Annotated in this window: 208 protein-coding genes, 1 pseudogene and 1 riboswitch (1 of these 210 running past the window's edge); of the genes and pseudogenes, 104 read left to right on the top strand and 105 right to left on the bottom strand. The window is 64.9% G+C overall.

Annotated features, from left to right (window positions below; translation table 11 throughout):
* From QQL28_RS19165 to QQL28_RS19155, 3 genes and pseudogenes are all read right to left on the bottom strand, one after another.
* Positions 1–327: pseudogene (locus tag QQL28_RS19165) on the bottom strand (hypothetical protein); the annotation flags it as partial.
* Between the two features lie 37 nt (positions 328–364).
* Positions 365–1,657, bottom strand: coding sequence for an adenylosuccinate synthase (locus tag QQL28_RS19160; protein ID WP_284267693.1), 1,293 nt, complete (start codon positions 1,655–1,657; stop codon positions 365–367).
* 279 nt (positions 1,658–1,936) lie between these two features.
* On the bottom strand, positions 1,937–2,119 hold the full coding sequence (locus tag QQL28_RS19155) for a hypothetical protein (RefSeq protein ID WP_284267691.1): 183 nt from the start codon (positions 2,117–2,119) through the stop codon (positions 1,937–1,939).
* A gap of 280 nt (positions 2,120–2,399) precedes the next feature.
* On the opposite strand from QQL28_RS19155, the gene QQL28_RS19150 reads away from it, so the two are divergent.
* Complete coding sequence (locus QQL28_RS19150; RefSeq protein WP_284267689.1) at positions 2,400–3,332, top strand: DMT family transporter; 933 nt, start codon at positions 2,400–2,402, stop codon at positions 3,330–3,332.
* Here the strand turns inward: QQL28_RS19150 and QQL28_RS19145 are convergent.
* Positions 3,329–3,718: a DUF1330 domain-containing protein gene (locus QQL28_RS19145; RefSeq protein ID WP_284267687.1), complete on the bottom strand. Its 390-nt coding sequence runs from the start codon at positions 3,716–3,718 to the stop codon at positions 3,329–3,331. The two genes, QQL28_RS19150 and QQL28_RS19145, sit on opposite strands and share 4 nt — an antisense overlap.
* 105 nt (positions 3,719–3,823) lie before the next feature.
* Between QQL28_RS19145 and QQL28_RS19140 the strand changes: the two genes are divergently transcribed.
* Together QQL28_RS19140 and QQL28_RS19135 are read left to right on the top strand one after the other, a co-directional pair.
* Positions 3,824–4,756, top strand: a complete 933-nt coding sequence (locus QQL28_RS19140) for a DMT family transporter (RefSeq protein WP_284267685.1) — start codon at positions 3,824–3,826, stop codon at positions 4,754–4,756.
* 166 nt (positions 4,757–4,922) lie between these two features.
* Positions 4,923–5,897: a Bug family tripartite tricarboxylate transporter substrate binding protein gene (locus tag QQL28_RS19135; RefSeq protein WP_284267684.1), complete on the top strand. Its 975-nt coding sequence runs from the start codon at positions 4,923–4,925 to the stop codon at positions 5,895–5,897.
* Between the two features lie 140 nt (positions 5,898–6,037).
* On the opposite strand, the gene QQL28_RS19130 is transcribed toward QQL28_RS19135, so the two are convergent.
* Positions 6,038–7,723, bottom strand: coding sequence for a methyl-accepting chemotaxis protein (locus QQL28_RS19130; protein ID WP_284267683.1), 1,686 nt, complete (start codon positions 7,721–7,723; stop codon positions 6,038–6,040).
* 258 nt (positions 7,724–7,981) lie between these two features.
* Between QQL28_RS19130 and QQL28_RS19125 the strand changes: the two genes are divergently transcribed.
* From QQL28_RS19125 to QQL28_RS19100, 6 genes are all read left to right on the top strand, one after another.
* Complete coding sequence (locus tag QQL28_RS19125) at positions 7,982–9,025, top strand: C-terminal binding protein (protein WP_284267682.1); 1,044 nt, start codon at positions 7,982–7,984, stop codon at positions 9,023–9,025.
* Between the two features lie 119 nt (positions 9,026–9,144).
* On the top strand, positions 9,145–10,482 hold the full coding sequence (locus QQL28_RS19120) for an ABC transporter substrate-binding protein (protein ID WP_284267681.1): 1,338 nt from the start codon (positions 9,145–9,147) through the stop codon (positions 10,480–10,482).
* A gap of 131 nt (positions 10,483–10,613) precedes the next feature.
* Positions 10,614–11,570, top strand: a complete 957-nt coding sequence (locus tag QQL28_RS19115; RefSeq protein ID WP_284267680.1) for a carbohydrate ABC transporter permease — start codon at positions 10,614–10,616, stop codon at positions 11,568–11,570.
* Complete coding sequence (locus QQL28_RS19110; RefSeq protein ID WP_284267679.1) at positions 11,563–12,459, top strand: carbohydrate ABC transporter permease; 897 nt, start codon at positions 11,563–11,565, stop codon at positions 12,457–12,459. Before QQL28_RS19115 ends, QQL28_RS19110 begins: the two co-directional genes overlap by 8 nt.
* A 188-nt stretch (positions 12,460–12,647) precedes the next feature.
* Positions 12,648–13,574, top strand: a complete 927-nt coding sequence (locus tag QQL28_RS19105; protein ID WP_284267678.1) for an MBL fold metallo-hydrolase — start codon at positions 12,648–12,650, stop codon at positions 13,572–13,574.
* A 98-nt stretch (positions 13,575–13,672) separates the two neighbouring features.
* A complete protein-coding gene (locus QQL28_RS19100; RefSeq protein WP_284267677.1) occupies positions 13,673–15,028 on the top strand; it encodes an esterase-like activity of phytase family protein in 1,356 nt (451 codons plus the stop codon).
* A gap of 161 nt (positions 15,029–15,189) precedes the next feature.
* On the opposite strand, the gene QQL28_RS19095 is transcribed toward QQL28_RS19100, so the two are convergent.
* On the bottom strand, positions 15,190–16,881 hold the full coding sequence (locus QQL28_RS19095) for a mucoidy inhibitor MuiA family protein (RefSeq protein ID WP_284267676.1): 1,692 nt from the start codon (positions 16,879–16,881) through the stop codon (positions 15,190–15,192).
* Positions 16,882–17,084: 203 nt separating this feature from the next.
* Positions 17,085–17,693 carry a response regulator transcription factor gene (locus tag QQL28_RS19090; RefSeq protein WP_284267675.1) on the bottom strand — a complete coding sequence of 203 codons (609 nt, stop codon included), beginning with the start codon at positions 17,691–17,693 and terminating at the stop codon, positions 17,085–17,087.
* A gap of 204 nt (positions 17,694–17,897) precedes the next feature.
* Between QQL28_RS19090 and QQL28_RS19085 the strand changes: the two genes are divergently transcribed.
* Positions 17,898–18,965 carry an AraC family transcriptional regulator gene (locus QQL28_RS19085; protein WP_284267674.1) on the top strand — a complete coding sequence of 356 codons (1,068 nt, stop codon included), beginning with the start codon at positions 17,898–17,900 and terminating at the stop codon, positions 18,963–18,965.
* 58 nt (positions 18,966–19,023) lie between these two features.
* On the opposite strand, the gene QQL28_RS19080 is transcribed toward QQL28_RS19085, so the two are convergent.
* The 11 genes from QQL28_RS19080 to QQL28_RS19030 form a co-directional block, all read right to left on the bottom strand.
* Positions 19,024–20,196 (bottom strand): thiolase family protein, encoded by a 1,173-nt coding sequence (locus tag QQL28_RS19080; RefSeq protein WP_284267673.1) that lies wholly within the window; start codon positions 20,194–20,196, stop codon positions 19,024–19,026.
* Positions 20,197–20,363: 167 nt separating this feature from the next.
* The gene (gene serA, locus QQL28_RS19075) at positions 20,364–21,953 is read right to left on the bottom strand and encodes a phosphoglycerate dehydrogenase (RefSeq protein WP_284267672.1); all 1,590 of its coding nucleotides are present in this window, start codon (positions 21,951–21,953) and stop codon (positions 20,364–20,366) included.
* Positions 21,954–22,100: 147 nt separating this feature from the next.
* Positions 22,101–23,273 carry a phosphoserine transaminase gene (locus tag QQL28_RS19070; protein WP_284267671.1) on the bottom strand — a complete coding sequence of 391 codons (1,173 nt, stop codon included), beginning with the start codon at positions 23,271–23,273 and terminating at the stop codon, positions 22,101–22,103.
* Between the two features lie 79 nt (positions 23,274–23,352).
* Positions 23,353–23,628 carry a hypothetical protein gene (locus tag QQL28_RS19065; RefSeq protein WP_284267670.1) on the bottom strand — a complete coding sequence of 92 codons (276 nt, stop codon included), beginning with the start codon at positions 23,626–23,628 and terminating at the stop codon, positions 23,353–23,355.
* Positions 23,629–23,717: 89 nt separating this feature from the next.
* Positions 23,718–24,185, bottom strand: coding sequence for a GNAT family N-acetyltransferase (locus tag QQL28_RS19060; RefSeq protein ID WP_284267669.1), 468 nt, complete (start codon positions 24,183–24,185; stop codon positions 23,718–23,720).
* Positions 24,186–24,199: 14 nt separating this feature from the next.
* Positions 24,200–24,790: a glutathione S-transferase family protein gene (locus QQL28_RS19055; protein WP_284267668.1), complete on the bottom strand. Its 591-nt coding sequence runs from the start codon at positions 24,788–24,790 to the stop codon at positions 24,200–24,202.
* 74 nt (positions 24,791–24,864) lie between these two features.
* Entirely contained in the window at positions 24,865–25,752 is an 888-nt protein-coding gene (locus QQL28_RS19050) for an outer membrane protein (RefSeq protein WP_284267667.1), read from the bottom strand.
* A 170-nt stretch (positions 25,753–25,922) separates the two neighbouring features.
* Positions 25,923–26,777 (bottom strand): outer membrane protein, encoded by an 855-nt coding sequence (locus tag QQL28_RS19045; RefSeq protein WP_284267666.1) that lies wholly within the window; start codon positions 26,775–26,777, stop codon positions 25,923–25,925.
* Positions 26,778–26,999: 222 nt separating this feature from the next.
* On the bottom strand, positions 27,000–28,253 hold the full coding sequence (locus tag QQL28_RS19040; RefSeq protein ID WP_284267665.1) for an MFS transporter: 1,254 nt from the start codon (positions 28,251–28,253) through the stop codon (positions 27,000–27,002).
* Positions 28,254–28,421: 168 nt separating this feature from the next.
* A complete protein-coding gene (gene glmM, locus QQL28_RS19035) occupies positions 28,422–29,765 on the bottom strand; it encodes a phosphoglucosamine mutase (protein WP_284267664.1) in 1,344 nt (447 codons plus the stop codon).
* 227 nt (positions 29,766–29,992) lie between these two features.
* A complete protein-coding gene (locus tag QQL28_RS19030) occupies positions 29,993–30,160 on the bottom strand; it encodes a hypothetical protein (RefSeq protein ID WP_284267662.1) in 168 nt (55 codons plus the stop codon).
* A gap of 90 nt (positions 30,161–30,250) precedes the next feature.
* On the opposite strand from QQL28_RS19030, the gene QQL28_RS19025 reads away from it, so the two are divergent.
* Complete coding sequence (locus QQL28_RS19025; RefSeq protein WP_284267660.1) at positions 30,251–31,387, top strand: alpha-hydroxy acid oxidase; 1,137 nt, start codon at positions 30,251–30,253, stop codon at positions 31,385–31,387.
* A gap of 24 nt (positions 31,388–31,411) precedes the next feature.
* Here QQL28_RS19025 and QQL28_RS19020 read toward each other — a convergent pair whose 3' ends face one another.
* The 8 genes from QQL28_RS19020 to QQL28_RS18985 form a co-directional block, all read right to left on the bottom strand.
* Positions 31,412–32,956, bottom strand: coding sequence for a L,D-transpeptidase (locus QQL28_RS19020; RefSeq protein WP_284267658.1), 1,545 nt, complete (start codon positions 32,954–32,956; stop codon positions 31,412–31,414).
* A 326-nt stretch (positions 32,957–33,282) separates the two neighbouring features.
* Entirely contained in the window at positions 33,283–33,927 is a 645-nt protein-coding gene (locus QQL28_RS19015) for a single stranded DNA-binding domain-containing protein (RefSeq protein ID WP_284267656.1), read from the bottom strand.
* Between the two features lie 119 nt (positions 33,928–34,046).
* Complete coding sequence (locus QQL28_RS19010; protein ID WP_284267654.1) at positions 34,047–34,673, bottom strand: hypothetical protein; 627 nt, start codon at positions 34,671–34,673, stop codon at positions 34,047–34,049.
* A 64-nt stretch (positions 34,674–34,737) separates the two neighbouring features.
* On the bottom strand, positions 34,738–35,616 hold the full coding sequence (locus QQL28_RS19005) for a shikimate dehydrogenase (protein WP_431309620.1): 879 nt from the start codon (positions 35,614–35,616) through the stop codon (positions 34,738–34,740).
* 209 nt (positions 35,617–35,825) lie between these two features.
* Positions 35,826–37,868, bottom strand: a complete 2,043-nt coding sequence (locus QQL28_RS19000) for an elongation factor G (protein WP_284267652.1) — start codon at positions 37,866–37,868, stop codon at positions 35,826–35,828.
* Between the two features lie 127 nt (positions 37,869–37,995).
* On the bottom strand, positions 37,996–38,475 hold the full coding sequence (locus tag QQL28_RS18995; RefSeq protein WP_284267651.1) for a DUF992 domain-containing protein: 480 nt from the start codon (positions 38,473–38,475) through the stop codon (positions 37,996–37,998).
* 151 nt (positions 38,476–38,626) lie between these two features.
* The gene (locus tag QQL28_RS18990; RefSeq protein ID WP_284267650.1) at positions 38,627–39,829 is read right to left on the bottom strand and encodes a pyridoxal phosphate-dependent aminotransferase; all 1,203 of its coding nucleotides are present in this window, start codon (positions 39,827–39,829) and stop codon (positions 38,627–38,629) included.
* A gap of 162 nt (positions 39,830–39,991) precedes the next feature.
* A complete protein-coding gene (locus QQL28_RS18985; protein ID WP_284267649.1) occupies positions 39,992–40,306 on the bottom strand; it encodes a hypothetical protein in 315 nt (104 codons plus the stop codon).
* A 64-nt stretch (positions 40,307–40,370) separates the two neighbouring features.
* On the opposite strand from QQL28_RS18985, the gene QQL28_RS18980 reads away from it, so the two are divergent.
* From QQL28_RS18980 to QQL28_RS18955, 6 genes are all read left to right on the top strand, one after another.
* The gene (locus QQL28_RS18980; protein WP_284267648.1) at positions 40,371–41,021 is read left to right on the top strand and encodes a glutathione S-transferase family protein; all 651 of its coding nucleotides are present in this window, start codon (positions 40,371–40,373) and stop codon (positions 41,019–41,021) included.
* 143 nt (positions 41,022–41,164) lie between these two features.
* Complete coding sequence (locus QQL28_RS18975; RefSeq protein ID WP_284267647.1) at positions 41,165–41,341, top strand: hypothetical protein; 177 nt, start codon at positions 41,165–41,167, stop codon at positions 41,339–41,341.
* A 71-nt stretch (positions 41,342–41,412) separates the two neighbouring features.
* Entirely contained in the window at positions 41,413–41,574 is a 162-nt protein-coding gene (locus tag QQL28_RS18970; RefSeq protein ID WP_284267646.1) for a hypothetical protein, read from the top strand.
* Between the two features lie 126 nt (positions 41,575–41,700).
* Entirely contained in the window at positions 41,701–42,513 is an 813-nt protein-coding gene (locus QQL28_RS18965; RefSeq protein ID WP_284267645.1) for a PAS-domain containing protein, read from the top strand.
* A 93-nt stretch (positions 42,514–42,606) separates the two neighbouring features.
* Positions 42,607–43,062 (top strand): GNAT family N-acetyltransferase, encoded by a 456-nt coding sequence (locus QQL28_RS18960; protein ID WP_284267644.1) that lies wholly within the window; start codon positions 42,607–42,609, stop codon positions 43,060–43,062.
* A gap of 250 nt (positions 43,063–43,312) precedes the next feature.
* Positions 43,313–44,254 carry an aldo/keto reductase gene (locus tag QQL28_RS18955; protein WP_284267643.1) on the top strand — a complete coding sequence of 314 codons (942 nt, stop codon included), beginning with the start codon at positions 43,313–43,315 and terminating at the stop codon, positions 44,252–44,254.
* 18 nt (positions 44,255–44,272) lie between these two features.
* Here the strand turns inward: QQL28_RS18955 and hmuQ are convergent, their stop codons facing one another.
* The 3 genes from hmuQ to QQL28_RS18940 form a co-directional block, all read right to left on the bottom strand.
* A complete protein-coding gene (hmuQ, locus tag QQL28_RS18950; protein WP_284267642.1) occupies positions 44,273–44,596 on the bottom strand; it encodes a heme-degrading protein HmuQ in 324 nt (107 codons plus the stop codon).
* 85 nt (positions 44,597–44,681) lie between these two features.
* Positions 44,682–45,902: a DUF1501 domain-containing protein gene (locus QQL28_RS18945; RefSeq protein WP_284267641.1), complete on the bottom strand. Its 1,221-nt coding sequence runs from the start codon at positions 45,900–45,902 to the stop codon at positions 44,682–44,684.
* A complete protein-coding gene (locus QQL28_RS18940; RefSeq protein ID WP_284267640.1) occupies positions 45,899–47,506 on the bottom strand; it encodes a DUF1800 domain-containing protein in 1,608 nt (535 codons plus the stop codon). Before QQL28_RS18940 ends, QQL28_RS18945 begins: the two co-directional genes overlap by 4 nt.
* Before the next feature lie 101 nt (positions 47,507–47,607).
* On the opposite strand from QQL28_RS18940, the gene QQL28_RS18935 reads away from it, so the two are divergent.
* Positions 47,608–47,820, top strand: coding sequence for a hypothetical protein (locus QQL28_RS18935; protein WP_284267639.1), 213 nt, complete (start codon positions 47,608–47,610; stop codon positions 47,818–47,820).
* 316 nt (positions 47,821–48,136) lie between these two features.
* On the opposite strand, the gene QQL28_RS18930 is transcribed toward QQL28_RS18935, so the two are convergent.
* Entirely contained in the window at positions 48,137–48,367 is a 231-nt protein-coding gene (locus tag QQL28_RS18930) for a hypothetical protein (RefSeq protein ID WP_284267638.1), read from the bottom strand.
* Positions 48,364–49,143, bottom strand: a complete 780-nt coding sequence (locus tag QQL28_RS18925) for a sulfite exporter TauE/SafE family protein (RefSeq protein ID WP_284267637.1) — start codon at positions 49,141–49,143, stop codon at positions 48,364–48,366. Before QQL28_RS18925 ends, QQL28_RS18930 begins: the two co-directional genes overlap by 4 nt.
* Before the next feature lie 314 nt (positions 49,144–49,457).
* Here QQL28_RS18925 and QQL28_RS18920 point away from each other — a divergent pair, with 314 nt between their 5' ends.
* The 5 genes from QQL28_RS18920 (at position 49,458) to QQL28_RS18900 (ending at position 54,941) form a co-directional block, all read left to right on the top strand.
* Positions 49,458–50,372 carry a LysR substrate-binding domain-containing protein gene (locus QQL28_RS18920; protein WP_284267636.1) on the top strand — a complete coding sequence of 305 codons (915 nt, stop codon included), beginning with the start codon at positions 49,458–49,460 and terminating at the stop codon, positions 50,370–50,372.
* A gap of 91 nt (positions 50,373–50,463) precedes the next feature.
* On the top strand, positions 50,464–50,685 hold the full coding sequence (locus QQL28_RS18915; RefSeq protein WP_284267635.1) for a hypothetical protein: 222 nt from the start codon (positions 50,464–50,466) through the stop codon (positions 50,683–50,685).
* A 56-nt stretch (positions 50,686–50,741) separates the two neighbouring features.
* On the top strand, positions 50,742–50,972 hold the full coding sequence (locus QQL28_RS18910) for a hypothetical protein (protein ID WP_284267634.1): 231 nt from the start codon (positions 50,742–50,744) through the stop codon (positions 50,970–50,972).
* 86 nt (positions 50,973–51,058) lie between these two features.
* Complete coding sequence (uvrB, locus tag QQL28_RS18905) at positions 51,059–53,956, top strand: excinuclease ABC subunit UvrB (protein WP_284267633.1); 2,898 nt, start codon at positions 51,059–51,061, stop codon at positions 53,954–53,956.
* A gap of 283 nt (positions 53,957–54,239) precedes the next feature.
* Positions 54,240–54,941 carry a hypothetical protein gene (locus tag QQL28_RS18900; RefSeq protein ID WP_284267632.1) on the top strand — a complete coding sequence of 234 codons (702 nt, stop codon included), beginning with the start codon at positions 54,240–54,242 and terminating at the stop codon, positions 54,939–54,941.
* A gap of 70 nt (positions 54,942–55,011) precedes the next feature.
* Here QQL28_RS18900 and QQL28_RS18895 read toward each other — a convergent pair whose 3' ends face one another.
* A complete protein-coding gene (locus tag QQL28_RS18895; RefSeq protein WP_284267631.1) occupies positions 55,012–55,398 on the bottom strand; it encodes a hypothetical protein in 387 nt (128 codons plus the stop codon).
* 298 nt (positions 55,399–55,696) lie between these two features.
* On the opposite strand from QQL28_RS18895, the gene QQL28_RS18890 reads away from it, so the two are divergent.
* From QQL28_RS18890 to QQL28_RS18865, 6 genes are all read left to right on the top strand, one after another.
* Entirely contained in the window at positions 55,697–56,146 is a 450-nt protein-coding gene (locus tag QQL28_RS18890) for a nuclear transport factor 2 family protein (protein ID WP_284267630.1), read from the top strand.
* Positions 56,147–56,370: 224 nt separating this feature from the next.
* The gene (locus QQL28_RS18885; protein WP_284267629.1) at positions 56,371–56,637 is read left to right on the top strand and encodes a hypothetical protein; all 267 of its coding nucleotides are present in this window, start codon (positions 56,371–56,373) and stop codon (positions 56,635–56,637) included.
* Positions 56,638–56,819: 182 nt separating this feature from the next.
* A complete protein-coding gene (locus QQL28_RS18880) occupies positions 56,820–57,260 on the top strand; it encodes a nuclear transport factor 2 family protein (protein ID WP_284267628.1) in 441 nt (146 codons plus the stop codon).
* 275 nt (positions 57,261–57,535) lie between these two features.
* Positions 57,536–58,444 (top strand): hypothetical protein, encoded by a 909-nt coding sequence (locus QQL28_RS18875; protein ID WP_284267701.1) that lies wholly within the window; start codon positions 57,536–57,538, stop codon positions 58,442–58,444.
* Positions 58,445–58,649: 205 nt separating this feature from the next.
* Positions 58,650–59,066: a hypothetical protein gene (locus QQL28_RS18870; RefSeq protein WP_284267626.1), complete on the top strand. Its 417-nt coding sequence runs from the start codon at positions 58,650–58,652 to the stop codon at positions 59,064–59,066.
* 148 nt (positions 59,067–59,214) lie between these two features.
* A complete protein-coding gene (locus QQL28_RS18865; RefSeq protein WP_284267624.1) occupies positions 59,215–59,352 on the top strand; it encodes a hypothetical protein in 138 nt (45 codons plus the stop codon).
* 42 nt (positions 59,353–59,394) lie between these two features.
* Here QQL28_RS18865 and QQL28_RS18860 read toward each other — a convergent pair whose 3' ends face one another.
* The 3 genes from QQL28_RS18860 to QQL28_RS18850 all read right to left on the bottom strand — a co-directional run bounded on the left by QQL28_RS18860 (position 59,395) and on the right by QQL28_RS18850 (position 60,673).
* Complete coding sequence (locus QQL28_RS18860; protein WP_284267622.1) at positions 59,395–59,541, bottom strand: hypothetical protein; 147 nt, start codon at positions 59,539–59,541, stop codon at positions 59,395–59,397.
* A gap of 196 nt (positions 59,542–59,737) precedes the next feature.
* The gene (locus QQL28_RS18855; protein ID WP_284267620.1) at positions 59,738–60,220 is read right to left on the bottom strand and encodes a MaoC family dehydratase; all 483 of its coding nucleotides are present in this window, start codon (positions 60,218–60,220) and stop codon (positions 59,738–59,740) included.
* A 3-nt stretch (positions 60,221–60,223) separates the two neighbouring features.
* Positions 60,224–60,673 (bottom strand): MaoC family dehydratase, encoded by a 450-nt coding sequence (locus tag QQL28_RS18850; RefSeq protein WP_284267617.1) that lies wholly within the window; start codon positions 60,671–60,673, stop codon positions 60,224–60,226.
* Positions 60,674–60,809: 136 nt separating this feature from the next.
* Here QQL28_RS18850 and QQL28_RS18845 point away from each other — a divergent pair, with 136 nt between their 5' ends.
* Complete coding sequence (locus QQL28_RS18845) at positions 60,810–61,103, top strand: DUF4282 domain-containing protein (RefSeq protein ID WP_284267615.1); 294 nt, start codon at positions 60,810–60,812, stop codon at positions 61,101–61,103.
* A gap of 142 nt (positions 61,104–61,245) precedes the next feature.
* Here QQL28_RS18845 and ychF read toward each other — a convergent pair whose 3' ends face one another.
* The 4 genes from ychF to QQL28_RS18825 all read right to left on the bottom strand — a co-directional run bounded on the left by ychF (position 61,246) and on the right by QQL28_RS18825 (position 64,338).
* The gene (ychF, locus tag QQL28_RS18840) at positions 61,246–62,343 is read right to left on the bottom strand and encodes a redox-regulated ATPase YchF (protein ID WP_284267614.1); all 1,098 of its coding nucleotides are present in this window, start codon (positions 62,341–62,343) and stop codon (positions 61,246–61,248) included.
* A gap of 163 nt (positions 62,344–62,506) precedes the next feature.
* Entirely contained in the window at positions 62,507–63,112 is a 606-nt protein-coding gene (pth, locus tag QQL28_RS18835) for an aminoacyl-tRNA hydrolase (RefSeq protein ID WP_284267612.1), read from the bottom strand.
* Positions 63,113–63,172: 60 nt separating this feature from the next.
* Positions 63,173–63,901 carry a 50S ribosomal protein L25/general stress protein Ctc gene (locus QQL28_RS18830; protein ID WP_284267611.1) on the bottom strand — a complete coding sequence of 243 codons (729 nt, stop codon included), beginning with the start codon at positions 63,899–63,901 and terminating at the stop codon, positions 63,173–63,175.
* A 167-nt stretch (positions 63,902–64,068) separates the two neighbouring features.
* A complete protein-coding gene (locus QQL28_RS18825; RefSeq protein ID WP_284267610.1) occupies positions 64,069–64,338 on the bottom strand; it encodes an accessory factor UbiK family protein in 270 nt (89 codons plus the stop codon).
* Positions 64,339–64,511: 173 nt separating this feature from the next.
* On the opposite strand from QQL28_RS18825, the gene QQL28_RS18820 reads away from it, so the two are divergent.
* From QQL28_RS18820 to QQL28_RS18795, 6 genes are all read left to right on the top strand, one after another.
* A complete protein-coding gene (locus tag QQL28_RS18820; RefSeq protein ID WP_284267609.1) occupies positions 64,512–65,243 on the top strand; it encodes a dienelactone hydrolase family protein in 732 nt (243 codons plus the stop codon).
* A 12-nt stretch (positions 65,244–65,255) separates the two neighbouring features.
* Positions 65,256–66,098: a prolipoprotein diacylglyceryl transferase gene (gene lgt, locus QQL28_RS18815; protein ID WP_284267608.1), complete on the top strand. Its 843-nt coding sequence runs from the start codon at positions 65,256–65,258 to the stop codon at positions 66,096–66,098.
* A gap of 21 nt (positions 66,099–66,119) precedes the next feature.
* Positions 66,120–67,241, top strand: coding sequence for a class I SAM-dependent methyltransferase (locus QQL28_RS18810; RefSeq protein WP_284267607.1), 1,122 nt, complete (start codon positions 66,120–66,122; stop codon positions 67,239–67,241).
* Positions 67,238–68,005, top strand: a complete 768-nt coding sequence (pgeF, locus tag QQL28_RS18805) for a peptidoglycan editing factor PgeF (protein ID WP_284267605.1) — start codon at positions 67,238–67,240, stop codon at positions 68,003–68,005. Before QQL28_RS18810 ends, pgeF begins: the two co-directional genes overlap by 4 nt.
* A gap of 103 nt (positions 68,006–68,108) precedes the next feature.
* Positions 68,109–68,714 carry a hypothetical protein gene (locus tag QQL28_RS18800; protein WP_284267604.1) on the top strand — a complete coding sequence of 202 codons (606 nt, stop codon included), beginning with the start codon at positions 68,109–68,111 and terminating at the stop codon, positions 68,712–68,714.
* A gap of 217 nt (positions 68,715–68,931) precedes the next feature.
* A complete protein-coding gene (locus QQL28_RS18795) occupies positions 68,932–69,885 on the top strand; it encodes a ribose-phosphate pyrophosphokinase (RefSeq protein ID WP_284267602.1) in 954 nt (317 codons plus the stop codon).
* Positions 69,886–69,952: 67 nt separating this feature from the next.
* Here the strand turns inward: QQL28_RS18795 and QQL28_RS18790 are convergent, their stop codons facing one another.
* Both QQL28_RS18790 and QQL28_RS18785 read right to left on the bottom strand, forming a co-directional pair.
* The gene (locus QQL28_RS18790) at positions 69,953–70,951 is read right to left on the bottom strand and encodes a dienelactone hydrolase family protein (protein ID WP_284267600.1); all 999 of its coding nucleotides are present in this window, start codon (positions 70,949–70,951) and stop codon (positions 69,953–69,955) included.
* Between the two features lie 32 nt (positions 70,952–70,983).
* Positions 70,984–72,075 carry a serine hydrolase domain-containing protein gene (locus QQL28_RS18785; RefSeq protein WP_284267598.1) on the bottom strand — a complete coding sequence of 364 codons (1,092 nt, stop codon included), beginning with the start codon at positions 72,073–72,075 and terminating at the stop codon, positions 70,984–70,986.
* A 98-nt stretch (positions 72,076–72,173) separates the two neighbouring features.
* Between QQL28_RS18785 and QQL28_RS18780 the strand changes: the two genes are divergently transcribed.
* From QQL28_RS18780 to QQL28_RS18765, 4 genes are all read left to right on the top strand, one after another.
* The gene (locus tag QQL28_RS18780) at positions 72,174–72,503 is read left to right on the top strand and encodes a PadR family transcriptional regulator (protein WP_284267596.1); all 330 of its coding nucleotides are present in this window, start codon (positions 72,174–72,176) and stop codon (positions 72,501–72,503) included.
* Positions 72,500–73,072 (top strand): DUF1700 domain-containing protein, encoded by a 573-nt coding sequence (locus tag QQL28_RS18775; protein WP_284267594.1) that lies wholly within the window; start codon positions 72,500–72,502, stop codon positions 73,070–73,072. Before QQL28_RS18780 ends, QQL28_RS18775 begins: the two co-directional genes overlap by 4 nt.
* A 172-nt stretch (positions 73,073–73,244) precedes the next feature.
* Positions 73,245–74,273, top strand: a complete 1,029-nt coding sequence (locus QQL28_RS18770) for a putative zinc-binding metallopeptidase (RefSeq protein WP_284267592.1) — start codon at positions 73,245–73,247, stop codon at positions 74,271–74,273.
* Complete coding sequence (locus QQL28_RS18765; RefSeq protein WP_284267590.1) at positions 74,270–75,304, top strand: D-alanine--D-alanine ligase family protein; 1,035 nt, start codon at positions 74,270–74,272, stop codon at positions 75,302–75,304. Before QQL28_RS18770 ends, QQL28_RS18765 begins: the two co-directional genes overlap by 4 nt.
* Before the next feature lie 20 nt (positions 75,305–75,324).
* Here QQL28_RS18765 and QQL28_RS18760 read toward each other — a convergent pair whose 3' ends face one another.
* From QQL28_RS18760 to QQL28_RS18720, 9 genes are all read right to left on the bottom strand, one after another.
* Positions 75,325–75,783 carry an SRPBCC family protein gene (locus QQL28_RS18760; protein WP_284267588.1) on the bottom strand — a complete coding sequence of 153 codons (459 nt, stop codon included), beginning with the start codon at positions 75,781–75,783 and terminating at the stop codon, positions 75,325–75,327.
* A complete protein-coding gene (locus QQL28_RS18755; protein WP_284267585.1) occupies positions 75,743–76,630 on the bottom strand; it encodes an XdhC family protein in 888 nt (295 codons plus the stop codon). Before QQL28_RS18755 ends, QQL28_RS18760 begins: the two co-directional genes overlap by 41 nt.
* A gap of 11 nt (positions 76,631–76,641) precedes the next feature.
* Positions 76,642–77,850, bottom strand: coding sequence for a vWA domain-containing protein (locus tag QQL28_RS18750; RefSeq protein ID WP_284267583.1), 1,209 nt, complete (start codon positions 77,848–77,850; stop codon positions 76,642–76,644).
* Complete coding sequence (locus tag QQL28_RS18745) at positions 77,847–78,713, bottom strand: AAA family ATPase (RefSeq protein WP_284267581.1); 867 nt, start codon at positions 78,711–78,713, stop codon at positions 77,847–77,849. The genes QQL28_RS18750 and QQL28_RS18745 overlap by 4 nt, the downstream gene beginning before the upstream one ends.
* 2 nt (positions 78,714–78,715) lie before the next feature.
* Positions 78,716–81,136 (bottom strand): aerobic carbon-monoxide dehydrogenase large subunit, encoded by a 2,421-nt coding sequence (locus QQL28_RS18740; RefSeq protein ID WP_284267579.1) that lies wholly within the window; start codon positions 81,134–81,136, stop codon positions 78,716–78,718.
* Entirely contained in the window at positions 81,133–81,633 is a 501-nt protein-coding gene (locus QQL28_RS18735) for a (2Fe-2S)-binding protein (RefSeq protein WP_284267578.1), read from the bottom strand. The genes QQL28_RS18740 and QQL28_RS18735 overlap by 4 nt, the downstream gene beginning before the upstream one ends.
* Before the next feature lie 11 nt (positions 81,634–81,644).
* Complete coding sequence (locus QQL28_RS18730) at positions 81,645–82,508, bottom strand: FAD binding domain-containing protein (protein ID WP_284267700.1); 864 nt, start codon at positions 82,506–82,508, stop codon at positions 81,645–81,647.
* A gap of 223 nt (positions 82,509–82,731) precedes the next feature.
* Positions 82,732–83,934: an MHYT domain-containing protein gene (locus QQL28_RS18725; RefSeq protein ID WP_284267577.1), complete on the bottom strand. Its 1,203-nt coding sequence runs from the start codon at positions 83,932–83,934 to the stop codon at positions 82,732–82,734.
* A 102-nt stretch (positions 83,935–84,036) separates the two neighbouring features.
* On the bottom strand, positions 84,037–84,615 hold the full coding sequence (locus QQL28_RS18720) for a 6,7-dimethyl-8-ribityllumazine synthase (RefSeq protein ID WP_284267576.1): 579 nt from the start codon (positions 84,613–84,615) through the stop codon (positions 84,037–84,039).
* Positions 84,616–84,692: 77 nt separating this feature from the next.
* Positions 84,693–84,843: riboswitch (FMN riboswitch) on the bottom strand.
* Between the two features lie 404 nt (positions 84,844–85,247).
* On the opposite strand from QQL28_RS18720, the gene QQL28_RS18715 reads away from it, so the two are divergent.
* Positions 85,248–85,748: a type III secretion system chaperone family protein gene (locus QQL28_RS18715; protein ID WP_284267574.1), complete on the top strand. Its 501-nt coding sequence runs from the start codon at positions 85,248–85,250 to the stop codon at positions 85,746–85,748.
* A gap of 193 nt (positions 85,749–85,941) precedes the next feature.
* A complete protein-coding gene (gene proC / locus QQL28_RS18710; protein WP_284267572.1) occupies positions 85,942–86,769 on the top strand; it encodes a pyrroline-5-carboxylate reductase in 828 nt (275 codons plus the stop codon).
* A 141-nt stretch (positions 86,770–86,910) separates the two neighbouring features.
* Here proC and QQL28_RS18705 read toward each other — a convergent pair whose 3' ends face one another.
* From QQL28_RS18705 to QQL28_RS18680, 6 genes are all read right to left on the bottom strand, one after another.
* Entirely contained in the window at positions 86,911–87,318 is a 408-nt protein-coding gene (locus tag QQL28_RS18705; RefSeq protein ID WP_284267570.1) for a thioesterase family protein, read from the bottom strand.
* Between the two features lie 162 nt (positions 87,319–87,480).
* Complete coding sequence (locus QQL28_RS18700) at positions 87,481–87,717, bottom strand: tautomerase family protein (RefSeq protein ID WP_431309619.1); 237 nt, start codon at positions 87,715–87,717, stop codon at positions 87,481–87,483.
* Positions 87,718–87,786: 69 nt separating this feature from the next.
* Positions 87,787–89,265, bottom strand: coding sequence for a histidine--tRNA ligase (gene hisS / locus QQL28_RS18695; RefSeq protein ID WP_431309618.1), 1,479 nt, complete (start codon positions 89,263–89,265; stop codon positions 87,787–87,789).
* A 148-nt stretch (positions 89,266–89,413) separates the two neighbouring features.
* Positions 89,414–89,941 (bottom strand): YegJ family protein, encoded by a 528-nt coding sequence (locus QQL28_RS18690; RefSeq protein WP_284267699.1) that lies wholly within the window; start codon positions 89,939–89,941, stop codon positions 89,414–89,416.
* 235 nt (positions 89,942–90,176) lie between these two features.
* Positions 90,177–91,067: a branched-chain amino acid aminotransferase gene (locus QQL28_RS18685; RefSeq protein ID WP_284267561.1), complete on the bottom strand. Its 891-nt coding sequence runs from the start codon at positions 91,065–91,067 to the stop codon at positions 90,177–90,179.
* Between the two features lie 125 nt (positions 91,068–91,192).
* Positions 91,193–92,275 (bottom strand): branched-chain amino acid aminotransferase, encoded by a 1,083-nt coding sequence (locus QQL28_RS18680; RefSeq protein WP_284267559.1) that lies wholly within the window; start codon positions 92,273–92,275, stop codon positions 91,193–91,195.
* Between the two features lie 344 nt (positions 92,276–92,619).
* Here QQL28_RS18680 and QQL28_RS18675 point away from each other — a divergent pair, with 344 nt between their 5' ends.
* The 3 genes from QQL28_RS18675 to QQL28_RS18665 are packed head-to-tail and all read left to right on the top strand — an operon-like array spanning position 92,620 to position 95,297.
* Positions 92,620–93,162, top strand: coding sequence for a MarR family winged helix-turn-helix transcriptional regulator (locus tag QQL28_RS18675; RefSeq protein WP_284267556.1), 543 nt, complete (start codon positions 92,620–92,622; stop codon positions 93,160–93,162).
* On the top strand, positions 93,159–93,887 hold the full coding sequence (locus QQL28_RS18670; protein ID WP_284267555.1) for a response regulator: 729 nt from the start codon (positions 93,159–93,161) through the stop codon (positions 93,885–93,887). The genes QQL28_RS18675 and QQL28_RS18670 overlap by 4 nt, the downstream gene beginning before the upstream one ends.
* A 21-nt stretch (positions 93,888–93,908) precedes the next feature.
* Positions 93,909–95,297: an ATP-binding protein gene (locus tag QQL28_RS18665; RefSeq protein ID WP_284267554.1), complete on the top strand. Its 1,389-nt coding sequence runs from the start codon at positions 93,909–93,911 to the stop codon at positions 95,295–95,297.
* A 102-nt stretch (positions 95,298–95,399) separates the two neighbouring features.
* Here QQL28_RS18665 and QQL28_RS18660 read toward each other — a convergent pair whose 3' ends face one another.
* Together QQL28_RS18660 and QQL28_RS18655 are read right to left on the bottom strand one after the other, a co-directional pair.
* The gene (locus QQL28_RS18660) at positions 95,400–95,936 is read right to left on the bottom strand and encodes a DUF3617 domain-containing protein (protein ID WP_284267553.1); all 537 of its coding nucleotides are present in this window, start codon (positions 95,934–95,936) and stop codon (positions 95,400–95,402) included.
* A 37-nt stretch (positions 95,937–95,973) separates the two neighbouring features.
* A complete protein-coding gene (locus tag QQL28_RS18655) occupies positions 95,974–96,279 on the bottom strand; it encodes a hypothetical protein (RefSeq protein WP_284267552.1) in 306 nt (101 codons plus the stop codon).
* 182 nt (positions 96,280–96,461) lie between these two features.
* Here QQL28_RS18655 and QQL28_RS18650 point away from each other — a divergent pair, with 182 nt between their 5' ends.
* From QQL28_RS18650 to QQL28_RS18635, 4 genes are all read left to right on the top strand, one after another.
* Positions 96,462–96,929, top strand: a complete 468-nt coding sequence (locus tag QQL28_RS18650; RefSeq protein WP_284267551.1) for a hypothetical protein — start codon at positions 96,462–96,464, stop codon at positions 96,927–96,929.
* A gap of 104 nt (positions 96,930–97,033) precedes the next feature.
* Positions 97,034–97,726, top strand: a complete 693-nt coding sequence (locus tag QQL28_RS18645; RefSeq protein ID WP_284267549.1) for a ribonuclease T2 family protein — start codon at positions 97,034–97,036, stop codon at positions 97,724–97,726.
* Positions 97,727–97,892: 166 nt separating this feature from the next.
* Entirely contained in the window at positions 97,893–98,753 is an 861-nt protein-coding gene (locus QQL28_RS18640) for a 23S rRNA (adenine(2030)-N(6))-methyltransferase RlmJ (protein WP_284267545.1), read from the top strand.
* 250 nt (positions 98,754–99,003) lie between these two features.
* Positions 99,004–99,219: a cold-shock protein gene (locus QQL28_RS18635; RefSeq protein ID WP_027523068.1), complete on the top strand. Its 216-nt coding sequence runs from the start codon at positions 99,004–99,006 to the stop codon at positions 99,217–99,219.
* Positions 99,220–99,289: 70 nt separating this feature from the next.
* On the opposite strand, the gene QQL28_RS18630 is transcribed toward QQL28_RS18635, so the two are convergent.
* Positions 99,290–99,913 (bottom strand): outer membrane protein, encoded by a 624-nt coding sequence (locus QQL28_RS18630; RefSeq protein ID WP_284267544.1) that lies wholly within the window; start codon positions 99,911–99,913, stop codon positions 99,290–99,292.
* A 254-nt stretch (positions 99,914–100,167) separates the two neighbouring features.
* Between QQL28_RS18630 and uvrC the strand changes: the two genes are divergently transcribed.
* From uvrC to QQL28_RS18595, 7 genes are all read left to right on the top strand, one after another.
* Positions 100,168–102,228, top strand: coding sequence for an excinuclease ABC subunit UvrC (gene uvrC, locus QQL28_RS18625; RefSeq protein WP_284267543.1), 2,061 nt, complete (start codon positions 100,168–100,170; stop codon positions 102,226–102,228).
* Positions 102,229–102,324: 96 nt separating this feature from the next.
* Positions 102,325–102,942, top strand: coding sequence for a CDP-diacylglycerol--glycerol-3-phosphate 3-phosphatidyltransferase (pgsA, locus tag QQL28_RS18620; RefSeq protein ID WP_284267540.1), 618 nt, complete (start codon positions 102,325–102,327; stop codon positions 102,940–102,942).
* Complete coding sequence (gene moaD, locus QQL28_RS18615; RefSeq protein WP_284267538.1) at positions 102,939–103,190, top strand: molybdopterin converting factor subunit 1; 252 nt, start codon at positions 102,939–102,941, stop codon at positions 103,188–103,190. The genes pgsA and moaD overlap by 4 nt, the downstream gene beginning before the upstream one ends.
* 10 nt (positions 103,191–103,200) lie before the next feature.
* Positions 103,201–103,668 (top strand): molybdenum cofactor biosynthesis protein MoaE, encoded by a 468-nt coding sequence (locus tag QQL28_RS18610; protein WP_284267536.1) that lies wholly within the window; start codon positions 103,201–103,203, stop codon positions 103,666–103,668.
* Positions 103,668–104,627, top strand: coding sequence for a 50S ribosomal protein L3 N(5)-glutamine methyltransferase (prmB, locus tag QQL28_RS18605; RefSeq protein WP_284267535.1), 960 nt, complete (start codon positions 103,668–103,670; stop codon positions 104,625–104,627). The genes QQL28_RS18610 and prmB overlap by 1 nt, the downstream gene beginning before the upstream one ends.
* Before the next feature lie 85 nt (positions 104,628–104,712).
* Positions 104,713–105,300 carry a phage holin family protein gene (locus QQL28_RS18600; RefSeq protein WP_284267533.1) on the top strand — a complete coding sequence of 196 codons (588 nt, stop codon included), beginning with the start codon at positions 104,713–104,715 and terminating at the stop codon, positions 105,298–105,300.
* Complete coding sequence (locus tag QQL28_RS18595; protein WP_284267532.1) at positions 105,297–106,427, top strand: YihY/virulence factor BrkB family protein; 1,131 nt, start codon at positions 105,297–105,299, stop codon at positions 106,425–106,427. Before QQL28_RS18600 ends, QQL28_RS18595 begins: the two co-directional genes overlap by 4 nt.
* A 78-nt stretch (positions 106,428–106,505) precedes the next feature.
* Here the strand turns inward: QQL28_RS18595 and QQL28_RS18590 are convergent, their stop codons facing one another.
* Positions 106,506–107,345 (bottom strand): class I SAM-dependent methyltransferase, encoded by an 840-nt coding sequence (locus QQL28_RS18590; protein WP_284267531.1) that lies wholly within the window; start codon positions 107,343–107,345, stop codon positions 106,506–106,508.
* 114 nt (positions 107,346–107,459) lie between these two features.
* Here QQL28_RS18590 and QQL28_RS18585 point away from each other — a divergent pair, with 114 nt between their 5' ends.
* The 3 genes from QQL28_RS18585 to QQL28_RS18575 all read left to right on the top strand — a co-directional run bounded on the left by QQL28_RS18585 (position 107,460) and on the right by QQL28_RS18575 (position 111,417).
* Positions 107,460–108,986, top strand: a complete 1,527-nt coding sequence (locus tag QQL28_RS18585; protein WP_284267529.1) for a winged helix-turn-helix domain-containing tetratricopeptide repeat protein — start codon at positions 107,460–107,462, stop codon at positions 108,984–108,986.
* Positions 108,987–109,122: 136 nt separating this feature from the next.
* A complete protein-coding gene (locus QQL28_RS18580) occupies positions 109,123–110,547 on the top strand; it encodes an EAL domain-containing protein (RefSeq protein ID WP_284267527.1) in 1,425 nt (474 codons plus the stop codon).
* Between the two features lie 15 nt (positions 110,548–110,562).
* Positions 110,563–111,417, top strand: coding sequence for a TIGR01459 family HAD-type hydrolase (locus QQL28_RS18575; protein ID WP_284267525.1), 855 nt, complete (start codon positions 110,563–110,565; stop codon positions 111,415–111,417).
* 67 nt (positions 111,418–111,484) lie between these two features.
* Here QQL28_RS18575 and QQL28_RS18570 read toward each other — a convergent pair whose 3' ends face one another.
* On the bottom strand, positions 111,485–111,880 hold the full coding sequence (locus tag QQL28_RS18570; protein ID WP_008567674.1) for a response regulator: 396 nt from the start codon (positions 111,878–111,880) through the stop codon (positions 111,485–111,487).
* A gap of 230 nt (positions 111,881–112,110) precedes the next feature.
* On the opposite strand from QQL28_RS18570, the gene QQL28_RS18565 reads away from it, so the two are divergent.
* The 7 genes from QQL28_RS18565 to arfB all read left to right on the top strand — a co-directional run bounded on the left by QQL28_RS18565 (position 112,111) and on the right by arfB (position 121,255).
* Positions 112,111–113,082, top strand: coding sequence for a bifunctional riboflavin kinase/FAD synthetase (locus QQL28_RS18565; RefSeq protein ID WP_284267509.1), 972 nt, complete (start codon positions 112,111–112,113; stop codon positions 113,080–113,082).
* A 200-nt stretch (positions 113,083–113,282) separates the two neighbouring features.
* On the top strand, positions 113,283–116,282 hold the full coding sequence (gene ileS, locus QQL28_RS18560; protein ID WP_284267507.1) for an isoleucine--tRNA ligase: 3,000 nt from the start codon (positions 113,283–113,285) through the stop codon (positions 116,280–116,282).
* Positions 116,283–116,434: 152 nt separating this feature from the next.
* Positions 116,435–116,929 (top strand): signal peptidase II, encoded by a 495-nt coding sequence (lspA, locus tag QQL28_RS18555; protein ID WP_284267506.1) that lies wholly within the window; start codon positions 116,435–116,437, stop codon positions 116,927–116,929.
* 94 nt (positions 116,930–117,023) lie between these two features.
* A complete protein-coding gene (locus QQL28_RS18550; protein ID WP_431309617.1) occupies positions 117,024–117,761 on the top strand; it encodes a hypothetical protein in 738 nt (245 codons plus the stop codon).
* 194 nt (positions 117,762–117,955) lie between these two features.
* Positions 117,956–119,347, top strand: coding sequence for a M16 family metallopeptidase (locus tag QQL28_RS18545; protein ID WP_284267504.1), 1,392 nt, complete (start codon positions 117,956–117,958; stop codon positions 119,345–119,347).
* On the top strand, positions 119,344–120,717 hold the full coding sequence (locus tag QQL28_RS18540; RefSeq protein ID WP_284267503.1) for a M16 family metallopeptidase: 1,374 nt from the start codon (positions 119,344–119,346) through the stop codon (positions 120,715–120,717). The genes QQL28_RS18545 and QQL28_RS18540 overlap by 4 nt, the downstream gene beginning before the upstream one ends.
* Positions 120,718–120,835: 118 nt before the next feature.
* Positions 120,836–121,255 carry an alternative ribosome rescue aminoacyl-tRNA hydrolase ArfB gene (gene arfB, locus QQL28_RS18535; protein ID WP_284267502.1) on the top strand — a complete coding sequence of 140 codons (420 nt, stop codon included), beginning with the start codon at positions 120,836–120,838 and terminating at the stop codon, positions 121,253–121,255.
* 57 nt (positions 121,256–121,312) lie between these two features.
* Here arfB and QQL28_RS18530 read toward each other — a convergent pair whose 3' ends face one another.
* Positions 121,313–121,621, bottom strand: a complete 309-nt coding sequence (locus QQL28_RS18530) for a hypothetical protein (RefSeq protein ID WP_284267501.1) — start codon at positions 121,619–121,621, stop codon at positions 121,313–121,315.
* Positions 121,622–121,898: 277 nt separating this feature from the next.
* Here QQL28_RS18530 and mutL point away from each other — a divergent pair, with 277 nt between their 5' ends.
* Positions 121,899–123,710 (top strand): DNA mismatch repair endonuclease MutL, encoded by a 1,812-nt coding sequence (gene mutL / locus QQL28_RS18525; protein ID WP_284267500.1) that lies wholly within the window; start codon positions 121,899–121,901, stop codon positions 123,708–123,710.
* Between the two features lie 100 nt (positions 123,711–123,810).
* Here the strand turns inward: mutL and rsmD are convergent, their stop codons facing one another.
* On the bottom strand, positions 123,811–124,365 hold the full coding sequence (gene rsmD / locus QQL28_RS18520; protein ID WP_284267499.1) for a 16S rRNA (guanine(966)-N(2))-methyltransferase RsmD: 555 nt from the start codon (positions 124,363–124,365) through the stop codon (positions 123,811–123,813).
* Positions 124,366–126,378 (bottom strand): pseudouridine synthase, encoded by a 2,013-nt coding sequence (locus QQL28_RS18515; protein WP_284267498.1) that lies wholly within the window; start codon positions 126,376–126,378, stop codon positions 124,366–124,368. It abuts the gene before it with no gap.
* Between the two features lie 118 nt (positions 126,379–126,496).
* Between QQL28_RS18515 and QQL28_RS18510 the strand changes: the two genes are divergently transcribed.
* The gene (locus QQL28_RS18510; protein WP_284267497.1) at positions 126,497–126,955 is read left to right on the top strand and encodes a nucleoside deaminase; all 459 of its coding nucleotides are present in this window, start codon (positions 126,497–126,499) and stop codon (positions 126,953–126,955) included.
* Here the strand turns inward: QQL28_RS18510 and QQL28_RS18505 are convergent.
* The 8 genes from QQL28_RS18505 to QQL28_RS18470 all read right to left on the bottom strand — a co-directional run bounded on the left by QQL28_RS18505 (position 126,952) and on the right by QQL28_RS18470 (position 133,079).
* On the bottom strand, positions 126,952–127,857 hold the full coding sequence (locus QQL28_RS18505) for an alpha/beta fold hydrolase (protein WP_284267496.1): 906 nt from the start codon (positions 127,855–127,857) through the stop codon (positions 126,952–126,954). The genes QQL28_RS18510 and QQL28_RS18505 overlap by 4 nt on opposite strands.
* 155 nt (positions 127,858–128,012) lie before the next feature.
* Positions 128,013–129,296, bottom strand: coding sequence for a phosphoribosylamine--glycine ligase (gene purD / locus QQL28_RS18500; protein WP_284267495.1), 1,284 nt, complete (start codon positions 129,294–129,296; stop codon positions 128,013–128,015).
* Positions 129,297–129,432: 136 nt separating this feature from the next.
* On the bottom strand, positions 129,433–129,732 hold the full coding sequence (locus tag QQL28_RS18495) for a winged helix-turn-helix domain-containing protein (protein ID WP_284267494.1): 300 nt from the start codon (positions 129,730–129,732) through the stop codon (positions 129,433–129,435).
* Positions 129,733–129,735: 3 nt separating this feature from the next.
* Positions 129,736–130,293 (bottom strand): hypothetical protein, encoded by a 558-nt coding sequence (locus QQL28_RS18490; protein ID WP_284267493.1) that lies wholly within the window; start codon positions 130,291–130,293, stop codon positions 129,736–129,738.
* A complete protein-coding gene (locus QQL28_RS18485) occupies positions 130,290–131,285 on the bottom strand; it encodes an alpha/beta hydrolase (protein ID WP_284267492.1) in 996 nt (331 codons plus the stop codon). Before QQL28_RS18485 ends, QQL28_RS18490 begins: the two co-directional genes overlap by 4 nt.
* Entirely contained in the window at positions 131,282–131,893 is a 612-nt protein-coding gene (locus QQL28_RS18480) for an inner membrane-spanning protein YciB (RefSeq protein WP_284267491.1), read from the bottom strand. Before QQL28_RS18480 ends, QQL28_RS18485 begins: the two co-directional genes overlap by 4 nt.
* A complete protein-coding gene (locus QQL28_RS18475) occupies positions 131,890–132,072 on the bottom strand; it encodes a hypothetical protein (protein WP_284267490.1) in 183 nt (60 codons plus the stop codon). Before QQL28_RS18475 ends, QQL28_RS18480 begins: the two co-directional genes overlap by 4 nt.
* Positions 132,069–133,079, bottom strand: coding sequence for an alpha/beta hydrolase (locus QQL28_RS18470; RefSeq protein WP_284267489.1), 1,011 nt, complete (start codon positions 133,077–133,079; stop codon positions 132,069–132,071). The genes QQL28_RS18475 and QQL28_RS18470 overlap by 4 nt, the downstream gene beginning before the upstream one ends.
* A 139-nt stretch (positions 133,080–133,218) precedes the next feature.
* On the opposite strand from QQL28_RS18470, the gene xseA reads away from it, so the two are divergent.
* Positions 133,219–134,832 carry an exodeoxyribonuclease VII large subunit gene (xseA, locus tag QQL28_RS18465; protein ID WP_284267697.1) on the top strand — a complete coding sequence of 538 codons (1,614 nt, stop codon included), beginning with the start codon at positions 133,219–133,221 and terminating at the stop codon, positions 134,830–134,832.
* Between the two features lie 179 nt (positions 134,833–135,011).
* On the opposite strand, the gene QQL28_RS18460 is transcribed toward xseA, so the two are convergent.
* Together QQL28_RS18460 and QQL28_RS18455 are read right to left on the bottom strand one after the other, a co-directional pair.
* Entirely contained in the window at positions 135,012–135,161 is a 150-nt protein-coding gene (locus QQL28_RS18460) for a hypothetical protein (protein WP_284267488.1), read from the bottom strand.
* Positions 135,162–135,456: 295 nt separating this feature from the next.
* Positions 135,457–136,287: a dienelactone hydrolase family protein gene (locus tag QQL28_RS18455; RefSeq protein WP_284267487.1), complete on the bottom strand. Its 831-nt coding sequence runs from the start codon at positions 136,285–136,287 to the stop codon at positions 135,457–135,459.
* Between the two features lie 185 nt (positions 136,288–136,472).
* Here QQL28_RS18455 and QQL28_RS18450 point away from each other — a divergent pair, with 185 nt between their 5' ends.
* Entirely contained in the window at positions 136,473–136,700 is a 228-nt protein-coding gene (locus QQL28_RS18450) for a DUF2093 domain-containing protein (RefSeq protein ID WP_284267486.1), read from the top strand.
* A 16-nt stretch (positions 136,701–136,716) separates the two neighbouring features.
* On the opposite strand, the gene QQL28_RS18445 is transcribed toward QQL28_RS18450, so the two are convergent.
* The 7 genes from QQL28_RS18445 to QQL28_RS18415 all read right to left on the bottom strand — a co-directional run bounded on the left by QQL28_RS18445 (position 136,717) and on the right by QQL28_RS18415 (position 142,759).
* Positions 136,717–137,028: a hypothetical protein gene (locus QQL28_RS18445; protein WP_284267485.1), complete on the bottom strand. Its 312-nt coding sequence runs from the start codon at positions 137,026–137,028 to the stop codon at positions 136,717–136,719.
* Positions 137,029–137,232: 204 nt separating this feature from the next.
* Positions 137,233–138,249, bottom strand: coding sequence for a tetraacyldisaccharide 4'-kinase (lpxK, locus tag QQL28_RS18440; protein ID WP_284267484.1), 1,017 nt, complete (start codon positions 138,247–138,249; stop codon positions 137,233–137,235).
* Positions 138,242–139,576, bottom strand: coding sequence for a 3-deoxy-D-manno-octulosonic acid transferase (locus QQL28_RS18435; RefSeq protein ID WP_284267483.1), 1,335 nt, complete (start codon positions 139,574–139,576; stop codon positions 138,242–138,244). The genes lpxK and QQL28_RS18435 overlap by 8 nt, the downstream gene beginning before the upstream one ends.
* Positions 139,539–140,252, bottom strand: a complete 714-nt coding sequence (locus tag QQL28_RS18430) for a lysophospholipid acyltransferase family protein (protein ID WP_284267482.1) — start codon at positions 140,250–140,252, stop codon at positions 139,539–139,541. The genes QQL28_RS18435 and QQL28_RS18430 overlap by 38 nt, the downstream gene beginning before the upstream one ends.
* The gene (locus QQL28_RS18425; RefSeq protein WP_284267481.1) at positions 140,249–140,497 is read right to left on the bottom strand and encodes a DUF4170 domain-containing protein; all 249 of its coding nucleotides are present in this window, start codon (positions 140,495–140,497) and stop codon (positions 140,249–140,251) included. The genes QQL28_RS18430 and QQL28_RS18425 overlap by 4 nt, the downstream gene beginning before the upstream one ends.
* 59 nt (positions 140,498–140,556) lie before the next feature.
* Complete coding sequence (locus QQL28_RS18420) at positions 140,557–141,375, bottom strand: 3'(2'),5'-bisphosphate nucleotidase CysQ (RefSeq protein WP_284267480.1); 819 nt, start codon at positions 141,373–141,375, stop codon at positions 140,557–140,559.
* Positions 141,362–142,759: a TldD/PmbA family protein gene (locus QQL28_RS18415; protein WP_284267479.1), complete on the bottom strand. Its 1,398-nt coding sequence runs from the start codon at positions 142,757–142,759 to the stop codon at positions 141,362–141,364. Before QQL28_RS18415 ends, QQL28_RS18420 begins: the two co-directional genes overlap by 14 nt.
* A gap of 278 nt (positions 142,760–143,037) precedes the next feature.
* Between QQL28_RS18415 and QQL28_RS18410 the strand changes: the two genes are divergently transcribed.
* Positions 143,038–143,556 carry a DUF6101 family protein gene (locus QQL28_RS18410; RefSeq protein WP_284267478.1) on the top strand — a complete coding sequence of 173 codons (519 nt, stop codon included), beginning with the start codon at positions 143,038–143,040 and terminating at the stop codon, positions 143,554–143,556.
* Positions 143,557–143,574: 18 nt separating this feature from the next.
* On the opposite strand, the gene ubiA is transcribed toward QQL28_RS18410, so the two are convergent.
* On the bottom strand, positions 143,575–144,507 hold the full coding sequence (ubiA, locus tag QQL28_RS18405; RefSeq protein WP_284267477.1) for a 4-hydroxybenzoate octaprenyltransferase: 933 nt from the start codon (positions 144,505–144,507) through the stop codon (positions 143,575–143,577).
* The gene (locus QQL28_RS18400; protein ID WP_284267476.1) at positions 144,504–145,172 is read right to left on the bottom strand and encodes a hypothetical protein; all 669 of its coding nucleotides are present in this window, start codon (positions 145,170–145,172) and stop codon (positions 144,504–144,506) included. Before QQL28_RS18400 ends, ubiA begins: the two co-directional genes overlap by 4 nt.
* A 210-nt stretch (positions 145,173–145,382) precedes the next feature.
* Between QQL28_RS18400 and QQL28_RS18395 the strand changes: the two genes are divergently transcribed.
* The 6 genes from QQL28_RS18395 to QQL28_RS18370 all read left to right on the top strand — a co-directional run bounded on the left by QQL28_RS18395 (position 145,383) and on the right by QQL28_RS18370 (position 151,353).
* Positions 145,383–146,138 (top strand): 16S rRNA (uracil(1498)-N(3))-methyltransferase, encoded by a 756-nt coding sequence (locus QQL28_RS18395; protein ID WP_284267475.1) that lies wholly within the window; start codon positions 145,383–145,385, stop codon positions 146,136–146,138.
* Between the two features lie 116 nt (positions 146,139–146,254).
* The gene (locus QQL28_RS18390; protein ID WP_284267474.1) at positions 146,255–147,403 is read left to right on the top strand and encodes an ATP phosphoribosyltransferase regulatory subunit; all 1,149 of its coding nucleotides are present in this window, start codon (positions 146,255–146,257) and stop codon (positions 147,401–147,403) included.
* 3 nt (positions 147,404–147,406) lie between these two features.
* Positions 147,407–148,384 (top strand): ATP phosphoribosyltransferase, encoded by a 978-nt coding sequence (gene hisG, locus QQL28_RS18385; RefSeq protein WP_284267473.1) that lies wholly within the window; start codon positions 147,407–147,409, stop codon positions 148,382–148,384.
* Positions 148,385–148,506: 122 nt separating this feature from the next.
* Positions 148,507–149,553 (top strand): glycosyltransferase family 2 protein, encoded by a 1,047-nt coding sequence (locus QQL28_RS18380; protein WP_284267472.1) that lies wholly within the window; start codon positions 148,507–148,509, stop codon positions 149,551–149,553.
* Positions 149,550–150,398, top strand: a complete 849-nt coding sequence (locus tag QQL28_RS18375) for a ChbG/HpnK family deacetylase (protein ID WP_284267471.1) — start codon at positions 149,550–149,552, stop codon at positions 150,396–150,398. Before QQL28_RS18380 ends, QQL28_RS18375 begins: the two co-directional genes overlap by 4 nt.
* A 124-nt stretch (positions 150,399–150,522) precedes the next feature.
* Positions 150,523–151,353: a DUF2076 domain-containing protein gene (locus QQL28_RS18370; protein ID WP_284267470.1), complete on the top strand. Its 831-nt coding sequence runs from the start codon at positions 150,523–150,525 to the stop codon at positions 151,351–151,353.
* 107 nt (positions 151,354–151,460) lie between these two features.
* Here QQL28_RS18370 and QQL28_RS18365 read toward each other — a convergent pair whose 3' ends face one another.
* Positions 151,461–152,258: a L,D-transpeptidase gene (locus tag QQL28_RS18365; RefSeq protein WP_284267469.1), complete on the bottom strand. Its 798-nt coding sequence runs from the start codon at positions 152,256–152,258 to the stop codon at positions 151,461–151,463.
* Between the two features lie 310 nt (positions 152,259–152,568).
* On the opposite strand from QQL28_RS18365, the gene QQL28_RS18360 reads away from it, so the two are divergent.
* Entirely contained in the window at positions 152,569–153,342 is a 774-nt protein-coding gene (locus QQL28_RS18360; RefSeq protein ID WP_284267468.1) for a protein phosphatase CheZ, read from the top strand.
* Between the two features lie 167 nt (positions 153,343–153,509).
* On the opposite strand, the gene QQL28_RS18355 is transcribed toward QQL28_RS18360, so the two are convergent.
* Positions 153,510–154,031 (bottom strand): hypothetical protein, encoded by a 522-nt coding sequence (locus tag QQL28_RS18355; protein ID WP_284267467.1) that lies wholly within the window; start codon positions 154,029–154,031, stop codon positions 153,510–153,512.
* Positions 154,032–154,376: 345 nt separating this feature from the next.
* On the opposite strand from QQL28_RS18355, the gene QQL28_RS18350 reads away from it, so the two are divergent.
* From QQL28_RS18350 to QQL28_RS18335, 4 genes are all read left to right on the top strand, one after another.
* Positions 154,377–154,673, top strand: a complete 297-nt coding sequence (locus tag QQL28_RS18350; RefSeq protein WP_027525027.1) for a co-chaperone GroES — start codon at positions 154,377–154,379, stop codon at positions 154,671–154,673.
* 199 nt (positions 154,674–154,872) lie between these two features.
* The gene (groL, locus tag QQL28_RS18345) at positions 154,873–156,504 is read left to right on the top strand and encodes a chaperonin GroEL (protein WP_284267466.1); all 1,632 of its coding nucleotides are present in this window, start codon (positions 154,873–154,875) and stop codon (positions 156,502–156,504) included.
* 131 nt (positions 156,505–156,635) lie between these two features.
* A complete protein-coding gene (locus QQL28_RS18340) occupies positions 156,636–157,847 on the top strand; it encodes a hypothetical protein (RefSeq protein WP_284267465.1) in 1,212 nt (403 codons plus the stop codon).
* An 88-nt stretch (positions 157,848–157,935) separates the two neighbouring features.
* Positions 157,936–158,634 (top strand): hypothetical protein, encoded by a 699-nt coding sequence (locus tag QQL28_RS18335; protein ID WP_284267464.1) that lies wholly within the window; start codon positions 157,936–157,938, stop codon positions 158,632–158,634.
* 19 nt (positions 158,635–158,653) lie between these two features.
* On the opposite strand, the gene QQL28_RS18330 is transcribed toward QQL28_RS18335, so the two are convergent.
* Positions 158,654–159,052, bottom strand: a complete 399-nt coding sequence (locus QQL28_RS18330) for an META domain-containing protein (RefSeq protein ID WP_284267463.1) — start codon at positions 159,050–159,052, stop codon at positions 158,654–158,656.
* Positions 159,053–159,281: 229 nt separating this feature from the next.
* Positions 159,282–160,946: an L-lactate permease gene (locus QQL28_RS18325; protein WP_284267462.1), complete on the bottom strand. Its 1,665-nt coding sequence runs from the start codon at positions 160,944–160,946 to the stop codon at positions 159,282–159,284.
* Between the two features lie 295 nt (positions 160,947–161,241).
* Here QQL28_RS18325 and QQL28_RS18320 point away from each other — a divergent pair, with 295 nt between their 5' ends.
* A complete protein-coding gene (locus tag QQL28_RS18320) occupies positions 161,242–163,002 on the top strand; it encodes an ABC transporter ATP-binding protein/permease (RefSeq protein WP_284267461.1) in 1,761 nt (586 codons plus the stop codon).
* Between the two features lie 341 nt (positions 163,003–163,343).
* Here the strand turns inward: QQL28_RS18320 and QQL28_RS18315 are convergent, their stop codons facing one another.
* The 4 genes from QQL28_RS18315 to QQL28_RS18300 all read right to left on the bottom strand — a co-directional run bounded on the left by QQL28_RS18315 (position 163,344) and on the right by QQL28_RS18300 (position 167,755).
* Positions 163,344–164,354, bottom strand: a complete 1,011-nt coding sequence (locus tag QQL28_RS18315; RefSeq protein WP_284267460.1) for a TorF family putative porin — start codon at positions 164,352–164,354, stop codon at positions 163,344–163,346.
* 407 nt (positions 164,355–164,761) lie between these two features.
* Positions 164,762–165,118: a hypothetical protein gene (locus QQL28_RS18310; RefSeq protein WP_284267459.1), complete on the bottom strand. Its 357-nt coding sequence runs from the start codon at positions 165,116–165,118 to the stop codon at positions 164,762–164,764.
* A gap of 91 nt (positions 165,119–165,209) precedes the next feature.
* Entirely contained in the window at positions 165,210–166,523 is a 1,314-nt protein-coding gene (gene glcF / locus QQL28_RS18305; protein WP_284267458.1) for a glycolate oxidase subunit GlcF, read from the bottom strand.
* Positions 166,520–167,755: an FAD-binding protein gene (locus QQL28_RS18300; protein ID WP_284267457.1), complete on the bottom strand. Its 1,236-nt coding sequence runs from the start codon at positions 167,753–167,755 to the stop codon at positions 166,520–166,522. Before QQL28_RS18300 ends, glcF begins: the two co-directional genes overlap by 4 nt.
* Before the next feature lie 221 nt (positions 167,756–167,976).
* Between QQL28_RS18300 and QQL28_RS18295 the strand changes: the two genes are divergently transcribed.
* A complete protein-coding gene (locus QQL28_RS18295) occupies positions 167,977–168,315 on the top strand; it encodes a putative quinol monooxygenase (protein ID WP_284267456.1) in 339 nt (112 codons plus the stop codon).
* Between the two features lie 25 nt (positions 168,316–168,340).
* Here the strand turns inward: QQL28_RS18295 and QQL28_RS18290 are convergent, their stop codons facing one another.
* Both QQL28_RS18290 and QQL28_RS18285 read right to left on the bottom strand, forming a co-directional pair.
* Positions 168,341–169,504, bottom strand: a complete 1,164-nt coding sequence (locus tag QQL28_RS18290; RefSeq protein ID WP_284267455.1) for an acyltransferase family protein — start codon at positions 169,502–169,504, stop codon at positions 168,341–168,343.
* Positions 169,505–169,526: 22 nt separating this feature from the next.
* A complete protein-coding gene (locus tag QQL28_RS18285; RefSeq protein WP_284267454.1) occupies positions 169,527–171,020 on the bottom strand; it encodes an FAD-linked oxidase C-terminal domain-containing protein in 1,494 nt (497 codons plus the stop codon).
* Between the two features lie 229 nt (positions 171,021–171,249).
* Between QQL28_RS18285 and cycA the strand changes: the two genes are divergently transcribed.
* Positions 171,250–171,660 carry a cytochrome c-550 CycA gene (gene cycA / locus QQL28_RS18280; protein WP_284267453.1) on the top strand — a complete coding sequence of 137 codons (411 nt, stop codon included), beginning with the start codon at positions 171,250–171,252 and terminating at the stop codon, positions 171,658–171,660.
* Positions 171,661–171,696: 36 nt separating this feature from the next.
* On the opposite strand, the gene QQL28_RS18275 is transcribed toward cycA, so the two are convergent.
* On the bottom strand, positions 171,697–172,653 hold the full coding sequence (locus QQL28_RS18275) for an alpha/beta fold hydrolase (RefSeq protein WP_284267452.1): 957 nt from the start codon (positions 172,651–172,653) through the stop codon (positions 171,697–171,699).
* 330 nt (positions 172,654–172,983) lie between these two features.
* On the opposite strand from QQL28_RS18275, the gene QQL28_RS18270 reads away from it, so the two are divergent.
* Positions 172,984–173,166, top strand: a complete 183-nt coding sequence (locus QQL28_RS18270) for a hypothetical protein (protein WP_284267451.1) — start codon at positions 172,984–172,986, stop codon at positions 173,164–173,166.
* 6 nt (positions 173,167–173,172) lie between these two features.
* Here the strand turns inward: QQL28_RS18270 and QQL28_RS18265 are convergent, their stop codons facing one another.
* From QQL28_RS18265 to ykgO, 3 genes are all read right to left on the bottom strand, one after another.
* A complete protein-coding gene (locus QQL28_RS18265) occupies positions 173,173–173,433 on the bottom strand; it encodes a hypothetical protein (RefSeq protein ID WP_284267450.1) in 261 nt (86 codons plus the stop codon).
* Positions 173,434–173,567: 134 nt separating this feature from the next.
* Entirely contained in the window at positions 173,568–174,209 is a 642-nt protein-coding gene (locus tag QQL28_RS18260; protein ID WP_284267449.1) for a tetratricopeptide repeat protein, read from the bottom strand.
* A gap of 120 nt (positions 174,210–174,329) precedes the next feature.
* Complete coding sequence (ykgO, locus tag QQL28_RS18255) at positions 174,330–174,455, bottom strand: type B 50S ribosomal protein L36 (protein WP_006611362.1); 126 nt, start codon at positions 174,453–174,455, stop codon at positions 174,330–174,332.
* 309 nt (positions 174,456–174,764) lie between these two features.
* On the opposite strand from ykgO, the gene QQL28_RS18250 reads away from it, so the two are divergent.
* The 7 genes from QQL28_RS18250 to QQL28_RS18220 all read left to right on the top strand — a co-directional run bounded on the left by QQL28_RS18250 (position 174,765) and on the right by QQL28_RS18220 (position 181,489).
* Entirely contained in the window at positions 174,765–175,649 is an 885-nt protein-coding gene (locus tag QQL28_RS18250; RefSeq protein WP_254098590.1) for an amidohydrolase family protein, read from the top strand.
* Between the two features lie 26 nt (positions 175,650–175,675).
* Positions 175,676–176,416, top strand: a complete 741-nt coding sequence (locus QQL28_RS18245) for a haloacid dehalogenase type II (RefSeq protein WP_284267448.1) — start codon at positions 175,676–175,678, stop codon at positions 176,414–176,416.
* Positions 176,417–176,437: 21 nt separating this feature from the next.
* On the top strand, positions 176,438–176,905 hold the full coding sequence (locus QQL28_RS18240; protein WP_284267447.1) for a YbaK/EbsC family protein: 468 nt from the start codon (positions 176,438–176,440) through the stop codon (positions 176,903–176,905).
* A 549-nt stretch (positions 176,906–177,454) separates the two neighbouring features.
* Positions 177,455–177,670 carry a hypothetical protein gene (locus QQL28_RS18235; RefSeq protein ID WP_284267446.1) on the top strand — a complete coding sequence of 72 codons (216 nt, stop codon included), beginning with the start codon at positions 177,455–177,457 and terminating at the stop codon, positions 177,668–177,670.
* A gap of 695 nt (positions 177,671–178,365) precedes the next feature.
* The gene (locus QQL28_RS18230; protein ID WP_284267445.1) at positions 178,366–178,716 is read left to right on the top strand and encodes a hypothetical protein; all 351 of its coding nucleotides are present in this window, start codon (positions 178,366–178,368) and stop codon (positions 178,714–178,716) included.
* A gap of 176 nt (positions 178,717–178,892) precedes the next feature.
* On the top strand, positions 178,893–180,269 hold the full coding sequence (locus QQL28_RS18225; RefSeq protein ID WP_284267444.1) for an FAD-dependent oxidoreductase: 1,377 nt from the start codon (positions 178,893–178,895) through the stop codon (positions 180,267–180,269).
* A 5-nt stretch (positions 180,270–180,274) separates the two neighbouring features.
* Positions 180,275–181,489 (top strand): NAD(P)/FAD-dependent oxidoreductase, encoded by a 1,215-nt coding sequence (locus QQL28_RS18220; RefSeq protein WP_284267443.1) that lies wholly within the window; start codon positions 180,275–180,277, stop codon positions 181,487–181,489.
* 92 nt (positions 181,490–181,581) lie between these two features.
* On the opposite strand, the gene QQL28_RS18215 is transcribed toward QQL28_RS18220, so the two are convergent.
* The gene (locus tag QQL28_RS18215) at positions 181,582–181,797 is read right to left on the bottom strand and encodes a hypothetical protein (RefSeq protein WP_284267442.1); all 216 of its coding nucleotides are present in this window, start codon (positions 181,795–181,797) and stop codon (positions 181,582–181,584) included.
* A 158-nt stretch (positions 181,798–181,955) separates the two neighbouring features.
* On the opposite strand from QQL28_RS18215, the gene QQL28_RS18210 reads away from it, so the two are divergent.
* The gene (locus QQL28_RS18210) at positions 181,956–182,810 is read left to right on the top strand and encodes an adenylate/guanylate cyclase domain-containing protein (RefSeq protein ID WP_284267441.1); all 855 of its coding nucleotides are present in this window, start codon (positions 181,956–181,958) and stop codon (positions 182,808–182,810) included.
* A gap of 68 nt (positions 182,811–182,878) precedes the next feature.
* On the opposite strand, the gene QQL28_RS18205 is transcribed toward QQL28_RS18210, so the two are convergent.
* Together QQL28_RS18205 and QQL28_RS18200 are read right to left on the bottom strand one after the other, a co-directional pair.
* Positions 182,879–183,217, bottom strand: coding sequence for a hypothetical protein (locus tag QQL28_RS18205; RefSeq protein WP_284267440.1), 339 nt, complete (start codon positions 183,215–183,217; stop codon positions 182,879–182,881).
* 96 nt (positions 183,218–183,313) lie between these two features.
* A complete protein-coding gene (locus QQL28_RS18200) occupies positions 183,314–184,300 on the bottom strand; it encodes a tripartite tricarboxylate transporter substrate binding protein (protein ID WP_284267439.1) in 987 nt (328 codons plus the stop codon).
* Positions 184,301–184,492: 192 nt separating this feature from the next.
* On the opposite strand from QQL28_RS18200, the gene QQL28_RS18195 reads away from it, so the two are divergent.
* Entirely contained in the window at positions 184,493–184,750 is a 258-nt protein-coding gene (locus tag QQL28_RS18195) for a hypothetical protein (RefSeq protein ID WP_284267438.1), read from the top strand.
* Positions 184,751–184,839: 89 nt separating this feature from the next.
* Here QQL28_RS18195 and QQL28_RS18190 read toward each other — a convergent pair whose 3' ends face one another.
* Entirely contained in the window at positions 184,840–185,775 is a 936-nt protein-coding gene (locus QQL28_RS18190; RefSeq protein WP_284267437.1) for a LysR family transcriptional regulator, read from the bottom strand.
* Positions 185,776–185,892: 117 nt separating this feature from the next.
* Between QQL28_RS18190 and QQL28_RS18185 the strand changes: the two genes are divergently transcribed.
* From QQL28_RS18185 to QQL28_RS18170, 4 genes are all read left to right on the top strand, one after another.
* A complete protein-coding gene (locus QQL28_RS18185) occupies positions 185,893–186,645 on the top strand; it encodes an SDR family NAD(P)-dependent oxidoreductase (RefSeq protein WP_284267436.1) in 753 nt (250 codons plus the stop codon).
* Between the two features lie 35 nt (positions 186,646–186,680).
* On the top strand, positions 186,681–187,379 hold the full coding sequence (locus QQL28_RS18180) for a pirin family protein (RefSeq protein ID WP_284267435.1): 699 nt from the start codon (positions 186,681–186,683) through the stop codon (positions 187,377–187,379).
* 138 nt (positions 187,380–187,517) lie between these two features.
* Positions 187,518–188,117, top strand: coding sequence for an NAD(P)H:quinone oxidoreductase (gene wrbA / locus QQL28_RS18175; RefSeq protein WP_284267434.1), 600 nt, complete (start codon positions 187,518–187,520; stop codon positions 188,115–188,117).
* A gap of 63 nt (positions 188,118–188,180) precedes the next feature.
* Entirely contained in the window at positions 188,181–188,315 is a 135-nt protein-coding gene (locus tag QQL28_RS18170; RefSeq protein ID WP_284267433.1) for a hypothetical protein, read from the top strand.
* Positions 188,316–188,391: 76 nt separating this feature from the next.
* On the opposite strand, the gene QQL28_RS18165 is transcribed toward QQL28_RS18170, so the two are convergent.
* Positions 188,392–189,537, bottom strand: coding sequence for a GNAT family N-acetyltransferase (locus tag QQL28_RS18165; protein ID WP_284267432.1), 1,146 nt, complete (start codon positions 189,535–189,537; stop codon positions 188,392–188,394).
* A 175-nt stretch (positions 189,538–189,712) separates the two neighbouring features.
* Positions 189,713–191,059, bottom strand: a complete 1,347-nt coding sequence (locus QQL28_RS18160; protein WP_284267431.1) for an O-antigen ligase family protein — start codon at positions 191,057–191,059, stop codon at positions 189,713–189,715.
* Between the two features lie 311 nt (positions 191,060–191,370).
* Here QQL28_RS18160 and QQL28_RS18155 point away from each other — a divergent pair, with 311 nt between their 5' ends.
* A complete protein-coding gene (locus QQL28_RS18155) occupies positions 191,371–192,288 on the top strand; it encodes a glycosyltransferase (protein WP_284267695.1) in 918 nt (305 codons plus the stop codon).
* Positions 192,289–192,291: 3 nt separating this feature from the next.
* Here the strand turns inward: QQL28_RS18155 and QQL28_RS18150 are convergent, their stop codons facing one another.
* Positions 192,292–193,320 carry a glycosyltransferase family 2 protein gene (locus tag QQL28_RS18150; RefSeq protein WP_284267430.1) on the bottom strand — a complete coding sequence of 343 codons (1,029 nt, stop codon included), beginning with the start codon at positions 193,318–193,320 and terminating at the stop codon, positions 192,292–192,294.
* A gap of 424 nt (positions 193,321–193,744) precedes the next feature.
* Between QQL28_RS18150 and QQL28_RS18145 the strand changes: the two genes are divergently transcribed.
* The 4 genes from QQL28_RS18145 to QQL28_RS18130 all read left to right on the top strand — a co-directional run bounded on the left by QQL28_RS18145 (position 193,745) and on the right by QQL28_RS18130 (position 198,569).
* Complete coding sequence (locus QQL28_RS18145) at positions 193,745–194,551, top strand: class I SAM-dependent methyltransferase (protein ID WP_284267429.1); 807 nt, start codon at positions 193,745–193,747, stop codon at positions 194,549–194,551.
* Between the two features lie 321 nt (positions 194,552–194,872).
* Positions 194,873–197,158, top strand: a complete 2,286-nt coding sequence (locus tag QQL28_RS18140) for a GumC family protein (protein ID WP_284267428.1) — start codon at positions 194,873–194,875, stop codon at positions 197,156–197,158.
* Positions 197,151–197,957, top strand: a complete 807-nt coding sequence (locus tag QQL28_RS18135) for a WecB/TagA/CpsF family glycosyltransferase (protein WP_284267427.1) — start codon at positions 197,151–197,153, stop codon at positions 197,955–197,957. Before QQL28_RS18140 ends, QQL28_RS18135 begins: the two co-directional genes overlap by 8 nt.
* Positions 197,958–198,227: 270 nt before the next feature.
* Positions 198,228–198,569: a hypothetical protein gene (locus tag QQL28_RS18130; protein WP_284267426.1), complete on the top strand. Its 342-nt coding sequence runs from the start codon at positions 198,228–198,230 to the stop codon at positions 198,567–198,569.
* Here QQL28_RS18130 and QQL28_RS18125 read toward each other — a convergent pair.
* On the bottom strand, positions 198,543–199,891 hold the 3' portion of the coding sequence (locus QQL28_RS18125; RefSeq protein ID WP_284267425.1) for a bifunctional diguanylate cyclase/phosphodiesterase. It continues 2,755 nt past the right edge of the window; only the last 1,349 of its 4,104 coding nucleotides appear in the window; its start codon lies off the right edge, out of view; the stop codon is at positions 198,543–198,545. The two genes, QQL28_RS18130 and QQL28_RS18125, sit on opposite strands and share 27 nt — an antisense overlap.

Below are 199,891 nucleotides of genomic sequence, written 5' to 3'. Positions count from 1 at the left end.
GGGCGGAGTGCCCTCGGCGGCACGCGCGCTGGCCCGCCGGAAGGCGTCGCCGCTGCCAGTGCCAGTGCCGCTGCCACCGCGGGGGCCGCCGGGACGCGATGCGTCGCGGGCGCGCTGGGCAGCTTCCGATTCGACCTTGCGGACGGCCTCTTCGAGCGACAGCCGCTCGCGGGTGATCTCGGATTCGGAGAGCGGCGGCTGCACGCTGCGGAGCTGCGCGATCAGCGCCGTGCGCGCCCGTTCATAGAGCGCGCGGCGGCTTTCGCCGGGAGCGTTGGGGTCCAGGGCGGCAATAGCACGGGCGATCAGCGGATAGTAATCAGCCATTTCAACTCAACTATGCGCCTGTCCCGGTAAGATATCGTTAAGCCTCAAACGGGTTTTGTACCAGAATAGTATCTTCACGTTCGGGGCTCGTGGAAAGAAGAGCGACCGGGCAGCCCACCAGTTCCTCGATCCGGCGCACATATTTGATGGCCTGGGCCGGCAAATCCGCCCAGGAGCGGGCGTTCGCGGTCGGCTCCTTCCAGCCTTCGATGGTCTCGTAGATCGGCTCGACCCGGGCCTGAGCGCCCTCGCCGGCCGGGAAATGGTCGATCTCCTTGCCGTCGAGCTTGTAGCCGGTGCAGACCTCGATCGAATCGAAACCGTCGAGGATGTCGAGCTTGGTCAGCGCCAGCCCGTTGATGCCGCAGGTCCGGACCGCCTGGCGGACCAGCACGGCGTCGAACCAGCCGCAGCGGCGCGGACGGCCGGTGTTGGTGCCGAACTCGCGGCCACGCTCGCCGATCTTGCGGCCGATCGCGTTGTCCTGCTCGGTCGGAAACGGTCCTTGGCCGACGCGCGTCGTGTAGGCCTTGCACAGACCCAGCACATAGCCGACCGCGCCGGGCCCGAGGCCGGCACCGGTCGCGGCCTGCGCCGCCACGGTGTTGGACGAGGTGACGTAAGGATAGGTGCCGTGGTCGACGTCGAGCAGCGCGCCCTGCGCACCCTCGAACAGCATGCGCTTGCCTTCGCGGCGCTTGATGTCGAGCAGCCGCCACACCGTCTCGGCATAGGGCAGAAGCTGCGGTGCCAGCGCGCTGAGCTCGGCCAGGATGGTCTTGCCGTCGAACTCCGGCAGATTGAGGCCGCGGCGTAATGCATTGTGGTGAGCAAGGAGCCGGTCGATCTTGTGCGGCAGCGTGTCGAGGTCCGCGAGATCCATCAGGCGGATGGCGCGGCGGCCAACCTTGTCCTCATAGGCAGGGCCGATGCCGCGGCGGGTGGTGCCGATCGCGGTCGCCGCGTTGGAGGATTCGCGAAGCGCGTCGAGCTCACGATGCAGCGGCAGGATCAGGGTGACGTTCTCGGCGACGCGCAGATTGTCCGGGCTGACAGCGACGCCCTGGGCCCTGAGCTTGGTGACCTCGTCGAGGAAAGCCTGCGGGTCGAACACCACGCCATTGCCGATCACCGACAGCTTCTGGTCACGCAGCACGCCCGATGGCAACAGCGCCAGCTTGTAGGTCTCGCCATTGATGACCAGCGTATGGCCGGCATTATGCCCGCCCTGGAAGCGGACGACGATGTCGGCCTGCTCCGACAACCAGTCGACGATCTTGCCCTTTCCCTCGTCGCCCCACTGGGCGCCGACGACGACAACATTGGCCATTCGCGGGTATTCCCTATGCAGATGTCTTTAAGTGCCATGATCCTAGCGGAAAACCGGTACCCGCTTTTCCGGGATCATGCCGGCGCCCAGCCCAATCCACGGCCGGGGGCCGCTCGCATGCGAGGCAGTCAACCGGATAACGGAAGCAGCCCCTCTAGGCAAGCAAGAACGGGGCTTTTTCGCGGCCTAAGGCGCGATCCAAGCCTTTGATATCCCCTTAAAATCCGGAAAGCTTCGGGGCGGCGCCGGCAAGGTCTGGAACCACGGAACTGAGACCCATCAACCACCCTGTTCGTCGCTTGCCGAAGGGATGCTGTTACCTCCGCCCTTTACCTTCGGGTTGTCGGCATCATCGCGATACTGACGGGGGACAACATCGGCGGGCTGATCCTGATGCTGTCGCGCGTTGCGCTGCGCATGGACCGTCGCAAACTGATCATCAAACGTCTCGCCACGATCCACGATCTCGGTGCCATGACGTCCTGTGCACGGACAAGACGGGCAGGCTGACGTCGCGCCGAGATCGCGCTTGGCCGAAACTGTTGAAGCCGCTTGCGATCCGCACGGGCGGAAGACTTGAAGCTGGGGTTCCCGCTACATTGAAGGCGCGCATGGACGCGATGCGTCGCGCCCCATTGATATGGGCCCGCTTTCCGTGTCTGTGGACTGGCCGGGTATGAGCCGGCCCGGGGTACCACCGGGCCGGAGCCTTGGCGCATGAACCGGGGCCATAACAATCACAATGTCCGCCGCCGACCAGACCACGCGCCTTGCCGCACCCGACCGAAACTGGATCGCCAACCAGCCTTATCTCCTGCTCAGCATCACCGCGCTGTGCTGGGCCGGCAATGCCATTGTCGGGCGACTCGCCGCCGGCCACATCCCGCCGGTGACGCTGTCCTTCCTGCGCTGGTTCTTCGCCTTCCTGCTGGTGCTGCCGTTCGCCTGGACGCATCTGGTGAAGGACTGGCCGGCGATCCGCAGCAAGCTCGGCCTGATGATCGTGCTCTCGATCACCGGCATCGGCGCCTTCAACACGCTGCAATATTGGGCGCTGGAGCATACCCAGGCACTGAACACGCTGCTGCTGCAATCGGCCGCGCCGCTGGTTGTTGTACTCTGGTCGCTGATCATTTTGGGCGTCCGGCTCACGGCGATGCAGGCCCTCGGCGTTTTCCTCTCGTTGTGCGGCGTGCTGACGATCCTCTTGCATGGCGACCTCACCGCCCTCTCCAACATCGAGTTCAACAAGGGCGACCTAATCTTCATGGTCGCGCTAGTGATCTTCGCGCTCTATTCCGTGCTGACACTGAAGCGGCCGGCGATCCACGGCCTGTCGTTTCTTGCCTTCACCTTCGGCTGCGGCGCGGCGTGCCTCATTCCGCTGGAGATCTGGGAGTTGTCGGCCCGTCCCGTGATGAAGCTCGATCTGCCGAACGTTCTGACACTGGTCTATGTTGCGGTGTTTCCCTCGACGCTCGCCTATCTCTGCTTCAACCGCGGCGTCGCGCTGATCGGCGCCAACCGCGCCGCCCCGTTCTTCCACGTGGTGCCCGTGTTCGGCTCGATCATGGCGATGATCTTCTTGGGTGAACTGCCGCAGGCTTTCCACTTCATCGGTTTTGCGCTGGTACTGTCGGGCGTGTTCGTCGCCTCGCGCAAGCAGGCAAGCTAACTTGCCCTGAACTTGCTGTACGCTTCGCTGGTCGCGATGATCACGTGCTCGGCGCAGGCGTTGCGGCGATGGGGATCGGCTTCGTTTTCGTAGCGCTCCGACGTCATCATGTCGAGGAAGGCTGCGACCGACGGATAATGGACCAGCGCGACGAAATCCCAATCGTTGCCCGCTGGCGGCCCGAGCGCGACGGCTTTGGCGTCGCCGGTCCACAGCAGCGTGCCACCGCGCGCCTTGATCATCGGCACGGTCACGGCGCTGTAGCGCAGGTAAGCGTCCCAGCCGGAACCGTCGCCATCCAGCGAGCGCTCGTGGAAGCGCATCAGGTTCAGCATCACGACGGGCGCCTGCCGATCGAGCCGCGCGAGGCCTTCGATGTTCAACATATTAACCGCCAAAGCCACCTCCCTGATCTCAGTTGCATTGTAGCATTGCGGCAGCAGGACTTGTGGTGCAGCCGCTATCCGGCGCAAGCTTGCTCACGAAAACCAATGACGATCGCTTCGCCCGCGCCACCGGCCTCGAATCCGGCCGACTGGCTCAACAACCAGCCCTATCTGCTGCTGAGCCTGAGCTCGCTGTTCTGGGCCGGCAACATCGTGCTCGCGCGCCATGTCGGCGCGCATGTGCCGCCGCTCACGCTGACAACGATCCGCTGGTTCGGCGTCTTCCTCATCCTGCTGCCGTTTGCAGGACCGCATCTGAGGCGCGACTGGAAGGCGCTTCGCGCGCATCTGCCGCTGATGCTGTTCCTGTCGCTGGTCGGCTTCGCCTTCAACAATGCGATCTCGTTCTGGGCCCTGCAATATACGGAAGCACTGAACGCGCTGCTCATTCAGTCGGCTGGACCTCTGTTCGTGGCGCTGTGGTCGCTGGTGCTGTTCGGCGTCCGCCTGACGGCTGCACAGCTCGCCGGCATCGCGATCTCGCTGCTCGGCGTCCTCATCATCATCCTGCGAGGCGATCTCGCGGCGCTTGCCGGCATCAGCTTCAACCGGGGCGACATCATGTTCGCTTCCTCGCTGATCGCATTCGGGCTCTATTCCGCCTTCATCCCGCGCCGGCCGAAAATCCATCAGCTCTCCTTCCTGTCCTTCACCACCTGCTGCGGGGCGATGATGCTGCTGCCGGCCGCGGTGTGGGAATTTTCCGCGGGCAACGTCCTGAAGCCCGATGCGACGACGCTCGCGACATTCGCCTACATCCTGATCTTCCCATCGACCCTCGCCTATCTCTTCTTCAATCGCGGCGTGGCGCTGATCGGACCGAACCGCGCCGCACCGTTCTTTCATCTGGTGCCCGTGTTCGGCTCGGCGATGGCGATCCTCTTGCTCGGCGAACGGCTGCAGCTCTTCCACCTCGTCGGCTACGCGCTGGTGCTCGCCGGCGTCGTGATCGCATCGCGGCAGGGCTCGGCGAAATAATTCCGCGCTGCGGACGATGCAACGGCCTCGTGCCCCGGTTCAGCAGCGCATCACTCGCGCGCTGCGCTGCGCCCGAGGGACGAGACCAGCTACAAGCCGCGCCTTCCTCTTTGGTCTGCGAGCAGCTAGGCTTCCTCAACAACGATAAAAGAGGGAACGTCCGAAAATGCCTTCGCTCCTCCGTGCCTTGCGCGCTGCCGGCGCGCTCATGCTGTGCCTCGCCGCCGCATCACCGGCACTGGCCCAGACCTATCCCAACCGCAACATCACGCTGGTGCTGCCGTTTGCGGCCGGCAGTGGCACCGACACCACGACGCGGCTGATCTCGCAGCATCTGTCGCAGGCCCTCGGCGTCGGCATCGTCATCGAGAACAAGGCCGGCGCCAACGGCATGCTGGCCGCGACCTATGTCGCGCGCGCCACGCCCGACGGCTACACGCTGCTCGTCACCACCAACACCACGCATTCGGCCAATCCCTACCTCCTGAAGAGTCTCACCTACGATCCCGTCAAGGACTTCACGCCGATCGCGCGGACCGGCGACCTGCCCTTCATGCTGGTGGTCCATCCCGAGCTGCCGGCGAAGACGGTCGGCGAGCTCGTCGCCTATGCCAAGGCCAATCCGGGCAAGCTCAGCTACGCCTCGGGCTCGTCATCGGCGATCGTGTCGGGTGCGACCTTTGCCCACAATGCCGGCCTCGATCTCCTGCACGTGCCGTACAAGAGCTCGCCGCCGGCGCTCAACGACGTGATGGGCGGCCGAGTCTCGATGATGTTCGTGGATATCCTGACCGGGCTTCCGCTGGTCAATGGCGGCGCGCTGCGCGCGCTCGCGGTGACCACGAAGGACCGCTCGCCGCTGGTGCCGCAACTGCCCTCGATGCAGGAGGCCGGCGTGCCCGATTTCGACATCACCTCTTGGCAGGGCTATTTCGGCCCCGCCGGCATGCCGAAGGAGATCGTGGCGCGGCTGAACGCCGAGATCCGAAAGATCATCGAGAAGCCGGAGATCAAGGCGCAGCTCGCAACGCTCGGCATGGACGCCTTCTCCGGCACGCCGGAAGAGCTCGGCGCCTTCGTGGGCGATCAGCTCGTGCTGTGGGAGAAGCTGATCAGGGAGGCCGGCATCGAGAAGCAATAGGGCGACACGGCGAAGGCTCGTGTCCCGGACGCGGCGCAGCGCGAAGCGGTGCGGCGCAGAGCCGGGACCCAGCATGGGCCCCGGTTCAGCAGCGCATCACTTCGTGCTGCGCTGGGCCCGGGGCACGAGTATCTCTCTAGTTACGCCGCCCTTACCTTCGCGAGGAAGCCGTCGACGGCGCTGCGCAGCGCGCCGGACTGGTTGTCGAGCTCGCGCGCGTTCGACAGCACGTCGGAGGCTGCCGTACCCGTCGCCTTGGCCGCCGAGGTCACGCTGCCGATATGGGCATTAATCTCGCTGGAGCCGGCAGCGACCGACTGGATGTTGCGGGCGATTTCGCGCGTCGCTTCGCCCTGCTGCTCGATCGACGCGGAAATGCCGGCCGTGATCTCGCTCATCTCGGCGATCGTCTGGGTGATGCCGGCAATCGCGGCGACGGCGTCGCTGGTCGAGGTCTGCATCGCCGCGACCTGAGCCGAGATTTCCTCGGTGGCCTTCGCGGTCTGGTTGGCGAGCGCCTTGACCTCGGAGGCGACGACCGCGAAGCCGCGGCCGGATTCGCCGGCGCGCGCCGCTTCGATGGTCGCGTTGAGCGCGAGCAGGTTGGTCTGAGCCGCGATCGAATGGATCAGCTTGACGACCTCGCCGATCTTCTCGGCGCCGGAGGACAGCACCTGCACGGTGGTGTTGGTGCGCTCGGCGTCGCTGACCGCCTTGCTCGCGACCTCGGTGGAGCGCGTCACCTGACGCGAGATCTCGGAGACCGAGCTCGACAGCTCTTCGGCGGCGGCCGCAACCGTGCCGACATTGCCGGATGCCTTTTGCGAGGCGGCGCCGACGGTGGCCGCACGCGCGCTGGCATCGCTCGCGGTGGCGGTCATCGATTGCGCCGTGGTCTGCATGCCGGCGGCGGCCGCAGACACCGAACGCACGATGCCGTTGACGCTGCGCTCGAAATCGCTGGCGATGCCTTCCATTGCGCTGCGACGTTCCGCAGCGGCGCGTTCCTTGGCAACCGCTTCGGTCTTCTCGAGATCGCGGATGCGGACCGCATTGTCCTTGAAGATCTGCACCGTCGAGGCCATCCCGCCGACCTCGTCGCCACGGCCGACGCCGGGGATGTCGCCCTCGAGCTTGCCGTCGGCGAGCTCCTTCATGCGCGTGCCGAGAAGGTTGAGCGGCAGGCTGATGCTGCGGCCGAGCAGCCAGGCCACGCTGCCGGCGACGACGACGATGCCGAGCAGGGACAGGCCGAGCAGCCAGTAGACCGGCGCCATCTTCTCGTCGATATCCTCGAGATAGGCACCCGTGCCGAGATACATGTCGAAGCCGGGGACAGCGACCGCGTAGCCGAGCTTGCGGATCGGCTTCTCCTGGCCCGGCTTCACATATTCATAGAACAGCAGGATCTCGCCATTGGCCTTGACGCCGTCCATCAGCTCCCTGGACAGCTTGCGGCCGTTGGTTTCCACGTCCATGCGGTTGGTGCCGATCTGCTTCGGATCGGGCGCGAGCTGCGTGATGCCGTCAGAGGTGGTGGCGAACAAATAGCCGGAGCCCTTGTCGTACGTCATCGCGTTGCCGTAGCGGCGGAATTCGGCCAGCGCGGCCTCTTTGGTCAACTCGCCGGCATTCACCCGCTTCGCCAGGGTGGCCGCGAAGTTGCGGGCCATGTCGACGATCGCCTTGGTCTGATCGATGCGCGCACTCACCATCTCGCGCTTCATCAGATAGCCGGCGAGAACCCCGGAGATGCAGAGACCGAACAAGGTGACGCCGACAAGGATGCCAAGCTTGGGGGCGATTTTCAGATTGCTCAACTTCACAAGGTGGCTCCGGCAATAAGGGGGGTACGGACACGCGGGTGGGTCGATCGAATTTGAGTCAATTTTTAGTGTGGGACTGATTAGCAACGCGTTACGATGGCGCCGTAGAACCCGAAGAGGAGACAAAAACCCGCAAACACCGCAGTCCGCGACAACCGACGATTGTACGCCTCAAGGTCGATTTCGCGTAAAAGAAGCAAAGGCCAACCGCAAGGAGCGGGCCCCAACAAGAACCGACAAACCAAATCGGAGCAGGAAATGCCGAAATACAGGGTGGTAACGCCGAAGGGCGCGAGCTTCACGGTGGCGGGAAGCGACTATTCCTTCGAGCGGGAGGCGCTCGACCCGATCGACGCGGAGATCGTCGAGGCGCCGGCCAACGAGGCCGAGTTCATCGCCGCAGCCCGGACGGCTGACGCGATCTACGCCAAGGGCATGCCGATCACCAAAGCTGTCATCGACGCATTGGAAAACTGCAAGGCGATCACGCTCGGCTCCGTCGGCGTCGACAGCGTCGATGTCAAGGCGGCAACCGCCCGCGGCATTCCCGTGACCAACATCCCCGACACCTTCATCGAGGAGGTCGCCGACCACGCCATGATGCTGCTGCTCGCAGGCTTCCGCCGCCTGGTCGAGCAGGACCGGATGGTGCGCAGCGGGCGCTGGGCCGAAGGCCGGCCGGCACTTCTGAAAATTCCGCGGCTGATGGGACAGACGCTCGGCTTCATTTCGTTCGGCCGCGTCGCGCGCGCGGTCGCCAAGCGCGCCGCACCCTTCGGCCTGCGGATGATGGCCTATGACCCCTTCATCCAGGAAACGCTGATGTACGATCACGGCGTAATGCCGGCGACGCTGAACGAGGTGCTCTCGCAATCCGACTTCGTCTCGATGCACGCACCGGCGCGGCCGGAGGTCCACCACATGCTGACCGAGAAGCATTTCCGCCAGATGAAGAAGGGCTCGATCTTCATCAACACCGGGCGCGGCGCCACCGTGGACGAGGAGAGCCTGATCAAGGCCTTGCAAGAAGGCTGGATCGCGCATGCCGCGCTCGACGTGCTGGAGAAGGAACCGCCGTCGCACAACAATCCCCTGCTCGGCATGGAGAACGTCACCCTCACCGCCCACGTCGCCTCGGCCTCGGCACGGTTCGACGAAGCGCGCAAGCGGCGCGTGGGCTACGAATTGTCACTGGTGCTTCAGGGGATGTGGCCGGTAAGCTGCGTCAACCCGTCGGTGCTGCAGAACACGGCGCTGCGGCGCTGGCAGCCCGTCAGCATGGATCGCGGTCCGAACAGCTGAGCGTGCGATGCGCCTTCGGATGAAATGGAGACCGGTTCGCGTGAAAGAATAAACCAGTTCGAAGACCCTTCACCGGCGATCAACGCCGGGAAGGCGTACAAAAAAACAGGGAGGAACTGATGAGGAACGACATCACCCGTCGTGATGCAATCGGGCTTGGGTTGTCCGTTGCGGCGTTTGCGGCCACCGGTGCAGCAGCGCAAGCGCCATCCAACATCAGGGTTGCCGACGTCGCGGCACCGTCGCTGCCGATCGAGAAGGGCGCAAGCTTGCGCATGCTGCGACCGGTGCGCTTCGTCCAGCCGGACGAGGACGTGTTCCGCGCCAACGCAAAGCGTTTCACCGACACGACCGGGGTCGAGGTGAAAGTGGATTTCGTCGGCTGGGAGGACATCAACCAGCAGACCGCGGTGACGGCGAATTCCGGCGCCGGCCCCGACATCATCATCGGCTTCCAGGATGCGCCGCACATCTATGTCGACAAGCTGATCGAGCTGTCCGACGTCGCCGAATATCTCGGCAAGCGCTACGGCGGCTGGCTGTTCCTGGCGGACAAATACGGCAAGCGGGCCAAGAGCAACAACTGGATCGGGCTTCCCTTCGGCGCCAGCGGCGGACCGCTGGTCTACCGCAAGTCAGTGCTGAAACAGATCGGCTATGACAGGGTTCCCGACGACCACGCTGGCGTGCTCGATGTTTGCCGCAAGCTGCAGAAGGTCGGCAAGCCCGCAGGCTTTGCACTTGGCAACGCGGTTGGCGACGGCAACGGCTTCGCGCAATGGCTGCTGTGGTCGCACAATGCGGCACTGCTCGATGCCGACGGAAACCTCATCATCAACAGCAAGGAGACGGTGGCGGCACTGAAATATCTGAAGGAGCTCTACCCGACCTTCATCGCCGGCACGCCATCGTGGAATGACGTGTCCAACAACCGCGCCTATTCCTCCGAGGAGATCGCGCTCACGTCCAATGGCATATCGCTTTACTTCGCGCTGAAGAAGGATCCGGCGACAGCCGCGATTGCTGAAGACAGCGAACATCAGTTCTCGCCAAAGGGGCTCGCCGCGACCTATCCGATGGGCGGCCTGACGCTGAATGCCATGGTATTCAACCACAGTCCGTATCCGAACGCCGCCAAGGCGTTCCTCCAGTTCATGCTCGAGAAGGAACAATACGAGCCATGGCTCAACGCCAACAGCGGCTACTGGGCGCAGCCGCTCGCAGCCTATGCTGATGCGGCAGTGTGGTCGGGCGACCCGAAGGTGGCGATCTTCAAGGACACCATGAAGAACGAGTACTGGGATGGCTACAAAGGCCCGATCTCGACGGCGACCGGTGCCATCCGTGCCGACTACGTGCTGGTGCAGATGTGTGCCTCGGTTGCGACTGATGCCGCAACGCCGGAGCAGGCTGCCGCGGAAGCCGAGCGTCGGGCGAAGCGGTATTTCAGGAGATAGCGAAAGGCACCGTCATTGCGAGCCTAGCGAAGCAATCCGGGAATCCAACCGCGGAAACAGTCTGGATTGCTTCGTCGCTTCGCTCCTCGCAATGACGGCGTGGTGACAGCGTCAGACCAGGACAGTTGCCGATGTCCGTAACCACACTTCCCTCGTCAGCCCTCACGCAGCGGCAGCAATCATGGCTCGTGCGCCTGTTCGACTACAAGCCGTTCCTGATCGTAATGTGCCTCGCACCGGCGATAGGGCTGCTCACGGTGTTCCTCACCTATCCACTTGGCCTCGGCATCTGGCTCGCCTTCACCGACACCACGATCGGCCGGCGCGGCGTCTTCGTCGGCCTTGAGAATTTCCAGTACCTGCTGAGCGATCCCCTGTGGTGGAATGCGGTGTTCTACAGCGTGTTCTACACGGCTGTCGCGACGTTCGGAAAATTCGCGCTGGGCTTCTGGCTGGCGCTGCTGCTCAACAACCACTTCCCGTTCAAGAGCCTGCTGCGCGCGATCGTGCTGCTGCCCTGGATCGTGCCGACGGTGCTCTCCGCGCTGGCGTTCTGGTGGATCTACGATCCGCAATTCTCGATCATCTCTTATCTGCTGGTCGACGTGCTGCACTGGCGCACCAGCAATATCGACTTCCTCGGTACGCCCTGGCCGGCGCGCTTCTCGCTGATCGCCGCCAACATCTGGCGCGGCATTCCCTTTGTCGCGATCTCGCTGCTTGCGGGCCTCCAGACCATCTCGCCCTCGCTCTATGAAGCCGCGATGCTCGACGGCGCCAGCGCCTCGCAGCGCTTCCGCTACATCACCTTCCCGATGATGATGCCGATCCTGGCCATCGTCATGACCTTCTCGATCATCTTCACCTTCACCGACTTCCAGCTCGTCTACGCCATCACCCGCGGTGGCCCCGTGAACTCGACCCATCTGCTGGCGACATTGGCCTTCCAGCGCGGCATCGCCGGCGGCGAGCTTGGCGAAGGTGCCGCGATCGCGGTCTCGATGATCCCGTTCCTGGTGTTCGCGACGCTGTTTTCCTATTTTGGCCTCGCGCGGCGCAAATGGCAGCAGGGAGAAGCCAATGACTGACGCCGTCGCTCAACCGTCCGCTGTTGCGAATGCAGCACCCGACACCATGGCCTGGGATTCCCGCGCGCGGCGGGTGATGATGATCTACCTGCCACTCAGCTGCTTCGTGCTGATCCTGCTGTTTCCGTTCTACTGGATGGCGGTCACCGCGTTCAAGCCGAACGCCGAGCTGTTGAACTACAAGGCGCACAATCCGTTCTGGATCACCTCGCCGACGCTGGCGCATATCAAGCACCTCTTGTTCGACACGGCCTATCCGCGCTGGCTGAAGACGACGATGTTCGTCGCGATCGGCTCGACCACGCTGTCCCTGTTTGCGAGCACGCTGGCGGCCTATGCGATCGAGCGCCTGCGCTTCCGCGGCAGCCCCTATGTCGGCCTCGGGATCTATCTCGCCTATCTGGTGCCGCCATCGATCCTGTTCATTCCGCTCGCGACCGTGGTGGTGCAGTTCGGCCTATTCGACTCACCGTTGGCGCTGATCCTGGTCTATCCGACTTTCCTGGTGCCGTTCTGCACCTGGCTGCTGATCGGCTATTTCAAGTCGATTCCCTATGAGCTCGAGGAATGCGCGCTGGTTGACGGCGCGACGCGGCTTCAGATCCTGCGGCGGATCACGCTGCCGCTCGCGGTGCCCGGCCTGATCTCGGCCGGCATCTTCTCCTTCACGCTGTCCTGGAACGAGTTCATCTACGCGCTCGCCTTCATCCAGAGCGGCGCCAACAAGACCGTTCCCGTGGCGATCCTGACCGAGCTCGTCACCGGCGACGTCTATCAATGGGGAGCGCTGATGGCGGGTTCGCTGCTCGGCTCGCTGCCGGTCGCGATCTTCTATTCGCTGTTCGTGGATTACTACGTGTCGTCGCTGACCGGCGCCGTCAAGGAATAGGGCTCGCGGCGCCCGCACGCAATCGCCGCCGCTCGTGCGGCGGGCCCGCTTGGCCGCTTACGTCCGTCTTCCAATCTTGCTATGCTGCCAGCCAGGTCGGCCGCCGGGGCCATCGATAATCGCTCAGAGAAAGCGAGCATTGCATCGGATCGCCAAAGCTCCACTCGTTGTCGCGCCGAGGTTTTTGCATGTGTTGCGTCGGCGGCGCGGCGTTCGCCGCCACGGCGGGATGGCTCACCCCCAGACAGGCATTCGCGGAAGCCCGCGGCCTCGTCAGCCTGATCAAGGACAGCGCGGCAACGTCTCCGATCATGACCTACAGGCTGCGCAACAATATCAGCGTGCTCGAAGGGTCCGGCGGCAACATCGCCGTCCTCACCGGATCGGACGGCAAGCTTCTGGTAGATGGCGGAATCAGCGTCTCGCGCCCCCAGCTTGGCAAGGCGCTCGCCGAACTCGGCAGCGAACCGATCGCGCATCTGATCAACACGCACTGGCACTTCGACCATGCCGACGGCAACGAATGGCTGCACGCAGCAGGCGCCAAGATTATTGCCCACGAGAACACCGGCAAGCATCTCTCGGGAATCCAGCGGGTCGAAGACTGGGACTACAATTTCCTGCCCTCTCCAGCAGGCGCTATCCCGGCGGAAATCTTCGCTAAGGACCATAGCCTGAAGCTCAACGGCGCATCGATCTCGCTGAAGTACTTCGGGCCCGCGCATACAGATGGCGATATCTCGGTCATGTTCGCCGAGGCCAACATCCTTCATGTGGGCGACACCTATTGGAACGGCATCTATCCCTTTATCGACTATTCGACCGGCGGCAGCATCGACGGCATGATTTCGGCGTCCGACGCCAACCTCGCCGCGGCCAAGAGCGACACCATCATCATCCCCGGTCACGGCAAGCCCGTCAGCAACAGGGCCGAGCTCCAGGAATTCCGCGACATGCTGGTCGCGATCCGGGACAATGTCGGCAACCTCAAGAAGCAGGGAAAGACGCGGGACGAGACGGTTGCCGCCAAGCCGACGGCCGCGTTCGACGCGAAATGGGGGCAGTTCGTCATCGATCCCGGCTTTTTCACCAGATTGGTCTATGAAGGCGTATGAGACGGGACATAGCAAGCTGCCTGCGGCGTTTGGCCCGGTTTCACAAAACTGCAATATGCTGACAGCATAAGGCGTGCGTCCTTCAACAGGAGACGCACATGCGCGCGACCTTCCTCACCTCCGTCGCAACGATCATTCTCACCGCGGGCGCCGCGCTTGCCCAAGGCGAAGGCGAATTCCCGGCAACGCTGACCGCGCACGCTGCGATGCCGGCCGAGTCCTTCATCGACGCGCCGGCTGACGCGCCCGCCGACCTCAAGACGTCAGGCAAATACACCACGGGCAAGCGCGTCGATGCACTCGGCACCGTGATGGGCAAGTCCGCCGAGCGATCGACCGGCGTATCGCTGCCGTTCAAGGGGCAGCCGCTCCAGGGCCATTCCGGCATCAAGTCGATGGGCGACGGCACCTTCTGGGTCATTACCGACAACGGCATGGGCTCGCGCTACAATTCGCCGGACTCGATGCTGTACCTCAACCACTACAAGATCGACTGGACCAGCGGCAAGATCGAGCGGCAGGAGACCGTGTTCCTGCACGATCCCGACAAAAAGGTGCCGTTCCGTATCGTGCTTGAGGACACCGAGAAGCGCTATCTCACCGGCTCAGACTTCGACACCGAGGGTTTCCAGATCATCGGCGACACCTTCTGGATCGGCGACGAGTTCGGCCCCTACATCCTCAAGGCCGACAAGACCGGCAAGATCCTCGGCGTGTTCGAGACGATCGCCGACGGCAAGCCGGTGCGCTCGCCGGATCACTGGGCGGTGCAGTCACCAGGTGCGCCGGGCGCGAGCTACACCAACGTCAATCTGCGCCGCTCGAAGGGCTTTGAGGGCTTTGCTTCCTCCAAGGACGGTAAATTCCTTTACGGCCTGCTGGAAGGCCCGTTGTGGGACGCCGACAAGAAGGACTGGGAGAAAGTCGACGGCAAGGAAGCCTCCCGCATCCTCGAATTCGACGTCGCCGCGGAAAAGTTCACCGGCCGCTATTGGCAATATGTGTTCGAGCAGAACGGCAACGCCATCGGCGACTTCAACATGATCGATCCGACCAACGGCCTCGTCATCGAACGCGACAATGGCGAGGGCACCCCCGACAAGGCGTGCCCGCAAGGGCAGCGTGGCGACAACTGCTTTCCCGACGTCGCAAAATTCAAACGTGTCTACAAGATCGAGCTCTCGGATGCCAATGTCGGCAAACCGGTCCGCAAGATCGGCTACATCGACTTGATGAAGATCCGCGATCCCGATCATAAGGCGAAGAAGCCGCTCAATGACGGCGTCCTGACCTTTCCGTTCTTCACCATCGAGAACGTCGATCGCGTCGACGAGACGCACATCATCGTCGGCAACGACAACAACCTGCCGTTCTCCTCGAGCCGCGAGCCGAACAAGGCCGATGATGACGAGTTCGTGCTGCTCGATGTCGGCGATTTCCTGAAGGCGAAGTAGGAAACCGCTCTCTCCATACGGTCATCGCCCGGCTCGACCGGGCGATCCAGTACGCCGTGACTCCAACGGGATACGGCGAAGCCACGGCGTACTGGATGCCCCGCCTGCGCGGGGCATGACAAGGAGGGGAATGCGGGGGCGAGGTGAACGGCGGCAGCGGCTCAACCCGCCGGCGTCATGACGATGCCCTTGTCCTTGGGCCAGCGCACGCGCCAGCCGAACTTGATCTCCTTCACCTCGCCGGCCTTGGCGTCGAACGCCCATTCCATCACGCCGCGCTTGTCGCGCAGATTGGTCGACGTGGGCGGCGTGGTCGCGGGAAGCATCTCGACCGCGATGTCCTCGTTCTCGCTGACCGGGAGCTGGTCCTCGATCGAGATCCGGATCGGGAAATCATGACCGTTGCGCACGACGGTCCGGAACGAACGCACATCGGTCTTTGACGAAGAGATCACGCCCGTCGTGCCCTCGTTCTGCCGGACCACCGATCGCTCGATCTTGACCTTGTCGTCGGCGCCGAAGCCGAGGCGGATCGCGTCGGTCCGCGCGGCGGTCGAGAACTTGCTGCGACCGACGAACACGCCATCGCGAAAGATTGCGACCTTGCCGGGCAAAAGGTTGGTGTCGTCGGAGAGCTTGAACGAGGCCTCGAGATAGGCGGTCGGATCCACCACCGGTGCGGCGCGGATGGCGAGGTCCGGGGTGACCGTCATGGTGGAGATGAGCAAGCTCTTGGCGCCTTCATTGGCACCGAGGCTGACGCGGCCGGCGATCTGATAGACCGCCTGGAAATCGCCGATCTCGGCATTGGCCTGCTGCTCATCCACACGCGCGCGCGGCTCGGGGGACGACTCCGCGTCCTTCTTCGCCAAAGTCTCCGGCACCGCCTGCCTCGTCATGGGCGGTGCCGCCGAGGGCATCGCGAAGTCCGACGCCGTACCCAGCGCGAACGGCTTCGGCAGTTGCGGATAGCGGACGACCAGCGAATTCAACTCCGGCGCACTGCCACCGCGACTGACGCGAACGGTGGAGACGCCGAGGCTGACATTCGACCAGTCCTCGCCGGTCGACTGCGTGATTTCCGCGCGGCGCACCAGTTCGAGCTGCGGCTTGTGGTCCCTGGCACCGGTGTCGAGGCGGGCGTCGTAGAGTGGCGCCCAGCGCGCATTGCGCACATTGTAGGTCACCCGCAGCGTCGCTTTGGTCGCGGCCGCGGAGGCGATTTCGACCCGCACCTCCAGCTTGCTCGGCGGCTTGGCCGCGCGATCGGCTTCGAGCTGGGCGATCTGGCGATCGACCTCGCGCTGCTTTCGCATGGCATCGCGGATCGCGGTGTCGGCGGTGGCGATCTCCTCGGCAACCGCAGAGAAGGCCGCGCGCCACTCGGTCATCGGCCGGGCTTCGCCCTTCTCGCCGATGCCGGCGGGAGAGGCCTCGGCAAAGCGTTCGGCAAACTTGCGCCGGGCACTGGCCGCATCGGCCGCGCCCTGCAAATCCGCGCGCTGATCCTTCAAGGCCTCGATGCGCTTGTCGAGCTCCGGCAGATTGACCGGAGGAGCTGCGCGCGGGGGCCGCGCGTCGATGGTGCCGATGGTGAGCTTTGCACCCGCCTCGCCCTCGACCCGCAAGGATGACGTGTCGAGGCCGAGCGGAAAATCCTTCGCGACCAGCGTCGAGTCGCCCGGTGGCAGATCCAGCGTGATGACGCGGGTGACGCTTGCGCCATCCGGATAGACCGTGACGGCGTCGATGGTCGACGGCGCATCCAGATCGGCCGCCCATGACGGCAGCGCGATCGCCGCCGTAACAAGGACCAGGCTCGTCGTCGCCAGACTCTTCGCGATGGTTCGCATGAATTTCCCTCCTGCCAATGTCGCCGCATCGCCAGCCGGATGCGGCGAAAAACGCCTCGCCATCGTGGTGAGACGCAGCAGGTAAGGAACCGGTTCGATTGGGGTTTCCGTGCGGCGGCACCGCGGCGCGCCCGTGGCCGCGGAACGCGTCATCTGGCCGCGCGCCGGCGCTTGGCTTGCTTCAGCCCTGGTTCAGGCTTGATTCACCCTTGGCCGTAGATGCGGCGAAGCATATCCGTGACGTTCTTCGCTCCGGCCTTTTTCAGGATGCTGGCGCGGTAACCCTCAACCGTCCGCGCGCTGAGGCGCATCACCCGGGCGATCTCCTTGTTGGTGTAGCCGGCCGCGAGGTGCTCCAGCACCTCGCTCTCGCGCCCTGTGAGTGGCTCGCAACCGGCGAGCCAGCGCTGCCGGCTCGAATCCGGCTGAACGAATTCGTCGATGGCGGCGTCGATCCGGCCGGCAATCTCTTGGGTGCGGAACGGCTTCTCGATGAAGTCGGACGCACCGCTCTTGATCGCATCGACCGCCATGGCGATGCTGCCATTGGCCGACGTCATCAGGATCGGCGCCATGCAATTTTCCTCGCGCAGCCGCTTCAGCACGTCGAGGCCGGATTGATCTCGCGCCTGCATCTCGAGCAGGACACAGGCCGGCATGCGCACCTTCGCCTCCGACAAGAGAGACGCACCATCGGCGAAGCAGACGACCTCATAGGCCTCCTGCTCGAGCGCCACAGAAAGTTGTTCACGGGAGGACGCGTCAGTATCAATGACGAATACCTCACGCTTGGAAATCGTGTTTCCCGGCATGATCCTGCTCAACAATGTCTTGGTCAAATGGGCCGAGACGGCGCACGGGCGTCATCGCCCCTGCCGCGCCGTCATGAACCGGCATCCGCGCCGGTGCTTCGGTTTTCGATATGTATGTTCAGCCCAGTTCCCGGATTTGACGGATCGGGACAGAAATTTTACATTTCGGGACATCTGCGGGAATGGCTGGCAGGAACGGTTCGCATGACCGATCTCATTCGCAGCGCAGGCCTTGCCTACTATCCGGAGGTCGCCCGATCGGTCGGGCTCGATCCGAAGCAGATGATGCGCAAGGTCAGGCTTCCGCTGGCCTGCCTTGAGAAGCCCGACGTTCGCATCGCCGTCGCCGGTCTCCGCCGCCTGCTCGAAATGTCGGCAGAAGCTTCCGGTGCCGAAGATTTCGGCTTGCGCCTCGCCGAGCTCGGCGGCCTGACCAATCTCGGCCCGGTCGGACTCATCGTTCGCGAGCAGGCCACCATCGGCGATGCGATCGAGGCACTGTCGCGTTTCATCCATATTCATCACGACGGCATGCGGCTCGACGTCACGCGCGACAAGAAGATCGTGACGATCACGATGCATCTGCGGGGACGGCGTCCGCGTGCGCCGCGCCAGTCCATCGACATGGCGCTCGGCAGCGTCCACCGCATCATCCAATCGTTGTTCGGCAGCGACTGGCGGCCGCTGGAGGTCCACCTTCATTATCCTCCGCCCCGCGATCGCAAGCGCTATCGCGAGTTCTTCGGCTGCCCGGTGACCTTCAACGCCGAGACCGACGCGATCGTACTATCAGCCCACGACATGGAGCGCCGAATCCCGAGCGCGCATCCCCTGGTCGCGAGCTACTTGCGCAAGCGTATCGAGGCTCTCGACACACGGCCTGCGAGCTGGGACGAGAAGGTCGACGAAGTCGTTCGCTCGCTGCTCCCAGGCGGCCAATGCACGGTCGAGCGTGTGGCCGAGCATCTGGCCTGCACCCGCCGCACCATCCATCGCCACCTTGCCGAGTGCGGCACCAGCTTCTCGGCGATCGTCGACGCGCAACGCGCCGACCTCGTGATCCAGTTGATCGAGGAACCCGGTCGGCAACTTTCAGCAATCGCCGAACAGCTCGGCTTCTCCGCCCAAAGCGCCATGGCGCGCTGGTTCCGTCACCGCTTCGGCTGCAGCATCACCGACTGGCGCAAGGGCGTGCGGCCGGAGATGCCGCGGGCTGTTGCGGGGAATGGTGCACAGGCGACCAACGCGCGTTCTGCTCCTCAAGCCGCATGAAAAAGGCAGGGCGCTTGGGAGCGCCATGCCTTAGTCGTTCGCGCGCCGTCTTCTTGGCTCAGCTATAGATCTCGAACAGGCCGGCGCCGCCTTGGCCGCCACCGATACACATCGTCACCACGCCCCACTTCGCCTTGCGACGCTCGCCTTCTTGAAGGAGATGGCCGGTGAGACGCGCGCCAGTCATGCCGAAGGGATGGCCGATCGCGATCGAGCCGCCGTTGACGTTGTACTTGGCGGGGTCGATGCCGAGCTTGTCGCGGCAATACAGGCACTGGCTGGCGAAGGCCTCGTTGAGCTCCCAGAGATCGATGTCGTCGATCTTCAGGCCGGTGCGCTTCAACAGCTTCGGGATCGCGAAGACCGGCCCGATGCCCATCTCGTCCGGCTCGCAGCCGGCGGTCGCCCAGGCGACGAAGCGACCGAGCGGCTGAAGGCCACGCTTCTCCGCGTCCTTGGCTTCCATCAGCACGACGGCCGCAGCACCATCCGAGAGCTGGCTGGCGTTGCCGGCGGTGACGAACTTGCCGGGGCCCTTGACCGGCTCGAGCTTGGCGAGACCTTCCATCGTGGTCTCCGGCCGGTTGCACTCGTCGCGATCGACGACATAGTCGACGATCGACTCGGCCTTGGTCTGCTTGTCGACCACCTTCATCCTGGTCTTCATCGGGACGATCTCGTCCTTGAACTTGTTCGCCTGCTGGGCGGCCGCCATGCGGCGCTGCGATTCCAGCGAGAACTCGTCCTGATATTCGCGACTGAGCTTGTAGCGCTCGGCGACGATATCGGCGGTGTCGATCATCGCCATGAAGATGTCGGGCGCGACCTTCAGCAATTCCGGATCGATCGATTCCTTCGGCGAGCCGCCGCCGGGAATCGAGATGCTCTCGACGCCGCCGGCGACGATGCAGTCGGCGCCGTCGGAGCGGATCGAGTTGGCCGCCATCGCGATGGTCTGGAGCCCCGAGGAGCAGAACCGGTTCACCGACACGCCGGCGGTCGTCTTCGGCAAGCCCGCGAGCAGCGCGGACTGACGGCCGATATTCGGCGCGCCGTGCGCGCAATTGCCGAGATAGCAGTCCTCGACATAGTCCTTCTCGACGCCGGCGCGATCGACCGCGTGATGGATGGCGTGGGCCGCGAGAGACATCGGCGGGGTGATATTGAATCCGCCGCGGGTGGACTTCGCCAGCCCCGTGCGCGCATAGGAAACGATGACGGCTTCACGCATTGCTTTCTCCCTGTTCGGACGATTTGGAATGCTCGTTATTGCGCCATTGGTACACAAACTTGGCCGTCGCAGGGAAGATAAAGGGCGGCGCGGAGCAAAGAAAAACGCCGCCTCCGGAGACGGAGGCGGCGCTTGTTCCGCGGGTCGGAATATCTACGCTGCGATCGTCAGAACGTCAGAACCTTGGCCTGCTTGACCTGCGGCAGCGCCTGCACCTTGGCGAGCACGTCGGCCGGCACCACGCCGTCGACCTCGACGAGCGCGATGGCGTCGCCGCCCTGCGAGACGCGGCCGAGATGGAAGGTCGCGATGTTGATCTTGGCATCGCCCAACAGGCTTGCGAACTTGCCGATGAAGCCCGGCTTGTCCTCGTTGGTGACGTAGATCATCGACTTGCCGAACTCGGCATCGACACGGATGCCCTTGATGTCGACCAGCCGCGGCTTGCCGTCGTGATAGACGGTGCCGGAGACCGAGCGCTCCTGGCGCTCCGTCGCGACCGTCACGGTGATCAGGCTTTCATAGTCGCTCTGCGCGGCGCGGGTTACCTCGTCGACCACCATGCCGCGCTCCTTGGCGACGACAGGCGCGGACACCACGTTGACCTCGCCCAGCATCGGCCGCAGCAGGCCGGACAGCACGGCGGAGGTCAGCGCTTTGATCTTCATCTCGGCGACATGGCCCTCATAGGTGATCGTGACCTTCGAGATGCCGGTCTCGGTGAGCTGGCCGGCGAAGGAGCCGAGCTTCTCGGCGAGCGCGATAAAGGGCTTCAGCTTCGGCGCCTCTTCGGCGGTGATCGAGGGGAAGTTGATGGCGTTGGAGATCGCGCCGGAGAGCAGATAGTCCGACATCTGCTCGGCGACCTGGAGCGCGACGTTCTCCTGCGCCTCGGTGGTGGAGGCGCCGAGATGCGGCGTGCAGATCACGTTGGGATGCCCGAACAGCACGTTCGAGGTCGCGGGCTCCTCGACGAAGACGTCGAAGGCCGCGCCGGCAATGTGCTTGGCGTTCAACGCATCCACCACCGCCTGCTCGTCGACCAGACCACCGCGGGCGCAGTTGATCAGGCGCACGCCCTTCTTCATCTTGGCGATCGCGGCCGCGTCGATGATGTTCTTGGTCTTCTCGGTGAGCGGGGTGTGCAGGGTGATGAAGTCGGCGCGCTTGAGCAACTCATCGAGATCGACCTTCTCGACGCCGATGTCCTTGGCGCGCTCCGGCGACAGGAAGGGATCGAAGGCGACGACCTTCATGCGCAGGCCAAGCGCGCGGTCGCAGACGATCGAGCCGATGTTGCCGCAGCCGATCACGCCGAGCACCTTGCCGGTGATCTCGACGCCCATGAAGCGGTTCTTCTCCCACTTGCCGGACTGGGTGGAGGCGTCGGCCTGCGGAATTTCGCGCGCCAGCGCCAGCATCAGGGTGACGGCGTGCTCGGCGGTCGTGATGGAATTGCCGAACGGCGTGTTCATCACGATGATGCCCTTGGCGGTGGCCGCCGGGATCTCGACGTTGTCGACGCCGATGCCGGCGCGGCCGATCACCTTCAGGTTGGTCGCCTTCTCGATGATCTTGGCGGTCGCCTTCGTCGCCGAACGGATCGCCAGGCCGTCATAATTGCCGATGATCTCGGCCAGCTTGTCCTTGTCCTTGCCGAGGTTGGGCTGGAAGTCGACCTCGACGCCGCGGTCCTTGAAGATCTGCACGGCGGCGGGCGAGAGCGCGTCGGAAATGAGAACTTTCGGTTTGGTCATGGGAGTGATCCACTGATGAGGATGTATTCAGTTCGTCACCCGCGGGCCTGACCTGTGGGTCCATCTCCTTTTGATGGATGGCCGGGTCATTTTGCGAAGACGCGCTTCGCGCTTATGCCCGGCCATGACGATCATGAGTAGAGGTACTTACGCCGCCTTCGGCAGCGCGGCCTTGGTCTCGGCAAAGGCCCAGTCGATCCACTGGGTCAGAAGCTCGACGTCCTTTGCCTCGACGGTGGCACCGCACCAAATGCGCAGGCCTACCGGCGCATCGCGGTAGTAGGCGAAGTCGAAGCCCGCACCTTCCTTCTCGACCAGCGCGACGAGCTTCTTGCAGAACTCGGCCTGCGCGTCGGACGAGAGCGAGGTGATCGCGGGATCGGTGAACTTCAGGCACACCGAGGTGTTGGAGCGGATCGCCGCATCCTTCGCCAGGAAGTCGATCCACGGCGTCTTCGCCTTCCAGTCGGCGAGCACCTTGGTGTTGGCGTCGGCGCGCGCGATCAGCGCCTTCAGGCCGCCGATCGACTTCGCCCAGTTCAGCGCGTCGAGATAGTCCTCGACGCAGAGCATCGACGGCGTGTTGATGGTCTCGCCGACGAAAATACCTTCGTTGATCTTGCCGCCCTTGGTCATGCGGAAAATCTTCGGCAGCGGCCAGGCCGGCTTGTAGGTCTCGAGACGTTCCACCGCGCGGGGCGAGAGGATCAGCATGCCGTGCGCGGCCTCGCCGCCGAGCGCTTTCTGCCAGGAGAAGGTGACGACGTCGAGCTTGGGCCAATCGAGCGGCTGCGCGAACGCGGCCGAGGTGGCGTCGCAAATGGTCAGGCCTTCGCGGGTCGCGCTGATCCAGTCGGCGTTCGGCACGCGCACACCGGAGGTGGTGCCGTTCCAGGTGAAGACGACGTCGCTGCTCTGATCGACCTTGGAAAGATCCGGGATCTCACCGTAAGCCGCGTTGAGCTTGGTGACGTCCTTGAGCTTCAATTCCTTGACGATGTCGCTGACCCAGCCTTCGCCGAAGGATTCCCAGGCGAGCGTGGTGACGGGGCGTGCGCCCAGCAGCGACCACAGCGCCATCTCGACCGCGCCCGTATCGGAGGCCGGAACGATGCCGATGCGATAATCGGCCGGCACTTCAAGCACTTCGCGCGTCAGGTCGATCGCGAGCTTGAGCTTGGTCTTGCCGATCTTCGCACGATGCGAACGGCCGAGAGCTGCGTCTTTGAGATTTTGGGCGGTCCAGCCGGGGCGCTTGGCACAGGGGCCGGAGGAGAAATGCGGCACGAGGGGCCGCGAAGCGGGCTTCGCTACAGTCATGATCTACCCTTCCAGATAGTAAGCCTCCCGTTGGGGGGAGGTGTCCCGCCGCGGCTAATACGGGAAACGGGCAGAATCGTCAAGGAAGTTTAGGCGTCTCACGGTGGAGTGATGCGGTTTCCGCCGTCTTCTCAGGAGCTTCGACGGCGGCCGCGGCATTCAGCAAGCCCGTCGCTTCGCTGATCAATTGCGCAGCTCTGCGGCGGCTCGCGACCTTCAAAATGCATTTGTCGTCGGCCTGCACAACGTAATCGTTGCCGACCTTGATCAACGAATAGCTTGTCATCGAAATCCCCGAACCGACCGAGCCCGGTGTCCAGACGCAACCTAGCACCGAACGTTCCCCGACGAACATGAACGAACGCCCGGTAGTTTATCAGCCCTTAACCGGAACGGATGCGCAGGCGGATTTTGCAGACGATGCAACGGCTGAACAGAGGTGCATCAAAAGCGGACAGTCATGCCGACGTGGCTCGCGGTGAATCCGAGCCGCTTGTAGAAGCGTTGCGCATCGATGCGGCTCTGATGCGTCAGCAACTCGACCAGATTGCAGCCCTTCGCCCGCGCTTCCGCGACGGCCCATTGCACGAGCTGCTCGCCGATGCCGCGGCTGCGGCAGTCGGAGGCGACGCGCACGTCCTCCAGGAGACCACGCGAACCGCCTTGCGAGCTCAGGCCCGGCAGGATGGCAAGTTGCAGACAGCCGACCACCCTGCCCGTGCCGTCGACCGCGACCACAAGCGTCAGACCGGGATTTTTGTCGACCGCATCGAACGCCGCAAGATAGGACTCCGGCAGCGGCTCCTCCAGGCGCTCGCGCGTGCGGCCGAGATGATCGTCGGCGAGCATCGCGACGATCGCGGCAACGTCCTCGCGGCGGGCGCGGCGGATCGAGATGATATCGGCGGTCATGACGGGCTCCGGGCTCAGCGCGCCGGCGGAAGAGCAAGATAGCTCTCGGTCTCCGCAATCCACCGGCGGATCGCAACATAGCGGCCCAGATCAAAACCGCCTTGATGGGCGAGGCGGGTATAGGCCAGCAGCGAGACGTCGGCCAGCGAGGTCGCCTCGCCGGCGAAGCAGCGGCTGGTGGCGAGATGCTGCTCCATGCGGTCAAGCGCCGCATAGCCGCGCTTGACCTTCTCCGGGTCGAGCTCGGAGACGTCCTTGCCGAGATAGACCATCTGGAAACGGCACACCGCGACATAGGGCTCGTGACTGTACTGCTCCCAGAACAGCCATTCGTCCATCTTGGCCGCGGCAAACGCATCGCGCGGAATGAGGTCGCTGTCGCGGGCGAGATAGCGGATGATCGCGTTGGACTGCGCCAGCGTGCGGCCGTCGTCGAACGCGATGGTCGGCACCTGGCCGGCGCCGTTCATCGCGAGGAATTGCGGCGTGCGCGTTTCGCCCTTCTGCGTATCGATCTCGACCCACTGATACGGCAGCTTGAGCCTGTCGCAGACCCACTTCACCTTCAGGCAGTTGCCGGAGTTCGTATCGCCGTAGATCTTCATCGCCGCTGCTCCCATCGCAGCGACAGAGCATCAGGACGGAGGAAACCTGTCAACCGCGGCGCCGCGAAGGAACGTCAGAACTTGTAACCAAGCCCGGCGCGCACGTTGTTCAACGTCACGTTCGTATTCATCACGGGAGAGAACTTCACGTACTCCCACTCCGCGCGCGCGAACAAGCCTTCCCACAGGCAATATTCGAAACCGACGCCGGCGACCCAACCGGGTACGAAGTTGTTGGTTCTATGTTGGGACTGCGTCTGCGACTGCGCCGGAACAGCGTACGTTGTCCCGATGATGGTGATCGTGTTGCCGAATACGTCGGTCACCGTCGAATCCTGACGCAACGTCACATTGCTCGTCACGGTGCGGGAAACGTCCATCCGGCCGACGGCAAGTCCGCTGAAGAAATAAGGCATGAAGTCGCCGCCATCCCACCCCATGCGACCCCGGAACGTGACCATGTCCTTGACCTGCGCCGCCGCGGTGCCGGTCAGCGTCACGCCGTAATTGTTGGTAATGCCGGCGGGACGAGTTTCACCGGCAGGGTTGACGATCATGAGCGAGTTGGAGCCCGTCGTCGACGTGGAGATGGTGTTGAAGTAGCTGTAGTTGACCTCGAGGCCGAGAATGGCGTCGTACCATTGCCAGTTGCGGCCAACGAAGGCGCCGAAATTCGCTCCTTGCGTCGTGGTCTTCTTCATGAGCGACCAGTTCGCGGTCGGCTGCTGAAGTACGCTGTCGCGGAAGATGAAATTCGTCAGGCCGACGACGCTTTGGCTGAAATCGACCGATGCGGAGGAGTAGCCGGCGTCGCCGCCGACATACCAGCCGTCCCAGTTGTGCGTCGTCCTGCTCAAGCCGTCGGTGAGCGCGCCGCGCAGGACGGGGAGATCCGGCATGTCGGCCGCGTGTGCGGCAGAGACCGATCCCAATATCGCCGCCACAAACCAAAGCCTACGCATCGCAACGCTCCATCGGACTCGAACTTGTCGCGGATGATCATGGCCCGTTAACCTTAACCAATGGTTGCGTTGCGCGATTTCGGCACGATCCGGCCATGAATTTTACGCAAAGCAAAACGGCGCGGGATGATCCCGCGCCGTTAAGACCTCTTAACCGATTGGGGCTGCGATCAGCCCTTGGTGACCAGCGGCGGCGGCGCGTAGACCGGCGGGCTGTCGAGATTCCAGCGCACGCCGAGCTTCACGTCGTGCGAGGTGATGTCCTTGAACTGGAACGCCGCGTGCGTGGTGTTGGTCACGCCGTCGAACGAGTAGCTGGCACCAGTGATGCCGCTGCCCATGTCGACGTAGCTGTAGGCCAGTTCGAGCGTGAGACTCGGATTGACCTTGTAGGCAAGACCGGCATGCGCAGCCCAGGCGAAGTTCCACTTGGAGGCAGAGCCGGCATAGTTCAGGCTGCGGCTCTGGACCACTCCATTCGTGCTGTCACCGGAGTCGATGAAGTCGCCGACGGTAACGCGGGCCGTACCGACACCGGCACCGATGAACGGCGTGACGCACCACCAGGTGCCGAGGTCGACATAGGCGTTGGCGAGGAAGAGCAGCTCCGACTTGGTCGCAGTGTAGCTGTTGGTGCCGGCAAAACCGGCGGCCGGACCGACGCCGGTCACGACATCGAGGCCGGTGAAAGTCGTCTTGCCACGATACTGGCCGGTGATGTCGGCGCGGAACCAGTTATTGAAGCGATAGCCGGCGCCGAGGTCGAAGATGCCGCCACTGCTGAAGCTGCCGGTCTGCGCAACGTTCACGTTGTTGTAGGCGGCAGCGTTGGTGTCGAGCACGCGGTCAACACGCTGGTTGCTGAAGCCGACGTCGCCGCGCAGATACCAGCCGCCGAAGTCGGCGGGCGGAGCCGGCGGCGCGTACATCGGGGGCGGCGCCGCAATCGGCATATCGGCGGCAAACGCCATCGAGGAAATCAAAGTTGCCGCACCCGCGGCAAGGAGAGACTTAACGCTACGCATTGCTTCGTCCTTTTGGCCGGTGAGGCAAATCCGGACGCCCCACTTTCTGAAACTCACGGGCGGACGATGGCACTAAATGCTTAAGCGCCACTTAACCCTAATTTTTAAGGTTGATTTTTTGTCACTCCACACGCGCGCGCGGCCGAAGCGTTGCAAAAATGCGGCACGCCGCGTCACAATCGCTAACGATGTATGAAGGCGCCGCGGCTTGCGGATGTCGAATTAGCGCGCGTGCTGCGGCAGTTTTGGCAGGAACACCGCCAGCAGGCCGATCGCCGGCAGATAGGCGCAGACCTGATAGACGAACTCGATCGAGGTGTGGTCGGCGAGCTTGCCGAGCACGGCCGCGCCAAGGCCACCGATGCCGAAGGCCACGCCGAAGAACACGCCCGAGATCATGCCGAAGCGGTGCGGCACCAGCTCCTGCGCGAACACGATGATCGATGACGTCGTCGAGGAGATGATCAGTCCGATGAACACGGTGAGCACCGCGCTCGCGTAAAGCCCGGCATAGGGCAGCGCCAGCGTGAACGGCAGCGCGCCGAGGATCGAGATCCAGATCACGATCTTGCGGCCGAAGCGATCCCCGAGCGGGCCGCCGAGAAACGCCCCGACCGCATTCGCGGCGAGGAAGATGAAGAGGTAGATTTGCGCTGCCTGCGTCGACACGCCGAAGCGATCGATCAGGTAGAAGATGTAATAGCTCGAGAGGCTCGAGACGTAGAGCTGCTTGGAGAACAGCAGCGCCACCAGCACGAGAAGCGCGACCGCGACGCGCCGCGAGCTTGGCCCGTCGGGATGCGCATGAATCGGCTTCTCCTTCTTCGTCGTGATCTGCGGCGCGTACCAGCGGCCGATGCGCCAGAGGATGAGAATCGCGAGAAACGCGATCGAGGAGAACCAGGCGATGCTGCCCTGCCCGAACGGCACCACGATCAGCGCCGCCAGCAGCGGGCCCATCGACGTGCCGAAGCTGCCGCCGAGCTGAAACACCGATTGCGCAAAGCCGTAGCGACCGCCGGAGGCGAGCCGCGCGATGCGCGCCGACTCCGGGTGAAACACCGCCGAGCCAAGGCCGACCAGCGCGGCCGCAACCAGGATGACGAGATATTGATGGGCGGCGCTGAGCAGCAGCAGGCCGAAAAAGGTCGAGGCCATGCCGATCGCGAGCGAGTAAGGCTGCGCCTTCTTGTCGGTGTAGTGCCCGACCACCGGCTGGAGCAGCGAGGCCGTGAACTGGAAGGCCAGCGTGATCATGCCGATCTGCGCGAAGTCGAGCGCGTAGGTGTCTTTCAGGATCGGATAGACCGACGCGATCAACGACTGCATGGTGTCGTTGAGGAAATGCGAGAAGCTGATGCCGGCGAGCACGACATAGGCCGGCCCTGCGCCCGGCTTGCGTGCCGCAGCCGCCACGTCGGTCACGACGACGGGCTCGGTCAGCGTTTGCTCGGAGACGACGACAGGCTTGTTCAAGGGATTGATTCCCGGCAGGCGCGGCGAACTGCCACACCCGCTCATTACGATGCAGGCGGTGGCCGAACCACCGCCAATCGCCCATGGCTGGGATGCGCTTGACCGGTTTCAGTGTGAGGCGACACGGCCTCGGCCGGGCTACGATCGTGCTTCGCGTATCGATGCGCCTTAAGCCGCAGCCTGTCCGAGTGCGGAGACGATGGTATCGACGACTTCCTCGACCAGGATGCGGTCCTCGCCCTCGCCCATCACGCGGATCACGGGCTCGGTGCCGGAGGAGCGGATCAGGAGCCGGCCGTGGCCGTTGAGCCGTTTCTCGCCGTCGGAGATCGCCGACTTCACGTCGCTGTCGTCGAGCGGCTTGCCGCTCTTGTAGCGGACGTTCTTCAGGATCTGGGGCAGCGGATCGAAGCGATGGCAGACTTCGGAGACCGGACGGCGCAGCTTCTGCACCACCGCCAGCACCTGCAAGGCGGCAACGAAGCCGTCGCCGGTGGTGGCATAGTCGGACAGGATGATGTGGCCGGACTGCTCGCCGCCGAGATTGTAGCCGCCGCTCAGCATCTGCTCGAGCACGTAGCGGTCGCCGACCGGCGTGCGCACGAGGTCGAGCCCCTGCCCCTTCAGGAAACGTTCGAGCCCGAGATTGGACATCACGGTCGCGACGATGCCGGGTCGCGCCAGCCGTCCGTCTTCCTTCCAGCTCTGCGCGATCACCGCGAGCAGCTGGTCGCCATCGACGATGTGGCCGCGCTCGTCGACCAGGATGACGCGATCGGCATCACCGTCGAGCGCGATGCCGATGTCGGCGCGCATCTCGCGCACCTTCTTCGACAGCGCTTCCGGCGAGGTCGAGCCGCATTCCTTGTTGATGTTGAAGCCGTCGGGCTCGACGCCGATCGGCACGACGTCGGCGCCCAATTCCCACAGCGCTTCCGGCACCACCTTGTAGGCGGCGCCATTGGCGCAATCGACCACGACGCGCAGCCCGTCGAGCGACAGATCGCGCGGCAGCGTGCGCTTGGCGAATTCGATGTAGCGGTCATGCACGCCGTCGATGCGGCGGGCGCGGCCCAGGCTCGCACTTTGTGCGAGCTTCTTGTCGAGCGACTCGTCGAGCAGCTGCTCGATCTGCCTCTCGACGTCGTCGGACAGCTTGAAGCCCTGCGGGCCGAACAGCTTGATGCCGTTGTCCTCGAACAGATTGTGCGAGGCCGAGATCATGACTCCGAGATCGGCGCGCATCGACTTGGTCAGCATCGCGACCGCCGGCGTCGGCATCGGGCCGACCAGCAGCACGTCCATGCCGACGGACGTGAAGCCCGCGACCATTGCATATTCGATCATGTAGCCGGACAGGCGCGTGTCCTTGCCGATCACGACCCGGTGGCGATGGTCACCGCGCTGAAACGCAAGGCCGGCAGCCTGTCCGACCTTGAGCGCGAGCTCCGGCGTGATCAGTCCGTTGGCGCGGCCTCGAATCCCGTCGGTCCCGAAATATTTGCGGCTCATATGAGTCCCCCACGCGGCAACCAGGATTCCCCAATACAACTACCGGATGCCTTGCACGGCTCCGCCATTCCTGATTTCGCTCGGCGTTCTTATAATGCCATCACAGCTAACCTGGCTTCAAAAAATATGATGAATCATTACGGAACCCGGCTGAGCGAACGCTCCGGTAACCCTTTGTTAACATTGGAACTCTCGCCAAACAAGCCCGAAGCAATGGAACTCACGGGTTAATCCGAACGCTTCACGTGCCGATCGCCGCGACTCGGCGGAGGCTGCGTGACGTTGACGGGATCGGAGGCGGGAAAGGTCTCTTCGAGGCCTTCCTCAAGCGCCTCATCGAGGCGATGCTTCTCCTCGGCATCAGTGGATTTCGGCACGGGTCGCGGTCTGGTCATGGCGGCCTCTTCGCAAACGATTTGGCTGTGCACCCATCCATGCTAGATGACCCCTCAATCCGTCGACGCAAGGACGGGCCGGGGAACGTCATGAAGCATATCACCTGCATTGAAGACCTCCGTGCGCTGCACAAGCGGCGCGTGCCGAAAGCGTTCTTCGACTATTGCGACCGCGGCTCCTATGCGGAGGAAACGCTGCGCGCCAATCGCGACGATCTCCAGCAGATCAAGTTTCGTCAGCGCATCCTGGTCGACGTCTCCAAGCGCGACACCGCGACCACGATCCTCGGCGAGCCATCGACCATGCCGCTGGTTCTCGCGCCGGTCGGGCTGCTCGGCATGCAGCATGGCGACGGCGAGATCCACGCCTGCCGCGCAGCGCAAGCCGCAGGCATCCCGTTCACGCAGTCGACGATGTCGATCTGCTCGATCGAGGACATCGCCGCCAATGTCGAGAAGCCGTTCTGGTTCCAGCTCTACGTGATGAAGGATCGCGGCTTCATCAAGGACCTTATCCAGCGTGCGATTGCCGCCAAGTGCAGCGCGCTGGTGCTCACCGTCGATCTCCAGGTGATCGGACAGCGCCATGCCGACATCAAGAACGGCATGACGGTGCCGCCCGAATGGTCGCTGTCGAAGCTGATCGATTTCGCCACCAAGCCGACCTGGGTCTCCGGCGTGCTGCGCGGCAAGCGCCGCACCTTCGGCAACATCGCCGGTCACGTGAAGAATACCGAGGATCTCAATCGCCTCGCGGAATGGACCGCCTCACAGTTCGACACCTCGCTGAACTGGAAGGATGTCGAGTGGGTCCGCAGCATCTGGCCGGGCAAGCTCATCATCAAGGGTATCCTCGACGTCGAGGATGCCGAGGAGGCCGCGAAGACCGGCGCGCAGGCCCTCGTCGTATCCAACCACGGCGGCCGGCAGCTCGACGGCGCGCCGTCGTCGATCGAGGTGCTGCCCGAGATCGCGGATACGGTCGGCGACAAGATGGAGATCATGTTCGACGGCGGCATCCGCTCCGGCCAGGACGTGATGCGCGCGCTCGCGCTCGGCGCAAAATCCTGCATGATCGGCCGCGCTTATGCGTATGGGCTGGGCGCCGGCGGCCAGGCCGGCGTCGCCAAGGCGATCGACATCATCCAGAAGGAGCTGCTGACCACCATGGGTCTGTGCGGCGTCAACAGGGTGGACGAGATCGACGATCACATCATCGCGGTCTAAACGACCCGCGCGACGTAGCGCGTCTTACCACCAGCCCTGTTGCGGCTGCCAATACTGACCGCTGCCACGCCGGCGCGCATAACCGGGCTGCGGCTGCGGATTGGGATTGCGCTGGAAGAAGAAGCCGAAGCCATTATCGTCCCAGCCGTCCTGGCTCGCAACAACCTCGGGGGCCGTGGGCCTGCGCGTGATGAAGCCGCCCTGGGGCTGGTTGCTCAGCACCGCGACGAACTCGGTACGATAGTTGGTCTCGCTGCTCAGCGGCTCGTCCGAGATGATGATCGAGGATCGCGGCATCGCGGTCGGCGCGATGCGGTCGAGCACGTCCTGCGGGATGGTGACGCGGTCGAGCGCATCCTTGGCTTCGTTTACGTTGTCGATGGTCACCACGGTCCAGCGCAGGCCCGTATCGCTCTTGGCCATGGCCGTGAAAATATGCGTCCCGATCGGCCTGTCGGGATTGCGGATCGTGACGGGAACCTCGATGCTCGTATCAAAGACCTCGCCGCCGCCGTCCGGTGCCGGCTTGTGCGTATTGCGCCGCACGTAAAGCTTCTGCGTCGCGCGGCTGATGTAGACCGAGACCGGCTCGAGCGCGAGTTTCGCCTCGGTCGCCGCCTTGGTCGCTTCGGCCTTCCGGGTCGCCGCCGCCTTGGCCGCATCTTTGGCGGCAGCCGCGGCATCGCGCTTCGGCTGCGCGTTGGCCTTGGCGGTGTCGAGCTGCGTCGCCGCGTCAGCGGCCTTGGTCGCGGCTTTTTGCTTCAGCTCCTCGGCCTTCGTCCTGGCCTGATCCGTCTTCGCAGCAGTGAGCACCTTGTCGGCGTAAGCGAGCTCGGCGTCGGCGCTCTTCTTGAGCCGTTCCAGATTGCGCAGCGTCGCAGGGAGCGATGCGGCCTCGCGCGCCGTCGTCGCGGCGGCTTTCTTCGTCTCGTCGGCTGCCCTGACGGCCTCATCCGCCTCGCGGGAAAGCGCATCGGCCCGGGCCGGGGCCGCCGCAATCGCGTCCTTCTTCGGCACGAACAGCGCCGGATGGGAGAAATCGACCGGTGCGGCGTCGTTCGGCGAGATGATCACCCGCATCCCGATGTTCGTCTTGTCGAACAGATCCTCCGCAAAGCCGAAGGGCATCCGCACGCAGCCGTGCGAGGCCGCATAGCCGGGCAGCGGACCGCCATGCAGCGCGATCCCGTTCCAGGTGATGCGCTGCATGTTCGGCATCCAGGCATCGTCATACATGGTCGAGTGGTGGTCCTTGTCCTTCTCGATGACGGCGAAGACGCCCGCCGGCGTCTCGCGTCCCGTGGTGCCGGTCGACACCGGCGCGCGCAGGATCCAGCCGTCGGCATCGTAGAAAGTGACCTGCTGGCCCTTGATCGACACGATCGCCATGATCGGCTCGCCTGCCGTGCGCGGCGCTACCGCCTCGGCGGCTTGGCGCGCCTGCTTCGCCGCGGCGGCTCCGGTGGTCAGCGCCGCCAGCGCGGCCATCGCCGCGATCGTGACAAGGCCGGCAGGCCGCCAACGCCGCATCGCCAGACTGGATTGCGCCGTCGTCAATCGATTTGCCATGCCGTACCCCGGTTGAAATAGTCGTCTGCGCTCAGCGTCGACCTAAGGCCAGATTGCGATCTCTGGATTAAATAACCGTCGCCATCGCAATTGGCTCCCGAGGACTATCGGCAGGTTCGATGGCAAATCTCTGATATACGACGGCCCGCGCCGGAGGAAGGGCGGCTTTCGGTCAAAAAATGGGCCGGGAGCCCGGCAGCGCGCAAGGCTGCCGGCGCGTCCACAGCCCGGGGGCGACCTGGCGTGGATCGGTCCAGTGCTTTGACGGCTCCCCGAAGCCAAAACCGGACGGCAGAGCCGCGCCGCCCCGGAAATGACGCCGGCAGTCACATCGGTGGCGTCACTCCGTCGCGGCCCACATTGACGCGGCCCGCTTCGAGCGAACCGTCCTCCTTCTTGGCCGCGCCGAAGATGATGAGCTTGGCGCCCGGCTTCACCTCGGATTTGTCGCTGGCGACGAAGGTGACGATCGGCGTGTCCGGCGGCACCACGATCTTCTTCTCGCCGTCCTTGTATTTGAGCAGGATGTTCTGGCCGTCGGTGCCCTTGACCGTCTCGGCCACGGTCGCATTCGTCATGGTCGAGTTGGCGCGTGCGTCCCAGGGACGGAAACCTTCGGCAGCGCCGCGCTGGTTCTCCGGGAAGATGTGCACGGCAATCGCCCGCTGCGACCCGTCGGGCTCGGGCATGCCGGTGACGCCGATATAGGAGCCCTCCTTGATCTCCGACAGCGCGGTCTTCACGACGGCGAACACGGCGACGTTGTCGGTCATGCGCACCTTCACGTCGCTGCCTTCGCGGGTCTTGATGCCGAGCATGTTGCCGTCGACGGTCTCGATGGTCCCGCGGATACGGACCGTCGCTGCCTGCTGCGCCGACGCGATCGAACACAGAATGGCAGACGACAGAATGGCAATGGTAGCGAGCGAGGCCACGAGCGTGCGTGGCCTCCGGGCGTTCAGTTCCTGCATGGCCTGTCCCTCCAGGGCGGTTGCGCCGGTCAATCATCGCAACCCCGGACCTGGATGCCTATTCCGCTTTCCCGCACTTTGTTGCGATCACGAAAATCGACTCGCGCGAGGGGAGCGCCTCACATCGGCGGCGTGAGGCCGTCGCGGCCGACGCTGACGCGGCTGGTCTCGAAGGACCCGTCCGGCAGCGCCTTGACGAAGGCGATGATCTTGGCGCCCTCCTTCAGATCCGATTTCTCCCCGGGCACGTAGGTGACGACCGGCGTCTCGGACGAGACGAACACCTTCTTCTCGCCGTCCTTGTATTTGACGAGCAGCGTGTGACCGTCATTGCCGACCACGCTCTCGGCCACCGTCGCATTGGTCATGCTGGAATTCGGCCGCAAATCGTAGGGACGCGAGCCTTCGCCGGTGCCGCGCATGCTTTCGGGGAAGACATGAACCTCGACGGCGTTCTGGCCGCCATCCGGTCCCGGCACCGTGGTCGCTCCGATGAAGGAGCCGACCTTGATATCGGAAAGGGCGATCCTGGTGATCCCCGCGACGCGGAGGTCAGAGGCGATATGCAGCCTGACGTCCTCGCCGCTGCGTGATTTCACCGACAGCAGATCGCCGTCGACTTTTTCGATCGTTCCACGCACCCGCGTCGGCACAGGCGCCTGCTGCGCGACGGCATAGAGCGTGGATAGGCCCACCATCGCGACAGCGACGAGCGGACGTGTGAAAGTTGCACGTTGTACAGACATGACAGTCTCCGATTGTCCCACGAGGACAAAACCCCGGAGGTCGCGCCCTATTCTCTCAAGATTTTCAAGATTTTGTGAGATCGGCTTCGACCAGCGCGCGCAGCTCTGCCGTCACCTGCGGCCGCTTGCCGAACCACAGCTCGAACCCGCGCACCGCCTGGTGTAGGAGCATGCCGAGCCCGTCGGCGGTCTTCAGCCCGCGCGCCTGCGCTGCCGCAAGCAGTGGCGTGATCAGCGGAACATAGACGAGGTCGGCAACGACCGCCTGTTGCGGCAGTCGCGCGATGTCGAGTTCGAGCGCCGGCTGGCCGCGCATGCCGAGCGAGGTCGTGTTGACGAGCAGCCTCGCCCGCGGCAGCACGTCGTTGATCGCGTCCCATGCCATCGGCTGCACGCGCGAACCGAACGTCGTCGCAAGCGCCTCGGCGCGCGCAATGGTGCGGTTGGCGAGATGGACGCGGCTGACGCCGCGTTCGAGCAGGCCGAACACGACCGCGCGCGACGAGCCGCCGGCACCCAGCACCAAAGCTTCCTCGGCCGCATCCCACCCCGGTGCGCTGGCGTCGAGATTGTTGATGAAGCCTTCAACGTCGGTGTTGGTCGAACGCAGCTCGCCGTCAACAAGCCACAGCGTGTTGGCGGCACCGATCGCCTTGGCGCGCGCATCCGGCGTCGAGAGTGCGAGCACGTCTTCCTTGTGCGGGATCGTGACGTTTGCGCCGACGAAACCGTGCAACGACAGCCGCAGTACGAAGTCGCGCAAGTCCTCCGGCGGTACCGCCTCGATTACATAGCCGCCCTCAATGCCGAGCGTGCGCAGCCAGTAGCGATGGATCAACGGCGAGCGCGAATGAGCCGCCGGCCATCCGATCAGGCAGGCTACGGGCGTCCTAGACACGGTCAAATCCGAAATTCCGATGCAGCACGGCGACCTCCCCGTCATGCCCACGCGTGTCGCGGGCAACCACGTCGTCTCGTGCATTCCAGAGACGTGGATGGCCGGGACATCCAGCGGAATGCCCGGCCATCACGATCAATATGTTCGGTGAAGGCCTGTCAAGCACAAGGGCCTGCACGGAGCCTGCACGTCCGGCAAGGCGCGATGTGCCAGACCCGGGAGCACCGCCTGGCGGTGCTCCCGGGGATGAGCGATCAGGCCGCGTGCGCAGCGATGATCTGATCGGCGGCGCGTCCCGTCACCTCGGCCATGTGATCGAACTGGCGGGTGAAGCTGCCGGAGCCGGCGGTCGCCGAGCGCAGCTCCACGATGAGCTCGCCGATCTCGGCCTCCGGCATCATGGCGCGGACGCAGTCCCAGCCGCTCCAGCCGTCGCGGGTGTCGAAGCCGAGGATCTGGCCGCGCCGCGCCGACAGGATCGCGTTGATCTTGGCGGTCGCGTCCGTCGGGCAGACGATCTCGACGACATGGATCGGCTCCAGCAGCACCGGCTGGCATTGCGGCAGGCCTTCGTTGAGCCCGACCCGCGCCGCCGTGCGGAACGCGAGATCGGACGAGTCGACGCTGTGATAGGAGCCGTCGGTCAGCGTCACCTGCACGTCGGTGACGGGGAAGCCGAGCGGGCCGCGGGTCAAGCCGTCGACGACGCCTTCTTCCACCGCCGGAATGTAGTTGCGGGGCACTGCACCGCCGACCACCTTCTCGGCGAACTTGAACCCCTCCCCGCGCGCCAGCGGCTTGATGTCGAGCACGACGTCGCCGAACTGGCCGTGGCCGCCGGACTGCTTCTTGTGCCGGCCGCGCTGGGTGATCGGCTTGCGGATGGTCTCCTGGTACCCGATCGCGGGCGGGTGAGACTTGACGTTGACGCCGAAGCGGTCACGCAGCCGCTCACTGGCGACGCGCAGGTGCATCTCGCCCTGCCCCCACAGCACGGTGTCATGGGTCTGGGCGTTCTGCACGACCATCAGCGAGGGATCTTCCTCGTGCAACCGGGCGAGCGCCTGGCCGAGCTTGACGTCATCCTTGCGGTCGGTGGCGGCGACCGAGATCGCAAGCACCGGCGGCGTCGGCTCGACCGCAATCAGCTGAGACGGCGGGGTCTTGCCGGTCGAGATCGTGTCGCCGGTCTTGATCGGATCGAGCTTGCCGAGCGCGATCGTGTCGCCGACCTCCGCCGACGGGCGCTTGGTATCATAGGCGCCGTTGACGGCGAGAATGCCGGAGATGCGTCCCGCGCCGCCCGAGGCGGATTGCAGCGTGGCGCCGTCGTCGAGATGGCCGGCAAGCAACCGCGTCAGCGACAGCTTTCCGCCATGCTGCGAATGCAGCGTCTTGAAGACATAGCCGAGCGCATCCTTGGTGTCAGGCGCGCCAAGCCGCTTGGCGGTCTCGGCAATCCCGGGCGCCTCATGGCGCAGCGCCTTCATCAGGCGCAGCACGCCGTTTTCGCGCCCCGCCGCTCCCAGCAGCACCGGGCAGATCAGGCCCTCGCGCAGTTCGCGCGAGAGATCGTCGAACACGGCATCGCGCGGCGGCTGGATGTCTTCGAGCAATTGCTCCATCAGCGCATCATCGTGATCGGCGAGCTTCTCCAGCATCGAGAAGCGGGCTTCCTTCTCACGGTCGAGATTGCCGCCTTCGAGCTCGATCACCTCGGAGGCCTTGTGCTCGCGATAGATGAAGGCGCGCTCGAGCGCGAGATCGACGAAGCCCTCGATCAGCTCGCCGTTCCAGATCGGGATCTGGCGCAGCACCAGCGGCACGCGGGACGCCGGCTGCAACGTCGCAAGCGTCTCGCGAACGCGTTGGTTGGCGCGATCGATCTTGTTGAGAAACAGAAAGCGCGGGATCTTCATCTCCTCCAGCTCGCGCAGGATGATCTGAAGCTGCGGCAGCTTCTTCTCGTCGGCCTCGCAGACCACGACCGCAGCGTCGACCGCGGGCAGCGCCGCGCGCATGTCGTGGGCGAACTCAACGGAACCCGGACAATCGAGGAAGGTGTAGCTGTCGCCCATGAAACTCGTGGTGGCAGCCGTCAGGCCCACGGTCATCTTGTGATGGCGGGCCTCTGGCGTGGCGTCGCCCACCGAAGTACCGGCGTCGACGCTGCCGGCACGCGGGACTGCGCCCGTTCGTGCCAATATCGCTTCGAGAAGAGTGGTTTTACCGCTTTGGAAAGGGCCCACGAGCGCAATGCACCGTGGACCTCGGGGACTTCTGACGTCTTGTCCCATTCGCCGCCTCCTTCATGTGGAGCTCGGCCCGTGATTGGGTCGGCAAAGATCGATGCTCTGCCCGTCCCTTGGTTTTGGCAAGCGCCAAACGTCGCTGCGGTGCGTCGTCGCCGAAACGTGTCAGACGTTAACGGCCCGGCCGCAGTTCCAGGCTTTCGAGGCCAGCGGCGATGTTGAGTCCGACTTGGCCCTGCACGCTGAGCGGCTGGAGCGCGATCGAATTGTTGGAGCCGCCGACCAGCACGTTGCCCCCCAAGCCCACGCCAACCGACGCGCTGCCTTGCGCGCCGGCATAGTTGCCCGAGAGGTCGCCGGGCCCGAGGCGATCGACCGGCGCGAACACGCCCCACGCCAGCGCCGTCTCCTGGGTGATGCCGATGTCGAGACCGACTTTGCGGATGGTCGCGACGTAGCGATCCTCCGGCACGCCTTCGGCCCGCAGCACGCAGCCGAGATTGGTCACCGATCCCACCACGAAGCCGACGCTGGCGCCGCCACGGCATTCGAGCACGCCAACCCGCACCATCCGCTGCTGCGCGCTCGCACCCGCGACGGACGCAACGAGGCCAAACGCGGCGAGCCCGGCGAGGAGGAGTGAACGGCGCATGGAAAGTCTCCGGCTATGATGTGATGCGAGCAGAGAGGGCACCGCACACGCGGCGCGCGATGTCTATGCCACAATTATCTTGGTGGTGCCAGATCGCGGAGGGTTCAAAAAAAGGCCCGCCTGGAAGCGGGCCTTTTCGTTCATCTTGCGCTTAGCGCAAATTGCCGCAGAAGCGCTGAATGCGTTTGCAGGCGTCTTCGAGATCGGAAGTCTTGGTCGCGTAGGAGATGCGGAAGGCCGGACCGAGGCCGAAGGCCGAGCCCTGCACGACCGCGACGCCTTCGCTCTCCAGGAGCTCGGTGACGAACGCCTCGTCGTTTCCGATCACCTTGCCCGACGGCGCGGTCTTGCCGATCGTGCCGGCGCAGGACGGATAGACGTAGAACGCACCCTCGGGGCGCGGGCATTCGATGCCGTTCGCCTGGTTGAGCATGGAGACGACGAGGTCGCGGCGCTCCTTGAACACTTTGTTGTTCGCGGCGATGAAATCCTGCGGACCGTTCAACGCTTCCACCGAGGCCCACTGCGCGATCGAGCAGGGGTTCGAGGTCGACTGCGACTGGATGGTCGACATCGCCTTGATGAGCTGCGCCGGACCGCCGGCATAGCCGATGCGCCAGCCGGTCATGCAATAGGCTTTCGAGACGCCGTTCACGGTCAGCGTGCGGTCGTAGAGTTTCGGCTCGACCTGCGCGACGGTGGTGAACTGGAAGTCGTCATAGACGAGGTGCTCGTACATGTCGTCGGTCATCACAAAGACATGCGGATGCTTGACCAGCACGTCGGTCAGCGCCTTCAGCTCGGCCTTGGTGTAGGCCGCACCCGTCGGGTTCGACGGCGAGCACAGGATCACCCATTTGGTCTTCGGCGTGATCGCACGCTCGAGCGCCTCGGCCTGGAGCTTGAAGCCGGCCGCGGCGGTGCAGACCACCGGCACCGGCTCGCCGCCGGCGAGCGCCACCATCTCGGGATAGCTGACCCAGTAGGGCGCCGGGATGATCACCTCGTCGCCCGGGTTGATGGTCGCCATCAGCGCGTTGTAGAGCACCTGCTTGCCGCCGGTGCCGACGATCACCTGGTTCGGCTTGTAGACGATGCCGTTCTCGCGCTGAAACTTCGCGATGATCGCTTCCTTCAGCTCGGGGATCCCGTCGACCGCGGTGTACTTGGTCTTGCCGGCCTCGATGGCGCGGATCGCGGCCAGCTTGATGTTGGCGGGCGTATCGAAGTCGGGCTCGCCAGAGCCGAGGCCGATGACGTCGCGGCCCGCCGCTTTCAGCGCGCGTGCTTTATCCGTGACCGCGATGGTCGCGGACGGCTTCACACGGTCGAGCGCAGCGGCAAGGAAGGACATCATCATCTCCTGGCGAGCGTCGTGAGCCCTCGGGCGTCACGACTCTGATTGTGGGAATAATGCACCCTAGGACGGGTGCCGCTGCACCGCAAGAAACTTCGGCCCAATCCAGCAAAAGTTTACGGATCCGCACCGAAGAGGCCCCGGATTTGCGCAATATTCCTAAACTTTGCAGCCGGAATGGCTCATATCTGGCAAGGATTGTCCTCCGAGCAATTTTGCTCTTCGCCGAGCCGCAAGCTGGCGTTCCAACGAGGTCGTGCAACCTGACGGTGCGAGCGACGCCGGATCGATTCCGCACTTGATATCGCAACCATTGAACTCGGATGCGATCGCAGCAAAGCGATCGCATCCTGACGCAAGCGTGATGCGAATTGTTCTGTCGTGTTGAAAAGATTTTTTTCGGCGTTGCAGTGCAGTAGCGATTTCAAGTTTTTCTAGCGGGCGGCCCTTGCGGCGGATTCGCAACGGCATCATTGTTTAGCCGCGTTGCGGGGCAACAAGCGGCGCGCCTTCCCGTCACCGGATCAGAACCTCTCGAATGTACAAGCTCTATTCGATGCAACGCTCCGGCAACAGCTACAAGGTCCGCCTTGCGCTGGCGCTGTTGAACGTGCCCTACCAGGCAATCGAGATCGACATTCTGCGCGGGGAGAGCCGCACGCCGGATTTTCTTGCGAAGAATCCTTCCGGCCAGGTGCCGCTGCTCGAGGTCGGCGACGACCGCTACCTCGCCGAATCCAACGCGATCCTCTGGTACGTGGCAGGCGGCACGCCGCTCGCCCCGGAGCAACGCATCGACCGCGCCGAAGCGCTGCAATGGATGTTCTTCGAGCAGCACGCGCTCGAGCCCAATATCGGCGCCGCCTATTTCTGGTTGTCGCTGGTCAAGGGCGGCCGCGACCTCCAGACGCACGCGCTGGAGGACTGGATGGAGCGCGGCTATGGCGCGCTCCAGGTGATGGAAAATCACCTCAGGACCGCCGAGTATTTCGCCGCCCGCCAGCTCACCGTCGCCGACATCGCGCTGTACGGCTACACCCACCTTGCCGACCGCTGCGACTTCGACCTCTCGACCTTCCCGGCGATCCGGGCCTGGCTGAAGCGGGTGGAGCAGGCGCCCGGCTTCGTGTCGATGGACTGGCGGCCGGCCGATATCGACGATCCCGCGAGCATCGCCGCGAGCGCTTGACGGTCCGAGAATACCGGGCACGGCGTTAACCTTTGCCACGATCTCGCCATATTCAGCGCGAGTGCGCCCCAATATTGCCGGGCGATATTGTGACAGTTGTTGGCGTCGCGGGTGATTCGCTCGCGCGTTGAAGGATTTAGACCATGGCTCGGGCGTCCGGCATGGTGGGCTTTCAGGGCCGACCTGCCCCCGTCGTCTCTTCCCGGCTGACAGGCGCCGTCGCGGCCTCGCTCGCGATCGCGGCAGTGTCGCTGTGCCTGATCGTCGCCCTGACGGTATTGACGACCCGGGCCTCCATGGCGTTGGGACTTGCGGGCTGACCCACATCCTCAGCCACCACCCGGCGCGGTCAGTGCGGACCCGCGCTGATCGGCATCGCAGCAGGACATCGATGAAGTCACCGGTGATCATCGTTGCAGCGACCCTGACCGCGGCCATCCTGGTCGCGGCATCGCTGCTGATTTTCGCCGGCACGCGCAAGAGCACGGGCACCTCGACGCTGAACGTCCCGGCCATGCAGATGCTCGCTCAAACGCGCAGCAGTTTGGCCTAAAATCCGCGAAAAGTTCTGCGCGCCGCCGCAGGCACGCCTTAAGCATCTCACGCGAAATCGTACCGCAACGGTGCAACGATCGGCCACTCTCCTGGCGTTAGCTCGTTCAGGGAGCGAGACACAGCCATGCGGCTGGGATGGCGTACGATATCCGGTCCGGCGCTGACGGCAGCGACCGCGCTGCTGGCGCTCCTGCTCGATCGCCATCTTCCCGTTCCCTCGCCCGCTCCGCTGTTCGTCTGCATCGTTGCCTTTGCCGGCTCGCTCTCGGGCTTCGCCTCCGGCCTGACCAGCGCGGCCATCGCCGTGATCGGCTCGGCTCTGTTCTTCCTCAACCACCGTGCAGTCCCCGGCTACGCGACGTCCGACCTCGTCCGCCTCGGCATGCTGGCGATAACGGCGGCCGGCACCGCCGCCATCACCGGTTTGATGCGCCAGCGCCTGCTCGACGCCTTTGCGCTGGAGCGTCGGCACTACGCCACGGCGGCGCGCCTCTCGGCCGCGCTCGACCAGGTCGACATCGGGATCGTGCTGCTCGATGCCGAGACGCGCGCCGAGTTCATCAACCGCGCCTTCCGTGACTATTTCTCGCTGCCCGACGAGAAGGCCGAGAGCCGACCGCCCTTTATCGCGCTGATGTATCACGGCCGCGACACCGGCGCGTTCGAACTGCCTCAGGATGAATTGAGCGCCTTCATCGCCGAGCGCATGGAGATGGTCAGGATCGGCGACGCCACGCCGATCAACATCAAGCTCAGCAATGGCGAGGTGCTGCGCTTCGTCTGCGCCGCGCTGCCCGATGGCGGACGCATGCTGAGCTACACGCCGGTAACCGACCTCGTCCGCCACAGCGACGCGCCCTCGCGCGCCGATTACTATCGCTCGCTGCGCGATCCCACCGGCCGCAACCTGATCCGCTATTTGCGCGTCGCCGAATAGCGCGACGCGATTGATCAGCGCCGCCGTCATCCCGTATGAATGACGCACGCTTGGCTTCTCGCCTCACATCGTCCCTGATCGCGGAATGTCGACATGTCCCTCACCATTCGCGCCGTCACCCGGCAGGATTACGATCAATGGCTGCCGCTGTGGGACGGCTACAACGCGTTCTACGGCCGCTCGGGCCCGACCGCGCTCGCGCCCGAGATCACGCGCATGACGTGGGCACGCTTCTTCGATGCCTATGAGCCGGTGCATGCGCTTGTCGCCGACAAGGACGGCCAACTGCTCGGCCTGACGCACTATCTGTTTCATCGCTCCACGACAGCGATCGAGCCGTCCTGCTATCTCCAGGACCTGTTCACGACGGAAGCCGCGCGCGGCCAGGGCGTCGCCTCGGCCCTGATCTACGCCGTGTACGAGCGGGCGAAGGCCGCGGGCTCGCCCCGGGTCTATTGGCAGACGCATGAGACCAACCTCACCGCACAGCGCCTCTACGACAAGGTGGCGGATCGCTCCGGCTTCATCGTCTATCGCAAGCTGTTTTGACGCCGGGCTTGCAACCTGTGGATAATTCCCCCTGTCACCTGCACGTAACAATACGGGATTAGCCTTTGCTTGCGTCTGATCAGGCCCCCCGTCACCGATCAAACGCCCAAGCGGTCCCCGTCAGTCGCCGCGTCTGACCGGGGCCGCATTTTTTTGTGCGCATGGCAGCACCGCTGCGGACGCCTAGCTGACGCCGAGCGCTGTCAGCACAATGCGGCGCTGCCCGCATTCCTCTCTGACAGGACCTCCCATGGAAATCCGTAATCTCGGCGCCTCCGGCCTGCGCGTCTCCGCCGTCGGCATCGGCTGCAATAATTTCGGCCAGCGCACCGATCTCGAGACCTCGCGCAAGGTCATCCACCGCGCGCTCGATCTCGGCATCACGCTGTTCGACACCGCCGACATCTATGCCGGCATGGGCGGCTCGGAGACCGTCTTGGGCACCGTGCTCGGCGACCGCCGCAAGGACATCGTGCTCGCGACCAAATTCTCCAAGCCCATGGCCAGCGACGGCACCAAGCAGGGCGCCTCGCGCCGCTACATCATGAGTGCGGTCGAGGCGAGCCTGAAGCGGCTCAAGACCGACTATATCGACCTCTACCAGCAGCACGACTACGACCCGCTGACGCCGCTGGAGGAGACGCTGCGCGCGCTCGACGATCTCATGCGCCAGGGCAAGGTGCGCTACATCGGCAACTCGAATTTCCCGGCCTGGCGCATTGCGGAGGCCGAGTTCGCCGCGCGCGCGATGAACGTCAGCCGCTTCGTCTCCTGCCAGGACGAATACAGCCTCGTGGTGCGCGACATCGAGAAGGATCTGCTGCCCGCCGCGCAAGAGTACAAGCTCGGGCTCCTGCCATTCTTCCCGCTGGCGAGCGGTCTTCTGACCGGCAAGTACCAGCGCGGCGCGGCGGCGCCCGCCGACACGCGCTTTGCCAAGGCGCCGGCGCTGCGCGACCGCTACGTCACGCCGCGTAACGAGGATATCGTCGAGAAGCTCGAGGCCTTTGCCAAGACGCGCGGCCACACCATGGTCGAGCTCGCCTTCTCCTGGCTCGCGGCGCGCCCGCAGGTGGCGAGCGTGATCGCAGGCGCCACCCGCGTCGAGCAGATCGAGGAGAACGTGAAGGCGATCGCCTGGAAACTCAGTGCGGACGAACTCGCCGAGATCGACGGGATCACCAGGGGCTGACGCGTTCAGCGCGGCGCGCTATTTCGCGCCGCGTCCCACCGTCTGCATCACCTCGAAACCTTCGAACTGGGGATGGCCGAGATAGAGCGGCTTGTTGTCGCCGGCCCGGTGATGCGCCGCGCGAAACGCCTCCGACTTGGTCCAGGCCTCGAACGCCGCGTAGTTCGCCCACACGGTATGCGAGGCATAGAGCGTGTGGTCCTCGGCTTCCGGCCCCCTGAGCAGATGAAACTCGATGAAGCCCGGCACCTTGTCCAGATGCGTGTCGCGCGACAGCCACACCTGCTCGAAGGCCGTTTCCGACCCCTTGGCGACGCGGAAGCGGTTCATGGCAATGTACATGTCGGGGATTCTCCTAACGCTCCACTACGTAGTTCGTCATTCCGGGCTCGCGCTTCGCGCGCCCCGGAATGACAGCGAGTGTATCTCAACCAATCAGCCCCTTCATCGGCTTTGCGCTGGCGCTGTCGGGGAACACCGCTTCGGCCAGCACGCGATCTGACAGGGCGAACTGGTCTTGCAGCACGCCTTTGATCACCGCGCGCAGGTCCGTCGTCGGCTTGAGGTCGCGGCCCTCGTAGAGGTTCGCGAGCTTCAATCCGGGCCAGTCGGAGATGACGCGGCCGCCTTTCACGGCGCCGCCGGCGAGCAGCGCGATGGTGCCGGTGCCGTGGTCGGTGCCGTCGGTGCCGTTGATGCGGGCGGTGCGGCCGAACTCGGTTGCGACGACGACGACGGTGTCGCGCCAGCGATCACCAAGACCGCTTTCGAACTCGGCGAGCGCGCCGTCGAGGCCGCCGAGCAGGAATGCGAGCCGTCCGACCGGACCGCCTTCATTGGCATGCGTATCCCAGCCGTCGAAAGCGAGCGCGGCGATGCGCGGGCCGTCGTCAGCCGCCATCAGTTTTGCGGCGCCCTTCGCGACCAGGCGCATCTGCGCGACCGCATTGCCGGGCTTCGCTTTCATGTCGTCGCCGCTTGCCGCCTTCTCGAACTGCAAGCCTTGCGACAGCGCAGAGGCGAGCGCGGGGTCGCGGTGACGATAGAGGTCGACGAGCCGCATCGCGGTGTCGTCATCGGCCTGCGGCAGTGCGACCGGCGCCCAGCCGACGGTCGGCGCTGCGCCGCGCAGCACCAGCGGCGTGGTCGGACCGACCGCGAGCCCGCTGGAGACACGCTCACCGCGCGGCAGCACTTCCAGCGCGCGATTGAGCCAGCCCGATTGCACGCGGCCGGGACCCGCATAGCCGCTTTCGAGCACGTCCTGGCCGTCGAAATGCGAGCGGTCGCGGTAGGGCGTCGACACCGCATGGATCACCGCGGCATGCTTGTCGCGATACATGCGCGCAAATTCCGGCATCGACGGATGCAGCGCGAAGAACGAGTCCAGCATCAGCGCTGGGTGCTCGCCGTCGCGCGCCAGCGCGATCGAGCCGTGCAGGCCGGCATAATCGGGATCACCGAGAGGCGCGACGGTCGCAAGGCCATCGAGCGCGCCGCGCAGGATCACCACGATCAGGCGCGGATCGCGACCGTCAGCCGCGCGCGCGAATTTGGGCAAGTACGCCCAGGCAGCGAACGAGGCGCCGCCAAGCAATAGCGCACGTCGCGACGTGAGGAGCCGGTTCTCGGCGCAATCCATCGTCATCTCCTCTGGAATTCCGGCGACATCAGGAGCAGCGCCAGTGCCTGCTGGCGCGATTCCGCGCGCTCGATAGTCCGTCGCGTCTCGGTCGAGGCTGCATCCGCCGCGGCGAATTCCAGGAGATCGCGCGGGTCGATGTTGTTGCCGAGCCGCGAGCCGATCTGGACGGCGATGTCGAGCCTGAGCTTCATGCCCTCGGGCGCGGCCCAGGCGGCGTTGGTGTCGGGGAATCCGTTCGGCCCGGCCGGCGACCACAACGGCTGCCCGAGCAGATTGAGGTTGCCCAGATATTGTCCGGGATCTTCGGGCACGCGCGCGAGCAGCCTGCCGCTCGCGACCAGGAATTCATAAGGTGAGCGCATCTTGGTCAGCGGCGCGGTCCAGGCTTCGTTGGAATCGACGAGCGCGGTCGCAAGCGCCTTGAGGTCGCCGTCGGTCTTCGTGAACACGTCGCGCAGGCGCGCGACCAGCGCAGGCGGCGGATCATCGGCGACGAAATGACGAGCGAACTTCGTCGCGATGAAGTTCGCGGTAGCGGGATGGCGCGCGATATCGGCGAGCGCCGCCTCGCCCTGCGCGAGCCCCTCCGCGTCATAGGTCTTGCCGAGCAGCACCTGCGGTCCCGGCTGATGGGCATTGGCGTTGAAGACGAAATTGCCGGGCTCGCCGAGCCGGCCCTGCCGGCCGGCGAAGGTCCAGCCCGTGATGATGCGCGCGAGCGAGGTGACGTCCTCCTGCGTGTAGCCGCCATTCACGCCGAGCGTATGCAGCTCCATGATCTCGCGCGCGAGATTCTCGTTGAGCCCGCGCTTGCGGTTCTGGCCTGCGCGCGAATCCGGTCCCAGCGATTGCTGGTTGTCGAGGAAGAACAGCATCGCCGGATGCTGTTCGACCGCCTTCAGCATGTCGGCGAAACGACCGAGCACATGGGGCCGGATCGCCTCGCGCTCGAACGCGCCGGCCCAGATCCGCGCCAGCTCGCCCTTGGCTGCCGAGATGCAGAAATGGTTGGACCAGAACGCGACGAGGCGCTCGGTGAAGCCGCAATCGGCGAGCGTGGCGCGTTGCAGCCGCGCCAGCGCCTCGGCGCGGAAGGTCTTCTCGATCACGTTGAGCGGCTGCGGTGCGGGCTTTGCAGCAGGCGGCGGCGCCTTGGGCTGCATGGCATCGGTGGGCTTTGCCGCCGCATCAGACGCCTTCATCTCAGGCGACTTGCCGGCGATATCCATCGCGACCGCATTCAGCGACAGGTTGCGGCGCGTTGCGGGCTTTTGATCGCCTGGCGTCGGCGCGCTCTGGGCTTGCGGCGGCTGCCCCTCACCTGGTTTCGCTTCAGTTGGTTTCGCTTCAGTTGGCGTGCCGGCCTTGGCGGCCGCCTCGCGCGCCGCTTTCACCTCCGCCTGATATTCGAACACGGCCTGGCCGAGCTGCGGCGTCGATTGCAGGCCCGGTGCTTCCAGCAGCACGCCGTTCGGCCGGCTCAGCTCCGCCTTCACGAAACCGCGCGGATCGGAGGCCGCATTGATGAAATCGCCGGATGCGCCGCCCCGCGCGCCAAAGCCGAACCGGTTGAGGGCAACGAGCGCGGCTTGCGAATCGCGGGCCATTGGTCTGTCCTTGCACTTCCTTGCGGCATGCGCCCCGATTACTATACCGCCGTCAATGATGAACCCGGCATGAAAATGACGGCAAAGCTTCGGCGCAAATGATGACAAATCGGAAAGAAATCCTCACCGCGCCCGCCGCACCTTTGCGTCAAATCGTCTGTTCCGGCTGCGGCACGGCGTTTTCATGCGGATTGTCCGGCACCTGCTGGTGCGCCGAGGAGACCGCGCGGCTGCCGATGCCGGTCGAGGGCGAGGATTGCCTGTGCCGCGATTGCCTGCGCAAGGCGGCGACGGAAGCGAGCGCAACGAAATAAGCTGCACCACAGCCCGTGAGGCGCGCCGCCGCCGCATCCTCCGTGGACATGGTTTGGCGGAAACTCGTCGTTCGGTACTACGACCATCCACAAGCGAGGGATCACGCGGTATGGGTCCTGGCTTTCGCGGCGTCGGTGCCGACGAGCTCGAAGAGTTTGAGTGACATGGAAAGGCCCCCATCCGCTCCGTCATTGCGAGGAGCCGCGACAAAATTGCGAGGCAATTTTGCGCTGAAGCGACGAAGCAATCCAGACTGCCCCCGCCGAAGCATTCTGGATTGCTTCGCTGACGCTCGCAATGACGATGTGGAAGACGTCACCTGCCGTTCGCGCGCAGCAGCTTCTCGCCGTCCTCCGTCACCGCGATGATCAGGCCCATGCCGGGCAGCGTCTCCCGCGCGACATAGCCGCGATCGGCGGCGTCTTCCCAGATGGTCAGGCGCGGGCACGAGGTCTTCCAGGTCGAAATCACCTCGGCATAGGCGCGCGGCTCGCGCGCGATCCATTCGACGAAATCAAGCACCAGCGGGTCTGCACTTTCCGTCATTGCACACCTCCGTTGTCAAACGCCGCCATCACGGGCGTGCGGACCAAGAGCCAGCTTCCATAGGCGATATAGTAGCAGGCAATCGTGGTGATCAGCCGCATCGACCAGGCGATGAATTGCTGATCGCTCATCGCCTCCAGGATGCGCCGCGCCAGCGTGGTACCAAGCATCGAGGCGGCGATCGCGACGCCGGCCAGAACGTGATCGAGCGAAGCCGCCTGGTCGATGACGCCGCCGAAATAGATCAGCTTGGTGAAATGGCTCACCACCTGGCAGACCGCCTTGGTCGCCACCTTCTCGCGCCGTCCGAATTCGCCGCCCAGAAAAAACGTGTCGAGCAGCGGCCCCGACACGCCGGTCATCAGCATCAATCCCATGCAGATCGATCCGTAGACGGTGCCCTGCCAGACGCTGTCGGGGTTGGGCTTGATGCCTGACGGCATCATCCGCGCCATGAACGGTGTGACGCCGAGCAGGAGCAGCGCGACCGGCTTGTCCGGCACGTAACGGGTGAGCGACCACACCGCGAGGGCAACCGCGCAGCCGATCAGATAGACGAACACCGGTCGCCAGCGGATATGCGCGCGCCAGAGCAGGGCACGCCAGCCGTTCGAGGCCATCTGCGTGATCGCATGCAGCACCATCGCGGTCGGCAGCGGCATCAGCGCCAGCAGCACGCCGATCAGGATCAGCCCGCCCGCCATGCCGAACAGCCCCGACAGGAACGCGGTGGCGACCATCAGCAATCCGAGGGCAGCGATCATGATGGGCGTCACGAGAGGTTCTCCTGTGGTCGCTCAAGTCAGGGACGCGAGCTGCTTCACTCCCTCGCCCCGCTCTTACGGGGAGAGGGTGGGGTGAGGGGCTGCATCCTCAATCACGGTGAAAGTCGGACTCGTGGAGAGTCCCCCTCACCCGGAATCCAAGCTTTGCTTGGATTCCGGCCTCTCCCCGCGAGCGCGGAGAGGCGAAGAAACGGCAGGCAGTTCGAAATCAGCTTGGAATTACACTCATTCTTCTGCCGCGCTTGTCGCGCCCGCGCAAACTGAGTTATCTTGGCCTGGCATCAGCTTTCCTGAGGGTACGGCACGTGCGGCGACTGCTCTTTCTCAACGGCATCAAGGCATTCGAGGCGGCGGCGCGGAGCGGCAGCTTTGCCGCCGCCGGCGTCGAGCTGAACGTCTCGGCCGCCGCGGTCAGCCGCATGGTGCACCTGCTCGAGGAGCGCCTCGGCGTCGCGCTGTTCGAGCGCAAGGCCAACAAGCTCGTGCCGACGCAGGCCGGCCGCGCCTACCAGGGCGGACTGACGCCGATCTTCGACGCGCTGGCGAGCCTCACCGCGCAGGTGACGGCGCCCTCCAGCGTGCGCGTGCTCACCATCGGCGTCGGCCATACCTTCGCAATGCGCTGGCTGATCCCGCGCCTCTCCGAATTCCGCAGCGATGAACCGGATATCGAGGTACGCTTCACCACCGGCGGCGTCGCCGTGCCGTTCGGCGAGGACTGGAGCTGCGGCATCAAGCTCGGCACCGGCGACTGGCCGGGCCTCGTCGCCGAGCCGCTGTTTGCCGGCGACCTCACGCCGGTCTGCGTACCCCGTCTCGCGACATCCCTGAAGCGGCCGGCCGACCTCAGGGGTCCGAGCCTGATCCGCGTCGCGCATTCGCCCGAGGATTGGCCGCTCTGGCTGAAGGCGGCCAATGTCAGCCGCGTCAGCGCGCGCGGGCCCGAGTTCGAGTTCTACGGCCAGGCCTTGCAGGCAGCCAGCGACGGGCTCGGCATCGCCATGGGCATCCGCCCCTATATCGACGACGATCTCGCCGCCGGCCGGCTGGTGGCGCCCTTCGATCTCTCGGTGCCCAAGGGCATGCGCTGGTATCTGGTGTATCGCAGCTTCCAGACCGAGCAGCGCGACTTTGCCGCGTTCCGCCGCTGGATCATGCGCGCTGCCGCGGAACCCGCGGCGCGCCCGCGCAAGGCCGGACGCCTCGCCGCGCGCACCTGAAGCAAAAATCCGTCCCCCTTGTGAACGGCTTCACACGCGCTTTCGCGCCGACGTGGTCTCCTAACCCTCCAACAAGAACACGGGGACGACAATGACGACGCTTTACGACGGGTTTGACATCGAATCGTTCGAGGCTGGCAAGGGACTGTGGCACGCCCGCATCCGGCGCGCGGACTTGAGCCTGCTCGCCATCGACGGCGTGCTGTTTCCGGCGATGGAGGTCGGCTTCGCCTGGCCCGATCCGGAAGCCGCGATTGCGGATGCCAAGCACCATATCGACCGCTTCCGTCGGCGGACCGAGCTGGACGAATAGGGGTTTCTGACCGGGATCTTTTGACACAGCGCGGTGGCAGAACGAGGACTGAAGTCATGTCGCAGATCGAGTTCGAAGAGACGCAACCGCTGGCGCAATCCTGTCAACGCTCGGTGCTATCGAACTGCCCGGAATGCGCCGGCGAGCTCGCCATACTCCGCGTGATCGGCGGCCGCGCCGGCTGCGAGTACTGGACCATGCGCTGCACTCATTGCGGCGGGATCCATCTCGACATCGTCCGGCCGCAGGCGACCGTCGAAGACGACGGGTCGCTGCCGGCGGCATGAGCCTGCTGCCAGCCTGCTGTCAGCAGGCTGATTGAGCAGGGGCATTCGCCCTTTCCTGTGCGGCGGACTCGTCCCATATTCGGGGGATGGCGAAGAAACCTGCTGCACCCGAAAAATCCGTCAAAACCCCGAAATCCAAAGCACATCGGCCCGACGTACAGCCGATTGCGCCGGCGCTGGCCGAGCTGCTCAATCCCGCGATCAATCGCGGCGACGCCGGGCTTGGATCAGGCACCGGCTTGCAGCCGCCGCCGGACAATTCGCGCGACCGCCGCGCCGGCGGCGAGGCCGCCGCGCATCGCGCGCGAGCCTCGACTCCCAAGGATTTCCCGGCCGATCGCCCCGCGGGTCTCGAGGAGGCTCCGCAGGCCAATTACGGAACCGCCGCCACGATACCGACGCTCGATCCGGAACTGGCGCGGCAGCTCGGGCTGCCGACGGAAGAGGACGATGCCGAGGCGCTGGCCCGTCCGCCGCGCAGCAAGATGGAGGCACTCGGCGTCAAGGCGACCGCGGACGCGCTGGAGGCGCTGATCCGCGAGGGCCGGCCGGAGTTCCGCAAGGACGACGGCTCCATGAAGGTGTGGACGCCGCACCGGCCACCGCGCCCGGAAAAGTCCGAAGGCGGCGTGCGCTTCGAGATCAAGTCGGAATACGAGCCCAAGGGCGACCAGCCGACCGCGATCGCCGAGCTCGTCGAAGGCATCGAGCGCAACGACCGCAGCCAGGTGCTGCTGGGCGTCACCGGCTCAGGCAAGACGTACACGATGGCAAAAGTGATCGAGGCGACGCAGCGCCCTGCCCTGATCCTCGCGCCGAACAAGACGCTCGCCGCCCAGCTCTATGGGGAGTTCAAGAATTTCTTCCCCGACAACGCGGTCGAATATTTCGTCTCGTACTACGACTATTACCAGCCGGAAGCCTACGTCCCGCGCACCGACACCTATATCGAGAAGGATTCGTCGATCAACGAGCAGATCGACCGCATGCGCCATTCGGCGACGCGCGCGCTGCTCGAACGCGACGACGTCATCATCGTCGCCTCGGTCTCCTGCATCTACGGTATCGGCTCGGTCGAGACCTATACCGCGATGACCTTCGCGCTGAAGAAGGGCGAGCGCATCGATCAGCGCCAGCTCATCGCCGACCTCGTCGCTCTGCAATACAAGCGCACGCAGGCCGATTTCACCCGCGGCACCTTCCGGGTGCGCGGCGACGTGATCGACATCTTCCCGGCGCACTATGAGGACCGCGCCTGGCGCGTGAATCTGTTCGGCGACACCGTGGAGAACATTGAGGAGTTCGATCCGCTCACCGGCCACAAGCAGGACGAGCTCGAATTCATCAAGATCTACGCCAACTCGCACTATGTGACGCCGCGCCCGACGCTGGTGCAGGCGATCAAGTCGATCAAGTTCGAGCTCAAGCAGCGGCTCGACCAGCTCCACGACCAGGGGCGCCTTTTGGAAGCGCAGCGGCTGGAGCAGCGCACCACCTTCGATCTCGAGATGATGGAGGCGACGGGAAGCTGCGCCGGCATCGAGAACTATTCGCGCTACCTCACCGGGCGCCGGCCCGGCGAGCCGCCGCCGACGCTGTTCGAATACGTGCCCGACAACGCGCTGATCTTCGCCGACGAGAGTCACGTCACCATTCCGCAGATCGGCGCCATGTTCCGCGGCGACTTCCGCCGCAAGGCGACGCTCGCCGAATACGGCTTCCGCCTGCCCTCCTGCATGGACAACCGCCCACTGCGCTTCGAGGAATGGGACATGATGCGGCCGCAGACGGTCGCGGTCTCCGCGACGCCGAGCGGCTGGGAGCTCAACGAGAGCGGCGGCGTGTTCGTCGAGCAGGTGATCCGCCCCACCGGCTTGATCGATCCGCCCGTCGATATACGCCCCGCCCGCACCCAGGTCGACGATCTCGTCGGCGAGGTGCGCGCCACCGCCGCCAAGGGCTATCGCTCGCTGATCACGGTGCTGACCAAGCGCATGGCGGAGGACCTCACCGAATATCTGCACGAGCAGGGCATTCGCGTGCGCTACATGCACTCGGATATCGACACCATCGAGCGCATCGAGATCATCCGCGACCTGCGCCTCGGCGCGTTCGACGCGCTGGTCGGCATCAACCTCTTGCGCGAGGGGCTCGACATTCCCGAATGCGCGCTGGTCGCGATCCTCGACGCCGACAAGGAAGGTTTTCTGCGCAGTGAAACGTCCTTGATTCAGACCATCGGCCGCGCCGCGCGCAACGTCGACGGCAAGGTGATCCTCTACGCCGACAGCATGACCGGCTCGATGGAGCGCGCGATCGCCGAGACCAACCGCCGCCGCGAAAAGCAGGTCGAGTACAACAACGCCAATGGCATCACGCCGGAGAGCGTGAAGAAGCAGATCGGCGACATCCTCAACTCCGTCTACGAGCGCGACCACGTGCTGGTCGAGGTCGGCGGCCACGACATGACCGACGACGTCATCTCCATCGGCCACAATTTCGAGGCCGTGCTCGCCGATCTCGAGACGAGGATGCGCGAAGCCGCCGCCGATTTGAACTTCGAGGAGGCCGCCCGCCTGCGCGACGAGGTCAAGCGCCTGCGCGCCACCGAGCTCGCCGTGGTCGACGACCCCACCGCCAAACAGCGTACCGTGCAGGGCAAGGCCGGCGCCTATGCCGGCACGAAGAAATACGGCGAGGCCGCCAACCTCCCCGTCAGCGCGATGAAGAAGAAGACGGTGGGCTCCGCGCTGAAAGCCAGCGGCAGCAGCGGCTCAAAGGTTCACAAGCCGCATCTCGACGAGATGCACGGCCCGGAGTCGCTGCCCTACCGCGCGAACCCGGCGCTGCCGTCCAAACCGTTCGGCAGCACAAGCCGCATCATCCAGCCGACGGACTCACGGCAGTCGGGACCGGAGTTCGGGCCTGCGCCGAAATCGACTGGTGGCGCACCGGGACGGCGCGGGGGATGGAAGAAGAGATAGAGTTGCGGCTCTCGCATTCCACAGCGGAGCAACAGGCACCATGGATTCCGGGCTCGCCGCTTTGCGGCGCCCCGGAATGACGACGGGAGACTTCCGCCTCCCCGCATGCGTTGCAGCGGCAAGCCGATAGCGATACATCGCCCCCTTTACACGCCCCGATTGCACACACGCTTGTGAAGCGAGATTGCAACCTGCCGGCTCGCCGGTGTGAGCTACTTCACCAAACGATTTCCGCGTTTCAATTACGAGTTGCCGGGGTGGACATTTTACAGGAGCGATAGACATGGCAATGGCAGTGAAACGTGGTGCAACTCCCAGCCCGCGACACGAACTGGCAGCGGCGATGCCGCATGTGGCGCTGGCTCACGTCCCGGCCCATCATCTGTTCTTCCCCAAGAAGCTTTCGATCTGGCACAACGACCTCCACGGCGATTGCGTGACCGCGGAAGAGGCCTTCGCCAAGGCCTGCCACAAGCCGGAGATCTTCATCAGCGACGCCGAGGTGGAGAAATGGGCGAAGGCCCATGGCGTCTACGAGGGCGCGACCCTCATCAGCGTGCTGAAGTGGATGCAGAAGGAAGGCTTCACCCAGAGCGACCACACCTATGACGACGGCTCGCACACCACGGTCGACTGGACCAACCCGGCAGTGCTGAAGAGCGCGCTCTATCACGGCCCGGTCAAGATCGGCGTCGCCGCCGACCAGCTCGAGACCACCTGCCGCGCGCACAATTTCAAGACCGGCTGGTTCGCCACCGGCTACACGGAGGACAACAACGAGGATCACTGCGTCAGCCTGTGCGGCTACGGCACCATCACCTGGCTCGCACATCAGCTCGACACGTCCGTGCCGTCGGGCATCGACGGCTCCAAGCCCGGCTATGCGATGTTCACCTGGGGCAGCATCGGCATCATCGACGTGCCGTCGATGGTGGCGATCACCCACGAAGCCTGGCTGCGGACGCCGACCACCGTCATCGTCTGACGCTTTCCTCCGAGACTTGGTGGCCTGCCGGTTCGGCGGGCCACCGATCGATGCGGGGCGGCGTCGGCGCCTACCCCACGCTCGCCACCGCCACGGCCAGCACCGACAGCATCAGCATGATCGTCAGCAGTTGCAGCGAGGCGGCCGGCTGCGTGCGCCACTCCGTGATCTTGTCGGACAGTGACAAATGGCCATCGAAGAATTTCGGCTCGTAGATCGTCCTGAACTGGTCCGGCAGCTTCGGCCCGAGCAACACCGCGAGCAGCGCATGGACCAGCGACGCACCGATGACGAACACGGCAACACCGGCGTCACCGACGAGGTCCTGGTTGCCGGCGAGCTTGAGCATCAGCGCGGCGGTCGCAAAGGTCGGGAAACTCTGGAAGATCGCGGTCAGCGCAAAACCTTCGAGCAGGTTTTGCAGGCGGGATTTTCGGGCAGCGGCGGTCACAGCCATACGCGTCTTCCTGATGACACATGTATGACACTAGCCTCGGGAGGGCTTTCGGGATGTGAGCTGGCTCACGTGCCGGCGGCTCGCGCCATCGACAGGCCTGCTGCGCCATCGGCTGATCTGTGTTCCGCGCACGAATCCGCGCAGGAAAATAGTCACACAATCAACAATTGCATGCCATGAACCTGGTATTGCGCCGTCGCGTCGAAAGTCCTGCAATCCTCGGTGTTTTTGCGGATTGCTGAGATCAGGCAGGCCGCGATAACGTTTGCAATGCGCGGGCCAATGGGGGCGGCGGAGCATGACGGTTGAGAGTCTGAACAGGCAGCGGGTGCTGCATCTTCTCGACACTTTTGCGCGCGGCGATCTCGATGCGGCGCTGGCGTGCTGCACCGACGACGTCGACTTCCTCACTCATGCGCCGATCGACGTGCTGCCGCACCTGGTGCCGCGGCACGGCAAGGCCGAGCTGCGAAAACTCTGGCAGACCGTGTTGTCGCGCTACTCGGAGATCCGCCACGAGCCGGCGCATATCGTCGTCGAGGGCGATCGGGTCGCGACCTATTTGCGCACCTTCTTCAGGAAACGAACCAACGCGCGCATCGTACAGGTCGACATGGCCGTGTTCTATACGCTGCGCGACGGGCTGGTGTCGGAGATCCGCGAGATCATCGATTCCTACGACCTCGTGCAGCAGGTGCTCGAGCGCGAGATCGGCCCGCTGATCGTAGGTGCGCCCGTGGAGGGATAGCGGGGCTACGCCTTCCTCGCCGTGCCGCAATACGCTGGCAGCTTGCAACGGCGGCGGTTGTCCGGCCGGCTATCTCCTCAGAGTCGTCCTGGCTTTCGCCAGGACGACTTCGGAATGTGTGGACGCGCCGCAAGCGGCGAGAGGTGAACAGGATTGAACCTCCCTCCCTCGTCCCCAGACCCATCTCGGGGCGTTGTGGACGCCGACTAACTGAATGCGAGCCGATGAAAATCGCGTTGCTTGCCGTTTTAGGGCTGTTTCTGGGGTCGCTGGCCGGGGCTGCGCTCGGCATCGGGGCCGGGCTCGCCTGGGTCGAAATCTTCAAGACCACGAATTTCGAGGGCTATAGCGGCATGCTGGTGTTCTTCACCTTCATGCCCCTGGGGGCCGGGGTCGGCGGGATCGCCGGGGCGGTGCTGTTCGGCCTGCTGGCGACGCGCGACGACGCGATCGCCGTCGAACGGGAACCCGTCGCTCGGCCCGACCGGTAAATTACGGGGTTCTATTGTAAATTTCACAAAGCGCGCTCACTTGCGTATTGCAAAATTGTGAATTGCATTCGGACGAAAAGCACCTATTTGTTTGCGTACTAATGAATTCCGCAACCCCGCGGCGCTGAGTGTGCATGGGGTTGTTTTTCGTTTTTTGCAATCCAGTCTCGGGAACGACCCAAATGACAGAGCACAGCCTCTGGCGTTTCTCGCGCGCGTTGCACAGCGCGATCAACGACCGGCAGTTTGAGGATCTCAAGACCCTGATCGACGACGACGTCGACTGGGCGATCTATGGCCCCATCGACATGTTTCCGTTCCTCGGCGCCCGCCAGGGCAAGGACGCCGTGCTCGACGTCATCCGCCAGATCGCGGACAATTTCCGCGTCCGCCGCTTCGACCGCGAGACCATCTTGCTGGGCGTGGATTCCGCCTCGTCCATGCTGCGCTATTCGCTGACGGCGCTCGATTCCGACAAGCCGATTTCACTGCGGGTGGCGCAATTCGCCCAATTCAAGGCCGGCCGGCTGCTCAACATGCGCGTGCTGGTCGACACTTTCGACCTCGTCGAGCAGGCGCTCGGCCGTCCCATTCATCTGCCGAAGATGAGCCGGGTGGGGTGAGGGCACCAACGGGTCCCGTCTCTCCCGGGCCCGGCGACGCGCGCGCACATCCGGCCACCAGCCCCGCCGGGTCGCTTTGCGCGGACATTGTCGCCGGGCGCGCCATTCGCGCGGCCCGTTGGTTCGCACGTTGATGTGACCTTTCATCCAGGACTTGCCGCCACAATTTTGCGACGTTATCTCCGCATCGTGGACGTGGAATGATTTGACGCATGATCGTGCCGGAAAACCCCGCACAGTTTTCCAGATCATGCGCCGGGCTTGCGGGCAGGACGATGGAATTCTCGACAGGGTTTGGCTGGACCAGGCTGCCGATGCTGGCGGCCGCGGTGATGTTGACGTCCGTGACGGTAACGCCGGCGCAGATCGTGCCGATGCAGCCCGCTCCTGCCGCGGCCGCGCCGGAAGAGGCCGAGGAAGCGGCGGATGTCAACGATCCCGACGTGCTCAAGGGGATCGACGTCGACAAGCTCGACTGGACCCAGCTCAACGTCGACGCCACCACGCTCAACGAGCTGATGGCAGCGAAGAAGCGCGCGCAGGCGGCGGCCGATGGCGGACTTAACTGGTCGAACGACCGGCGCGCCAATGGCACATCGGCGGTGACGGTGAAGCAATCGGTCACCCCGTTCTGGGACACCCAGGTCGGCGCCGACATGACGGTGGCGCGCGAGCCCACCACGATGTCCGAGCTCCTGGCCGAGAAGGCCGCCAATGGCGGCAGCGTGCCGCAATCCTCCGGCAGCGCCTGGGCGACGGCGACCGCGCCGGGCGCGGGCTCGATCTGGGACAAGACCGCGGTGGAAGCCCGCGTCGATCCCGGCGCCGAGAACAGCAAGCTCGGCGCCTCGCTCAGCAAATCGGTGCCGCTGTCGGACGATCGTTCGCTGACGCTCCAGAACGGCTACAGCGTCAACCAGCAGGGCACGACGCCGATCCCCGGCATCGCCGGCCGCACCACCCGCAATTACGAGACCGACCAGTCCGCCAAGGTCACCTTCGGCGAGACCGGCACGAGCATCGTCGCCGGCCAAACCATGTCGACCACTGACGAAAAATGGCTGCGCAAGTTCGGCGCCGAGCAGAAGCTGTTCGACAACGTCACCGTCTCCGGCTCCGTCGGCGAGACCGCGCAGGGCACCACGAACAAGAGCCTGACGGCAGGGTTCAAGAAGAGCTGGTGAGTCATCCGGCGACTCGCTCCTTCCCCCGCTGAGCCGATAGAGCAAAATTGTAGTTACCCGGCCACGGCAAAGCCGCCGAATGGTCGATCCTTGCCGCATCTTGGCCCCTATGCGGTCAAAATCTGGCGCCCTGATGCACGGGCCTTACAGACGTCGTCGTGCGGGGGACACTCGCGCTGCGCTCAACGCGAACAGGGGAATAACGATGAACGCAGGTCGTTCGGAAAAGATTGAATCAACTGAGACCGAGGTCGCCGACAGCAGCCTCGCCGCGGTCACGGAGGTCGAGGCCGGCATCCGCGACTTCGTGCGTAACGACATCGCCTATCTGCGCCGTCCGGCCGCGGGCAACGAGCCGGCACTCGATTCGAACGCGGAGGCCACCGTCACCAACGTCAACTCGCTGATCCAGCGCGTCGCCGGCACTTCGCTTGCCGAGATCGAGAACCTGATCTCCGAGCTCGAGAGCCTGCGTGATCTGCTGCATGCCGAGGGCCAGCGCGTCCAGCGCGAGATCTCCGGCTACGCCCAGCTCAGCCAGGCCGCGATGAAGTCGACCCGAATGATCGCCGACAACGTCGCGCAGTGGAAGCGCGCCGCCGACGGCCTGCGCAACAGCTGATCGCACTCTGCAACGTCTTGACCGCCGCGTTCCCTGGGGGAGCGCGGCGGTTTTGATTCTGGCAATCGATTTGAACTTTCCACCGCCTTCCCGCGACTAAAGCCTAGCGCCGGCCGCATTCGCGGGCCTTGGCAGGGGACAGTTTCAGATGGAAAGCATTCGGCCCGAGAACACGGACCCCATTCCGCTGCGCCCCGCACCGACGCAGTTCGTCACGATCATGATCCGCTTTGTCGGACTGCTGGTGGTCGCGATCGCGATCCTCGCGCTGGTCTACAGCCGCTGAGCGGCTCGCCTCGCGCCGGCGATGTGATAGGTTAATGAACGGTTAGCGATCTGCCGCGACGGTCGAGGCTTCCTGCGTATAGCCGCCGTCGGCATAGCCCCGCACCACCATGGCAGCAATCAGCATCACCGCGAGCGTTGCGGTGGCGAAGATGAATCCGACCAGCTTGAGTGCGCCGCGGTCTGCCATGGTCCTCGTCCCCTGTCCTCTATCCCGTTGGTTCAAATAGACAGCGACAGGTTCACAATTGGTTAGCAAATCAATGGTTCCGCGAAATGCTTCGCGACGAACCGCATGGCGAGGCTTATGGCAGCGGGCGCCAGTCCCGTCCATAGCGCGCGGGCAACACTTGCCGTGCATTTTGGCCGTTCAGATTGGAACCGGTCTAACCACCCTGCCCGCGCATCGGCACGAAGGCGGTCGAGGTGATCGAATACACTTGCTCGCCGCGCTGGTTGGTGCCGGTGGTCCGGCCCTGCAAGATGCCCCAGCCGGGGCGTGACGAGGACACACGCTTGTCGGTGACTTCGCTGACGAAGCTCACGGTATCACCCGCGAGCACCGGCTTGATCCAGCGCAGGTCGCGAAAGCCTGGTGACGGACCCCACACCGCAATTGTCTCGCCGCGTGCAGCAGCTTCCTTCGCAAGGCGCTGGCCGTCGGCGACGAGCAGGCTCATGCAGGCGGAGCCGACATGCCAGCCGGACGCAGCGAGTCCGCCGAACAGCGAGTTCTTGCCCTCCTCCTCGTCGAGATGGAAGCGCTGCGGATCGAACTTCGCGGCGAACGTCTTGATGGCTTCTGCGGTGAACGTGTAGGAGCCGATCTCGCGGCGCAGGCCGATCGATATGTCCTCGAAGAAGCGCATCACTTAAGTCCCTTCGCGCCGCTTGATCAGGATCGGCGAGGTCATCTCGCAGAGCGCCTCGCCTCGCGCGTTGCGCGCGGTGCATTTGAACTTGACGATGCCGAGCTCGGGCCGGCTCTTCGAGGCGCGCGCCTCCACCACGTCGACGTCGAGGGTCAGTTCATCGCCGGGCCTCAAAGGAGAGAGCCAGCGCACCTCGTCAACGCCGGGCGAGCCGAGCGAGGCGGCGCGGGTGATGAAGCCGTCCGCCATCATCCGCATCATCAGCGAGCAGAGATGCCAGCCCGAGCCGGACAGGCCCTTGAGCATGCTCTTGCTCGCAGCCTCCTCGTCGAGGTGCATCGGCTGCGGATCGAACTCGGCGGCAAAGGCCAAGATCTCGTCGCGGCTGACATGGCGAGGGCCGAACGTGCCGAGACGGCCGGGGGGAAAGTCTTCGAAGGTCAGGGTCATCTTGGTGATACAAACGGGAATGACAGATTGTGGCCGCACTTTGCGGCAATCTCAACCCGCCCACCCGCATGGCTCGTGCTACATTCGGTTGAGTCGGATTGACGCGGGTCAGGTTCGATTTGCCGGGGGAGAGAGAATGTTCACATTCAGCGACCTATTTCAGTGGGACCGCTTCATCACGCCGACCATCATCAAGACCTTCTACTGGCTGGTGATCGCGCTGATCTGCCTGTTCGGCATCTCCGGCATCTTCTCAGGGCTCGCAGCGATGGCGATCAGCCCGTTCGCCGGATTTTTGGTTGTGCTCTATTCGATCGCAAGTGTCGTTGTCGGCATCGTGTTCTCGCGCATCGTCGCGGAGTTCATCCTGATCGTGTTCCGCATCAACGAGCATCTCGGCGCCATCCGCGACCAGGGCGGGATGCGGTGAAACCCTCGTGTCCCGGATGCGGCGCGGCATGAAATGACGCGACGCAGAGCCGGGACCCATGCATCCACAATAGAGGAGTTTGGGCCCCGGCTCTGCAGCGCACCGCAAGAGCGCTGCGCTGCGTCCGGGGCACGAAAGCTCGTTACGTATTAAACCTGAAATGCATCACGTCGCCGTCGGCGACGGTGTACTCCTTGCCTTCGAGGCGCAGCTTGCCGGCATCGCGGGCGCCGGCTTCGCCGTTGAGGGCGACATAGTCCTCATAGGCGATGGTCTCGGCGCGGATGAAACCCTTTTCGAAATCGGTGTGGATGACGCCGGCCGCCGCGGGTGCCTTGGTGCCGCGATGGATGGTCCAGGCACGCGCCTCCTTCGGCCCCACCGTGAAATAGGTGATGAGGTCGAGCAGTGTGTAGCCGGCCCGGATCAGGCGATCGAGGCCGGCTTCTTCGAGGCCCAGGGTCTCCAGGAAGTCGACGCGCTCTTCGCGCGACAGCGTCGCGATCTCGGATTCGATCTTGGCGGAGATCACGACGGCGACGGCGCCCTCCTTCGCGGCCTGCTCCTCGACCGCCTTGGAGAAGGAGTTGCCGGTGGCGGCCGAACCTTCCTCGACGTTGCAGACATAGAGCACCGGCTTCGACGACAACAGGCCGAGCATCGAAAAGGCGCGCTCCTCCTCCGCCTTGCGCTCGACGAGGCGCGCGGGCTTACCGTCGCGCAGCAGCACGAGCGTGCGGTTGACAAGGTCGAGCTGCTCCTTGGCGTCCTTGTCGTTGCCCTTGGCCTTCTTGGAGAGGTTGTCGACGCGCTTCTCGAGGCTGTCGAGATCGGCGAGCATCAGCTCGGTCTCGATGGTCTCGATGTCGGCGAGCGGCGCGATCTTGCCCTCGACATGGGTAATGTCGGAGTCTTCAAAGCAGCGCACGACATGCGCGATCGCATCGACTTCGCGGATGTTGGCCAAGAACTGGTTGCCGAGACCCTCGCCCTTGGACGCGCCGCGCACGAGGCCTGCGATATCGACGAAGGTCAGACGCGTCGGGATGATCTGCGCCGATTTCGCGATCGCCGACAGCTTGTCGAGCCGCGGATCCGGCACCGCGACCTCGCCGACATTCGGCTCGATGGTGCAGAACGGATAGTTCGCCGCTTGCGCAGCCGCCGTCTCCGTCAGCGCATTGAACAAGGTCGACTTGCCGACATTGGGCAACCCGACAATCCCGCATTTGAATCCCATCGTGTCCTCTGACGCAGTGCGTAGGGTGGGTTAGCGAAGCGTAACCCACCATTCTTTGTCGCAACGTGGTGGGTTACGCCGAGCGGACTGCGCTTCGCGCAACCGCAGGGCTAACCCACCCTACACATCCCTGCCCGTCATCCGCAGGCTGCGATGACGAGCATTACTCTTTGCCGTTGTCGTCCTTGGTCAAAAATCCCTTTGCCTGCATGGCGAGATGCACCCTGTTGGCGAAGGTCGCGTCCGTGCCCTTGGCGAGCAATGCGGCGTGCTCGGCGACCGCGTCGCAGAGCGTCCTCACCCATTCGTCGTCGGCCTTGGCGAAGTCCGACAGCACGTGGCCGTGCACCAGTTCCTTGACGCCGGGATGACCGATGCCGAGCCGCACCCGGCGATACTCGTTGCCGATATGCGCGGAGATCGAACGCAGGCCGTTATGCCCGGCGATCCCGCCGCCGATCTTCACCCGCACCTTGCCCGGCGGCAGCTCGAGCTCGTCCTGGAACACGGTGACGTCGCCGGGCGCGATCTTGAAGAAGCTGGAGGCTTCCTGAACGCTCCGGCCCGACTCGTTCATGTAGGTCGTTGGCTTGAGCAGGATGACGCGCTCAGTCCCCAGCGTGCCTTCGGAGGTCTCGCCCTGAAAGCGACGGCGCCATGGCGCGAAACCATGACGCCGCGCGATCTCGTCGACGGCCATGAAGCCGACATTGTGCCGGTTGCGTGCGTATCTCGCGCCGGGATTGCCGAGCCCAACAAAGAGTCGCATGACGCGGCGCGCCCCTCGCTTGGCGCGCGGTCAGAAGCCGCGCGCCAGCGCCTTGAGAGATTACTTCTTCTTGTCGCCGCCGGCCGGAGCCTTGGCAGCCGCTGCCGGAGCAGCACCCGCTGCGGGAGCCGCCGCACCAGCCGCCGGAGCCGCCGCCGCGGGCGCAGCGCCCGGAGCAGCCGCACCTGCTGCAGCCGCAGCCGCCGCCTTCTGCTCTTCCGCGTAGCCCGAGGGCGGCACGATGGTGACGAGCGTTGCGTCCTCGCGCGTCAGCGCCTTGACGCCGGTCGGCAACTTCACGTCAGACAGATGCAGCGAGTAACCGATTTCGAGCTGGCCGACATCCGCCTCGATGAATTGCGGGATGTTCTCGACCGAGCACTCGAGCTCGATCGCGTGCGCGACGATGTTGACGGTGCCGCCGCGCTTCACGCCCGGGGAGGTTTCCGCCTTCACGATGTGCAGGGGCACGCTGATGCGGATGGTGGCGCCTTGGCCGAGCCGCATGAAGTCGACATGGATCGGGAAGTCCTTGACCGGATCGAGGTGGAAGTCGCGCGGAATCACGCGGTGCTTCTTGCCTTCGAGGTCGATGTCGACAAGGGTGGTCAGGAACCGGCCGGCGAGGATGCGCTGGCGCAGTTCGCGATCGTCAACCGAGATCGGGAGCGGGGGCTGGTTGTTACCATAGATCACTCCGGGCACTCTCCCGGCGCGACGCTCAGCCCGGGCGGCCCCCTTGCCGCTCTTCGGACGTGCGGTCGCCTTCAATTCCTTGACGGTCGCCATAACGTTAAGTCCTTGTTTTTGCAAAAGTTAATGGGCCGCAAGGCGGCCCATGGTTTCGCCGCAGCAAGCCTCCAGGGGTGCGGGGGCCGCGGACGTGGCGGGCTTTTAGCCGGAAGCTGCGGAAATGACAAGGAGAATGGATGCCCGCCGGGCTACGGGCGTTCCCGTCAGCTGGTCGGATTGGGCGCACTGCCGAGCTTGGCCTCCAGCGCCGCGATCCGGGTTTTCAGGGCCTCGTTCTCCTCGCGGGCGAGGCGCGCCATGTCCTTGACCGCCTCGAACTCCTCGCGCTTCACGAGGTCCATGTCGCGCAGGAATTTCTCGGCCTGGGTGCGCATGACGGTGTCGAACTCGCGCTTGACGCCCTGGGCGGCGCCGGCAGCGTCATTCATGAGGCGTCCGATCTCGTCGAAAAACCGGTTGGTGGTCTGTGTCATGGCGATCTCCGGATGCCTTTGCGCAAACGTATGCTCGGGAAGACAATGGCGATCCTGACACCGCCGATCAAGGCCCGTGCGCGCGCCTGAGCCGTCCTTGTCATGCTCTGGTTTCCTTGCCATCGTATTGATCGGCTGGGCATAATAAGAATCAGAAAGCAAAGCGCGAGACCATGATCGACCAGCAGATCGAGATCCCGACCAAGGACGGCTCGACCACCACCTTCATCACCCATCCCGAGCGCGGCGGCCCGTTTCCCGTCATCATCTTCTATATGGATGCCCCGGCGATCCGCGAGGAGCTGCGCGACATGGCGCGCCGGCTGGCAACGTCCGGCTACTACGTGATGCTGCCGAACCTCTATTACCGCTCCGGCGTGATGGAGATCGGGCCGGTGCCGCCCGACCCGAATGCGCCGGAACGCAAGCGGATGTACGAGCTGATGGGCTCGATCAACATTCCCCTGATCATGGACGATACGCGCGCGCTGCTCGGCTATGCCGAGGGCCAGGCGGCCGCCAACACCAAGCTGGTCGGCACCGTCGGCTATTGCATGAGCGGCCGCTACGCCGTCAACGCTGCCACGCATTTTGCCGATCGTGTGAAGGCCGCCGCCTCGATCTACGGCACGCATCTCGTCACCGACCAAGCCGACAGCCCGCATCTCGCGGCGAGCAAGACCAAGGCCGAGCTCTATTTCGCCTGTGCCGAGACCGACATCTACGCGCCGGCCGAGATCATCGACAAATTGACTGAGAGCGTGAAAGGCGCCAAGGCCGAGGTCGAGATCTATCCCGGCACCCATCACGGCTTCGCCTTCCCCAAGCGCCCGGTCTATCACCGCGACGCCGCCGAGCGGCACTGGGAGCGCCTGCTGGCGCTCTATCGCCGCAATCTTGTCTAGAACCAAGGCGCGATGCCGTTTCTTCTGATCAACTTCCCTTCCTTCGACCCGATCGCGATTGCGATCGGGCCGTTCGCCATCCGCTGGTATGCGCTCGCCTATATCGGCGGGATCGTGCTCGGCTGGATCTACGCCCGCTCGCTGGTCAAGACCGACAGGCTGTGGAGCGGACCGGCGCCGATCTCGCTGGTCCAGCTCGACGATTTCATTCTCTGGGTCACGCTCGGCATCATCCTGGGCGGCCGCACCGGCTATGTGTTGTTCTACAACCTGCCCTTCTTCATCGAGCACCCCTCGGCGATCTTCAGATTGTGGGAAGGCGGCATGTCCTTCCATGGCGGCTTCCTGGGCTGCGTCGTCGCAGTGATGTGGTTTGCGCGCCGGAACGGCATCTCGATCCTGTCGCTCGGCGACATCACGACCGCTGTGGGACCGATCGGCCTGTTCCTGGGGCGGCTCGCCAATTTCATCAATGGCGAGCTGTGGGGCCGCGCCGCCGATCCGAGCCTGCCCTGGGCGATGATCTTTCCGACCGGCGGCAACGTCCCGCGCCATCCGAGCCAGCTCTATGAAGCCGGCATGGAAGGCATTTTGCTGTTCATCGTGCTCGCGGTGATGATCCGCCTCGGCGCCTTGAAGCGGCCGGGGATGATCCTCGGCAGCTTCATCCTGATCTATGGCCTCACCCGGATCATCGGCGAGCATTTTCGCGAGCCGGACGCGCAGCTCGGATTTTTGTGGGGCGGGTTAACCATGGGCATGCTCTTGTCGATCCCCATGCTTATTGTCGGCACCATACTTATTGTATTTGCAGTGCGGCGCGGTGCACCCAAACCGCTTCAGGCCATTCGTTAATTCATTTCGAGAAGACAGGCTGTGACCGACTCGCCGCTGCTGAACGAGATCAAGGCGCTGATCAAATCCTCCGGCCCGATGCCGGTGTGGAGGTACATGGAGCTGTGCCTGATGCATCCGCGTCACGGCTACTACATCTCACGCGATCCGCTCGGGCGTGAAGGCGACTTCACCACCGCGCCGGAAGTCAGCCAGATGTTCGGCGAGCTTCTGGGGTTATGGACGGCATCGGTGTGGAAGCACATGGGCTCGCCGCCTCTGTTGCGTCTGATCGAGCTCGGGCCCGGCCGCGGCACCATGATGGCGGACGCGCTGCGCGCGCTGCGGGTGCTGCCGCCGCTCTACCAGGCGCTCCAGGTCCACATGGTCGATGTCAACCCGGTGCTGCGCGAGCGTCAGAAGACGACGCTGTCGAGCGTGCGCAATATCACCTGGCACGACACGATCGACGACGTGCCCGAAGGCCCCTCGATCATCCTCGCCAACGAATATTTCGACGTGCTGCCGATCCACCAGATGGTGAAGCGCGAGAACGGCTGGCACGAGCGCGTCGTCGACATCGATGCGAACGGCAAGCTTCAATTCGGCGCCGCCGCTGATCCGACTCCGCGCTTCGACGTGCTGCTGCCGCCCTTGGTGCGGGCGGCGCCCATCGGCGCCGTGTTCGAATGGCGGCCGGATGCAGAGATCATGAAACTCGCTGCCCGCGTGCGCGATCAGGATGGCGCAGCGCTGATCATCGACTACGGTCATTTGCGCAGCGATGCCGGCGACACCTTTCAGGCGATCGCCCGCCACACCTTTGCCGATCCGCTGAAGGCGCCGGGCCAGGCCGACGTCACCGCCCATGTCGACTTCCAGGCGCTTTCGCGCGCCGCCGAGGACGTCGGCGCCCGCGTCCATGGCCCGGTGACGCAGGGCGAGTTCTTGAAGCGCCTCGGCGTCGACACTCGGGCGGCCGCGTTGATGCAGAAGGCGACGCCAGAGGTCGCCACCGACATCGCCGCGGCGCTGAAGCGGCTGACCGATACCGGCCGCGGCGGCATGGGCTCGATGTTCAAGGTGCTTGCCATCTCCGAGCCGCGGCTCACCTCGCTCGCGGCCCTAAGCGACCATGTTGAGGAAGGTGACGACGCGTCATGACTCTCGGCTCCTCGCTGCTCTCGGCCGTGCCCGGCCTGCGCCACGCCTTCTTCACCCGCGAGGGCGGCGTCTCCAGCGGCATCTATGCCGCGCTCAACGGCGGGCTCGGCTCCAATGACGATCCGGCCCACGTCGCCGAGAACCGCCGCCGCATGGCCGAGCATGTCGGCGTCCGGCCTGAGCATTTCATCAGCCTGCACCAGATCCACTCGCCCGACGTGCTCGTCGCCGACGGCGCCTGGCCAAGCGGCCCGCGGCCGAAGGGCGATGCGCTCGTCACCCGCACGCCCGGCCTCGCGCTCGGCGTCTCCACTGCCGATTGCGGACCGGTGCTGTTCGTCGACCCGAACGCGCGGGTGATCGGCGGCGCGCATGCCGGCTGGAAGGGCGCGCTGACGGGCGTGCTGGAGTCGACCATCGACGCGATGGAAAAGTTAGGAGCCGAGCGCGGCCGCATCATCGCCGCGATCGGCCCTCTGATCCGTCAGGAAAGCTATGAGGTCGGCAACGAGTTCGTCGCGCGCTTCATCGAAGCGGATGCAGACAACGCCGTGTTCTTCGTTCCCTCGGTGCGCGAGGGCCATGCGATGTTCGATCTCGCGGGCTTCATCCGCATGCGGTTGGAAACCGCCGGCATTCTGATGATCGACGACCTCGGTCTCGACACCTATGCCGACGAGCGTTTCTTCAGCTACCGCCGCTCGGTGCACCGCAAGGAGCCGGACTACGGCCGTCACATCCACGCGATCGCGCTCGAAGCGTGAACACAATAGCAACGCGTGCCTTCGCGAGCCCCGGAATGCCTGACATCTGTGGCTCCGCTGCCCTAGACCTTAATGCATTTTAACGATATCGCTGCCCTCCATAATGAGGGAAGCGTCATCATTCTTGCGCCGCGCGGGCACGCGCGTGCTGGCAGCCGTGCTGCTAGCGGCATCGTGTGCGCTTGGCGGCTGCGCCGGTGGCGGTGCAGCGAGCAACTCCTATGCGATGGCGCCGCCGAGCGGCGGCAGCGGGACGACGGTGGCCTTCGAATCCATCGACGGGCCGCCGCCGCAGGTGTTCGATCGCATGGTCGGGGTGCTCGACAGCGAATCAAAGCTGCGCAGCCTCTCCATCGTGTCCCGCGAGGGCCAGGCTGCCTATCGCGTGCGCAGCTACCTCTCCGCACAGGTCGTCCGCGGCAAGACCATGATCGCCTGGGTCTGGGACGTCTATGACGCCAACCAGCAGCGGGCGCTGCGCCTGTCGGGCGAGGAACCGGCCGCCAAGGGCGGCCGCGACCCCTGGTCGGCCGCCGACGATCTGGTCCTGAGGAAGATCGCGCAGGCCGGATTCAGCGGACTTTCCAATATGATCAACGGAATGCCGGCGGATCCTCCCGCCTTGCGGGGACCTGCGGTGGCGAGCGTGCTGCCGGGCCCGCCCGCACCGGAGATGCCTGCCGCGGCGCTCGGCTACACGGATCGATAACCACGACGAGATCCTTGCTCGATCCCTGGCCTGATCCTTGGCCTGCCCCTCTGCCAAAGCGTTGACCAGATTCAGGATTTTCGACGGGATATCGTAGCTTCACGGGTTGCCAGCGGCGCCTTCTGCCTGATATTCCCCTGCCCGTCGTCGTAACCGTGCTCCGTGGGTATCAGGGATGTTGAACGTCGTATCCAGCAAAGCGCGGGAGGAAGCGTCCATGTCGGCCAAGAACGGCTCCATCAAGCTTGTCGCCGGCAACTCCAATCCGGCCCTCGCGCAAGCCATTGCGCAAGGCCTGGACCTTCCTTTGACGAAAGCGGTCGTCCGGCGCTTCGCCGACATGGAGATCTTCGTCGAGATCCAGGAGAACGTCCGCGGCTCGGACGCCTTCATCATCCAGTCGACCTCGTTCCCGGCGAACGACCATCTGATGGAATTGCTGATCATCACCGACGCGCTGCGCCGGTCGTCGGCGCGCCGCATCACCGCGGTGCTGCCCTATTTCGGCTACGCCCGGCAGGACCGTAAGTCGGGTTCGCGTACGCCGATCTCTGCAAAACTCGTCGCCAATCTGATCACGCAGGCCGGCGTCGACCGCGTCATGACGCTCGATCTGCATGCCGGCCAGATCCAGGGCTTCTTCGACATTCCGACCGACAACCTCTATGCCGCGCCGCTGATGGTGCGCGACATCAAGGAGAAGTTCGACCTCTCCAAGGTGATGGTGATCTCGCCGGACGTCGGCGGCGTGGCGCGTGCGCGCGGCCTCGCCAAGCGCATCAACACGCCGCTCGCGATCGTCGACAAGCGCCGCGAGCGTCCGGGCGAGTCCGAGGTCATGAACGTCATCGGCGACGTCTCCGGCCACACCTGCATCCTGATTGACGACATCGTCGATTCCGGAGGCACGCTGGTGAACGCGGCCGATGCGCTGCTCGCCAAGGGCGCCAAAGATGTCTACGCCTACATCACGCATGGCGTCCTCTCCGGCGGCGCAGCCGCACGCATCACCAACTCGAAGCTGAAAGAGCTCGTGATCACCGACTCGATCCTGCCGACGGATGCGGTGATCAAGGCGCCGAACATCCGCACGCTGCCGATCGCCAGCCTGATCTCGGACGCGATCGCTCGCACGGCGGCGGAAGAGTCGGTCTCGAGCCTGTTCGACTAGTCTTCGCTTCTCCTCCCTGCTTTCGCGGGCGAAGCGGAATAGTTCGCTTTGCCAGCGATCCCGCGCTTTAAGGCTGGAGCTTTTGCCGAAGAAACTGCACCGCATCGCTGATCGATTGCTCCCGAACCGCGGCATCGAAAACCATCGAATATCCGGGAGCCTCGCTCATGCAGGCCCCGAGGAAGCCTGGCTCGAACGGCTTTGCTTGACCATCGATGAGGAAGGCCGGCCCTCTTGATCCGAGCAGGATGAGCGGACACTTTTTGGTGCTGACGTAGTCGGGGTAGAAGCGCAACGTCACCAGGCTGGGAACGGTCCACGCGTGGTGGGCTTCCCGGTAGATGACGGTTTCGATCGGCGCCGGATTGCCGGCAGCTCGGGCGTAGGCCAGATAGCTCTCGATCTTTGCCACGGGCAGATTGTCGTCTTTTTCGCCAAGCAACATCAGCACCGGCGACCCGGTATAGGCACCGCTTTCGGCGATCACGCCGTAATTTCCGGCGGGATAGAAGGCAACGTGCGCGGCAAAGCGGCCTGGTCCGGGATTGAGCGCCGAACGAAGCCGCTCAAAGGCCGTCAGATGAGCCATCTCACCGCCATATGAGAAACCCACGATGGCAATTCGATCGGCGTCGATCCTGGGCTCGCTCGCGAGCCGCCGCAGCGCGGCGTAGGCATCCGCAACGCCAGCGGGCAGATAGGCGGGCGACCCCGATAGAGCGGCTCCCGTCGTCCCGCGCGCAGCAAAGCTGTCGTAGGTCAATGTGGCGAAACCTGCCTTGCGCAATTCGGCGGCGGCATAGCCTTCATTGGCGTCACGATAGCCGCTGATCGTATGGACGACGATGACTGCGGGATAGCGATCCCTGGCTTCATCCGGAAAATCTAGACGCGCCCGAATGGTCACCGTTCCGTTCGGAGCCTCCCGCATCAGCAGCTGACGAAAGTCGCTGTAGGTCGACGATTGAAACGTGATCGTGGTCGTGCCGGCCTGCGGCGCCTGACAAAGTGCGGCCGCTGCTCCAAAGACGATCATCGCCGTGAGGACGCATAAAACCCGGCGCATGAGAGCCCTCCGATGCTCCTGCGCTTTCTCGTCTACGCAAAACTCGGCAGCACGACATCGCCCATGATGGTGCGGATCACGCCAAACTGTTCGGCGCCTGGCTTTGGATAGTTCCCGCAGTGGATCACCAGGACGAGATCGCGCGCGGGAATGACCGTGAGAATCTGGCCACCCCAGCCAACACCACCGAACCAATGCAAAGGCTGGCGCTGAGCTGCATTGTAGTCGCCCATGTACCAGTGATAGCCGTAGTTGCGGACGGCGCTGGTCGGGACCACGGGCGTGGTCACGCGTTTCACCCAATCGGCGGGAACGACGGACGTTCCGTTCCAGGTGCCACCTGCGAGCATGAGCTGCCCGATCTTGACGAGGTCGCGCGGCAGCAGGCGCAGGCCCGAGGCGGCGCGCGGCTCGCCATCCCTGCCGACGTTCCACTCGGACGGGCCGAAGCCGAGCGGATCGAACAATACGCGACGGCAATAGGCCGGCAACGCTTCACCAGTGCCCTTCGCGATCAGGCGGCCGAGCAGCGCGGTGGCGGCGCCGCAATAGGTCCATTTCACGCCGGGCTCGCCGATAATCGGGAGACCGAGGATGAAGCGATAGCGGTCCGGTGCCGCCTCCATCGCGCCTTCGCTGTTGCCGGGCTGGCCATAGGGAATCGTGAGCTCGTCCCATTCAAAGCCGAGCGTCATGGAGAGCACGTGGTGCATCGTGATCCGGTCACGGCCAGGCTGCTTGGCGAGGTCAGCGTACTCCGGAAACTGCTCATAGAGCTTGGCCTCGGGCGGTGGCACCTTGCCGGCCGCAAGCGCAACGCCATAAGCGAGACCGACCACGCTCTTGGAGACCGAGCGCAGGTCGTGCAGCACGTCCGGACCGAACACGACGTTGCCGACCGGTCGCCCCAGTCTCTCATCCTCACCCCGGCCATAGTGCTCAAACACGAGCTTGCCGCCCTGGCTCACCAACAGCGCGTGGAGACCGAACACCTTGCCGCTCTGCTCGACGTCGGCAAGACGCTGCGCCACGACGTCGGACGCCTGAGCCGCAAGCGCATAACGAGGAGCAACCAGGCCGGCACCGAGGGCAGCCAACACATGACGGCGATTGAGATGGATCATGGCTACGTCTCCTAAGAGCTACGTATTAACAGGTACCTTGCAATACATAGTACCTTGCTATATAAGTTCACTTCAAGGCGGTGTAGTCAAGTGGAGGAATGGCAGACTCCGCGAATCAAATTCAGCTGAAGAAGGGCGCGCTCGAACTCTGCGTGCTCGCGCTGCTCGCGCGCCGCGAGAGCTATGCCTATGAGATCGCCTCGACGCTCGCGGCCGGCGTCGGCATGGGCGAAGGCACGATCTATCCGCTGATGCGACGCATGCAGGATGACGGGCTCGTCGACACCCGCCTCGCCGAGTCCAGCAGCGGGCCGCCGCGAAAATACTACCGGCTGACGCCGGCGGGTCGCGCGGCCTTCACCGCACAGAAGCGCGAGTGGCGCACATTCGCGGACGCCGTCAACGAGTTGCTCGGAGACACCAGATGAAGCGTGCCGACTTTCTCCGTATCCTCCGCGACGGTCTCGCCGGGCTTCCCCGAGACGATATCGATGACATCCTCGACGACTACGCCGCCCATTTCGACGAGGCCCGCGCCTCCGGCCGACCCGAGGGGGAGGTTGCGGAAGCGCTCGGCGATCCGCGGCGGCTGGCGCGCGAGCTGCGCGCCGAGACGGGGCTTCGCCGGTGGGAAAATCATCATTCCCTGCAAAACTCCACGGCCGCGCTGCTGGCGCTGGGCGGCCTCGCCGTGGTCGATGTCATCCTGCTCCTGCCATTGCTGCTCGTCGTCATGCTGGTCCTGCTCGTGATCGCCTTCGTGATGCTGGTCCTCGGGATCGTCGGCATCGGATTGCTGATCAGCCTCTACAAGCATGCGGGCGACGGACGGATCGTCGAGCTCGCGTTGCGAGCGGCGGCGGGGATCGTGCTGGTGACCACGGGCGCGGGCTTCGGTGCATTGCTGCTGCTTGGACTCAATGCCGCCGTCAGATGGCTCGGCGGCTACGCGCGGCTGCATTACCGGCTGCTCAAGCCGGAGCAACCGATCGCCTGAGTCAGATGTCCGCCCCGGCCTCGGCGCTGACGACCTCGGCAAAGGGCGCGAGCGCAATGCGCCGTGTTCACCTCTTCACGCGCGCCGCAGCACGCCTCGAAGACCGGTTGTTGCCGGATGCGGCCCATGACATCATCCAGATACCGAGTCATCGCTGCCTACTGGATGCCTGATGCCACGCCGGAAATTTGCCTGGGAAAAGCTGTCGGATGAGCAGTTGCTCGAGCAACGCCTCGGCAGCCTCAGGGTTACAGTCGAAGGCACGTGGCTCGAGGATTGTGTCAGCACTCTCCACGAAGAGCTCGAAGAACGGGGTATCAGGCTGCGGCCGCACACCTGGATATCGAGCGAATGGTTTAGTCCGGCAGATGTGCCCGGCATCGCCATCCCATTCTATCTCGCCCATCCCCGTTTGATGAAGCTTGAGAAGAGGATGATGTTCGACGTCGAGGGCGGAACCTGGCGCGAGTGCATGGCCATCCTCCGTCACGAGGCAGGCCATGCCGTACAGCACGGCTACCAGCTGCAGCGCCGCCGGCGCTGGCAGCAGCTCTTCGGGCCGTCGTCGAAACACTATCCGCGCTACTACCGGCCCAATCCGGCCAGCAGGCGTTACGTCCAGCATCTTCGGCTCTGGTACGCGCAGAGCCATCCGGATGAAGACTTCGCCGAAACTTTCGCGGTGTGGCTGCGGCCGCGTTCAAACTGGCGCACGCGATATGCCGGTTGGCCAGCGCTGAGAAAGCTCGAATATGTTGACGAGCTGATGGGCGAGATTGCGGGCAAGCGACCGCTGATCACGACGCGAGAGCGTGTCGATCCGCTGCGTGATCTCAGCCAGACGCTCGAAGACCACTATAGGAAGAAGCAGGCGTTCTACGCCTTCACGCCGCCGAAGACCTACGACCGCGATCTATCCAGGCTCTTTTCGGCCGATCCACGACATCGACGGTCAAAGCCGGCTGCAGTCTTGATCAGGCGGCACCGCGCCAAGATCAGGCAGCTGGTCGCACGATGGACGGGCGAGAACCAACTTACGCTCGATGCCGTGCTTGACGACATGATCTCCCGCTGTCGTGAACTCGATCTGCGCGCCGTGGGCCCTGAACAGAAGCTCGTCCTCGACTTCACCGTCCTCGTGACCGCCAAGACCATGCACGCGCTGTTCGGCCCGTCGCGTCGAAAATGGATCGCGCTATGAGACGCCTCCGTATTCTCGTGCTCATGCATCCGGATTTCATGCCTCCGGACTCGACCGAAGGATACACCGCGCACGAAATCAACGCCTGGAAAACAGAATACGACGTGGTGAGCACCTTGCGCGCGGCCGGCCATGAGGTTCGCCCACTCGGCGCGCAGGAGGAAATCAAGCCGGTCCGCGACGCGATCGAAGACTTCAAGCCGCACGTGGTTTTCACGTTGCTCGAGGAGTTCCACTATAACGTCGCGTATGACCAGCATATTGCGAGCTACCTCGAACTGATGAAGGTCCCGTACACCGGGTGCAATCCGCGTGGCCTGATCCTGGCGCGCGGCAAGGACCTGTCCAAGACGCTGGTGCATCATCGCCGGATCGCGGTGCCGGCCTTCGCAGTTTTCCCGATGCGCCGCAAGGTCAAACGGCCAGCGCATCTTGCGCTGCCGCTGATCGTCAAAAGCCTGAACCTGGACGGCTCCTTTGGCATCTCGCAGGCGTCGATCGTCGATACGGACGAGAAGCTCGCAGAGCGGGTCGCCTTCATCCACGATCGGATCGAATCTGCCGCCATCGCCGAGCAATTTATCGAGGGACGAGAGCTTTATGTCGGCGTGCTCGGCAACAATCGGCTGCGCGTTCTGCCGGTTTGGGAACTAAAATTCGGCAGCATGGGCGGGCGCAGATCACGGCACATCGCCACCGAAAAAGCCAAACACGATCCCGACTATCAGGAGCGCGTCGGAATTGTCGACGGACCAGCGAAAGATCTGACGCCTGAAATGACCGCTCGCATTCAGCGAGCTGCAAAACGCATCTACCGGGCGCTTGGACTCGATGGATACGCGCGCATCGATTTTCGTCTCTCGGCCGACGGCACTCCGTATTTCATCGAAGCAAATCCCAATCCCGAAATCGCGAAGAGCCAGGAGTTTGCCACCGCAGCTCAACACGACGGCCTCAATTATCCGGACCTCCTGCATCGCATCCTGACGCTTGGAATAAGCCGCGCCAAGGCAGGCGTATCCCTGGGCTGAAGGCAGAATCTTATAAAGTTCTAACCAGCCTCCGCCTTCGCACCAACCACTGCGGCAAACGACTTGAAGAATTCGCCGGCGAGCTTCGTCGCCGTGGAGTTGATCAGCCGCGCGCCGAGCTGGGCGAGCTTGCCGCCGATCTGGGCGTCGACATCATAATGGAGCACGGTGCTGTCCGCGCCGTCCGATTCCAGCCGCACCACGGCGCCGCCCTTGGCGAAGCCGGCGACACCGCCGGAGCCTTCACCCGAAATGCGATAGCTGTTCGGTGGTCGAAGATCGGACAGCGTCACCTTGCCGCCGAAGGTCGCCTTCACCGGGCCGACCCTGAAGACGACGGTCACGGTCATCTCGTTTGGACCTGTGACCTCGAGCGACTGACAACCGGGGATGCACTGCTTCAGCACATCGGGATCGTTGAGCGCCGCCCAGACCTTGTCACGGGATGCGGGAATGCGCTGGCTGTCGGTCATCTGCATGGTCGATCTTCTCCTTGTCCGTGGGCGAGGTGGCCGCACGCTGGCCGCGGCGGCGCGCTTGGGTGATCTCGGCAAGGATCGACATCGCGATCTCCTCCGGCGTGATGGCGCCGAGATCGAGCCCAGCCGGCGCCTTGACGCGATCGATCGCGGTGGCATCGATGCCCTCCGCGATCAGTTTTGCGCGCAGCGCCGCCATCTTGCGGCGGCTGCCGACGAAAGCGTGATAGACGGCCTCAACGGCGACCGCGGCGCGCAACGCGGCCTCGTCGCCCTTGCCCTGCGTCGAGACCACGACGAAGCGTTTTGTCTCCGTCAGTTCGCCCAAGCTGTAGCCGTCGATGAGCGTGTCCGCCTCGGGCTGCGATGCGAGATCGGCCGATGGCGCCGCGAGCGTGACGTGAAAACCGAGGGTGCGCGCCTGCGCCGCGAGCGACAGCGCAACCGGGCTCGCGCCGAGCACGACGAGCGAGGGATGCGGCAGCACCGGCTCGACGAAAATGTCCATGGTGCCCTTGCTTGGGCACATGTTGCTGGCAAAGCGGATGCCGTCGCGGCTCTCGCCCGCGCTGACGCCGAGCTCGGCGAGCAGATTCTCCGGCTGCACCGAGACCATCCGCGGCACGCCGTCGGCGAGCGCCTCGCGCGCCGCCTTCAGCACCGCGCCGCGGGCGCAGCCGCCGCCGATCCAGCCCGCGACGATGCGGCCGTCGGCCGCGATGATCGCCTTCGCGCCGGCTTTCGCCGCCGTGACCGATACGGTGCGCACCACGGTGGCAAGCACGAAGGCGCGCTCGGCGGTCTTCATCTGCGCAACGAGATCCAGCACTTCCACCTGGGTCGTCATTGGCGCCTCCGTCAGAGCTTCGCCAGATAGGGCTCGAGCGCACGCAAGCTTTGCAACGTATTGGCGGGCGCATAGAGATCGACATAAGGCAGCGCGGCCTTGATGCCCCTCGCCTCCGGCGCGTAGCCCGCCCATGCCATCATCGGATTGAGCCAGACGATGCGCCGGCAACGCCGCGACAGCGCCGCCATCTCCTGACCGAGCAGTGCAGCATCGCCGGTCTCATAGCCGTCGGACACGATCATCACGCAGCTGCGCGAATGGATCACGCGCTGCGCATGCCAGCGATTGAAGCTTTGCAGGCTCTCGCCGATCTTCGTGCCGCCACCCGCGCCCTGCGCCATGATCGAGAGGCGGTCGAGCGCGCGGCCGGCATCCTTCTCCTTCAGCGCGTCCGAGACGTAAGCGAGGCGCGTGTGGAACAGAAACGCCTCGGCCTCGTGGAATTCGTCGAGCACACCGTGGATGAAGCGCAGGAACACCGACGTGTAGGCGCTCATCGAGCCGGACGCATCGAGCAGAACGATAAGCCGCAGCGGCTTGTCTTTGCGCTGCCGCTTCACCAGGCTGATCGGCACGCCGCCATGGCTGATGTTGCGATGGATGGTGCGGCGGAGATCGAGCCTGTAGCCGCACCGCCGGGCAAGATCGCGCCGCGTCAGCCGCGTGCGCATCACCCTTGCGAGCTGCGCCGCGGCTTCGTGGGCCTGCGCGATCTGGTCGGGATCGCTGAGCTTGCGGAAGTCGACCTCGGCAAGATTCTCGGCGCGCGAGGCACCTTCCATCCGTCCCTCGCCGCCGCGCCGATCTGGCGCATCGTCGGATGACGGGATCTGGTCGGCCAGCGCTTGCTTGCCGCCCGGCTCTGTCGCCCCATCCTGCAAGCCCTTGAGCGACGGGCTGCTCGCGCCTTGCGCCAAGCCGGCCGTCCGCGAGCGCGAGCGTACGCGCCTGCCGACCCAGAATGCGTCGAACAGGCCGTCGAACTTGTCCCAGTCCGACTTGCGTGCCGAAAACAGATGCTTGAACGCTGAACGCAGGAGGCTGGGACGTGCGGCATAGCCCGCCGACATCAGCGTCGCCGCATCCTGTCCCTCGGCGAGCCCGATCCGGAATCCGGCGTCGCGCAAGGTGCGCAGGAAAGCTGCCAGCCTTGCGGAGATAAGTCTTGAGACCGCGTTGAGATCGTCGAAATCGGGGCTCGCGCCGCAACAGCTCATGCGACCCTCCCGAGCAGGCGCTGCGTCACCTCAGGTGTGACGCGTGCGCGGTCCTCATGCGTCTTCAACAGGCAAATCAGCGTCTCATGCACGGTCTCCGGTGCATCATGGAGATCGCGGATGTCGAGGCCGACCAGCGCGGCCGCCCAGTCCAGCGTCTCCGCGACGCCAGGCACTTTCCGCAATTCCTCCTTGCGGACGCCCTCGACCATGCGCGCGATCTGGAGCGACAGCGACGGGCTTGCGCCCACAATCCGCGCCAGGATGATGCGGGTCTCGCGATCGACGTCGGGATAGTCGACATAGTGATAGAGGCAGCGCCGGCGCAACGCATCGGAGAGCTCGCGCGTGCCGTTCGAGGTCAGCACCACCTGCGGGATGGTGATCGCCGGGATGGTCCCGAGCTCGGGGATCGAGACCTGGAAGTCGGACAACAGCTCCAGCAAGAACGCCTCGAATTCGTCGTCGGCGCGGTCGATCTCGTCGATCAGCAGCACCGGCGCCTGCGCGCGGCGGATTGCGGCGAGCAGGGGGCGCTCCAGCAGGTATTTCTCCGAGAAGATCTGGTCCTCGATACTGTCGGTGCCGCGATGCGCCTGGATCGCCAGCAATTGGCGCTGGTAGTTCCATTCATAGAGCGCGGAGGACTGGTCGAGGCCCTCATAGCATTGCAGGCGGATCAGCTCGGTCACATGCACTTTGGCGAGCGCCTTCGCCACTTCGGTCTTGCCGACGCCCGCCTCGCCTTCCAGCAGCAGCGGACGCCGCAACAATTGCATCAGCGAGATCGCGGTCGCGAGCTCCGCGTCGGCGATGTAGCCCGACGCGGCCAGCGCTTGCGCGATCTCGTCGCGGCCCTTCATCGCTACGCAACCGCGCCCAACGTCTTCGCCGCCTTCCAATTGCGCCAGTAATCGTGCGGCATCTGGATGTGCGTCGCGCCCAGGAACGCGAACGCGTCGTTGACGGCGTTGGAGAAGGCCGGCACGCCGCCGACATTCGGGCTCTCGCCGACGCCCTTGGCGCCTATGGGGTGATGCGGCGACGGGGTGACGGTGAAGTCGGTCTCCCAATGCGGCGTTTCGACCGCGGTCGGCATGAAGAAATCCATGAACGAGCCGGTGACGACGTTGCCGGTGTCGTCGTAGCGGATCTCCTGCCCCATCGCGATCGCGAAGGCCTCGGTGAGGCCGCCATGCACCTGGCCCTCGATGATCATCGGGTTGATGCGGGTGCCGCAATCATCGAGCGCGTAGAAGCGCCGGACCTTGTAGACGCCGGTATCGACGTCGATGTCCATCACGCAGAGATAGGCGCCGAACGGATAGGTCATGTTGGGCGGGTCGTAGTAGCTGACCGCCTCCAGTCCCGGCTCCATGCCCGGCGGCACGGAGTTGTACGCCGCCCAGCAGATATCCTTCATCGACATGAACTTCTCCGGCAGGCCCTTGACGCGGAAGCCGTCGATGTCCCATTCGAGATCGTCCTCATGGACCTCGAGCTTGTAGGCCGCGATCATCTGCGCCTTGGCCTTGATCTTCCGCGCAGCCATGGCGATCGCGGCGCCCGCGACCGGTGTGGAGCGCGAGCCGTAGGTGCCGAGCCCGTAAGGCGCGGTGTCGGTGTTGCCCTCCTCGACCTGGATATTGTCGGCGGGAATGCCGATCTCGGTCGCGATGATCTGGGCCCAGGTGGTCTCATGGCCCTGGCCCTGGCTCTTGGTTCCCATGCGCGCGATGCCGGCACCGGTCGGATGCATGCGGATCTCGCAGGAATCGAACATCGCAATACCGAGGATGTCGCAGTTCTTCGACGGGCCGGCGCCGACGATCTCGGTGAAGAAGGAGACGCCCAAGCCCATGACCTCGCGGGTCTCGCCGCGCTTGAAGGCCGCGCGCTTCTCCGCCTGCTCCTTGCGAAGCGCAGCGTAGCCCGTCGTCTCCATCATCTTGCGCATGGCAGTGTGGTAGTCGCCGGAATCGTATTCCCAGCCTAATGCCGAATGATAGGGAAACTGCTCCGGCTTGATGAAGTTCTTCAACCGCAGCTCCGCTGGATCCATCCCGAGCTTCTGCGCCAAAATGTCCATGGCGCGCTCGATGCAATAGGCCGCCTCGGTGACGCGGAACGAGCAGCGATAGGCGACGCCGCCCGGCGCCTTGTTGGTGTAGACGCCGTCCACCGCCAGATGCGCCGTCGGGAAATCATAGGAGCCGGTGACGATGTTGAAGAATCCCGCCGGCCATTTCGACGGATCGGCGCAGGCATCGAACGCGCCGTGATCGGCGAGCACGTGGACGCGCAGGCCAGTAACCTTGCCGTCCTTGGTCGCCGCGATCTCCGTCGTCATGTGATAGTCGCGTGCGAACGAGGTCGCGGTCAGGTTCTCGATGCGATCTTCGACCCATTTCACCGGCTTGCCGGTGACGATGGAGGCGACGGCGGCACAGATATAACCAGGATAGGCGCCGACCTTGTTGCCAAATCCGCCGCCGATGTCTGGCGAGATCACATGGATCTTCTGCTCCGGCAATTTCGCGATCAGCGACACCACGGTACGGATCACGTGCGGAGCCTGGAACGTGCCCCAGATCGTCAGCTCGCCCTTGATCTTGTCGAACGAGCAGACGCACTGGCAGGTCTCGAGCGGCGACGGATGGGTCCGGTGATAGGAGATCATCTCCTTGATCGTCACCTCAGCCTTGCGGAAGGCCGCGTCGGTGAGATCCTTGTCGCCGACCGTCCATTCGAAGATATGGTTGTGATGCTTGCGCGGACCATGAGCCCCGGTCGTCTTTCCGGCGAGGTCCTCGCGCAGGACAGGCGCATCCGGCGCCATCGACTTGAAGGGATCGACCAGCGGCTGCAAGGGTTCGTACTCAACAACCACCTTGTTGACGCCGTCGTCGGCGGCATAGCGGTCGGTCGCGACCACGAAGGCAACCTCCTGGTTCTGGAAGAGTACCTTGCCGTCGGCCAAAACCATCTGCACGTCGCCGGCGAGCGTCGGCATCCAGGCAAGGTTCACCGTCTTCAGCGTCTCTGCCGTGATCACCGCGAGCACGCCGGGGACTTTCAGCGCCTCCTCCGAATTGATGGATTTGACGCGCGCATGCGCATGCGGCGAGCGCACGAAGTCGCCGTGCAGCATGCCCGGCAGCTTGACGTCGTCGACGTAATTGCCCTTGCCTTGGGTGAAGCGGATGTCCTCGACGCGCTTGCGCTTGCAGCCCAGGCCTTCGAGTGCGGCGGTGCGTTGTTCCCGCGTGGGAGTTAGGTCGTTCATTCCGCGGCCTCCTTGAATTCGATGCCGTTGAGCTTGGCAGCGGCGTATTGAATCGCCCTCACGATGTTCTGGTAGCCGGTGCAGCGGCAGATGTTGCCGGAGATGCCCATGCGGATCTCCTCTTCGGATGGCGAGGGATTCTCTTTCAGCAAGCGGTGCGCCCGCATGATCATGCCGGGCGTGCAGAAACCGCATTGCAGGCCGTGCATCATGCGAAAGCCTTCCTGCAAGGCCGACAGCGAGCCGTCGGCGTTGGCCATGCCCTCGACCGTGGTGATGTCGCTGCCTTGGGCTTGGACAGCAAACATGGTGCAGGACTTCACCGACATGCCGTCGATATCGACGGTGCAGGCGCCGCAATGCGTGGTCTCGCAGCCGATATGGGTGCCGGTCATCCCGAGGCTCTCGCGGATGAAATGCACCAGCAGCGTCCGCGGCTCGACGAGGCCTTCGACCTCGGCGCCGTTCACCTTCATGGTCACATGCGTTTTCGCCATCGATCCCTCCCCTAGCGCGCGCGGCTTGCGGCGCGTTGCAGCGCCCGCGCCACCATGATGCCGCCGACGTGCTTTCTGTATTCGACCGGACCGCGGGTATCCGCGGCCGGCGCCATGATCGCTTCGGCCGCAGCGGCCGCGTTCTTCAGCGCAGCCGCATCGAGGCTCGTGCCGATCACGGCTTGCGCGGCCGCAGTGGCGAGCAGCGGCGTCTCGTGAACATTGGTGAGCCCGATCGCGCAGCTCGCGACCTTGCCGCTCGCCATGGTGAGCACGACGGCTGCGGCGGCGGTCGCGTAATCGCCGACCTTGCGCTTGAGTTTTTCGTAGGCATAGCCGTGACCTGGCGCTGGCACCGGGATCGACACCGCAGTGAGGATCTCGCCGGGCTCGAGCGCGGTGAAATAGGCGCCCTGGTAGAAATCGGCCGCCTTCACCTCTCGGGCGCCGTTCGGGCCTTCGAGCCGATAGGTCGCGCCCAAGGTCAACATCAGCGCCGGCATGTCATTGCCGGGATCGCCATTGGCGACATTGCCGCCGATCGTGCCGCGGTAGCGCACCTGCGGATCGGCGATCAAAAGCGCGGCCTCATGCAGGATCGGCACTGATCTTGCGACATCGTCGGAGGCGAGCAGATCATGCTGGGTGGTCATCGCGCCAATGACGAGGCTATTGCCGTCGCGGCCGATGCCCTTGAGGCCGGCGATGCCGTGGAGGTCGACCAGATGTGCGGGGCTCGCCAGCCGAAGCTTCATCATCGGCACCAGGCTGTGCCCGCCGGCCAGCGGACGCGCGTCCTCGCCGAGGTCGGATAACAGTTTGACGGCATCGGCAACGCTTGCCGGCCGGTGATAGCTGAATGCGCCGGGGATCATCATCTCCTCCCAATCGTCCTTGCGCACGGTGGCGCGGACGTTGGGCGGGACCGTCCTCTCTCGACAGGCTCCCCGCAATCATTCGGGCACGGAACAGCGGATTTCGCACGAAATGCGGATTGGAACGCACGAATTGCGTCAGCCCGCGCGACCTATGGACTCTCTTCTCTCTTCACCTCTCCCTGCTTGCGGGGAGAGGGAGTGAGGCAGCTCGACTACGTCTCTAAGCGTGTCGCCGTGTCGCCAGTCCCAGCCTCGCCTTCACCTCGGCGATCTTGGCCCGGCTGACCGGGACCCGATGCGGGGACGGGCCGTCCAGCTCAAGAACGGCACCGTCGCCCTCCCTGCGGACGGAGGCGACGTGAGGGATGCAAACGATGTGGCTGCGGTGCACCCGGAGAAACAGGCTCGGATCGAGCTGCGCTTCGGCCTCCGAGATCGACCACGGGCACATGCGCTCTCGGGTGCCGTCATGCACCCGCGTATAGTGGGCATCGGCACGGACGCTGCGGACGTCGGCCGTATCGATGAAATGCGTGCCGTCGGCACCCTCGACCGGCAGACGCGGGACGGGCGCCGCGCGCGGCGGCTGGCCGACGCCGCCAAGCGGTGCCGACACCGGCCGCGGTGACGCCGCAGCTAGAAGCGGCGCAGCAACCTCGACCGCAGGCGCCGTCGGATCGCCGGCCATCGCAGGCACGACCGTTTGCCGGCGCGGATCCGGCACCAGCGACAGCAGGAAGCCGGCGGCGATCACGAAGCACAGCACGGCCACCACGATGGAAAGGATTTGCTGCGACGCCGCAAGGCTGCCGCCGAGATGCCGATGCGCTTCATCCGTGAGCGGCATGAAATGCATGCCGTGCATGGCGGTGTAATGCATGCCGGACACCGCGACACCGAACGCGATCGCGCTGACGATCAGACGAAGCCCTTCCTGCTGCGCGAGGAAGGCACGCAAGCCGCCATAGGCGGTGACGATCGCCACCGCGACCGAGAGCAGCACCATCGATTCATCATGTTGGATGGTGAAGGGTCCCGAAAGCCCGTGAATGCCCACGTAATGCATGCTGGCGACGCCGACGCCAAGCAGCACGGCCGAGAACACCACCCTCTTCAGTGAAGGTTCGCCGATCGACACGAAGAACAGGGAGATGCCGACCACCAGCGCGCAGATCAGAAACGAAATGATGGTGGGCAACACGAGATAGACGGTGTCCGGCGGCAGCGGTGCCGCCAGCATGCCGACGAAATGCATGGTCCAGATGCCGACGGCGAGAAATGCCGCCGCGCCCGCAAGCAGCATGCGGTTGCTGACGCCCGGCGCGTTGCGGATGCGTGCTGCAAGCGCAAAGCCGGTATAGCCGCCCAGGCTCGCGATCGCCACGGAAAGTGCGACGAGATAGGGATCGTGTCCTTCGAACATGATCTTGCCGGCCAGCCCGTCTCCACGGACCGGTCTCCTCCCGCCGCCGAGTTTATCAACGCGGCGGCGGAAATGACAATCAGCGGCGCGCCAGGCGCAAGGTTACACGATCCCCGCCGCGACCTGGCCGCGCAGCCGCTCCAGTCCGTGCAGCGTGTTGGCGCAGGCCTCGGCAACCTCCACGCCCTTGATCGCAAAGTGCTTGCGGAAGAAGTCGTAATGCACCTCGGTCTCGTGGAATTGCTGCGGCGTCAGCACGGCGGAGAACACCGGCACCTCGGTGCGCAGCTGCACGTCCATCAGCGCCTTGATCACGGTGTCGGCGACGAACTCGTGGCGGTAGATGCCGCCATCGACGACGAGGCCGGCCGCGACGATCGCGGTGTAGCGCCGCGTCTTGGCGAGGATCTGCGCGTGCAGCGGGATCTCGAACGAGCCCGGCACCTGGAACACGTCGACATGCGTGAGGTGCCGCGCTTCGGCCTCCTTCAGGAAGGCGAAGCGCGCCTCCTGCACGACGTCGTGATGCCAGCAGGCCTCGACGAAGGCGACCCGCTGCGGCTTTGCGAAGCGGGGATGCGCGTGCGCCGGCGGCTCGGGTGGAACCGGCGGAAGCTGGGTTTGCTGGGAGGGTTGAAGCTGGGACGCTTCGACTTGCGGGTCTTGCAACATCTGATTCATGGCTTTCCTTCATAAGGACCAGAATCAGGGCATACGGAACGACAAACGGCCGCATCCTCACGATGCGGATCGCCACCGACCGTTCTCTTTCATCCGGACTTTGACCGTCGGCTTCGGAGTTGCACCGAATCTGCTGACCCTTCCCCTTTGCGGAGGAAGGCGCTCGCGGGCTTGGCCCTCTAGGACCTTACCGCCGGTGGGGACTTTCACCCCGCCCTGAGAACATCGGCCGTCCGGAATGAACGGCCTGTCGAGAAATATGGCGCCGCGGCGCCGCGCCGGCAAGCGTGTTCCGCATGGGAAATGAGCATTGCCCCATGCGATTGGGGCGGTCCGGCGCCCCGTGGAACGGAATTTTGGGACGGCATTAACGGTTGGCGCGCCTGTCGCTCAATCCGATTCCGATTTGTTCTCAAATTAATAATTGTGACCAAGATGAGCTGTGGACGAGCAGGTTCGCGCTTGTGGACGGACTCGCGACGGAGTTGCGCAGATTCCGCAAATCACATCAGTTGATCCCCGAAAGGCCCGCGCGATCCGAGGGGATCGCCGTCAGCGACGTTAAGGGAGCGCGCGCCGGGCCAACCCGCGTGCGTATCAAGATAAACAAAAAGGCAAGAGGTCGAGACGGCATGTCCCTGCTCGAAAGCAATATCGATTCCCGCAGCCACCCGCTCACGGTGGTGGAGGACATCGCCGCCAGCAACAACTGGGCGTTCGAACGTTCCGGCGAGGACGAGATCACCATCGTCTCCAAGGGGCAGTGGACCGACTATCAGCTCTCCTTCACCTGGATGGGCGACATCGAGGCGTTGCATCTGGCCTGTGCGTTCGACATGAAGATTCCGGTCGCGCGACGTCCCGAAGTGCAGCGGCTGGTCGCAGCCATCAACGAGCAATTGTGGGTCGGGCACTTCGATCTGTGGACCCACACCGGCATGATCATGCACCGCCAGGCCCTGATGCTGCCGGGCGGACTGACCGCCTCGACCGCGCAATGCGAAGCCATGCTCGCCGGCGCCATCCACGCCTGCGAGCGCTATTTCCCCGCGTTCCAGTTCGTGGTGTGGGCGGGCAAATCGACCACCGAGGCGATGGACGCCGCGATGTTCGACACCGCGGGCGAGGCGTAGCTCCCTCCCCACGTCGTCCCGGGGCGCGCGCAGCGCGAGCCCGGGACCCGTACCGCGTGATCTCGCCGTATTGCACGATGCTTGTTGCCAGCATCTGCATCAACTAAAACGCCTGTGGTAACGCGACGAGCGCAAGCGCTCGCGCGGGAGTCCTGGCTTTCGCCAGGACGACATCGAGCGAGTGGCAACCGCAATGGCGAACGACAGCACCTTGAAGAACATCACCGGCACCATTCTCCTCGCCGGCGCGGGCAAGATGGGCGGCGCGATGCTGACGGGATGGCTGGCGCAGGGCCTCGATCCGCGCCGTGTCGCGGTGATCGAGCCGCATCTGTCGCCCGAGATCAGCGCGCTCGCTGCGAAGGGCGTTGCGCTCAATCCGGATGTGACGAGCGCCGGCACCGTCGAGACGCTCGTCGTCGCGGTGAAGCCGCAATTGTTCCGCGAGGCCGGCGCGAAGCTGAAGCCCTATGTTTCCGCAGGCACCTCGGTGGTCTCGATCATGGCCGGAACCACGATCACCTCGCTGCAAGAGGTCTGTGGCGGCGCCGTCGTGCGCGCGATGCCGAACACGCCGGCCGCGATCGGCCGCGGCATCACGGTTGCGGTGGCCGCGAGCAATGTCAGCGACAAGCAGCGCGCGGTGGCCGACGCGCTGCTCCGCGCCACCGGCTCGGTCGAATGGGTCGATGACGAAAGCCTGATGGATGCGGTCACGGCCGTCTCCGGCTCGGGCCCTGCTTACGTCTTCTTGCTCGCCGAAGAGCTCGCGCGCGCCGGCATTGAAGCGGGTCTGCCGGAGGTCCTCGCAACCAGACTCGCGCGCGAGACCGTGGCCGGCGCGGGCGAACTGTTGCACCGCTCTGAGCTCGCATCGAGCACGCTGCGCCAGAACGTCACCTCGCCCGGCGGCACCACCGCCGCCGCACTCGCGGTGCTGATGGGTGATCCCGGCCTGCGCGACCTGATGATCCGCGCGATCGCAGCTGCGACGAAACGGTCGAAGGAATTGGCGAAGTAAAGTAACGCGCTGTCGTCGGGTGGGCAAAGCGACTTGTCCGCCGTAGCTCGAAAAGCGAAGGCGGAAGCGTAACCCACCTCTTCTCTCGCCATGGGCGTGGTGGGTTACGCCTTCGGCTGACCCACCCTACGACATCATTGCCTACGGCTTCCGTTCCGGCACGCCAAACCGTTTGGTGAACTGCTCGTAGTTCACGAGCCCTCGCGCGTGTTTGCCCTCGCCGATCTTGCGCTCGCCGTCGAAGGCTTCCACCGCAAAGCGGATGACGCGCCGCTCGACCTCGATCACGCGCGCGGTGGTGCGCACGGTTGCGCCGACCGGCGTCGCCGCGAGATGGCGGACATCGACCTCGGTGCCGACGGTGATCCAGCCCGGCTGCAGCGCGCCGCGGACGGCATCGCCCGACGTCACCTCCATCTCCAAGATCATCATCGGCGTCGCATAGACCATCGGCATGCCGGACACGAAGTGCCCAACGGTGCGCTCCGGCGGCACCACGAGGGTGCGCTCCGCGCTCATGCCGATCTTGATGACGTCGCGCGCGTCCATGGTGCCTCACTCACGGTGTCATCCCGGACAAGCGCAGCGCAGATCCGGGATCCATAACCACAGGAAGGTGTTTTGCGAAGGCCGACAATTGACAGCTCGCGCAACAACGCAAGCCTGTGGCTATGGGTCCCGGCCTTCGCCGGGACGACAATTGTGATATGGCTACTTCTTCGCCGCAGCCGCGCGCTCCACGAACGTCTTGCCGCCCTTCATCTTGTGGCGAAGCGGAGCTTCGTTGATCTGGATGACGACGGCATCGGCATCGACGCCGAGATTCTTCACCAGCGCCTGCGTGATGTCGCGCATCATGCCGGCCTTCTGTTCGTCGGTGCGGCCTTCGGCCATGCTGATGGTGATCTCAGGCATCTTGTTCTCTCCCTTGCGGCCGGACGGGCCAATCACGATGGCGCCATCAAACAGGACGCAGATGCCCGGGACAAGCCCGGGCAGGACGGCACTCGCGAATAGCTAACCCCAGCTCACGTCATGGCGCGCGAGCACCTCGCGCACCTTCGCGACGAGGTCAGCCTCGCTGCACGAGAACTGCGCCGGGCGCGTCTCGCGCCATTCCTGGTTGGAGGCGATCGCGGCCGCGGCCTTGGCGCCTTCGATCAGATCCTTGATCTGCACCTCACCGCGCGCCTTTTCATCCGAGCCCTGGATGATCACGCAAGGCGAATTGCGGCGGTCGGCATATTTGAGCTGGTTGCCCATGTTCTTGGGGTTGCCGAGATAGAGCTCGGCGCGGATACCTGCGGTGCGCAACGCGCTGACCATCTTTTGATAGTCCGCGACGCGGTCACGATCGAACACGGTGACGACGACGGGCCCGAATTCGGGCCGCGTGTCGAGCTTGCCGAGCAGAGTCAGCGCGGCCTGCAAGCGCGACACGCCGATGGAAAAACCTGTCGCCGGCACCGGCTCGCCGCGGAAGCGCGAGACGAGGCCGTCATAGCGTCCGCCGCCACCGACCGAGCCGAAGCGCACGGGACGGCCCTTCTCGTCCTTGGTGTCGAGAAGGAGTTCGACCTCGTAAACGGGGCCGGTGTAGTATTCGAGGCCGCGGACGACGGAGGGATCGATAAGAATCCTCTTAGTTCCGTAGCCACAAGCGTGCGCCAATTCGGAGATTTGCTCGAGTTCATCAAATGCCTGCTGGCAAAGCGGATGAGGAAAGTGAGCGCGAAGCTTCGTCAGCGTTGCTTGATTTGTAGTGTAGAGGTCATGCCCGATAGTCTTAGAGTCTTCTCGCAGCCACTGAGGAAGTTGCTTACCCTCAGCTACGTCGGGGTTAGAGTGTAGCAAGGTCATCACTTCGTGGATTTGATCGTCGTCGAGACCTGCACCTTTCGTGAAGTCTCCGCTTTCGTCCTTACGACCCTGGCCAAGAAGCAGGCGAACTCCCTCCTCACCGAGGCGGTCGTACTTGTCGATCGCTCTCAGGACCGTCAAACGACGAGCAAAGTTTGCTTCGCCACCGAGGTCTACCGACTCAAGCACGCCATCGAGAACCTTGCGGTTGTTCACCTTCACCACGTAGGAGCCGCGCGCAATGCCGAGCGCTTCCATCGTGTCCGCGGCCATCATGCAGATCTCGGCGTCCGCCGCCGGCGTCGCCGAGCCGACCGTATCGGCATCGAACTGCATGAACTGGCGGAAGCGGCCGGGGCCGGGCTTCTCGTTGCGGAAGACGTAGCCGGCGCGGTAGCTGCGATAGGGCTTTGGCAGCGTATCGAAATTCTCGGCGACGTAACGCGCGAGCGGCGCGGTCAGGTCGTAGCGCAAGGAGATCCACTGCTCGTCGTCGTCCTGGAACGAGAACACCCCCTCGTTCGGGCGATCCTGGTCGGGCAGGAACTTGCCGAGCGCGTCGGTGTATTCCATCGCCGGCGTTTCCACCGGCTCGAAACCGTAGAGTTCGTAGACGGCGCGGATCTTTTCGACCATCTGGCGCGTGGCCTTGATCGCGGCGGGATCGCGATCCTCCAGCCCGCGCGGCAGGCGCGCCTTCAGTTTCTGGGGTTTTTTGGGTTTTTCGGCCATGCGCGGCGTTTACCAGCCGACGCGCGATGCGGCAACCCGGTCGTCCCCTCTCCTACGGCTGCTCCATCCGCGCGCGGAGCGCGTCGGCGTCGGCTTTCGGCATGGATTTGAGCAGCGGCTTGATGGTCTCGCCGCCGACGATCTTGTCGTTGCGCATGAACATCCAGTCCGAGATGTCGGCATCCCTGAACTCGACGAGGTCGCCCTCCCGCTTTCCCGGCAGGTCGCGCGGCCGGTTGGCGAAGCGTCCGGAATAGGTGCCGTTGCCGAGCTTCTTCACGTCGGCCATCCAGTTGTGCTCGGCGTTGGTGCCCGATGTCGGGAAGCGCACCTTCAGGGAATGTCCGGCCTCCGTCCCTTTTGGCGCATCGTAGGACGCCCAGAACGTCGGCAGCGTGTTGCGCGCCCGGGCGATCGCGGCGTTCATCTCGGGGTTGCCGGTGCGGACGTCGATGACGGGCGAGCGATCCTGGGCCCCGACCTGCGGCGCGGGGCCGATCGTCAGAATGCCGAAGACCGTGATGCCGGTGATGGCAGCGAGCACTGCCCATTTCAGGGGTTGAGTGAGCCCAGGAGCCATGAGCGGATGTCCAAATGCCTCGATGTCTCCGGCTTTGTCGCGCGATTGCGCGGGTGCGTTCATGAGAGGTGTTCCTCACCTCGCCCCGCTTGCGGGGAGAGGTCGGATTTGCGCCGAAGGCGAAAATCCGGGTGAGGGGGACTCTCCGCGAGTTCGTCTGTCACCTGGTTTGCGGATGCAGCCCCTCACCCCAACCCTCTCCCCGCGAAGAGCGGGGAGAGGGAGAGGATAGATCTCACGCTGCGGCCTGCCTGCCCTTGGGCTGCACCTCGACCGCGTAGTCCCGCATCAACTGCTCCGAGATCGCCCCCGGAATAAACCTCCACGCCGCGATTTCGGAGACCGGGGTCACCTCGGCGGCGGTACCGGTGATGAAGCACTCGGCAAAGCCGTCGAGCTCCTCCGGCATGATCCGCCGCTCGATCACCTCGATGCCGCGTCGCCTGGCGAGATCAATCACGGTGGCGCGGGTGATGCCGGCAAGGAAGCAGTCGGCGATCGGGGTGTGGAGCTTGCCGCCCTGGACGAAGAAGATGTTGGCGCCGGTGCATTCGGCGACGCGGCCCTCCCAGTCCAGCATCATCGCATCCGCATAGCCTTTGCGCTCGGCCTTATGTTTGGAGATGGTGCAGATCATGTAGAGGCCGGAGGCCTTGGCGAGAGCCGGGATCGTGCGCGGATCGGGTCTTCGATACTCGGCGAGATCCATGCGAATCCCCTTCAGCCTCTCGGCGGGATCGAAATAGCTCGGCCATTGCCAGGCGGCGATGGCGAGGTGAATGGTGTTGTTCGGGGCGGAGACGCTCATCATTTCAGATCCGCGCCAGGCGATCGGGCGGAGATAGCCATCCGGCAGATTGTTCGCGTCGATCGCGAGCTGCTTCGCCGCGTCGATCTCCGCGACCGAGAACGGGATCTCGAAATCGAGGATGTTGGCCGACGCCTTCAGCCGCTCGGAATGCGCCGTGCTCCTGAACACCCTGCCGCCATAGGCGCGCTCGCCCTCGAACACGCAGCTCGCATAGTGCAGGCCGTGGGTCAGCAAATGGACGTTGGCCTCCTTCCACGGCACCAGCCTGCCGTCGTACCAGATGACGCCGTCGATATTGTCGAATGAAACGCCCATGGCTCTCTCCCGGTGCTGTTGAATATTGCGCGCACGCGCCCACGCGCGCGTCTTCACGAGACGCGTGCCGGCCGTGCTGAACTCAAGGAAACGTCAGGGAAGCGGCGGACGATGTCCGCCGCCGGTCAAAAGACCTTTCTGATCCAGTCGTGCGGGTCGTTGGTCCGGCCGTACTGGATGTCGACCAGCTGCTTGCGCAGCCCCATGGCGACCGGGCCTGCTGCGCCGCCGCTGATGAGGAAGTCGCCGCTCGCCGAGCACACCTTGCCGATCGGCGAGATCACGGCCGCCGTGCCGCAGGCGAAAGCTTCCTTCAGCTTGCCGCTGGCCGCATCCTTGCGCCACTGGTCGATCGTGTAGGGCTCCTCGCGCACGGGCGTGCCGGCGTCCTTGGCCAGCGCGATGATGGAGTCGCGGGTGATGCCTGGCAAAATGGTGCCGAGCGGCGGGGTGATCAGCGAGCCGTCGTCGAACACGAAGAAGATGTTCATGCCGCCGAGCTCTTCGATGTAGCGGCGCTCGACCGCATCGAGGAACACGACCTGGTCGCAGCCATGCTCGATGGCCTCGGCCTGCGCGCGCAGGCTCGCGGCGTAGTTGCCGCCGCATTTGACGGCGCCGGTGCCGCCGACCGCGGCGCGCGTGTAGTTCTCCGACACCCAGATCGAGACGGGCGCAGGGCCGCCCTTGAAATAGGAGCCGACTGGCGAAGCGATGACCGCAAAGATGTATTCCGCCGACGGCTTCACGCCGAGGAAGATCTCGTTGGCGATCATGAAGGGCCGCAAGTAAAGACTGCCCTCGCCGCCCGGGATCCAGGCGCGGTCGATCCGCACGAGCTGCTCGACCGCCTCGATGAAGACGTCCTCGGGCAGCGGCGCCATCGCCATGCGCTCGGCCGAGTTCTGGAAGCGCCGCGCGTTGGCGTCGGGGCGGAACAGGTTCACGCCGCCGTCGTCGCGCTTGTAGGCCTTCAGGCCCTCGAAGATCTCCTGCGCGTAGTGCAGCACGGCGCCGGCCGGATCGAGCTGAAAATTGGCGCGGGCTTCGACATGCGCGTCATGCCAGCCGCCCTTGGCCTGGCTGTAGCGGACCACGGCCATGTGGTCGGTGAAGACCCGGCCGAAGCCAGGGTTCGCAAGCTTTGCCGTGCGTTCCTTCTCGGAGGTCGGGTTGGTGGCGGGCTGGATTTCGAATTTCAGACTCATTTTTTTCCTTGCCTCCCGCTGTCGCAATCGGCGCGCGGAATCGCGCCGGCCTGCCTCTTTCGGGCTTGATAACTTAACCAGGTCTGGCCCCGACCGTGACCAGCCTTGTTACGGCCGGTTTCCCGTGGCCAGCATGTCGCGACAGGACATGCTTTTGCGGAGGACGGAAGTCCAGTATGTTTTGCCGATATGCCGCTCGACAATCGCACGGTAGATCTGGTCCGGCCGGCGCTGCCTGTCCGGCACTTCCCCGGCCGCCTTGGACAACATCATCCCGAACGAAAGCGATCTAATATTTCGTCCGGATCGATCGTTTTGTAACATTGAACCCAAGATACGTCAATATGCCTGACATAAATTTCGCAAACCCCGCCCCTGACGCGACCGAGACCAAGTCCGCCGTCGCCGAAAGGGACAATTTTCGCTGGGATATCATCGAGCTCCTGTTCTTCGCCTATCGCGATTTCGTCGGCGATCCCGACCAGGAGCTGGAGGCGTTCGGCTTCGGCCGGGCCCATCACCGCGTCATGCATTTCGTCTACCGCTATCCCGGCCTCAAGGTCGCCGACCTCCTGGACGTCCTGCGCATCACCAAGCAGTCGCTCGGGCGCGTGCTCAAGCAGTTGCTCGATGAGGGCTATATCGTGCAGAAGACCGGCGACAACGACCGTCGCCAGCGCCTGCTCTATGCGACGCCGAAGGGCGAGGCGCTGGTGCAAAAGCTCGCCGGGCTCCAGACCACGCGAATCAACCGGGCGCTCGCCGAGATCGGCGCCCAGGATGCCGAGACCGTGAAACGCTTCCTGCGTGCCATGATCGACCGCGAGGATCCCGACAAGGTGCTGGAGACGATCTTCGCCAACGTCAACCAAGCCACAAAGGAGTGACCGTGCCACTCGCTGCCACGCTCGCCCGTCCGCCGGTGGAGCCCGCCGACGACGCCCCGCATATCCTGCTCGTCGACGACGACCGCCGCATCCGCGATCTTCTGTCGCGCTTTCTCGCCGCCGAGGGCTATCGCGTCTCGACCGCTGCCAGCGCCAGCGATGCCCGTGCCAAGCTCATGGGCCTGCATTTCGATCTGTTGATCCTCGACGTCATGATGCCCGGCGAGACCGGCTTCGATCTCGCCCGCTTCATCCGGACATCCTCCTCGGTGCCGATCGTGATGCTGACGGCGCGCCACGAGGCGGAAGCCCGCATCGAGGGCCTCCAGATCGGCGCCGACGACTATGTGGCGAAGCCGTTCGAGCCGCGCGAGCTTGCGCTGCGAATCAACAACATCCTCAAGCGCACGGCCCCGCCGCAGGTCACCACCGTCGAGAAGGTCGCGTTCGGCCCCTACGTGTTCCATCTCGATCGCGGCGAATTGCGCCAGGGCGATGAGGTCATTCACCTGACCGACCGCGAGCGCGAGATGCTGCGCATCCTCGCAGACAGCCAGGGTGAGACGGTGCCGCGCGCCGCGCTGACCGGCAACGGCAGCGTCAATGAGCGCGCCGTCGACGTGCAGATCAACCGCCTGCGCCGCAAGATCGAGCGCGATCCCGCCAATCCCCTGTTCCTCCAGGCCGTGCGCGGCATCGGTTACCGGCTGGTAGCCTCGCCATAGAGACCGGATGAAGCGGACGCGATGAGTACGATCGACACCGGCCTGACGCTGCTGCGGAGCGCCGCCGACCGCGTATCCGCCGTCAATGGCTGGATGGGCAATGCGTTCAAGAGCTGGATGCCGACCGGCCTCTATGCCCGCGCGCTGCTGATCATGATCGTGCCGATGGTGGTGCTGCAATCGGTGGTCGCCTTCGTGTTCATGGAGCGGCACTGGAACACGGTGACGCGAAGATTGTCGGCCGCGGTGGTGCAGGACATCGCCGCGCTGATCGACGTCTACAAGGGCTATCCGCAGGACAAGGACCGCGACCAGATCCGGCGCATCGCGCAGCAGCGGTTGGGCCTGGTGGTCGACTTCCTGCCCGCCGGCGACATGCCGCAGCCTGGACCAAAGCCGTTCTTCTCGCTGCTCGACCAGACGCTCTCGGTGCAGCTCGGCCGCCAGATCGGACGCCCGTTCTGGATCGACACCGTCGGCCGCTCCAACGTCGTCGAGATCCGCATCCAGCTCGACGACGCCATCATGCGCGTGTTCGCGCAGCGCAGCGCGGCCTATGCCTCGAACTCGGAGATATTCCTGTTCTGGATGGTCGGCACGTCCTCGATCCTGCTGATCGTCGCAGTGCTCTTCCTGCGCAACCAGATCAAGCCGATCCTGAAGCTCGCAGACGCCGCGGAAAGCTTTGGCAAGGGCCGCGATGCGCCCAACTTCCGCCCGCGCGGCGCACGCGAAGTCCGCCGCGCCGCGATGGCGTTTCTGGAAATGAAATCGCGCGTCGAGCGATCGATCGAGCAGCGCACCGCAATGCTGGCCGGCGTCAGCCACGATCTGCGCACCATCCTAACCCGGTTCAAGCTGGAGCTGGCGCTGATCGGCGACAATCCCGAAATCGAGGGCATGCGCAAGGACGTCGACGAGATGTCGATGATGCTCGAGGACTACCTCGCTTTCGCCCGCGGCGATTCCGGCGAGCAGTCGCAGCCGACCGACATGGCGCAGGCGCTCGAGGAGCTGCGCAGCGACGCCGAACGCCACGGCCATACCGCAACCGTCGCATTCCACGGCCTGCCCGTGGTGACGGTGAAGCCGGCCTCGTTCAAGCGCTGCCTTGCCAACCTCGTCACCAATGCGGCGCGTTACGGCAAGACGATCGCCATCGCCGGTGCACGCGATCACCGCTACCTGACCGTCACCATCGACGACGACGGACCAGGCATCCCCGCGCATTTGCGCGAAGAAGTGTTCAAGCCGTTCCTGCGGCTGGACAACGCCCGCAACCAGGACGAAGGCGGCACGGGCCTCGGCCTTGCGATCGCCCGCGACATCGCCCGCTCGCATGGCGGCGACATCACGCTCGGCGACAGCCCGATGGGCGGATTGCGGGCGAGCGTGCGGATACCGGTGTAAGCTGTGTAGCCCGGATGGAGCGCAGCGGAATCCGGGACCCATGATGCAGGACGATAGATTGGCCCCGGATTTCGCTTCGCTCCATCCGGGCTACGAACCCAACTACTTCGGCAGCAGATCCTTCAGCTTGGCGGCGTCCTTGACGTTCATCTTGAAGCCGCCGGGCATCACGATGTCGCCGGGCTTCTGATCGGCCTTGCACGGGCCGAGCCACTTGGCCTCGATCGTCGTGGTCGCGTCGTGCCCCGCAGCTCCGGCGACGCCGCCCTGGATGTGCGCGGTGCTCTTCACCGTATAGGCGGTGTTGAAGTCGCCGGTGATCTCCGCATGCGAGGTCGTGGTGGCGCCGGCGACGTTGCAGACGGAATCGCTGACATAGCCGGTCGCGGTCTTCTGGATGTCCTGCTTGGTGCAGATCTGCTTGGCCATCGGGGAGACGTTGTTGTTCATCTCCTTGTCGATGGTCTCGTCGGTGCAGTGCTGCATGGTCATTTCCGGCATCGGCCCGCCGGACCGGAGCATCTTCATCTCCCAGAGGCCGGCCTTGCGCACCGGCAGATCCACCGCATGTGCAGCCGCCGCCGCTGACATCGCGAGCGCGAGCAGGCTCGCGCAGAAAACAATAGGCCGTCGCGTCATGCGCCAAACTCCCGGTCGTCGCTTGCTGTCTAAAGGATCAGTACAGCGTGCGCAGCGGCTGCTCGGCCGCGCCATACGGCACCCAGCGGCAGGCGAAGGAGATGTAGCCACCGTCATAGGGCTGCATGGCGAGGAATTTCACCACCTTGCCGTAACGGGCGCAGTGGTCGACCGCGATCTGCCGCGCATCAGCCTGCGTCGCCATCGAATAGGCGATGATGCCGCCGGTGTCGTTGCCCTTGAAGGGCGGCACCGGAAGGATGTCGGCGCGCGCCGGCACGCCCGCCAGCAATCCCGAGACAACCAGGCTGGCAAGAAGGCTCGCTGCCGCAATGATTCGCATTCCCGTCACTCCATCTGTCTGGCGCCAGTTTACGGTGCCGCGGACGTGCTGAAAAGAACGGAAGGCCTGTTAGGTGCGACGTTGCGTGCAACTCGCTGGCGAGTGTTGCCGTGCTGCACTTGACCTCTCCCCACCTTCGCGGCACGGTCCGATACTTGCACACTAAGCTCCTCGGATGGCCCATGCGCGACCTCGCCACCTCCCTGAAATCGCTCCGCTTTGCCGCGGTATTCGGCCTCGTTCTGGGGGCGCTGTCGCTGACCGAGGCCAAGGCCGCCAATCCGCTGGAACTGAACTTCTGGCTGGATGGGCCGCGCTATGACGGCCGCGTCGCCGATTGTGACAAGGCACTGCCGACGATCGCCACCCAGTTCTGGGAGAAAGAAAGCTCGTTCTGGAATTCCTCGTTGAAAATCACGGGCTTCGCCGGCGTCCACGAGACCGCCTTCCGGCCCTGGCAGTCCGACAACATTCCGCGCCGCTACTGCACGGGCTCGGCCATGCTCACCGACGGCAAGGTGCGCACGGTGCATTTCTCGATCATCGAGGACGGCGGCTTTGCTGGCTTCGGCCAGGGCGTCGAATGGTGTGTGGTCGGCCTCGACCGCAACTGGGCCTACAACCCGGCCTGCCGGGCAGCAAAACCCTGATTCGGGCGAATCGTCGCGCCAAAGCGGACGGCGTCAATTTTGTTCTTGAAATGTTCTCGTCGCCTGCTAGGCTTTGGTGCACAGTCTAGTTGAAGGGCGTCGTCATGTTTCATTCCAGATTGCATTCCCTGTCCCGTTTCCTGATCTCCCTCGTCCTCACCGCAGGCCTCGTTGCGCTCGCAGGCAGCGCGATGGCGCAGGACAAGCGGCAGAACGCGCCCGGCGAATTCGATTTCTACGTACTGTCGCTGTCCTGGTCGCCGTCGTTCTGCGAGGAGGCAGCCGAGCGCGGCGGCCGCTCCCAGATCCAGTGCGGCGGACGGCCCTACGCCTTCGTGGTGCACGGGCTGTGGCCGCAATATGAGAACGGTTTTCCGGAATACTGCCAGCGGCCGGCGCCGCGGCTGAACCGCAACATCGTCTCCTCCATGCTCGACCTGATGCCGGCGCCGGGGCTGATCTTCAACGAATGGGACAAGCACGGCACCTGCTCGGGCCTGTCGGACCGCAATTACTTCGAGACCATCCGGAAAGCGCGCGCCGTCATCAAGATTCCGGCCGAATATCTCGATCTGTCGCAGGCCAAGACCGTGGCGCCCGCCGATGTCGAGGAAGCCTTCATCAAGGCCAATCCGGGGCTGAGCAGCTCGGCCGTTTCGGTGACGTGCAACCGGACACGGCTGTCGGAGGTGCGCATCTGCCTGAACAAGGACCTGCAATTCCGCTCCTGCGAGGAGCTCGACCGCCGCGCCTGCCGTCGCGACCAGGTGACGATGCCGCCGATCCGCGGCGGCTAGCCTCCAAGTCCGTCATTGCGAGGAGCTCGCGACAAAATTGCGCAGCAATTTTGCGCTGAAGCGACGAAGCAATCCAGACTGCCGCAGCGGGCAAATTTCTGGATTGCTTCGCTTCGCTCGCAATGACAATGGATTGGATCGCACAAGATAACGTAGCCTCCGGTCCATGAGCTACCGCCACGCCTTTCACGCCGGCAGCTTCGCCGATGTCATCAAGCACATCGTGCTGGCGCGCATCCTGAGCTATCTCCAGGACAAGCCGGGTGCGTTCCGCGTCATCGACACCCATGCCGGCGCCGGCCTCTACGATCTCGAAGGCGATGAGGCGCGACGCGGCGGCGAGTGGTTGACCGGCATCGCCCGCGTCATGCAGGCACGCCTGTCCAACGAGGTCGCCGCACTCACAAAGCCCTATCTCGACATCGTCCGCGCCTTCAATCCGCGCGGCGAATTGAAGACCTATCCAGGATCGCCGCTGATCGCGCGTGGCCTGTTGCGGCCGCAGGATCGCCTCGTCGCCTGCGAGCTCGAGCCGAAGGCGCGCAAGGCGCTGATCGATGTGCTGCGCCGCGACGCGCAGGCGCGTGTCGTCGATCTCGACGGCTGGGTTGCGCTGCCGGCTTTCGTGCCACCGAAGGAGCGGCGCGGTCTGGTGCTGATCGATCCACCCTTCGAGGCCAAGGACGAGTTCGAGCGGCTCGCAGAAGCCTTCTCGGAAGCGTTCGCCAAATGGCCGACCGGCATCTATGTGATCTGGTATCCCGCCAAATCCAGGCGCGCCACCGACGCACTCGCGCAAGCGGTGGCGCAGGCGGCAGCCGCAGCCAAACCTCAGGGGAAATGCCTGCGGCTTGAATTCAGCGTCGCACCGCAAAGTACCGACGCACCGCTGGCCACGACGGGGCTCTTGATCGTCAACCCACCCTTTACGCTGCAGGGCGAGCTGAAGACCATCCTGCCGGAGCTCGAAAAGCCGCTCGGCCAGGGCGGCGCGGCCCGTTTCCGCCTGGAGGTACCAAGGCCCTAAAGTAGTACACCTATTGGGAAAACTATGCATGAACGGTAGTCAATCTGCAAAGAACCGTATTATGCTGTGCCAAGTGACTGGCTTTACGTTCCGCTTCCGCGAATGGTTGCGGCGGAGTGAAGGCCTAAGAAGGATCCAGGCGGACTGACACGTCCGCCCAAGGGTGGCCAGCTCCCGGGCTCGTATGTCCGGTCATGCCGAGGTGCGGGCATGCATCACGGCGGAGGAGCAATGCGGGGGAGGAGTCCCGATGGCCATGACGGGCACGGTTAAGTTTTTCAACGGCGAACGCGGTTACGGCTTCATCAAGCCGGACGATGGCGGTCGCGACGTCTTCGTTCACATCACGGCGGTGGAGCGGGCGGGACTGAAGGACCTCACCGAAGGACAGCGTATCACTTTCGAAGTCGAGCCGGACAAGAAGGGCAAGGGACCCAAGGCGGTCAACCTGGTGATCCTCTCTTAGGCGACTGACGCAAAAAAGTCCCGGCCGCGAGGCCGGGAGGTTCAGGTCCGGTATTTTCTTCTTTAAGCTATCAGAAGTGATAGTTCACGCCTGCGCGCACCACGCTGGCGCTATAGCCGTTCGACACGCCGGTGATCGCGAACTGGCTCGAGGACAGATCAAGGAAGAGATATTCGATCTTGGCACTCCAGTTCTGCGCGATGCCGAACTCGGCGCCGACACCTGCGGTCCAGCCCACCGTGGTGTGCGATTCCGTCCAGCCAAAAGTCTCCGCACGCAACTCGCCGAAGGCAAGACCGGCGGTGCCGTAGAACAGGATGTTGTTGAAGGCGTAGCCGCCGCGACCGCGCACGGTGCCGAACCAGGGATTGGAGAACTTCCACGGCGCGAACGTATCGTCGGCGCCGGCGGCCTGGATATCGCCTTCCACGCCGAACACCCACGGGCCGTTCTGGAAATTGTAGCCCGCCTGGATGCCGCCGACGAAGCCGGCCGGCTTGGCGGGATTGTTGCTCACCGAGCCCCATTCATAACCGAGATTGGCGCCGAGATACGGACCGGCCCAGCTGTAGGCATTGAGCGGCTGGTTGACGGTATAGGGCGCTCGCTGTCCGTAATTGAGATCGGCGGCCTCTGCCGAAGCGCTCCAGCCCACGGCAACCAGAGCCGCAGCGCCCACAACGAGCCTCTTCATCACACTCTCCAACGCAACTGCCGCAAGGCCATCGCGATCTGCATGCGCCGCCGCGCAAGGCAAAACCGCATGGTTAGGGAACCAAGAACTTTTCGCGTAGGATTTATCGAGAGTTTTAAGTTAAAGGGTTGTTAAGCGCGGTTACCGCCCGCTTAACAGTCTTAAGGAAGCGTTACCGGGAACACCGCGCGCGGTCGCCGTCAGCCGGCCCGGTGCAACTTCAAATCGGCGCTCCCAGCGCCTAAATTCGCACCATGAATCACGATTCCTCCGACACCCCGGACACTGCACGCGCGCGGAAGGTGCGGCGTGGCGCAGCGCCAGACGCCACGCCACAGGAGCTGACGCCGCCCGACGTGGATCCTGCGACGAATGGCAGCGACGACGAGGACGAGGCGCGGCTGCCCGACATCCTGGAAGAGGCGGGCGCGGTCGGCGAAGGCCCGCTTGCGACCGGACATGACGCGATCGAGCGCGCGGTGCGGCTCGCCCCCACCTCGGCGGGCGTCTATCGCATGCTCAATGCGAACAACGACGTGCTCTATGTCGGCAAGGCCAAGAACGTCAAAAAGCGCCTCTCCAACTACGCGCGGCAAAGTGCGCCGCAGCCGGCACGCATTTTGCGCATGATCGCGGCGACGGTCTCGGTCGAGATCGTCTCGACCACGACCGAAACCGAAGCGCTGCTGCTCGAGGCCAACCTCATCAAGCAGCTCCGGCCTCGCTTCAACGTGCAGCTCCGCGACGACAAGTCGTTTCCCTACATCCTGATCACCGGCGACCACTGGGCGCCGCAGATCCTCAAGCATCGCGGCGCGCAGACCCGACCCGGGCGTTATTTCGGCCCGTTCGCTTCCGCCGGCGCCGTCAACCGCACCATCACCGCGCTACAGCGCGCGTTCCTGATCCGCTCCTGCACCGATTCGTTCTTCGAAAGCCGCACCCGGCCCTGCCTCTTGCACCAGATCCGCCGCTGCGCCGGGCCCTGCACCCGCGAGATCGACTTCCCGGGCTATGCGACATTGGTGCGGGAAGCGACCGACTTCCTCTCCGGCAAGAGTCACGCCGTGAAGCAGGAGCTGGCGGGCGAGATGGAAAAAGCCTCGGGAGAGCTCGAATTCGAGCGCGCCGCGCTCTATCGCGACCGTCTCGCCGCGCTGTCGGCGATCCAGTCGCAGCAGGGCATCAATCCGCGCACCGTGGAAGAAGCCGACGTGTTCGCGATCCATCAGGAAGGCGGTTTCTCCTGCGTCGAGGTGTTCTTCTTCCGCACCGGGCAGAACTGGGGCAACCGCGCCTATTTCCCGCGCGCGGAGAAGACGTTCACGCCGGAAGAGGTGCTGGGCTCGTTCCTCGCGCAGTTCTACGACGACAAGCCGCCGCCGAAGGTCATCCTGCTCTCACACGAGATCGAGGAAAGCGAGCTGCTAGCCAACGCGCTGTCGATCAAGGCCGGCCACAAGGTGGAGGTCTCCACGCCCAAGCGCGGCGAGAAGAAGGAGCTCGTCACCCACGCGCTGACCAATGCGCGGGAAGCGCTGGGGCGGAAGCTCGCGGACACCGCGACGCAGGGCCGCCTGCTCGAAGCGATGGCCGCGACCCTTGCCCTGCCGCATCCGCCGAAGCGCATCGAGGTCTACGACAACAGCCATATCCAGGGCACCAACGCGGTCGGCGCCATGATCGTCGCTGGGCCCGACGGCTTCGTGAAGAACCAGTACCGCAAGTTCAACATCAAGTCGGAAGGGCTCACGCCTGGCGACGACTATGCGATGATGCGGGAAGTCTTGCAGCGCCGCTTCAAGCGGCTGCTCAGTCCGCCCGAAGAGACGGCGAAGGCCAAGGACGACGACTTCCCGCAATGGCCCGACCTCGTGATCATCGACGGCGGCCGCGGCCAGCTCAACGCCGTCAGGGAGATTTTCGAGAGCCTCGGGCTCACCCAGGTGTCGCTGATGTCGGTGGCCAAGGGGCCGGACCGCGATGCCGGGCGCGAGACGCTGTTCATGCCGGGCCGCGAGGCGATCAAACTCGAACAGCGCGATCCCGTGCTTTATTTCATTCAGAGGTTGCGCGACGAGGCCCACCGCTTCGTCATCGGCTCGCACCGCAAGCTGCGCAAGAAAGACATCCGCGAGGCCGGTTTGCAGGAGATTCCGGGCATCGGCCCGTCACGCAAACGTGCCTTGCTGCATCATTTCGGAACCCTGAAGGAGATCGAGCGGGCGTCGATCGCCGATCTCGGGAAGGTTCCGGGGGTGAGCGCGGAAAGCGCCCGCAAGATTTTCGAGTTTTTCCATCCCCAGCCGGGGTGAACTAAAGGGGGCCGTGGTCATATGGACGTCGCATCCCGCACCCCATTTGGGAGCGGGACGGTTGACCTTCAGGCTGCAGCGGTATTGGTAGAACGGATGAACATCGCCACGACACGAGGGACGACCAGCCGCGCGATGTCCCTCCCGAACATCCTGACCTATGGCCGGATCGCCGCGATCCCGGTCGTCGTCGGGTGCATCTACGCCCAGTCGATCCTGGACGGGCCGCTCTGGCTGCGCTGGGTAGCGGTTGCCATCTTCATCGCGGCGGGGGTGACGGATTACCTCGACGGCTATTACGCGCGGATCTGGAACCAGCAATCGGCCTTCGGCCGGATGCTCGACCCGATCGCCGACAAGCTCCTGGTTGCCTCGTGCCTCCTGATGCTGGCGGCCGACGGCATCATCCACGGCTGGTCGCTGTGGGCCGCCATCGTGATCCTGTGCCGCGAGATCCTGGTCTCGGGCCTGCGCGAATATCTGGCGGCACTGCGCGTCAGCGTGCCCGTGACCAAGCTCGCCAAGTGGAAGACGACGGTCCAACTCGTTGCGATCGGCTTCCTGCTCGCGGGCGAGGCGGGCGACCAGGTGGTGCCGGTGGTGACCCAGATCGGCCTGCTCTTGCTGTGGGCCTCGGCGCTGCTCACCATGTACACCGGCTACGATTATTTCCGCGCCGGCATCCATCACCTCATCAAGGAGGATGAGGGATGAAGGTGAAATATTTCGCCTGGGTGCGCGAGCGCATCGGCAAGGCGGAAGAGACGATCGAGCCGCCGGCCAGCGTTCGCACCGTGGAAGAGCTGATCGCCTGGCTGTCCGGCCGGAGCGAAGCCTATGCCTATGCGTTCGAGAAGCCGAAGGTGATCCGCGCCGCGATCGACCACGCCCACGTCAAGCCGAATGCGGCGATCGCCGGCGCCCGCGAGATCGCGTTCTTCCCGCCGATGACCGGCGGCTAGCGTCGCGCGCATGTCGGGCCCCGTCACCATCCGCATCCAGCAAGACGATTTCGACGTCGCGCGCGAGATCGCGGCGCTGACGAACGCTCGCACCGACATCGGCGCGGTCGTGAGCTTCTCCGGCATCTGCCGCGGCGACGAGGACAACGCGAAGATTTCGGCGCTGACACTGGAACATTATCCGGGCATGGCGGAAGAGGAGATCCAGCGCCATGTCGACGAGGCGATCTCGCGCTGGCCGCTCGACGGCATCACCGTCATACATCGCGTGGGCCGGATCACGCCCGGCGAAAACATCGTGCTGGTGGTGACTGCCTCGCAGCATCGCCAGGCGGCATTCCAGGCGGCCGAGTTCCTGATGGACTACCTGAAGACCAGCGCGCCGTTCTGGAAGAAGGAAGAGAGCGTAGCCGGCACCGGCTGGGTCGAGGCCAATACCCGCGACGACCAGGCCGCCGCACGCTGGACCAAATCCTGATGGCAAAAGCATCCAAGAAGACCACGCGCGGCCGCGCCGCACCCAAGCTTGCGAAGGTCGCCGCCGGCGAGCTCGTGACCCTGCTCGATTTCGTCCGCTATGCGGTGAGCCGCTTCAACGAGGCCAAGCTAGCCTTCGCGCATGGCACCACCGATCCGGTGGCCGAAGCTGCCTTCCTGATTTGCGAGGCGCTGCATCTCAGTCCCGAGCAGTTCGAGATCTTCACCAATGCCCGCGTCACCGCGGCCGAAGGCAAGTCCATCCTTGCGCTGATCACCGCGCGCGTCGCCACGCGCAAGCCGGCCGCCTATCTCGTCAACAAGATCTATATGCGCGGCCTGCCCTTCTATGTCGACGAGCGCGTGATTGTGCCGCGCTCCTTCATCGGAGAGCTCCTGGATTCGCATTTCGGCGGTGACGGCGAGGCCGGCTCGCTGATCGACGATCCCTCGGCCGTCCAGCGCGTGCTCGATCTCTGCACCGGCTCCGGCTGCCTTGCGATCCTCGCGGCGCAGCACTTCCCGAATGCCGAGGTGGACGCTGTCGACATCTCCAAGGGAGCGATCGAGGTTGCCGCGCGCAATGTCGCCGACTACGCCCTCGAGGACCGCGTCACGCTCCATCGCGGCGACCTGTTCGCGCCGCTCGGCAACGCGCGCTACGATTTGATCATCTCCAACCCGCCCTATGTCGATGCGGAAGGGATGGCGGCACTGCCGCCGGAATGCCGCGCCGAGCCGAAGCTTGCCTTCGACGGCGGCGCCGACGGGCTGGATGTCGTGCGCCGCATCCTGCAAGACGCACCTCGCTACCTCACGCCCGAGGGCGGACTATTGTGCGAGATCGGCCGCGGCCGCGAGCGGATCGATGAGGCGTTCCCCGAACTGCCGCTGCTCTGGCTCGACACCGAGGACAGCGAGGGCGAGGTGTTCTGGATCGCCGCCGCCGATCTCGGCTGACGCCAGCGCCGCCGGAACAAGTCAAACGCCTCCACGTTCATCCACCAACAACGCTGTCAGCCTCGGCCGCCGGAGGATGTTTCGCATGCTTGCGCCATCGGGCGAATTGCTACGCGCCGGAATGGCGCTCAAGCTCAACCACCTCAGGCGCGCCACCCGGTCGTATTTGCGCGATCGCACCAGTCAGGCCACCGGCAAGGCGACGTCCTATGCGGTCGGCGCCGGCCTCTTCGCTGTGGCAGGCCTGTTCGCCATCGCCGCCTTTTTCGTCGGGCTGATGGCGCTGTTCCGCTGGGTCGAGCTCACTTACGGAATGTTCTGGGCCTTCGGCACCGTTGGCGCCGTGCTTCTGGTGCTGGCGGCGATCTGTGCCGGCATCGCAATGGCCCAGATGAAACGCCGGCCCAAAGCGGTGGTGCCGCTCGCAAGCCGGCTGCGGGTTGCGATTGCCACGCCCCGGATTCCGCGTGGAACGGTCAAGGAGGCCGTGAAGGAGGTCGCGACCACGATCCCGCTGGTGCCGCTCGCGCCGGGCGAAAAGGGCCATCGCAACGGCGGTTCGCCGGCAAGGGGCAACCGCTCGGTGCAGCTCGGCCTGATGCTCGCAGCCATCGGGCTGTTGGGGCTGACGGCGGCGCGCCGGAGGCGCCACAGCCGCCGATTGGACGCATGATGGCGCCGCGGCGCGAGCAGCTCGACGATTGGCTGCTCGTCGCCGCCACGACGGTGTTGGTGCTGACGGCGGAACGCTACGTTCAGGGCTACGTCTCGCCGCGATCCGTCGCAGTCGAGGACCGCCGCAACCAGGAAGGCAATTCGCCCGAAACCAATCCCGCTCGCGCCGCCTTGCAGCCCGGCCGGGGGCGCCGGTCCAAAAGCCCGTTCAAGATTCCCTTCGCCGGCTGGAAGGATATTCTCTGGCGCACCTACCAGCGCATCGACGAGGATCGCCTGCTCGCAACCGCCGGCGGCGTGGTCTTCTTCGGGCTGCTTGCGATTTTTCCCGCCGTCACCGCGCTCGTCTCCTTCTATGGCTTGTTCGCCAACCCCTCGACGATCAGCGCCAACGTCCAGACGCTGGCGATGATGCTGCCCGAGGGCACGTTCCAGATCATCGAGGACCAGATCGGACGGGTGGTGTCGAAGGGCAACACGGCGCTTGGCGCCACCTTCCTGTTCGGTCTCGCGCTGGCGATCTGGAGCGCCAATGCCGGCGTCAAGTCGATCATCGACGCGCTCAACGTCGCCTATGAGGAGCGCGAGAAGCGTAGCTTCATTCGGCTCAATCTGGTGTCGCTGGCTTTCACGGTCGGCGGCATTGCCGCGCTCCTCTTGATGGTCGGCACTGTCGTCGCCTTCCCGCTCGCGCTGAACCATCTCGGACTTGCTCCGGAGAGCAAGCTGATCGTCGCGCTGGCGCGGTGGCCGCTGCTGTTCGTCATCCTGCTGGGTGCGCTCGCGATCCTCTACCGCTTCGCGCCCAGCCGCGATGCCGCGCGCTGGGAATGGCTCAGCATCGGCGCGGTGACGGCCTCCGTGCTGTGGATCGCCGGCTCGGCACTGCTCTCCTGGTATCTGTCGGAGTTCGCCAACTACAACGCCACCTACGGCTCGCTGGGCGCAGCGATCGGGTTGATGATGTGGATGTGGATGTCCGCCATCGTCATCATGTTCGGAGCCGAGCTGAACTCGGAGATCGAGCGGCAGACCTTGCGGGATACCACCACGGGCAAGCCCAGGCCGCTCGGCAGCAGGGACGCCGTCTCGGCCGACACGGTCGGCGCAGCCGCGCCATCCTAGAGCATGATCATCGCGCTTTAGTCAGATCGAGCGGTCAGGCCGGATCTGCTCCGGCCTGACCCTATCCTTCCCTGCGGCTCAGCGCTTGCTGATCACCGCTTCCAGATATTCGCTGTGCACGACCACCGTACCATCATCGGCGTGGTTGAACTCGCCGACGAGCCCCAAGAGATCGCGGCGCAGTGCCGCCTGGCCGTTGTCGTCGAGCGCAGCAAAGGCTTTCAGCATCGGACCGTAGAACGACTTGAAGACGTCGAGCCAGTGCTCGGGCGAGCGGTAGCGGAACACGAATATGCGCGGCTCCGCAGCGATCTCGGAGGCCTGCCCGCCGAACATTTCCTCGAGCCGGGCCTTGGTGCCCCACAGCGCCGGCGATTTCACGCCGGCCGGTGGCGGCAGGTGCTTGCCGAGGGTCTTGAAGAGCTGGCCGATAAAGCCCTGCGGCGTCCAATTGGCGAGCCCGATCTTGCCGCCCGGCCTGCACACCCGCGCAAGCTCGGACGCCGCTTTATCCTGATTGGGCGTGAACATGACGCCGAACGTCGACAGCACAGTGTCGAACGAGGCATCCGGGAACGGCAACGCCTCGGCATCCGCCTCGCGGAATGAGATCGTCAGGCGTTCGGCCGCCGCGCGCTCGCGGCCGCGCTCGAGCAGCGCCGGCACATAGTCGGTAGAGGTGACCTCGCACCAGCGGCGGGCGGCGGCGAGCGTCGCGTTGCCGTTACCGGCGGCAACGTCGAGCACCTTGCTGCCGGCGCGCAGGTCGAGCGCCTCGCAAAGCTGCTCACCGACGATCTGCAATGTGGTGCCGACGACGGCATAGTCGCCGGACGACCAGGCACCGTGCTGGCGCTGCTTGAGCGCGGCGAGATCCGGTTGGGTGTCGGTGGCCTTAAGTGCTGCGGATGTCGACATGGCAATTTCCTCCGGTTGAAGATGCCGGGACGATAGAGCGCAGGCCCGCGACTGGCTTTGAGAGCGCCGTTATTTTACGTTGAGAGCGCCTTGATTTCTGAGCGGGAGTCGCGCGTGGCGTTCCAGTTCGAGGATTTCTCGCTTGATCCCGAGCGCCGCGAATTGCGGCGCGCCGACAAACTCATCGCGCTCGAGCCGCAGGTGTTCGATCTCCTGACCCATCTGATCCGCAACCGCGACCGCGTGGTGACGCGCGACAACCTGCTCGACTCCATCTGGAACGGGCGCGTCGTCTCCGACTCCACGCTCGCAAGCCGCATCAATGCGGCGCGCCGCGCAATCAACGATACCGGCGAGGAACAGCGGCTGATCCGCACCGTGGCGCGCAAGGGCGTACGTTTCGTCGGCGAGGTCGTCGAAACGCCCAAAGCTGCCCCGTCAGCGGCGCCGCTGCCCGAGCGACCGGCGGTCGCCGTGCTGCCGTTCACCAATATGAGCGGCGATGCCGAGCAGGAGTATTTCTCCGACGGCATCAGCGAGGACATCATCACGGCGCTGTCGAAGCTGCGCTGGTTCTTCGTGATCGCGCGCAACTCCTCCTTCATTTACAAGGGCCGGACGGTTCACCTCCGCCAGGTCGCGGACGAGCTCGGCGTCCGCTATGTCGTCGAAGGCAGCGTGCGCAAGGGCGGCGATCGTGTGCGCATCACTGCGCAGCTCAACGACGTCGCGACCGGCAGCCATCTCTGGGCGGAACGCTTCGACCGCAAGCTCGCCGACGTGTTCGCGGTGCAGGACGAGATCACGGAAGCCATCGTCTCCGCGATCGAGCCGCAGCTCTACGCGGCGGAGAATTTTCGCGCCCAGCGCAAACCGCCCGACAGCATGGATGCGTGGGACCTGGTGATGCGGGCGCTCTCGCACTACTGGCGCGTGACGCGGCAAGACCACGTGGTCGCACAGGCCCTGCTGGAGAAGGCCATCGCGCTCGACCCGAATTACGGCAAGGCGCTGGGCCTGCTCGGAACCAGCTACATGTTCACGGCCCATATGGGCTGGATGGACATGGCCGCCGCCATGCCGGTCGCCGAGCGCGCCGCATTCGCGGCGATCCGGGCCGACGACGAGGATCCCTGGGCGCATAACGCGCTTGGCCACGTCCATCTGTTCGCGCGGCGTTTCGAGGATTCGCTCGCCGAATTCGAGACCGCGCTGCAGCTCAATCCCAGCTTCGCGCTGGCGCAGGGCTATTATGGGTTGGTGCTCAGCTATTGCGGCCGCTGGCAGGAAGCTGGCGAGGCGACCCGCCGCGCCATCCGCCTCAGCCCGCGCGATCCTTATGCGCCGGTCTATCTCGGCATCGAGGCCTATGCCCGCTTCCTCGGCAGCGATTACGAGGAGGCGATTCGGCTCGCGCACGAGGCTTTGCGCCAGCGCAGCGATTTCGTCGGCGCGCACAGGGTGCTGACCTCGGCGGCCGGCATGGCCGGCCGCGAGGACCTTGCCCGCTCCGCGCTGCGAGAGCTGCGCCGGGCCCAGCCGAACGCCTCGCTCGCCTGGATCGCCGAGTTCATGCCGATCCGGTTCGCGAGCGACCGCGACCGCTACCTGGAAGGCTTTCGCCGCGCCGGCCTCACCTAGCGCACGACGACTATCCCCGCGAATCAACAATGATGTTAAGGTCACCCTCGCTTGGGGGAGCGTTTAACAAAGGCGTGCGAGACGTGCCCGTGTTTTCCCGGGTGGGGCAGTCAGCACTTAGGGCGTAGCGCACGGCATGATCCGTATTTCCACGATCTTCATCGCCATCTGCATGGTGCTGGTCGCAGCCTCGCTCGGCCTCGTCCTTCATTCGGTCGCCGGCATCAATGGAACCGAATCCGCGATCGTGGCGCTGACCGCGCTCACTTTCCTGATCCTGTACAACGCGGTCTCGATGCGCCTGCGCGACCGCAGCGACGTCGGCAACCAGATCGCCGATCTGTCGCGCGGCACCGCCGATCTGGCCCGCCAGGTCGCCGAATTCGGCCGCCGGCTCGCAGCAGTCGAGGGGCGCGTCGCGTCGGCCAATTCCACCAATGCAGACCGCATCCAGTCGGTGGTCGGCGAGATCAACGAGCTCGGCGGCCTGGTCAAGCAGCTCGCCGCCACCGTGGCGACACATGAGGACCTGCTGGCAACGGGCACGCCCGCCGCGCCGCCGGAAGCCGAGACGGCGCATGATCAATTGGCAGCGCCAGAGCCCCGGCCGGCCGCGCCGCCGCCGGTTCCGCCGGCACCCGCGACGGCTCCGGCCGCGACCGCCAGTACCCGCAACCAGACGCAACTGCTCGCGACGCTGCGCAACGCGATCGACGAGAATCGTATCGACATCTTCCTCCAGCCGATGGTGACGCTGCCGCAGCGCAAGGTCCGCTTCTACGAGGCGGTGACGCGGGTGCGCGACGAACGCGACCAGTTCATCGCGGCCGAGGAGTTCATCAGCATCGCGGAGGCCTCGGGGCTCATCGGGCGCATCGACAACATGGTGATGCTGCGTTGTGTGCAGGTGCTGCGCCGGCTGATGGTGCGCAACAAGGACGTCGGCGTGTTCTGCAACGTCGCGGCCTCCACGCTCGGCAATTCCACCACGTTCGCGCAATGCCTCGACTTCCTCGAGGCCAACCGGGCGCTCGCGCCCTCGCTGGTGCTCGAGTTCAAGCAGTCGACGTTCCGCAATCTCGGCCCCGCCGAGACCGAGAACCTCGCAGCGCTCGCCCAGCGCGGCTTCCGCTTCTCGATCGACCACATCACGGACTTGCGCATCGAGCCGCGCGAGCTCGCCGACCGCGGCGTACGCTTCATCAAGGTGCCGGCCGCGCTGCTGCTCGATCCCAGGCAGGCCTCGACCTCGGACATCCATCCGTCAGACCTGTCCGACCTGCTCGGCCGCTTTGGCATCGACCTCATCGCCGAGCGGATCGAGGGCGAGCGCGCGGTGGTCGATCTCCTGGACTACGACGTACGGTTCGGCCAGGGGTTCCTGTTCGCACCGCCCCGGCCATTGCGGCCCGAAGGTGCATCTGCTACCGCCGGAGCCGCGCCGGACCAGGCGCAGCAACAGGGATCCAATGGCTCCGCCCCGTCCAGCTCAGGCGAAACGGCTTCTGCGCCGCCGCCCCAGCGCATCACCGGCAATGCGGCGCTCGCGCGCCGCCTCTAACCGGCCGTCCGCGTCATGACCACGCTGCATTTCGTCGAGAGCCTGCGCGAGCTCGTCACGGGCGTGGATGTCGTGCTCAGCGACATCTGGGGCGTGGTCCATAACGGGCTCGAGTCCTTCCCCGAAGCCTGCGAGGCGCTGCACAATTTCCGGCAGCAGGGCGGTACGGTCGTGCTGATCACCAACGCGCCCCGGCCGGCGGATTCGGTGCAGCGGCAGTTGCGCAAGCTCGGCGTGGCAGACGAGACCTATGACGCCATCGTCTCCTCAGGCGATCTGACGCGGCTCTATGTCGCCGATCATCCCGGCCGAAAGCTGTTCTGGCTCGGCCCCGAGCGCGACGGCTCGATTTATCGCGGGCTCGGCGCGGTGCTCGCACCGCTGGAGGAGGCCGACTACATCGTCTGCACCGGCCTCTATGACGACGAGACGGAGTCGGCGGAAGATTATCGCGGCATGATGCTGAAGGCGCGCGAGCGCAAGCTCACGCTGGTCTGCGCCAATCCCGACATCGTGGTCGAGCGCGGCGACCGGCTGATCTATTGCGCCGGCGCCATCGCCGAGCTCTATCGCGAGATCGGCGGCGAGGTGATCTTCTACGGCAAGCCGCACCGGCCGATCTACGAGCGCGCGATGGCGCTCGCAGGCGAGCGCCAGGGCCATCAGATCGACCGCAGGAAGGTACTCGCGATCGGCGATTCCGTGCGCACCGACCTGACCGGCGCGCGCGAGTTCGGCATCGACTGCCTGTTCGTCACCCGCGGCATCCATTCCGAGGAGTTCGAGGGCCTCGACCAGCTCGATCCGGCCTCGGTGCTGGAGCTGTTCGGCCATCCGCCGAAGGCGCTGATGCGCGAATTGAAGTGGTGACCGCCTGACGCAGAAAGCCCGGGACGAGCCCGGGCTTTCGAAGTCGAAAGATGCCCTCAGCGGGCGCTTACGCGCTCGCCATGTCCGGGAAGACCGCCTCGATCTTGGTCTTCAGCGTCGCTGCGTTGAACGGCTTGACGATATAATTGTTCACGCCGGCCTTCTTGGCCGCGATCACGTTCTCGGTCTTGGATTCCGCCGTGATCATGATGAAGGGCGTGGTGGCGAGGTTGGGATCGGCCCGCACTTCGCGCAGCAGGTCGTAGCCCGTCATCGGCTCCATGTTCCAGTCGGAAATCACGAGCCCGTACTTCTTGCCGCGCATCTTGTTCAGCGCCGCCGAGCCGTCGCTGGCGTCGTCGATGTTCTCGAAGCCAAGCTGCTTCAGCAGATTCCGAATGATACGGATCATGGTGCTGTAGTCATCCACCACCAGAACCGGCATCGACAAATCAACCGCCATCTCGACTCCCCCAAACGCAACAGGAAATATTAACGATCGAACTGCCGGACCCGAGGTCCCACAGTTCCATTTCCAAAGGACTAGCACCAAGGCGTTAAACAGCGCGTTAATCGAGCCTTGCCGGAAAGCCCGGAAATCCCGTCCAATGGCGTCGCATCCCCCGCTTGACTTCGCCTGGCGCGTCACGTCACGGTCCCGGGCCGATCCGCCTGCCCCAGAGAATTCCCCTGATGGCTCCGCATTTTATCGTTATCCGCGATTCCACGCCCGCCTCGGCGATCCCAAGGGGTGCCGTGGTCGCCATGGGCAATTTCGACGGCGTTCATCTCGGCCATCGGGCGGTGATTGCGGCTGCGCTGGAGATGGGCCGGACGCATAATCGGCCGGCTTTTGCACTGACCTTCGAGCCGCATCCGCGACGATTTTTCAGCCCCAACACCCCGCAATTCCGCCTTACGGATGAGCGGGCCAAGCTGCGGCTTCTGGCCGGCACCGGGCTTGCCGGGGCCGTGGTCATGACCTTCGACAAGAGCCGCGCCGGGACCTCAGCACAAGATTTCATTCACCATGACCTGATCGGCCGGCTCGGGGTCAGCGGGATCGCGGTCGGCTACGACTTTCATTTCGGCAAGGGCCGGGTCGGCTCGCCGAGCCTGCTCGTCAATGAGGCGCCCCGGCTCGGTATCGAGGTCGACGTCCAGCCGCATGTCGATATCGACGAGCGGCCGGTCTCCTCCAGCGCGATCCGCACCGCGCTCGCCGAAGGCCAGCTCGACGAGGCCACGACCATGCTGGGCGCGCCCTGGTTCGTGACCGGCGAGGTCATCCATGGCGAGAAGCGCGGCCGCGACCTCGGCTATCCCACCGCCAACATCCGCCTGGATGCCAATTGCGCGCTGAAGCACGGCATCTATGCGGTCCGGGTCGGCCGCGGGGCTGAGCGGCTGGAGGGGGTCGCGAGCTTCGGCCGGCGTCCGACATTCGATAATGGCGCGCCGCTCCTGGAAATCTTCCTGTTCGACTTCAAGGGCGACCTCTACGGCGAAGTGCTCGATTGCGCATTCGTCGGCTTCATTCGCGAGGAACTGAAGTTCGAGGGCGTCGAGCCGCTGATCCGCCAGATGGACGAGGATTCCGCCCGCGCGAGGGTCCTGCTGGCGGCCGCCCCCGACGCCTTCCCGAACCTCGGAAGCATCGACTGAGGCCCAAAACGGCCCCTCCCGGCCCTTTGCGATTTGGCCGCCCGGCTGCTATGGAGAGCCCATGTTTTCGCGGCGCATCATAAGGATTAGCGGCCCGGCTTCCGTCTGAGCTTTGGCTCGGCGCAAGACCGGGATTTCGTCGTTCCACCCCCGCGATCGTGATCGCATTCCTGCCGCGCCCCTTCCGAGCCAGACCATTCATGTCCGAAAAGCCGCAAAAGTCCGAAGCCAAAGACTATTCCAAAACCCTGTTCCTGCCGCAGACGGAATTCCCGATGCGCGCCGGCCTGCCGCAGCGCGAGCCGGAGATCCTCAAGCGCTGGTACGAGATCGGCCTCTACGAGAAGCTGCGCGAGACCGCGAAGGGGCGCGACAAGTTCGTGCTGCATGACGGCCCGCCCTACGCCAACGGCAACATCCACATCGGCACGGCGCTCAACAAGATCCTGAAAGATCTCGTCACCAAGAGCCAGCAGATGCTCGGCTTCGATTCCAACTACGTGCCCGGCTGGGACTGCCACGGCCTGCCGATCGAGTGGAAGGTCGAGGAGGAGCACTATCGCAAGAAGGGCAAGCAGAAGCCGGACTTCCGCGACTCCGTGGCGATGGTCGACTTCCGTCGGGAGTGCCGCGCCTATGCGACGCACTGGCTCAACGTGCAGCGCGAGGAGTTCAAGCGTCTTGGCGTGATCGGCGACTGGGCCCATCCCTACGCCACCATGAGCTATCCGGCGGAAGCCCAGATCGCGCGCGAATTGATGAAGTTCGCCGCCAACCGCACGCTCTATCGCGGCTCCAAGCCGGTGATGTGGAGTGTGGTCGAGAAGACCGCGCTGGCCGAAGCCGAGGTCGAATATGAGGACTACACCTCGGACATGGTCTGGGTGAAGTTTCCGATCACCTCGCCCGCGCATGGCGCGCTCGCCTCCGCAAGCGTCGTGATCTGGACCACCACACCGTGGACGCTGCCCGGCAACCGCGCGATCTCTTTCTCCCCGAAGATCGCCTATGGCCTTTATAAAGTGACGGACGCCCCCGCCGACAATTGGGCAAAGACCGGCGATCTCTTGATCCTCGCCGACGCGCTCGCCGCAGAGGTCTTCAAGCAGGCGCGCGTGACGACCTTTGAGAAGGTCCGCGACATCCCCGGCGACACCATGGACGCGATCGAATGCGCCCATCCGCTGAAGGGGCTCGCCGGCGGCTACGGCTTCACCGTGCCGCTCCTGCCAGGCGATCACGTCACCGACGACACCGGCACCGGCTTCGTGCACACCGCGCCGAGCCACGGCCGCGAGGATTTTGACGTCTGGACGGCGCACACGCGCGAGCTGGATGCGCGCGGTATCCCGACTGCGATCCCCTACACCGTCGACGAGAACGGTGCCTATACCGACCAGGCACCGGGTTTTGCCGGCAAGCGCGTGATCAACGACAAGGGCGAGAAGGGCGACGCCAACGACGCCGTGATCAAGGCGCTGGTCGAAGGCGGCAAGCTGCTCGCGCGCGGCCGGCTCAAGCACCAATATCCGCATTCCTGGCGCTCCAAGAAGCCGGTGATCTTCCGCAACACGCCGCAATGGTTCATCGCGATGGACAAGGATATTGCCACTGACGGCAAGACCAGGTCCGGCGACACGCTGCGCGCCCGCGCGCTGCATGCGATCTCGGTGACGCAATGGGTGCCGCCGTCGGGCGAGAACCGCATCAACGGCATGATCGAGGCGCGCCCCGACTGGGTGATCTCGCGCCAGCGCGCCTGGGGCGTGCCGATCGCGGTGTTCGTCCGCGAGAAGGGTGACGGCTCGGCCGAGATCCTCCAGGACGAGGCCGTCAACACGCGCATTGGCGAGGCCTTCGAGAAGGAAGGCGCCGATGCCTGGTACATGGACGGCGCCCGCGAGCGCTTCCTCGGCAGCCGTGCCAATGAGGACTGGAAGAAGGTCGACGACATCCTCGATGTCTGGTTCGATTCCGGCTCGACGCACGCTTTCGTGCTGGAAGACCCCGTGCATTTCCCCGGCCTCGCCGGCATCAAGCGCAAGGTCGACGGCGGCACCGACACCGTGATGTATCTCGAGGGCTCGGACCAGCATCGCGGCTGGTTCCATTCCTCGCTGCTCGAGAGCTGCGGCACGCGCGGGCGTGCGCCCTATGACGTCGTGCTGACCCACGGTTTCACCCAGGCCGAGGACGGCCGCAAGATGTCGAAGTCGCTCGGCAACACCATCGAGCCGCAGGCCGTCATCAAGGAATCCGGCGCCGACATCCTCCGCCTCTGGGTCGCGTCCTGCGACTACACCGACGACCAGCGCATCGGTCCGGAGATCCTGAAGAACACGGTCGAGACCTATCGCAAGCTGCGCAACACCGTGCGCTGGATGCTCGGCACGCTGCATCACTACAAGCCGGCCGACGCGGTGCTGCCTGCCGACATGCCCGAGCTCGAGCGGCTGATGCTGCACGAACTCGCGATGCGTGTCGATGTGATCCGCAAGGCTTATGAAGCCTTCGACTTCAAGAGCGTGGTCGCGACACTGTCGGCGTTCCTCAACAGCGAGCTGTCGGCGTTCTACTTCGACATCCGCAAGGACACGCTGTATTGCGATCCACCGTCCTCGCTGACGCGCAAGGCGGCGCTGACAACAATCGATACGCTCTGCGACGCGATCCTGAAATGGCTGGCGCCGGTGCTGAGTTTCACCGCCGAAGAGGCGTGGCGCATGTACCGGCCGGACGCCGAGCCCTCGGTGCATCTGACGCTGTTCCCCGAAGGTCTCGAAAACTTCCGCGACGACAAGCTCGCCGCGAAATGGGAGATCATCCGCAATGTACGCCGCGTCGTCACCGGTGCGCTGGAGCTCGAGCGCGCGGCCAAGAACATCGGCTCGTCGCTCGAGGCATCGCCGGTGATCTATATCGCTGACCGGACCACACAGATGACGCTGTTCGACGTCGATCTCGCCGAGGTCTGCATCACCTCGAATTACGAGGTGCGCGAGGGCGAGGCGCCGGCGGCTGCATTCCGTCTCGATGCCGTGCCCGGTGTCGCCGTCGTGGTCGAGAAGGCAGTGGGCACCAAATGCGCCCGCTCCTGGAAGATCCTGCCGACGGTCGGCGAGGACGCGGAGTATCCCGACGTCACCCCGCGCGACGCCAAGGCGCTGCGCGAATGGAAGGCGTTGGGAGTGCAGATTTAACTTGCGTCGTCCCGGCGAAAGCCGGGACCCAACCACCGCCGCCAATTGCAGCGAAGGCTGATGACCACGAATCTTTCAACCAAACACCGCCTGGGGTTATGGGTCCCGGCTTTCGCCGGGACGACAGCGGTGTTCATGTCGAACATTGCAGCATGACCCCTCTCCGCGCCGGCATTCTGTCTGCCGCGATTTCGCTCGTGCTGGACCAGGCCTCGAAGCTCTGGCTGCTCAACGTGTTCGACCTCGACCGTCGCGGCGGGCTGAGGCTGACGCCGTTCTTCGACCTCGTGCCGGCCTGGAACAAGGGCATCAGCTATGGCTGGCTGCAGACCGAAGGTGCGGCCGGGCAGATCGCCCTGATGGCGGTCAAGGCCGTCGCGGTGGTTCTGCTGGCGGTCTGGATGACCCGCGCCCAGACCCGGCTAGCGACGGTGGCGCTGGGGCTGATTATCGGCGGCGCCATCGGCAATGCCGTCGATCGCCTGGCCTATGGCGCGGTGTTCGATTTCGCGCTGTTTCACATCGAAATCGCCGGAAAAACCTACAATTGGTACGTGTTTAACCTCGCCGACGTGGCCATCGTTGCTGGGGTGGCGGCCCTATTGTATGATTCCTTCCTGGGGGTACCCGCCGCAAAAGCGCCCTGATCCCGGCCGATACGGGCCGGACTGTGGAACCTTGCTTGCGAGGCCCGACCGCGCGAGGCGCGGCGATTGATTGCGAAACAGAACAGGTACAGCGATGCGCGAAAGCGAGCCGAAAGCTTGGATGATGCGAAGCCCGACCGATGGGCTGTTGCGCTCTCTGAAGCTCACTGCCGTCGCACTTGGCATCGGTCTCGTGATGGTGGCCGGCACAGCGCGCGCCGGCGATGACGACGAGGAAGACGACCGGACGTTCGAGGAAAAGATCATCGACAATCTGATGTCCGGTCTCGGCGCCCAAGGCGGCAGAAGCCTGGAGAAGCCCGGCATCGATTACCGCGAGCGTTCCCCTCTGGTGGTGCCGCCGAAGCTCGACCTGCCTCCGCCTGCGTCGACTGCCGAGGCGGCCGCGCCGAACTGGCCGAAGGATCCCGACGAAAGGCGCCGCAAGGAGTTGGCTGCCGCGAGAAAGAAAGCCGGCAACAAGTTCGTGCAGCCATGGGAGGCCGCCCGGCCGTTGACGCCCGCCGAGTTGAACGCAGCCAAGACGACCGGGCCTACCCGCACCACCAGCAACGAGCCGGGCCAGCCCACTCAGAACAATCCGACCCTGAGTCCGGCCCAGCTCGGCTACACCGGCGGCCTGTTCAAACTCTTCAAGGGCGGCAGCAACGAAAGCGCGGAATTCAAGTCCGAGCCGCCGCGGGGATCCCTCACCGAGCCGCCGGCCGGCTACCAGACGCCCTCGCCAAATTACGCCTATGGTTCGGGGGGACCGGACAAAACCAAGAAGACGTATTACGACGTGCAGAGCGGCAAGGAAAAAGAGCAATAGCGCTCTTGCCGGCCCGCGTGCTCATGCGGAACTGCCGCAATCATCCGGTGTAGGCCGGGTGCGGCACATGACCTATCTTTAACTTCACGATGACGGCGTTCTCTGCTTCGTGACGCAAAGCGCTAGGCCGCACGGTGTAGCATGCCGTGCTGTTGCACCCGGGCATTTGGGTCCGGGCTTTCACAAGGATTGTGATGTCCTCATACCGATCGGCTGCCCGCCTCCTCGCCGCGTTGCTTTCGACTTGTGCTCTTTCAACCGGCGGGGCATTTGCCCAGACAACGGTAACCTCCGCACCACCCAGCAGCTTCACGCTCGGTAACGGCCTCCAGGTCGTGGTGATCCCCGACCACCGCACGCCCGTGGTCACGGAGATGATCTGGTACAAGGTCGGCTCGGCCGACGAAACGCCCGGCAAATCGGGGCTCGCCCATTTCCTCGAGCATTTGATGTTCAAGGGCACGGAGAAACATCCGGTCGGCGAATTCTCCCAGACCGTGCTGCGCGTCGGCGGCAACGAGAACGCCTCCACCTCGGTCGACTACACCAACTACTATCAGCGCGTGCCGCGCGAGCAGCTGCCGACCATGATGGAGTTCGAGGCCGATCGCATGACCGGGCTCGTGCTCAAGGACGAGAACGTGCTACCCGAGCGCGACGTCGTGCTCGAGGAATACAACATGCGCGTTGCCAACAGTCCCGAGGCGCGACTGAGCGAGCAGGTCATGGCCGCGCTCTATCTCAACCATCCCTACGGCCGGCCGGTGATCGGCTGGCACCAGGAGATCGAGAAGCTCAATCGCGAGGATGCGCTGGCGTTCTACCGTCGCTTCTATGCGCCGAACAACGCGATCCTGGTGATCGCCGGCGACGTCGAGGTCGCCGACGTGCGCCCGCTGGTCGAGCGCAATTTCGGTCCGATCCCGGCACAGCCCGCGATCCCCGCGCAACGCATCCGTCCGCAGGAGCCGGAGCCGGCTGCCCCGCGCACCGTCACGCTGTCCGATCCGCGCGTCGAGCAGCCCGGCGTGCGCCGCTATTACCTCGTTCCGTCGGCAACCACGGCGGCGGCCGGCGAGAGCGCCGCGCTCGACGTGCTCGCGCAACTGATGGGCAGCGGCAGCAACTCCTATCTCTACCGGGCGCTCGTCGTCGACAAGCCGCTCGCGGTCTCGGCCAGCGCGAGCTATATGGGCACTTCGCTCGATGCAACCCAGTTCGCGATCTCGGCTTCGCCCAAGCCCGGCGTCGGCTTCGCGGAGGTCGAGAAGGTGATCGACGACGTCATCGCCGACATCGTGCAAAATCCGATCCGCGCCGAGGATCTGGAGCGGGTCAAGACCCAGCTCATCGCGCAAGCGATCTATGCCCAGGACAACCAGGCAGTGCTGGCGCTCTGGTATGGCGGGTCGCTGACCACGGGTCTCTCCATCGAGGACATCCGCAGCTGGCCGGATCGCATCCGCGCCGTCACCGCCGACCAGGTGCGCGCCGTCGCGCAAAAATGGCTCGACAAGAAGCGCTCGGTCACCGGCTATCTGATCAAGGACACCGCCACCGCAAAGCGCGAGGAGAAGCGTTCGTGACCTATCCCTTCCTCCGTGTGCGCGGCATCGCGCTCTCCGTCATCACCTCGGTGACGCTGTCCTTGGCGTCCATCTCGCCGTCACAGGCCGCGGCCAAGATCCAGCGTCTGACCTCGCCCGGCGGCATCGAAGCCTGGTTCGTGCAGGACGCGACCGTGCCGCTGATCGCGATGGAATATTCCTTTGCCGGTGGTTCCTCGCAGGACCCCAAGGACAAGCCGGGCGTCGCCAATCTCGTCGGCGACCTCCTCGACGAAGGCTCCGGCGATCTCGATTCCAAGACCTTCCACGAGCGGCTCGACCGCCGCGCCATCGAGCTCTCCTTCAACGCCAGCCGCGACACGTTCCGCGGCAGCCTGCGCATGCTCCGCGACAACAAGGACGAGGCCTTCGACTTGTTGCGGATGGCGCTGACCTCGCCGCATTTCGACACCGCCGACGTCGAGCGCATCCGTTCCCAGGTGATCTCGGGCCTGCGCCGCGACACCACCAATCCGACCGCGCTCGCCAGCCGCAAGTTCCTGGCGCTCGCCTTCGGCGATCATCCTTACGGTCGACAGACCAGCGGGACACTGGAAAGCGTGCCGACCATCACGGTCACCGACATGAAGGATTATGTCGGCCGCATCCTGGCCAAGGATACGCTGAAGGTCGCGGTCGTCGGCGACGTCGACCCGGCAACGCTCGGTACGCTGCTCGACAAGACGTTTGGCGGCCTGCCTGCCAAGGCGAGCCTCACGCCGGTCCCCGACGTCGAGTCAGCCGCGCCGCCGCAGCGCGCCTTCGTGCCGCTCGACGTGCCGCAGACCGTAATCACCTTCGGCGGCCCCGGCGTGAAGCGCAGCGATCCGAATTTCATGGCCGCCTATGTCGTCAACCACATCCTGGGCGGCGGCGGATTGTCCTCCCGGCTCTATCGCGAGGTGCGCGAAAAGCGCGGGCTCGCCTATTCGGTGTCTGAAGCGCTGTTGTGGATGGAGCACTCGGCCGTCTTCATCGGCAACACCGGCACGCGCGCGGACCGCGCCGGCGATACGCTCGATGCCGTGGAGCGGGAGGTGCGTCGCATCGCCGAGGAGGGCCCGACCCAGAAGGAGCTCGACGAGGCCAAGTCCTACCTCAAGGGCTCGCAGATGCTGGCGCTCGACACCTCCTCCAAGCTCGCGCAGGTGCTGTTGCAATATCAGCAGGACAAGCTGCCGATCGACTACATCGAGAAGCGCAGCGCCATCGTCGATGCCGTGACGCTGGACGACGCCAAGCAGGCCGCCAAGCGGCTGTGGGGCCAGGGCCTGCTGACCGTCATCGTCGGCCGCGCACCCCAGGCGGCCGCGCAGCCCGCCGCAGCGCCCGCGCCGAAGTCGAACTGAACGCGCGCTCCTCCGCATTGAATGGCCGGGCTTGCCCCGGCCATTCGCATTTTCCATGATGCAGCATTGCCAAATGAGGGTGCCCGCGATAGGTCGAGGCATCACGAATGGTGCCATCATGCTGCGGATTTCCCGCGATCTCGTCATCGATGAAGACGACATCGAGATCGGCTTCGTCCGCGCCTCCGGCCCGGGCGGACAGAACGTCAACAAGGTCGCGACCTCGGCGCAACTGCGCTTCGACACGCGCAAGCTGACCTTGCCGGAGGACGCCGCCTTGCGCCTTGCGCGCCTCGCCGGCCAGCGCATGACCAAGGACGGCGTCATCGTGATCCAGGCACAGCGTTTTCGCACCCAGGAGCGCAACCGCCAGGACGCGATCGACCGCCTGCTCGAGATGCTGCGCGAGGCCATGGTGCGGCCGACGCCGCGCCGCGCGACGCGGCCGACCTTCGCCTCCAAGCAGCGCCGGCTCGACGGCAAGAAGCGCCGCGGCGACATCAAGGCCGGGCGCGGCGGCCGCGGCTTCGACGACTGAACGCAAAAAACCTCCGGTCGCAGCGCGACCGGAGGTTTGCCGTTTTGGATATCTGCGTCAGTAGCGCTTGCCGGTGGCGGCACCGCCTGACGTGGAATCGTCGACCGTGCCTTTATGCGTCGCGCTCCCGGTGGTGCCGACCGTGCCCTTCGTTCCCTTGGTCGACTTCATGCCCATCTTCTCGCCCGCAGCTCCGCCCTGCGCGCCCAAATCCTCATCTTCGCTGCCGGACAGGCCGCCTTGCATGGGCTTGCTTTGCACGGTGCCGCGCGTCTTGGCGTCGGTCGACGCACCCTGTGCAAGAACGGGCGTCGCAATCAGGGCCGAGAGGGCGCATGCGATCACGGAGGTCTTCACCAACTTCATCCATTTCTCCTGGATTTTGTTTCGCGATGAACGGCCCGGCGCTTCTCCACGCCGTTCGCCAGCACCGAGCCATGTCATCGCGGAAAGAGCGCGAACGGCGCGATGGCTATGCAATCCACCTCGTGTGGTCATCGTTTAGGGATTTCGGGGCCATTTCGCGGAATTGATCACCGCATATGCGGCAGCGCGGAACATGGATTGGCATGTGGGCAGTCTGGATTTGCCCATGTATTTTCGTCCTGGCAAAGCTAGATTGACGGGATTCATCGAGTGAGCCATGCCCGTCCGCCAGCTTCCTGAGCAAGTCGTCAACCGCATCGCCGCCGGCGAGGTGGTCGAGCGTCCGGCGAGTGTGGTCAAGGAACTCGTGGAGAATGCGATCGATGCCGGCGCGAGCCGCATCGACGTGTTCACCGATGGCGGCGGGCGGCGGCGGATCGGCATCACCGATGACGGCAGCGGCATGACGGCGAAAGACCTGTCGCTCGCAGTCGACCGCCACGCCACCTCGAAGCTCGACGACGAGGACCTCCTGCAAATCCGCACGCTCGGGTTCCGCGGCGAGGCGCTACCTTCGATCGGCTCGGTCGCGCGGCTGTCCATCACCACGCGCAACGCCAGCGAGCCGCACGCCTGGGCGCTGTCGGTCGAGGGCGGCGAGAAGTCCGAGATCATGCCGGCGGCCCTTGCGCATGGCACGCGCGTCGAGGTCAACGACCTCTTCTACGCGACACCGGCGCGGCTGAAATTCCTGAAGACCGACCGCACCGAGGCCGAGGCGATCCGCGAGGTGGTGCGGCGGCTGGCGATGGCGCGGCCCGACATCGCCTTCACGCTCGCCGGCGAAGAGCGCGCACCGGTGACCTGGGCCGCTGCCCTGCCCGGCGCAGCCGGCCGGCTGACGCGGCTCGGCGACATTTTGGGAGCGGAATTTCGCAGCCACGCCATCGAGGTTCATGCCGAGCGCGACGGCGTGGTGGTCGCAGGCTATGCAGCCGCACCCGCGCTGACGCGCGCCAACGCGCTCGGGCAATATCTCTTCGTCAACGGGCGACCCGTGCGCGACAAGCTGATCCTCGGCGCGGTGCGCGCGGCCTATTCCGACTATCTACCGCGCGACCGCCATCCGGTACTGGCGCTGTTCGTCACCCTCGACCCGCGCGAGGTCGACGCCAACGTCCACCCGGCCAAGACCGAGGTACGTTTTCGCAATGCCGGGCTCGTGCGCGCGCTGATCGTGCACGGATTGAAGGAAGGTCTCGCGCGCGAGGGACGACGCACCGCCGCCAATAGCGGGGGCAGCGCGCTGTCGTCATTCCGCTCCGCGTTTACGCCGCGCCCCGGCAACTGGGACTGGCGGCAGTCACCCTCCGCCCCGACGGCGCCGCTACCGTCCTTCGAGGGTACTGCCGCGCCTGCTTTCGCGGAGCGCGTGCAGGCTGCCTTCGACGTCGGCGCGCCGACGGCGGACGTGAGAATCGAGACGCAGCCCGTCGGCGACCTGGTCGACCGTCCGCTTGGCGCTGCGCGCACGCAGATTCACGAGACCTACATCGTGTCGCAGACCCGCGACGGTCTCATCATCGTCGACCAGCACGCCGCCCATGAGCGCATCGTCTATGAACGGCTGAAGGCGTCGCTGGCGAAGAACGGCGTGCAGCGGCAGATCCTCCTGATCCCCGAGATCGTCGAGATGGACGAGGCGACGGTCGAGCGGCTGCTCGCGCGCGGCGACGAGCTGGCTTCGTTCGGGCTCGCGATCGAATCCTTCGGACCCGGCGCCGTCGCGGTACGCGAGACGCCGTCGCTGCTCGGCAAGGCTGATGCAGGTGGCCTGTTGCGCGATCTCGCCGAACACATGGCCGAGTGGGACGAGGCGCTCCCGCTCGAGCGCCGCCTGATGCATGTGGCGGCCACCATGGCCTGCCACGGTTCGGTGCGCGCGGGCCGGAGGCTCAAGCCGGAGGAAATGAACGCATTGCTCCGCGAGATGGAGGAGACGCCGAACTCCGGCCAGTGCAATCACGGCCGGCCGACGTATGTGGAATTGAAGCTTGCGGATGTCGAGAAGCTGTTCGGGCGAAGGTAAGCGCTCGGTCTCGTAGGGTGGGTTAGCCGAAGGCGTAACCCACCACTTCAGTCTCCGCGGAATCCAATGAGGTGGGTTAGCGCTAATCCACCCTACGAAGCTACGGCCTCCTTAGAAACACGAACTCCGTGTCGTCGTACGCGCGCCGCTCCAATTCCTCGAAGCCTTCAGGTGCGGCGAATTGCGCGGCCTTTGCCTCCTCGACCACCACCAGCGCACCGGATGTCAGCCAGCCGCCGTCACGCAACGACGCAAGCGCCTTCTCCGCAAAACCCTTGCCATAGGGGGGATCGAGGAACACCAGCGAGAACGGCTCGACGGGATGCGCAGGGCCGAGATCGGTTGCATCGCGACGATAGACCTTCGTCACACCGCCCAAGCCCAAGGCCTCGACATTGTTGCGGAGCAGCGCACGCGCCTCGGCGCCGTTGTCGACGAACAGCGTGAATTTCGCGCCGCGCGAGGCCGCCTCGATGCCGAGCGCGCCGGTGCCGGCGAAAAGATCGAGCACGCGCGCGTCCTCGATCGGATCGTCATAGGCGTGCACGAGGATGTTGAACACGGATTCGCGCAGACGATCCGCCGTGGGACGGATGTCGCGCGAGGACGGCGAGGCGAGATTGCGCCCCTTCAATCGTCCGCCGACGACGCGCATTTACTCGTCTTTCGGCCTGAGATCGCGCTTGCCGTGATAGCCGCGCTTGGGACGGCGCGGCGGGCCGTAGCCGGCAGCTTCCATCTCGTTGCGCTCGCGCGCCTCCTCGCTGCCGGTGCGCTGCACCAGCACGCGGCGGCCCTTGCGGTCGTTGATCACTGCGCGCTTGTACGGTTTCTGCTCGACCGCTGCGTCGTCATCGCGCGACGAGGACTTTTGCGGCACGTCGAACTGCGCACCCGACTTCTCGATCACCTTGTCGCCGAGCTGCTCGCGCAGCACACGCGACTTGATCTCGTCGACCTGGCCTTCGGGGACCTCGCCGAGCTGGAACGGACCGTAGGACACGCGGATCAGCCGGTTCACCTCGAGCCCGAGATGGGCGCAGACGTTGCGCACCTCGCGGTTCTTGCCTTCGCGGATCGCGAACACCAGCCAGACATTGGCGCCCTGGTCGCGCTCGAGCGTGGCGTCGATCGGGCCGTATTTGACGCCCTCGACCTCGATGCCGTTCTTCAAGGCGTCAAGCTGCGCCTGCGTGATCTCGCCATGGGCGCGGACGCGGTAGCGGCGCAGCCAGCCGGTGTCGGGCAATTCGAGCGTGCGCGCGAGCCCGCCGTCATTGGTGAGCAGCAAGAGCCCTTCGGTGTTGAAGTCGAGCCGGCCGACGCTGATCAGCCGCGGCAGGCCTTCCGGCAGGTTGTCGAACACGGTCGGCCGCCCTTCGGGGTCGTCATGCGTCGTCATCAGCCCGCGCGGCTTGTGATAGAGGAACAGCCGCGTGCGCTCGCGCGGCGGCAACGGCTTGCCGTCGACGGCGACGACGTCGTTCTGCGTGACGTCGAGCGCGGGCGAGTTGATGACGCGGCCGTTGACGGTGACGCGGCCCTGCGTGACCATCTCCTCGGCATCGCGGCGCGAGGCGAGGCCCGCGCGGGCCAGGACCTTGGCGATGCGCTCGCCTGCCTTCTTCGGCTTCGGCTCTTCCTCACGACGCGGCCGCCGGTCGAAATCACGATCGCGCTCGCGATAGGCGCCGCGGCCGCCGAAGGCCGGACGCTTCTCGAAGATCCTGCTGTCGTCCTCATTGTCGCGGCGCGGCCGATCGCGGAAGCGGCCTTCGCTACGCGGATGCTCGTGCCAGTCGGAGCGACCCTCGGAGCGCTCGCGCGGACGATCGAATTTCGGGCGGTCGCCGCCGCGCCCACCACGTTCGCCATCGCCATCACGACGGGGCCGATCAAACTTCGGCCGCTCGCGGAACGGACGATCGCCCGACGCACGATCGTCGCGCGAGCGCGAAAAGCGCGGACGGTCCTCGCCGCGGCCGCCTTCGCGCCGGTCGTCGCGCTGACGCCAGGGCTTTTCCTCGCCACGATCGCGGCCGCCAAAGTCCTTGTTAAAGCTCTTGCGGGGACGATCATCGCGATCACGCGGGCGGTCGTCGAAGCTGCGCTTGCGATCACCGAAGGAGCGCGGGCGATCGCCGCGCTCGCGATCCCCACGGTCGCGCTCGCGATCCGGTCCGCCCCGCGAGAATTTCCGCTCGCCGTCAAAATTGCGTTCCGGACGCTCGCCACGCGGTGTGTAGGGCCGCTTGTCGCCAAACTTCTTTTCACTGAAGCGGCCGGACGGACGGGAGTCGTCGCGATCACGGCCGCGCGGCGCACGCTCGTCACGGTCGAACTGCGGACGCTCTCCGCGCGGCTTGAACGGGCGGTCGCCACGCGGCTTGAAGCTGCGCTCGCCGCGGTCCTCGCGACCGCGGTCATCGCGCTTGAAGCGCGGCCGGTCGCCATAGTCGCGGCGCGGTGCATCGCCATCCTCGCGGCGGCGGAACGGGCGGCTGTCGCGGTCGCCGCGGGACGGGCGCTCGTCGCGATCGCCCTTGCCGGCAAAACCGCGCTTGGCGAACTTCTTTTCGGGGCCGCGCGGCTTGCCGCTGCGGCCTTTGGCCGGGCCTCGATCACGCCGGCCGCGGGAATCGTTGTCTTTGTCGCTGTCGCGGGGCATGAATAATCTCACTTGGGGGTGGCCAGAAAGCATTGTGCGCGCTCGTTCCGAGCCGCATGCTCAGGCAAAATCGGTATCCACTCTTGCTGAAGGCGGAGCTAGTAGCAGGTTTCTGGCGATGATACGAGGCATGAAAGCCCCTTCTTTCATGGATTTGGCACTGAAAACGGCCGAAAATGCCGGAAAATCGGGCGAAGTTCCGATCGGATGCGTCGTGGTGCGCAATTACGAGGTCATCGCGACCGCCGCCAACCGGACACTGACCGACCACGACCCCACGGCCCATGCCGAGATCATCGCGCTGCGCGAAGCCGCCAGGAAGATCGGCAGCGAGCGGCTGGTCGATTGCGACCTCTACGTGACCCTCGAGCCCTGCACCATGTGTGCGGGCGCGATCTCCTTTGCAAGGGTCAGGCGGCTCTATTACGGCGCGGCCGACCCCAAGGGCGGCGCGGTCGAGTCGGGGGTGCGGTTCTTCGCCTCCCCGACCTGCCATCACGCCCCGGAGGTCTACTCGGCCGTCGGCGAGAGCGAGGCGGCGCGGCTGTTGCGCGAGTTCTTCCGCGAGAGGCGTTAGCTCGCGAGGAAAAACGCGCGCAGCGCCTTTGCTGTGACCGCCGGATTCTCCTCGGTCAGAAAGTGTCCCGAGTCCACCGGCATGCCCTCGACATTGGTTGCCCATTGCTTCCAGGTGTCGAGCGGCGTGGCGGCGGCTTGGGCGACGCCGGCATTGCCCCAGAGCGCGAGCATCGGGATCGGGATCTTCCTGCCGGCCTCGAAATCCGCCTTGTCGAGCTCGTAGTCGAAATAGGCGCCGGCGCGATAGTCCTCGCACATCGCGTGCACGCGGGCGGGATCGCGGAACGGCGCGAGATAGTGCTCGAGCGCGCGCTTGTCGATCGCGTCCAGCGTCTTCGCCTTGGTCTGGCTCGCCATCTTGAAGCGCAGGAAGAATTCGCCGTTGCTCGCGATCAGCGTTTCCGGCAACGGGGCGGGCTGCGCCAGGAAAGTCCAGTGATAGATCTTCAGGGCATACTGCCGATTCATGCGCTCCCAGTAATCATAGGTCGGCAGGATATCGAGCACCGCGAGCCGCGACAGCCGGCCGGGATGATCGAGCGCGAGGCGATAGGAGACGCGACCGCCGCGGTCGTGGCCGGCCAGCGCGAAATGCACGTGGCCGAGCTGCTCCATGGCCTCCACCATGCTCTTGGCCATCGCGCGCTTGCTATAGGGCGTATGCTGCGCATCGCTGCCCGGCATATCCGACCAGCCGTAGCCCGGCAGGTCGGCGATGACGAGCGTGAAGCGATCAGCGAGCTCGGGCGCCACGCGATGCCACATCACATGGGTCTCGGAGAAACCGTGCAGCAGCAGGAGCGGCGGCCCCTTGCCGCCGACCCGCGCGAAGATGCGGCCCGAGGAGGTGTTGATCCATTCGGAGGCAAAGCCCGGGTAGAGGTCGGCGAGATCGGACATGGGTTCCATCTCCTCCCTTGATTGTCATTCCGGGGCACCCATCGAGCGGCCGCGGGCACCCGCCAACCAAAATATCAAAAACAACCCCATGCAAAGGAGCACGGCCGTTGCCGGCAAGGATGCTCCCCAATGCGCGCCATTCCGAAAAACGGCAGTCAGTTCTTGGCCTTCTCCGCTTCCACCGCCTGCCAGCCGATATCGCGGCGGCAAAAGCCGTCCGGCCAGCGGATGCGGTCGACGGCCTGGTAGGCGCGCGCCTGCGCCTCGGTCACGGTCTTGCCCAGCGCACAGACATTGAGCACGCGGCCGCCATTGGCGAGGATCGCGCCGTCCCTGGCGACGGTGCCGGCATGGAAGATCTCGACGGTGTCGACCTTAGCGGCCTCATCGAGCCCCTCGATGCGGGTGCCCTTCTGGTAGTCGCCGGGATAGCCCTTCGCGGCCATCACGACGGTGAGCGCGGATTCCGGATACCAGCGCAGATCGAAGTTCTTGAGTTGCCCGTCGCAGGAGGCGAGCAGGGCCGGCACGATGTCCGACATCATGCGCAGCATCAGCACCTGGCACTCGGGATCGCCGAAGCGGACGTTGAACTCGAACAGCTTCGGGCCCTGCGTCGTCAGCATGATCCCGGCATAGAGCACGCCGCGGAACGGCGTGCCGCGCTGCTTCATGCCGGCGACCGTCGGCAAGATGATTCTTGCCATGATCGCGTCGTGGATCGCCGGCGTCACCAGCGGCGTCGGCGAATAGGCGCCCATGCCGCCCGTGTTCGGGCCGACGTCATGGTCGAACACGCGCTTGTGGTCCTGCGCGGAGGCCAGCGGGATGGCGGTCTCGCCGTCGCACAGCGCGAAGAAGCTGATCTCGCGGCCTGGCAAGAACTCCTCGATCACGACCTCGGCGCCGGCCTCGCCAAACGCGCCGTCGAACATCATGGCGATGGCGTCTTCCGCCTCGCGCAGGGTCTTGGCGACCACGACGCCCTTGCCGGCGGCAAGACCATCGGCCTTGACCACGATCGGCGCGCCCTGAGAGTGGACGTAGGCGAGCGCCTCAGTGGCGTTGGTAAAGCGCTTATACGCGCCGGTCGGAATGCCGAATTCGGTGCACAGCGCCTTGGTGAAACCCTTCGAGCTTTCGAGCTGGGCTGCCACTTTGCTCGGGCCGAACGCCTTGATGCCCGCGGCCGTGAGATCGTCGACGATGCCGGCGGCAAGCGGCGTCTCCGGGCCGACCACGACGAGATCGACCGCATTGGTCTTGCAGAAGTCGATCACGGCGGCATGGTTGGCGACGTCGAGCGTGACGCATTCGGCCTCGCGCGCAATGCCGGCATTGCCCGGTGCGCACCAGAATTTGGTCACCAGGGGAGACGCCGCGATCTTCCATGCCAGCGCATGTTCGCGGCCGCCGGAACCGAGCAGGAGAATGTGCATGCGAGTCTCAAAACGGGGGTGTGCTGGACGCGTCGGTCGCACGAATCCGCGCCCGTCTCAAGGGGGCTACGACCCCTCTCCCGTCATTCCGGGGCGCGCCCCTTGGCGCGAGCCCGGAATGACGACGGGGGTGGGACTAGCCCTGCTTCCCCGCAATGATCTCCTGCAATGTCGCCACGTGCCGCGCGAAGGCGACGCGTCCCGTCGCGGTCGCGGTAACCGTGGTCTGCGGCTTCTTGCCGACGAAGGCCTTGTCCACCGAGACGTAGCCGGCTTTGGCCAATGTTTCGATATGCGCGCCTAGATTACCATCGGTGGCGCCGGTCAGCTTCTTGAGGCGGGAGAATTCAAGGCCCGTCGCCCCCGGCAGCGCGTTCAGCGCCGCCATGATCTTGAGCCGCAGCGGCTGGTGGATGATGTCGTCGAGCTCGGCCATCGGCTAGATCCGCCGCATCCAGAGCCCGCCGAGGATCAGGCCTCCGCCGTTGACGAAGGCCATCCACAACGGGAACGCCGCGCCGATGGTGTAGTAGCCGAACAGCGTCAGCGCGATGATGCCAAGGCCGATGGCGACGAGCGCGTAGCCGAACCACAGCCCGGCCATGGTGTAGAACAGCATGAAATAGAGCGGCCAGAATGTGCCCTGCTGGCGCGGGCTGAAGTGTCCGAGGACGTTGACGCAGAAGATGCCGAACGCGAAAAACAACATGAACGTCACGAATACTCTGAGATCAAAGGTCTGCACGCCGGTGCGTGACCGGTTGTAGGCGCTGAGCGCGAACAAACCGATCACGCCGGCGACGTTGACGCTGATCCAGATGTAGGCGCCGTAAGTCGGCCAGAGCCACGTCGCGACATTGCCGGCGAACACCAGCACGCCCCACCACATCGCCGCGAGGCTCGCCATTTCATAAAGCCGCGACTGCCGCACACGCTGGACGATGTCGTCGATCTCCTTGAGCGCCGACGCAGCGTCCTTGGAATCGATGCCGGTCATGATCCGCTCCCCGCTCTCACCATTTCATCCGCAATCGCCGATACCGCCGCAGGATCGCTTACGATCCCCATGTGATCGACGCCGGCGATCAGCTTGACCTGGGCACGCCGACCGACGGCCTCGTGGAATCTGTCCGGAAACATCAACTCATCTGCGGCACCGGCGAACACGGCAACCGGTTTGCCGGCGGCGGCAAGATCGTCGCGATAACTGTTCGAGCTGCCGAAATTGCGCATCAGGCGATAGGAATAGGTTGGCGCCAGGATCGCACTGGTATTCGGTCCGACGGCAAAGGCAATAGTCGGCAAGGATTCACAGCAGACGATTCCGAGGCGGCGCAGCATCGACAGAGCGAGGAAACGCGGAATGTCCGGACTGGCCCATCCGCCCGCGTCCTCCCGGCTGCTCGGCGCATCGTAGCCGAGATAGGGCGCCAGCAGCACCGTGCGCTCGAACAGGTTCTGGATCGGCGAGCCGGCCACCCGCAGCGCGAACCCGCCGCCGGCGGAATGGCCGATCAGAGTGAGTGGCGCGGCGGGATTGGCCTTACGGATCTCGCCGACGAAGTCCGCAAGATCGTCCTCGAGCTGGCCGATGTAGCCGATGTCGCCGCGCGTGCCGGAAGCGCCATGACCGCGAATGTCGGGCGCGTAGGTATCAATGCCACGCCCGGCGAGCCCCTTTGCCAATGCATGGACGGACATGCTCGATCCCGATGAGCCGTGCACGACAATGGCGATCTGCCCGGTTGCCGGCGCGCGGGCCGGATAATGCCGGTATCCCAGCTCGGTGCCCTCGCGGGCATGAAAGCGTTCGAGCCCGGGCATGTCGCTGCGATCCACGGCGCGCGCCGTGGCCGAAACCGAAATCAATTCCGGCGGTCGGCGGATTGGCGTTGCGATCAGCCACGCCAGCACCAATCCGGCGAAGCCGACGACAGCAAGGCCCGCGACGATGGCCTTCAGGCCACCCCAAGCGATTGCCGCGATCATGGCGCCTTCCCCACCAACTCGGCACCGTGGGCGCGCTCGCCGACCACGTCGAGCTGCCGACGTCGTTTGCGCGCGACGCCAATGGCGCGCATCGCCGTGTAACCGATCAGGAACATCATGGCCTTGCTGACGATGCCATAGATCGACATGGTCGCCGACCAGGTCCCGACGTCGAAATTGAGGGCCACGATCATATTCAACGCCGCGGAGAAGAACATCAGGCCCGACCAGGCGTAGCCGACAATGACTGCGATATCCGGCACCAGCTCGAGCGCAATCGGCGGCAGATAGCGGTTCATCCATCTCCGCTTCAGCATCACGACGCCGACGATCACGTAGATCACGCTCGGCTTGATCATCACGAATCGCGGATCGTTGGTGATCAGCGTGACTATGCCGGCGCCGAGCACCAGGAACAGGCTCATCCATTGCATGGTGTCGATCGGCTTGCGGTGCGCCAGCAGCCAGCCGATCTGGGCCAAGCCCAGCGCCATGCCGAGCACCACCGAAAGGGTGACGTTGTGCGTCAGCAGATAAAGCACGAGAAAAAACAGCGTCGCCGCCATGTCGAGCAGCAGCAGTTTTCCAGCTTCGAACAGGTTCTTCATCGGATACTCCACGCATCGCCGCCAACCGGCTGTGGCGCCGGCGGTATCAGCACGCTCGGCGAGCGCTGGGGCGGCCCACCCCACATCATCATGATCTGGCTGGCGAGATCGTCGATCAGCGACTGGTGCACGTGCCGGATCTCGGCCAGCGCTTCGGAGGCCTGCTTGCTGTCGATCATGACTGGCCCGCTCCCCGCGTTGCGACGTCTTCGGCGATCGCCGAGACGGCCTTCGGATTGGTGACGATGCCCATGTGGTTGACACCCTCGATGAGCTTGACGTCGACCGACGGCTTCACCGCCTGCACGGCCTCGGCATATCTGCTGGAGATCATCATCTCATCCTCGGCGCCACCGAAGATCGTCAGCGGGTGCGTCAGCGCCGGCAGATCGATGCGATAACCCCGCGTCGCGAAGTTGCGCATCAGCCGCTCCGAATAGGTCGGCACGAGAATCTTGGCTGAATTCGGCGGCACCGCCAAAGCGAGCACGGGAAGCTCCGAGCAGCAATCGATGCCGAGCTTGCGCAGCGCCCTGAGCGCCAGCAGGCGCGGAATGTCGGCATTGGCCCAGCCACCGGAATTCGGCTGATTGGTCGGCGCGTCGTAGCCGAGATAGGGCGCGAGCAGCACGGTGCGGACGAACATGTCCTGCATGATGGGGGTTGCGGCCACGCGCAGCGCAAAACCGGCGCCAGCGGAATGCCCGACCAGGGTGAGCGGCAGATCCGGCGCCGTCCGGCGCAGGAAGGCGACGAAATCGACAAGGTCGTCCTCGAGCTGGCCGACATAGCCGATATCGCCACGCGTACCGGAGGCGCCGTGGCCGCGCGTGTCGAGCGCCCAGGTCTCCACCCCGCGCGTGGCCATCGCGGCGGTCAGGGCGTGGTTGACCGTTGCGCTGGAGCCCGAGGAGCCATGGATGAAGACCGCGCCCCGTCCGGTCGGCTGCCCACTCGGGGCATAGTGGCGGAAGCCGAGCCAAGTGCCGTCACGGGCCTGGAAACGTTCGAGCGCCGGCAAGGTCGAGAAATCGACACCCTTCACGGAGTCCGAGACCGAGCGCAGTTCGGGCGGTCGCTGCAGTGGCGTTGCGATCATCGCAGTGAAGATCAGCGCCACCGCGCCGATCGCACACAGGCCCCATTTCAACAGGCTCAAAATACCTCGCAGCAACCGCATCGCCATGGCTCAAACTCCGTTGACCTTACCATTTCTAGATAACTCTATATTACAGAGTACTCTTTCGATCAACCCCCTTGATTGGCGCTGGCGCGTGAAAATCCTTAACGTCAGGTTCGATCCCCAAATGCCGAATCGTTTGCCGATGCCTTCAGCGGAACCCCTGCTCAACACGCCCGAATTCACCGTCTCCGAGCTCTCGCTGTCCCTGAAGCGGACGGTCGAGGACACCTATGGCCATGTCCGGGTCCGCGGCGAGATCTCCGGTTTCCGCGGCGCGCATTCTTCCGGCCATTGCTACTTCGCGCTCAAGGACGAGAGCGCCAAGATCGAGGCGGTGATCTGGAAGGGCGTCCATGGGCGGATGCGCTTCAAACCGCAGGAGGGGCTCGAGGTCATCGCGACCGGCAAGCTCACCACCTATCCCGGCTCCTCGAAGTACCAGATCGTGATCGAGGCGCTGGAGCCCGCCGGCATCGGCGCGCTGATGGCGCTGATGGAGGAGCGCAAGAAGAAGCTCGCGGCCGAAGGCCTGTTCGACGAGGCGCGCAAACAACTCCTGCCCTGGCTGCCGGAGGTGATCGGCGTCGTGACGTCGCCGACCGGCGCCGTGATCCGCGACATCCTGCATCGGCTGGAGGACCGCTTTCCCCGGCGCGTGCTGGTGTGGCCGGTCAAGGTGCAGGGCGAAGGCTCCGCCGAGCAGATCGCCGCTGCGATCCGCGGCTTCAATGCGCTGCCGGAGGGCGGCAAGATTCCGCGGCCCGACGTCTTGATCGTGGCGCGCGGCGGCGGCTCGCTGGAGGATCTCTGGTCGTTCAACGAGGAGATCGTGGTGCGGGCAGCCGCCGAGAGCATGATCCCGCTAATCTCGGCCGTCGGCCACGAGACCGACATTACGCTGATCGATTTCGCCGCCGACAAGCGCGCGCCGACGCCGACGGCGGCCGCCGAGATGGCGGTCCCGGTGCGCAGCGATCTGTTCGTCGAGGTCGCCGATCTCGCGCGCCGTACCCGCGCCTCGTGGCAGCGCGGCCAGGAGAGCCGCCGCAACGAGCTGCGCGCCGCAGCGCGCGCCCTGCCCGCGGCAAGCGACCTCCTGGCGATCCCGCGGCAGCGGCTGGATTCCGCGAGCGCCGCGCTGCCCCGCGGGCTCAAGGCCAACACGCATGCGCATTTCCGCCGCTTTGCCGCGACCAGCGCGCGGCTGACGCTGCGGGTGCTGCACGGCCAGATCGCACAGGCCGATCATCGGCTCACGGTGTGCGGCGAACGGCTCGGCCTTTCCGCGCGATCCTTGTTGCGACAGCGACGCGACCGCTTTGCCGGTCTCGAGGTGCGCCTGCGCGCCTCAAGACTCTCCAACGCGCAGGCGCAGCGCAATGCGATCGCCCGCCAGCGCGAGCGCACCCATCGCCTTTCCGAGCGCGCCCAGCGCGCGCTGACGACGCTGTTGCACCGGCTCGATGCGCGCGTCGAGAACAGCGGCAAACTGCTCTCCGCACTGTCCTACCGCGGCGTGCTCGCCCGCGGCTTCGCGCTGGTGCGCGATGAGGCCGGACATCCCGTGCATGCCGCCGATGCCATCGGCCCGGCCGCGCGGCTCGAAATCGAGTTTGCCGATGGACGCGTGGGCGCAACCGCGGATGCGGACCGGCCGGCGCCTGAGGCGCGCACGCAGCCCAAGGCCGCGTCGCGCGAGGCGAAGCCGGCGCCTAAGCGCGTGGCGAAGCCCGTGGATCAGGGAAGCTTGTTTTAGGAGCGACGGCGGCGCGGTGCTTCCCCACCACCGCTGTCATTCCCCGCGAAAGCGGGGAATCCAGTACGCCGCGGCCTCTCGTATTCGTCCCTGTCTCTGGAATGCTGGATCGCCCGCCTTCGCGGGCGATGACACTGAAAATGAGGCGCGCAGTCAGAGATGACGTCGCGCGCCTTCGCCTACCGGCACGACAATCCCGCATCCATCGTGGTCCAGAAGCCGCAATGTTCCGGTGCGGCCATCGGGGCGCCGGCGTGGGCCTCATAGAGCAGGATCGCGATGGTGAAGACGACCAGTGCGGAGGAGAACAGGACGAAGCGGTTCATCATGACGAATGGCGTTTAGCCGACATCATGGTCGAACTATGACACGCGGCCGCAGGATCGGCGCTGAAACCGGCATCTTGCACGATCCGTAGCTCGCGGTGTCGGCCATGACGACCTGTGCAGGGCGGTGGTCGATGCGGGGCTGTCCGCTGCCAAATTGTTCCTCGGGCGGCCCCGCTTGGCGAAGTGCCAGCAGGCCGGGATAGACGCGTAGCCCGCATGAGCGCAGCGACATGCGGGACCGGCCTTCCCGGATATCGCTACGCTCATCCGAGCTACGGGACCTACAGCGCGTCCCTCACCGCGCCAGCCATTCGGCGACCTGCTTCTGCGAATCCGCGCGGGCCTCGGTGTCGGTGCCGAGATGGCCGCGATCGGGCGTTGCCACGTCGGGGCTACTGGCAGGCGCGTGCAGCGGCAGGTTGGCGCGGTCGAAATCGTGATAGGCGCCGGGATAGACCACGATGCGCGCGAGCGCGCTGCGGCCGTAGGCGCCGTCCACCATCTGGCGGCAGGCCGGCGGCGAGGAGATGTCGTCCTTGCCGCCGATCAGCAGCAGCGTCGGCACGCGCGTGCTCCAGCCGAGCCCGGCCGAGATGCGGCAGTCCGGATAGAACGCGATCGCGGCGCGAAAATCCGGCGCACCGTCACGGCCGGCGTTTTGCGGACGCACGGCCCAGAGCAGCGCGCTCGCGCCGTTGGCCCAGCCGATCAGGCTGACGCGGTCGCGCGCGACCCAGGGCTGCTTCATCAGCCAGCTGCGCGCCGCCGCGATGTCGGCGACACGCTCGCGCCGCGCCTTGACGTGAACGTCCTTGACACGGCATTGCGGCCCGAGCTCGCGCGAGCCGTAGCTGTCGGGCCACAGCACCGCGTTGCCGGCCTTGAGCAGTTGCTCGGTCCAGTCGCGGTAGCGCGGCAGCACGGGATCGGAATGGCCGCCGAGACCGCCGCAGCCATGGAGCGCAATCACGGTCGGAAACGGACCATCGCCGTCAGGCTTGTAGAGCTGCGCGTGCAGTGCTCCCGACGCGAGCGGAATCTCGATCGCCTGCGGCGCGAGCGCGGGCGCGGCGCGAGCGGCCGACATCAGGAGCATTGCGAAGAGGACGGTGAACAGAAGGCGCATCGGAGACTGCCGGGTCATGAGCGGACCGGGACCAACGATCCTTCGCCGCAGAATTATCACGCTGAAATGCCTGCAAAACATCACAAATCGGTGGGTTTAACGGGCGGACAAGCGACCCTATCTATGCTAGATCGAAATCCACCAAATCACGCCCCTCACGCGGGCTTCCACGGAGACGATCGACCGTGCTGAACAAGTTCGGCCCCTCGGGCCATGGCGAAGCGCAGGTGCAATATCTGGACGGCGATTTCCGCGTGATCTCGCCGGGGACCTATGTGCGCTGCGCCGTGACCGACACGCGGATCCCGCTCGACGAGCTGAAATACTGGAGCGTCGACCTGCAAGAAGCCTACGCCCAGCCGGCCGCCGTGCTGCAACGGCATTATCCGCGCGCTCTGAAGTCGCAGGAGTGATGGCCGCGGACCGCATCTACTGCTCCGCACTTTCCATCCCCACGCAGCTCTTGACGAAATCCTTCCTGGGCTCGCCGACGACCTTCTGATCGATCGCCTGCTTGAGGCAGTCGACGCGCGCCTGCGCCATGCAAAGCTGCATCTGGTCGCGCTTGTCCTGGCCCTTCAGGCTCGCCGTCGTGGCAAGGCACGTGACGCGCTTGGTCGCCGGAACCGGCACCGTGCTCGTCGGACTGCTCGGGGCAGCCGGCGACGACGTCTGCGCGGACACGGAAGCGACGATCAGACACACAAGACCGGTCGCGAGGGCGATCGACGACAGCTTCACGCGAATTCTCCTGTTCGAGCGCAAACCGATAGGAGCCTGGCGATGAACGTCGCGTGAATGAACCATCCCCATGGTCGCCCCCTGGCGAAAGCCAGGGTCCATTACCACTGCTGTATGTGTGGCGATGATCAGGGCCGCATTGAATTCAAGAACAAACATTCGGGGTACTGGGTCCTGTCTTTCGCCAGGACGACACCGGAGAATTTAGCGCCCCGCGAAGTTTCTCTCCCGCGCCTTGAACAGGCGATCGCTGACGAAACTGCGCAGGCTTGGCGTATCGTCGAATTCCAGCGTGACCGCGAACGGCACGATGTCGGCGGCAAGGCCCGCCATGCCGCGCAGGCGCGCGAGGTCCTTCTCGGTGGTGACGAGCGTGAGCTGCTCGCGGCTTGCCTCATCCACCAGCGCATCGATCTCGGCCTTCGAGAACATGTGATGATCGGCGAAAGGACGCGTGCGCGCGACCTCGACGCCGCTGGCGCGCAGCGTGCGGAAGAAGCGCTCGGGATCGCCGATGCCGGCGAAGGCGAGCACCGGTTTGCCGAACAGGCTTGCCACCGACGCAGCCTCCGGCTTCAGGCGCGCGCGCAGCACCGGTTTTCCGCGCGCTGTGATCTCGGCGGCAATATCGTCCGCGGCCTGTCCGTCGCCGATCAGGACAAGCGCGTCGGTGCGCGACATCTGCATTTTCAGCGGCGCGCGCAGGGGACCTGCGGGAAACACCTTGCCGTTGCCGATCCCGCGCGCGCTGTCGATCACGATGAGCGAGGCATCCTTCAGGATGCGCGGATTCTGGAAGCCGTCATCCATCAGGATCACGGTCGCTCCTCGCGACCTCGCAAGCGCGACGCCGTCGAGGCGGTCGCGCGCCACCACAACCGGCACCTCGCGCACCATCATCAGCGGCTCGTCGCCGACGTCGGCCGCACTGTGCCCAGCAGCGTCGACCATCACCGGCCCTTGCAAGCGCCCGCCATAGCCGCGGCTGAGCACGATCGGAGATTCGCCGAGTGCGCGCAGCAATTTGGTCAGCGCCAGCACCGTCGGCGTCTTGCCGGCGCCGCCGACATGGTAGTTGCCGACGCAGAGCACGGGAATGCCGGCATCAAAGCCCTTGCGCATCATGCGACGCTCGGCGATCGCGCCATAGAGCGCGCCGAGCGGCCGTAGGAAATGCGACTTGAACGAACGTGGCCGGTACCAGAAGGCCGGCTCACGCATTGGCGGCTCCCATCTCGAGCCGGAGCTGAAGCAGATAGGGCTCGAGCGCCACCAGCGTGCGATCCAGCGCGCCGCCAAGCCGCTCGACCACGCCGGCGCCCGCTTGATGCACGGTCTCGCACACCGCGGGATCGGCCAGCAATTGCCCGAGTTGTTTCACCAGCGCCTCTTGCGTCTCTGCCACGCGCGCGCCGCCGCTTTTATCGAGCGCCTCGTAGAGCTCGGTGAAATTAGCGACGTGCGGTCCGTGGACGACGGCAGCGCCGAGCTTGATCGCTTCGATCGGGTTCTGACCGCCATGCCCGGCCAGCGACTTGCCCATGAACACGATCGGCGACAGACGGTAGAACAGGCCGAGCTCGCCCATGGTGTCGGCGACATAGATGTCGGTCGCAGCCGTCGGCAGCTCCTCGCGTGAGCGCTGGCCGCCCTTCAGGCCCGCCGCCGTGATCAACCCCGATATCGACGCGCCGCGATCGGGATGGCGCGGCACGATCACGGTCAGGAGCGAGGGGAAGAAGCCGGCGAGCGTGCGATGCGCCGAGATCAGCATCTCGTCCTCGCCCGGATGGGTCGAGGCCGCGACGATGATGGGACGTCCCCGCGTCACCGCCATCAGCCGCTCGAGTTTTGCGGGATCGGCGGGCGGGCCCGGCACGTCGAGCTTGAGGTTGCCCGTGGTGACGACGTTCTGGCTGCCGAGCGCGGCAAAGCGCTCGGCGTCGGTCTTCGACTGCGCAAGGCAAATGTCGAACTTGGAGAGCAGCGCGGAGATCGTCCCCTGCACCCGCCGCCAGCGCGGGAAGGAGCGCGGCGACATCCGCCCGTTGATCAGGACCATCGGCACGCGCCGCGCGGCACCCGCCAGGATCAGGTTCGGCCACAGATCGGATTCGATGAACAGGGCCAGCGACGGCTGCCAGTGATCGAGGAAGCGCGCGACGTAGCGCGGCGAATCGTACGGCACGTATTGGTGGATGACGTCGGGCGGAAAGCGCTTGGCCACCACCGCGGCCGAGGTCACGGTGCCTGACGTCAGCAGGATGCGCAAATTGAGGTCGCGCAGCCGCTGGACGAGCGCAGCTGCGGCCAGCACCTCGCCGACGCTCGCGCCGTGGATCCAGACCAGCGGACCGTGGGGCCGCACGTCATCGCTGAGGCCGCGCCGCTCGCCGACGCGGGCCGGGTCCTCCTTGCCTTGCCTGAGCCGGCGCTTGATCAGCGCAGGCGCGAGCGGCACCAGGCCGGATGACAGCCGCTGGTACATCCGCAGCGTCATCGGCAGTGAATTAGGCATGGTCCGGTTCCGGGCGGCCGAGTTGTGCATAGGCGCGGCGGGTCGCTTCGTTCAACGTCTCCTCCAGCTCCTGTCGCAGCGCCTCCATGGTGGCGGCGTCGGCGTCCGGCGGGACGTTGATTTCCTTGATGCCCACCAATGCGCCTCGCCCAAATGGCAAATTGATGGTGGTGCGATCCCAGTTCTTGAGCCGGATGTAGCGGCTGGTCGCCATCGCGAAGGGCATGATCGGCCGCCCTGATTCCCTTGCCAGCATGATGATGCCGAGCCCGGCCACGCGCGCGCGCTTCGGGACATCGGCAGTGAGTGCCACATTATAGTTGTCCTGGAGCGACTGCACCATTTCCCTGAAGGCCCCGACACCACCTTTGCGGTGGAAAGCGCCGCCATGGTCGCCGGAGCCGCGAATGGTGCCGATGCCGAGCCGCTCCACCGCGATGGCGTTGAACTCGCCGTCGCGGTGCCGGGAGATCAGGACCTTGGCCCGGTAGGATTCCTTGTTCTTGATGAACGGCGTCAGGAAATGCTGGCCGTGCCAGAAGGCGAAGATCGCCGGAATCCGCGGCTCGACCTGGCCATAAACGTCCGGCGGATCGAACGTGAACTTGTTGGTCCGCCAGACCAGACGCAGATATTCGGCCGCCAGGAACCCGACGGCACGCTGAACGAAGCTGCTTCGCAGCGTATTGCGAAGCAGTCTTTTCAACGCGCCTGCTTCGATTCTTGATCCGGGTCGAGCAGCCGGTGGAGGTGAACGATGAAATAGCGCATCTGGGCGTTGTCGACGGTCATCTGCGCCTTGGCCCGCCAGGCGGCGTGAGCCGTCGCATAGTTCGGATAAAGGCCGACGATCTCGACGTCGTCCAGGTTCTTGAAGGTGTTGTGCTCGAGATCGAGCAGTTCGCCACCGATGACGAGATGAAGCAGTTGTTGCGGGGCACTATCTGGCATGGGTTTTCTTCCTAACGAGCTGCCCGGCAAGCAGTGATCGATAAGCACAACGGACGCGCTCAGGGCAAGGGGCGCTTTCGAAAATGCGCGACAATGTTCGCATGACGATCGCGGCCCGCGGCCACCAGCACCCCGTGCGCCACTTCCCGGCGATTATAGAGGAGGGGATCTCCGGAGAGGTCGCTCATCCTACCATCCGCTTCCTGCACGATCAAATCGGCCGCCGCAAGGTCCCAGTCATGGCTGTTGCCCCCCGCAAAAGCCGCATCGAGCGCGCCGTGGGCGACCCGGCAGAGGCGGAGCGCCAGCGAGCCTATACGCGGATGCAGCGTGATCTCGCCCAGCGACGGCTTGAGGCGCTCGACCAGCGGCTTCGGCCCGGCAACCCGGGAGAAATCGAGCTCCGACCCTTGCGTCGCCCGCACGGGCACATCGTTCAAGGTCGTGCCGCGTCCGCGCGCAGCGAAGAAGAACTCGCCGGTCGTCGGCGCAAAGACCGCGGCGAGCACGGGCGAAGCATTCTCGACCAGCGCCACGCTGACGCACCAGTCGTCATGGCCATTGAGATAGTTGCGCGTGCCGTCGATGGGATCGACCACCCAGACCAGGCGCCGCTCGAGCCGCGCCGCGTCGTCTGCGCTCTCCTCCGAGAGCCAGCCATAGTCCGGCGTCGCAGCGCGCAGGCGCGCTTCGAGGAGATCATTGACGGCGATGTCGGCTTCCGAGACCGGCGAGGAGGCGCCCTTGATCCACTTCTTCAGCTCGGTGCGGAACATCGCATGAGCGAGGCTCCCAGCTTCCCGCACCGTATCCTTCAGCAGCGCCGCGTCGCGTTTCAGGATGGTCTGGTCGATCGAGCTCGCGTCAGCGTCCGCCAAGCGTCAAACCCTCGATGCGCACGGTCGGCGCATTGATGCCGTAGCGGAACTGAAGATCGTTGGCCGGCTGCATCGACTTGAAGATCTCGAACAGGTGGCCCGCGATCGTGACCTCGCTGACGGGATAGGTGGTCTTGCCGTTCTCGATCCAGAAGCCGGAGGCGCCGCGGCTGTAGTCGCCGGTGACGCCGTTGACGCCGGAGCCGATCAGGTCGGTGACGTAGAAGCCCTGGGCGATGTCGGAGATCAGCTCGGCCGGTGTCGGCGTTCCGGCTTCGAGATGCAGATTGTACGGCCCCGGCGAAGGCGAGGAGGAGACGCCGCGATGGGCGTGGCCGGTGGTCACAAGCCCGAGCTCGCGCGCGGTCGCGCAGTCGAGCAGCCACGTCGTCAGCACGCCCTCGTCGACCAGCGCCTGGCTCTTTACCGCGACGCCTTCGGCGTCGAAGGTCTGCGAGCGCAGGCCGCGCTTGCGCAGGGGATCGTCGATGATGCGGATATTTTTCGCAAAGAGCTGCTGGCCGAGCTTGTCCTTCAAAAAGCTGGTCTTGCGCGCGATCGAAGCGCCGTTGATGGCACCGACGAGATGGCCGACCAGCGAGCCCGCGACGCGCGGATCGAACACGACGGGCACTTTGCAGGTCTCGACCTTGCGCGGATTGAAGCGCGCCACGGTGCGCTCGCCAGCGGAGCGGCCGACGGTTTCCGGCGACAACAGATCGACGGCATGCGGCGCCGAGGTGAAATCGTAGTCACGCTCCATGCTCGTGCCTTCGCCGGTAATGGCGGTGGCCGAGATGCCCTGGCTGGAGCGCAGGTAAGAGCCGTGGAAACCGGTGCTGGTCACCAGCACCATGCCGCCGATGCCGGCAGAGGCCGACGCGCCGCCGGATTTCGTCACGCCTTTCACGGCGAGCGCCGCGGCTTCCGCTTCCAGCGCGCGCCGCTCGAGCTCGGCGGTCGCAGGCACGTCGGGATCGAGCAGATCGAGATCGGGGAAGTCGCGCGCGAGCAGCGCGGGATCGGCGAGGCCGACATATTTGTCTGTTGGCGCGACCTTCGCCATCGCAACCGCGCGTTCCGCGAGCTTGGTCACGGCGTCACCGCTGACATCGTTGGTCGAGACCACCGCCTGGCGCTGGCCGACCAGCACGCGCAGGCCGACATCGTCGCCCTCGGAGCGCTCGGATTCCTCGACGCGGCCGTCACGGACCTCGACGCCCTGCGAGATGCCGCGCACGGCAACGGCATCGGCCGCGTCCGCGCCGGCACGCTTGGCCGCCTCAACCAGCCGCTGCGCGAGATCTGAAAGTGCGGACTGATCGAACAGGTCGCGGTTGGCCTTGGACGAAAGCGTCGAGCTTGCGGATGGTGAAGCGTTCACGAACGAAATCCTGTCGGGATTGGCGGTTTCGAAGCCTGTAGCGGCCAAGCCCACCAGATGTGCCCAATTGGAGCGGACTTCAAGCATTTTCAGGCCACGAAAAGCTCAGATTCTCGCCTTTCGCGCAACGTCCCGTCAATCATGCGCGCCAAGGTCTTGTCAATCATGCGCAGCGGTGACGCCTCCTTAACCAGCCTTTTTAAGCGGTTTCCGCAACACCTCGCGCTAAGGTCCTCGCATCGACCGGGAACATAATCCCGGCGGGGAGACTAAGAGCCGTGAGGCGTCAAACAGCAACAAGCGGGGCTAATCCCGCCGGGTCGAGCCGCTCCTTGCGGCTCGACCCTCTTTCTCTGCCGGTCCGTTTCGATGCGCACGATCCGCGCGCCGACGGCCATGTCAGGCAGATCGAGCTTCATCGCGAACGCGTCGTGCTGCGCCGTGCCGTGCGCGGCATGCAGATGGCCGTCAACGTCCGCGTCAGCGATTTCACCGGCATTGCGCTCCGCGGCATCGACGACACGCAAATGCTCGTCCTCGTGCATCGCGATCCTTCGCTCGCCGTTCCGCTTCTCGTCAGTGCCGATGCCGAGGAGATCGCGAAGGCGTGGACGATGTGGAGCGAGATCTTCGCCCTGCCCCGGCTGGACGAAAAACGGCGCGATCCCGCAGCCCGGCGCCGCCGCCGCAACGCGATCCGCGATCGCCGTCCGAAATTCCTGGTGCGCCGGCGCGCCGGCGTCGCGCGCGATCTGCCGGTTCATCGCGACGAGCGCGAGATCATCGCGCGGAACTGAGAATTTGCGGGTTGCGGTTTAGGCGGCCCGCATCGCCGCATCCGTCAGCAATCCCGCAAACAGCAAAAGTCCCGCATCGCGGTTCGACTTGAACAGGCGCAGGCAGAGCGCGGGGTCGCCGATGTTCAGCCGCCTGATCTGCCAGGCCAGATGCGCGGCAAAAGCGGCGAGGCCGAGCCAGGCCGGCCAGCGCACTTCGGCGGAGGCGAGCGCGACGCCGATCAGCATCACCGCGAGCCCGTAGAACATGATCAGCGCCTGATGCGTATGCGCGCCGAACAGGCGCGCGGTGGACTTGACGCCGATCAGCGCGTCGTCCTCGGCATCCTGATGCGCGTAGATCGTGTCGTAGCCGATCACCCAGGCGATCGAGCCGGCATAGAGCACGAGCGCGGTGAGATCGACCCGCGCGAAGGTGACGGCAAAGCCCATCAGCGCGCCCCAGGAGAAGGCGAGCCCGAGGAACACCTGCGGCCACCAGGTGACGCGCTTCATGAAGGGATAGATGGCGACGATCACGAGCGAGGCGATGCCGGTCATGACGGCAAAGCGGTTGAACTGGAGCAGCACGGCGAGGCCGACCAGCGCCTGCGCGACCAGGAAGGCCAACGCCTGTGTCACGGTGATTTGCCCCGCGGGCAGCGGCCGCGAGCGCGTGCGCTCGACCTTCGCGTCGAGGTCGCGGTCGGTGATGTCGTTCCAGGCGCAGCCCGCGCCGCGCATGACGAAGGCGCCGATGAAGAACAGGAGGATGGTGAGCGGCAGATGACGGATGTCACGCGCCATGCCGGCGGCGAGTGCCGCGGACCACCAGCACGGCATCAACAGCAGCCACGAGCCGATCGGACGATCGTAGCGGGACAGCCGCAAATAAGGCCGCGCCCATTGCGGCGCGAGCGTATCGACCCAGTTGCCGGTGGAATCGGCAACGCGGGCTGATGTATCACTCATCGGGTCAGGACGTTGCCGTTGAGCGTGTCGAAGGTGTTGCCGCCCTTCTTGGCGACGTTGGCTTCGGGCGCCGACGCGGAGCCCAGCACCTCGCTCAGCGACGGACCTGCCGGCCCGCGCTGCTGTATCTGCTGCGCCATCTGGCAGACCTTCGTCTGCATGTTCTCGGCGTTCTTGTGTCCGGCCTTCATCTGCTCGCCGATCTGCGGGGGAATTCCGCATTTGGCGGCGTTGACCTCGACATACTTCATCATCTTCTGCTCGGCCTGGACGAAGTTCCTGATCAGCTTGCAGGCCTCATCCGGCGGCGCCTTGCGATCGCTTGCGGCCTTGATCAGCTTGCCGCGCTTCTCGGTCTCCTCGCGCAGCGGCAGGAAGCCCTTCATGCACTGCTCGGAGCCGGCGCTGGGCTGACTTGGCGGCGCGGCGCTGAACCCGCCGCCACCGACCGGCGGGGCACCGTTGGTGGGGAACGAGGAGGCCTGCGGCGGCGCTCCGATGCTGGCGACCGGCGCGCGGCCATTGACCGGCGGAAAAGCGGAATCGTTCGCGGGAGCCGCAGCCTGGCCGGGCAGCGGCGCGGGGAAGGCGCTCTGCGCCTGGACGCTGGCAGCGCCCATCGTCACCATGGCGGCAGTGATCGGAACCATCAAACGACGGATCATCAAGGCGGTATCTCCGGCAGGATCCACGGGGGGTCGGCGTCTTCCCAATTGAAGCGCAACCGGCATTTTCGCGCTTTTACGATTCCTGCCGGCTCTTAACAACCCGTCGAATAGGGCAAGAGCGCGGCACGGGAACGCCCGCCGGAGGCAATATTTACCCCCAAATCCCTGGTTTCGGTTAAGAACGGCCGCAAACTGGACCCTGAACGCATGCCTTCCCACGACTTTCGCGCCCCCCGCCTGTTCGTCGAGGCCGACCTCATCCAGGACGCCAGGGTGGTGCTCGACCGTGACCAGAGCAACTATCTCGGCAACGTGTTGCGGCTTGGCGCCGGCGATCCCATCCTGGCGTTCAACGGCCGCGACGGCGAATGGCAGGCCGCCATCGAGGGCCGCAAGCGCCCCGATGCCCTCGTGATCCTGAAGCAGACCCGCGCACAGGACGGGCTGGCAGACTTGGCCTATGTCTTCGCGCCGCTCAAGCATGCGCGGCTCGATTACATCGTCCAGAAGGCGGTGGAGATGGGTGCCTCGACCCTGCAGCCGGTGCTGACCCGCTTCACCCAGGCCTCGCGCGTCAATGGCGAGCGAATGCGCGCCAATGTCATCGAGGCGGCCGAGCAATGCGGCATCCTGAGCCTTGCGACCGTGGCCGATCCGGTTCCGCTGGAGCGCTTCCTCAGCCAGCGTGCCGCAGAGCGGCTGCTGGTGTTTTGCGACGAGGCCGCAGCGACGGAGAGCCCGCTCAAAGGCCTGCAAGCCGCGCGCGATGCGGCTCACGGCATCGACGTGCTGATCGGCCCCGAGGGCGGCTTTGCCGAGGAGGAGCGCGCCCTGCTCCTGCGTCAGCCCCGTATCCTGCGCCTGGCCCTGGGTCCGCGAATCCTGCGGGCCGATACGGCGGCGGTGGCGGCCCTTGCACTGGTGCAGTCCGTGCTCGGCGACTGGGGCGGCCCGCCGGGCTAGGCGACCATTAAGACATTGAGCCTTTGGAGGTCGAAACCGTAATCGGGCCATGCTAAGGGGCTGCGCCAACGTCACCTTTGCCTGCCCCGGTCCCGCCGGGACAAACGGACCCCATCATGACCGCGACTGCCACCTCAAATGCTGCCGGCTCCGCCACTTGGGCGGATACGCTGCTGTTGTCGTTCGCGCAGGCCGGTTACGTCCACGCCGAGCCGGCGATCCTCCAGCCCGCCGAGCCGTTCCTGGACCTCTCCGGTGAGGACATCCGCAAGAGCCTATACCTGACCACCGATCTGACCGGTGAGGAGCTGTGCCTGCGCCCGGACCTGACGATTCCCGTGGCCCGCGACTACCTCGCCTCGGGGCGCGCCGGCGAGCCCGCGGGCTTCAGCTATCTCGGCCCGGTGTTTCGATACCGCAGCGGCCGAGCGAGCGAGTTCCTCCAGGCCGGCATCGAATCGTTCGGCCGCCAGGACCGGGCCGCCGCCGACGCCGAGATGCTTGCGCTGGCGCTGGAGGCGACCACGGCCTTCGGCGTCCGTGACGTCGAGATCCGCACTGGCGATGTGGCACTGTTCAATGCCGTGATCGACGCGCTCGACCTGTTCCCGGTCTGGCGGCGCCGGCTGATCAAGGATTTCAACCGCAAGATCAGCCTCGAGCAGGATCTGGAACGGCTCTCGATCACAACCGCCACCACCCGCAACGAGTATGAAGGCGTGCTGGCGGCACTCGCAGGCTCCGACCGCAAGGCGGCGCTCGCGCTCGTCACCGATTTGATGTCGATCGCCGGCACCACCAATGTCGGGGGCCGCACCACGGCCGAAATCGCCGACCGCTTCCTCGAGCAATCCACCCTGAAGAGCGGTGCGCTGCCGCGCGAGGTGCTGACCGTGCTCAAGCGCTTCCTGTCGATCGCAGGCAATCCGGATCAGGCGGTTGCCGAGTTGCGCGCGCTCGCCGCGGATACCAGGCTGGATATTTCGGCGGCGATCGACCTGTTCGAGAACCGCGTCGGCTTCATGGCCGCGCGCGGCATCGACGTGAAAGAGACGCGTTTTTCGACCTCGTTCGGGCGCGGTCTCGACTATTACACCGGCTTCGAGTTCGAAGTGCATCACAGGGGTAACGGCGTCGAACCGCTGGTCGCAGGCGGCCGCTACGACGGCCTGATGACCCAGCTCGGATCGCAGACGCCGATCCCCGCAGTCGGCTTCTCGGTCTGGGTCGATGCGCTCGCCAAGATCGGCCGCAAGGGAGCTTAAGTCATGAGCGCGCCATTCGTTCTGGCCGTTCCGTCCAAGGGCCGCCTCCAGGAAAACGCGGAAGGCTTTTTCGCGCGCGCCGGGCTGACGCTGTCGAAGGCCGGCGGTGCGCGCGATTATCGCGGCACCATCGCAGGCCTCGACAATGTCGAGATCGCCTATCTCTCGGCGAGCGAGATCGCCTCGCAGCTTGCCCGCGGCATGGCGCATCTCGGCGTCACCGGCGAGGATCTGGTGCACGAGAACATCGCGGATGCCGACACGCGCGTCGCCCTGATCGAGCGGCTCGGCTTCGGCTATGCCGACGTCGTGGTCGCCGTGCCGCAGGCCTGGATCGATGTCCGCACCATGGCCGATCTCGACGACGTCACCACCGGCTTCCGCGAGCAGCACCACCGGCGGATGCGGGTCGCGACCAAATTCATCAATCTCACGCGGGCGTTCTTTTCGAGCCACGGCATCGTCGACTATCGGATCGTCGAGAGCACCGGTGCGACCGAGGGCGCGCCTGCGGCCGGCACCGCCGAGCTGATCGTCGACATCACCACGACCGGCGCAACGCTTGCCGCCAATGGCCTGAAGATCCTCGACGATGGCGTCATCCTGCGCAGCCAGGCCAATCTGGTCGCCTCCCGGGACGCCGAGTGGTCGCCCGAGGCGCGGGAGACGGCCCGGATCATCCTCGATCACATCGCGGCCCGGGCGCGGGCAAACCAGTACCGCGAGGTCCGCACCCGTTTCCGGCAGTGCGATGCGGCATTGCTGAGCGAGGCGCACCGGAATTTCGGCGTGGAGGCGCCGTTCGGCGGGCCGACCTCGTCCGGCATGTTGACGCTGCACTGTCCGCCCGCAAAACTCTATGCGCTGGCGAGCTTCCTGCGCGATCATGGCGCCGAGACGGTTTCGGTGGTCTCGCTCGACTACGTCTTTGATCGCGAGAACCCGCTGTTCGCCAAGCTCGAGACGTTCCTGCGGCGGTGAGGTGCAGGAATCCCTTGGGAAATCTCTGGGGCATCCCTGGGGCCCGTTCAGCGTAGAGACAGCAAACGGCAGCTACCATATGCTGTTCGAACGAGTTTTGAGTGCTTCTGGAACCTTGATCGATGACGCTGGGCTCTGACGTTTCCGCCCTGACCACCACCGCGACGAGCGCCGCGGCCAAAGGGCTGTCGATTGTCGTGCCGGTCTATAACGAGGCGGCGGGGCTCGTCGCGCTGCACCAGCGGCTCTGCGAGCTCGCCAGGACGCTGCGGGAGCGCTATCGCCTCGCCTGCGAGGTCGTCTATGTCGACGACGGCAGCGCGGATTCGACGCTTGCGATCGCGCGCGCGCTGCCGGCCGATGCGATCGACGTACAGGTGGTGTCGCTGTCGCGCAATTTCGGCAAGGAGGCGGCGCTGATGGCCGGCCTCGACCACGCAAGGCGCGGCGCCGTGATGTTCATGGACGGCGACGGCCAGCACCCGCCCGCACTGGTGGAACAACTCGTCGGACACTGGATCGATGACGGCTACGACGTCGTCTATACCGCCAAGGCGCATCGCGACAACGAAACGTTCCTGCGGCGGCTCGCGGTGCACGGCTTCTACGCGCTGATCAATTGGGGCGCGCGGCAGAAGATCCCCGAAGACGCCGGCGACTTCCGCCTGCTCTCGCCGCGCGCGGTCGCAGCGCTGCGGCAATTGCCCGAGCGCAACCGCTTCTTCAAGGGGCTGGCGAGCTGGATCGGCTTCCGCCAGATCCGCGTCGACTACGAGCCCGCGGCCCGCGCCCACGGCGTGACCACCTTCAATGCGACGCGGCTGCTCGGCCTCTCGATCGAGGGTCTGACCTCGTTCTCGGTCGCGCCCTTGCGCTTTGCCAGCCTGCTCGGCGTACTGCTCGCGGGCGTCGCCTTCCTGTTCGGCCTGTCCATCCTCTGGGAAGTCTTCACCACCGGCAAGCAGGTGCCCGGCTATCCCTCGCTCGTGGTCGGCCTGATGACGATCGGCGGCGTGCAGCTCATCATGATCGGCATCGTCGGCGAATATATCGGCAAGATCCTCTCCGAATTGAAGGCGCGCCCGATCTACTTCGTTGCCGAGCACAGCGAGAAGCAATTCGAGACCGACAAGGCCGACGACGCCTCGAGCAGGACGGCGGCGGAATGAACGAAGCGGCGAAGCCGCGGCGTATCTGGCTTTGCGCCGATGATTACGGGATCAGCGCGGGCGTCAACCTTGGGATCCGCGACCTCATCGAACGCGGCCGTCTCAATGCGACGTCCGTGATGATGCCGGGACCGGCGATCGGCCGCAGCGAGGTCGACGCGCTGGAGGCGTCCCGGACAAAGAGCCCGCGCTGCGCGATCGGATTGCATGTCACGCTGTCGGCGCCGTTCCGCCCGCTGACCATGCATTTCCGCCCGCTCGAAGGCGACATGTTCCTGGCCTTTCCCAAACTACTACGAGCGGGATTGCTGCGGCGGCTCGATCGCGAGATCATTTACGCGGAGGTGAAGGCGCAGCTTGCGGCGTTCGCGCAGGCGTTCGGACGCGCGCCTGATTTCGTCGACGGCCATCAGCATGTGCAGCTCTATCCGCAGGTCCGCGACGGCTTCGTCGCCGCTGTCAGCGAGGCCGCGCCAAAGGCCTGGGTGCGGCAGGGCGGCCGCGAGCTCCCGCTGATGCAGCGGCTGGCCTCGCCCAAGGCACTGGTGCTGGATGTCCTGAGCGCGCAATTCCGCCACCGCGCGCGGCAGGCGGGTCTCGCCTTCAATCCCGGCTTCGCCGGCGCCTATGACTTCACGCGGGATGCGGCCGATTTCGGCAAGCTGATGGGCGAATTCATCGCGGGCCTGCCTGACGGCGGGCTCGTGATGTGCCATCCCGGCTTCGTCGACGACACCCTGCGCAGCCTGGATCCGATGACCGGGGTCCGCGAGCGCGAGCACGCATACCTCGCAAGCGAGGCGTTCCCCCGGCTGCTGGCGGCGAGCAACGTGACATTGGCATGAAACCGCCGGGCGCAAGGGACCGGGCAGCTTGTCGCATGCGGAAATTTAATCCGCGGCCCACTGTTGGCGCCACAATGGAACCCTACATCTTCGGCGCGCTTGGTTTGCGCAAGGGAGATCGATCATGACGCCGCAAGAACGCCAGCTCGTCGACGAGCTTTTCGACCGGCTTTCGAAACTTGAGAGTGCACCGCGCGATCCGAACGCGATCGCCGCCATCAACGACGGCCTGAACAAGGCGCCCAACGCCATGTACGCGCTGGTGCAGACCGTGCTGTTGCAGGACGAGGCGCTGAAGCGCGCCAATGCCCGCATCCAGGAGCTGGAGGCGGCGAACGCGCCCCAGCAGCAAAGTCAATCAGGCGGTTTTCTGGACTCCATGCGCGACAGCCTGTTCGGCGGTGGACAATCGCGCGGCTCGGTCCCGAACGTGCCGCAGCGCGAGCAGCGGCCGGTCTGGAACTCCGGCCAGGCGATGCAGCCGCCGCAGCCGCCCGGCTACGGCCAGCCCGCTTACGGGCAGCAGGGCTACGGCGCCCCTCCGCCCTTGGGCGGTGGCGGCGGCTCCTTCCTCGGTACTGCGGCTGCAGCCGCGGCCGGCGTCGTCGGCGGCTCGATGTTGCTCTCCGGCATCCGCAACATGATGGGCGGCGGGATGGGCGGATCGCATCAGGCTTTTGGCGACACCACCATCATCGAGGAGCGCGGTGGCGGCGGCAGCGGCAGTCCTTGGGGCGACAGCGACCAGTCCGGCGGCTCGCTGGCGCGCGATGCCGGCGTCAACGATATCGGCTCTGGTCGCGACCGCGACGAGTCCCGCCAGGGCCTCCTCGACCAGGCGTCGAACGATCAAGATGATCATCAGGACTACGACGACAACGACAACGACAACATCGACATGGCCGACGACAGCGATTTCGGCGGCGGTGATGACGGCGGCAGCGACTACGCGTAAGCAGCATCACCATCAAATGCAAAACGGCCGCCCTTCCGGCGGCCGTTTTTTTTGACACTGGGTCGGTGCATTCCCTTCTCCCCTTGTAAGGGGAGAGGGGAAAGATATCACATCACCACGACCCTGGTGCCGACGTTGACGCGGCCATAGAGGTCGATGACGTCCTCGTTGCGCATGCGGATGCAGCCGGAGGAAACGTTGGTGCCGATGGTCCAGGGCTCGTTGGAGCCGTGGATGCGGTACAGCGAAGAGCCCAGATACATCGCGCGCGCGCCGAGCGGATTTTCAGGGCCGCCTTCCATGTGCCGCGGCAGGTCGGGGCGGCGTGCGATCATTTCCGCCGGCGGCGTCCAGTCCGGCCATTCGCGCTTGGCCGTGATCGCCTTCACGCCCGACCAGGTGAAGCCGGGACGACCGACGCCGATGCCGTAGCGCAGCGCCTTGCCGTTGCCCTCGACGAGATAGAGGAACTTGTTGGGGGTATCGACGACGATGGTGCCGGCGCCTTCCTTGCCCTCATACGCGACGAGCTGTTTTTCAAATCTCGGATCGAACGCACGCGAGCGCGGATCGGCCTCCTGCTGCGGCACTGCGCCCTGCATCTGCGGCTCACCCATCGGCGACAAACGACGCTGGTCGTAATAGGCCGGCTGCTGCTGATAAGTCGGCTGCTGTTGCGGATAATAGCGCTGGCCGCGTTCCTCGCCGCCGAACAGGAATTCGATGAAGCCGCCGCCCATGTTGGCATTGGAGGCGACGCGCACCGGCGGCGGCGGAGCCTGCGGCGCATAGAGCACGGCGGGCGGATCGGATGACACGGTGTTGTCGAACGCGGCGGCGCGGTCGATCCCGGCGACAAAGGTGCATGCGCTGCCGAGCAGCGCGACAGACATTTTCTTGAACATCGACGTACTCTGTACTGTTTCGTCTGGTGCATTCATCGCGGCGGGCGCGGACCTGCCCTTGCGATGGGGCCCACTTAAAATCAAAAGCCGTTTGGTTTGGTAAACGGAAACGGCGGTTTGATTCACCACGTCGCGAACATCAGGCCTTTTGTCCGCTAGCGTTTATTTTCGATGAACGACGGATGCGCATGGTTAATCGGCCGTAGACGTGCGAATCGCGAGCAGTCGCAAAGCAGTTCCCGCCGTGAACGTCGTGTTAAATCCCTTCTGGCTACAAAGGCCGCGTGAGTGAGGTGGGGGGAGTTCCAATATGGCTGTTCACCGCAAACGTTTTCGTGCCGAGGAAGCTATCGTCGGCGAAATGCCTATGCCCGAGATGACTGACGAGACTGCTCCGATGCACAGCGAGATCATGGCCGAGCTGCGCGCGATCCGCGCGCAAATGGCGCGCAACAGCCACGCCGCGCATGCTGCGCCGGCCTCGACCGAAGCCGTCGTGGCGCAGGAAGTCGCCGACACGCGCGCGATGCTCGAGACCTACCGCGCCCAGATCGAGCAGTGCGAGAAGCTGAAGGTCGAGCTCGACCTCATTCACGACGCCATCAACCGCACCAAGCGCGAAATCGCGACGCTGCACGGCAAGAGCTTTGACGGCGGCGAAATGGCCAAGGTCAATGGCGAGCTCGGCGCCGTCGTCGGCGGCACCGAACAGGCGACCCAGCAGATCCTCGAGGCGGCCGAGTCGATCGACCAGGCAGCCAGCGCGCTCTCCAAGGTGGATTCGGTCGACCAGCAGAAGCGGCTCGCCGACGACATCCAGGAGCGCGTCATCTCGATCTTCGAAGCCTGCAACTTCCAGGACCTGACCGGCCAGCGCATCAGCAAGGTGATGGGCACGATGAAGTTCATCGAGCAGCACATCAATGCGATGATGGACATCTGGGGCGGCGTCGACGCGATCAAGGCCCACGCACCGCAGATCGTCGACACCCGCGACGAGGACGCCAAGCTCCTCAACGGCCCGAAGCTCGCCGGCGACGTCGGCCACGCCTCGCAGGACGACATCGACGCCCTGTTCGACTGAGCGGACGGGACATACAGAAAAGCAAAACGCCGGCGCAAAGCCGGCGTTTTTGTTTTCTTCGTCATTGCGAGCGAAGCGAAGCAATCCAGAGTGCCTCCGTAGAGACGGTCTGGATTGCTTCGTCGCTTCGCTCCTCGCAATGACGGGCGGTTAGACCAGAGGGCCGCTCACGCCCTCGGCGCGCAGCGGACGTAGACCATGTTGCCGTAGCGGGTGGCGGCGTCCTTGTCGATGAAGCGGGTGACCATGACGCGGCCGTCGAAGGAGACGATCTCGCGGTCCTGCTCGCCGGGGGTCGGACCGGCCGGTCCGATGTAGTTCTTGCCGCTTGGGCTCCCCTTCAGCCGCAGCTCCTGCGGCGTCGCCTGGTCGGCCAGGTGCATGATCACGCCGCCGCTCGAGCCGGCGCCGATCACATAGGGATTCTTGCACTGCGCGCGGGCCGCGGCCTCGGTGCGGGCGCGGTCGGCCGGGTTCTGGAACGAGGCAAGGCCCCAGCGGCCGACGATCTCGTCGGAGCGGATCGAGGCCGGCATCTCCGGCCCTGTTCCGGGCTCGGCATCGGGCGGCGGCGAGGAGGACGAGAACGACGGCAGGCTCATGCCGCCGCCACATGCTCCCAGCAGCAGCGCCAAGGCTGCGGCGGCGCCCAGCCTGGCAACCGTCCGCGCGTGAGCTGAACTGATCATGGCATTCCCCCGAGCAAAGCGCCCCCCAAACACGAGCCTGGCAGCCCCCTCCTGCAGCCAAGCGCAAAACCGCTGTCGGGGCAATGACGTCCTAGCATACGCCAGCGTCCCCAATTCGTTTCTGAAGTCACCATCCTATATCCGTCTCACCAATGGCTTAACCACCTTTGCTTGACAGGATCGCGGCCAAGCCATATTTCCGGGCGCACTATTAGCACTCGGGAAGCCCGATTGCTAAAGCGCGCCGTTCGATCCTGACACTCGATCCTGACAGAGGTCGGACGGGGGCGCAGGCCCCTCACCTACTACCGCTGCTTCCGAAGCGAGCTTCCAAAGGGAAACGTCATGGCTAAGTCCAAATTTCGTCCGCTGCATGACCGTGTCGTGGTCAAACGTATCGATGCCGAGGAAAAGACCAAGGGCGGCATCATCATTCCCGACACCGCCAAGGAGAAGCCGTCCCAGGGCGAAATCGTCGCCGTCGGCCCCGGCGGCCGCGACGAGGCGGGCAAGCTGATTCCGATCGACCTCAAGGTCGGCGACCGCGTGCTGTTCGGCAAGTGGTCGGGCACCGAGGTCAAGATCGACAATGAAGATCTCCTGATCATGAAGGAGTCGGACATCATGGGCGTCCTCGCCTAAAGCCGACCGTCACGCGCCTTCATTTCTTCAATCGTCATGCCCGGGCTCGACCCGGGCATCCATCATTCATCGAAAAGCGGATGGATTGCCGGACCTACGCCACGCCGAAGCGGCTTCGGCCTCGCAGGCGGGTCAAGCCCGGCAATGACAGGGCGAAGTGCGGACTTCCACCGAACCAGGCAATTCCAGGAGCAAAAAAATGGCTGCCAAAGACGTCAAGTTTTCCGGAGACGCGCGCGAACGCATGCTGCGCGGCGTCGACATTCTCGCCAACGCCGTCAAGGTGACGCTCGGCCCGAAGGGCCGCAACGTCGTCATCGAGAAGAGCTTCGGCGCACCCCGCATCACCAAGGACGGCGTCACCGTCGCCAAGGAGATCGAGCTCGAGGACAAGTTCGAGAACATGGGCGCCCAGATGGTCCGTGAGGTCGCCTCCAAGACCAACGACCTCGCCGGCGACGGCACCACCACCGCGACCGTGCTGGCCCAGGCCATCGTGCGCGAAGGCGCCAAGGCGGTTGCCGCCGGCATGAACCCGATGGACCTCAAGCGCGGCATCGACACCGCGGTCCAGGCCGTGATCAAGGACATCGAGAAGCGCGCCAAGCCGGTCGCCGCCTCTTCCGAGGTCGCCCAGGTCGGCACCATCTCGGCCAACGGCGATGCCGCCATCGGCAAGATGATCGCGCAGGCGATGCAGAAGGTCGGCAACGAGGGCGTCATCACCGTCGAGGAGAACAAGTCGCTCGACACCGAGGTCGACATCGTCGAGGGCATGAAGTTCGACCGCGGCTATCTGTCGCCCTACTTCGTCACCAACGCCGAGAAGATGACCGCCGAGCTCGAGGACGCCTACATCCTCCTGCACGAGAAGAAGCTCTCGGGCCTGCAGGCCATGCTGCCGGTGCTGGAAGCCGTGGTGCAGTCCGGCAAGCCGCTCGTCATCATCGCCGAGGACGTCGAGGGTGAGGCGCTCGCCACCCTGGTCGTCAACCGTCTCCGTGGCGGCCTGAAGGTGGCCGCTGTGAAGGCTCCGGGCTTCGGTGATCGCCGCAAGGCCATGCTCGAGGACCTCGCGATCCTCACCGGCGGCCAGCTGATCTCCGAAGAGCTCGGCATCAAGCTCGAGAACGTCACGGTGAAGATGCTCGGTCGCGCCAAGAAGGTGGTGATCGACAAGGAGAACACCACGATCGTCAACGGTGCCGGCAAGAAGCCCGAGATCGAGGCCCGCGTCGGCCAGATCAAGGCGCAGATCGAGGAGACCACCTCGGACTACGACCGTGAGAAGCTCCAGGAGCGTTTGGCCAAGCTCGCCGGCGGCGTCGCGGTGATCCGCGTCGGCGGCGCGACCGAGATCGAGGTCAAGGAGAAGAAGGACCGCGTCGAGGACGCGCTCAACGCCACCCGCGCAGCCGTGCAGGAAGGCATCGTCCCCGGCGGCGGCGTCGCGCTGCTGCGTGCCAAGAAGGCTGTGGGGCGTCTGTCCAATGACAACGCCGACGTGCAGGCCGGCATCAACATCGTGCTGAAGGCGCTGGAAGCCCCGATCCGCCAGATCTCCGAGAACGCCGGTCTCGAAGGCTCGATCGTCGTCGGCAAGATCCTGGAGAACAAGTCCGAGACCTTCGGCTTCGACGCCCAGACCGAGCAGTATGTCGACCTGGTCGAGAAGGGCATCATCGATCCCGCCAAGGTGGTGCGCACCGCGCTCCAGGACGCCTCCTCCGTGGCTGGCCTGCTGGTGACCACCGAAGCCATGGTCGCCGAGCTGCCGAAGAAGGAAGCAGCCCCGGCGATGCCGGCCGGCGGCGGCGGCATGGGCTTCTGAGCCCGTCGCAACCAGCCAGAATCACGCGAAGGCCGCCTCCGGGCGGCCTTCTTTTTTGCCGACCATTCAACCGTCGGCAAAAACCCACTACGGTGGCGCGCCGATTCTGGTTTCTCTCGAGGATTTCGTCGATGCGCGCGCTTTCGTTCTGCTCGATAGGCTTTTTGGCGGTTTTGGTTGCGGTTGCGCCTGACGTCGCGTCCGCCCAGACGAAGCTGTCGCCAAAGGCCACCGCGCCCGGCGGAACCGAGACGCGCTATTTCACCTCGATCGACGGGCTGATGGACGGCAATGCCGACGTCATCCTGAAGGAGACCCGCCAGGGCAAGACGGTCACCGCGGCCGTGCTCGACGTCTGCTATCCCGCCGCGAAGAATTCCGACCGCAAGGACCGCTTCGTCGTCAATCTCACTGTCGCCGGCCAGCTCCTGACCGGCACGACACAGAGCCTCGGCGACAAGGCGCCGGTCACCGTCAAGCTGACGCGCAAGCCGACCAGCGACACCTTCGAATTCCGCGGCCAGATCTCGATCGGCGGCAATGTGACCGAGGTCGCCTCCCCCGACAATTCCGACCTCAGCGAGAAGGAGTTTCTGGACAATCAGACCTCGGACGATGGCATCACGCCGCAGCCGAAGGACTTCACCGAGGTCTCGCCAGAGGCGATCGCGGTCAAGGTCAAGTTAGAGGCGGCGACCGATTTCCTGAAGAGCCTGAAGGGCCAGGATGTCGAGGTGACGCTGGCCAGCCTGTCGGTCGGCTGCGATGCGCTGCGCGCCGGCGAGCAGACCATCAACATGTCGGTCGACCCGGAGCGCGCGAGCGCGCTGCTCGCCAAGTTCAAGGCGATGCCGGGCGTCACCGCGGCGGGCTGGACCGCCGGCATGATGGAGATGGACCGGGCCATCCGCTTCTCCGCCGCCGACTGGCGCGACGGCGACAAGATCAGCCGGGACCGGCTTGCCGGCACCGTCGCGAACGTGCTGGCGCGGACGCTGGCGGCAAAGCCCGTCTCGCAAAGCTTCAACCCGGTCACCGGCAAGCTCAAGGTTCTCCTGAAGCGGCCGAACCAGGATTTCCCGGCGCTCGAGCTCACCGACACGATCGAGGTCGCCGGCCTCGTTTCGACCGACAAGCCCGGCAGCAGCGACCGCCTCCTGCTCTGGGTCGGCAGTCCCGCGATCACAACGGCCGACGAGAGCACCGGCGCCAAGCTCAATCTGTCGGATGAAGCGAGCAGCGATGAAGAGGGCGATCAGGCCGACGACAACGGCGCGATCGAGGCGCTGGCAAAGGAGCTGAAAGGCCAGCGCTGGGACGCCGACAAGTCGGTGTGGAAATAGTCGGGCGCTGCCGCGGTGGTTTGCCTGATCGTTAAGATTCGATTCAGTTTAAGCGGCCATCATCGGGTAGCCGAACGTGGGTCGCATCATGCAAGACCACGAGCCGAGTACCCTTGGAAACATCTGGTTGGGGAATGTGGCTGGCGGCGAGTTGCCGAGGCAGCCGGTCAGGCTGCGGGATCTCTTAAGCCGCGATCGCGACGACGTGCTGATGCTGCGGGACCCGCAGGGTGTTCGAACGCGGAACTTTCTGCTGTTCACAATTGCGCTGATGGCAAGCTTTGCACTGGGATGGGCCGGCGGCCTGACTTGGCCCGAGCTCGCAGGCATGATCGGCCTCCGCCCGGCAGCCGAGCAGCAAACGGCTTCGTCGCAACCGTCTGACACGAGATCCGCCGGCAAGGCCGAAGGCGCGCGAAAGACCGCATCTCACTCGGATCTGCAACCAGCGGCACCCGCCTTTGTCGGAAGCATTCCCAAGCCGTCCACCCCATCGCCCGCCCGCTTGCCTGCCGGCCTGGCCTCTCAGGCGAATACGAGCCTCCCCTCGCCTGCAGCCGCCATGAGGCAGCCTCTGGCACCGGCCCCGGAGACGAGACCGACAACGATTCCCGGGTGGACCGTTGTCGACGTTCGCGACGGAACTGCCGTTCTCGACGGCCCCGACGGAATTCGGATGGCCGCCCGCGGCGACACTATTCCGGGACTTGGACGGGTCGACTCCATCGTGCGCTGGGGCAGCCGCTGGATCGTTGCCACCGCCAACGGGTTGATCGCGACGCCGTAACCGCCGGCTGCCGCGAGGCTCAATTCCCGTTCATCCGGAAGCGCAGCGGCTTCGGGCCGATCAGCGAGAGGAACTCACCCTGGCGCTTCCAGGTCTCGACGCTGCTCAGCGCTGCGACGAGGTCGTCATCGGCCTGCGCCTTGGCGGGCGGGCAGGAACGGTCCTGGATCTGGCCGGGAACGAAGATCACGGTGTTGCCGGCGACCGAGAACTGGCCCTTGCCGCCCTTGCACCAGAGCTCCAGCACCACCTCGCCATTGTCGCCGATCTCGATGTTGGGAATGCGCTTCGAGCCGGGCTGCGGCAGGGCTTCGAGCGTCATCTCGGTCCCGAAGGGAAAGCCGTCCTCGGCATGGGCCGCGCCCGCCATCAGCACCACCGCGGCAGCCGCGCACACCATCTGCTTGAGCGAAACCATGAGACCTCTCGTCCTTGAACCGCCGCACCTTCTATAAGACCGGCACGACGTTGAGAAGGTTCGCCGCACACGCAAAATCCCCGCGGGAGTTTTCCCGCGGGGATTTCGTGACGTTGCGATGCGTGGCGCTAAAGCGCGGTGAGATTAGGATGAATCGTCATCGCGCTTTAGGTTGTTGTTTGCGCATGATCTTTTCGGAAAACCGCTTCACACTTTTCCGGATCATGCTTTAGTTCAGCACCAGCGCCGTGAACGGCCAGACATAGGCCTGGAGCGTCACCAGCACACCGACCAGGCAGGCCAGCACGATCGAATGCCAGAACACGAAGCGCAGGATCGTGCCCTCGTGGCCGTACCACCGCGTGGCAGTGGAGGCGACCACGATTGATTGCGCGTCGATCATCTTGCCCATCACGCCGCCGGAGGAGTTCGCCGCCGCCATCAGGATCGGCGACAGTCCGAGTTGCTGCGACGTGATCTTCTGGAGGTTGCCGAACAGGATGTTCGATGCGGTGTCCGATCCCGTCAGCGCCACGCCCAGCCAGCCGAGCAGCGTGCCGAAGAAGGGATAGAGCACGCCGGTCGCCGCGAAGGCGAGACCGAGCGTCGCGTCGACACCGGAAAGGCGGGTCAGCGTGCCGATCGCCAGCATCGCCGAGATCGTGATCAGCGAGATGGCGCAGAGCCGGATGGTGCGGCCATATTCGACCAGCAGCCGGCCGGGACCGACGCCCATCAGGAAGCCGGAGATGATCGCCGCGATCAGCATGCCCGTGCCGGTGAAGGACAGGTAGGTGAACGCGAACACCGCGCCTTCCGGCGTCGGCTTCGCGGCCACCGGCGGCATCTTGTTGATCATCTGGTGTAGCTCGGGAACGGCGTAGTTCCAGGTGAAGATCGCGTTTGCCCAGGTCTTGAACCAGCCGCTGCCCCAGATCAGCATCACGATACAGACGATGATCCACGGCAGGAGTGCGCTCCACAGCTCGGACTGCGTCAGCGGCGTCTTGTCGAGCGGCGTTGCCTTGTTCATCTGCGCCGCCGATTCGTCGTGACCGCGCAGCGCCGGCGACAACCAGAGCTGCTTCGGGTGCCACACCTTCAGGAACAGGATCAGCGCCCCCATCGAGATCAGCGAGGCCCCGATGTCGACGATCCAGGGATTGATGAAGTTGGAGATCACGAATTGCGGGATGGCAAAGGATACGCCGGTGACGAGGATCGCCGGCCAGACGTCCTTCATGCCGCGCCAGCCCGCGAAGGCCCAGACCACCCAGAACGGCACGATCAGCGAGAAGAACGGCAATTGCCGTCCGACCATCGCGCCGAGGATATAGGGATCGAGCCCGGTGACTGAGGCAAGGCCCTGGATCGGCGTGCCGAGCGCGCCATAGGCGACCGGCGCGGTGTTGGCGATCAGCGACAGGCCGGAAGCGGCGAGCGGCGAGAAGCCGAGACCGATCAGCACGGCGCCGGTGATCGCGACGGGCGTGCCGAAGCCCGAGGCGCCTTCGAAGAAGGCGCCGAACGAGAACGCGACCAGCAGCAGTTGCAGGCGCCGGTCCTCGGTGACGCCGCCGACAGCACGCTTCAACAGCTCGAAGCGTCCGGTCGTGACCGTCACCTGGTAGAGGAAGATGACGTTGAGGACGATCCATCCGATCGGGAAGAAGCCGGTGACGATGCCGAGCACGGAGGCGCGAATCGACATGTTCACCGGCATGGTGAAGACGACGATCGTGATCAGGTTGGTGATGATCACCGCGATCACGGCCGCGATATGCGCCTTCACGCGCCCGCTTGCGATCATGATCAACAGCGAGACCACCGGGACGGCCGCCGCGATGGTCGACAATGCCGCACTGTTCAGCGGGTTATAGATTTGATTCCACATCCTCGTCCTCCCCCACGCGTTGGTGCGGCAGGGCGGCCAGCGTGGACAGCCGAACCTGCTTGACGTCGGTCGCGATAGTCCTTGAGACTGAAGCGGTCATGTCGCGAAATGCGGCGGTTCCCATCCGCTCACAAGCTCGCGAAGTCCCAGAGGCCCCCACCCCGCGCCGTGATGCCCATGCTAGGGTTGCCGGCCCGGACAACGCAAATCGCCGGATTTGCAACTTTAGTCTAAGCGCGCTTATTTGCGCCATTGCATCAGGCGTTTGCGCCTACCCCGCAGGAGACCCCTATCTGTGAAGAACATCAGCGCGACGCTCGCGACCGTTTGGCGAATCGCCATGCCCTATTTCCGGTCCGAGGACAAATGGGCCGGCCGCGGCCTGCTCGCCGCAGTGATCGCGATCGAGCTGGCGCTGGTCGCGATCGACGTGCTCGTGAACCAGTGGCAGAACCGGTTCTACAGTGCGCTCCAGGCCTATGATCTGGACACCTTCGTGCGCGAGATCTGGATCTTCGTCGGCCTTGCCTCTGCCTTCGTTGCGCTGGCCGTCTATCAGCTCTATCTCAACCAGTGGCTCCAGATCCGCTGGCGGCAATGGCTGACGCGGCACTATCTCGGCGAATGGCTCGACGATGCCACCCACTACCGCATGCAGCTCAAGGGCGACGCCGCCGACAACCCGGACCAGCGCATCACCGACGACGTCAAGACCTTCGTCGAACAGACGCTGAGCATCGGCATCGGCCTGCTGTCCTCGATCGTGACGCTGTTCTCCTTCGTGATCATCCTGTGGGGCCTCTCCAACGCTGCGCCGCTGCGCATCCCCGGCCTCGATTTCGCGATCTCCGGCTATCTGGTGTGGGGCGCACTGTTCTATGCGGTCCTCGGCACCGCCCTGACGCACTGGATCGGCATGCCACTGGTCAACCTCAATTTCGAGCAGCAGCGCTATGAGGCCGATTTCCGCTTCAACCTGGTGCGGGTGCGCGAGAACTCCGAGCAAATCGCGCTCTTGAAAGGCGAGAGCGCCGAGCGCGAGCGTCTGCTGGACCGCTTCGGTTACGTGATCAACAACTGGTACGGGATCATGAGCCGCACCAAACGCCTCACCGCGTTCACAGCGAGCTATCAACAGGCCGCCGTGATCTTCCCCTACGTGCTGGTGGCGCCGGCCTATTTCGCCAAGAAGATCCAGCTCGGCGACATGATGCAGACCGGCTCGGCATTCTCGAGCGTGCAGCGCGCGCTGTCATTCTTCGTCACGACCTATCGCCAGCTCGCCGAGTGGCGCGCGGTGGTCGCCCGTCTCGACGGTTTCGAGATGTCGGTCAGCTCGGCCGCCAATATCGCCGCGCATGAGCCGACCATCGGCGTCACACCGTCCACCGGCAGCGACGCTATCGCGCTCGAGCAGCTGCTGGTGAAGCTGCCCAACGGCAAGCCGCTAGTCGCAGCTAACGGCTTTGCGATCCAGCACCCCGAGCGCGTGCTCGTGACCGGCCCGTCCGGCTCCGGCAAATCGACACTGTTCCGCGCCATCGCCGGGATCTGGCCGTTCGGCACCGGCAAGATCGCCATCCCCGGGAAATCCAGCCTAATGATGCTGCCGCAGCGGCCGTATTTCCCGATTGGCCCGCTCGGCGACGCCGTGATCTACCCGGCCGAGCGCGGCACGATCGCGCCCGACAAGATCAAGGAGGCACTGAGAGCGGTCGGCATGCCCCGGCTTGCCGAGCAGCTCGACGATGAGGCGCATTGGAACAGGACTCTGTCGCTCGGCGAGCAGCAGCGCCTGGGCGTGGCGCGGGCGCTGCTGCATGCGCCGGATTACCTGTTCCTCGACGAGGCGACCGCCTCGCTCGACGAGCCGTCCGAGGCCCTGCTCTACCGCCTCATGGAAGAGAAGCTGCCGTCGACCACGATCGTGTCGATTGGCCACCGCTCGACGCTGGATGCCTTCCACACCCGCAATGTCAGGCTGGTCCCGGACGGCGAGATCCACGTGCTCGGCGTCGGCGCACCGGTCCGGGCGGCGCCGAGCGAAGCGCGCTGAGTTCATCCGAGACGGTGGTGTGCTCCCCCTCTCCCGCTTGCGGGAGAAGGTCGGGGTGAGGGTGTCTCCGCAATCGAGGCTCCCGATGTGGAGAGAGCCCCCACCCGGCGCTTCGCCACAGCCGAGGCTTTGCCTCGGCGTCGTCTAAGAAGCCGGCCGCCAAGGCGGCCTATGCCTCCCCCGCAAGCGGGAGAGGTGAAGCGAGGCTGCGGCTAGATCACCCAACGAACCGCCGTTCATCTGGCGGCCAGATCAGAGCGCTCGATACGTTGAGGCTTCCCCCCAAAAGCAAAAGGGCGGCAGGTTGTCCTGCCGCCCTTCAGTCGTCCAGTGAAAGACGCTTACTTCAGGTTGGTCATCGCCGTCAGGTCGAAGGACAGCTTGGCGATGCCGGCCGCGCCGCACCAGTTGGAGCCGACACCCGACGGGTTGATCGGGGTCACGAAGGTACCGGTGGAGGCGGTGATGTTGCCGCGGGCCGACCAGTCGCTGGTGAAGGCGTTACAGTCACCCTTGGAGAGGTTGGTGTCGGAGTAGCGCAGGTCCAGCGTGAAGACCTTGTAAGTGAAGCCGATGCCGACGTTCCAGGTGTTGTAGTCGGCGTATTTGATGCCGTTCGGGAACGCAGCCACACCGTAGAAGCTGTCCGAGGTGCCAAGCCACTGACGGCCGAACTCACCCGACACGTACATGCCGACGCCGCTCGAGCCGAAGATGGTGCTGGGCGCGATGTACTTGCCGGTGACCGAGGTGTAGTTGCCCCAGGCGCCCGAGTTCAGGTAGCTCGGGGTGTAGTATTCGGTGATGCCGAACGCCCAGTTGTCGTTCACCGTGTAGGTCATCTTGCCGTAGACTTCGAAGAAGCTCAGGTCCTTCTTGATCACGTTGGCATTGAGGAGCGCCTTCTCGGCGCACTCGGCGCCCTGGAAGTTGCCGGCGAAGTCGATGCCGGGTGCGCCGAAGTAGCAGGTTCCACCCGGATACAGGTAGCCCCAGACGCCGATGTCGAAGGCGAACGCGCCGAAGGTCGGGCGGATACCGCCGTAGACGTCGACTTCAGCCGCGGCGCGGTTCGGGAAGGAGATGCTCTCGGCCGAGACGCCGACGTAGAGCTGGAGGTCCTTGGTGACGTTGAAGCGCGGCTCGAAATAGGCCGTGACCGACGGCTTGTGGTTCGACTGCGTGATGCCGCGGAAGATGTAGTCGCTCATGATGCCGCCGCCGAAGGCGATATCCCAGGGATCAAAGGCAGGCGGCGGAGGGGCCTTCATAGCCTTCACCGGCATGTCTGCCGCCAGAGCCGAACCCGTCACCATTGCCAGCGCCGTTGCCAACAAAGCCACTTTCTTCATTTCAATCCCCATCACCTTCTCAAGACCAGTCCGATCCCGGCGCCCCCCGGGGCATGCGAACCCTGACTGCAAAACTCTTAGCCGCCGCAATCTGGAGCGTGGCCCTCAGACAGTGAAGCAAAAAACACATGCATCTGCCGACTTTTTAGGCGTTCTGACGATTCCAAGAAAGGTTGTCAGGATGTGTTGCATCTCGAACACATAATTTGCATTCCAAGGTCACTGCTGGCCCCGGGTTGTTACGGGCGTGCCGCACAAGCGGCGTGCGCCGATACGAATCAGTCCACGGCCCAAGGGAAGTCGATGAACCAGTGCTCGGTGATGCAATCCGTCGATGCAGAAAGGCCGCAGCGTCGCCGCCGCGGCCTTCCGTATTGCGGATCGTTGTTTGGACGGCGAAGCGGGAGCTAACCCTGCCCTTCAGCCGAAGCCGACGAGCTGTCGCCGGTGGGCGACGGGGTCGCCCAGCTCGCCTCCGGTGCGGGCTCTGGAGCGGGAGCTTCCACGGCTGGTGGCTTGGGGGCCGCCGCCTTCTTCGCGCTCTTCTTGGGAGCCGCCTTCTTCGCGGATTTCGGTGCGGCCTTCTTGGCAGCTTTCTTCGGTGCAGCCTTCCTTGCGGACTTCTTGGCCGACTTCTTCGCTGCCTTCTTGGCGGATTTCTTCGCCGACGCCTTCTTGCCGGCCTTCTTCGCGGTCTTCTTCGCTGCTACGGCTTTCTTGGCCTTTTTGGCCTTCTTGCTTTTCTTCTTCTTCGCTTTCGCCATCGTGATCCTCCTGTTGCCGCCGAACCAAATGGTCGATCGGGCCTTCAGTCGTCCACCTCCGGGCGCGGCGCAGTCGGCTAGTTCAGTTCGACTAGTTCAATGCCGGCCGCGAGCCGCCCGTCGCCCAATCGAGAAGCTCAATCGTGTGCACGACCGGCACCGATGTGCCGCTGGCAATCTGCACCATGCAGCCGATATTGCCCGCGGCAATCATGTCCGGCTTGACGCTCGCGATGTTGGCGATCTTGCGATCGCGCAACCTGCCCGCAAGGTCGGGCTGGAGAATGTTGTAGGTCCCCGCCGAACCGCAACACAAATGGCTCTCGGGGATATCTTTCACCACGAATCCGTTCTTGGAAAGCAATTCTTTCGGAAGTGCAGTGATTTTCTGCCCGTGCTGCAGTGAACAAGCGGAATGATAGGCGACGACGATGTCGTCGTGTCGCGTCGTCGGCTGAAGCGCGAGGCCTGCGACATACTCCGTGATGTCCTTGGCGAGCGCGGAGACGTTGGCCGCATCGCTCGCGAAGTCACGGTCCTCGCGCAGGAGATAGCCGTAGTCCTTGATCACCGTGCCGCAGCCGGACGTCGTCACCAGGATGGCATCGAGACCATCCTTTGCCGCCTCGCGACGCCAGGCTGCGACGTTCGCCCGCGCCCGCGCGACCGCGTCATCGTCACGGCCGAGGTGATGCGTCAGCGCGCCGCAGCATTGCTCGTCCCGGACCAGCACGACCTCGATGCCGTGGCGGGTCAGGAGGTTGATGGCGGCCTGGTTGATCCGCGGTGCCAGCACCTGCTGGGCGCAGCCCTGGAGCAGCGCGACCCGCCCCCGCCTCTTGCCGAGCGCCGCAAAGACGCTGCCCGCGGCGGGCCCCGGAGCCGGCAGTTGGCCTGGCGCGAGGGCCAGCATCGCCTTGATCCGCTGCGTGAGGCCAGGGGTGGCCGACGGCCGCGGCGTCGGCAGCAAAGCCGCGAACGGCCGGGCAAGCCGCGCCAGCGACATGCTGATGCGAAAACGCTGCGGGTCGGGCAGGACGAACGCCAGCACAGCGCGCAGCAGCCGCTCGGCAAGCGGCCGCTCGTAGCGCTCTTCGATCCGGACCCGGGCCTGGTCGACGAGGTGCATGTAGTTCACCCCGGACGGACACGTCGTCATGCAGGCAAGGCACGACAGGCAGCGGTCGACATGCTTGACGACCTCGGCGGTCGGCGCCTGGTCCTTCTCCAGCATCTCCTTGATCAGGTAGATGCGGCCGCGCGGGCTATCGAGCTCGTCACCGAGCAGCACATAGGTCGGACAGGTCGCGGTGCAAAAGCCGCAATGCACGCAGGCGCGCAGGATCTTGTCGGCTTCCGCGATATCGGGGTCGGCGAGCTGGGTGAGCGAGAATTCGGTCTTCATGCCTCGCCCCGCTTCAGCCGCCCGCGATTGAGGATGGTCTTCGGATCGAAGCTGACGCGAACCCGCTCACCGAGCGCGGCGACACCCGGTGCTTGCGGATGGAACACGTCCACATTGCGCCGCACCTCTTCGGTCGCCCGGACCAGCATGGCGTGCCCGCCGACGGCTTCCGCGCGCTGGCGCACGATGGCGGCTTGCGCATCGCCCTTCGGCGGCACGGCCGCCCAGATCAGCCCGCCGCCCCAGTCGTAGATCACGTCGCCGCCGGTTTCCCGCGCAAGCTGCCGGCCGATCGCGGCGCCTGAGGCAGGCGGACAGACGACCCGCCACACCGGCCAAGCGCCAAGGGCGCCATCGGCCCCGAACGGCAGTACGTCCCGGATCGCGGCCCACAACGCGGCCGAAGCGGCATCCTCGACGATATCGGCGGTTCCGAATGGGGCGAGCGCCTCGCGCAGCGAGACGGCGCGGTGGGCGGCCGAGGCGGTGATGCCCTCCAGCCGCAGCGCGGTGAGCGCCTCGCCTTGCGTGGCGATGTCGCCGAGCCCTTCGGCTCTTTCCCGGAAAGCGGATTTCGGCAGATGCGCCGCGCCCGATACGTCGAAGGGCGAACCGAGCGCCGCGGTCATGGCCTTGTTGGCGACGGCGTCGTCCAGCCCCCGCAGCAGCAGCGTCCGCTCGCTCTCCGGCTTCGGCATGACCTTCAGCGTCACCTCGGTCATGACCGACAGCGTGCCCCAGGAACCGGCGAGCAGCTTGCAGAGGTCGTAGCCGGTGACGTTCTTCACCACCTTGCCGCCGGTCTTGAAACTGTCGCCGAAGCCGGAGACGGCGTGCGCGCCGAGCAGATGGTCCCGGGCGCCGCCGGCCTTGATGCGGCGCGGCCCGGCGAGACCAGCTGCGATCATGCCGCCGATGGTGCCGAGGCCGGGCGTCCCGAGCAGGGGCGCCGTGTTCATCGGCTCGAAGGCGAATTGCTGGCTCTTGGCATCGATCAGCGACAGCACGTCAGCCAGCGGCGCGCCGGCCTGGAGCGTGATGATGAGCTCGTTCGGCTCATAGGAGGTGACCGCGTTGAGCGCGGAGACATCGAGCACGGCGTTGGTCGCCATCACATGGCCGATGCCGCGCTTTGAGCCATGGCCGATGATCTCGAGCGGTTGCTCGCTCGCAATCGCCGCGCGCACCACCTCTTCGACGTCTTTGGCGTCTCTGACCTTGAGCGTATCCACGGGAAGAGGCGGTAGCGAAAATCGCGTCGAAAATCAATTCGCGCCGAGCTCGCGCGCCTCAATCTCAAAGGAATGCACCCGTCTTTTCTCACCATGCGGGACGAGAGCGAGCGCCGGCTTTTGCGGCGCTGCGGACACAACCTCAATTCGATCACCATCGAATCATTGTCGTACGAAGTTCGGTACAGATCGAACAGTTCTCTTCCCAACGGAGTTCCATCATGAACGAACAGGCGATGAATCCACAAACCATCCATCAGGCGATCAGCGGCGGCGGTCTTCTGGTCGTGGCGCAGTGGGAAGCCAGGCGAGAGGAGGCCGACCGCGTTGCCGAGATCCTGCGCGTCTTCCTCCCGCAGGCGCAAAGCGAGCCGGGCGTAAAACTGTTCCTGATCAGCCGCGCCAAGGACAACCCGGCGCAGTTCCTGTTCTACGAGCTGTTCCGCGACGAGGCCGCCTTCAAGGCGCATCAGGAGAGCACGCATTTCAAGAGCCATATCGCAGGGCAGGCTCTTCCGCTGCTGGCGAAACGCGAGCGCACGCAGTATGCGCTGATGTAACAACCTCCCCGCACGCTGCGCGCGGCTAGATGATCGCGCGCAGCGGCGATTTCCGCAGGATCAACGCCGAGGCGGCGAAGCTGCCGACCGCTGCCAGCGTCGTCAGCAGGAGCGCCTTCGTAAGTGCGAAGAGCGGTAGCCCATGCAGCAGCATGGCGAAGCCGATCAGGATCGGCGGATGGATCAGGTAGACGCCGAACGCATTGTCCGAGAGCCATCTGGCAACCGGCCCCTGCGCGTCGAAATGGCGGCGATAGACGGCCAGTATGAGCAGACCCATGCCCACACAGACAAGCGCCTCCCACAGGCACTTCCCGGCACTGACGAGATTGAAGCCGCCGGAATAGAGCGCCGTCTCGCCCTCGAGGCCGCCGCCAAACAGCACCAGCGCCGCGAACAGCGGAACGGAGAGCGTGAGGGCCAGTGCTCCCCAGCGCACACAGGCCCCTTCGGCAAGTCCCGTCATCCAGTTGCCGCGATAGCCATAGGCTCCGGCGGCGAACATCAGGACATATTGCGGCAAGTCGCCGGGATGAACATTGAGCACCGAGGAGCCAGTCGGCATGACGATGCGCACGGCAAAGGTGGCCCCCGCCATGGCCATCACGAAGGCCATGACCATCGACCCATGCAGCGCGACCGTCCGCTCGCGCCAGCCCGACAAGCGGATCAGGCCGTAGGCAAGCGAGAACAGCAGCAGGACGGCGCAGAACCACATCGGACCGGTCTCGGACAGCCACTCGCCATCCCCGAGATGAACCAGCCACTGATGGCCGAAGCCACCACGTCCCCAGGTCCGTGACAGGAAATACTGCGTGAGCGGGCCGATCGCGAACATGTAGAGCAGGGTCGGCACACCAAGCCTGAACAAGCGGTCGCGAGCGAAGGTCGAAAATCCCTTCCGGTCTAACGACGCTGCGGCGAAATAGCCGGCGATGAAGAACAGCACCGCCATGAAGAAGGCCTGGAGGAAGCTCTGGTAGATGCCGAAGAACAGTGCCGTGCCAAAGCCGGTCGCCTGCCGGTCGACATAGTACCAATTGCCGAACGGGCTGTAGGTATCGGCCGCGTGCATGCTCAGCACGAGCAGGATCATCGACCAGCGGATGTTGTCGATGAACAACAGGCGCGACGCGGCCGGCGCCGCTATCGCTTTGCCTGTCGCGGCGCCTACCGGGATGTCCGCCATGTCGCCACCGGCATCAGTCCCGTCAGAACCGCGGAAGGTCGGGGAATGCCAGTTTCCCGGCATGCACATGCATGCGGCCGAGCTCGGCGCAGCGGTGCAGGGTCGGAAACACCTTTCCGGGATTGAGCAGGCCCTGCGCGTCGAAGGCGCATTTCAGCCGCTGCTGCTGGTTGAGGTCGATCTCGCTGAACATGTCGCCCATGAGATCGCGCTTCTCGATGCCGACGCCGTGCTCGCCGGTGAGCACGCCGCCGAACTCGACGCAGGCACGCAGGATGTCGGCGCCGAATGCCTCGGCGCGCTCGATCTCGCCGGGCTTATTGGCATCGTAGAGGATCAAGGGATGCAGATTGCCGTCGCCGGCGTGGAATACGTTGGCGCAGCCGAGCTGGTATTTCTCCGAGAGCTCGCGGATGCGCGCCAGCGCCTTCGGCAGCGCGCCGCGCGGAATTGTGCCGTCCATGCAGAGATAGTCGGGCGAGATGCGCCCCACGGCGGGGAACGCCGCCTTGCGGCCGGCCCAGAACAGGTTGCGTTCGGCTTCCGAGGTCGAGATCTGGCAGGTGGTGGAGCCGCAGCCCTGCGCGATCGCCTCGACGCGCTTGATCAGCTCGTCGACCTCGACGCCGGGGCCGTCGAGCTCGATGATCAGGAGCGCTTCCACATCGAGCGGATAACCGGCATGGACGAAGGCTTCGGCGGCGTGGATCGCAGGCTTGTCCATCATCTCCATGCCGCCGGGAATGATGCCGGCGCCGATGATCCGGGCCACGCATTCGCCGGCCGCCTCGACCTGCGCGAAGCCGACCATCAGCGCGCGCGCCGTCTCCGGCTTTTGCAGGATGCGCACCGTGATCTCGGTGATGACGCCGAGCAGGCCTTCCGAGCCGGTGATCACGCCCATCAGATCGTAGCCTGCGTTCTCGGCCGACTTGCCGCCAATGCGCAGGATCTCGCCACTCATCAGCACGATCTCGCAGCCGAGCACGTTGTTGGTGGTCATGCCGTATTTCAGGCAGTGCACGCCGCCGGAATTCTCCGCGACATTGCCGCCGATCGAGCAGGCAATCTGCGACGAGGGGTCGGGCGCGTAGTAGAAGCCGGCATGCGCGACCGCCTGGCTGATGGCGAGGTTGGTGACGCCGGGCTCGGTGACGACGACGCGGTTGTCGAAATCGATCTCGCGGATGCGTTTGAACTTGCCGAGGCCCAGGAGCACGCCGTCTTCCAGCGGCAACGCACCACCCGACAGCGAGGTGCCGGACCCGCGCGGCACCACCTTGATGCCCTGCTCCGCACAATATTTCAGGACCAGGGAGACCTGCTCGGTGGTGTCCGGCAGCACCACGACCATCGGCGGCTGCCGATAGGCGGTCAGCCCGTCCGATTCATAGACCCGCATCTCGGCGGCGCTGTCGATGACCCCTTCGCCCGAAACGATTGCGCGCAGGGCGGCGACGATTTCGCTGCGACGCGCCAGCACGGCCTGGTCGGCTGCGGGCATCATGATAGCCATGTTACGAAACCTTCGTCCGACGGAGGAAATTGTCCCGGCAAATCAATCATGTCTTGCTGTCCTTGGGTAGGTCCTCCGAAGGTCCCATTGCTTTGTTGCAGCGCAAGTTCTCTCTGGGGCAAGTCTGCTATCGCGAAACCTGTCAAGCTTTCGCGGCTTGTCCACCTGCACCGGACCTGCCAAAACCACGACCATCAATCTGACCCCGGGAAGAGACGAAGAGCATCCTATGACAAAACTGACTTTCGGCGCGCTGGTTGCCCTCGCCATGACTGCCGCAGCGTCCACCGCCATATCATCCAAAGCGATGGCGCAGGACGCCGCAGCCGGCAAGACGTCGTTCAACAAGTGCCTCGCCTGCCACGCCATCGGCGAAGGCGCGAAGAACAAGGTCGGACCGGAGCTCAACGGCCTCGACGGCCGCAAGTCCGGCACGGCGCCGGACTACAATTATTCGGACGCCAACAAGAATTCCGGCATCACCTGGAACGAGGCGCTGTTCAAGGAATACATCAAGGATCCCAAGGCCAAGATCCCCGGCACCAAGATGGCGTTCGCCGGCATCAAGAACGAGAAGGAGATCAACGATCTCTGGGCCTATGTCTCCCAGTACGACAAGGACGGGAAGGTCAAGCAGTAACGCGACGAGACGTAACGAAACGAGACTTGGCGGCCGCTAGTCGGCGGCCGCCTTCTCAGACGTGATCGCGGCGATCAGCGCCTCGATCTCGGTCTTCACCAGATCCGGCTCCGTGGTCTGCACCATGTGGCCGAGATCGGGCAGCACAATCAGCTTCGCATTCGGCACGGTGGCGGCGAACGGGCGGGCGTGGATATTGGTCGACACCGTCTTGTCAGGCTCGCCGGCGATGACCACGGTCGGCACGGAAATCTCTCCATATCGCGAAGCTTGCGCGGCCACCGACGCCTTCAGCGTCACCAGATCATAGGCATTGGCGATGAACTCGCGCGGGCGCAGCAGCAGCGGCGTCGCGGAGTCCTGCACGAAGCCGTCCGGCATCATCTGCGGCAGGAAGACGTTCCGCGCCCCGGGCGTTGCAAGCAGATAGCCGAGCGGCAGCGTGATCGTGTAGGCGAGCAGCGGGCCGATCACCGGCGTTGCGATGATCTCATTGTAGCGCCCGACGCCGCCACGCCAGGGATGGGTGACCGGCGCCAGCATGACGAGACCGGCGACCCGATCGGCATGATCGAGCGCAAGCCGCGCCCCCAGCGCCCCGCTCCAGGAATGCACCACGAACACCGCACGATCGATGCCGAGCCTGGCAAGCGCCTCGTCGACCATCCGCGCCTGCACCTCGGCCGTCGAATCCTCGAGCCGCGCCCGCGTGCTCCAGCCATGGCCGGGGCGATCGATCAGGATCACCCGATGCTTTTCGGCAAGAAGGTCGCCGAGCGGACGCCGCATCACCTCCAGATTCGAGCTCGCGCCGTGCAGCATGACGATCGGCAGGCCGGCATCGCGCGGGCCGAGGTCGACGACGTGCAGCGTCGCACCGGCGACCGCGATCATCTCGCCCTGCGGCGGGAAGGCGCGCTCGACGGCCCAAACGCCGGCCAGCGTGACGACGACAAGCAGGGCGAGCGCCGTCACGAGGAAAAATACGATCATGGAGATGGTCCGGGCGATCCAAGGCACATGGCAGTTACGGTCCCAGCGTCCGGCAGTTTCTTTTCGGTGCGCGGGCTTTGCGTTCCGCTGACGGTACCTGCCTGTGGATATCAGTAGAATTCAACCTGGGAAAACATCAACAAAATCAATGGCAGTCTGAAAGCATGCGGCCAACCGGGCCAGTTCATGCGGCCGTCATCGCCGCGTCCATATAATCGCCACGGTCGGTTCCACCTCTTAAGCGCGGGTGGGCGCCGATCCTCAACGCAATCCATGGGAACGCGGGAAAGACCGGCAGATTTTGTTCTGTTTTGGATTGGAGGTTTCTCGATGAGTTTGCGATCAAAAGATGCTGCGATCGACGAGATCGTTGCGAGCTGTAGCGGTGACCTGCGCGGCGCGGTACGGGCGCTGCTCCTGATCAACGAGCATCTCGAAGCCGAGCTTGCAAAACTCTATGCCGCTGCCGCAGACCAGAGTCTCGTCGAGCGCGGCGACCACATCCTGCACTAGGCGAACCTAGTCCGCGCTGTCGTCGTCCTTGTCTTCGTCGGGACCTGGCCTCGGACAGGCACGGATCGTCGACCGCGCAAGTTTGGCGTCGGCCTTGGACCTGTAGGGACCGTCGCCGAACCAGATGTCGCCGATGATGACGGGATTGCTGGTCACGATCTCGCATTTGCCGGTGGAGCGGTTGCCCACCACCCAGAACAGCCCGTCGGCAAGACAGGCCGTTGCGCTCGCCAGCAGCAACGCCCCCGCTAGGATCACGCGTTTCATCGCACGGCTCCACTTGTAGCTGTCATGCAGCTAATCCCGGTGGCTCGGGAAAAACATCCCCCCGCCGCGGGGCTGCTCGACGCGTGGTTAACGGCCGCGCTCCGCAGTCGCTCAAAACAACATCGAGTTGGGGGTTAGATATCCCGCCCTTCGACCTTCTCGGTCAGCGACTTGACCTGATCGGGGATCTTGTCGAGGTGCGGGTTGATGGCGAGCGCTTTGCGGTAGGCATCGAGCGCGCGCTTCTCGTCGCCGATCTCCTGCATGATCATGCCGAGACCTGCGAGCGCGCCGAAATGGCGCGGCTCCCGGATCAGCACCTCGCGGATGTCGGCGAGCGACCGGCCATAATCGTTCTGCATGTAGTAGAGCGTCGCGCGCCGGTTCCAGGCTTCGATATAGTCGGGGCGAAGCTTGATGACGGCATCGAGAAGCTTGATCGCGACGTCGATCTTCTGCCCATCCACGGCCGCCTTGGCCCGCGTCATCAGCAGCGCCGCCGTATCGCTGGGAGTCTGGAGCCAGATCGCCCAGATCCGCGCCTCGACATGCTTGGCGCTGACATCGTCCGGAGCCGCCTTCAGCGCGCCGAACAGGAAATCGAGATTCTTGGTGCGGTCGACCTTGGGCAGCTTCGCCGGCGCCTCGGGAAGCTTCTTCTGCTTCACGGGCGGACCTGCCGGGTCATCCTGCGCGAAAGCGGGTGCGACGACCGTCAGCACGGCCAGCAGGGCGGCCAGACGGAGGGGAAGCGCGGACAAGAATCTCACTGCCATGGCGGAAGTGTAGACGCGCAAAGCCGCCCTTGCATAGCAAGGACGGCGTCAAAGTCGTGTGAGACCGTGGTCTTGCGGGGGGCGCGACAGTCCCTCGGCAGGGAACTCAGCCCTTACCGATCAGCCCTGACGAGCCTTGAAGCGGCGCTGCACCTTGTTGATCACATAGACCCGGCCCTTGCGGCGGACCAGGCGGTTGGCACGGTGGCGACCGCGCAGCGATTTCAGCGAGTTACGGACCTTCATGGCAGAATCCTGAACGTTCGAAAGGCCGTGTTCGGCACTACCGTTTCGGCACGCGCGAATGTGGCAAAATGAGAGCTTTCCCGCTGGCGGACCGACCGCCCGGGACGCGCGGGTTCTAAGCCATGGTGAATGCCGATGTCAATGCAATCGGCCCGGTCCGCGCCGACTAAATCTGGAAAACAACCCCATGCAAAGGGGCTCTGAAACGGCCGGATCGGTCCCTTTGCTCCCTCAGCCGCATCCTTCGACGACGCCTTGCCAAATTCGTTATATCATATAATCAATTTACGATCTGTCGGGAGAAAACCAATGCCCAAGCTGAAGCTGCCCAATATCGACGACGTCGTCGCGATCGACATCCACACCCACGCCGAGGAGCCCTGCGGTTGCCACCCCGACGACGGCTATGACGATTTCCAGGCGCAGATGGCGGAATACTTCAAGTCGCCGAACAAGCATCCGCCGACCGTGCCGGAGACCGCGGCCTACTACCGCTCGAAGAACATTGCCGCCGTGATCTTCCCGGTCGATGCCGAGCGCGAGACCGGCTTCCGCCGCTACAACAATTACGAGATGATCGAGGCCGCCTCCGACCATCTCGACGTCCTGATCCCGTTTGTCTCGATCGACCCGCACAAGGGCAAGCTCGGCGCGCGCGAGGCGCGCAAGCTGATCGAGGAATACGGTGTCCGCGGCTTCAAATTCCACCCGACCATGCAGGGCTTCTATGCCAACGACCGCATGGCCTACCCGCTCTACGAAGAGATCAACAATGGCGGCGCGATCGCGCTGTTTCACACCGGCCAGACCGGCGTCGGCTCGGGCATGCCCGGCGGCATGGGCATGCGGCTGAAATATTCCAACCCGATGTATATGGATGACGTGGCGGCGGATTTCCCCGACCTCAAGATCATCCTCGCCCACCCCTCCTTCCCCTGGCAGGAGGAGGCGCTGTCGGTCGCGACCCACAAGCCCAACGTCTATATCGACCTGTCCGGCTGGTCGCCGAAATACTTCCCGCCGATCCTGGTGCGCTATATCAACTCGATCCTGCAGGATAAGATGCTGTTCGGCTCGGACTGGCCGGTGATCACGCCGGACCGGTGGCTGGCCGACTTCGCCAAGATCGATATCCGCGACGAGATCCGGCCGAAAGTGTTGAAAGCGAACGCGAGAAAGCTGCTGGGGATCTAGCAGGGAAGCAACGTCAAGGGATCAACGTGACGATCAAAGCCGTCGTCTTCGACGCCTATGGGACGCTCTACGACATCCAGTCGGTCGCGGAGATCACCGAGGATGCGTTTCCGGGCTACGGCGAGATCGTCACGCAAATCTGGCGCATCAAGCAGCTCGAATACACCTGGTTGCGCTCGCTGATGCAGCGCTACCGGGATTTCGCCGGCATCACGCGGGACTCGCTCGCCTATACGCTGCGCGTGCTCGGGCTCACCTACGACAACGACGCCTTCGAGCGCGTGATCGGGAAATATCTGCACCTCGATCTCTATCCGGACGCTGCGGCCGCGCTTGCGGCGCTGAAGCCGCGCAAACTCGCGATCCTCTCCAACGGCAGCCCGGAGATGCTGGGCGCGCTCGTGCGCAACACCGGCCTCGACAGACTGCTCGACGCCACCATCAGCGTCGATGCGAAGAGGATCTTCAAGCCGAGCCCGAAGGCCTATGAGCTGATCGGCGAGGTGCTCGGCACCAGCCCCGGCGAAGTACTGTTCGTCTCGTCAAATCCCTGGGACGTGGCGGGCGCCAAGGCGTTCGGGCTCAACGTCGCCTGGATCGAGCGGGTCACGCCGGAGGCGATAGCGCTCGCTTGCGTCGAGAGCGAACTCGTGGCACCGCTGACCATGTTCAAGGCGATCCGGACCCAGATGGACGAGCTGGGATTGCAGCCGGATCACCGCGTCCGCTCGCTGTCCGAACTGCCCGAGATCGTCGCCCGCCCATGAGTCTGGAATGAGCCGTCTGGAATGAGCATTCAATCCGTTCGCGACTTCTTCGCCGAGAAAGCCCCAGACATCACCGTCATCGAATCGCCGATCAGCTCGGCGACGGTGCCGCTTGCGGCCGAGGCCTATGGCGTCGAGCCCGGCCGCATCGCCAAGACGCTGTCCTTGCGGATCGGCGAGCGCGTCATCCTGATCGTCGCCAGCGGCACCTCGCGCATGGACAACAAGAAGGTGAAGGCGCAATTCGGCGGCAAGCCGAAGATGCTGGGGCTCGAAGAGGTCGCCGACATCACCGGCCACGAGGTCGGCGGCGTCTGCCCATTCGGGCTGAAGGCGCCGCTGTCGATCTATTGCGACGTCTCGCTGAAAGCCTTCGACATCGTGGTGCCGGCCGCGGGCTCGACCCATAGCGCGGTGCGCATCGCGCCGGACCGGTTGGCCGAGCTGGTCGGCGCCGAATGGGTCGACGTCTGCGAGCACAGACCGTAAGGCAGCTACGGCGTGTGCTCGCAGATCGAGTGCGCTTGATGTCCGCGATGGCTCCGACAGCAGCGGAAGTGCGGACATCGCTCGTGGTCCGAGCTGAGCCAGAAACAGGCCACTGGCCTCTCACGATCACGCGGTATCTGCGGACACCTCTCGCCGCTTGTTGCTGGCTGTCCGGAATGCTCGCCAGAGGAGAGCAACGCCACGAGTACGCGTGAGCGGGGCGGAATCGAACCCGACTTGCGGCCTTCGGACGCGTGCGGTGTGAACTCGTCGCGGAACCGCTCGCATAGATGTGCCGTTCTGGTGACAGTCCGCGCAGAAAATGGCGCGCGCGCCTGTTCGCCTTATTCGATCACGCTTTGTGCGGAACATTCGCTCGAGCGCTCGACTTTCAACCACCGTCGAGCCCCGCAGTGTTGCCTGGAGTTAGCCGCCGAATTGAAGGCGAAGAGGAGATCATCATGACGAGGGTAGCCAAGCTTCTTGCAATAGCGGCCATACCGGCATTGTTGATCGCAGCGTCTGGGCCGCTGCTCGCTGGAGGTGGTGGTGGCGGCGGTGGAGGGGGCGGCGGCGCCGGAGGCGGAGGGGGAGTTGGAGGAGGTAGCGGTGTGGGCGGGGGACATGGCGGCGGTGCGGGACATGGCGGCGCAGGTGGTGTCGGCCACGGCAGTTCGGCATCGGCTCCAGGGCACGCGATGCAAGCAGCGTTTTCGAGCCCGCATGCGCATGGAGCGCATCATGGCGCATCAAGCCTTAGCGTAGGACACAGCCTAGGACACGCGATCCAGTCGGCGTTTTCAGCGGTGTTCTCAAGCTCGCACTCGCATACCGGGCATCATGGTTCATCAAGCCATGCCGGGCATCCTGGCGCATCCGGCTTCAGCCCAGGGCACCAGATGCAAGCTGCATCTTCGAGCGCGCCCTCCGGGCATCCGGGGGCATCGAGCTTCAGCCCCGGGCACGAAATGCAAGCGGCATCTTCAAGCCCGACCCCCTCCGGGCAGCCAGGCGCATCAAGCTTCAGCCCTGGACACGAGATGCAAGCGGCGGCTCCGAACCCTTGAACGGCGACGACTAGCAATCAGCATCGAGTTGCGCGCCAAGGCAGGACGTAGAACGGCCTCGGTTGGGTCGTCGCCCCACGACGGTCGGCCGCGCCACGATGATCGCACACCAAGCGCAGCGCTGTAGCGACTCGCGCATGACATGGTTGGGCAGTCCGCTGACATCGAAGCCCGCATTGCGCGGTGGCAACCTGCATTGCTGCCATTGGCGAGCTACAAGCCTTGCGCGAGAAATGCAGACATATTGACCTTTATCGCGTACGCGATCCGATGAACCTTTGCAGGATTTGCTGCACCCATAGTGAACAGCTTCACATGGTGCATCCGGCGCCGGGGCTAAGGTGAGTACGGAATTCGCAGTGGGAATACCTCCAATCCAAGAGGGTGAGTCCCATGAAAAATCTGCTCTTAGTGGTAACCGCCATTGCCGCCATCGGTGGCGTGGCGACCAATCACGCCGGCGCGTGCGCCTTACGCTTTCCAACCTTTGAACTTACGGGCTTCCCGATCTCCCGGCATCAAGTGGCAGTGCTGGGCTCGGCCCAAGTGGAAGAGAGCACGGTTACGCCGGCGCTCATGTCAGACAGTATGCCGGCTTCTCCCCATCAGATCGCGGTTCTGACGCCACGTGTGAAAAAACTGAAAATTGCTGAGGCTTCAGTGGATCCCGGTCTACTCACCGTTGGCCAGACAAGGTCTGGCTCGCGGAGAAGCACCGGGCAGGCGATGTGTGCCGCTGAGTGAATCTTAGCGGCGTGAAGCAGAAATCCTGCGAGCGGATACTTGTCCGATTGTCAGGAAGCAAGACTGATTCATTCTTCACAATGATGCTGGACCGCGCGCAATCGATGGTCCCGGGCGAATGTTCAACGACTGTCCTGCTTCATCCCGCGGTTAAGCAAAAGTGCTGGGAGGGATCGATGGCGAATGTTGGCAAGCACGCGATCGTGGTGGGCGCGGGAATGGGCGGTCTCTTGGCCGCTCGCGCTTTGGCGGATCATTTCGATGAAGTGACCCTCCTTGAGCGTGATGCGCTCCCGGATTTACCCGATCCTCGCAAAGGCGTCCCGCAAGGACGGCATACGCACGGATTGCTTGCTCGCGGGCGCGAAATACTCGAGCAGTCGTTTCCCGGCTTTACCGAGGGAATGATTGCTCGGGGAGCCGTGCCTGCGGACCTCGTCAACGATGGGCTTTGGTTCAACTACGGTGTCTATCTTCACAACGCCCCCAGCAAGATGGTCGCGCTCGGGGTGAGCCGACCGACGCTGGAAGGCTTCGTGCGACAGCGGCTCGTTCAACTCCCCAATATTCGGCTGCGGGAGCGATGTGACGTTGTGGAGCCGGTGTTTGATCGACCATCGGGCCGCGTGACTGGTGTTCGCGTCCAGTCAAAAAATGGTTCAGATGGCAGGGCAACAATAGACGCCGATCTCGTGGTCGACACCAGCGGGCGCGGATCATCGAGCCCGACATGGCTGAGTGCGTTTGGTTTCGCAAAGCCGCCAGAGGAGCAGGTCACGATCAATCTTGGCTATATGACGCGCTTCTATCGTCTCAAACCCGAACATATGGCGAATGGTTTGCATGGCAGGAAGTTCGTCATCATGGGTGCGTGCTCGCCTGATTTTCGCTTCGGTGCTCTTTTGCCACAGGAGGGCGAACGTTGGACTGTGACGTTGGGCGGTTACGGGGACGATCAGGTGCCGGAGGATGATGCCGGTTTCCTTGAGTTTGCGCGTAGCTTGCAGCAGCCGGAAATATTCAACGTCATTCAGAACGCGGAGCCACTTACTCCGCTTACGCCATACAAGTTTGTTTCGAGCTTGCGACGCCATTACGAGAAGCTGACCCGCTTTCCGGAAGGCTATCTGGTGTATGGCGACGCCTTGTGCAGCTTCGATCCAGCCTATGGCCAAGGAATGACGGTAGCCTGCTTGGAATCGCTGGCCTTGCGCGAGTGCTTGGCAAACGGAATGCAAGGAATTGCTCGCCGTTTCTTCCAGATGGCCAGTCGATTCATTGAAGCTCCCTGGCAAATCGTCGTGGGCAGCGATCTGCAAAATCCGCGCGTTGAGGGCAAGCGGACGGCGCAGGTGCGCTTTGTCAACTGGTACATAGGGAAGTTTTACCGAGCGGCGCAACGTGACGCCACGCTGGCGGCCAAGTTCTTGGAAGTGGCCAACCTTGTGCAACAGCCAACCGCGTTGCTAACCCCGGCGAATGCGCTGAAAGTGTGGAATGTAAGTCGGGACATACAGCACCGCGACCTTGGTCAGGGGCGCCAAGCCGCTTAGCTCCGATGATTAGCAAGGCCGATAGTATTGTCATTGGCTCCGGCGGCCTCGGCGCTGCCACGGCATATTACTTGAGCAAACGCGGTCTCAACGTCGTTCTGATCGACAAGCACGATATTGGATCGCAAACTTCGCCCCGTGCGGCGGGCATGGTGAGCTGCGTTCGCAAAAGCGACTTGATGATTGGCCTCATCAAGGATGCCTGCCGCAAGATTGAAGCGTTCACGGAAGACACCGGGCAGCCTCTCGATTGGGTGCATTCGGGCAGCCTGAAGATCGCGCGTCGGCCGCAAGATGCGGAGGTTCTCAAGGCCGACTTTGAACGCGGGCGCCGTATGGGCCTTGATGTCGAGCTGATCTCTCCGGAGCAGGCGAGTCGCCTCAATCCATTTTTGAAGCCGATGGGCGTCGCAGCGGCGATGAGGATCGGTGACGACAGGTATTTCGACCCAGCGCAGGTTGCCGCCGGCTTCGCCAGGGCAGCGGCGGCTCAGGGCGCAACGGTACTGCCGAAGACGGACGTGCTCACCGTAAACATCGCTGCCAGCAAGGTGACCGGCGTAACTACCGCGAAAGGCATCATTGAAGGCCCAATCGTGGTCGATGCAGCTGGTGCGTGGACGCGAGAGGTCGCGGAGATAAGTGGGATTCCCGTGCCGCTGGTCCCGACCCGGCAGCAACTCATCGTCACCGAGCCTTTGGATGGCGTGCGTGCCGACCTACCGATGGTTCGAATCATGGATGCCGCCGTGTACACGCGTCCTTGCCAGGGCGGCTTGCTTTGGGGTGTCTACGAAGAAACACCACGATTTTTCGACATGCGGTCGCTCGGAGCCGGTTTCGATATCAAGGACATGCCACTCGACATCGAAGTGCTTCGTTCAGCCGCTCGTGAAGTCAGGGATCAACTTCCAATCCTGCAAACGGCTAACGTGCGAGAATTTCGCGGTGGCATTCCGACCATGACCGCTGACGGCCACCACATCCTTGGCCCGGCCTCCGGAGCTACTGGCTTTTATTTTGCCAGCGGATGCAACGTTGCCGGCCTCTCGATCTCGCCAACCCTCGGAGAGGCGCTTGCAACCTGGATTATCGATGGCAAGCCGGCTATCGACCTCTCGCCTATGTCTGTCATGCGCTTCAAAGACCAGTCGTGGTCTGAACCTGAACTACAGAGGGAAGCCGCTTGGCAGTATCGGCACTTCTATGGCGCGGTCTAACTCTCGCGTCACTGCGCCGGCTGACGCGACCGGCCAATGACGGATATGTGGCGACTGCTTCGTTAGGTCCGAAATTCAGGCAGCCTCACCTTCTAGCCGCCCCAGCCACAGTAGTGACGGCAGCGATAGCGTACGCTATGCCAATGGCCCCAGTGCCAGTGCCACCAGCGCACCGGGGCAAGGTCCCTCTCCTGCACCGTCGGCTTGGCAGCGACTGACAAAGGAGTGACCGGGGCAGCCATTGCAGGTGCGCCGAGCAATATCGCGCCAATCACGAAAAGCGCTGCAGGAATCTTGGTCATGGACATGACATCCCTCCGATCCCACGACTTCCCCGCAATCAACTTGGCTGGCTGCAATTCGTTGCACGGTTATGACGGTTTCGGGCCCGGACCGGCGGTTAAGCCGCTATGACGCTGGATGCAATGCTTGATGCAGATGCGTTAGGGAGGCTACCATATGGACCATGACGGACGACAAGGTGAAACGACGGCTGACCACGGTCCTATGCGCTGATGCGCAGGGCTATTCTCGCCTCATGGAAGCGGACGAGGCGGGTACGTTGGAGACGCTGCGCCGCTACCGCGCGGCCATTGCCGGATTGGTGGAGCGCCATGAAGGGCGGATCGTGAATACCTGGGGCGATGCCGTGATCGCCGAGTTCGCCAGCGTCGTCGAGGCCGTGCAGTGTGCGGTCGAGATTCAGCAGGAAATTTCCAACCGGGATTCGGACCCGTCGCACGCCCACCCGATGCGGTTTCGCATCGGCATCAATCTCGGAGATGTGATGGTGGACGGCTCCGACATCTATGGCGACGGGGTCAATATCGCGGCGCGGCTGCAAGAACTTGCCGAACCCGGTGGCGTCGTGATCTCCGGTTCCGTCTACGATCACGTGCGCAACAAATTGTCCCTTGGCTTCGACTGTCTCGGCCAGCGCCCTATGAAGAACGTTGCTTCCGTGACCAGCTATCGCGTGACCACGGGCGGCCGAACCGCTGGACGAGATAGCTTCCCAGTTGACGAAAGCCCCGCTCCCCAGGGGCCAGCAGTTGCTGACGCTCTACGGATTCGCGACAGACACGAGCCCTCCACGTGGATGGGCTTCGTCTCGGATTGGCTGGCGATCCTGCCTCGCCCGGTCAGGGTGGCCCTCACGGTTTCGTGCTTTCTGATTCTGATCAATGTTTTCACCGGCATGCACAAGGTCTGGTTCCATTGGCCAGTCGCAGCATTGCTCTTCGGCGTCATCCTGCGGACAGTGCTCGGGCACAGAGCTGCGTCGGACAGCGATGGGGAGCGCCGAACGAGTCGGGAGTGAGACGGCCCATCTGTTGTGACCGCATCTTCGTGTCTACCGAATCCTCGGCGGCTCTCCGAATACACGCCCTAATCGTCGTCATCGTAATAAGGCCGCGGCGGAGGCGCAGCAGGAGGCGGCACGTTGTTGTAGCGTGGCGGCGCGACCCGGCCGCGCGGCGGCTGCGCCTGGTTGCTGGTTTCGAACACCGCGCGGCATCCGCTCGAAAGCTGCGGGGTGTTCTGACGCAGGCAGGCGACGATGCGGTTCACGTCGGGAATCTGGTCGCTGCACAGGCGCCAGACATCCGGCGTGCAGGCCATCTGTTGTTCCATGTTGCCGCGATATTCCTGGGCAGAGACGGTGCTCGTGGCGACCGTGCCGCCGATCGCAAGCGCCACACCGAGCGCAATCGGCCCTGTTCGCATGTCCTGATCCTTCTCATTTTCTCTCAAACGCTCCTCAATCAATGAGGCGCGCGAAGGTTCTGGACCAACAACAAAATGTGAAAGCGGAGGCGGAACCTATTCCACCCTGCCGATCTTCCTGACCGCCGCGATCAGCCGCGCGCTGTCGGCTGCGACGAACTGCGAAAACTCCGGTGCGTCCTGATAGGCGACGAGACTGCCCGAGGCTTCGAACGTCTTGAGGACGTCAGGACTCTTCATCACCTGTCCCATCGCCTCGCGCAAACGGCCAACGATCGGCGCGGGCAGCGCGCTCTGCCCGAACAGGCCGGCCCAGATGTACATCTCGACATCCTTGTAGCCGAGCTCTTGCAAGGTCGGGATGTCAGGGAAGCTCGCGATGCGCTGTGCGCCCCAGTTCGCCAGCACGCGCAGCTTGCCGTCATCGACCTGCGGCTTCAGCGTGCCGGGCGCAGCCGCGATCGCCTGCACGGTGCCACCGAGGATCGCGGTCAGCGCGGGACCTGCGCCACGGAACGGCACATGCAGCAACTTGATGTCGGCGCTGACGGCGAACATCTCCATGGCGACATGCAGCGTGCCGTAAGGCCCCGACGAGCCGTAGGTGATCTGTCCGGGTCGCTGCTTCGCGTCGTCGACGAAGTCCTGCACCGTCTTCCAGGGCGCCGACGCCAGCACTGCGAGCAGCGTCGGATCGGCGAGCACGCGCGCGATCGGCGTGAACTGCGAGACCTCGTAGGCCACGGGACGGTTGAACAGCCGATCCGCTTCCGGCAGCACCGCGAGCGAGGACAAGGTCATCAGCAGCGTGTGACCATCCGGCTCGGCGCGCGCGGCCGCCGCATTGCCGACCGATCCGCCGGCGCCGCCGGCACGATTGTCGACGATGACGGACTTGCCGAGGATGCGCTCCAGCGCCATCGCCACCGGGCGCGCCGCAAGATCGGCCTGGCCGCCGGCCGGAAACGGCACGATCATGGTGATGTTACGCGAGGGATAGCCTTGCGCGAAGGCGGCGCGCGTCAGCGTTGTGTGTGCAAGCGGCGCAAGCGCAGCAGCGCGCAAGAGATCGCGTCGGTTCATCGGCAGCCCCTCCCCCGGTCTTTGTTGTTTGGGGCAGAGTAGCGCGGCGACACGGACGAACAAAGGTACCTCCGTGCCGCATCTGTGCATTTGGTGCCAAGCGACGGCAACATTAGCGAACGGTTATCCCTGCAGCCTGCCGCGCCGGAACGTATCCCGCCACGCGGTGTTGGCCTTCCGGGAGAACGCGGGATGAACGACCCTGGCACGATCGATGGCGCGCTGGACGAGATGCTGGTGAATCTCGCCGGCATCGTGCTGCGGCTGGCAAAGCCGGATCTGACGCGCACGCCCCAGGCGCGGCGTGCGCTGGTGCAGTCCGTCAATCAATATTCGGCTTGCGCCGCGCGCTCGAGCGATCCGCGCGTGCACGAGTTGAAGGCGAAGCTGGAAGAGACGCTGAAGCCGAACCTGCGCGTGGTTGCGAGGGATGGGATGACGTTGTGGTAGGCGCAGATCGATCCCCACGTCATTGCGAGCGTAGCTAAGCAATCCAGAGTCTTTCCGCGGAGGGATACTGGATTGCTTCTCGGCGCCAGCTACTCCGCCTTCGCGCGCTTCTTCGTCTGCCGCTTGCACGTGCCCGGCAGTTTCGCGGCGAGAAACTCGGCGAGCACCTCGACGCGCGCAGGGCGCGGACCGCCGGGCGGGGTGACGAGATGCACGGCGCCTTCGGCCTGCTTCCAGTCCTTCAGGATCACCTCCACCTCGCCGGAGGCGATGGCGTCGCCGACGATGAACTCGGGCAGGTCGGCAATGCCGAGCCCTGCGAGCAGCGCCGGCATCACCGCCTCGCCATTGTTGACGCGCAACTGTCCCGCAGGGCGCACGCTCGCCTGCTCGCCGGCCGCGTTGGTGTAGTGCCAGACGTTGGGCGTCGTGAGATAGGCGTAGCTGAAGCACTTATGCTCGGCGAGGTGCATCGGATGCGTCGGCCGGCCGTGACGCTTGAGGTAGGACGGCGCAGCGACCGTGTAGCGCGGCATGGTGAAGAGCCGCCGCGCGATCAGCGAGGAATCCGGCAACCGCGCGATGCGCAGCGCGGCGTCAAAGCCCTCGCCGATCAGATCGACGGTGGCATCGCTCAGATGCAGATCGACCGAGACCTCCGGATAGGTCTGGAAGAACTCCGGCAAGAGTGGCGCGACCGCCTTCACGCCGAAGGTCATGGGCACGGCGAGCCGCACCAGCCCGCGCGGCGCGACCGACTGCGCCAAGGCCTCGTTCTCCGCCGCCTCGCCATCGGCCAGCAGGCGCGTCGCCCGTTCGGCGAGCTTGTGTCCGGCATCGGTCAGCGCGAGCCGGCGCGAGGTACGGTTGAACAGCCGCGCGCCAAGCCGCTCCTCCAGCCGCGTCACTGCCTTGGAGACGGTCGCCTTGGACATCGCAAGCTCGCCGGCGGCGGCCGCAAACGACCGTAATTCCACGACTTTTGCGAAGATCGCGAGCGCCTCGAAATCCGGGAGTTTTGCCATGGGACAGGCCCGCCAGTGACGTTTACGGAAACAATATGTTTCGACAGTTTCTATTTCTATACCACAGGCGGAGGCATATCCAAGGGGCATCAGACATTCAGGGAATGGAGAAATCCAATGGCCAAGAAGCTCTCAGGAAAGGTTGCCCTCGTCACCGGCGGCTCGCGCGGCATCGGCGCAGCCTCCGCCCGCGCTCTCGCCGACGAAGGGGCCGACGTCGCCATCAGCTACGTCGCTTCGCCCGACAAGGCCGAAGCCGTGGTCGCCGAACTGAAGACCAGGGGCGTGAAGGCGCGCGCCTTCAAGGCCGACCAGGCCTCGGCCGCCGACGTCGAGAAGCTCGTCACGGACGTCGCCAGGGAATTCGGCCGTCTCGACATCCTCGTCAACAATGCCGGCGTCGCGAGCGGCGGCGCCATCGACGATCCCAAGGCCGACACGGCGGCTCTGGCGCGCCTCGATGCCGTCAACGTGCATGGCGTGATCGCGGCTATCCGCAGCGCTTCGCAGTTGATGGGGGAAGGCGGCCGCATCGTCACCGTCGGCTCGATGCTCGCCGACCGCGCCTCATTCCCCGGTCTTGCCGACTACGTCGCCACCAAGGCCGCTGTGGTCGGCTACACCAAGGGCGCAGCCCGCGACCTCGGTCCGCGCGGCATCACCGTCAACGTGGTGCAGCCCGGCTCGATCGACACCGACATGAACCCGAAGGATGGCGGCGAGTTCGCCGAGACCCAGCGCAAGCAGCATGCGCTGCAACGCTTCGGCCGGCCGGAGGAAGTCGCAGCCGGCGTCGTCTTCCTGGCGAGCCCGGAAGCCTCCTTCGTCACCGGCACCGTGCTCAACGTCGACGGCGGCTTTGGCGCCTGATCGGACCTATACAATTCAAGCAAGGAACCACGCACATGATCGAACTCAGACCTTTCGACAAGCTTGGCAGCGCCGATCACGGCTGGCTCAAGGCCAAGCACCATTTCTCCTTCGCTGGCCATTACGATCCCGACAACATGGGATACGGCGCCTTGCGGGTGTGGAACGATGACGAGATCGCACCGAACACCGGCTTTCCCGCCCACCCCCACGCCAACATGGAAATCATCACCTATGTACGCGAGGGCGCGATCACCCATCAGGACAGCCTCGGCAACAAGGGCCGCACTGAAGCCGGCGACGTGCAGGTGATGAGCGCAGGAAGCGGCATCCGCCACTCCGAGTACAATCTCGAGCCGACGAAGACCAGGATCTTCCAGATCTGGATCGAGCCGACTGCGCGCGGCGGCCAGCCGACCTGGGGCTCAAAGCCGTTCCCGAAGGCGAACCGCGATGGCAAGCTCGTCACCATCGCGAGCGGCTTTGCGGCCGACAAGGAGGCGCTGCCGATCCGCGCCAATGCCCGGGTGCTCGCGACCACGCTGAAGGCCGGCGAGAGCGCAGACTACGAGCCGCAGGCATCGCGTCACCTCTATCTCGTGCCGGCCGCCGGCGCAGTCGAGGTCAACGGCGTGCGCGTCAATGCCCGCGACGGTGTCGCGATCCGCGATGAGGCCAATCTGAAGATCAGGGCCCTGGAAGATTCCGAGCTGGTGCTGGTCGACGCGGCTTAAGGCACCAATTGCTCCAGCGGATCGGCGGCGCGCCATCGATCCGCTTCAGCAGGAACGTTCTAGAAATTCCCCGAAGAGCGGGTCAGCTTTCACGATCCTCCGACCGCAAACTCACCTAAAACCTGAAGGAGAGCCATCATGGCAAAAGTTCTCGTCCTCTATTACTCCGCCTACGGCCACATCGAAGCGATGGCGAATGCCGCCGCGGAAGGCGCGCGCGAAACCGGCGCGACCGTCGACATCAAGCGCGTGCCCGAGCTCGTGCCGGCCGAGGTCGCCAAGGCCTCCCACTACAAGGTCGACCAGGCCGCCCCGATCGCCAAGGTCGACGATCTCGCGAACTACGATGCCATCATCGTCGGCACCGGCACCCGCTTCGGCCGGATGTCCTCGCAGATGGCGAACTTCCTGGACCAGGCGGGCGGTCTCTGGATGAAGGGCGCGCTGCACGGCAAGGTCGGCGGCGCCTTCACCTCGACCGCGACCCAGCATGGCGGCCAGGAGACGACGCTGTTCTCGATCATCACCAACCTCCTGCATTTCGGCATGGTGGTGGTCGGCCTGAATTACGGTTTTGCCGGTCAGATGAAGCTGGACGAAGTGACGGGCGGCGCGCCTTACGGCGCCACCACGATCACCGGCGGCGACGGCAGCCGCCAGCCCAGCGCCAACGAGCTCGCCGGTGCGCGCTATCAAGGACGCGTGATCGCGGAGACCGCGAACAAGCTGCATGGCTGATGCGTGCGGGGCGGCATTCCCATTCGCGGATGCCGCCCCACCTATCGCATCGGAGCGACTTGAATGGCTTTCGAAATTCTCCTGATGGCGCAGATGATCCGCAAGCCCGTCCAGGTGCTGGCGCGGCGGTGGTATTGCCGCGGTCTGTTCCGCGCCTCGCGCGGCCGGCTGTACTGCGCCGGATGCACGGGACAGTGAAGCGCGCATGATCGCCGACATTGCAAGCCGGCGCTTTGTTCGTTTCAGGGATAGGCCTTGTCAGGGATAGGCCTTGTCAGGGATAGGCCCTGCCCATCGCGCGGTTCGCAAGAGCGGCGAGCCGCGGATGTCTGCGCAGGCCCTGGGCTGCATGATCGCGCAGCACGTAGGGCACGCCGCGCCAGGACAGCGCGACGCTGACGTCGGTCAGCGGAAGCGGCACGGCGCCGAAGCGGCGCTTGTAGTCGTGATTGCCGATGCTGAGATCGAAGCGGCGGACCCCGTCTTCATGCAAGGCCGCCATCGTGCGCTCGGTCACAAGCAGGCCCGGCGAGCAGGCCGACCACGGCCTGCCGGCATTGCTGATGCGCAGCAGATAATAGGTCGTGCCGTATCTCAGGCCCAGCGACGTCGCGATGATGCCCTCGTCGCACACCAGCGCAGAGACGATCGCATAGCCTTCGGCAACGCCCTGCCGGACCACGTCGCGATAGAACTTCGCGTGGCTCTCGTCGCTGAGGACGAAGTTGAGCCCGAGCTGCTTCATGCGCTGCTGCTGCTGGATGTCCATCGCATCGAGCAGCCTCAGCGCCTGGTCGACATCGGTCGCGATCTCGAAACGCGCGCCGGCGTGACGGCTGAAGACGCGCCAGCAGCGCGGCAGCTGCATGCGCTTGATCGAGGCGCGGTAGTCCGAATAATCGTCGCTCGTCAGCACCAGATTGCCGTTGAGCGAGCAGGATCCGACGCGGCCGAGCGACATCAGCGGGTTCGGCTTGCCGCCCACATAGGCCGGCATCTTCTGCAAGCGCAACAGATCGAAGCGATCGGGCAACGCGCGCAAGCCATTGACCAGCGCATCGCCGATGGCGCGCGCGCCAGCCGCATCGCACGCGGCGTCGAGCGCCAGGATCGGCGCGTTGTTGTCGGACACGCCGAGATCGGCGAACTCGACGATACGCACGCCACCCTTGCTGCGGCTGATCATCGGCACCAGCGCGATGTCACTGCCGGTCGCGGCATCCGAGATCACGGCGATCAGCGGAGTAGCGTCATGGAATGCGCCGTACCAGGCCGCAAGCCAGTCACCATGCTGGAATGCCGTGCGATGCCCCGCGCCCAGGCGCAACGCGGCCTGCTTCCAGTCGCGCACGAAATCGATCGCGATTCCGAACGCGCTGGTCACCCGACCGTCTAGCTGCTCGACGCTGAGAAATGCCATCCGCCCTGGGCACACAGTTGCTGAACGTTTCCAGATGAATAACGTTTTGTCGCCAACCACAAGTTACGTCGCTGCTTATCGTTAAGCCGATACCGTTGCGCCTTCCGCGCGAAAAGGTTCATGTCCCGATCTGAGACGAACCGACCCCGCCGCCTTGCGACAAGTTGTCGGCGGCTCAGGACTCCGGCCTGTCCACGCATTGGAATCTGGCGAGGAAATGCAGGCCGGCGACCGCGAGCACGAAGAAGAACCAGGTCGGATTCTGCCGGTCGAGCAGGAACGTCTCGGTCGTTCCGTAATACAGGCCGAACAGCCAGATCGTCAGGAAGAGCTTTGCCAGGGCTCCGCTGCGACTGCCACGCTGCGCCGCCTGGAAATTGTTGAGCGGGGTGAAGACGAAGATCAGGATGACGAGCAAAAGGCCCGGCAGGCCGATGGTGACGGCGAGATCGAGATAGCTGTTGTGGCTATGCGCCGCGGTCACCGCCCATTCGGCGCCTTTCGCGGTCTGCCGCTCGCTGACGTCGTCCCAGAACGCCGCGTAGCCATGGCCGAGGATCGGCTTCTCCGCCACCGCGGTGAGCGCAAACTCCCAGATGTCGCTGCGGCCGGTGAAAGTCGGGTCGACCGGGAGCGCCCGGGTGATCGCCGCGAGAGTGGGACTTGCGACGCTGCCGACCGTGAGCAGGTTCATCACGATCAGCGGCGCGAGGCAGATCAGCCGCTTCAGCCAGAGACTGCGGGTAAGGTAAACGAGCGAGGCCAGCGCGTAGATGACGAGACACAGCACCGACGAGGTCTTGCCGCCGGTGAAGATCAGAAAAACGCCGGCAAGTGCCGCGATGACGGGCCCCATCACCAGCGAGCCGACGGCAGTGAGATAGATGCCGAGATAGACCAGGCAGCTCATCACCGACGAGGCGACGTTCTTGTGCCCAAAATTGCCACGCCAGTCGCCGGCAAGCTGCGGCTCGGCGAAATCGGCTGCCGTATGGATTGAAAATTGCGGCGCCAGCACGACGCCGAGATAACACAGGGCGAGCAGCACGAGGGCGGCGAGCCCGAGGCATCGGTTGAAGCTTTTCTGCGTCGGCGGCAGCAGCGGCAGCAGGATGGCGAGCGCGGATACACTCGCCGTGAGCACGAAACGCTGCGCGGACAGGCCGCGGTTCTCCGAGAGGACGATATTGATCAGCATCCAGCCGACGAAACAGAGATGCAGCGGCGTCGCCAGGGTTCTGAGCGACGGGGCGTCCTGCGCGAACGTCAGCAGCACGGCAGCGGCGGCGAGCCCCGCAAAGGCGATGTAGGACAGCGCCATCCGGCCCGAGGCGGCGGTCGCGATGTCGGCATTGCGCAGGTCCGGGAACGGTTCCAGCGTCACCAGCACCAGGAGCAGCGCTGCTACGACGAGGACGCAGCGCGCGGCCTCGAGGACATTGAGCCCGGCGACAAACGCGCGCAGTCCCTGACCGAGCGGCCCAGCCCCCACGCCAGTCATGTCAGCAGCACTGCGATCCATCGGTCACCCTTAGCCGACCCGTGCTAACCTTTCGTCAACCAGCAGGCTTGCCGGACACGCTGTCCGGGCGTTTAACGCTAATATGCGAAAGGCGGCTTTGAGCGGCCTTTGCTGCAAAGCTTTGAGCCTTATCTGGCTATCATCCGAGGCGACCCAAGCCGCCATCATGCGGCACCTGGCCCGATATGCGGCCTGGTTAACGAACCGTTAAAGCGCAGCCCCCAACGACGAGGCGTCAACTGACCACCGCCGGCGCCACCCTTGATCCCGCGACCGACGCGCCGTCGTTCACCGACAGGCGCGCCGATCGCATTGCGCATTCGGCCGACTTCATCTCCGTGATCATCCCCGCCAAGAACGCCGCTGCCTATATCCGCGAGACGATCGACAGCGCGCTCGCGCAAAGCGCTGACGTCGGTGAAGTCATCGTCATCGACGACGGCTCGCGCGACGACACCGTGGCGATCGTCCGATCCATCCGCGACAGCCGGCTGCAGCTGATTGCGAACGAGCAGGCAGGCGTCTCGGCGGCGCGAAATCTCGGCGCGCAGACGGCGCGCGGCGCGTGGCTACTGTTCCTCGACGCCGACGATCGCCTGCGCTCCCGCGCGGTGGCCACGCTGGTCGCGGCCGCGAAGGCCGCGCCCGCCGCCGTTCTCGTCTATGGCGACTACGATCTGATCGACAGTGATGGACGGCCGATCGGCCGGCGCGGCCTCCTGCAAGGGCGCAGGAAGCCGTCAGGCGATGTGCTCGCGCGGCTCGCGCGCGGCAACTTCATCGTCAACGGCGGCATCATGCTGGTGCGCGCCGATGCGTTCCGGACGGCTGGCGGTTTCGACGAGCGGCTCAGTCTGTGCGAGGACTGGCATTGCTGGTGCCGCCTGGCCGCGATCGGCGACTTCCAGTTCGTGCCCGCGCTGCTCCTCGACTATCGTCTCCACACCGCGAATACGATGAACGCAGCCGCGCGCTCGCCGCGCGATTTCTTTCCGGCCGTGGAGCGCGTCTTTGCCGACGAGTTGATCCTCGCCAAGCTCACGCCGGAGAACCGGCCGGCCCTACGGCAGGCGGCCGAGATCCATCTCATCACCTATGCGGCGACCCAGGCGGTCCGCTTCGGCCGCTATGGCGATGCGCTGAGCTATATGGGCATGGTCAGGCAGCGCTCGCTCACCGCGCTGCCGCGATCACTCGCCAAGCTCGTTCTCGCCCGGCTCGGTATTTAGGCGTCAGGAGACGATCTTCGAGGCCTCATACGGCCGCTGCTCGATGCCGAAGGCGGCGAGCGCGCTGCCGAACGCCACCATCACGGGATGCATCGCGACGACGGCTTTGGTCGTGAACGACAAGCGCGCCGCGCGGACCAGCGATAGCGGCAATCTTCCCAGCATCGCCGCAAAGACGTGCGCCCGCGCCGCCGCGGTCTTTGCCGCCTTGCACTGCACCCGATAATTGATCGCTCCGATGCGCAGGCCACGTTTGGCGATCCACCCCAAGCTGGTGCGGCCTTCCGGCACCGTCTCGGTGATCACGGCCTCCGCGGTCCAGTGGAATGTCATGCCGGCGTTCCGGCATCGGACGAAGAAATCGCAGTCGCCGCCGCCGAGGAAATTGAAACGGAGATCGAAAGCCGGACTGCCGAGCCGGTCGAACACCGAACGCGTGATCAGGCAGTTGCCGCAGCCATAGATCAGCGGCACGGCGCCGGTGTAGTCATAGGCCGGGCAGAAGGCCGGATGGCGCGCGAGCCATGGCTTGCTGTCGTCGTCGAAGAGCGGCAGCACCGGACCGCCGACCACGTCCGCGCCGGTCGCTTCCGCGGTACGAACCATCAGCTCGAGCCAGTCGGGCGAGGCGATCTCGTCGTCGTCGATCATCAGGAAACGGGTCGCCAGCGGAAACAACGCCTGCGCGGTCTCGAACGCGGCATTGATCGCCTGGCAATTGCCCTGCCGCTTCTCGACCAGGCAGATGCCCTGAAGTTTTCCGGCAGCCAGGAACTCGGCAGCGACCGGCGCACTCTCGCGCCGCGCGGCGTCGTTCTCCACCATGACCACGGCGAAGGAGCGCGGGGTACGCTGGCCTGCCAGCGACTCCAGCGTCAGCCGCAAATGCTGCGGCCGGCGAAAGCAGGGAATGCAGACGACGGTGCCGACGGACAAGTCGAGCACGCGCGAGCTCGCGGCGATTTCCCGGTTGGGGTCGCGCACGGCATCGGTGATGCGGCTCGTGGAGAGGTCGGTCGGGATCAGGGTCATGATATCGTTGAATGGCCGAGATGTGTTGAAAAACCCCTGCTCCAGGACGGCACAGCAAGGCTGCGGCGAAACACAACTGTCCCAATATGGCGACGCCCCGAGCGACGTTGCCTCACGCCGGACAACGCCATCACGCGGGGTGCAACTCCGCAAGCCGCCAAATCCAGCCTTGCCTGCAAGCCAATCGTCATCCACACCGCCGCTTTCACGCGCTTTACCTTGCGAATTTGCACCGAAGTGCTCCTGCAATTTCCGATCCAGCGTGCAGCCGCCATACCATGCGGACGATGCCGTAGTTAACGGGCCTTCGCATTAACCCAACCGTAAGCACCGTAACCATTGGCACGGCAGCGGCATCGAATTTGCTCTTCGAGCGTGCGAGAAATTCCCTGTAATTTGAAACGAACCCGCGCGATTGAAGAACATGAACAGACAAGCCACGATCGATTTCGCGACCACGATCCGCACTGATGCGAGCGCCATCACTCAGCCGGCACACACCCAGGCACTGCTCGACCTCGTCTCGGGCGAGGCGCGCGACAGCCTGCTCGCCGTTCACGACGTCCTGCGCCGCGAGCTGCCGCCGGGCGAGCTCGCAATCTACGAGGCCGGCGGCGGCTCCTGCAGCTTCCTGCCGCTGGAAATCCTCAACCGCAGCCACGTCACCGTCGTCGACATCGACGAAGACCAGATCCGCAACAACGACTACGCCCAGGAAGCGATCCTCGGTGACGTCCAGACCTACCGCTTCAAGCCGGAAAGCGTCGATCTCGTCATCTGCTACAACGTGATCGAGCATCTGCCCGACGTCGAGGCTGCGCTGAAGAATTTCTGCGAGGCGTTGAAGCGTGGCGGAATGATCTTGATCGGCGCGCCCAATCCGCGCTCGCTGTCCGGCGTCGTCACCAAATATTCGCCGCACTGGTTCCACGTCTGGTTCTACCGCCACGTTCGCGGCATCAAGAATGCGGGCGAGCCCGGCGAGCCGCCGTTCCCGACCTTCTTCCATCCGCTGGTGACGCTCCCCAATCTCGAGGCGTTTGCCGCCGCGCACGGCCTCGAGACGGTCTACCGCCGCGAGGTCGAGAGCCCGCGCTATCCCGAGATGCGCAAGCGCAAGCCGCTGTTCGCTGCTCTCGTCGATGCCGGCGCCGCGGTGCTGAGCTTCCTGCTGCCGCGCGGCGCCGACGTACGACACGGCGACTATCACGTCATCCTGCGAAAACGCTGACAACCATGACGACGGCGCACTGGGAATTCCGACGTGCGGGCCCCGCCCGCAAAACTGCGCCGTCGGACGCGCGCACGCTTGGGAGCCTGCGCGGTAACGAACCGTTAATCTCCGGGGGACTGCGGCGGTGGAAGCGTCACGACGATGCGCCGCGCGCTCGCATGCGCTTAAACGCTTTGTTTGCCATTTCGGTGAATAGTCCCTCAATGAGTATGGTAAATTTTCCCTGTTGCGTTTGTTCAGCGCCTATATCAGGGACGCAGCGCGTAACGCGAAGAGTACCCCCTCAGCCTGCGGCAGTTGGAATGGAAGCTGGGGATCATGCTTGACTACGACCAGCCGATAGAGCGATCGAAGCGCGAGGTCAGGCAGCCAGCGCCATCGGCCGGCTTCAACGTGCTCGAGCTCGCCCGCCTGGTCTGGCAACGCAAGGCCGCGATCGCGGCCGCCGGTCTGATCGGCGCGAGCCTCGCCGTCGCCGTCGGCAAGAGCCTGACGCCCCGCTACACCGCAACCGCCCAGCTCTATGTCGATCCGCGCGAGCTGCAACTCGTCGATCGCGAATTGACGCCGCGCGCGCAGGACGTTTCCGGCATGTCCATGGTGGTGGAGAGCCAGGCGCGCCTGATCACCTCCAACAGCGTCCTCCTCCAGGTCATCCAGCAGGCCAACCTCGAGAAGGATCCCGAGTTCGGCGGCGGCGACGGCAGGAACTTGATGTCGTCGCTGCTTGGCCTGATCGGCCTCCAAGGCCGCGCTCCATCCGCGGACGACAAGAAGGAAGTCCAGCTTGGCGCCCTGGAAGTGCTGAACCGGCACATCACGATCCGCAAGACCGAGAAGAGTTTTATCGTCGACGTCGAGGTCTGGTCGACCGATCCGGCGAAGGCGGCGATGCTCGCCAACACGCTAACCAACGTCTATCTCGCGGAATCGCGCAACTCGCAGGCTCTGGCGGCGCGACGCGCCACCAACGACCTGTCCAGCCGGTTGAAGGAGCTGCGCGAGCGGCTGCGCACGGCCGAGACCGCGCTTGCGACCTACAAGGCGCAGAACAATTTCGTCGGCACCCAGGACACGCTGATCAGCGACCAGCAGCTTTCCGCCAGCAACCAGCGGCTTGCCGCGGCACGCGCGGCGACACTGGACGCGCAGGCGCGCTACGACCAGATCGAGGCGAGCCGGCGCACCACGACCGATGCCGGCGCCATTCCGGAAGCGCTGCAATCGCCGACAATCGCGAATCTGCGCGCGCAATATGCCGATGCGCGCAAGAAATACGCGGAGCAGACCGCCGAGCTCGGGCCGCGCCATCCGGCGCTGCGCCAGACCGAGAAGCAGGTCGAGGATCTCAAGCGCACCATCAACGAGGAGATCGACCGCTTCGCCCAGGCCGCCAAGAACGACCTGACGCGCGCACGCGACTACGAGGCCTCGCTGAACCGGGCGCTGGAAACGCAGAAGCGGCAGAGCGTGCAGCTCAGCCAGGCCGCGGTGCGCCTGCGTGAGCTCGAGCGCGAGGCCGAGGCCAGTCGTGACGTCTATCAATCCTTCCTGAAGCGCTCGCGCGAGACGGAAGAGCAGGAGAGCCTGAACACGTCGGCAGCCCGCGTGATCGGCGAGGCCACGGTGCCGCAGCGGCGCTCGTTCCCGCCGGCGATGAGCCTGTTCGCCATGATCGGCTTCCTGTTCGGCTCGCTCGCCGCCGCCGGCTGGTTCGTCGCCGTCAGGCAACTATCCGCCGGCGCAATAGAGCCCGAGCCGACCCGCAGCGAGCGCACGGCGGCTCCGGAGGCTCCAATAGCTTTGCCCGACACAACGGCCGCGCCGCAGGCGCCGCCGCTGGCGCTGGTCGAAAAGCCGCTGATCGCACGCCTCCAGGAAGCCGACGTCATGCGTACGCTCGGCGCCATCCTCGCCGTCGGCAACACGGTCGACCTCACCCGGCTGGGCTGGCCGACGCTGCGTCCCGGCTTTCCGCTGACGACGCTGATCAACGCGATGCGCGACATGCGCACTGCTGCGACGCGCCGTGCGGCAGGCAAGACCATGCCGGTGATTGCGATCGTCGGCGCCGGCGCTACGGCCGACCGCAGCGTCGCGGCGTTGAACTTCGCGCTCGCCGCCGCTCGCGACGGCACGCGCGTGCTGATGATCGACACCGACCACCAGGCCCGCAGGCTCTCCAGCAAGATCAACCGTCCCGGCAAAAGCGAGCCGGGCCGGTTCGGCTGGCTCTCGATCGGCAACAAGGCCGCGCGCGAGATCAAGACTGCGAACGGCATTTCGGTGCTGCCCGTCGCCGACGGCGATGCCGGCAAGGCCAGTGATGCCATCCGCAAGGCGGTGGCGCAGGCACGATCCGCAGGCGGCACCGATCTCGTGATTCTCGATGGGCCGGCGATGCCGCTCACCGCCGCCGACCGCAAGCTGCTCGACGCAGCCGACGCCCTGGTGGCCGTGCTGCCCACCCACCTCGACATCAACGATGCCATGGAAGACATCCTCGCCGCGCTCGGCGGCACCGAACGCAAGCTCGTCGGCGTCATCCTCAACGAGCTCAATCCCGCGACCCAATCGCGCCAGCGAGGCAAACAATATGCTTGAGCGCCGCGTCAATCTGCTCGGACGGACCGCGACCGCCGAGGTGCCACGGATCACCGTCGGTGGCCTTCGCATGGCCGCGCTCGACCTGGAAGCGACCGCCGATTTCATGATCGAGGCGACCGACCCGCGTCATCGCGTCGGCCGCCCGCTTTATCTGACCTCCGCCAATGGTGAAGTGCTGGCGCGCTGCTCGACCGAGCCGCAAACCGAGCGCCTGTTCCGTGCCGCCGACCTGATCAATGCCGACGGCCAGCCGCTGGTGGCGGCCTCGAAGCTGCAATCATGGTTCCCGCTGCCCGAACGCGTCGCGACCACCGATCTCTTCCATATCGTCGCCCGCAAGGCCGAAGCCGCCGGCCGGACGTTCTACATGCTCGGCGCCAGCGACGCCGAGAACGCCGCTGCCGTGGCCCGGGTTCAGAAGATGTACCCGAACCTGAAGATCGTCGGATACAGCCATGGCTATCTGCGCGGCGATGCGCTGCGGGCCAAGGTCGACGAGATCAACGCGCTCGCGCCCGATTATCTCTGGGTCGCGCTCGGCGTCCCCTTCGAGCAGGCCTTCGTCGAGGAGTACACGCCACACCTCACCAATGTCGGCGTCATCAAGACCGCCGGCGGCCTGTTCAATTTCCTGTCCGGCAGCCGGAGCCGCGCGCCGAAATGGATGCAGACGATCGGGCTGGAATGGGCCTGGCGCACAATGCTCGAGCCGCGCCGCCTGTTCTGGCGCTATCTGTCTACGAATCCCCGCGCGCTCTACCTCTTGTTCAGCCGCAACCGGCCATTCAACAGCTAGCGTGGCGGCACGGCGCGGCTTCTGCTAAACTCGCATTAGGCATCCGTGGAACCCGTGCCTTGCCGGGTGCTGGCCTAACCGGCTAGAATACACCGACGCGGTCGGCGCCGGCAAAAGTCCAGTCGCCTGTTACCCGCGTGGCCGACGATGAGGTCGGCCCGAATGGCTCGCCAGGATTTGCGCGAGCGGATTTTCTCACCGCGTCAAGGCCGTCATCGAGTCCTTAACTGATCGGCCTGTTTCAGGCGCGGGACAGGGAGCACCGAAGCAATGCATCAGGCTGAACGCCTGGAGTTCGAGCGCGTGATGGACGAGTTCGCCCGCTGGCACGCCGTGCCCGAGGACCAGCGCTCGGCAGCGCCGGCCTGGTGGTGGGGACCCGCCATGGCGGTGTTCGACGACAATGAGCCGATGGGCAGCACGTGGTGTCGCGAGCTGGGCCTGGCCGAAGGGACGAGCTTCGCCGAGGGCGCGCGCACGATCCTCGCACTGTTCGTCGAGCAGACGTCGCTGACGGGACCCCAGGAGTTTCCGAGCAAGTCCGAGGGCGATGATCAGGCCATTCGCGAGTTGCACCCGCTGCCATCAGACGACAGCGCGTTTCAGCCGTAATGCGGCGTCCGCCTCGCTGCCGGCGTCCAGCTCGGGCTGGAGCGGCGGCGCCATCGGCCGCAGCAGCTCGGCCATCTGCCGCGGCGGCAACGGTTTGGCGATCAGGTAGCCCTGCATCTCGTCGCAGCCATGAGTGCGCAGGAACGTCTCCTGCTCGGCATTCTCGACGCCCTCGGCGACCACCGTCATGCCGAGCGCCTTGCCCATGCTGATGATCGCCTGCGCGATCGCCTGGTCCTCGCTGTCATGCGGCAGGTCGCGCACGAACGAGCGATCGATCTTGATGGTGTCGATCGGGAAGTGCTTCATCAGCGACATCGACGAATAGCCGGTGCCAAAGTCGTCGATGGCGAGGCGAATGCCGCGGCCCTGGATGGCGTCGAGCACCTTCAACGCGCGACCGACGTTGCGCATCATCATGCTCTCGGTGACTTCGAGCTGAAGCAGCACGGGCGACATGCCACTCGCCGCGAGCGCCTCGTCGACATCCTGCAACAGGTGCTCGTCGGCGAACTGCCGCGGCGACAGGTTGACCGCCATCGACAGCGGCAAGAGGCCGCGGCGCTGCCAGGCCATGGCCTGCGCACAGGCCTCCTTCAGCACCCAGCGGCCGATCGGAACGATCAGGCCGGTCTCCTCGGCGAGCGGGATGAACTGCGCCGGCGATATGCTGCCGAGCTCGGGATGCGTCCAGCGCAGCAGCGCCTCGACGCCGGTGATCTGGCCGGTCTCCATGTCGACCTTGGGCTGGTAGTTCAGCGCGAACTGCTCGCGCTCCAGCGCCCGGCGCAGCGCGCTTTCCAGCGACAGCCGCTCGATCGACTGCGTCGTCACTTCCTTGGAGAAGAAGCGGTAGCCGTTCTTGCCGTCTTCCTTGGCGAGATACATCGCCATGTCGGCATTCTTGGTGAGCGTCTGCGCGTCGGCGCCGTTGGCCGGATACATCGCGATGCCGATCGAAGCCGTGGTGTGGCACTCGTGACCGGCAAGCTCCATCGGCTGCGCGAGGGCCGCCAGGAGCCCGGTTGCAATGCGCTGAACGTCGTCGATCTCGCCGCACTGGTCGAGGATGACGACGAACTCGTCGCCGCCGAGCCGCGCCATCACGTCGCTGGCGCGCAACGCCTTCCGCAACCGGCTGGCGACTTCTATCAAAAGCAGGTCGCCGGCTTCATGGCCGAGCGAATCGTTGATCACCTTGAACCGGTCCAGATCGATGAACAGAACGGCGAACCTGCGTTCGAGCCGCTGCGCCACCTCGATCGCTTCACGCAGCAGGCTCGTGAAGGTATCTCGGTTCGGCAGGTTCGTCAGGCTGTCGT

It is taken from the genome of Bradyrhizobium iriomotense (genome assembly GCF_030160715.1).
Taxonomy (GTDB): domain Bacteria; phylum Pseudomonadota; class Alphaproteobacteria; order Rhizobiales; family Xanthobacteraceae; genus Bradyrhizobium; species Bradyrhizobium iriomotense.
This window is presented reverse-complemented; position numbering and strand designations above follow the sequence as displayed.

Excerpts from the sequence above, each read along its gene's own strand:
- QQL28_RS18825 (WP_284267610.1), bottom strand. The coding sequence starts at position 64,338 with ATGACACAGACCACCAACCGGTTTTTCGACGAGATCGGACGCCTCATG.
- QQL28_RS18575 (WP_284267525.1), top strand. The coding sequence starts at position 110,563 with ATGACCACGCTGCATTTCGTCGAGAGCCTGCGCGAGCTCGTCACGGGC.
- QQL28_RS18355 (WP_284267467.1), bottom strand. The coding sequence starts at position 154,031 with ATGATCAGTTCAGCTCACGCGCGGACGGTTGCCAGGCTGGGCGCCGCC.
- QQL28_RS18505 (WP_284267496.1), bottom strand. The coding sequence starts at position 127,857 with ATGTCCGATCTCGCCGACCTCTACCCGGGCTTTGCCTCCGAATGGATC.
- QQL28_RS18260 (WP_284267449.1), bottom strand. The coding sequence starts at position 174,209 with ATGGCAGTGAGATTCTTGTCCGCGCTTCCCCTCCGTCTGGCCGCCCTG.
- QQL28_RS18720 (WP_284267576.1), bottom strand. The coding sequence starts at position 84,615 with ATGAATCAGATGTTGCAAGACCCGCAAGTCGAAGCGTCCCAGCTTCAA.
- QQL28_RS18200 (WP_284267439.1), bottom strand. The coding sequence starts at position 184,300 with ATGAACCGACGCGATCTCTTGCGCGCTGCTGCGCTTGCGCCGCTTGCA.
- QQL28_RS18600 (WP_284267533.1), top strand. The coding sequence starts at position 104,713 with ATGCTTGCGCCATCGGGCGAATTGCTACGCGCCGGAATGGCGCTCAAG.
- QQL28_RS18690 (WP_284267699.1), bottom strand. The coding sequence starts at position 89,941 with ATGGCTCCTGGGCTCACTCAACCCCTGAAATGGGCAGTGCTCGCTGCC.
- QQL28_RS18370 (WP_284267470.1), top strand. The coding sequence starts at position 150,523 with ATGACGCCGCAAGAACGCCAGCTCGTCGACGAGCTTTTCGACCGGCTT.
- QQL28_RS18150 (WP_284267430.1), bottom strand. The coding sequence starts at position 193,320 with ATGACCCTGATCCCGACCGACCTCTCCACGAGCCGCATCACCGATGCC.
- pgeF (WP_284267605.1), top strand. The coding sequence starts at position 67,238 with ATGACTCTCGGCTCCTCGCTGCTCTCGGCCGTGCCCGGCCTGCGCCAC.
- QQL28_RS18725 (WP_284267577.1), bottom strand. The coding sequence starts at position 83,934 with ATGTTCGAAGGACACGATCCCTATCTCGTCGCACTTTCCGTGGCGATC.
- pth (WP_284267612.1), bottom strand. The coding sequence starts at position 63,112 with ATGCGACTCTTTGTTGGGCTCGGCAATCCCGGCGCGAGATACGCACGC.
- QQL28_RS18875 (WP_284267701.1), top strand. The coding sequence starts at position 57,536 with ATGGAATTCTCGACAGGGTTTGGCTGGACCAGGCTGCCGATGCTGGCG.
- QQL28_RS18965 (WP_284267645.1), top strand. The coding sequence starts at position 41,701 with ATGCGGCTGGGATGGCGTACGATATCCGGTCCGGCGCTGACGGCAGCG.
- moaD (WP_284267538.1), top strand. The coding sequence starts at position 102,939 with ATGAAGGTGAAATATTTCGCCTGGGTGCGCGAGCGCATCGGCAAGGCG.
- ubiA (WP_284267477.1), bottom strand. The coding sequence starts at position 144,507 with ATGAGTGATACATCAGCCCGCGTTGCCGATTCCACCGGCAACTGGGTC.
- QQL28_RS18870 (WP_284267626.1), top strand. The coding sequence starts at position 58,650 with ATGAACGCAGGTCGTTCGGAAAAGATTGAATCAACTGAGACCGAGGTC.
- QQL28_RS18165 (WP_284267432.1), bottom strand. The coding sequence starts at position 189,537 with ATGGCATTTCTCAGCGTCGAGCAGCTAGACGGTCGGGTGACCAGCGCG.
- QQL28_RS19110 (WP_284267679.1), top strand. The coding sequence starts at position 11,563 with ATGACTGACGCCGTCGCTCAACCGTCCGCTGTTGCGAATGCAGCACCC.
- QQL28_RS19160 (WP_284267693.1), bottom strand. The coding sequence starts at position 1,657 with ATGGCCAATGTTGTCGTCGTCGGCGCCCAGTGGGGCGACGAGGGAAAG.
- QQL28_RS18365 (WP_284267469.1), bottom strand. The coding sequence starts at position 152,258 with ATGTTCAAGAAAATGTCTGTCGCGCTGCTCGGCAGCGCATGCACCTTT.
- QQL28_RS18860 (WP_284267622.1), bottom strand. The coding sequence starts at position 59,541 with ATGGCAGACCGCGGCGCACTCAAGCTGGTCGGATTCATCTTCGCCACC.
- QQL28_RS18665 (WP_284267554.1), top strand. The coding sequence starts at position 93,909 with ATGAGTACGATCGACACCGGCCTGACGCTGCTGCGGAGCGCCGCCGAC.
- uvrC (WP_284267543.1), top strand. The coding sequence starts at position 100,168 with ATGAATCACGATTCCTCCGACACCCCGGACACTGCACGCGCGCGGAAG.
- QQL28_RS19050 (WP_284267667.1), bottom strand. The coding sequence starts at position 25,752 with ATGCGTAGGCTTTGGTTTGTGGCGGCGATATTGGGATCGGTCTCTGCC.
- QQL28_RS18485 (WP_284267492.1), bottom strand. The coding sequence starts at position 131,285 with ATGATCGCGGCAATCGCTTGGGGTGGCCTGAAGGCCATCGTCGCGGGC.
- QQL28_RS18730 (WP_284267700.1), bottom strand. The coding sequence starts at position 82,508 with ATGATCCCCGGCGCATTCAGCTATCACCGGCCGGCAAGCGTTGCCGAT.
- QQL28_RS18975 (WP_284267647.1), top strand. The coding sequence starts at position 41,165 with ATGGCTCGGGCGTCCGGCATGGTGGGCTTTCAGGGCCGACCTGCCCCC.
- pgsA (WP_284267540.1), top strand. The coding sequence starts at position 102,325 with ATGAACATCGCCACGACACGAGGGACGACCAGCCGCGCGATGTCCCTC.
- QQL28_RS18160 (WP_284267431.1), bottom strand. The coding sequence starts at position 191,059 with ATGGATCGCAGTGCTGCTGACATGACTGGCGTGGGGGCTGGGCCGCTC.
- QQL28_RS18970 (WP_284267646.1), top strand. The coding sequence starts at position 41,413 with ATGAAGTCACCGGTGATCATCGTTGCAGCGACCCTGACCGCGGCCATC.
- QQL28_RS18490 (WP_284267493.1), bottom strand. The coding sequence starts at position 130,293 with ATGACCGGCATCGATTCCAAGGACGCTGCGTCGGCGCTCAAGGAGATC.
- groL (WP_284267466.1), top strand. The coding sequence starts at position 154,873 with ATGGCTGCCAAAGACGTCAAGTTTTCCGGAGACGCGCGCGAACGCATG.
- QQL28_RS19020 (WP_284267658.1), bottom strand. The coding sequence starts at position 32,956 with ATGGCAAATCGATTGACGACGGCGCAATCCAGTCTGGCGATGCGGCGT.
- QQL28_RS18800 (WP_284267604.1), top strand. The coding sequence starts at position 68,109 with ATGAGGGAAGCGTCATCATTCTTGCGCCGCGCGGGCACGCGCGTGCTG.
- QQL28_RS18530 (WP_284267501.1), bottom strand. The coding sequence starts at position 121,621 with ATGAAGTTGGTGAAGACCTCCGTGATCGCATGCGCCCTCTCGGCCCTG.
- rsmD (WP_284267499.1), bottom strand. The coding sequence starts at position 124,365 with ATGCGCGTCGTCGGCGGACGATTGAAGGGGCGCAATCTCGCCTCGCCG.
- QQL28_RS18890 (WP_284267630.1), top strand. The coding sequence starts at position 55,697 with ATGACGGTTGAGAGTCTGAACAGGCAGCGGGTGCTGCATCTTCTCGAC.
- QQL28_RS18185 (WP_284267436.1), top strand. The coding sequence starts at position 185,893 with ATGGCCAAGAAGCTCTCAGGAAAGGTTGCCCTCGTCACCGGCGGCTCG.
- serA (WP_284267672.1), bottom strand. The coding sequence starts at position 21,953 with ATGACCAAACCGAAAGTTCTCATTTCCGACGCGCTCTCGCCCGCCGCC.
- QQL28_RS19120 (WP_284267681.1), top strand. The coding sequence starts at position 9,145 with ATGAGGAACGACATCACCCGTCGTGATGCAATCGGGCTTGGGTTGTCC.
- QQL28_RS18580 (WP_284267527.1), top strand. The coding sequence starts at position 109,123 with ATGATCCGTATTTCCACGATCTTCATCGCCATCTGCATGGTGCTGGTC.
- QQL28_RS18545 (WP_284267504.1), top strand. The coding sequence starts at position 117,956 with ATGTCCTCATACCGATCGGCTGCCCGCCTCCTCGCCGCGTTGCTTTCG.
- QQL28_RS18990 (WP_284267650.1), bottom strand. The coding sequence starts at position 39,829 with ATGTCCTTCCTTGCCGCTGCGCTCGACCGTGTGAAGCCGTCCGCGACC.
- QQL28_RS18190 (WP_284267437.1), bottom strand. The coding sequence starts at position 185,775 with ATGGCAAAACTCCCGGATTTCGAGGCGCTCGCGATCTTCGCAAAAGTC.
- QQL28_RS19105 (WP_284267678.1), top strand. The coding sequence starts at position 12,648 with ATGTGTTGCGTCGGCGGCGCGGCGTTCGCCGCCACGGCGGGATGGCTC.
- QQL28_RS18770 (WP_284267592.1), top strand. The coding sequence starts at position 73,245 with ATGCCACGCCGGAAATTTGCCTGGGAAAAGCTGTCGGATGAGCAGTTG.
- QQL28_RS18760 (WP_284267588.1), bottom strand. The coding sequence starts at position 75,783 with ATGCAGATGACCGACAGCCAGCGCATTCCCGCATCCCGTGACAAGGTC.
- QQL28_RS18170 (WP_284267433.1), top strand. The coding sequence starts at position 188,181 with ATGGCTTTCGAAATTCTCCTGATGGCGCAGATGATCCGCAAGCCCGTC.
- QQL28_RS18350 (WP_027525027.1), top strand. The coding sequence starts at position 154,377 with ATGGCTAAGTCCAAATTTCGTCCGCTGCATGACCGTGTCGTGGTCAAA.
- QQL28_RS18750 (WP_284267583.1), bottom strand. The coding sequence starts at position 77,850 with ATGAGCTGTTGCGGCGCGAGCCCCGATTTCGACGATCTCAACGCGGTC.
- QQL28_RS18785 (WP_284267598.1), bottom strand. The coding sequence starts at position 72,075 with ATGATCCATCTCAATCGCCGTCATGTGTTGGCTGCCCTCGGTGCCGGC.
- hisS (WP_431309618.1), bottom strand. The coding sequence starts at position 89,265 with ATGGTCGAAAAGATCCGCGCCGTCTACGAACTCTACGGTTTCGAGCCG.
- QQL28_RS18435 (WP_284267483.1), bottom strand. The coding sequence starts at position 139,576 with ATGCACAACTCGGCCGCCCGGAACCGGACCATGCCTAATTCACTGCCG.
- QQL28_RS18650 (WP_284267551.1), top strand. The coding sequence starts at position 96,462 with ATGCGCGACCTCGCCACCTCCCTGAAATCGCTCCGCTTTGCCGCGGTA.
- QQL28_RS18645 (WP_284267549.1), top strand. The coding sequence starts at position 97,034 with ATGTTTCATTCCAGATTGCATTCCCTGTCCCGTTTCCTGATCTCCCTC.
- QQL28_RS18240 (WP_284267447.1), top strand. The coding sequence starts at position 176,438 with ATGAGCATTCAATCCGTTCGCGACTTCTTCGCCGAGAAAGCCCCAGAC.
- QQL28_RS18680 (WP_284267559.1), bottom strand. The coding sequence starts at position 92,275 with ATGAGTCTGAAATTCGAAATCCAGCCCGCCACCAACCCGACCTCCGAG.
- QQL28_RS18325 (WP_284267462.1), bottom strand. The coding sequence starts at position 160,946 with ATGTGGAATCAAATCTATAACCCGCTGAACAGTGCGGCATTGTCGACC.
- QQL28_RS19145 (WP_284267687.1), bottom strand. The coding sequence starts at position 3,718 with ATGTTGAACATCGAAGGCCTCGCGCGGCTCGATCGGCAGGCGCCCGTC.
- QQL28_RS18335 (WP_284267464.1), top strand. The coding sequence starts at position 157,936 with ATGCAAGACCACGAGCCGAGTACCCTTGGAAACATCTGGTTGGGGAAT.
- QQL28_RS18215 (WP_284267442.1), bottom strand. The coding sequence starts at position 181,797 with ATGTCCATGACCAAGATTCCTGCAGCGCTTTTCGTGATTGGCGCGATA.
- QQL28_RS19095 (WP_284267676.1), bottom strand. The coding sequence starts at position 16,881 with ATGCGAACCATCGCGAAGAGTCTGGCGACGACGAGCCTGGTCCTTGTT.
- QQL28_RS19080 (WP_284267673.1), bottom strand. The coding sequence starts at position 20,196 with ATGCGTGAAGCCGTCATCGTTTCCTATGCGCGCACGGGGCTGGCGAAG.
- QQL28_RS19025 (WP_284267660.1), top strand. The coding sequence starts at position 30,251 with ATGAAGCATATCACCTGCATTGAAGACCTCCGTGCGCTGCACAAGCGG.
- QQL28_RS18755 (WP_284267585.1), bottom strand. The coding sequence starts at position 76,630 with ATGACGACCCAGGTGGAAGTGCTGGATCTCGTTGCGCAGATGAAGACC.
- QQL28_RS19090 (WP_284267675.1), bottom strand. The coding sequence starts at position 17,693 with ATGCCGGGAAACACGATTTCCAAGCGTGAGGTATTCGTCATTGATACT.
- QQL28_RS18845 (WP_284267615.1), top strand. The coding sequence starts at position 60,810 with ATGTTCACATTCAGCGACCTATTTCAGTGGGACCGCTTCATCACGCCG.
- QQL28_RS18285 (WP_284267454.1), bottom strand. The coding sequence starts at position 171,020 with ATGGCTATCATGATGCCCGCAGCCGACCAGGCCGTGCTGGCGCGTCGC.
- QQL28_RS18995 (WP_284267651.1), bottom strand. The coding sequence starts at position 38,475 with ATGCGCCGTTCACTCCTCCTCGCCGGGCTCGCCGCGTTTGGCCTCGTT.
- QQL28_RS18855 (WP_284267620.1), bottom strand. The coding sequence starts at position 60,220 with ATGCGCTTCTTCGAGGACATATCGATCGGCCTGCGCCGCGAGATCGGC.
- QQL28_RS19085 (WP_284267674.1), top strand. The coding sequence starts at position 17,898 with ATGACCGATCTCATTCGCAGCGCAGGCCTTGCCTACTATCCGGAGGTC.
- QQL28_RS18550 (WP_431309617.1), top strand. The coding sequence starts at position 117,024 with ATGCGCGAAAGCGAGCCGAAAGCTTGGATGATGCGAAGCCCGACCGAT.
- uvrB (WP_284267633.1), top strand. The coding sequence starts at position 51,059 with ATGGCGAAGAAACCTGCTGCACCCGAAAAATCCGTCAAAACCCCGAAA.
- QQL28_RS18685 (WP_284267561.1), bottom strand. The coding sequence starts at position 91,067 with ATGGGCGTTTCATTCGACAATATCGACGGCGTCATCTGGTACGACGGC.
- glmM (WP_284267664.1), bottom strand. The coding sequence starts at position 29,765 with ATGAGCCGCAAATATTTCGGGACCGACGGGATTCGAGGCCGCGCCAAC.
- ykgO (WP_006611362.1), bottom strand. The coding sequence starts at position 174,455 with ATGAAGGTCCGTAACTCGCTGAAATCGCTGCGCGGTCGCCACCGTGCC.
- QQL28_RS18360 (WP_284267468.1), top strand. The coding sequence starts at position 152,569 with ATGGCTGTTCACCGCAAACGTTTTCGTGCCGAGGAAGCTATCGTCGGC.
- QQL28_RS18275 (WP_284267452.1), bottom strand. The coding sequence starts at position 172,653 with ATGATCGTATTTTTCCTCGTGACGGCGCTCGCCCTGCTTGTCGTCGTC.
- QQL28_RS18135 (WP_284267427.1), top strand. The coding sequence starts at position 197,151 with ATGCTTGAGCGCCGCGTCAATCTGCTCGGACGGACCGCGACCGCCGAG.
- lgt (WP_284267608.1), top strand. The coding sequence starts at position 65,256 with ATGCCGTTTCTTCTGATCAACTTCCCTTCCTTCGACCCGATCGCGATT.
- QQL28_RS19115 (WP_284267680.1), top strand. The coding sequence starts at position 10,614 with ATGTCCGTAACCACACTTCCCTCGTCAGCCCTCACGCAGCGGCAGCAA.
- QQL28_RS18910 (WP_284267634.1), top strand. The coding sequence starts at position 50,742 with ATGTCGCAGATCGAGTTCGAAGAGACGCAACCGCTGGCGCAATCCTGT.
- QQL28_RS18940 (WP_284267640.1), bottom strand. The coding sequence starts at position 47,506 with ATGGCCCGCGATTCGCAAGCCGCGCTCGTTGCCCTCAACCGGTTCGGC.
- QQL28_RS18675 (WP_284267556.1), top strand. The coding sequence starts at position 92,620 with ATGCCTGACATAAATTTCGCAAACCCCGCCCCTGACGCGACCGAGACC.
- QQL28_RS18880 (WP_284267628.1), top strand. The coding sequence starts at position 56,820 with ATGACAGAGCACAGCCTCTGGCGTTTCTCGCGCGCGTTGCACAGCGCG.
- QQL28_RS18865 (WP_284267624.1), top strand. The coding sequence starts at position 59,215 with ATGGAAAGCATTCGGCCCGAGAACACGGACCCCATTCCGCTGCGCCCC.
- lspA (WP_284267506.1), top strand. The coding sequence starts at position 116,435 with ATGACCCCTCTCCGCGCCGGCATTCTGTCTGCCGCGATTTCGCTCGTG.
- QQL28_RS18480 (WP_284267491.1), bottom strand. The coding sequence starts at position 131,893 with ATGAAGAACCTGTTCGAAGCTGGAAAACTGCTGCTGCTCGACATGGCG.
- QQL28_RS18390 (WP_284267474.1), top strand. The coding sequence starts at position 146,255 with ATGACCGCGACTGCCACCTCAAATGCTGCCGGCTCCGCCACTTGGGCG.
- QQL28_RS18375 (WP_284267471.1), top strand. The coding sequence starts at position 149,550 with ATGAACGAAGCGGCGAAGCCGCGGCGTATCTGGCTTTGCGCCGATGAT.
- QQL28_RS18780 (WP_284267596.1), top strand. The coding sequence starts at position 72,174 with ATGGCAGACTCCGCGAATCAAATTCAGCTGAAGAAGGGCGCGCTCGAA.
- QQL28_RS19070 (WP_284267671.1), bottom strand. The coding sequence starts at position 23,273 with ATGACTGTAGCGAAGCCCGCTTCGCGGCCCCTCGTGCCGCATTTCTCC.
- QQL28_RS18230 (WP_284267445.1), top strand. The coding sequence starts at position 178,366 with ATGAAAAATCTGCTCTTAGTGGTAACCGCCATTGCCGCCATCGGTGGC.
- QQL28_RS18225 (WP_284267444.1), top strand. The coding sequence starts at position 178,893 with ATGGCGAATGTTGGCAAGCACGCGATCGTGGTGGGCGCGGGAATGGGC.
- QQL28_RS19140 (WP_284267685.1), top strand. The coding sequence starts at position 3,824 with ATGACGATCGCTTCGCCCGCGCCACCGGCCTCGAATCCGGCCGACTGG.
- QQL28_RS18705 (WP_284267570.1), bottom strand. The coding sequence starts at position 87,318 with ATGGACGCGCGCGACGTCATCAAGATCGGCATGAGCGCGGAGCGCACC.
- QQL28_RS18930 (WP_284267638.1), bottom strand. The coding sequence starts at position 48,367 with ATGACGGAAAGTGCAGACCCGCTGGTGCTTGATTTCGTCGAATGGATC.
- QQL28_RS19125 (WP_284267682.1), top strand. The coding sequence starts at position 7,982 with ATGCCGAAATACAGGGTGGTAACGCCGAAGGGCGCGAGCTTCACGGTG.
- QQL28_RS18745 (WP_284267581.1), bottom strand. The coding sequence starts at position 78,713 with ATGAAGGGCCGCGACGAGATCGCGCAAGCGCTGGCCGCGTCGGGCTAC.
- QQL28_RS18895 (WP_284267631.1), bottom strand. The coding sequence starts at position 55,398 with ATGGCTGTGACCGCCGCTGCCCGAAAATCCCGCCTGCAAAACCTGCTC.
- cycA (WP_284267453.1), top strand. The coding sequence starts at position 171,250 with ATGACAAAACTGACTTTCGGCGCGCTGGTTGCCCTCGCCATGACTGCC.
- QQL28_RS18850 (WP_284267617.1), bottom strand. The coding sequence starts at position 60,673 with ATGACCCTGACCTTCGAAGACTTTCCCCCCGGCCGTCTCGGCACGTTC.
- QQL28_RS19100 (WP_284267677.1), top strand. The coding sequence starts at position 13,673 with ATGCGCGCGACCTTCCTCACCTCCGTCGCAACGATCATTCTCACCGCG.
- QQL28_RS18915 (WP_284267635.1), top strand. The coding sequence starts at position 50,464 with ATGACGACGCTTTACGACGGGTTTGACATCGAATCGTTCGAGGCTGGC.
- QQL28_RS18330 (WP_284267463.1), bottom strand. The coding sequence starts at position 159,052 with ATGGTTTCGCTCAAGCAGATGGTGTGCGCGGCTGCCGCGGTGGTGCTG.
- QQL28_RS18565 (WP_284267509.1), top strand. The coding sequence starts at position 112,111 with ATGGCTCCGCATTTTATCGTTATCCGCGATTCCACGCCCGCCTCGGCG.
- QQL28_RS18265 (WP_284267450.1), bottom strand. The coding sequence starts at position 173,433 with ATGAAACGCGTGATCCTAGCGGGGGCGTTGCTGCTGGCGAGCGCAACG.
- QQL28_RS18655 (WP_284267552.1), bottom strand. The coding sequence starts at position 96,279 with ATGCGAATCATTGCGGCAGCGAGCCTTCTTGCCAGCCTGGTTGTCTCG.
- QQL28_RS18145 (WP_284267429.1), top strand. The coding sequence starts at position 193,745 with ATGAACAGACAAGCCACGATCGATTTCGCGACCACGATCCGCACTGAT.
- QQL28_RS18475 (WP_284267490.1), bottom strand. The coding sequence starts at position 132,072 with ATGATCGACAGCAAGCAGGCCTCCGAAGCGCTGGCCGAGATCCGGCAC.
- QQL28_RS18830 (WP_284267611.1), bottom strand. The coding sequence starts at position 63,901 with ATGGCGACCGTCAAGGAATTGAAGGCGACCGCACGTCCGAAGAGCGGC.
- QQL28_RS18180 (WP_284267435.1), top strand. The coding sequence starts at position 186,681 with ATGATCGAACTCAGACCTTTCGACAAGCTTGGCAGCGCCGATCACGGC.
- QQL28_RS18395 (WP_284267475.1), top strand. The coding sequence starts at position 145,383 with ATGCCTTCCCACGACTTTCGCGCCCCCCGCCTGTTCGTCGAGGCCGAC.
- purD (WP_284267495.1), bottom strand. The coding sequence starts at position 129,296 with ATGCACATTCTCCTGCTCGGTTCCGGCGGCCGCGAACATGCGCTGGCA.
- QQL28_RS18295 (WP_284267456.1), top strand. The coding sequence starts at position 167,977 with ATGAACGAACAGGCGATGAATCCACAAACCATCCATCAGGCGATCAGC.
- QQL28_RS18595 (WP_284267532.1), top strand. The coding sequence starts at position 105,297 with ATGATGGCGCCGCGGCGCGAGCAGCTCGACGATTGGCTGCTCGTCGCC.
- QQL28_RS19135 (WP_284267684.1), top strand. The coding sequence starts at position 4,923 with ATGCCTTCGCTCCTCCGTGCCTTGCGCGCTGCCGGCGCGCTCATGCTG.
- QQL28_RS18470 (WP_284267489.1), bottom strand. The coding sequence starts at position 133,079 with ATGGCGATGCGGTTGCTGCGAGGTATTTTGAGCCTGTTGAAATGGGGC.
- mutL (WP_284267500.1), top strand. The coding sequence starts at position 121,899 with ATGCCCGTCCGCCAGCTTCCTGAGCAAGTCGTCAACCGCATCGCCGCC.
- QQL28_RS18735 (WP_284267578.1), bottom strand. The coding sequence starts at position 81,633 with ATGGCGAAAACGCATGTGACCATGAAGGTGAACGGCGCCGAGGTCGAA.
- QQL28_RS18885 (WP_284267629.1), top strand. The coding sequence starts at position 56,371 with ATGAAAATCGCGTTGCTTGCCGTTTTAGGGCTGTTTCTGGGGTCGCTG.
- QQL28_RS19015 (WP_284267656.1), bottom strand. The coding sequence starts at position 33,927 with ATGCAGGAACTGAACGCCCGGAGGCCACGCACGCTCGTGGCCTCGCTC.
- QQL28_RS19045 (WP_284267666.1), bottom strand. The coding sequence starts at position 26,777 with ATGCGTAGCGTTAAGTCTCTCCTTGCCGCGGGTGCGGCAACTTTGATT.
- QQL28_RS18400 (WP_284267476.1), bottom strand. The coding sequence starts at position 145,172 with ATGATCCGTCGTTTGATGGTTCCGATCACTGCCGCCATGGTGACGATG.
- QQL28_RS19055 (WP_284267668.1), bottom strand. The coding sequence starts at position 24,790 with ATGAAGATCTACGGCGATACGAACTCCGGCAACTGCCTGAAGGTGAAG.
- QQL28_RS18195 (WP_284267438.1), top strand. The coding sequence starts at position 184,493 with ATGAACGACCCTGGCACGATCGATGGCGCGCTGGACGAGATGCTGGTG.
- QQL28_RS19000 (WP_284267652.1), bottom strand. The coding sequence starts at position 37,868 with ATGGGACAAGACGTCAGAAGTCCCCGAGGTCCACGGTGCATTGCGCTC.
- QQL28_RS18220 (WP_284267443.1), top strand. The coding sequence starts at position 180,275 with ATGATTAGCAAGGCCGATAGTATTGTCATTGGCTCCGGCGGCCTCGGC.
- QQL28_RS18380 (WP_284267472.1), top strand. The coding sequence starts at position 148,507 with ATGACGCTGGGCTCTGACGTTTCCGCCCTGACCACCACCGCGACGAGC.
- QQL28_RS18425 (WP_284267481.1), bottom strand. The coding sequence starts at position 140,497 with ATGCCAGATAGTGCCCCGCAACAACTGCTTCATCTCGTCATCGGTGGC.
- QQL28_RS18715 (WP_284267574.1), top strand. The coding sequence starts at position 85,248 with ATGTCCCTGCTCGAAAGCAATATCGATTCCCGCAGCCACCCGCTCACG.
- QQL28_RS19010 (WP_284267654.1), bottom strand. The coding sequence starts at position 34,673 with ATGTCTGTACAACGTGCAACTTTCACACGTCCGCTCGTCGCTGTCGCG.
- QQL28_RS18510 (WP_284267497.1), top strand. The coding sequence starts at position 126,497 with ATGATACGAGGCATGAAAGCCCCTTCTTTCATGGATTTGGCACTGAAA.
- QQL28_RS19150 (WP_284267689.1), top strand. The coding sequence starts at position 2,400 with ATGTCCGCCGCCGACCAGACCACGCGCCTTGCCGCACCCGACCGAAAC.
- QQL28_RS18140 (WP_284267428.1), top strand. The coding sequence starts at position 194,873 with ATGCTTGACTACGACCAGCCGATAGAGCGATCGAAGCGCGAGGTCAGG.
- wrbA (WP_284267434.1), top strand. The coding sequence starts at position 187,518 with ATGGCAAAAGTTCTCGTCCTCTATTACTCCGCCTACGGCCACATCGAA.
- QQL28_RS18205 (WP_284267440.1), bottom strand. The coding sequence starts at position 183,217 with ATGCGAACAGGGCCGATTGCGCTCGGTGTGGCGCTTGCGATCGGCGGC.
- QQL28_RS18270 (WP_284267451.1), top strand. The coding sequence starts at position 172,984 with ATGAGTTTGCGATCAAAAGATGCTGCGATCGACGAGATCGTTGCGAGC.
- QQL28_RS18315 (WP_284267460.1), bottom strand. The coding sequence starts at position 164,354 with ATGAAGAAAGTGGCTTTGTTGGCAACGGCGCTGGCAATGGTGACGGGT.
- QQL28_RS18820 (WP_284267609.1), top strand. The coding sequence starts at position 64,512 with ATGATCGACCAGCAGATCGAGATCCCGACCAAGGACGGCTCGACCACC.
- QQL28_RS18900 (WP_284267632.1), top strand. The coding sequence starts at position 54,240 with ATGGCAATGGCAGTGAAACGTGGTGCAACTCCCAGCCCGCGACACGAA.
- QQL28_RS18795 (WP_284267602.1), top strand. The coding sequence starts at position 68,932 with ATGTCGGCCAAGAACGGCTCCATCAAGCTTGTCGCCGGCAACTCCAAT.
- QQL28_RS18630 (WP_284267544.1), bottom strand. The coding sequence starts at position 99,913 with ATGAAGAGGCTCGTTGTGGGCGCTGCGGCTCTGGTTGCCGTGGGCTGG.
- QQL28_RS18945 (WP_284267641.1), bottom strand. The coding sequence starts at position 45,902 with ATGACGATGGATTGCGCCGAGAACCGGCTCCTCACGTCGCGACGTGCG.
- QQL28_RS18455 (WP_284267487.1), bottom strand. The coding sequence starts at position 136,287 with ATGCGCCTTCTGTTCACCGTCCTCTTCGCAATGCTCCTGATGTCGGCC.
- prmB (WP_284267535.1), top strand. The coding sequence starts at position 103,668 with ATGGCAAAAGCATCCAAGAAGACCACGCGCGGCCGCGCCGCACCCAAG.
- QQL28_RS18955 (WP_284267643.1), top strand. The coding sequence starts at position 43,313 with ATGGAAATCCGTAATCTCGGCGCCTCCGGCCTGCGCGTCTCCGCCGTC.
- QQL28_RS18980 (WP_284267648.1), top strand. The coding sequence starts at position 40,371 with ATGTACAAGCTCTATTCGATGCAACGCTCCGGCAACAGCTACAAGGTC.
- xseA (WP_284267697.1), top strand. The coding sequence starts at position 133,219 with ATGCCTTCAGCGGAACCCCTGCTCAACACGCCCGAATTCACCGTCTCC.
- QQL28_RS18635 (WP_027523068.1), top strand. The coding sequence starts at position 99,004 with ATGGCCATGACGGGCACGGTTAAGTTTTTCAACGGCGAACGCGGTTAC.
- QQL28_RS18590 (WP_284267531.1), bottom strand. The coding sequence starts at position 107,345 with ATGTCGACATCCGCAGCACTTAAGGCCACCGACACCCAACCGGATCTC.
- QQL28_RS18985 (WP_284267649.1), bottom strand. The coding sequence starts at position 40,306 with ATGATGCCGTTGCGAATCCGCCGCAAGGGCCGCCCGCTAGAAAAACTT.
- hmuQ (WP_284267642.1), bottom strand. The coding sequence starts at position 44,596 with ATGTACATTGCCATGAACCGCTTCCGCGTCGCCAAGGGGTCGGAAACG.
- QQL28_RS19005 (WP_431309620.1), bottom strand. The coding sequence starts at position 35,616 with ATGACGGGGAGGTCGCCGTGCTGCATCGGAATTTCGGATTTGACCGTG.
- QQL28_RS18960 (WP_284267644.1), top strand. The coding sequence starts at position 42,607 with ATGTCCCTCACCATTCGCGCCGTCACCCGGCAGGATTACGATCAATGG.
- QQL28_RS18570 (WP_008567674.1), bottom strand. The coding sequence starts at position 111,880 with ATGGCGGTTGATTTGTCGATGCCGGTTCTGGTGGTGGATGACTACAGC.
- QQL28_RS18640 (WP_284267545.1), top strand. The coding sequence starts at position 97,893 with ATGAGCTACCGCCACGCCTTTCACGCCGGCAGCTTCGCCGATGTCATC.
- QQL28_RS18775 (WP_284267594.1), top strand. The coding sequence starts at position 72,500 with ATGAAGCGTGCCGACTTTCTCCGTATCCTCCGCGACGGTCTCGCCGGG.
- QQL28_RS18935 (WP_284267639.1), top strand. The coding sequence starts at position 47,608 with ATGACAAATCGGAAAGAAATCCTCACCGCGCCCGCCGCACCTTTGCGT.
- glcF (WP_284267458.1), bottom strand. The coding sequence starts at position 166,523 with ATGAAGACCGAATTCTCGCTCACCCAGCTCGCCGACCCCGATATCGCG.
- QQL28_RS18495 (WP_284267494.1), bottom strand. The coding sequence starts at position 129,732 with ATGGCCGAGCTCGACGACATCATCCACCAGCCGCTGCGGCTCAAGATC.
- QQL28_RS18290 (WP_284267455.1), bottom strand. The coding sequence starts at position 169,504 with ATGGCGGACATCCCGGTAGGCGCCGCGACAGGCAAAGCGATAGCGGCG.
- QQL28_RS18790 (WP_284267600.1), bottom strand. The coding sequence starts at position 70,951 with ATGCGCCGGGTTTTATGCGTCCTCACGGCGATGATCGTCTTTGGAGCA.
- arfB (WP_284267502.1), top strand. The coding sequence starts at position 120,836 with ATGCTGCGGATTTCCCGCGATCTCGTCATCGATGAAGACGACATCGAG.
- hisG (WP_284267473.1), top strand. The coding sequence starts at position 147,407 with ATGAGCGCGCCATTCGTTCTGGCCGTTCCGTCCAAGGGCCGCCTCCAG.
- ileS (WP_284267507.1), top strand. The coding sequence starts at position 113,283 with ATGTCCGAAAAGCCGCAAAAGTCCGAAGCCAAAGACTATTCCAAAACC.
- QQL28_RS19065 (WP_284267670.1), bottom strand. The coding sequence starts at position 23,628 with ATGTTCGTCGGGGAACGTTCGGTGCTAGGTTGCGTCTGGACACCGGGC.
- QQL28_RS19030 (WP_284267662.1), bottom strand. The coding sequence starts at position 30,160 with ATGACCAGACCGCGACCCGTGCCGAAATCCACTGATGCCGAGGAGAAG.
- QQL28_RS18130 (WP_284267426.1), top strand. The coding sequence starts at position 198,228 with ATGCATCAGGCTGAACGCCTGGAGTTCGAGCGCGTGATGGACGAGTTC.
- QQL28_RS18310 (WP_284267459.1), bottom strand. The coding sequence starts at position 165,118 with ATGGCGAAAGCGAAGAAGAAGAAAAGCAAGAAGGCCAAAAAGGCCAAG.
- QQL28_RS18515 (WP_284267498.1), bottom strand. The coding sequence starts at position 126,378 with ATGCCCCGCGACAGCGACAAAGACAACGATTCCCGCGGCCGGCGTGAT.
- QQL28_RS18660 (WP_284267553.1), bottom strand. The coding sequence starts at position 95,936 with ATGACGCGACGGCCTATTGTTTTCTGCGCGAGCCTGCTCGCGCTCGCG.
- QQL28_RS18250 (WP_254098590.1), top strand. The coding sequence starts at position 174,765 with ATGCCCAAGCTGAAGCTGCCCAATATCGACGACGTCGTCGCGATCGAC.
- QQL28_RS18460 (WP_284267488.1), bottom strand. The coding sequence starts at position 135,161 with ATGATGAACCGCTTCGTCCTGTTCTCCTCCGCACTGGTCGTCTTCACC.
- QQL28_RS19060 (WP_284267669.1), bottom strand. The coding sequence starts at position 24,185 with ATGACCGCCGATATCATCTCGATCCGCCGCGCCCGCCGCGAGGACGTT.
- QQL28_RS18740 (WP_284267579.1), bottom strand. The coding sequence starts at position 81,136 with ATGAACGACCTAACTCCCACGCGGGAACAACGCACCGCCGCACTCGAA.
- lpxK (WP_284267484.1), bottom strand. The coding sequence starts at position 138,249 with ATGCGTGAGCCGGCCTTCTGGTACCGGCCACGTTCGTTCAAGTCGCAT.
- QQL28_RS18765 (WP_284267590.1), top strand. The coding sequence starts at position 74,270 with ATGAGACGCCTCCGTATTCTCGTGCTCATGCATCCGGATTTCATGCCT.
- ychF (WP_284267614.1), bottom strand. The coding sequence starts at position 62,343 with ATGGGATTCAAATGCGGGATTGTCGGGTTGCCCAATGTCGGCAAGTCG.
- QQL28_RS18610 (WP_284267536.1), top strand. The coding sequence starts at position 103,201 with ATGTCGGGCCCCGTCACCATCCGCATCCAGCAAGACGATTTCGACGTC.
- QQL28_RS18340 (WP_284267465.1), top strand. The coding sequence starts at position 156,636 with ATGCGCGCGCTTTCGTTCTGCTCGATAGGCTTTTTGGCGGTTTTGGTT.
- proC (WP_284267572.1), top strand. The coding sequence starts at position 85,942 with ATGGCGAACGACAGCACCTTGAAGAACATCACCGGCACCATTCTCCTC.
- QQL28_RS18210 (WP_284267441.1), top strand. The coding sequence starts at position 181,956 with ATGACGGACGACAAGGTGAAACGACGGCTGACCACGGTCCTATGCGCT.